Origin of the sequence: Micromonospora sp. NPDC049114 (assembly GCF_040648635.1) — a bacterium.
GTDB lineage: Bacteria > Actinomycetota > Actinomycetes > Mycobacteriales > Micromonosporaceae > Micromonospora.
Genome location: NZ_JBEZEA010000001.1, coordinates 283,284 through 512,570, shown reverse-complemented (window position 1 = coordinate 512,570; position 229,287 = coordinate 283,284). Strand labels below are relative to the sequence as shown.

Annotated in this window: 206 protein-coding genes, 1 tRNA gene and 1 other RNA gene (2 of these 208 running past the window's edge); 135 read left to right on the top strand and 73 right to left on the bottom strand. The window is 72.1% G+C overall.

The window, feature by feature from the left end; all coding sequences use genetic code 11:
- Positions 1–945, bottom strand: the 5' portion of a protein-coding gene (locus AB0B39_RS02360) for an SGNH/GDSL hydrolase family protein (RefSeq protein WP_357493687.1). Its footprint begins 108 nt before the window's first position; 945 of the gene's 1,053 nt are visible here — the first part of the coding sequence; it begins with the start codon at positions 943–945; its stop codon lies off the left edge, out of view.
- Positions 946–1,095: 150 nt separating this feature from the next.
- On the opposite strand from AB0B39_RS02360, the gene AB0B39_RS02355 reads away from it, so the two are divergent.
- Positions 1,096–1,452: a YkvA family protein gene (locus AB0B39_RS02355; RefSeq protein ID WP_234584087.1), complete on the top strand. Its 357-nt coding sequence runs from the start codon at positions 1,096–1,098 to the stop codon at positions 1,450–1,452.
- A gap of 72 nt (positions 1,453–1,524) precedes the next feature.
- Positions 1,525–2,895, top strand: coding sequence for a cystathionine beta-synthase (locus AB0B39_RS02350; RefSeq protein ID WP_357493689.1), 1,371 nt, complete (start codon positions 1,525–1,527; stop codon positions 2,893–2,895).
- 230 nt (positions 2,896–3,125) lie between these two features.
- On the opposite strand, the gene AB0B39_RS02345 is transcribed toward AB0B39_RS02350, so the two are convergent.
- The 4 genes from AB0B39_RS02345 to AB0B39_RS02330 all read right to left on the bottom strand — a co-directional run bounded on the left by AB0B39_RS02345 (position 3,126) and on the right by AB0B39_RS02330 (position 6,085).
- On the bottom strand, positions 3,126–3,635 hold the full coding sequence (locus AB0B39_RS02345) for a GNAT family N-acetyltransferase (protein WP_357493691.1): 510 nt from the start codon (positions 3,633–3,635) through the stop codon (positions 3,126–3,128).
- Complete coding sequence (locus AB0B39_RS02340; protein WP_357493693.1) at positions 3,632–4,561, bottom strand: ribonuclease Z; 930 nt, start codon at positions 4,559–4,561, stop codon at positions 3,632–3,634. Before AB0B39_RS02340 ends, AB0B39_RS02345 begins: the two co-directional genes overlap by 4 nt.
- A 363-nt stretch (positions 4,562–4,924) precedes the next feature.
- Positions 4,925–5,587, bottom strand: a complete 663-nt coding sequence (msrA, locus tag AB0B39_RS02335) for a peptide-methionine (S)-S-oxide reductase MsrA (protein WP_357573298.1) — start codon at positions 5,585–5,587, stop codon at positions 4,925–4,927.
- Positions 5,588–5,662: 75 nt separating this feature from the next.
- A complete protein-coding gene (locus AB0B39_RS02330; protein WP_357493698.1) occupies positions 5,663–6,085 on the bottom strand; it encodes an HIT family protein in 423 nt (140 codons plus the stop codon).
- Between the two features lie 108 nt (positions 6,086–6,193).
- On the opposite strand from AB0B39_RS02330, the gene AB0B39_RS02325 reads away from it, so the two are divergent.
- The 5 genes from AB0B39_RS02325 to ilvA all read left to right on the top strand — a co-directional run bounded on the left by AB0B39_RS02325 (position 6,194) and on the right by ilvA (position 12,130).
- Positions 6,194–7,243 (top strand): WD40 repeat domain-containing protein, encoded by a 1,050-nt coding sequence (locus tag AB0B39_RS02325; RefSeq protein ID WP_357573297.1) that lies wholly within the window; start codon positions 6,194–6,196, stop codon positions 7,241–7,243.
- Between the two features lie 112 nt (positions 7,244–7,355).
- Positions 7,356–8,498 (top strand): cystathionine gamma-synthase, encoded by a 1,143-nt coding sequence (locus AB0B39_RS02320; protein WP_234584077.1) that lies wholly within the window; start codon positions 7,356–7,358, stop codon positions 8,496–8,498.
- A 12-nt stretch (positions 8,499–8,510) separates the two neighbouring features.
- Positions 8,511–9,920, top strand: a complete 1,410-nt coding sequence (locus tag AB0B39_RS02315; RefSeq protein WP_234584075.1) for an amidase family protein — start codon at positions 8,511–8,513, stop codon at positions 9,918–9,920.
- Between the two features lie 46 nt (positions 9,921–9,966).
- Entirely contained in the window at positions 9,967–10,785 is an 819-nt protein-coding gene (locus AB0B39_RS02310) for a DUF4328 domain-containing protein (RefSeq protein WP_357573296.1), read from the top strand.
- Between the two features lie 124 nt (positions 10,786–10,909).
- The gene (ilvA, locus tag AB0B39_RS02305; RefSeq protein ID WP_357573295.1) at positions 10,910–12,130 is read left to right on the top strand and encodes a threonine ammonia-lyase; all 1,221 of its coding nucleotides are present in this window, start codon (positions 10,910–10,912) and stop codon (positions 12,128–12,130) included.
- Positions 12,131–12,229: 99 nt separating this feature from the next.
- On the opposite strand, the gene greA is transcribed toward ilvA, so the two are convergent.
- Together greA and AB0B39_RS02295 are read right to left on the bottom strand one after the other, a co-directional pair.
- Entirely contained in the window at positions 12,230–12,727 is a 498-nt protein-coding gene (greA, locus tag AB0B39_RS02300) for a transcription elongation factor GreA (protein ID WP_234584069.1), read from the bottom strand.
- A gap of 168 nt (positions 12,728–12,895) precedes the next feature.
- Positions 12,896–13,336, bottom strand: coding sequence for a DUF4307 domain-containing protein (locus tag AB0B39_RS02295; RefSeq protein ID WP_357493709.1), 441 nt, complete (start codon positions 13,334–13,336; stop codon positions 12,896–12,898).
- A 198-nt stretch (positions 13,337–13,534) separates the two neighbouring features.
- Here AB0B39_RS02295 and mca point away from each other — a divergent pair, with 198 nt between their 5' ends.
- The 6 genes from mca (at position 13,535) to purE (ending at position 21,361) form a co-directional block, all read left to right on the top strand.
- Positions 13,535–14,416, top strand: coding sequence for a mycothiol conjugate amidase Mca (gene mca / locus AB0B39_RS02290; RefSeq protein ID WP_357493711.1), 882 nt, complete (start codon positions 13,535–13,537; stop codon positions 14,414–14,416).
- Positions 14,417–14,464: 48 nt separating this feature from the next.
- Positions 14,465–14,758: a hypothetical protein gene (locus AB0B39_RS02285; RefSeq protein WP_234584066.1), complete on the top strand. Its 294-nt coding sequence runs from the start codon at positions 14,465–14,467 to the stop codon at positions 14,756–14,758.
- Positions 14,759–14,988: 230 nt separating this feature from the next.
- Positions 14,989–17,469: a bifunctional diguanylate cyclase/phosphodiesterase gene (locus AB0B39_RS02280; protein ID WP_357573762.1), complete on the top strand. Its 2,481-nt coding sequence runs from the start codon at positions 14,989–14,991 to the stop codon at positions 17,467–17,469.
- Between the two features lie 40 nt (positions 17,470–17,509).
- On the top strand, positions 17,510–19,546 hold the full coding sequence (locus AB0B39_RS02275; RefSeq protein WP_357573294.1) for a thioredoxin domain-containing protein: 2,037 nt from the start codon (positions 17,510–17,512) through the stop codon (positions 19,544–19,546).
- Between the two features lie 116 nt (positions 19,547–19,662).
- Positions 19,663–20,838 (top strand): 5-(carboxyamino)imidazole ribonucleotide synthase, encoded by a 1,176-nt coding sequence (locus tag AB0B39_RS02270; RefSeq protein WP_357493715.1) that lies wholly within the window; start codon positions 19,663–19,665, stop codon positions 20,836–20,838.
- A gap of 31 nt (positions 20,839–20,869) precedes the next feature.
- Positions 20,870–21,361, top strand: coding sequence for a 5-(carboxyamino)imidazole ribonucleotide mutase (gene purE, locus AB0B39_RS02265; RefSeq protein WP_357493717.1), 492 nt, complete (start codon positions 20,870–20,872; stop codon positions 21,359–21,361).
- 132 nt (positions 21,362–21,493) lie between these two features.
- Here the strand turns inward: purE and AB0B39_RS02260 are convergent, their stop codons facing one another.
- Complete coding sequence (locus AB0B39_RS02260; RefSeq protein ID WP_357573293.1) at positions 21,494–26,392, bottom strand: permease; 4,899 nt, start codon at positions 26,390–26,392, stop codon at positions 21,494–21,496.
- Positions 26,393–26,543: 151 nt separating this feature from the next.
- Positions 26,544–27,971, bottom strand: a complete 1,428-nt coding sequence (locus AB0B39_RS02255; RefSeq protein WP_234584057.1) for a UDP-glucose/GDP-mannose dehydrogenase family protein — start codon at positions 27,969–27,971, stop codon at positions 26,544–26,546.
- A gap of 249 nt (positions 27,972–28,220) precedes the next feature.
- Between AB0B39_RS02255 and AB0B39_RS02250 the strand changes: the two genes are divergently transcribed.
- The 3 genes from AB0B39_RS02250 (at position 28,221) to AB0B39_RS02240 (ending at position 32,389) form a co-directional block, all read left to right on the top strand.
- Positions 28,221–29,384 (top strand): acyl-CoA dehydrogenase family protein, encoded by a 1,164-nt coding sequence (locus tag AB0B39_RS02250; protein ID WP_357493721.1) that lies wholly within the window; start codon positions 28,221–28,223, stop codon positions 29,382–29,384.
- A 233-nt stretch (positions 29,385–29,617) separates the two neighbouring features.
- A complete protein-coding gene (locus AB0B39_RS02245; protein WP_357573292.1) occupies positions 29,618–30,823 on the top strand; it encodes a DUF418 domain-containing protein in 1,206 nt (401 codons plus the stop codon).
- Between the two features lie 285 nt (positions 30,824–31,108).
- The gene (locus tag AB0B39_RS02240) at positions 31,109–32,389 is read left to right on the top strand and encodes a multidrug effflux MFS transporter (RefSeq protein ID WP_357573291.1); all 1,281 of its coding nucleotides are present in this window, start codon (positions 31,109–31,111) and stop codon (positions 32,387–32,389) included.
- Between the two features lie 48 nt (positions 32,390–32,437).
- On the opposite strand, the gene AB0B39_RS02235 is transcribed toward AB0B39_RS02240, so the two are convergent.
- A complete protein-coding gene (locus tag AB0B39_RS02235; RefSeq protein WP_357493727.1) occupies positions 32,438–33,103 on the bottom strand; it encodes a hypothetical protein in 666 nt (221 codons plus the stop codon).
- A 23-nt stretch (positions 33,104–33,126) separates the two neighbouring features.
- Here AB0B39_RS02235 and AB0B39_RS02230 point away from each other — a divergent pair, with 23 nt between their 5' ends.
- Both AB0B39_RS02230 and AB0B39_RS02225 read left to right on the top strand, forming a co-directional pair.
- Positions 33,127–33,645: a hotdog domain-containing protein gene (locus AB0B39_RS02230; RefSeq protein WP_357493729.1), complete on the top strand. Its 519-nt coding sequence runs from the start codon at positions 33,127–33,129 to the stop codon at positions 33,643–33,645.
- Between the two features lie 142 nt (positions 33,646–33,787).
- Positions 33,788–35,758, top strand: a complete 1,971-nt coding sequence (locus AB0B39_RS02225; RefSeq protein WP_357573290.1) for an acetoacetate--CoA ligase — start codon at positions 33,788–33,790, stop codon at positions 35,756–35,758.
- Positions 35,759–36,000: 242 nt separating this feature from the next.
- On the opposite strand, the gene AB0B39_RS02220 is transcribed toward AB0B39_RS02225, so the two are convergent.
- Entirely contained in the window at positions 36,001–36,690 is a 690-nt protein-coding gene (locus AB0B39_RS02220) for a TIGR03089 family protein (RefSeq protein ID WP_357573289.1), read from the bottom strand.
- 152 nt (positions 36,691–36,842) lie between these two features.
- On the opposite strand from AB0B39_RS02220, the gene AB0B39_RS02215 reads away from it, so the two are divergent.
- Together AB0B39_RS02215 and AB0B39_RS02210 are read left to right on the top strand one after the other, a co-directional pair.
- A complete protein-coding gene (locus AB0B39_RS02215) occupies positions 36,843–37,988 on the top strand; it encodes a glycosyltransferase family 1 protein (protein ID WP_234584044.1) in 1,146 nt (381 codons plus the stop codon).
- A gap of 63 nt (positions 37,989–38,051) precedes the next feature.
- Positions 38,052–39,143 (top strand): sugar phosphate nucleotidyltransferase, encoded by a 1,092-nt coding sequence (locus tag AB0B39_RS02210; protein WP_234584042.1) that lies wholly within the window; start codon positions 38,052–38,054, stop codon positions 39,141–39,143.
- Positions 39,144–39,234: 91 nt separating this feature from the next.
- Here AB0B39_RS02210 and AB0B39_RS02205 read toward each other — a convergent pair whose 3' ends face one another.
- Positions 39,235–39,771, bottom strand: a complete 537-nt coding sequence (locus AB0B39_RS02205; RefSeq protein WP_357494276.1) for an NUDIX hydrolase — start codon at positions 39,769–39,771, stop codon at positions 39,235–39,237.
- A gap of 102 nt (positions 39,772–39,873) precedes the next feature.
- Here AB0B39_RS02205 and AB0B39_RS02200 point away from each other — a divergent pair, with 102 nt between their 5' ends.
- Complete coding sequence (locus tag AB0B39_RS02200) at positions 39,874–40,920, top strand: hypothetical protein (RefSeq protein WP_357573288.1); 1,047 nt, start codon at positions 39,874–39,876, stop codon at positions 40,918–40,920.
- Positions 40,921–41,210: 290 nt separating this feature from the next.
- Positions 41,211–42,209, top strand: a complete 999-nt coding sequence (locus tag AB0B39_RS02195) for a winged helix-turn-helix domain-containing protein (RefSeq protein WP_234584040.1) — start codon at positions 41,211–41,213, stop codon at positions 42,207–42,209.
- A gap of 19 nt (positions 42,210–42,228) precedes the next feature.
- Here AB0B39_RS02195 and AB0B39_RS02190 read toward each other — a convergent pair whose 3' ends face one another.
- Both AB0B39_RS02190 and cofD read right to left on the bottom strand, forming a co-directional pair.
- Entirely contained in the window at positions 42,229–43,317 is a 1,089-nt protein-coding gene (locus AB0B39_RS02190) for a coenzyme F420-0:L-glutamate ligase (protein WP_357573287.1), read from the bottom strand.
- Positions 43,314–44,264: a 2-phospho-L-lactate transferase gene (gene cofD / locus AB0B39_RS02185; protein ID WP_357573286.1), complete on the bottom strand. Its 951-nt coding sequence runs from the start codon at positions 44,262–44,264 to the stop codon at positions 43,314–43,316. Before cofD ends, AB0B39_RS02190 begins: the two co-directional genes overlap by 4 nt.
- 98 nt (positions 44,265–44,362) lie before the next feature.
- Between cofD and AB0B39_RS02180 the strand changes: the two genes are divergently transcribed.
- The 6 genes from AB0B39_RS02180 (at position 44,363) to AB0B39_RS02155 (ending at position 51,088) form a co-directional block, all read left to right on the top strand.
- Positions 44,363–45,364 (top strand): hypothetical protein, encoded by a 1,002-nt coding sequence (locus tag AB0B39_RS02180; protein ID WP_357493741.1) that lies wholly within the window; start codon positions 44,363–44,365, stop codon positions 45,362–45,364.
- A gap of 235 nt (positions 45,365–45,599) precedes the next feature.
- Positions 45,600–48,143, top strand: coding sequence for a bifunctional FO biosynthesis protein CofGH (locus tag AB0B39_RS02175; protein ID WP_357573285.1), 2,544 nt, complete (start codon positions 45,600–45,602; stop codon positions 48,141–48,143).
- A 163-nt stretch (positions 48,144–48,306) separates the two neighbouring features.
- Positions 48,307–48,585, top strand: a complete 279-nt coding sequence (locus AB0B39_RS02170) for a hypothetical protein (RefSeq protein ID WP_357573284.1) — start codon at positions 48,307–48,309, stop codon at positions 48,583–48,585.
- A gap of 53 nt (positions 48,586–48,638) precedes the next feature.
- The gene (locus AB0B39_RS02165; RefSeq protein ID WP_357573283.1) at positions 48,639–50,033 is read left to right on the top strand and encodes a DUF4331 domain-containing protein; all 1,395 of its coding nucleotides are present in this window, start codon (positions 48,639–48,641) and stop codon (positions 50,031–50,033) included.
- 22 nt (positions 50,034–50,055) lie between these two features.
- On the top strand, positions 50,056–50,385 hold the full coding sequence (locus AB0B39_RS02160) for a phospholipase (RefSeq protein WP_357493747.1): 330 nt from the start codon (positions 50,056–50,058) through the stop codon (positions 50,383–50,385).
- Between the two features lie 445 nt (positions 50,386–50,830).
- A complete protein-coding gene (locus AB0B39_RS02155) occupies positions 50,831–51,088 on the top strand; it encodes a WhiB family transcriptional regulator (RefSeq protein WP_007455784.1) in 258 nt (85 codons plus the stop codon).
- Positions 51,089–51,164: 76 nt separating this feature from the next.
- Here the strand turns inward: AB0B39_RS02155 and AB0B39_RS02150 are convergent, their stop codons facing one another.
- A complete protein-coding gene (locus tag AB0B39_RS02150) occupies positions 51,165–51,614 on the bottom strand; it encodes a metallopeptidase family protein (protein WP_357573282.1) in 450 nt (149 codons plus the stop codon).
- 152 nt (positions 51,615–51,766) lie between these two features.
- On the opposite strand from AB0B39_RS02150, the gene AB0B39_RS02145 reads away from it, so the two are divergent.
- Positions 51,767–52,135, top strand: coding sequence for a DUF3499 domain-containing protein (locus AB0B39_RS02145; protein ID WP_234587740.1), 369 nt, complete (start codon positions 51,767–51,769; stop codon positions 52,133–52,135).
- Positions 52,136–52,141: 6 nt separating this feature from the next.
- Here AB0B39_RS02145 and AB0B39_RS02140 read toward each other — a convergent pair whose 3' ends face one another.
- Both AB0B39_RS02140 and AB0B39_RS02135 read right to left on the bottom strand, forming a co-directional pair.
- Positions 52,142–53,518 (bottom strand): FAD-binding oxidoreductase, encoded by a 1,377-nt coding sequence (locus AB0B39_RS02140; protein ID WP_357573761.1) that lies wholly within the window; start codon positions 53,516–53,518, stop codon positions 52,142–52,144.
- A gap of 2 nt (positions 53,519–53,520) precedes the next feature.
- Complete coding sequence (locus AB0B39_RS02135; RefSeq protein WP_357573281.1) at positions 53,521–54,867, bottom strand: aspartate aminotransferase family protein; 1,347 nt, start codon at positions 54,865–54,867, stop codon at positions 53,521–53,523.
- Positions 54,868–55,541: 674 nt separating this feature from the next.
- Between AB0B39_RS02135 and AB0B39_RS02130 the strand changes: the two genes are divergently transcribed.
- Entirely contained in the window at positions 55,542–56,312 is a 771-nt protein-coding gene (locus AB0B39_RS02130) for a helix-turn-helix transcriptional regulator (protein ID WP_357573280.1), read from the top strand.
- Positions 56,303–56,506 (top strand): DUF397 domain-containing protein, encoded by a 204-nt coding sequence (locus AB0B39_RS02125; RefSeq protein ID WP_357573279.1) that lies wholly within the window; start codon positions 56,303–56,305, stop codon positions 56,504–56,506. The genes AB0B39_RS02130 and AB0B39_RS02125 overlap by 10 nt, the downstream gene beginning before the upstream one ends.
- Positions 56,507–56,626: 120 nt before the next feature.
- Here the strand turns inward: AB0B39_RS02125 and AB0B39_RS02120 are convergent, their stop codons facing one another.
- Positions 56,627–57,139, bottom strand: coding sequence for an Lrp/AsnC family transcriptional regulator (locus tag AB0B39_RS02120; RefSeq protein ID WP_139584073.1), 513 nt, complete (start codon positions 57,137–57,139; stop codon positions 56,627–56,629).
- Between the two features lie 217 nt (positions 57,140–57,356).
- Between AB0B39_RS02120 and AB0B39_RS02115 the strand changes: the two genes are divergently transcribed.
- From AB0B39_RS02115 to AB0B39_RS02075, 9 genes are all read left to right on the top strand, one after another.
- Positions 57,357–58,541, top strand: a complete 1,185-nt coding sequence (locus AB0B39_RS02115) for a spermidine/putrescine ABC transporter substrate-binding protein (RefSeq protein WP_234587738.1) — start codon at positions 57,357–57,359, stop codon at positions 58,539–58,541.
- Positions 58,542–58,546: 5 nt separating this feature from the next.
- Complete coding sequence (locus AB0B39_RS02110; protein WP_357573278.1) at positions 58,547–59,698, top strand: ABC transporter ATP-binding protein; 1,152 nt, start codon at positions 58,547–58,549, stop codon at positions 59,696–59,698.
- Positions 59,695–60,603, top strand: a complete 909-nt coding sequence (locus AB0B39_RS02105) for an ABC transporter permease (protein ID WP_357573277.1) — start codon at positions 59,695–59,697, stop codon at positions 60,601–60,603. The genes AB0B39_RS02110 and AB0B39_RS02105 overlap by 4 nt, the downstream gene beginning before the upstream one ends.
- A 58-nt stretch (positions 60,604–60,661) precedes the next feature.
- A complete protein-coding gene (locus AB0B39_RS02100; RefSeq protein ID WP_357493760.1) occupies positions 60,662–61,498 on the top strand; it encodes an ABC transporter permease in 837 nt (278 codons plus the stop codon).
- 78 nt (positions 61,499–61,576) lie between these two features.
- On the top strand, positions 61,577–62,998 hold the full coding sequence (locus tag AB0B39_RS02095; protein WP_357573276.1) for an FAD-dependent oxidoreductase: 1,422 nt from the start codon (positions 61,577–61,579) through the stop codon (positions 62,996–62,998).
- Complete coding sequence (locus AB0B39_RS02090; protein WP_357573275.1) at positions 62,998–64,200, top strand: saccharopine dehydrogenase C-terminal domain-containing protein; 1,203 nt, start codon at positions 62,998–63,000, stop codon at positions 64,198–64,200. The genes AB0B39_RS02095 and AB0B39_RS02090 overlap by 1 nt, the downstream gene beginning before the upstream one ends.
- A gap of 304 nt (positions 64,201–64,504) precedes the next feature.
- On the top strand, positions 64,505–65,260 hold the full coding sequence (locus tag AB0B39_RS02085; RefSeq protein ID WP_357573760.1) for a G5 domain-containing protein: 756 nt from the start codon (positions 64,505–64,507) through the stop codon (positions 65,258–65,260).
- A 230-nt stretch (positions 65,261–65,490) separates the two neighbouring features.
- Positions 65,491–66,354, top strand: a complete 864-nt coding sequence (locus tag AB0B39_RS02080; RefSeq protein WP_357573274.1) for a DUF559 domain-containing protein — start codon at positions 65,491–65,493, stop codon at positions 66,352–66,354.
- A gap of 183 nt (positions 66,355–66,537) precedes the next feature.
- Positions 66,538–67,203 carry a hypothetical protein gene (locus AB0B39_RS02075; RefSeq protein ID WP_357573273.1) on the top strand — a complete coding sequence of 222 codons (666 nt, stop codon included), beginning with the start codon at positions 66,538–66,540 and terminating at the stop codon, positions 67,201–67,203.
- Between the two features lie 38 nt (positions 67,204–67,241).
- Here AB0B39_RS02075 and gabT read toward each other — a convergent pair whose 3' ends face one another.
- Both gabT and AB0B39_RS02065 read right to left on the bottom strand, forming a co-directional pair.
- Complete coding sequence (gene gabT / locus AB0B39_RS02070) at positions 67,242–68,513, bottom strand: 4-aminobutyrate--2-oxoglutarate transaminase (protein WP_357573272.1); 1,272 nt, start codon at positions 68,511–68,513, stop codon at positions 67,242–67,244.
- A gap of 3 nt (positions 68,514–68,516) precedes the next feature.
- Positions 68,517–69,953, bottom strand: a complete 1,437-nt coding sequence (locus AB0B39_RS02065) for a gamma-aminobutyraldehyde dehydrogenase (protein WP_234587727.1) — start codon at positions 69,951–69,953, stop codon at positions 68,517–68,519.
- Positions 69,954–70,094: 141 nt separating this feature from the next.
- Between AB0B39_RS02065 and AB0B39_RS02060 the strand changes: the two genes are divergently transcribed.
- Positions 70,095–71,534 carry an aldehyde dehydrogenase family protein gene (locus tag AB0B39_RS02060; RefSeq protein ID WP_357493775.1) on the top strand — a complete coding sequence of 480 codons (1,440 nt, stop codon included), beginning with the start codon at positions 70,095–70,097 and terminating at the stop codon, positions 71,532–71,534.
- Between the two features lie 23 nt (positions 71,535–71,557).
- On the opposite strand, the gene AB0B39_RS02055 is transcribed toward AB0B39_RS02060, so the two are convergent.
- Positions 71,558–72,805, bottom strand: a complete 1,248-nt coding sequence (locus AB0B39_RS02055; RefSeq protein WP_357573271.1) for an SUKH-3 domain-containing protein — start codon at positions 72,803–72,805, stop codon at positions 71,558–71,560.
- Positions 72,806–72,883: 78 nt separating this feature from the next.
- On the opposite strand from AB0B39_RS02055, the gene AB0B39_RS02050 reads away from it, so the two are divergent.
- From AB0B39_RS02050 to ahcY, 14 genes are all read left to right on the top strand, one after another.
- Positions 72,884–73,306: a YbaB/EbfC family nucleoid-associated protein gene (locus tag AB0B39_RS02050; protein ID WP_357573270.1), complete on the top strand. Its 423-nt coding sequence runs from the start codon at positions 72,884–72,886 to the stop codon at positions 73,304–73,306.
- A complete protein-coding gene (locus tag AB0B39_RS02045; RefSeq protein ID WP_234587722.1) occupies positions 73,303–73,635 on the top strand; it encodes a hypothetical protein in 333 nt (110 codons plus the stop codon). Before AB0B39_RS02050 ends, AB0B39_RS02045 begins: the two co-directional genes overlap by 4 nt.
- Positions 73,636–73,651: 16 nt before the next feature.
- The gene (locus tag AB0B39_RS02040) at positions 73,652–77,740 is read left to right on the top strand and encodes a toxin glutamine deamidase domain-containing protein (protein ID WP_357573269.1); all 4,089 of its coding nucleotides are present in this window, start codon (positions 73,652–73,654) and stop codon (positions 77,738–77,740) included.
- Positions 77,712–78,002 (top strand): hypothetical protein, encoded by a 291-nt coding sequence (locus AB0B39_RS02035; protein WP_357493783.1) that lies wholly within the window; start codon positions 77,712–77,714, stop codon positions 78,000–78,002. The genes AB0B39_RS02040 and AB0B39_RS02035 overlap by 29 nt, the downstream gene beginning before the upstream one ends.
- Positions 78,003–78,143: 141 nt before the next feature.
- A complete protein-coding gene (locus AB0B39_RS02030; protein ID WP_357573268.1) occupies positions 78,144–78,737 on the top strand; it encodes a DinB family protein in 594 nt (197 codons plus the stop codon).
- Positions 78,737–79,393 carry a tetratricopeptide repeat protein gene (locus AB0B39_RS02025; protein ID WP_357573267.1) on the top strand — a complete coding sequence of 219 codons (657 nt, stop codon included), beginning with the start codon at positions 78,737–78,739 and terminating at the stop codon, positions 79,391–79,393. Before AB0B39_RS02030 ends, AB0B39_RS02025 begins: the two co-directional genes overlap by 1 nt.
- A gap of 240 nt (positions 79,394–79,633) precedes the next feature.
- Entirely contained in the window at positions 79,634–80,326 is a 693-nt protein-coding gene (nfi, locus tag AB0B39_RS02020) for a deoxyribonuclease V (protein WP_357573266.1), read from the top strand.
- Between the two features lie 104 nt (positions 80,327–80,430).
- Positions 80,431–81,489: a hypothetical protein gene (locus AB0B39_RS02015; protein WP_357573265.1), complete on the top strand. Its 1,059-nt coding sequence runs from the start codon at positions 80,431–80,433 to the stop codon at positions 81,487–81,489.
- Positions 81,490–81,558: 69 nt separating this feature from the next.
- On the top strand, positions 81,559–82,944 hold the full coding sequence (locus AB0B39_RS02010; protein ID WP_357573264.1) for a phosphomannomutase/phosphoglucomutase: 1,386 nt from the start codon (positions 81,559–81,561) through the stop codon (positions 82,942–82,944).
- 61 nt (positions 82,945–83,005) lie between these two features.
- A complete protein-coding gene (locus AB0B39_RS02005; RefSeq protein ID WP_007455824.1) occupies positions 83,006–83,191 on the top strand; it encodes a Trm112 family protein in 186 nt (61 codons plus the stop codon).
- The gene (locus AB0B39_RS02000) at positions 83,188–84,384 is read left to right on the top strand and encodes an SIS domain-containing protein (protein WP_234587712.1); all 1,197 of its coding nucleotides are present in this window, start codon (positions 83,188–83,190) and stop codon (positions 84,382–84,384) included. Before AB0B39_RS02005 ends, AB0B39_RS02000 begins: the two co-directional genes overlap by 4 nt.
- Positions 84,385–84,442: 58 nt before the next feature.
- Positions 84,443–85,450 carry a cation diffusion facilitator family transporter gene (locus AB0B39_RS01995; protein WP_234587710.1) on the top strand — a complete coding sequence of 336 codons (1,008 nt, stop codon included), beginning with the start codon at positions 84,443–84,445 and terminating at the stop codon, positions 85,448–85,450.
- Between the two features lie 4 nt (positions 85,451–85,454).
- Complete coding sequence (manA, locus tag AB0B39_RS01990) at positions 85,455–86,618, top strand: mannose-6-phosphate isomerase, class I (RefSeq protein ID WP_357493796.1); 1,164 nt, start codon at positions 85,455–85,457, stop codon at positions 86,616–86,618.
- 264 nt (positions 86,619–86,882) lie between these two features.
- Positions 86,883–88,382 carry an adenosylhomocysteinase gene (ahcY, locus tag AB0B39_RS01985; RefSeq protein WP_234587706.1) on the top strand — a complete coding sequence of 500 codons (1,500 nt, stop codon included), beginning with the start codon at positions 86,883–86,885 and terminating at the stop codon, positions 88,380–88,382.
- 302 nt (positions 88,383–88,684) lie between these two features.
- On the opposite strand, the gene AB0B39_RS01980 is transcribed toward ahcY, so the two are convergent.
- Entirely contained in the window at positions 88,685–88,831 is a 147-nt protein-coding gene (locus tag AB0B39_RS01980; protein WP_234587704.1) for a hypothetical protein, read from the bottom strand.
- A gap of 169 nt (positions 88,832–89,000) precedes the next feature.
- Between AB0B39_RS01980 and efeU the strand changes: the two genes are divergently transcribed.
- From efeU to raiA, 8 genes are all read left to right on the top strand, one after another.
- On the top strand, positions 89,001–89,996 hold the full coding sequence (efeU, locus tag AB0B39_RS01975) for an iron uptake transporter permease EfeU (protein WP_357573263.1): 996 nt from the start codon (positions 89,001–89,003) through the stop codon (positions 89,994–89,996).
- Between the two features lie 24 nt (positions 89,997–90,020).
- Positions 90,021–91,154: an iron uptake system protein EfeO gene (gene efeO / locus AB0B39_RS01970; RefSeq protein ID WP_357493801.1), complete on the top strand. Its 1,134-nt coding sequence runs from the start codon at positions 90,021–90,023 to the stop codon at positions 91,152–91,154.
- A gap of 25 nt (positions 91,155–91,179) precedes the next feature.
- Complete coding sequence (gene efeB, locus AB0B39_RS01965) at positions 91,180–92,457, top strand: iron uptake transporter deferrochelatase/peroxidase subunit (RefSeq protein WP_357493803.1); 1,278 nt, start codon at positions 91,180–91,182, stop codon at positions 92,455–92,457.
- Positions 92,458–92,699: 242 nt separating this feature from the next.
- Positions 92,700–93,389: an MtrAB system response regulator MtrA gene (gene mtrA / locus AB0B39_RS01960; protein ID WP_234587699.1), complete on the top strand. Its 690-nt coding sequence runs from the start codon at positions 92,700–92,702 to the stop codon at positions 93,387–93,389.
- Positions 93,390–93,401: 12 nt separating this feature from the next.
- Positions 93,402–95,159, top strand: a complete 1,758-nt coding sequence (gene mtrB / locus AB0B39_RS01955) for an MtrAB system histidine kinase MtrB (protein ID WP_357493806.1) — start codon at positions 93,402–93,404, stop codon at positions 95,157–95,159.
- The gene (locus AB0B39_RS01950; protein ID WP_357493808.1) at positions 95,156–96,973 is read left to right on the top strand and encodes an LpqB family beta-propeller domain-containing protein; all 1,818 of its coding nucleotides are present in this window, start codon (positions 95,156–95,158) and stop codon (positions 96,971–96,973) included. The genes mtrB and AB0B39_RS01950 overlap by 4 nt, the downstream gene beginning before the upstream one ends.
- Before the next feature lie 4 nt (positions 96,974–96,977).
- Positions 96,978–97,685 (top strand): ComF family protein, encoded by a 708-nt coding sequence (locus AB0B39_RS01945; protein ID WP_357493810.1) that lies wholly within the window; start codon positions 96,978–96,980, stop codon positions 97,683–97,685.
- A 245-nt stretch (positions 97,686–97,930) separates the two neighbouring features.
- Positions 97,931–98,563, top strand: a complete 633-nt coding sequence (raiA, locus tag AB0B39_RS01940) for a ribosome-associated translation inhibitor RaiA (RefSeq protein ID WP_234583100.1) — start codon at positions 97,931–97,933, stop codon at positions 98,561–98,563.
- Positions 98,564–98,626: 63 nt separating this feature from the next.
- Here raiA and AB0B39_RS01935 read toward each other — a convergent pair whose 3' ends face one another.
- Both AB0B39_RS01935 and AB0B39_RS01930 read right to left on the bottom strand, forming a co-directional pair.
- Positions 98,627–99,742 (bottom strand): GNAT family N-acetyltransferase, encoded by a 1,116-nt coding sequence (locus tag AB0B39_RS01935; protein WP_357493812.1) that lies wholly within the window; start codon positions 99,740–99,742, stop codon positions 98,627–98,629.
- A complete protein-coding gene (locus tag AB0B39_RS01930) occupies positions 99,739–100,890 on the bottom strand; it encodes a GNAT family N-acetyltransferase (RefSeq protein WP_357493814.1) in 1,152 nt (383 codons plus the stop codon). Before AB0B39_RS01930 ends, AB0B39_RS01935 begins: the two co-directional genes overlap by 4 nt.
- A gap of 168 nt (positions 100,891–101,058) precedes the next feature.
- Between AB0B39_RS01930 and secA the strand changes: the two genes are divergently transcribed.
- On the top strand, positions 101,059–103,986 hold the full coding sequence (gene secA / locus AB0B39_RS01925; protein ID WP_357493816.1) for a preprotein translocase subunit SecA: 2,928 nt from the start codon (positions 101,059–101,061) through the stop codon (positions 103,984–103,986).
- Between the two features lie 271 nt (positions 103,987–104,257).
- Here secA and AB0B39_RS01920 read toward each other — a convergent pair whose 3' ends face one another.
- Positions 104,258–104,839 carry an Rv3235 family protein gene (locus AB0B39_RS01920; RefSeq protein ID WP_234583096.1) on the bottom strand — a complete coding sequence of 194 codons (582 nt, stop codon included), beginning with the start codon at positions 104,837–104,839 and terminating at the stop codon, positions 104,258–104,260.
- A gap of 259 nt (positions 104,840–105,098) precedes the next feature.
- The gene (locus AB0B39_RS01915; RefSeq protein WP_234583095.1) at positions 105,099–105,326 is read right to left on the bottom strand and encodes a helix-turn-helix domain-containing protein; all 228 of its coding nucleotides are present in this window, start codon (positions 105,324–105,326) and stop codon (positions 105,099–105,101) included.
- 217 nt (positions 105,327–105,543) lie between these two features.
- Between AB0B39_RS01915 and AB0B39_RS01910 the strand changes: the two genes are divergently transcribed.
- Entirely contained in the window at positions 105,544–106,053 is a 510-nt protein-coding gene (locus AB0B39_RS01910; RefSeq protein ID WP_357493819.1) for a hypothetical protein, read from the top strand.
- A gap of 11 nt (positions 106,054–106,064) precedes the next feature.
- On the opposite strand, the gene AB0B39_RS01905 is transcribed toward AB0B39_RS01910, so the two are convergent.
- Complete coding sequence (locus AB0B39_RS01905; protein ID WP_357573262.1) at positions 106,065–107,174, bottom strand: hypothetical protein; 1,110 nt, start codon at positions 107,172–107,174, stop codon at positions 106,065–106,067.
- 443 nt (positions 107,175–107,617) lie between these two features.
- Here AB0B39_RS01905 and pruA point away from each other — a divergent pair, with 443 nt between their 5' ends.
- The 10 genes from pruA to AB0B39_RS01855 all read left to right on the top strand — a co-directional run bounded on the left by pruA (position 107,618) and on the right by AB0B39_RS01855 (position 116,496).
- A complete protein-coding gene (gene pruA / locus AB0B39_RS01900) occupies positions 107,618–109,246 on the top strand; it encodes an L-glutamate gamma-semialdehyde dehydrogenase (RefSeq protein ID WP_357493823.1) in 1,629 nt (542 codons plus the stop codon).
- Positions 109,247–109,422: 176 nt separating this feature from the next.
- Positions 109,423–109,938, top strand: a complete 516-nt coding sequence (locus tag AB0B39_RS01895; protein ID WP_007455856.1) for a PadR family transcriptional regulator — start codon at positions 109,423–109,425, stop codon at positions 109,936–109,938.
- 64 nt (positions 109,939–110,002) lie between these two features.
- Entirely contained in the window at positions 110,003–111,124 is a 1,122-nt protein-coding gene (gene prfB, locus AB0B39_RS01890; protein WP_234583091.1) for a peptide chain release factor 2, read from the top strand.
- Positions 111,125–111,242: 118 nt separating this feature from the next.
- The gene (gene ftsE / locus AB0B39_RS01885) at positions 111,243–111,923 is read left to right on the top strand and encodes a cell division ATP-binding protein FtsE (protein ID WP_161687384.1); all 681 of its coding nucleotides are present in this window, start codon (positions 111,243–111,245) and stop codon (positions 111,921–111,923) included.
- Positions 111,924–111,991: 68 nt separating this feature from the next.
- The gene (gene ftsX, locus AB0B39_RS01880; RefSeq protein WP_234583090.1) at positions 111,992–112,867 is read left to right on the top strand and encodes a permease-like cell division protein FtsX; all 876 of its coding nucleotides are present in this window, start codon (positions 111,992–111,994) and stop codon (positions 112,865–112,867) included.
- Positions 112,868–113,019: 152 nt separating this feature from the next.
- Entirely contained in the window at positions 113,020–113,499 is a 480-nt protein-coding gene (gene smpB, locus AB0B39_RS01875) for an SsrA-binding protein SmpB (protein ID WP_357493826.1), read from the top strand.
- Between the two features lie 104 nt (positions 113,500–113,603).
- Positions 113,604–113,979: a transfer-messenger RNA gene (gene ssrA / locus AB0B39_RS01870) on the top strand.
- A 228-nt stretch (positions 113,980–114,207) separates the two neighbouring features.
- Positions 114,208–114,864, top strand: a complete 657-nt coding sequence (locus tag AB0B39_RS01865; protein ID WP_357573261.1) for a hypothetical protein — start codon at positions 114,208–114,210, stop codon at positions 114,862–114,864.
- A 151-nt stretch (positions 114,865–115,015) separates the two neighbouring features.
- Positions 115,016–115,504 carry a hypothetical protein gene (locus tag AB0B39_RS01860; protein ID WP_357573260.1) on the top strand — a complete coding sequence of 163 codons (489 nt, stop codon included), beginning with the start codon at positions 115,016–115,018 and terminating at the stop codon, positions 115,502–115,504.
- Between the two features lie 44 nt (positions 115,505–115,548).
- Entirely contained in the window at positions 115,549–116,496 is a 948-nt protein-coding gene (locus AB0B39_RS01855; RefSeq protein WP_357493832.1) for a hypothetical protein, read from the top strand.
- Between the two features lie 29 nt (positions 116,497–116,525).
- Here AB0B39_RS01855 and mdlC read toward each other — a convergent pair whose 3' ends face one another.
- Together mdlC and AB0B39_RS01845 are read right to left on the bottom strand one after the other, a co-directional pair.
- Positions 116,526–118,121 carry a benzoylformate decarboxylase gene (gene mdlC / locus AB0B39_RS01850; protein WP_357493834.1) on the bottom strand — a complete coding sequence of 532 codons (1,596 nt, stop codon included), beginning with the start codon at positions 118,119–118,121 and terminating at the stop codon, positions 116,526–116,528.
- A gap of 142 nt (positions 118,122–118,263) precedes the next feature.
- Positions 118,264–119,064, bottom strand: a complete 801-nt coding sequence (locus AB0B39_RS01845) for an S-methyl-5'-thioadenosine phosphorylase (protein ID WP_357573259.1) — start codon at positions 119,062–119,064, stop codon at positions 118,264–118,266.
- 172 nt (positions 119,065–119,236) lie between these two features.
- Between AB0B39_RS01845 and AB0B39_RS01840 the strand changes: the two genes are divergently transcribed.
- Positions 119,237–119,827, top strand: a complete 591-nt coding sequence (locus AB0B39_RS01840; protein WP_234583082.1) for a YqgE/AlgH family protein — start codon at positions 119,237–119,239, stop codon at positions 119,825–119,827.
- Between the two features lie 86 nt (positions 119,828–119,913).
- Positions 119,914–119,986, top strand: a tRNA-Ala gene (locus tag AB0B39_RS01835).
- Between the two features lie 62 nt (positions 119,987–120,048).
- Here AB0B39_RS01835 and AB0B39_RS01830 read toward each other — a convergent pair.
- Positions 120,049–121,299, bottom strand: a complete 1,251-nt coding sequence (locus AB0B39_RS01830) for a hypothetical protein (RefSeq protein ID WP_357573258.1) — start codon at positions 121,297–121,299, stop codon at positions 120,049–120,051.
- Positions 121,300–121,540: 241 nt separating this feature from the next.
- On the opposite strand from AB0B39_RS01830, the gene AB0B39_RS01825 reads away from it, so the two are divergent.
- Both AB0B39_RS01825 and AB0B39_RS01820 read left to right on the top strand, forming a co-directional pair.
- Positions 121,541–122,023 carry a sigma-70 family RNA polymerase sigma factor gene (locus tag AB0B39_RS01825; protein ID WP_234583080.1) on the top strand — a complete coding sequence of 161 codons (483 nt, stop codon included), beginning with the start codon at positions 121,541–121,543 and terminating at the stop codon, positions 122,021–122,023.
- An 8-nt stretch (positions 122,024–122,031) separates the two neighbouring features.
- On the top strand, positions 122,032–122,694 hold the full coding sequence (locus AB0B39_RS01820; protein WP_357573257.1) for a hypothetical protein: 663 nt from the start codon (positions 122,032–122,034) through the stop codon (positions 122,692–122,694).
- Between the two features lie 76 nt (positions 122,695–122,770).
- Here AB0B39_RS01820 and AB0B39_RS01815 read toward each other — a convergent pair whose 3' ends face one another.
- A complete protein-coding gene (locus AB0B39_RS01815) occupies positions 122,771–122,893 on the bottom strand; it encodes a 50S ribosomal protein L36 (protein ID WP_030490864.1) in 123 nt (40 codons plus the stop codon).
- A gap of 139 nt (positions 122,894–123,032) precedes the next feature.
- Between AB0B39_RS01815 and AB0B39_RS01810 the strand changes: the two genes are divergently transcribed.
- A complete protein-coding gene (locus AB0B39_RS01810) occupies positions 123,033–123,944 on the top strand; it encodes a lytic polysaccharide monooxygenase (protein ID WP_357573256.1) in 912 nt (303 codons plus the stop codon).
- 28 nt (positions 123,945–123,972) lie between these two features.
- Here the strand turns inward: AB0B39_RS01810 and mgrA are convergent, their stop codons facing one another.
- Entirely contained in the window at positions 123,973–124,968 is a 996-nt protein-coding gene (gene mgrA / locus AB0B39_RS01805) for an L-glyceraldehyde 3-phosphate reductase (RefSeq protein WP_357573255.1), read from the bottom strand.
- A gap of 70 nt (positions 124,969–125,038) precedes the next feature.
- Between mgrA and AB0B39_RS01800 the strand changes: the two genes are divergently transcribed.
- The 8 genes from AB0B39_RS01800 (at position 125,039) to AB0B39_RS01765 (ending at position 133,673) form a co-directional block, all read left to right on the top strand.
- On the top strand, positions 125,039–126,019 hold the full coding sequence (locus AB0B39_RS01800) for an aldo/keto reductase (RefSeq protein WP_357573254.1): 981 nt from the start codon (positions 125,039–125,041) through the stop codon (positions 126,017–126,019).
- A complete protein-coding gene (locus AB0B39_RS01795) occupies positions 126,016–126,522 on the top strand; it encodes a hemerythrin domain-containing protein (protein WP_357493845.1) in 507 nt (168 codons plus the stop codon). Before AB0B39_RS01800 ends, AB0B39_RS01795 begins: the two co-directional genes overlap by 4 nt.
- A 55-nt stretch (positions 126,523–126,577) precedes the next feature.
- Positions 126,578–127,822: a histidine kinase gene (locus AB0B39_RS01790; protein WP_357573253.1), complete on the top strand. Its 1,245-nt coding sequence runs from the start codon at positions 126,578–126,580 to the stop codon at positions 127,820–127,822.
- Positions 127,819–128,469, top strand: coding sequence for a response regulator transcription factor (locus tag AB0B39_RS01785; RefSeq protein WP_234583069.1), 651 nt, complete (start codon positions 127,819–127,821; stop codon positions 128,467–128,469). The genes AB0B39_RS01790 and AB0B39_RS01785 overlap by 4 nt, the downstream gene beginning before the upstream one ends.
- Before the next feature lie 76 nt (positions 128,470–128,545).
- On the top strand, positions 128,546–129,622 hold the full coding sequence (locus tag AB0B39_RS01780; protein ID WP_357573252.1) for a hypothetical protein: 1,077 nt from the start codon (positions 128,546–128,548) through the stop codon (positions 129,620–129,622).
- Between the two features lie 66 nt (positions 129,623–129,688).
- Positions 129,689–131,140 carry a sigma 54-interacting transcriptional regulator gene (locus AB0B39_RS01775; protein WP_234583066.1) on the top strand — a complete coding sequence of 484 codons (1,452 nt, stop codon included), beginning with the start codon at positions 129,689–129,691 and terminating at the stop codon, positions 131,138–131,140.
- 2 nt (positions 131,141–131,142) lie between these two features.
- Complete coding sequence (locus AB0B39_RS01770; RefSeq protein WP_357573251.1) at positions 131,143–133,095, top strand: VWA domain-containing protein; 1,953 nt, start codon at positions 131,143–131,145, stop codon at positions 133,093–133,095.
- A gap of 113 nt (positions 133,096–133,208) precedes the next feature.
- The gene (locus AB0B39_RS01765; protein WP_357573250.1) at positions 133,209–133,673 is read left to right on the top strand and encodes a hypothetical protein; all 465 of its coding nucleotides are present in this window, start codon (positions 133,209–133,211) and stop codon (positions 133,671–133,673) included.
- 105 nt (positions 133,674–133,778) lie between these two features.
- Here the strand turns inward: AB0B39_RS01765 and AB0B39_RS01760 are convergent, their stop codons facing one another.
- The gene (locus AB0B39_RS01760; RefSeq protein ID WP_357573249.1) at positions 133,779–134,786 is read right to left on the bottom strand and encodes a DJ-1/PfpI family protein; all 1,008 of its coding nucleotides are present in this window, start codon (positions 134,784–134,786) and stop codon (positions 133,779–133,781) included.
- Between the two features lie 53 nt (positions 134,787–134,839).
- On the opposite strand from AB0B39_RS01760, the gene AB0B39_RS01755 reads away from it, so the two are divergent.
- Positions 134,840–136,144, top strand: coding sequence for an MFS transporter (locus AB0B39_RS01755; protein WP_357573248.1), 1,305 nt, complete (start codon positions 134,840–134,842; stop codon positions 136,142–136,144).
- A 1-nt stretch (position 136,145) separates the two neighbouring features.
- Here AB0B39_RS01755 and AB0B39_RS01750 read toward each other — a convergent pair whose 3' ends face one another.
- Positions 136,146–136,856 (bottom strand): RICIN domain-containing protein, encoded by a 711-nt coding sequence (locus AB0B39_RS01750; RefSeq protein ID WP_357573247.1) that lies wholly within the window; start codon positions 136,854–136,856, stop codon positions 136,146–136,148.
- Between the two features lie 75 nt (positions 136,857–136,931).
- Entirely contained in the window at positions 136,932–137,402 is a 471-nt protein-coding gene (locus AB0B39_RS01745; RefSeq protein ID WP_354860779.1) for a YbaK/EbsC family protein, read from the bottom strand.
- A gap of 93 nt (positions 137,403–137,495) precedes the next feature.
- On the opposite strand from AB0B39_RS01745, the gene AB0B39_RS01740 reads away from it, so the two are divergent.
- The 4 genes from AB0B39_RS01740 (at position 137,496) to AB0B39_RS01725 (ending at position 141,770) form a co-directional block, all read left to right on the top strand.
- The gene (locus tag AB0B39_RS01740) at positions 137,496–138,893 is read left to right on the top strand and encodes an FAD-binding oxidoreductase (RefSeq protein WP_234583054.1); all 1,398 of its coding nucleotides are present in this window, start codon (positions 137,496–137,498) and stop codon (positions 138,891–138,893) included.
- Positions 138,890–140,233, top strand: coding sequence for a class I SAM-dependent methyltransferase (locus AB0B39_RS01735; RefSeq protein WP_357573246.1), 1,344 nt, complete (start codon positions 138,890–138,892; stop codon positions 140,231–140,233). Before AB0B39_RS01740 ends, AB0B39_RS01735 begins: the two co-directional genes overlap by 4 nt.
- A gap of 117 nt (positions 140,234–140,350) precedes the next feature.
- Positions 140,351–140,908, top strand: a complete 558-nt coding sequence (locus tag AB0B39_RS01730) for a helix-turn-helix domain-containing protein (protein ID WP_234583050.1) — start codon at positions 140,351–140,353, stop codon at positions 140,906–140,908.
- The gene (locus AB0B39_RS01725; RefSeq protein WP_357493859.1) at positions 140,901–141,770 is read left to right on the top strand and encodes an SRPBCC domain-containing protein; all 870 of its coding nucleotides are present in this window, start codon (positions 140,901–140,903) and stop codon (positions 141,768–141,770) included. Before AB0B39_RS01730 ends, AB0B39_RS01725 begins: the two co-directional genes overlap by 8 nt.
- 181 nt (positions 141,771–141,951) lie before the next feature.
- Here the strand turns inward: AB0B39_RS01725 and AB0B39_RS01720 are convergent, their stop codons facing one another.
- A complete protein-coding gene (locus tag AB0B39_RS01720; RefSeq protein ID WP_234583048.1) occupies positions 141,952–142,269 on the bottom strand; it encodes a helix-turn-helix transcriptional regulator in 318 nt (105 codons plus the stop codon).
- Positions 142,270–142,369: 100 nt separating this feature from the next.
- Here AB0B39_RS01720 and AB0B39_RS01715 point away from each other — a divergent pair, with 100 nt between their 5' ends.
- On the top strand, positions 142,370–142,603 hold the full coding sequence (locus AB0B39_RS01715) for a zinc-ribbon domain-containing protein (protein ID WP_355132985.1): 234 nt from the start codon (positions 142,370–142,372) through the stop codon (positions 142,601–142,603).
- A 218-nt stretch (positions 142,604–142,821) separates the two neighbouring features.
- On the opposite strand, the gene AB0B39_RS01710 is transcribed toward AB0B39_RS01715, so the two are convergent.
- Positions 142,822–144,003, bottom strand: coding sequence for a hypothetical protein (locus AB0B39_RS01710; RefSeq protein ID WP_357573245.1), 1,182 nt, complete (start codon positions 144,001–144,003; stop codon positions 142,822–142,824).
- A 225-nt stretch (positions 144,004–144,228) separates the two neighbouring features.
- Between AB0B39_RS01710 and AB0B39_RS01705 the strand changes: the two genes are divergently transcribed.
- The 3 genes from AB0B39_RS01705 to AB0B39_RS01695 all read left to right on the top strand — a co-directional run bounded on the left by AB0B39_RS01705 (position 144,229) and on the right by AB0B39_RS01695 (position 148,235).
- Positions 144,229–146,505, top strand: a complete 2,277-nt coding sequence (locus AB0B39_RS01705; RefSeq protein WP_357573244.1) for an EAL domain-containing protein — start codon at positions 144,229–144,231, stop codon at positions 146,503–146,505.
- 50 nt (positions 146,506–146,555) lie between these two features.
- Positions 146,556–147,314 carry a MerR family transcriptional regulator gene (locus AB0B39_RS01700; RefSeq protein WP_357573243.1) on the top strand — a complete coding sequence of 253 codons (759 nt, stop codon included), beginning with the start codon at positions 146,556–146,558 and terminating at the stop codon, positions 147,312–147,314.
- A 120-nt stretch (positions 147,315–147,434) separates the two neighbouring features.
- On the top strand, positions 147,435–148,235 hold the full coding sequence (locus tag AB0B39_RS01695; RefSeq protein ID WP_357573242.1) for a hypothetical protein: 801 nt from the start codon (positions 147,435–147,437) through the stop codon (positions 148,233–148,235).
- 7 nt (positions 148,236–148,242) lie between these two features.
- Here AB0B39_RS01695 and AB0B39_RS01690 read toward each other — a convergent pair whose 3' ends face one another.
- Complete coding sequence (locus AB0B39_RS01690) at positions 148,243–149,643, bottom strand: serine hydrolase (RefSeq protein WP_357493872.1); 1,401 nt, start codon at positions 149,641–149,643, stop codon at positions 148,243–148,245.
- A 155-nt stretch (positions 149,644–149,798) separates the two neighbouring features.
- Between AB0B39_RS01690 and AB0B39_RS01685 the strand changes: the two genes are divergently transcribed.
- On the top strand, positions 149,799–150,083 hold the full coding sequence (locus AB0B39_RS01685) for an antibiotic biosynthesis monooxygenase (protein ID WP_234583040.1): 285 nt from the start codon (positions 149,799–149,801) through the stop codon (positions 150,081–150,083).
- Between the two features lie 13 nt (positions 150,084–150,096).
- Here AB0B39_RS01685 and AB0B39_RS01680 read toward each other — a convergent pair whose 3' ends face one another.
- Together AB0B39_RS01680 and AB0B39_RS01675 are read right to left on the bottom strand one after the other, a co-directional pair.
- On the bottom strand, positions 150,097–151,806 hold the full coding sequence (locus AB0B39_RS01680; protein WP_357573241.1) for an SLC13 family permease: 1,710 nt from the start codon (positions 151,804–151,806) through the stop codon (positions 150,097–150,099).
- Between the two features lie 56 nt (positions 151,807–151,862).
- Positions 151,863–153,416, bottom strand: coding sequence for a gluconokinase (locus tag AB0B39_RS01675; protein WP_357573240.1), 1,554 nt, complete (start codon positions 153,414–153,416; stop codon positions 151,863–151,865).
- Positions 153,417–153,661: 245 nt separating this feature from the next.
- Here AB0B39_RS01675 and AB0B39_RS01670 point away from each other — a divergent pair, with 245 nt between their 5' ends.
- The 4 genes from AB0B39_RS01670 (at position 153,662) to AB0B39_RS01655 (ending at position 158,086) form a co-directional block, all read left to right on the top strand.
- A complete protein-coding gene (locus tag AB0B39_RS01670) occupies positions 153,662–154,822 on the top strand; it encodes a hypothetical protein (protein ID WP_357573239.1) in 1,161 nt (386 codons plus the stop codon).
- Between the two features lie 46 nt (positions 154,823–154,868).
- Positions 154,869–155,414: a hypothetical protein gene (locus AB0B39_RS01665; RefSeq protein WP_357573238.1), complete on the top strand. Its 546-nt coding sequence runs from the start codon at positions 154,869–154,871 to the stop codon at positions 155,412–155,414.
- A 143-nt stretch (positions 155,415–155,557) separates the two neighbouring features.
- Positions 155,558–156,688 (top strand): epoxide hydrolase family protein, encoded by a 1,131-nt coding sequence (locus AB0B39_RS01660; RefSeq protein ID WP_357573237.1) that lies wholly within the window; start codon positions 155,558–155,560, stop codon positions 156,686–156,688.
- Between the two features lie 153 nt (positions 156,689–156,841).
- Positions 156,842–158,086 (top strand): hypothetical protein, encoded by a 1,245-nt coding sequence (locus AB0B39_RS01655; protein ID WP_357573236.1) that lies wholly within the window; start codon positions 156,842–156,844, stop codon positions 158,084–158,086.
- Positions 158,087–158,113: 27 nt separating this feature from the next.
- Here AB0B39_RS01655 and AB0B39_RS01650 read toward each other — a convergent pair whose 3' ends face one another.
- On the bottom strand, positions 158,114–158,551 hold the full coding sequence (locus AB0B39_RS01650; RefSeq protein WP_357573235.1) for a VOC family protein: 438 nt from the start codon (positions 158,549–158,551) through the stop codon (positions 158,114–158,116).
- Positions 158,552–158,832: 281 nt separating this feature from the next.
- Between AB0B39_RS01650 and AB0B39_RS01645 the strand changes: the two genes are divergently transcribed.
- The 3 genes from AB0B39_RS01645 (at position 158,833) to AB0B39_RS01635 (ending at position 163,627) form a co-directional block, all read left to right on the top strand.
- Positions 158,833–159,945, top strand: a complete 1,113-nt coding sequence (locus AB0B39_RS01645; protein WP_357573234.1) for a ricin-type beta-trefoil lectin domain protein — start codon at positions 158,833–158,835, stop codon at positions 159,943–159,945.
- A complete protein-coding gene (locus tag AB0B39_RS01640; protein WP_357573233.1) occupies positions 159,942–161,210 on the top strand; it encodes a cellulose binding domain-containing protein in 1,269 nt (422 codons plus the stop codon). The genes AB0B39_RS01645 and AB0B39_RS01640 overlap by 4 nt, the downstream gene beginning before the upstream one ends.
- 299 nt (positions 161,211–161,509) lie before the next feature.
- A complete protein-coding gene (locus AB0B39_RS01635; protein WP_357573232.1) occupies positions 161,510–163,627 on the top strand; it encodes an MMPL family transporter in 2,118 nt (705 codons plus the stop codon).
- Between the two features lie 75 nt (positions 163,628–163,702).
- On the opposite strand, the gene AB0B39_RS01630 is transcribed toward AB0B39_RS01635, so the two are convergent.
- The 3 genes from AB0B39_RS01630 to AB0B39_RS01620 form a co-directional block, all read right to left on the bottom strand.
- Positions 163,703–164,221, bottom strand: coding sequence for a flavoprotein (locus tag AB0B39_RS01630; protein WP_357573231.1), 519 nt, complete (start codon positions 164,219–164,221; stop codon positions 163,703–163,705).
- Between the two features lie 191 nt (positions 164,222–164,412).
- Positions 164,413–165,273: a cellulose binding domain-containing protein gene (locus tag AB0B39_RS01625; protein ID WP_357573230.1), complete on the bottom strand. Its 861-nt coding sequence runs from the start codon at positions 165,271–165,273 to the stop codon at positions 164,413–164,415.
- Positions 165,274–165,392: 119 nt separating this feature from the next.
- Positions 165,393–166,583 carry a hypothetical protein gene (locus AB0B39_RS01620; protein ID WP_357573229.1) on the bottom strand — a complete coding sequence of 397 codons (1,191 nt, stop codon included), beginning with the start codon at positions 166,581–166,583 and terminating at the stop codon, positions 165,393–165,395.
- Between the two features lie 66 nt (positions 166,584–166,649).
- On the opposite strand from AB0B39_RS01620, the gene AB0B39_RS01615 reads away from it, so the two are divergent.
- From AB0B39_RS01615 to AB0B39_RS01605, 3 genes are all read left to right on the top strand, one after another.
- Positions 166,650–167,621, top strand: coding sequence for an S-4TM family putative pore-forming effector (locus AB0B39_RS01615; RefSeq protein ID WP_357493898.1), 972 nt, complete (start codon positions 166,650–166,652; stop codon positions 167,619–167,621).
- 24 nt (positions 167,622–167,645) lie between these two features.
- Positions 167,646–167,813 carry a hypothetical protein gene (locus AB0B39_RS01610; RefSeq protein ID WP_357493900.1) on the top strand — a complete coding sequence of 56 codons (168 nt, stop codon included), beginning with the start codon at positions 167,646–167,648 and terminating at the stop codon, positions 167,811–167,813.
- Between the two features lie 393 nt (positions 167,814–168,206).
- On the top strand, positions 168,207–168,917 hold the full coding sequence (locus AB0B39_RS01605) for a hypothetical protein (protein ID WP_357573228.1): 711 nt from the start codon (positions 168,207–168,209) through the stop codon (positions 168,915–168,917).
- On the opposite strand, the gene AB0B39_RS01600 is transcribed toward AB0B39_RS01605, so the two are convergent.
- Both AB0B39_RS01600 and AB0B39_RS01595 read right to left on the bottom strand, forming a co-directional pair.
- The gene (locus AB0B39_RS01600; RefSeq protein ID WP_357573227.1) at positions 168,822–169,190 is read right to left on the bottom strand and encodes a DUF4180 domain-containing protein; all 369 of its coding nucleotides are present in this window, start codon (positions 169,188–169,190) and stop codon (positions 168,822–168,824) included. The genes AB0B39_RS01605 and AB0B39_RS01600 overlap by 96 nt on opposite strands.
- Positions 169,183–169,632 carry a helix-turn-helix domain-containing protein gene (locus AB0B39_RS01595; RefSeq protein WP_357573226.1) on the bottom strand — a complete coding sequence of 150 codons (450 nt, stop codon included), beginning with the start codon at positions 169,630–169,632 and terminating at the stop codon, positions 169,183–169,185. The genes AB0B39_RS01600 and AB0B39_RS01595 overlap by 8 nt, the downstream gene beginning before the upstream one ends.
- Before the next feature lie 114 nt (positions 169,633–169,746).
- Here AB0B39_RS01595 and AB0B39_RS01590 point away from each other — a divergent pair, with 114 nt between their 5' ends.
- The gene (locus tag AB0B39_RS01590; protein ID WP_357573225.1) at positions 169,747–173,214 is read left to right on the top strand and encodes an AAA family ATPase; all 3,468 of its coding nucleotides are present in this window, start codon (positions 169,747–169,749) and stop codon (positions 173,212–173,214) included.
- Between the two features lie 107 nt (positions 173,215–173,321).
- On the opposite strand, the gene AB0B39_RS01585 is transcribed toward AB0B39_RS01590, so the two are convergent.
- Together AB0B39_RS01585 and AB0B39_RS01580 are read right to left on the bottom strand one after the other, a co-directional pair.
- Complete coding sequence (locus AB0B39_RS01585; RefSeq protein ID WP_357493910.1) at positions 173,322–174,176, bottom strand: ABC transporter permease; 855 nt, start codon at positions 174,174–174,176, stop codon at positions 173,322–173,324.
- Positions 174,173–175,186 carry an ATP-binding cassette domain-containing protein gene (locus AB0B39_RS01580; protein ID WP_357573224.1) on the bottom strand — a complete coding sequence of 338 codons (1,014 nt, stop codon included), beginning with the start codon at positions 175,184–175,186 and terminating at the stop codon, positions 174,173–174,175. Before AB0B39_RS01580 ends, AB0B39_RS01585 begins: the two co-directional genes overlap by 4 nt.
- 175 nt (positions 175,187–175,361) lie before the next feature.
- Between AB0B39_RS01580 and AB0B39_RS01575 the strand changes: the two genes are divergently transcribed.
- Positions 175,362–175,877: a GNAT family N-acetyltransferase gene (locus AB0B39_RS01575; protein WP_357573223.1), complete on the top strand. Its 516-nt coding sequence runs from the start codon at positions 175,362–175,364 to the stop codon at positions 175,875–175,877.
- 24 nt (positions 175,878–175,901) lie between these two features.
- Here the strand turns inward: AB0B39_RS01575 and AB0B39_RS01570 are convergent, their stop codons facing one another.
- Positions 175,902–176,888 (bottom strand): aldo/keto reductase, encoded by a 987-nt coding sequence (locus tag AB0B39_RS01570; RefSeq protein WP_357573222.1) that lies wholly within the window; start codon positions 176,886–176,888, stop codon positions 175,902–175,904.
- An 84-nt stretch (positions 176,889–176,972) separates the two neighbouring features.
- Positions 176,973–177,725 carry an SDR family oxidoreductase gene (locus AB0B39_RS01565; RefSeq protein ID WP_357493918.1) on the bottom strand — a complete coding sequence of 251 codons (753 nt, stop codon included), beginning with the start codon at positions 177,723–177,725 and terminating at the stop codon, positions 176,973–176,975.
- A 102-nt stretch (positions 177,726–177,827) separates the two neighbouring features.
- On the opposite strand from AB0B39_RS01565, the gene AB0B39_RS01560 reads away from it, so the two are divergent.
- Entirely contained in the window at positions 177,828–178,670 is an 843-nt protein-coding gene (locus AB0B39_RS01560) for a helix-turn-helix transcriptional regulator (RefSeq protein WP_357573221.1), read from the top strand.
- A gap of 63 nt (positions 178,671–178,733) precedes the next feature.
- On the opposite strand, the gene AB0B39_RS01555 is transcribed toward AB0B39_RS01560, so the two are convergent.
- Positions 178,734–179,585, bottom strand: coding sequence for an aldo/keto reductase (locus AB0B39_RS01555; protein ID WP_357573220.1), 852 nt, complete (start codon positions 179,583–179,585; stop codon positions 178,734–178,736).
- Positions 179,586–179,682: 97 nt separating this feature from the next.
- On the bottom strand, positions 179,683–180,642 hold the full coding sequence (locus tag AB0B39_RS01550) for a LysR family transcriptional regulator (protein ID WP_357573219.1): 960 nt from the start codon (positions 180,640–180,642) through the stop codon (positions 179,683–179,685).
- 51 nt (positions 180,643–180,693) lie between these two features.
- Between AB0B39_RS01550 and AB0B39_RS01545 the strand changes: the two genes are divergently transcribed.
- Together AB0B39_RS01545 and AB0B39_RS01540 are read left to right on the top strand one after the other, a co-directional pair.
- Positions 180,694–181,608: a serine hydrolase gene (locus AB0B39_RS01545; protein WP_357493926.1), complete on the top strand. Its 915-nt coding sequence runs from the start codon at positions 180,694–180,696 to the stop codon at positions 181,606–181,608.
- A 153-nt stretch (positions 181,609–181,761) separates the two neighbouring features.
- Positions 181,762–182,739, top strand: coding sequence for an MBL fold metallo-hydrolase (locus AB0B39_RS01540; RefSeq protein WP_357573218.1), 978 nt, complete (start codon positions 181,762–181,764; stop codon positions 182,737–182,739).
- Between the two features lie 32 nt (positions 182,740–182,771).
- Here AB0B39_RS01540 and AB0B39_RS01535 read toward each other — a convergent pair whose 3' ends face one another.
- From AB0B39_RS01535 to AB0B39_RS01525, 3 genes are read right to left on the bottom strand one after another with little or no spacing between them, the layout of a single operon-like run.
- Positions 182,772–183,311 (bottom strand): DUF1697 domain-containing protein, encoded by a 540-nt coding sequence (locus AB0B39_RS01535; RefSeq protein ID WP_357493930.1) that lies wholly within the window; start codon positions 183,309–183,311, stop codon positions 182,772–182,774.
- Positions 183,312–183,340: 29 nt separating this feature from the next.
- Positions 183,341–184,009 (bottom strand): response regulator transcription factor, encoded by a 669-nt coding sequence (locus tag AB0B39_RS01530; RefSeq protein WP_234581547.1) that lies wholly within the window; start codon positions 184,007–184,009, stop codon positions 183,341–183,343.
- Positions 184,006–185,163 (bottom strand): sensor histidine kinase, encoded by a 1,158-nt coding sequence (locus AB0B39_RS01525; RefSeq protein WP_357493932.1) that lies wholly within the window; start codon positions 185,161–185,163, stop codon positions 184,006–184,008. The genes AB0B39_RS01530 and AB0B39_RS01525 overlap by 4 nt, the downstream gene beginning before the upstream one ends.
- A 169-nt stretch (positions 185,164–185,332) precedes the next feature.
- On the opposite strand from AB0B39_RS01525, the gene AB0B39_RS01520 reads away from it, so the two are divergent.
- From AB0B39_RS01520 to AB0B39_RS01510, 3 genes are read left to right on the top strand one after another with little or no spacing between them, the layout of a single operon-like run.
- Entirely contained in the window at positions 185,333–186,085 is a 753-nt protein-coding gene (locus AB0B39_RS01520) for an ABC transporter ATP-binding protein (RefSeq protein ID WP_357493934.1), read from the top strand.
- Positions 186,079–188,508, top strand: a complete 2,430-nt coding sequence (locus tag AB0B39_RS01515) for an ABC transporter permease (RefSeq protein ID WP_357573217.1) — start codon at positions 186,079–186,081, stop codon at positions 188,506–188,508. Before AB0B39_RS01520 ends, AB0B39_RS01515 begins: the two co-directional genes overlap by 7 nt.
- A 42-nt stretch (positions 188,509–188,550) precedes the next feature.
- Positions 188,551–189,531, top strand: coding sequence for a hypothetical protein (locus AB0B39_RS01510; protein WP_357573216.1), 981 nt, complete (start codon positions 188,551–188,553; stop codon positions 189,529–189,531).
- Here AB0B39_RS01510 and AB0B39_RS01505 read toward each other — a convergent pair whose 3' ends face one another.
- From AB0B39_RS01505 to AB0B39_RS01490, 4 genes are read right to left on the bottom strand one after another with little or no spacing between them, the layout of a single operon-like run.
- Positions 189,532–190,095 carry a heme-binding protein gene (locus AB0B39_RS01505; RefSeq protein ID WP_357493940.1) on the bottom strand — a complete coding sequence of 188 codons (564 nt, stop codon included), beginning with the start codon at positions 190,093–190,095 and terminating at the stop codon, positions 189,532–189,534.
- A gap of 31 nt (positions 190,096–190,126) precedes the next feature.
- The gene (locus AB0B39_RS01500) at positions 190,127–190,864 is read right to left on the bottom strand and encodes a hypothetical protein (protein ID WP_357493942.1); all 738 of its coding nucleotides are present in this window, start codon (positions 190,862–190,864) and stop codon (positions 190,127–190,129) included.
- 2 nt (positions 190,865–190,866) lie between these two features.
- Positions 190,867–191,664: an ABC transporter permease gene (locus tag AB0B39_RS01495; RefSeq protein ID WP_357573215.1), complete on the bottom strand. Its 798-nt coding sequence runs from the start codon at positions 191,662–191,664 to the stop codon at positions 190,867–190,869.
- Positions 191,661–192,557, bottom strand: coding sequence for an ATP-binding cassette domain-containing protein (locus AB0B39_RS01490; RefSeq protein WP_357493946.1), 897 nt, complete (start codon positions 192,555–192,557; stop codon positions 191,661–191,663). Before AB0B39_RS01490 ends, AB0B39_RS01495 begins: the two co-directional genes overlap by 4 nt.
- A gap of 132 nt (positions 192,558–192,689) precedes the next feature.
- Between AB0B39_RS01490 and AB0B39_RS01485 the strand changes: the two genes are divergently transcribed.
- The 3 genes from AB0B39_RS01485 to AB0B39_RS01475 all read left to right on the top strand — a co-directional run bounded on the left by AB0B39_RS01485 (position 192,690) and on the right by AB0B39_RS01475 (position 195,268).
- Positions 192,690–193,949, top strand: coding sequence for a histidine kinase (locus AB0B39_RS01485; RefSeq protein ID WP_357573214.1), 1,260 nt, complete (start codon positions 192,690–192,692; stop codon positions 193,947–193,949).
- A complete protein-coding gene (locus AB0B39_RS01480; RefSeq protein WP_357493950.1) occupies positions 193,937–194,650 on the top strand; it encodes a response regulator transcription factor in 714 nt (237 codons plus the stop codon). The genes AB0B39_RS01485 and AB0B39_RS01480 overlap by 13 nt, the downstream gene beginning before the upstream one ends.
- A 126-nt stretch (positions 194,651–194,776) precedes the next feature.
- The gene (locus tag AB0B39_RS01475) at positions 194,777–195,268 is read left to right on the top strand and encodes a hypothetical protein (protein WP_357573213.1); all 492 of its coding nucleotides are present in this window, start codon (positions 194,777–194,779) and stop codon (positions 195,266–195,268) included.
- A gap of 100 nt (positions 195,269–195,368) precedes the next feature.
- Here the strand turns inward: AB0B39_RS01475 and AB0B39_RS01470 are convergent, their stop codons facing one another.
- Positions 195,369–196,157, bottom strand: coding sequence for a D-Ala-D-Ala carboxypeptidase family metallohydrolase (locus AB0B39_RS01470; RefSeq protein ID WP_234581536.1), 789 nt, complete (start codon positions 196,155–196,157; stop codon positions 195,369–195,371).
- A gap of 304 nt (positions 196,158–196,461) precedes the next feature.
- Here AB0B39_RS01470 and AB0B39_RS01465 point away from each other — a divergent pair, with 304 nt between their 5' ends.
- Entirely contained in the window at positions 196,462–197,100 is a 639-nt protein-coding gene (locus tag AB0B39_RS01465; RefSeq protein ID WP_234581535.1) for a DUF6642 family protein, read from the top strand.
- 79 nt (positions 197,101–197,179) lie between these two features.
- Positions 197,180–197,644, top strand: coding sequence for a PPOX class F420-dependent oxidoreductase (locus tag AB0B39_RS01460; protein WP_357493953.1), 465 nt, complete (start codon positions 197,180–197,182; stop codon positions 197,642–197,644).
- Positions 197,645–197,860: 216 nt separating this feature from the next.
- On the opposite strand, the gene AB0B39_RS01455 is transcribed toward AB0B39_RS01460, so the two are convergent.
- Both AB0B39_RS01455 and AB0B39_RS01450 read right to left on the bottom strand, forming a co-directional pair.
- Positions 197,861–198,502 carry an NAD(P)H-binding protein gene (locus AB0B39_RS01455; RefSeq protein ID WP_234581533.1) on the bottom strand — a complete coding sequence of 214 codons (642 nt, stop codon included), beginning with the start codon at positions 198,500–198,502 and terminating at the stop codon, positions 197,861–197,863.
- A gap of 53 nt (positions 198,503–198,555) precedes the next feature.
- Entirely contained in the window at positions 198,556–199,788 is a 1,233-nt protein-coding gene (locus AB0B39_RS01450) for a serine hydrolase domain-containing protein (protein ID WP_357573212.1), read from the bottom strand.
- 94 nt (positions 199,789–199,882) lie between these two features.
- Here AB0B39_RS01450 and AB0B39_RS01445 point away from each other — a divergent pair, with 94 nt between their 5' ends.
- The 3 genes from AB0B39_RS01445 (at position 199,883) to AB0B39_RS01435 (ending at position 202,063) form a co-directional block, all read left to right on the top strand.
- Positions 199,883–200,476, top strand: a complete 594-nt coding sequence (locus AB0B39_RS01445) for a pentapeptide repeat-containing protein (RefSeq protein WP_234581531.1) — start codon at positions 199,883–199,885, stop codon at positions 200,474–200,476.
- A 189-nt stretch (positions 200,477–200,665) separates the two neighbouring features.
- Positions 200,666–201,634, top strand: coding sequence for a hypothetical protein (locus AB0B39_RS01440; protein WP_357573211.1), 969 nt, complete (start codon positions 200,666–200,668; stop codon positions 201,632–201,634).
- A gap of 99 nt (positions 201,635–201,733) precedes the next feature.
- Positions 201,734–202,063, top strand: coding sequence for a hypothetical protein (locus AB0B39_RS01435; protein ID WP_357573210.1), 330 nt, complete (start codon positions 201,734–201,736; stop codon positions 202,061–202,063).
- A 39-nt stretch (positions 202,064–202,102) separates the two neighbouring features.
- Here AB0B39_RS01435 and dacB read toward each other — a convergent pair whose 3' ends face one another.
- Both dacB and AB0B39_RS01425 read right to left on the bottom strand, forming a co-directional pair.
- Positions 202,103–203,686, bottom strand: a complete 1,584-nt coding sequence (gene dacB / locus AB0B39_RS01430; RefSeq protein WP_357573209.1) for a D-alanyl-D-alanine carboxypeptidase/D-alanyl-D-alanine-endopeptidase — start codon at positions 203,684–203,686, stop codon at positions 202,103–202,105.
- A gap of 51 nt (positions 203,687–203,737) precedes the next feature.
- Positions 203,738–204,469, bottom strand: a complete 732-nt coding sequence (locus tag AB0B39_RS01425) for an aquaporin (RefSeq protein ID WP_357493964.1) — start codon at positions 204,467–204,469, stop codon at positions 203,738–203,740.
- Positions 204,470–204,577: 108 nt separating this feature from the next.
- Here AB0B39_RS01425 and AB0B39_RS01420 point away from each other — a divergent pair, with 108 nt between their 5' ends.
- Both AB0B39_RS01420 and AB0B39_RS01415 read left to right on the top strand, forming a co-directional pair.
- On the top strand, positions 204,578–205,651 hold the full coding sequence (locus AB0B39_RS01420; protein ID WP_357573208.1) for an NAD(P)-binding domain-containing protein: 1,074 nt from the start codon (positions 204,578–204,580) through the stop codon (positions 205,649–205,651).
- A gap of 190 nt (positions 205,652–205,841) precedes the next feature.
- The gene (locus AB0B39_RS01415; RefSeq protein WP_007456076.1) at positions 205,842–206,123 is read left to right on the top strand and encodes an adhesin; all 282 of its coding nucleotides are present in this window, start codon (positions 205,842–205,844) and stop codon (positions 206,121–206,123) included.
- 40 nt (positions 206,124–206,163) lie between these two features.
- Here AB0B39_RS01415 and AB0B39_RS01410 read toward each other — a convergent pair whose 3' ends face one another.
- Positions 206,164–207,234, bottom strand: coding sequence for a hypothetical protein (locus AB0B39_RS01410; RefSeq protein WP_357573207.1), 1,071 nt, complete (start codon positions 207,232–207,234; stop codon positions 206,164–206,166).
- Between the two features lie 91 nt (positions 207,235–207,325).
- Here AB0B39_RS01410 and AB0B39_RS01405 point away from each other — a divergent pair, with 91 nt between their 5' ends.
- The 4 genes from AB0B39_RS01405 (at position 207,326) to AB0B39_RS01390 (ending at position 212,348) form a co-directional block, all read left to right on the top strand.
- Positions 207,326–208,219, top strand: coding sequence for a sulfotransferase domain-containing protein (locus tag AB0B39_RS01405; RefSeq protein WP_357573206.1), 894 nt, complete (start codon positions 207,326–207,328; stop codon positions 208,217–208,219).
- 244 nt (positions 208,220–208,463) lie between these two features.
- Positions 208,464–208,856: a cupin domain-containing protein gene (locus AB0B39_RS01400; RefSeq protein ID WP_357493972.1), complete on the top strand. Its 393-nt coding sequence runs from the start codon at positions 208,464–208,466 to the stop codon at positions 208,854–208,856.
- Positions 208,857–208,895: 39 nt separating this feature from the next.
- Positions 208,896–210,692 carry a glycoside hydrolase family 15 protein gene (locus tag AB0B39_RS01395; protein WP_234581522.1) on the top strand — a complete coding sequence of 599 codons (1,797 nt, stop codon included), beginning with the start codon at positions 208,896–208,898 and terminating at the stop codon, positions 210,690–210,692.
- Between the two features lie 279 nt (positions 210,693–210,971).
- Complete coding sequence (locus AB0B39_RS01390; RefSeq protein ID WP_357573205.1) at positions 210,972–212,348, top strand: pectate lyase; 1,377 nt, start codon at positions 210,972–210,974, stop codon at positions 212,346–212,348.
- Between the two features lie 39 nt (positions 212,349–212,387).
- Here the strand turns inward: AB0B39_RS01390 and AB0B39_RS01385 are convergent, their stop codons facing one another.
- On the bottom strand, positions 212,388–213,578 hold the full coding sequence (locus tag AB0B39_RS01385; RefSeq protein ID WP_234581520.1) for a threonine synthase: 1,191 nt from the start codon (positions 213,576–213,578) through the stop codon (positions 212,388–212,390).
- 14 nt (positions 213,579–213,592) lie between these two features.
- Entirely contained in the window at positions 213,593–214,642 is a 1,050-nt protein-coding gene (locus AB0B39_RS01380) for a DNA polymerase ligase N-terminal domain-containing protein (protein WP_357573204.1), read from the bottom strand.
- Between the two features lie 94 nt (positions 214,643–214,736).
- On the opposite strand from AB0B39_RS01380, the gene AB0B39_RS01375 reads away from it, so the two are divergent.
- From AB0B39_RS01375 to AB0B39_RS01365, 3 genes are all read left to right on the top strand, one after another.
- Entirely contained in the window at positions 214,737–215,525 is a 789-nt protein-coding gene (locus AB0B39_RS01375) for an aldo/keto reductase (protein WP_357493980.1), read from the top strand.
- 125 nt (positions 215,526–215,650) lie between these two features.
- Positions 215,651–215,806, top strand: coding sequence for a hypothetical protein (locus AB0B39_RS01370; protein ID WP_234581517.1), 156 nt, complete (start codon positions 215,651–215,653; stop codon positions 215,804–215,806).
- Positions 215,806–216,771 (top strand): N-acetylmuramoyl-L-alanine amidase, encoded by a 966-nt coding sequence (locus AB0B39_RS01365; protein WP_234581516.1) that lies wholly within the window; start codon positions 215,806–215,808, stop codon positions 216,769–216,771. The genes AB0B39_RS01370 and AB0B39_RS01365 overlap by 1 nt, the downstream gene beginning before the upstream one ends.
- A 143-nt stretch (positions 216,772–216,914) precedes the next feature.
- Here the strand turns inward: AB0B39_RS01365 and AB0B39_RS01360 are convergent, their stop codons facing one another.
- Complete coding sequence (locus AB0B39_RS01360; protein WP_357573203.1) at positions 216,915–219,803, bottom strand: M20/M25/M40 family metallo-hydrolase; 2,889 nt, start codon at positions 219,801–219,803, stop codon at positions 216,915–216,917.
- Positions 219,804–220,045: 242 nt separating this feature from the next.
- On the bottom strand, positions 220,046–221,170 hold the full coding sequence (locus AB0B39_RS01355; RefSeq protein ID WP_357493985.1) for a cellulose binding domain-containing protein: 1,125 nt from the start codon (positions 221,168–221,170) through the stop codon (positions 220,046–220,048).
- 299 nt (positions 221,171–221,469) lie between these two features.
- Here AB0B39_RS01355 and AB0B39_RS01350 point away from each other — a divergent pair, with 299 nt between their 5' ends.
- Complete coding sequence (locus tag AB0B39_RS01350; RefSeq protein WP_234581513.1) at positions 221,470–222,576, top strand: FAD-dependent monooxygenase; 1,107 nt, start codon at positions 221,470–221,472, stop codon at positions 222,574–222,576.
- Positions 222,577–222,706: 130 nt separating this feature from the next.
- Positions 222,707–224,464 carry a cytochrome c oxidase subunit I gene (gene ctaD, locus AB0B39_RS01345; protein ID WP_234581512.1) on the top strand — a complete coding sequence of 586 codons (1,758 nt, stop codon included), beginning with the start codon at positions 222,707–222,709 and terminating at the stop codon, positions 224,462–224,464.
- A 618-nt stretch (positions 224,465–225,082) separates the two neighbouring features.
- Here the strand turns inward: ctaD and AB0B39_RS01340 are convergent.
- The 4 genes in view from AB0B39_RS01340 to AB0B39_RS01325 are tightly spaced (at most 40 nt apart) and all read right to left on the bottom strand, a layout consistent with a single transcriptional unit that may run on beyond the window.
- Complete coding sequence (locus AB0B39_RS01340; protein ID WP_357573202.1) at positions 225,083–226,330, bottom strand: MFS transporter; 1,248 nt, start codon at positions 226,328–226,330, stop codon at positions 225,083–225,085.
- Between the two features lie 40 nt (positions 226,331–226,370).
- Complete coding sequence (locus tag AB0B39_RS01335) at positions 226,371–226,952, bottom strand: isochorismatase family protein (RefSeq protein ID WP_357573201.1); 582 nt, start codon at positions 226,950–226,952, stop codon at positions 226,371–226,373.
- Positions 226,953–226,983: 31 nt separating this feature from the next.
- Positions 226,984–228,270 (bottom strand): nicotinate phosphoribosyltransferase, encoded by a 1,287-nt coding sequence (locus AB0B39_RS01330; protein ID WP_234581509.1) that lies wholly within the window; start codon positions 228,268–228,270, stop codon positions 226,984–226,986.
- A 16-nt stretch (positions 228,271–228,286) separates the two neighbouring features.
- Positions 228,287–229,287, bottom strand: the 3' portion of a protein-coding gene (locus AB0B39_RS01325; protein WP_357573200.1) for a LuxR C-terminal-related transcriptional regulator. Its footprint extends 1,678 nt past the window's final position; 1,001 of the gene's 2,679 nt are visible here — the last part of the coding sequence; its start codon lies beyond the right edge, outside the window; the stop codon is at positions 228,287–228,289.

Below are 229,287 nucleotides of genomic sequence, written 5' to 3'. Positions count from 1 at the left end.
CCCTCGATCGCGGCCCCGGACCTGGGTGCCGCTGACCTCGGTGCCGGCGTGCCGGGCCGCCTCCTGCGCGGCCTTTGGCAGCGACCGTACGCCCTCGCCCCGCGCCGGTGTGGCCCGTCGCTCCGGCCCGGAGCCGAGCGCCGAGAGCATCGTCGGCAGCAGGGCGGCGGCGGCCATCGCGTACCCCTCGGCGGAGGGGTGGAACCGGTCCCAGGCGAACATCCGGTGCGGTTCGGCGGCGAACCGTGGGCCGAGCAGGTCGCCGAGGGACACCGTCGAGCCGCCCGCCTCGACCACCGCCACCGTCTGGGCGGCGGCGAGCTGGCGACTCCACCGGTGCGCCAGCCAGCGCAGCGGTGGCTGGATCGGCCGGATCGCGCCGAGGTCGGGGCAGGTGCCGACGACCACCTCGCAGCCGGCGTCGCGCAGGGCGCGGACCGCCTCGACCAGATAGCGCACCGCCAGGCCGCGCGGCGTGCGGTTGGTGATGTCGTTGCCGCCGATCAGGATCACGGCGATGTCCGGCGCGCACTCCAACGCCGCCTCCACCTGGTGCCGGAGCGCCGCGGAGATGGCGCCGACCACCGCGAAACGGCGCACCAGTACCGGCCGGTGCAGCCGTCGGGACAGCCCGGTGGCGAGCAGCGCTCCCGGTGTCTCCCGGCGGCGGTGCACTCCGTAGCCGGCCGCCGACGAGTCACCGAGCACGACCATGGTGAGCGGGGGGCCGGGGAACTTCGCGCCGTACATCCCGTCGCAGCGCGGCGGCGGGGCCTCGGCCATCGGGATGGTGCGCCGGGCCTGGCGGGCCTGGCCGAGCAGCACCCCGCCGGTGGCCATCGCGGCCGCCGCGGTGGCGCCCGTCCCGATGGCCGCCAGCCGGGCGATCCGCCAGGCCTGCCGCCAGCGCGGACCAACGGGTACGACAGAACCAGCCACCCCCATATGCCGACATTATCGCGCCGGCCCGACACGCCGCTGTCGTCGTCCCGGCTCGGGAGTGCCTGGAAACCGACGCGACGGGGTACCTGTCCGGTGGAGGCCGGCCGACTTGCGCCGACCCGCCACGCTGATCCGGCGGAGAGGAGCGCGACGATGGGGAAGACACTGAAGCGCAGCGCGGCGTTCACGGCCCTGGCGCGGGCACTGGCGGCGGGGGCGCGCGGCGGGCCCTCGTTGGGCACCCGACTGGCGGCGCTGCCCCGGATGATCCGGGCGACGACCCGGGGGCAGTACGACGGCGGCCTCCGGCTGGCCCTGATGACGGCGGCCACGGCGTACATCGTCTCGCCCATCGACCTGCTGCCGGAGATCCCACTGGCGATCTTCGGGCTGGCCGACGACGCGGTGATGATCACCTGGCTGGCCGGCAGCGTGCTCGCCGAGACCGACCGATTCCTGGAGTGGGAGGCCCGACGCAGCTCGGTCATCCCCGGGGGGCTGGTGCCCTGACGGCACGTACGCTGGTCGGCGAGGATACGTCTGCCCGGCCGCCGTCGCCGGCGCCGCAACGAAGGGCACACCGTGCAGTACTACGACAACGTCGTCGACATGATCGGCAACACCCCGCTGGTCCGCCTGCGCAACGTCACCGAGGGCATCCGGGCAACCGTGCTCGCCAAGGTGGAGTACCTGAACCCGGGTGGCTCGGTGAAGGACCGGATCGCGCTGCGCATGGTCGAGGACGCCGAGGCGGCGGGCCTGCTGCGGCCCGGTGGCACCATCGTCGAGCCGACCAGCGGCAACACCGGTGTCGGGCTCGCCCTGGTGGCCCAGCTCAAGGGCTACAAGTGCGTCTTCGTCTGCCCCGACAAGGTCAGTCAGGACAAGCAGGACGTGCTGCGGGCGTACGGCGCCGAGGTGGTGGTCTGCCCGACCGCCGTCGCCCCGGAGGACCCGCGCTCGTACTACAACGTCTCCGACCGGCTGACCCGGGAAATCCCCGGTGCGTGGAAGCCCGACCAGTACAGCAACCCGGCGAACCCGCGCTCGCACTACGAGACGACCGGCCCCGAGCTGTGGAAGCAGACCGAGGGCGGGCTCACGCATTTCGTGACGGGCGTCGGTACCGGCGGGACGATCTCCGGCATCGGTAGGTACCTCAAGGAGGCGTCCGACGGTCGGGTGAAGGTCATCGGGGCCGACCCGGAGGGCTCGGTCTACTCCGGCGGCACCGGCCGCCCGTACCTGGTCGAGGGCGTCGGCGAGGACTTCTGGCCGGAGACGTACGACAGGGGTGTGGCCGACGAGATCGTCGAGGTCTCCGACAAGGCGTCCTTCGAGATGACCCGGCGGCTGGCCCGCGAGGAGGGCCTGCTGGTCGGGGGCTCCTGCGGGATGGCGGTGGTCGCCGCGTTGGAGGTGGCCCGCAAGGCCGGCCCGGACGACGTGATCGTGGTGCTGCTGCCCGACGGCGGCCGGGGCTACCTGTCGAAGATCTTCAACGACTCGTGGATGGCCCGGTACGGCTTCCTGGACAACTCCGGCCACGAGCCGACGGTCGCCGACGCGCTGGCCAGCAAGCCGGGCGGCCTGCCCGAGCTGGTGCACGTGCACCCGACCGAGACGGTCCGCGACGCGATCGACTACATGCGCGAGTACGGCGTCTCCCAGCTGCCGGTGCTCAAGGCCGAGCCGCCCGTGGTGACCGGTGAGGTGGCCGGCTCGATCGCCGAGCGGGACCTGCTCGACGCGCTGTTCACCGGTCAGGCTCACCTGCACGACACCATCGAGCGGCACATGGGTGACCCGCTGCCGATGATCGGCGGTGGTCAGCCGGTGAGCGAGGCCGTCGGCCTGCTGGAGAAGTCCGACGCCGCGCTGGTCCTGGTCGACGGCAAGCCCAAGGGCGTCCTGACCCGCCAGGACCTCCTGGCCCACCTCGGCGCCCACTAGCTGCCCCCGAGCTGCTACCGCCCCCGCGACGTGCCCCCGCAGGCTGCCCCTGCGGGGGCACAGGACACCCCGCGCGTCCTTTGCTCTGCTTCAACCCAGGCAACAGAAATGCCCGGTCACTGTTGCCTCCGCTGAAGCAGAGCAAAGGCTCTGCGTGAGGTGGGTGGGGTGGCCGGCTGGGCCGTTGCCGGGCCGGCGTTGAGGGTGGTCGGGCTGTTGCCGGCCGGTGCTCAGAGGGGGCGGGTGTAGCGGACCTGCGGGGTGCGGGCCGCGCCGATGTGCTCCTCGCGCTCCACGCCCGTCGACGTCCAGCCGCCGCGCTCATAGAAGGAGCGGGCGTGCGCGTTCTCCCGGAGCACCCAGAGCACCGCGCGGCGCCAACCCCGGGCGCGCATGGCGTCCAACGCGTCCACCATCACCAGGCGGCCGGTGCCCCGGCCCTGCTCGGTTGGTTCCAGGTGGATCGCGTTGAGCAGCCCCGTCGCCGGGTCGTCCTCGTCGTCCGGACCCAGGTAGCTGAACCCGACGAGCGCCCCGGCCCGCTCCGCGACCGTCAGTCGGTGGGTGTCCCGCTCCCAGCGCCACCGCTCGGTCCAGTACGCGCCCATCGCCTCCGGTGTCGGGTCGGCCAGGGCTTCGACCGGCAGGAAGGCGGAGTACGCGGCGATCCGGGAGCGCTGGTGCAGGGCGCCCACCGCCATCAGGTCGCCTTCGGTCGCGGGGCGGAGCGTGACGGTCATCCGGCCGAGGCTACCCGGCGCGGCGGGACCTGCACGGTGGTCAGATCCTCGGCGATGACCAGATCCCCGTCGAAGTGCGCTCGGGCCTCGTCGTAGAACCGGCGCGGGTCGGGGTAGCGCTGCGAGAAGTGCGTGAGCACCAGGGTGCGTACCTCCGATTCGGTCGCCACCCGCGCGGCCTGCGCCGCGGTCAGGTGCCCGACCTCGGCGGCGAGCGCGGCCTCCGACTCCAGGAACGTCGACTCGATGACCAGCAGGTCGGCGTGCTCGGCCAGGGCGTACACCCCGTCGCAGAGGCCGGTGTCCATCACGAAGGCGAACCGCTGCCCCGGTCGGGGCACGCTCACCTCGTCGCGGGTGACGCGACGACCGTCGAGGTCCAGGTGCCCGACGCGGATCAGCTCGCCGACGGCCGGGCCGGCGATGCCGTACGCGGCCAGCTTCTCCGGCAGCATCCGGCAGCCGTCCGGCTCGATCAGCCGATAGCCGTACGTCTCGATGGGGTGCCGCAGCCGGCGGGCCTCCAGCGTGCCGCAGCTCAGGGCGATCCGTTGACCGTCGGTCTCGATCGGGGTGACCGCCAGCTCGGCCGTCTCGTAGAAGGAGGTGGCGTGCCGCAGTCGGGCGAAGTACTCGGCGCCGCCCGCCGGGAAGTGCACGGCGACCGGATGCGCCACCCGGTCCAGCGAGAGTCGCTGGATGGTGCCCGGCAGGCCGAGGCAGTGGTCGCCGTGGAAGTGCGTGACGCAGATCCGGGTCAGGTCGGTCGCGGTGACAGTGGTGTGCAGGAGCTGCCGCTGGCTGCCCTCACCCGGGTCGAAGAGGATCACCTCGTCGTCCCAGCGCAGCACGTACCCGTTGTGGTTGCGCTGCCGGGTGGGCGCCTGGCTGGCCGTCCCGAGAATCACCAGCTCGCGCATCGACACACTGATCTCCCGCGGATATGGAGCGACCCCCGGGGCGCTCCACGCTGTCGCGCGGGCCGGCTGGACTTGGCCGGCACCCCGGGGGTCGGGTGGCTGTCTGGAATTCGCCGCACCGCTGCCACACGGTCTCGACGGTCGTACTGGTTGCCCGCCTCGCGGCGGACGGATCACTGTCGAGGACAGCGGCTAGCTGACAGCCACCTCACGAGTCCGATTGCTATACAAGTCTGGACCACCTCCTTTCACGTGTACCTGCACGCTATCGAGTCCCCGGCGGGCTCGGCAACGGATTTCGATCACAGGGCCGAACGGGAATGCCCGGCCACCTCGTCGGCAGCCGGGCATCGCGTTCACGCAGGTGGGTCAGCCAGCGGTACGGGCAACGCCGACCGGGCAGCTCAGGCCGTTCGGGCCGTGGTTGCAGTACCCGTTCGGGTTCTTGGTCGGGGCGAGGTACTGCTGGTGGTAGTCCTCGGCGAAGTAGTAGCTGCCGAGCGGGGCGATCTCGGTGGTGATCTCGCCCTTGCCGGCCCGCGTCACGATCGGCTGGAACGCGTCCCGGGACGACTCCGCGATTGCCCGCTGCTCGTCGGTGGTCGTGTAGATCGCCGACCGGTACTGGGTGCCCACGTCATTGCCCTGGCGCATGCCCTGCGTCGGGTCGTGGTTCTCCCAGAAGACCTTCAGCAGGTCCTCATACGTGATCTTGCTGGGGTCGTACACCACCTGGATGACCTCGGCGTGCCCGGTTCGGCCGGAACACGTCTCCTCGTACGTCGGGTTCCTGGTGATGCCACCCGCGTAGCCGGCGGAGGTGGTGTAAACGCCGGGCAGCGTCCAGAACAGCCGCTCAGCGCCCCAGAAGCAGCCCATGCCGAAGACCGCTACCTGCAGCCCCTCCGGGAACGGGCCCTTCAACGGGGTGCCCAGCACCTCGTGGCGGTCGGCAACTGGCATGGCGATCTGACGGCCCGGCAGGGCCTGGTCGGGCGAAACCATCTCGGCGTTCATACGGCGCAAAAACACGTGGGGATCTCCTCTCGTACCTCTCGCAGCGTGCAACACCGGTGGGTCCACCTTCCTTACCCGCACGGGTGTGAGTCAGGCAGCGCCCGAGAGCGCGGCGGCGACCCGGTGGGCGTAGGTCTGGGCCTCGGCGTCGTCCGCGTAGCGGGTGCGCGGCCAGAAGAACCCGCGCAGCCCGTCGCCCTTGGTGCGCGGCACCACGTGAGTGTGCAGGTGCGGGACGGACTGGGACACCTTGTTGTTCATCGCCACGAACGTCCCACCGGCCCCCAGAGCGGACTCCACGGCCACCGCCAGGCGCTGGACCAGCGCGAAGTAGCCGGGCAGCAGGTCGGCCGGAAGCTCGGCCAGGGTCACCAGGTGCACGCGCGGCACCACCAGCACGTGCCCCTTGAACACCGGACGGGTGTCGAGGAACGCCACCCCGTCCGGTTCGTCCGCGACCCGGAACGCCGGCACGTCACCCGACACGATCCCGCAGAACACGCACCCGCTCATCGCCCCAGGCTATGTCGCCGGCCACGCGGGGACGCGCGCCCCCCGCGCATCCATCGGCCGTGATAGACATTTACCGGTCTGGATCAATACACGGGGGAAGGACGCACCTTGCACATCAGAAGAGGCACGACCCTGGCGCTCGCGGCACTGACCGCCGGGCTGCTCACCGCCGCGATACCGGGCGCCGCCCAGGCAGCCGTCGCGCCGACGGCCACCCCACTGTCGTTGCCGGCGGTGTCCGACGTGGTGTCCGCCGGTGACCGGGTCTTCGTCAGCGGTGGCCCCTCCTCGACCGACGTCGTGGTGGCCAGTGCGACGGGCGCGGTGGTCGGCACCCTGTCCGGCCTGCCCGGCCCCTCCGACCTGCTGCTCAGCGCCGATCGGCAGACCCTCTACGTGGCGCTGCCCACCGCCAACGCCATCGCCGCCTTCGACACCGGCTCACTTGTCGAGTCGGCCCGGTACGACACCGGCGCGGGCGCGTGCCCGTCGTCGCTCGCGCTGACCGGGCGGTACCTGTGGTTCGGGTACGGCTGTGGCGGTTGGGACGGCAACATCGGCCGGATCGACCTGGGCCGCCAGCCGGCCCGCGTCACCACTGGCCTGGACACCGGTAGCGGCTTCTACGGCGCTCCGCTGCTGACCGCCGCCAGCCAGAACCGTTCGGTGCTGCTGGCCGGGCAGCCGGGCCTCAGCCCCGCCTCGGTGTACGCGTACGCGATCGGCACCGGGGGCGTGCTGGGCCCGCCGAGCACCAACGACTTCATGGCGATCGGCAGCAACCTGCGCGACATCGCGCTCGACCCCACCGGCACCACCCTCTTCACCGCGTCCGGCGCCCCGTACGAGGTGCAGGCGTTCCCGGTCGCCGCCATCAGCACCCCCTCCGCGACCTACCCCACCGGCGCGTACCCCAATGCTGTCGAGGTGTCGCGGGACGGCACCCGGATCGCCGGCGGAGCGGACGCCTCCTACGACCCGGACGTGTTCGTCTTCCGCCCGGACGGCACCGAGCTGGCCCGCTTCGAGCTGGGCGACGAACTCAGCTCCGGCGCGCTGGCCTGGGCGCCCAACGGGGCCCGGCTCTACGCGGTCTCCTACGACTGGACCGGCGCCCACCCGGTCACCCTGCACGTCCTGCCCGTTCCGGCCGGCTGACCGGCCCGCCGGCCTCCCGGCCGGCACGCGGGGGCCGGGCCGAAAGGTCCGGCCCCCACCGGAGCACGGGTTCCGTTCCAGCCCGCCGGACGGGGGCACTAGCCTCACCAGAATGAGTCACGGCTTCGAGACGCTCGCCATTCACGCCGGTCAGGACCCTGAGGCCCGCACCGGCGCGGTGATCCCGCCGATCTACCAGACCAGCACGTACGCCCAGGACGCCGTCGGTGCGCCCCGGCTCGGCTACGAGTACAGCCGCTCGGGCAACCCGACCCGTGACGCCCTCCAGGAGTGCCTGGCCGCGCTGGAGGGCGGGCCCGTGGGCCTCGCCTTCGCCAGTGGCCTGGCTGCGGAGGACACCCTGCTGCGGGCGGTCTGCCAGCCGGGCGACCACGTGATCATCCCGGACGACGCGTACGGCGGCACCTACCGGCTCTTCGCCCGGGTCGCCCAGCGCTGGGGCCTGGAGTTCACCCCGGCCAAGGTCTCCGACGCGGCAGCGGTCCGGGCCGCCGTGCAGCCCGGCCGAACGAAGATCGTCTGGGTGGAGACGCCGACGAACCCGCTGCTCGGCATCGCCGACATCGCCGCCCTGGCCGCCGTGGCACACGACGCGGGCGCGCTGCTGGTTGTCGACAACACCTTCGCCTCGCCGTACCTGCAGCAGCCGATCGCCTTCGGCGCGGACGTGGTGGTGCACTCCACCACCAAGTACGTCGGCGGGCACTCCGACGTGGTCGGTGGCGCGCTCGTCGTCGCCGACGCCGGGCTCGGCGAGGAGCTGCGCTACCACCAGAACGCGATGGGCGCGATCAACGGCCCGTTCGACGCCTGGCTCACCCTGCGCGGCATCAAGACCCTCGGGGTACGCATGGACCGGCACTGCGACAACGCCGAGCGGCTCGCCGCGTACCTCGACGGGCACGCCAAGGTGGCCCAGGTGATCTACCCCGGGCTGCCCTCGCACCCCGGTCACGAGGTCGCCGCCAAGCAGATGCGTCGGTTCGGCGGCATGATCTCGTTCCGCGCCTCCGGCGGTGAGGACCACGCCGTCGAGATCTGCAACCGCACGAAGCTCTTCGTGCTCGCCGAGTCGCTCGGCGGCGTGGAATCCCTGATCGAACACCCGGGCCGGATGACACACGCAAGTGCTGCCGGCTCGCCGCTTGAAGTTCCCGGCGATCTCGTGCGACTGTCTGTCGGCATCGAGACGGTCGACGACCTGCTCGCCGATCTGGAGCAGGCGCTGGGCTGACCGCTGGGGAGGATGGCCGTGCAGGACATCATGGCGACCTGGGTCGGGGCGACCGCCAAGCAGATCGCCCGGGGCGTACGCCGGGGTGACGTCTCGGCCACCCAGGTCGTCGCCGACCACCTGGAGTACATCGCCTCGGCCGACCGCGAGCTGGCCGCCTTCCGCGCCGTTCGCGGCGGCGAGGCGATCACCGAGGCCGAGAAGGTCGACGAGCAGGAGGACCTGGCCAACCTCCCCCTGGCCGGGGTGCCGGTGGCGGTCAAGGAGAACACCCCGGTCGCCGGCCTGCCCACCTGGAACGGGTCGGCAGCCGTACGGACCGACGTCGCGGAGGCCGACCACGAGGTGGTGCGTCGGCTGCGCGGCGCCGGCGCGGTGATCCTCGGCGTCACCCGGATGCCGGAGCTGGGGCTGTGGGCACTGACCGATGACGACAGCGCGGTGACCCGCAACCCGTGGGACAACACGCGTACCCCCGGTGGCTCTTCGGGGGGCGCCGCCGCCGCGGTCGCCGCCGGCCTGGTGCCGATCGCGCACGGCAACGACGGGCTCGGCTCGATCCGGATCCCGGCGGCCTGCTGCGGCCTGGTAGGCCTCAAGCCCGGCCGGGGCGTGGTGCCCTGCCAGCTCGGCGCGGACGACTGGTTCGGCCTCACCGAGCACGGCATGTTGACCAGCACCGTCGCGGATGCCGCGGTCGGCTTCTCGGTGCTCGCCGGCCGGCGAGCGGAGAAGCTGGTCCCGCCGCAGCGGCTGCGGGTGGGTGTCTCACTGCGCTCCCCGGTGCGCGGCGTCTCCCCGGACGCACCCAACCGGGACGCGGTGGCCACCGCCGGCCGGCTGCTCGCCGCCGCCGGGCACGACACCGTGCCGGCCGATCCGGTCTATCCCACGGCCCTGGGCCTGCAGGGCATCGCCACCTGGTTCGCCGCGGCCGCCACCGACGTCCGGGCCGCCGGGCTGGACCGACGCGGCCTCCAGCGCCGCACCCGGCGGCACGTCGCGCTGGGCGAGTGGGCGCAGCGTCGCGGTTACGTCCGGGAGGCCGACCGGGCCGCCTGGCGGCAGCGGTCGGTCGACTTCTTCACCGACCACTCGGTCGACCTGCTGCTCACCCCCGCGCTGGCCAGCGCGCCGCCGGAGGCCGGGCGCTGGTCCGAACGGTCCTGGCGGGCGAACATGTCGGCCAACATCCGGTACGCCCCGTACGCCGCGCCGTGGAACATCGCCGGCTTGCCCGCCATCGTGGTGCCGGTGGGCCGCCGGCCGGACGGCCTGCCGGTAGCCGTCCAGATCGTCGGCCCGCCCGGCTCGGAGCTGCTACTGCTCGGCGTGGCCGGTCAGTTCGAGATGGCCGCCCCGTGGCCGCGGCACGCCCCCGGCTACCCCGTCGTCGGAACGGGGTCGCCGGCCACCGCATGATCGTCTACGGTGTCCGCGCAACGTCGCGCGGACCCGGGGGACACCAATGCGCTGCCAGACCTGCGGGGACCCCACGTCCCCCGAGCACAACGATTGCCAGCGCTGCCACACGCCGCTGGGCCAGCCCGCCGTCACGCCGGGCCTGCCGACCTACCGCGTACGCGGGATCGGCCTGGCCGCGAACATCGCCGTCGGCGCGACCGCCGTGCTCTACCTGGTGGTGGCGCTGTCCCCGCTGATCGGGATGGCGATGGCCCGGCAGGCCAGGGCCAACGACGACGCGGACCTGCTGCTCGGCCCGCTGCTCATCGGAGGGCTGCTGTCGCTGCTCATGCTGGTGGCGCACCTCACCGCCGCCGTACTGGTGATCATCTGGACGTGGCGGACGCGGAAGAACACCGACGCCTTCCCCGGTGCGCTGCCGACGCTCGGGGCCGGCTGGGCGATCGCCGGCTGGCTGGTGCCCTTCGCGAACTTCGTGGTGCCGGCCCGGGTCGTGGCCAACGTGGCGCGGGACAGCCTCTGGCGGCGGTTCACGCCGACGCTGGTGGTCGTCTGGTGGTGTGCCTGGCTGCTGTTCAGCGTCGGCGACCGGGTGAGCAGCCGCCTGGACGATCGGGCGTACGAGCAGCTGCCGGAGACCCCGTCCACCGACGCCGGCTACCAGGCGTACGTCGACTACTACGGCGACTCCCTGCTCCGCAACAGCCTGCCCGCACTGGGCTGCGCGATCGCCGCGGTGACGCTGATCGTGCTGATCCACCGGATCTCCGCCGCGCAGGAGGCCCGGATCGCCCGCGCCGCCCCGGTGTGGCCGACCGCCCCGGTCTGGCCAGCGGCCCCGGTATGGCCGGCGACGCCGTGATCCACTCGGGATCGCCGAGGTGGCGGTGTCGGGGCGCGGTTGACACCGCCACCTCGGGGACGTCGAGTGGATCAACCCGGTGTCGCCGCAGGGCATGCCGGAGCCGGGTGGCACGATCTGGGGCATGACGGAACTGGTCGGCCTCGACGACGTACGGGCTGCACGGAAACTGCTCGCCGACGTCGTCCGGACCACCCCGCTGGAGCCATCCCGGCCACTGAGCGCGGCACTGGGCGGCCCGACCTGGCTCAAGTGCGAGAACGTGCAGCGCGCCGGCTCGTACAAGGTCCGCGGCGCGTACGTGCGGATCTCGCGGCTGTCGGCGGCCGAGCGCGAACGGGGCGTGGTCGCGGCGAGCGCCGGTAACCACGCGCAGGGCGTCGCTCTCGCCGCCGGGCTGGTCGGCACGCACGCGACGGTCTTCATGCCGGTCAACGCGCCGCTGCCGAAGGTCGCCGCCACCAAGGGGTACGGCGCGCAGGTCGAACTGGCCGGCAACACGGTCGACGAGTCGCTGGTGGCGGCGCAGACGTACGCCGAGCGCACCGGCGCGATGCTCATCCACCCGTTCGACCACCGGGACGTGATCGCCGGGCAGGGCACGGTGGCGTTGGAGATCCTCGAACAGTGCCCCGAGGTGCGCACGATCATCACCGGGGTGGGCGGCGGCGGCCTGATCTCCGGCATGGCGGTGGCAGCCAAGGCACTGCGGCCGGACGTCCGCATCATCGGCGTCCAGGCGGCCGGCGCGGCGGCCTTCCCGCCCTCCCTGCTGGCCGGGGAACCGGTCCGGCTGCCCACCTTCGCCACGATCGCGGACGGCATCGCGGTCGGGCGGCCGGGGGAGATCACGTTCAACCATGTCCGCAAGCTCGTCGACGAGATCGTCACGGTCACCGAGGAGGACATCTCCCGGGCCCTGCTGATGCTGTTGGAGCGCGGCAAGCAGGTCGTCGAGCCGGCCGGGGCGGTCGGCGTGGCCGCGCTCCTGGCCGGTGTGGTGGAGGTGGAGACGCCAGTGGTCGCGGTGCTCTCCGGCGGCAACATCGACCCCCTGCTGATGATGCGGGTGATCGAGCACGGTCTGGCGGCCGCCGGCCGCTACCTGCGGGTGACGGTGCGCTGCTCCGACCGGCCGGGGCAGCTCGCCTCGCTGCTCAGCCAGATCGCCGAGCACCGGGCCAACGTGGTGGACGTGGAACACCAGCGGGCCAATCCGCACCTGGGCCTCGGCGAGGTCGAGGTGGCGCTGTCGGTGGAGACCCGTGGTGTGGAGCACTCCGACACGCTGATCAGCGCGTTGCGAGCCAGTGGCTATCAGGTGGTCTTCGCCGCCGAGGCGTGACACGGGTGGGTGTCACGCCTCGGCGGCGGCACACGTCGAACGGCGCTCAGGTGCCCGGAAAGGCGGCTCGGTGACCGCGGCACGGAGCCGGGTGAACGCTCAGCCGGAGAACGGCTCGAAGCTGACCACTGTCACCTTGATGTCGGCGCCGCTCGGGGCCGTGTAGGTGCAGGTCTGCCCGGAACGGCCACCCAGGATCGCCTTGCCGAGCGCCGACTCGGGGCTGTAGACGGTGAGGTCGGTGGTGGCGGCGATCTCCCGGGAGCCGAGCAGGAAGGTCTCGGTGTCGTCGGCGTCGTCGTCGAAGTAGATCGTCACGACCATGCCGGGCGACACCGCGTCGGCCGACGGGGCCTCGCCGACCTTTGCGGTACGCAGCAGTTCCTGCAGGTAGCGGATGCGACCCTCGGCCTTGCCCTGCTCCTCGCGGGCGGCGTGGTAGCCGCCGTTCTCGCGGAGGTCGCCCTCCTCGCGCCGAGCGTTGATCTCGGCTGCGATCGCCGGACGGTTGGCGATGTGCTCGTCGAGCTCGGCCTGGAGGCGGTCGTACGCGTCCTGGGACAGCCAGGTGGCGGGCGCCTCGTTGCCAGTGGACACAGGCGTTCTCCTCAGTTGTGCGTGGCTGGCTGACAGGTGAACTACCAAGTTACCAGTGCGGTACGACACAGCGTGTCGGCGATCACCGTCGGTGTCCGCATCCGGCACTCGCGGTCGACCCGCCGCGACGGGTTGCCCGGGGGCGTTGCGGGATGACGTTTCCGCAGCTCAGGCAGGGGCCCGACAGCGCAGCACCTCGCCGATGAACGGTCGGGCGGAGGTGCTCAGACGGTGCCGGGTGGTGACGTGCCGGTCGCCGGGTGCGGCGCTCACCGTGACCTCCTCGCGGGCCACCTCCACGCCGGCGCGGTCCCGGGCGCGCAGCACGCAGACCGCCGATCCGCCCGGCGGCACGGTCACCCGGAAGTCGACGACCACCTGGCTGTCCGTGATGTCGGTGTACGTGATCACCTGGGCGTCGTAGACCGGGTCGCCGTACTGCCGGTAGAGCCGCAGCGAGATCAGGCTCAGCACCGCCACCAGCACCAGGAGCACCAGCGCCGCCAGCAGCGTACGACGGCGGCCGTTGCCGGGCGCCCGGCGGCGTCCGTAGCGCCCGGCGGGGAAGACCGGGGTGCCCGGCGAAATTGTGGCGTGCGTCTCGGTCACCGGCGGGTATCTCCTGGCGTTGTTGTCGGCGGCATCGGCAAGAATGGCAGAAGCCCATCCTCCCAGCCCGGCCAAACGGCAGGAATGGCAGGTCGGGCCCCGCGGCGCCGACTCGCAGCGGGGCGAGGAGGGTCCCGGCAGGTCAGCCGGTCGAGCCCGGTCGGGTCCACCGGCCGGCACAGACGAGGAGCGCCGAAGTTGGCAGAGCAGCTGCGTCTCATGGCCGTCCACGCGCACCCGGACGACGAGTCGAGCAAGGGTGCGGCGACGATGGCGAAGTACGTCGCCCAGGGGGTGGACGTGCTGGTGGTGACGTGCACCGGCGGCGAGCGCGGCAGCGTGCTCAACCCCAAGCTCGACCGGCCCGACGTCTGGGCCAACATCGCGGAGATCCGGCGTGCCGAGATGGACGCCGCGCGGGCGATCCTCGGTGTCGACCAGGCCTGGCTCGGGTTCGTCGACTCCGGCCTGCCCGAGGGCGACCCGCTGCCGCCGCTGCCCGAGGGTTGCTTCGCCCTCCAGGACGTCGAGGTGGCGGCCGGCCCGCTGGTGCGCCTGATGCGTGAGTTCCGTCCGCACGTCGTGACCACGTACGACGAGGAGGGTGGCTACCCGCACCCCGATCACATCATGTGCCACAAGGTGAGCGTGGCCGCGTTCGAGGCCGCCGGCGACCCGGAGCGCTACCCGGAGCTGGGCGCCCCCTGGCAGCCATTGAAGCTCTACTACGACATCGGCTTCTCCAAGGCCAAGATCATGGCCCTGCACGAGGCCGTGCTCAGCACCGGCGCCGAGTCGCCGTACGTGGACTGGATCAAGCGCTGGGACGAGCGTCCGGACAAGGGCCCCCGTATCACCACCCGGGTGGACTGCGCCGAATACTTCCACGTCCGGGACGACGCGCTGCGCGCCCACGCCACCCAGGTCGACCCGGACGGCTTCTGGTTCCAGGTGCCCATGGAGCTGCAGCAACGTGCCTGGCCGACGGAGGATTTCGAGCTGGCGCGCACAGTGGTGGACAGCCCGCTGCCCGAGTCCGACCTCTTCGCCGGTGTGCGGGAGACGGCGCACGCGGGCTGATTCCGGCCGGGTCTACCCTGGTAGGCAATCGCACATCGGAGGAACGTCATGCTGACCGCTGCCCAGGTGCTCGCGGAGAACAACTTCGGGGACACCCGCACGGGTGGCCTGGCCGGGCCGATGGGTCTCTTCCTCATCCTGCTGCTGGCCGCCGCGACCATCCTGCTGATCCGCAACATGAACGCTCGACTGCGGCGTCTGCCCGACCGGTTTCCCCAGCAGGGGCGGTCGACCGATGCGACCAGGGCCGACGCTTCAGTCGTCGATCCGACAGACGGGACCAGCGCGCATGATTCATCCGCGCACGCTCCCAATGGGCACCAGCAGCAGCGGAACGGGTAGTCCGCGCATGATTCACGCCGAACCGGGTGGTGGACCCCTGTTGCGACCACCCGGTTTGGCTTAGCCTTCCGCCGGGGGGACCAAAAGTCCCCGAGCCGTGCGCGGGAGGGGGCGCCGATGTCCGTCACAGCACCGGCCGCCCGCCGTACCCTCGGTCGGTCGGCTGACGGGGGAGGTCGATGACCTCCGGCGCGGGCGGCGACCCGTTCGACCGGCTCGGGGTGCACGGCATGCCGGCCCGGCTGCTCGTGCTGACGACCGCGGTGACGGTGACGGCTCTGGCCGCCGCCGTGGTCGGTCTGACCCTTCCGGCCGGGCTGCCGTCCGACGATCCGCTCGGTGGACCGGCCCGCTTCGGCATCGCCGTCGCCGTCCTCGCCGTGGCCCAGCTCGCCCGGCTTCGCTTCCGCAGCTCCGCCGGCATGGTCAGCATCACCTGGGGCGAGGCCGCCCTGATCGTCTGCCTCTACCTCGCGCCGGCCGGCTGGCTGCCGTCGGCCACCCTGCTCGGCACCGGGCTGGCCTGGACGGCGCTGTCGCTGCACAGCGACCGCCGTCCGCCGCTGGAGATCGTCCGGATCGCCGCGTCGCTGACCGCCGCGTCGGCGCTGGCCGTGTCCGTGACCACCGCCCTGGGGCATCCGCTGCTCGCCGCGCCGACACCGATGCTGGCGCTGGCCGTGATCGCGGGATCGGTGACCTACCTCCTGGTGACCGCGTGGCTCGGTGGGGTGACGCTGGGCCTGCGGCACGGGCTGCCCATCGGACCGCCGCTGCTCGCCGCGCTGCGCGGCAAGCTGCTGATGTTCGTGGGCAACGTGGCGGTCGGCCTGGTCGTGATCGCGCTGCTGGAGCTGGACCCACGCTGGTTGCTGCTGCTCCCGCCGTTGCTCTGGCTGCTGCAGCAGACCTACCGCTACCGGCTGCGCGCGGACCAGGAACGCCGGACGTGGCGTGCCTTCGCCGAGGCCACCGCGGCTCTCAACCAGCTCGACGAGCGGGGCGTGGCCAGCGCGGCGGTGACCGGCGCGCTGGCGCTGTTCAACGCCGAGCTGGTCGACGTCGACGTGGCCCGGGCCGACGGCAGGTGGCGCCGCTACCGGGGAGACGCCGGCGGCCAGCTGCACGACCGTGAGGTGGGCCCTCCGGACCGGTCGGAGCCGGACGAGTACGAGTTGGTCCGTCAGCTGTCGGTGGGCGCCGCGCCGGTAGGCCAGCTCCGGGTCCGGTTCCCGCGCTCCGCTCCACCCGCGACCCGGGAACGGGACGCGGTGGCGGCCTTCGGCGACGCGCTCGCCGCAGCCCTGCACGACGCCGCGACCCATCGTGAGCTGCGGCTGGTCACCGCCCGCTCGTCGTACGAGGCGGTGCACGACCCGCTCACCGGGCTGGCGAACCGTACGGCGATGCTCGGCAAGGGCGACCAGTCGCTGCGGCAGCTCGCCCACGACCACCCGGTGGCGTTGCTGCTGCTGGACATCAACCAGTTCAAGGAAGTCAACGACACCCTCGGGCACGCGGCCGGCGACCAGTTGCTGCGGCTGACCGCCAACCGGCTCAGCGCGCTGGCCCGCCCCGGTGACCTGCTCGGCCGGCTCGGCGGCGACGAGTTCGCGCTGCTGCTCACCTCGGTTCCCGTGCTCGGTGACCGGGCCGCGCCGATGGCGCACGCCCTGCGCCAAGCTCGCGAGATCGCCGAGCGGCTGGCCGCGCCGACCGAGGTGGCCGGGGTGCGGATGTCCATCGAGGTCTCCGTCGGGGTGGTGGTCGCCGACGCCGGCACCGCCGACCTGACCGAGCTGCTGCGCCGCGCGGACATCGCGATGTACCAGGCCAAGGAGGGCGGCGGCAGCGTCGCCGCGTACGACAGCACCCGGGACGCGGCCAGCACGGACCAGTTGGCCCTGCTGGCCGAGCTGCGCGAGGCGCTGAAGGTCGACGACCAGTTGGTGCTGGCGTTGCAGCCGGCTGTCGACCTGGCCACCGGCGCTCCCACCGGGGTGGAGGCGCTGATCCGCTGGCAGCACCCCCGGCGCGGCTGGCTGAACCCGGCCGACTTCATCCGCCCGGTGGAGAACAGCGAGCAGCTCGGCACGTTCACGCGCTACGTGCTGGACAAGGCGCTCGGCGTGGCCGCGGGCTGGGCCCGCGAGGGGCTGGACGTCCCGATCTCGGTCAACCTCTCCGCGCGCAGTCTGCTGGATCCGCGCCTGCCGGCGGAGATCGCCGACGCGCTGCGCCGACATCAGGTGCCGCCGCACCGGCTGGTCCTGGAGATCACCGAGACGGTGGTGATGAGCGAGCTGGAGATCATCGACGAGGTGCTCGCCACCCTCCGGTCGATGGGTGTGCAGCTTGCGGTGGACGACTTCGGCACCGGCTTCTCCTCGTTGACCTTCCTGACCCGGATCGCCGTGGACGAGTTGAAGGTGGACCGCTCTTTCGTGATCCGGATGGCCGACTCGCCGGAGGCCGCGGCGATCGTCCGGACCACCGTCGGGCTCGCCCACGAGCTGGGGCTGCGGGTGGTCGCCGAGGGGGTGGAGACGGCCGAGCAGCGGCTGGCCCTGGCCGAGCTGGGCTGCACGTCCGCGCAGGGCTACCACTTCTTCAAGCCGATGCCGGCGGACAAGATCGGCGCGGTGCTCGGGTCGCTGCGCGACTCGGCCGAGTCGAACGTCTTCCGCCTGCGCGCCGACGGCGCCTCCTGACCGCCCGGCGCGTCCCGACCGAGGTGGTTATGGTCGTCGGGTGAACCGACTCGCGGACGCCACCAGCCCGTACCTGCTCCAGCACGCCGACAACCCGGTCGACTGGTGGCCGTGGTGCGACGAGGCGTTCGCCGAGGCGAAACGGCGTGACGTCCCGGTGCTCATCTCGGTGGGCTACGCGGCCTGCCACTGGTGCCACGTCATGGCCCACGAGTCGTTCGAGAACGAGCAGGTCGGCGCCCTGATGAACGACAACTTCGTGTCGATCAAGGTGGACCGTGAGGAGCGCCCCGACGTCGACGCCGTCTACATGACCGCCACCCAGGCGATGACCGGGCAGGGCGGCTGGCCGATGACTGTCTTCGCCACCCCGGACGGCACCCCGTTCTTCTGCGGCACCTACTTCCCACGCGCCAACTTCATCCGGCTGCTCCAGTCGGTCACCACCGCGTGGAAGGACCAGCGGGACGAGGTGCTGCGCCAGGGCGCCGCAGTGGTCGAGGCGATCGGCGGCGCACAGGCCGTGGGCGGCCCCACCGCCCCGCTGGACGCCCCGCTGCTGGATGCCGCGGCGGCCAACCTCGCCGGTGAGTACGACGACACGAACGGCGGGTTCGGGGGCGCCCCGAAGTTCCCGCCGCACATGAACCTGCTCTTCCTGCTGCGCCACCACCAGCGCACCGGAGACCCGCGCAGCCTGGAGATCGTCCGGCACACCGCCGAGGCGATGGCCCGTGGCGGCATCTACGACCAGCTCGCCGGCGGCTTCGCCCGCTACTCGGTGGACGCGCACTGGACCGTGCCGCACTTCGAGAAGATGCTCTACGACAACGCGCTGCTGCTGCGCGTCTACACGCAGCTCTGGCGGCTCACCGGCGACCCGCTGGCCCGTCGGGTCGCCCGGGACACGGCCCGGTTTCTCGCCGACGAGCTGCACCGGCCGGGGGAGGGGTTCGCGTCCGCGCTGGACGCCGACACCGAGGGCGTCGAAGGGCTCACCTACGCCTGGACGCCGGCGCAGCTTGTCGAGGCGCTCGGCGACGAGGACGGCCGGTGGGCCGCCGACCTGTTCGCCGTCACCGACGAGGGCACCTTCGAGCACGGCACGAGCGTGCTCCGGCTCGCCCGGGACGTCGACGACGCCGCGCCCGAGGTCCGTACCCGTTGGCAGCGCGTCGTCGGCCAACTGCTCGCGGCCCGCGACACCCGGCCCCAGCCGGCCCGCGACGACAAGGTGGTGGCCGCCTGGAACGGCCTGGCGATCACCGCGATCTGCGAGTTCCAGCAGGTAGCCGCGCTGTACGCGTCGCCGCAGGACGAGGACGCCAACCTGATGGAGGGCGTCACCATCGTCGCCGACGGCGCGATGCGCAACGCCGCCGAGCACCTGGCCACCGTGCACCTGGTCGACGGCCGGCTGCGCCGGGTCTCGCGCGACGGCAGGGTCGGCGAGCCGGCCGGGGTGCTGGAGGACTACGGCTGCGTGGCCGAGGCGTTCTGCGCGCTGCACCAGCTCACCGGCGAGGGTCGCTGGCTCAGCCTGGCCGGTCAACTGCTGGACACCGCGCTGGAGCACTTCGCCGCGCCCGGGGGTGCCTACTACGACACGGCCGACGACGCGGAGCAGCTGGTCGCCCGGCCCGCCGATCCGACCGACAACGCCACCCCGTCGGGCCGGTCGGCCCTGATCGCCGGCCTCGTGTCGTACGCCGCGCTGACCGGGGAGACGCGCTACTCCGAGGCGGCCGGGGCCGCGCTCGCCACCGTGGCGCCGATCGTCGGGCGGCACGCCCGGTTCGCCGGGTACGCGGCAATGGTCGGCGAGGCGCTGCTCTCCGGGCCGTACGAGATCGCTGTGGCGACCGACGACCCGGCCGGCGACCCGCTGGTGGCCGCGGCCCGGCGGCACGCCCCGCCCGGAGCGGTGGTGGTCGCCGGTCGCCCGGACCAGCCCGGGGTGCCGCTGCTCGCCGACCGGCCGCTGGTCGACGGGCGGTCCGCCGCGTACGTCTGCCGGGGTTTCGTCTGCCAGCGACCGGTCACCTCGGTCGAGGACCTGGTCGCCGAGCTGGGGTGAGCCGTAGCGCCCGGTAGTTGCCGGCGCTGGGTGCGGGGCGGCCGGTGCGGCCTTGTCGGGTGGGTCACCGGCCCTGCGCATCGGCACGTCGGCGGCCCGGATAGGCTGGCCGCGCTATGGATTCCCGTACCGGTCTGCCAGTTGTCGGCATGGTGGGTGGCGGCCAGTTGGCCCGGATGACCCACCAGGCCGCGATCGCCCTCGGCCAGTCACTGCGTGTGCTCGCGAGCGCCCCCGACGACGGCGCGGCGCTTGTCGCCGCCGACGTCCAGTACGGCGACCACACCGATCTGGCCGCCCTGCGCACCTTCGCCAAGGGCTGTGACGTGGTCACCTTCGATCACGAGCACGTGCCCAACGAGCACATCCGCACCCTGACGGCCGAAGGGGTGACCCTGTACCCACCGGCGGACGCGTTGCTGCACGCCCAGGACAAGCAGGTGATGCGGGAACGCCTCACCGAGCTGGGCGCTCCCAACCCCGCCTGGCGGCCGGTCGCTGAGCCCGCCGACCTGGTCGGCTTCGGTGAGCAGGTCGGCTGGCCGGTGGTGCTCAAGGCAGCCCGAGGCGGCTACGACGGCCGGGGTGTCTGGATGGTGGACGACGCCACCCAGGCCACCGAGCTGGCGACCACGCTGCTCGCCGGAGGCACCCGGCTGATCGTCGAGGAGCGGGTGCCGCTGCGTCGCGAGCTCGCCGTGCAGGTGGCCCGCTCGCCGTTCGGGCAGGTGGCCGCGTACCCGGTCGTCGAGACTGTCCAGCGTGACGGCATCAACGTCGAGGTACTGGCCCCGGCGCCGGGCCTGGACGAGGAGTTGGCAGTCGCCGCTCAGCAGCTAGCCATCGACCTGGCCACCGCGCTCGGCGTGGTCGGCCTGCTGGCCGTGGAGCTGTTCGAGGTGCGCGACGACGCGGGCCGGCCGGCGATAGTGGTCAACGAGCTGGCCATGCGCCCGCACAACTCGGGGCACTGGACCATCGAGGGCGCCCGGACCTCGCAGTTCGAGCAGCACTTGCGGGCGGTGCTGGACTACCCGATGGGTGACACGGCGCTGACCGCGCCGGTGGTCGTGATGGCGAACGTCCTGGGCGGCGAGCCGGGCGGGATCTCGATCGACGAGCGGCTGCACCACCTCTTCGCCGCCGAGCCGGGCGCCAAGGTGCACCTCTACGGCAAGCAGGTACGCCCCGGCCGCAAGATCGGGCACGTCACGGTGCTCGGCGACGACCTGGACGACGTACGGGCGCGGGCGGCGCGGGCCGCGCGCTGGATCCGCGAGGGGCACGAGTGACCCGGGCGGCCGCGAACCAAGGAGGACCCCGGTGACCACAGTCGGACTGATCATGGGCAGCGACTCGGACTGGCCCACGATGCGGGCCGCCGCCGAGGTGCTGGACGACTTCGAGGTGTCGTACGAGGTGCGGGTCATCTCGGCACACCGGACCCCGGTCGCGATGATCGACTATGGTCGCGACGCCGTCGACCGGGGGCTCAAGGTGATCATCGCCGGTGCCGGTGGCGCCGCAGCCCTGCCGGGCATGGTGGCCTCGGTGACGCCGCTGCCGGTGATCGGCGTGCCGGTGCCGTTGAAGCACCTCGACGGGATGGACTCGCTGCTGTCCATCGTGCAGATGCCGGCGGGGATCCCGGTGGCCACCGTGTCGATCGGCAACGCCCGCAACGCCGGCCTGCTGGCCGTCCGGATCCTCGGCGCGTCGGACGAGACCCTGCGCGCCCGGATGGCGAAATACCAGCAGGACCTGGAGCAGCTCATCAAGACCAAGGACGCAGCCCTCCAAGCCACCCTCCCGTAACCCCTCCCACGCCTCCCTCCTCCGCGATCTTGCACTTTCGGTCGCGGTAACGCGGCAATTGCCCTTCTATGCGGCGACAGAAAGTGCAAGATCGCGAGGGCAGGCGCGCGGACCCTGCCGTGACCCTCCGATTCATCTCATGCCGCGGAGCGCGGTCTGGAGGCGTTCCTGGGCGCGGCGGCGGCGTTCGTTGCTCGCCCCGAGGACGAGCAGCAGGAGCCCCACGGGGATCAGCGCCAGCCACGGGCCGAGGCTGAACAACGCGTGGATCGCGGCGATCGCGGTGACCGACGCGCCGACGATCACCGGGGCCTGCTGCCGGCTGGACGAGCCGAAGATCAGCACCGCGACCGCGCCGAGCAGCAGCAGCATCTGCCGCAACGTGCTGGAATCGGTGGCCAGCACGATCGCCAGCGTCGGCAGGAACGCGGCGACCAACGCCGGCCCGTACGCCACCCAGCTGCTCAGATCGGGGCGGTGCCGCAGTTCGAGCACACCGACCAGCAGGGCCAGCGCGGCGAACGGCAGCGTGTACGCCTCGGGCAGCGCCACGTCGGCGACGCGCATCAGGATCCACCAGGCGGTGATCTCGCAGAACACCACAGCCCAGAAGAGGATCCGGCGTTCCACCGGCCGCCGGCCGGGACGGGTCGCCGCCACGCCGAGCACCGCTCCCCAGGCGGCCAGCAAAGCGGCGATGTGCCGGGGGGAGTCGAAGGCGAGCGCCAGCGCGATCAGGGCCGCCGCGTACCCGCTCCACTGCACGGTGGCGGCCTCGCGCTGCGCCTCGGGGCGGCGCAGTCGGGGCAGGGTCGCGGCGAACACCTGCAGGACCGCTCCGACGGCGAGCACCCCGAACGCGGACCACACCGCAGCCAGCCCGACGACCAGGCCGGCGGTGAGCACGAAGAGCTGGGCCATCAGCGAGGCGAAGAGCCAGCCCAGGATGCGCGCCCGCTGGGTGGTGCCGAACAGGGCCGCCACCACGCCCACGCCTACCGCGCCACCGAGGGTGAACAGGGTCAGTTGCTCCTCTGCCAGGCTGCCGGCCAGGCCGGCGCCACCGGCGGCCAGGCCGATGGCGAAGACCAGCACCCGGGCCAGCCGCAGCGACCGGGCCGGCTCGACGAGGGGCGGTGGCGGGGTCAGGGCGAGGCCGAGCATCGAGATGGTGAAGACGGAGAGCGCCGCGAGGGTGCTCGCCGGCCACCCGCTGCCCAGCGCGATGGGCGCGATCAGCAGCGTGACGGCGGCGCCGGGCAGCACGACTGGTACGGCACGGGACCGTCGTCCGCCGCTGAACCCGGTGGCGGCCAGGGCGGCCGTCGCGGTGAGCAGCAGCGCGGTCAGCACGTGGGTCGGGTTGACCACGTCCGGCGGCGGCGTGAGCAGCTCCGGCGGCGGACCCTGCCAGATCCGGCTCAACGTGCGGTGCGGCTCGACGAGGGCGACGACCAGGGCCGGCGCGATCGACGCGAGCGCCAGGGCGGTCGGCAGCGCGGCGGCCGCGAGCGCGCCGGCGGACGGGCTGACCCGCCACCGCCGCCGGTCCGGGTCGTCCGGCAGTCGCCGCAGCGCGCCGTCGAGGAGCACCGCCCAGCGGCGGACCGGCTGGGCGGAACCGGTGGGCGGCACGGTCGCCGCGCGGATCAGCTCGGCGAGGACACCGAGCAGCGCGGCGGCGGCCGCGTAGACCCCGGCCGGGAGCCCGGTGGGGATGGCGGCGAGTGCGCTGATGCTGGCACCGCCGACCACTGCCACGCTGACCCAGGGCAGGTACTGCGGAACGTGTCGGCGTACCGCGGCGACGCCGGCCAGACCGAGGCTGGACGCGGCGAGGGCGGCGGTCAGCACGACCTGTGCCGAGTGCTGGAACTCGACGGCCAGCGCCGCCACCGCGCCGGGCAGCGCGAGCAGCGCCGCGCCGGCCGCCGCGCCACCGATCTGCGCCAGGTGCGGCGGCATGCCCTCGGTCTCCAGGTCGGTCACCTGCGGGCCGGCCAGGACGCGCGCCAGCGCGGCCACCACGACGCCGATCAGCGCGATGCTGCCCAGCGCCAGCGCGGTGGTCCACGGGCGGACCAGGCCGGCGCCGGCCCCGTGCAGCGCGACCACCCCGGCCACGGTGGCCCGGGACAGCCCGGCCCGGGCCTCCTCGCTGGCCACCGCCGCCATCCCGTAGACGGTGGCGACCATGGCCCCGACGAGCACCGGCGACCACCAGGGCAGGTCGAACGCGGCAGGTGCGCCGATCGTGGCGAGCACCACGGCCACCCCGGACGCGTCCCACCGCCAGGGCGGCGGGAGCAGGACGCCGGCGGCGACGGCCAACAGCACCAGCGCGATCGGCGCCTGCCAGGTCGCACCGCCGGTCGGCGCGGCCGGCCAGCCGCTCAGGTCGCCGTCCCAGATCGGCCCGGGGGTGGCCAGCACACCGACCCCACCGCGCAGCGCCGTCCAGCCGGCCAGCACCCCGATGAGCAGGCCGCCGACGGCGATGCCGAGGACCGGGCCGCGTCGCCACTCCTCGGGCATGGCGCGGGCGCCGACGGCCACCACCAGGACCAGGCCGGCGGCCACCGCCAGTTGCCCACCCGGCGCGAGGACCGCGGCGATCCGCACCATCGTGGCGATCAGGGCGGTGGTCACCGCCGCGGCGGCCAGGTCCGAACCGTCCAGGGTGAGATCCGAGCGGCGGCCGGCGTCGATCGACGGGGCCAAGAAGAGCAGCACCGCGGCGACCAGCAGCAGCGCCCCGACCCAGGCGTCGGCGACCGTCGCACCGGGTGCGCCGAAGGCGGCGGCGGTGACGACGAGCGCGCCCAGCCCGGTGCCGACCGACAGGGGCGCCGGGATGCGCCGCTGCGAGACCTGCACCATGGCGGCGTACCCGAGGGTCACACAGACGGCCAGGAAACTCGCCGCCAGCACCGGGACGGTCGCCTCGCGGAGGCTGGCCGGGGTGGGGGTCTCGTCGACGGGCATGGTGGCGGCCACGAACGCGGCCACCGCCCCGGGCAGCGCGAAGGCCGCCCCTCCGGAGGCCCAGTCCGTGACCGTGTCGGCGGCGGCCGACGCGATCCGGACCCGGGGTGCCAGCGCGACAAGCGCGCCGGCCGCGAAGAGGGTGAGCAGGACGGCGGCGGTGAGCGCGGGTCGGGACAGCCCGGCGCCCGCGGCGAACAGGCCCACCACGGCGGCGCCGACGGCGTGGGCCAGGGCGGCCCGGGTGGTACGCGCGGAGAGGCCGATGACCCCGATGCCGATCGCGGTGACCACCATCGGCCAGGGCGCCGAGGCCCAGCCGAGGCCGAACGACGCCGGTACGGCAAGCGCCGTCAGCGCCGCACCGGCGACCGCAAACTCGCGGCGGATCTCCGGTGGCAGGGCCACCACCGCGGCGATGGTGAGCAGGAACGCGGCGGCGGCGAGCTGCCACGTGGTCGGGCCGACGGCCGCGGCCAGTTCGGTGGCGTACCTGTCGAGGTCGGCGTCCCAGGCGGGCAGTGCCGCCCGGACGGGGGCGACCCCGGCGCGCAGTGCTCCCCCGGCGACCACAAGTCCGCTGACGGTGAGGGCGACAGCCGAGGCGATCTGCGGGCCGCGTCGGGCCGTCTCGGGGACCGCGCGGACCGCCAGCCCGGTCACCGTGATCACCGCCGCGATCAGCAGCAACGACTGACCGGGCAGGGCCACCGAGACGATCCGGCCGAACGCGCCGATCACGGCCAGAGTGACGATGCCGGCCGCCACGTCGGGCAGCGGTGGGCGGCGCAGCACCAGCGCGCCGGCCAGCCCGACGGCGGCCGCCAGCAGGAGCACCAGCCCGGCGCCGGTCGCCGTCGGCACGGCCTCCGCCCGCAGCAGGGCGGTGACCGCGTACGCCAGGGCGACCGCGACGGCCACCGCGTGCAGCGACCAGGTCAGCTCGCGCAGCCCGGGCACCGGGCGGGCGGGCCGCGCGTCGACGGTGCCCGCGCCAGCATCGATCAGTTCGCCGGCCTCCTCCGGGTCGGCCTCCGGTCGGGCCTCGGCGTCACGCTGCCGAGGTGTCGCCGATCCGCTGGCGGGGCTCGGCAGGTCCTGTCGGACGGGGCGCTCCACCACGATCGGGGAGCGGGCCAGCCAGAGGTCGAGAAGGGCCACCAGGGTCAGCACCAGCGCCCAGCCGCCCGGCCCGGTGATCCGGTCGTACGCGAGCAGCGGCAGCACCGGCTGCGCGGCGACCACTGTCGCGAAGCGGGGCGCGCGCAGCCCGGTCCAGGCGGCGTACCCGACGGACACGGCGGCGGTGGCCGCGAAGATCAGACCGGCGAAGACGGCGCCGGAGGTGGCGCCGTCGTCGATCCGGTCCACCGCCCACAGCGCGTACCCGGCCAGCGGCACGAGCAGCAGACCCACCGCGGAGATCGTCTCCGCGGTGGAGGTGAGCCCGCGCCGGGCCAGCGCCGGCGGCGCGAGCAGCATCAGCACCGTGGCGACCAGCAGGACGCCGAGGCGGGCCAGCGCGTCCATCGAACTCGTCGCCACCGCGGCGAAGACCACCGCGGCCACGGCGAGCAGCAGCGCGCCCAACCCGAGAGGGATGTTCTGCACCTCCCGCGAGGACGCCTCCGGCGGGTGCTCGGGGTCGTCGGCGTCCAGCCAGGACGCCCTTGGCGGGGGCGGCGGCGGATCTTCCGGGCTGGGCGGGGTGCCCTGGCGCGGGACCCGGGGCGGGGCGCCGGTGGTGGCCGTCGGCGGGCGGCGACCCGGTCGGCGGCGCAGCACCCGGCGGGGCCGGGTGGCCTGCTTGATCCGCTCCTCACCGGCGTGGGCGAGGATGTCCCGTTGGAAGAGCGCGGCCTGCATCTTGGCGGCGATCTGCCGCTGTTCGCGGGCGATGGCGGCGTCGCGCGCCTTCATCTCCGCGATCGAGCGCTCGATGTCCGCCAGATGCTCGACCCACTGGGGCTGGTCGGCCCCGCAGTGCGGACACTGCACGGCCGGCTTGATCTCCCGACCGCACGAGGAGCATTGAAAGGTCGCCACGACACCCCTCCACCCGCACTGTGGACTCCCACTGTCGCAGCATGCCCAAAGCTGGCGCGGATTTCGACACTTGTCGGCGGGTCCGGGGCAAACAACATCACCGGCCGGCCGCGCAGGGGTGCGTCGCGACCGGCCGGTGAGTGGCGAAACGTCAGGGGCGGCCCATGCCCCGATACTCCCAGCCGGCCTGGGTCCACAGTGCCGAGTCGAGGCAGTTGCGCCCGTCGACGACCTTGCGGCCGGCGACCAGCTCACCCAGGGCGACCGGGTCGGCGTTGCGGAAGTCCGCCCACTCGGTGAGGACGCAGACCAGGTCGGCGTCGGCGACGGCCTCGTTGATGCCGGCCTCGTAGGTCAGCTCGGGCACCGCGCGACGGGCGTTCTCGGCGCCCTGCGGGTCGTACACGTGCACGTCGGCGCCGGCCTTCTGCAACAGCGCGGCGACGGCGAGCGCCGGGGCGTCGCGGACGTCGTCGGTGTTGGGCTTGAAGGTGGCGCCCAGCACGGCGATGCGGGTGCCGGAGAAGTCCGGGCCGGCCGGCCCGGAGCGCCGGCCGAGCAGATCCGCCGCGAGCTGGAGCACGCGGGTCCGGCGGCGCAGGTTGATCAGGTCGACCTCGTGCAGGAAGCGCAGCGCCTCACCGGCGCCGAGCTCCTGCGCGCGGGCCTGGAAGGCGCGGATGTCCTTGGGCAGGCAGGCGCCACCGAAGCCGAGCCCGGCCTGGAGGAACCGGTTGCCGATCCGGGGGTCGTACCCGATCGCGCGGGCCAGCTGGGTGACGTCGCCGCCGCTGGCCTCGCAGACCTCGGCCATGGCGTTGATGAAGGAGATCTTGGTGGCCAGGAACGCGTTCGCCGCGACCTTGACCAGCTCGGCCGTCGCGAAGTCGGTGACCACCAGCGGCACCTCGCGGTCCTCGGTGGCGGCCAGGTCGAAGACGCCCTTGTGCGCGGCGTAGAGCATGCCGTTGGCCCACTCGCTCTTCACGCCGACCACGATCCGGTTGGGGCGCAGCACGTCGTCGACGGCGAAGCCCTCCTGGAGGAACTCGGGGCTCCACGCCACCTCGACCTCCAGGTCGCCGGGGGTGTGCTTGCCGACCAGCTGCTCGACCCAGTCGGCGGTGCCCACCGGCACGGTGGACTTGCCGACGATCAGCGCCTTGCGGGTCAGGTGCTGCGCGAGGCTGGTCACCGACGCCTCGACGTACGACAGGTCGGCGCCCATCCCGTCGGCCCGCTGGGGGGTGCCGACGCAGATGAAGTGCACGTCGCCGAACTCGGCGGTCTCGGCGATGTCGGTCGAGAACCGCAGCCGGCCGGCGGCCAGGTTGCGCTTGAGCAGCTCGTCCAGGCCGGGCTCGTGGATCGGCACCTCGCCGGCGTTCAGCTTCGCGATCTTGTCCGCGTCGACGTCGAACCCGAGCACCTCGTACCCGAGTTCCGCGTAGCAGATGGCGTACGTCGCACCGAGGTAGCCGGTTCCCAGAAACGTCACCCGCGGCCGAGGTGCACCTGAAGGCGGCGTCACCGCGGCGATGGCGGGGGTCGGCTGGATGGTGGGGTAGGGGATCGTCACGCCTGTCTTCTCCGCTCGCACTGGCGGCGCGTCGTCGCGTCGCATTCTGCTGCGGCGCCTGACGGGGCACCGGAGGGTGGCTCACTGTCTGTCTCTCATCATCGCCCAGCGGCGCGGGTGCTCCGTCATGCCCATACCTACGCGCCGGTAACATCACCTGAACTGCAGTCGCTATCCTTCAGTCTGCGCGGTCGGCGGTCAGGGGAGGCCACAGACTGCGCATGATAGCGGTGAAGGGGAGGGGCCGACATGGCCGCAGGGGAGTCGTTCGACGTCTACCGGTTGCCCGAGGAGCACGAGGCGATCCGGGAGGCGGTCCGTGAGGTCTGTGCCGCCAAGGTGGCTCCGCACGCCGCCGAGGCCGACGAGACCGGGGAGTTTCCGAAGGCGTCCTACGACGCGCTGCGGGCAGCCGACTTCCACGCGCCGCACATCCCCGAGGAGTACGGGGGCGCGGGCGCGGACGCGCTGGCCACCGCCATCGTGATCGAGGAGGTGGCGCGCGCCTGCGCGTCCTCCTCGCTGATCCCGGCGGTCAACAAACTCGGCACGATGCCGCTGCTGTTGTCCGGTTCCGAGGAGATCAAGCGCCGCTACCTGACCCCGGTCGCGGCGGGCGACGCCATGTTCTCGTACTGCCTCTCGGAGCCCGAGGCGGGCAGCGACGCGGCGTCGATGACGACCCGGGCGGTGCGTGACGGGGATCACTGGGTGCTCAACGGCGTGAAGCGCTGGATCACCAACGCCGGCGTCTCCGAGTTCTACACCGTCTTCGCCGTCACCGACCCCGCCGCCCGATCCCGGGGCATCTCGGCCTTCGTGGTCGAGAAGTCCGATGCCGGCGTGAGCTTCGGCGCACCGGAGAAGAAGCTGGGGATCAAGGGCTCCCCGACCCGCGAGGTCTACCTGGACAACGTGCGGATCCCCGCCGACCGGATGATCGGCGCGGAGGGCACCGGCTTCGCCACCGCCATGAAGACCCTCGACCACACCCGGGTGACCATCGCCGCGCAGGCCGTCGGGATCGCGCAGGGCGCGCTCGACTACGCCAAGGGGTACGTCGCCGAGCGCCGCCAGTTCGGCAAGGCGATCGCCGAGTTCCAGGGCATCCAGTTCATGCTCGCCGACATGGGCATGAAGCTGGAGGCTGCCCGGCAGCTCACGTACGCCGCCGCCGGCAAGTCCGAGCGGGGCGACGCCGACCTGACCTACTTCGGCGCGGCGGCGAAGTGCTTCGCCTCCGACGCCGCCATGGAGATCACCACCGACGCGGTGCAGCTGCTCGGCGGCTACGGCTACACCCGCGACTACCCGGTCGAGCGGATGATGCGCGACGCCAAGATCACCCAGATCTACGAAGGAACGAACCAGGTGCAGCGCATCGTCATGGCGCGGCAGCTGCTCAAGGGCTGATTCCGAGCTCTTCTGGCTGCTCTGCCTGGCGGGATTACCTCTGGTCCCCCAGAACGCTTCTCCTCGGCGTTCTGGGGGATTCCTGTTGTGTCGGTCGGGGTTCCGGGTGTGTCGCGGGTAGGGCCCACCCCACCAGCGTCTTCCCGCTCACCGGCTGTCATCCGGAAAGGCCGCTTCATAGGGTCACAGGACAGTCACCGAACACGATTGCTGTCCGTTCCGGAGGTTGTCACGTGAGCCACTCCATCAAGGACCCACCCGTCGGGAGCCGCGCGTCGTCCGGGACGCTCTCCCGGATCGTCGACGTCGACGCGTTGCGCGCCGTGGCGCTGCTCCTCATCCTGATCGTCAACATCGCCTTCTTCGCCTCCGGCTATCCCTTCCAGCTGGTCCCGGATCCCGCGTACGACTCGTGGGGCGACCAGGCGGTCCTGTGGCTGGTCGAGCTGCTGTTCACGATGAAGGCGTACCTGCTCTTCTCCTTCCTGTTCGGCTACAGCTTCACGCTCCAGCTCGATTCCGCCGCGCGACGGGGCGTCGACGTCGTCCCACGGTTCCGGCGACGGCTGGTCGGGCTCTTCGTGCTCGGCATCCTGCACGCGGTGCTGCTGTTCCAGGGCGACATCCTGACCGCGTACGCGTTGCTCGGTCTGGTCCTGCTCGCCATGCGGGGAGTCCGCGTCAGGACCGCGCTGCGCGTCGCCGTACTGCTGACCGGCGGGATCGGCTTCCTCCTCGCGCTCGCCGCCACGGGCGGGACCCAGCTGGTCACCGATCCGGCGACGGCGCTGGCGGCGGGGCAGCGGTCCACCGAGGCGCTACAGGGTGGGTTCGGCTCGGTGATCAGCGAGCACGTACGCCAGCTGCCGGCGATGCTCGGCACGCTCCTCGTGCAGGGGCCGCTCGCCCTCTCGGCCTTCCTCTTCGGTTACGCGGCCGGTCGGCGCCGGCTGCTCACCGACATCGCCGGGAACCGGCAGCTCCTGCGCCGGGTGCAGCAGCTGGGCTATCCGATCGGCCTGGCCGGTGCGGTGATCTTCGCGGCGGGCGGGGGCACCGCGAACCTGACCGGGCTGACGGCGGGCGTGCTCACCGCGCCGCTGCTCGCGGCCGCGTACGCCGCCACCCTGCTCCAGTTCTTCCAGACCGAGCGAGGTCGGCGGGTCGTCGCCGTACTCGCGCCGGCCGGGCGGATGTCCCTGTCGAACTACCTGGGCCAGTCGCTGCTCTGCGTGCTGGTCTTCACCGGCGTCGGGCTGGGCCTCGCCGGTGCCGTCGCGCCCCCGGTCGTCGTCCTCATCGCGGTCGCGATCTACTGCCTGCAGCTCGCCGGCAGCGCGGCGTGGATGGCCCGGTTCCGGTACGGGCCGCTGGAGTGGCTGTTGCGGGCCTGGACCGAGCAGCGGTGGCCGCGTCTGCGGGCCGCGGACCCCGCATAGGGCGGTGGGCGATCTTCCCCAGCTGTGACCGCAGCTCACAGCTGGGGCGGCCGGACGGAACCGCGTGACTCCCCACACACAGGGAACGTCGTACCCGGCCGAGGTGTTGTCGACCCGGGAGAATCATCCCCGGGTCATCGCCCACCCGGCCAACCCCGCCACGGCCTCTGAGTCGTCACGTCCACGCCGCCCACCGCCGGGCATCCTCCGCCGCGTCCACGCGGTCCCGGTGACGCCCCGCGCCGCCGCTCGTGACGACGCGCCGGCTTCCGCAGAGAGATCGAGATGATGAAGCAGCTGGTGGAGAAGACCGCCCCCGAGCAGGATGTGCTGCCCGGCGACCTGATGACCAACCGCCAGCGGGCCCGGCTCGTGCTGGTGCTCGGCGCGTTGATCGCGATCGGGCCGTTGACCATCGACATGTACCTGCCGGCGCTGCCCGCCATCACTGCCGGCCTGCAGACCACCGAGACCGCCGTGCAGTTGACGCTGACCGGCACGCTGGTCGGCCTCGCGCTGGGCCAGTTGCTGATCGGGCCGCTCTCCGACGTGGTCGGGCGGCGTCTGCCGTTGCTCGCCGGGCTCGCCGCGCACATCGTGGCCTCCGTGCTGTGCGTCTTCGCGCCCAACATCGCCGTGCTCGGCGCGCTGCGCGTCCTGCAGGGCCTCGGCGTGGCGGCCGCCACCGTGGTCGCCACGGCCGTCGTGCGCGACCTGTTCAGCGGCGCCTCGTTCGCGCGGATCTTCTCGCGCCTGATGCTGGTCATGGGGCTGGCGCCGATCCTCGCGCCGACGCTGGGCAGCGGGCTGCTGCGCTGGACCGAGTGGCGGGGCGTCTTCGCGGCGCTGGCGGTGCTGGGCGCGTTGCTGATCGTCGTCGCGGCGTTGCAGCTTCCGGAGACCCTCGCGGTGGCCCGCCGCCGACACGGCGGGGTGGCGGCGACCCTGCGCGACTACCGGGCGCTGCTCAACGACCGGGCCTTCGTCGGTCTGGTGCTGGTCGCCGGGCTGGCCATGGCGTCGCTGTTCGCGTACGTCTCGGGGTCGTCGTTCGTGCTCCAGCGGGAGTACGGGCTCGACGAGCAGCAGTTCGGCCTGGCCTTCGGGGCCGGCGCCGTCGGCCTGATCGGCGCCACCCAGTTCAACGTCCGTCTGCTGCGGCGTTACACCCCGCAGCAGATCCTCGTCAGCGCGCTGATCGCCGGAACGGCCGCCGGGCTGCTGCTGGTCGCGTTCGCGGCCACCGGCTTCGGTGGCCTCGGCACCCTGCTCGCGTCGCTGTGGCTCGTGCTGGCCGCGGCGGGCCTGGCCCTGCCGAACGCCCCGGCGCTGGCCATGAGCCGGCACAGCGAGGCCGCCGGCACGGCCGCGGCGCTGCTCGGGGCCGTGCAGTTCGGCGTCGGCGCGGTCTCGGCGCCCCTGGCCGGCCTGTTCGGCACGGGGAGCGTACCGATGGCGGTCGTCATCGCGGGCGGCATGGCCGCGGCGCTGGCGGTCATGCTCCTGGTCGTGCCCCGCGCCGCCCTCGGCGCGGTCGACCCGGACCTGGCCGTCGCCGTGCACTAGCGCAGCGGGTCAGGTCGGGCGGGCCGGGCCTCCCGGCCCGCCCGACGGTCAACGGATCTCGGTGGTGTCCTCGGGGCGGGACTGGCCGCGCGGCGGGGCGGACCACGGTGATTCGCCACCCACCCGGCGGGGCAGCGGCTCGGTCGGCGTCGGGTCGGCCGGGTAACCCAGGGTCAGCGGGGCGGTGTCGCGCTCGGCCGGCTCGGGCGACGGCCAGTCGGTGAGGGTGAAGTCGTCGCCGCGCGGGCCGTCCGCCGGCGCCGGCGTCAGGGCCGGCGCGGTCGCGGCCTGCGGCCACTGCCGCCAGCGTTGGCCGCTGAACGTCGCCATGAGCAGCAGCAGGCCGATCAGGAAGAGCGTGCCGTTCTCCACCGGCAGCCGCAGCGGCAGCGGGTCACCGAACACCTTCCACCCCTGCGGGATCGCGTCGCGCACCTCGAACGGCGCCACGAACATCCCGACGTACGGGGTGACCAGCAGCAGCCCGGCCACCACCGGGCCCGCCGGTGAGAAGCGCAGTGTGCCGAGCAGCCCGAGCAGGACACCGCCGACGCCGAGGTACACGGCCGGTTCGATCAGGTTGGCGGTGTTGAAGGTGCCGATCTCCACCCAGCGGTCGACCGTCCGGCTCGACCCGTCCTGCCCGAGTGTGACAAGCGCCCACGTGATGGGTGCCACCACCAACCCGGCGAGGAAGCTCCAGAGATGTCGCATCCGCGCACCGTACCGTTTCCGGCATGACCGAGCACCTCTCCGCCGCTCCGACCGGCAAGCCGACGTCGTACTCCCGCGTCACCCTCAGCAAGATCATGACTGCGGTGGACGTGAACCTCTACGGAACCGTCCACGGCGGGGTCCTGATGAAGTTCGTCGACGACGTGGCGGGCGCCGCCGCAGCCCGGCACAGCGGCGGGACGGCGGTCACCGCGGCGATCGACGAGATCGTCTTCTCCGAGGCAGTCCGGGTCGGTGACCTGGTGCACGCGCACGCCCAGGTGAACTGGACCGGACAGACGTCGATGGAGGTGGGCGTGCGGGTGGTCGCCGAGCGGTGGGACTCGGCCGAGGACGCGCCGGTGCGGGTGGCCACGGCGTACCTGGTCTTCGTCGGCGTGGACGTCGGCGGTGCGCCGCGCATGGTCCGTCCGGTGCTGCCGGAGACGCCGGAGGACGAGCGCCGGTTCAAGGAGGCGGAGATCCGCCGTGCGCACCGCCTGGCCCGCCGCCGGGCCATCCAGGCGCACCGGGCGGGCTGAACCACATGGGTGGGTGGGCTGGAGTGTGGGCCGGGCACGCGTCGATAGGCGTACCCGGTGCGCAGAATGGCGCTTCGAGGTAGGGCAAGATGGCGCCACGGCCCATTCACAGTGTCGTGCGGGGCCAGGGGAGGGTGGAGCAGTGGGTGACGTGCTGTGGACGCCGCCGGCGGACGTGCTGGAGCGGTCCCGGATCGGCGACTACCTGCGCTGGCTGGCCGAGCACCGCGGGTTGGAGTTCTCCGACTACGACGCGCTGTGGCGGTGGTCGGTCACCGACCTGGACGCGTTCTGGCGCTCGATCTGGGACCACTTCGAGGTGATCGCGCACACCCCGCCGACCGCAACCCTGGCCGAGCGGGGGATGCCCGGGGCGCGCTGGTTCCCGGGCGCCACCCTCAACTACGCCGAGAACGTGCTGCGGATGCCGGGCCGCGCCGACGACGACCCCGTGGTCATCGCGCACGGCCAGACCCGCGAGCCGGTCACCCTCACCGCCGGGGAGCTGCGCGAGCAGGTCCGCCGGGTGTCGGCCGGTCTGCGCCGGCTCGGCGTCACCGCCGGGGACCGGGTGGCGGCGTACGCCCCCAACATTCCCGAGACGTACGTCCTGCTGCTGGCCACCGCCAGCCTCGGGGCCATCTTCTCGTCCTGCGCGCCGGAGTTCGGCACGCGCAGCGTCACCGACCGGTGGCAGCAGATCGAGCCGACCGTGCTCGTCGCCGTGGACGGCTACCGCTACGGCGACAAGCCGGTCGACCGCCGCGCCGAGGTTGCCGCGATCCGTGCGGCCCTGCCGTCGCTGCGCCACACCGTGAGCATCGGCTACCTCGACCCGGCGGGCCCCGCCCCCGAGGGCGCGCTGGGCTGGGCCGAGCTGGCCGCGCCCACCGACGAGCCGTCGACGTTCACGCCGGTGCCCTTCGACCACCCGCTGTACGTGCTCTACTCCTCGGGCACCACCGGGTTGCCGAAGCCGATCGTGCACGGCCACGGCGGCATCCTGCTGGAACACCTGAAGATGCTCGCCCTGCACCACGACCTCGGCCCGGCCGACCGGTTCTTCTGGTTCACCACCACCGGCTGGATGATGTGGAACTTCCTGGTCTCCGGGCCTGCGGTGGGCGCGGCCATCGTGCTCTTCGACGGCAACCCGGGCCACCCTGACCTCGGCGGCCTGTGGCGGCTCGCGGCCGAGACCGGCACCACGTACTTCGGCACCTCGGCGCCGTTCCTGCTGGCCTGCCGCAAGGCCGGCCTGGTGCCCCGCGAGGTCGCCGACCTGTCCGCGCTGCGCGGCGTGGGTTCCACAGGTGCGCCGCTGCCCGCCGAGGGCTTTCACTGGGTGTACGAGACCGTCGGCGACCAGGTGCAGCTCCAGTCGCTCTCGGGCGGCACCGACGTGTGCACGGGCTTCGTCGGCGGGGCGCCGCTGCTGCCGGTGTACGCCGGCGAGATCGCCTGCCGCGCGCTGGGCGCCAAGGTGGAGGCCCGCTCGGCCGACGGCACTCCGGTGATCGGCGAGCTGGGCGAGCTGGTGATCACCGAGCCGATGCCGAGCATGCCGGTGGGCTTCTGGAACGACCCGGACGGCGTCCGTTACGCCGAGGCGTACTTCTCCGTCTACCCCGGCGTCTGGCGGCACGGTGACTGGATCACCATCAACTCCCGGGGCGGCTGCGTGATCACCGGCCGCTCCGACGCCACCCTCAACCGTGGCGGGGTCCGGCTCGGCACCGCCGAGTTCTACTCGGTGGTCGAGGGCCTCGACGAGGTCGTCGACTCGGTGGTGGTGCACCTGGAGGACGACGAGGGAGGCGCGGGTGAACTGCTGCTCTTCGTGGTGCTGGCCGACGGGCTGACTATGGACGACGCGCTGCGCAAGAAGATCTGCCGCGAACTGCGTACGGCCCTCTCACCCCGGCACGTGCCCGACGAGATCCACCAGGTACGCGCCGTGCCCCGCACCCTTTCAGCGAAGAAGCTGGAGGTGCCGGTCAAGAAGATCCTCACCGGCACCCCGGTCGACCAGGCCGCGGCCAAGGGCGCGCTGGTGAACCCAGATTCGCTTACCGCCTTCGCAACCTTCGCAAAGTCCCGCCCCCACCCCTAACCCCCACCCCCCGCCCCGCCCCCGCCCCCTGGCGTCGATCATGGAGTGGTGGTGCCCCGCAAAGGGTGCATCCCGCCGTGATCCGCCCACCACGACTCCATGATCGACCCGGGCTGGCGCTGGGCTTCCGCGATCTTGCACTTACTGTCGCGGCATACGGGGCATTCCACGCGTCTCGGCGACAGGAACTGCAAGATCGCGGGGCGCGGGCCGCGGGGCGCGGGGCCGCGGGGCGCAGGGGGTTAGGGGAGGGGGTGGGTTACTTTTTCGCTGGTTAGCCGGGTGGGTAGGCGGGCCGGGTCGGGGTTGGCGCACAGGACCACGGTTGCCGCCCGGGTCAGCGGCGCGAGGAGCCAGTCCACCGGGTCGGGGTAGCGGTCGGCGTCGATCAGGACCCGGGCTCCGGGCTCGATGCCCAGGTCGGTGGCGCGGGCCTCGGCGCGGGCCAGCAGTTGCGCGTCCGCGGGGCCGGGACCGGACCGCGGGGTGAAGTGGTCGCCGTGCCCGCGTACCTCGACCACGTAGTCGGCGAAGCCGGGCGGCACCTGCCGCAGCGGGGCGGCGAGCGGGGCGAGGCCCAGGGCGTACCGCTCGTCGGCGGGCCAGGACTGTGCTTCGTCGAGCCGGTCGGCGGCGGCGAAGAGCACGTCCACCCGGCCCGGTGTGTCGGCGACTGTCACCTTTGCCGACCAGCAGCCCAGCAGGACGGCGGCGGTCTGCCAGTGCGGGGGGAGCAGCACGCCGGCCGGTGTGCCCGGCGCGAGGCCGACCTCGTCGACGAGGAGGTTGGCGGTCTTCGACACCCAGTTCGCCAGGGTCGCGCCGGAGAGTTCGGTGCGGTCGCCGGTGGAGTCGTCGTACCAGGTCAGCAGCGGTCGGGTCGGGTCGGTCGCGATCGCGTCGGCGAACACCCGGGCAATGTTGTCGGCCATCGGCGCGAACGATACGCCTCTGCGGCCCGTACTCGATGACGATGACAAGTCGGCGTACCGTCGGGTCGCAGTCAGCGTCGGCCCCGTACTCCGGCGTAGGCTTTACCCCCGGAGTGTTGTTCCCCACAGACCCACCTTCAAGGAGTCGCCCCGTGACCGCCGGTCGCCCGCCCCGCGTGCTCATCGACGCCACGAGTGTCCCCGCCGACCGTGGTGGTGTCGGTCGATACGTCGACGGTCTGCTCGGTGCCCTCGGCAAGGTGTGCGGGTCGGGGGTGGAGTTGGCAGTGGTGAGCCTCCGCACCGACCTGGAGCGTTACACGCGGATGCTGCCTGGCGCGGAGATCATCCCCGCTCCGGCCGCCGTGGCGCACCGCCCGGCCCGGCTCGCCTGGGAGCAGACCGGCCTGCCGCTGCTCGCCCAGCAGGTCGGCGCGCACGTGCTGCACTCGCCCTTCTACACCTGCCCGCTGCGGGCCGGGTGCCCCGTCACGGTCACCGTGCACGACGCGACGTTCTTCACCGAGCCGGAGCACTACGACAAGTCCCGCCGCACGTTCTTCCGCAGCGCCATCAAGACCTCGATGCGTCGCGCCAACCGGGTGATCGTGCCCAGCAAGGCGACCCGCGACGAGCTGATCCGGCTGCTCGACGCCGACCCGACCCGCATCGACGTGGCCTACCACGGCGTCGACCACGACGCCTTCCACGCGCCCGGCGAGGAGGAGAAGGCCCGCGTGCGTGCCCGGCTGGGGCTGGGCAACAGCACGTACGTGGCTTTCCTCGGCGCCAAGGAGCCGCGCAAGAACGTGCCCAACCTGATCCGCGGCTGGGCCCGTGCGGTGGCCGACCGGGTCGACCCGCCGGCCCTGGTGATCGCCGGTGGGCAGGGGCACGACGACGACATCGACCGGGCGGTGGCCGAGGTCCCGTCCCACCTGCGGCTGCTGCGCCCCGGCTACCTGCGCTACGCCGACCTGCCCGGCTTCCTCGGTGGCGCGCTGGTGGCCGCCTACCCGTCGTACGGCGAGGGGTTCGGCCTGCCGATCCTGGAGGCTATGGCGTGCGCCGCCCCGGTGCTGACCACCCCCCGGCTGTCGCTGCCCGAGGTGGGTGGCGACGCGGTCGCGTACACCTCGGAGGACCCGGGCCAGATCGCCACCGACCTGGCCGCCCTGCTCGACGACGAGCAGCGCCGGCTGTCGCTGGCGAAGGCCGGCTTCGACCGGGCCAAGGAGTTCACCTGGGAATCCAGCGCCGAGGTGCACATCGCCGCCTGGAGTCGCGCCCGGTCGTGACCGTTCGGGCCTCTCGTGGTGACCCGTGCCACTGCGGGCGGATACGTCGGGCATGATGTGCGGATGCTTTATGCGGTCATCCCGGCAGGTGGCAGCGGCACAAGGTTGTGGCCGTTGTCCCGCGCCGGCCACCCCAAGTTCCTCCACCCGCTGACCGGTACCAGCGCCTCGCTGCTCCAGGCGACCGTGGAGCGGCTCGCGCCGCTGACCACACCGGATCGGACCCTCGTGGTCACCGGCGCCGCGCACGTCGCGGCGGTCGCCCGGCAGCTGACCGGGCTGCCGGAGGAGAACATCCTGGTCGAGCCGTCCCCCCGGGATTCCTGCGCGGCGATCGCGCTGGCCGCGGCGGTGATCGCGCAGCGTGACCCGGACGCGGTCATGGGGAGCTTCGCGGCCGACCACCTGATCCGCGACCCGGACAGCTGGGTGCGCACGGTCCAGGAGGCGGTCCGGGGGGCCGAGCAGGGCATGCTGATGACGGTCGGGATCACCCCGACCCGGCCGGAGACCGGCTACGGCTACCTGGAGACCGGCGACGAGGCCGAGGGCACGCCGTGGCGTCAGGTGGCCGAGTTCAAGGAGAAGCCGGCCGCCGAGGTCGCCGAGGCGTACGTCCGCTCGGGCCGGCACCTGTGGAACGCGAGCATGTTCGTCTGGCGGGTGGACGTGTTCCTCGCCGAGTTGGCCCGCCAGCAGCCGGCGCTGCACGCGGGGGTCACCGCGATCGCCACCGCCTGGGGCACCCCGGAGCAGGACGACGTGCTCGGGACGGTCTGGCCGACGCTGCCGAAGATCTCCGTCGACTACGCGGTGATGGAGGGCGCGGCCACCGCCGGTCGGGTCGCCACAGTGCCTGGCGATTTCGGCTGGAACGACGTCGGCGACTTCCACACGCTGGGTGAGGTGCTGCCCGCCGACGACGCGGGCAACGTGGTGCTCGGCACCGACGCCAAGCCGGGCGTACTCCTGCGGGACACCGCCAACCTGGTGGTGGTGCCGCAGTCGGGCCGGTTGGTGGCGGTGCTCGGCGTGCGCGACCTGATCGTGGTGGACACCCCGGACGCGGTGCTGGTCTGCCCGCGTGACCGGGCCCAGGACGTCAAGCTCCTCGTCGACGAGCTGAAGGAGCGGGGCGAAGAGGGCTACGTCTGACCCTCGACCCCGGCGGGTGACCTCGTAGCGCCGGCGATGGCGGTGCAAGCCGCTGTCGCCGGCGTACTCGTGCGCGGGCCACGACGAGGTGTCACCACCTGCCCAGCGCCGCGAGGGCCGGCTCGATGAGTTGCGCCGTCCCGCCGGCCAGCGGCTCGGGCAGCCGATCGGGCGGGAACCACCCCAGCTCCTCGGCCTCGTCGCTGACCTGCTCGACGGCGCCGGGCGGGGCGACCACCGCGAACCGGACGTCGTAGTGGCGCGACCCACCCTGGCAGAGCACCTCGTGCACGTCGATGTCGATCGGCACCGGATCGATGCGCAGGCCGTCGATGCCGGACTCCTCGATGGCCTCGCGCAGCGCGGCCCCGACAAGCGTCCGGTCCACCGGCTCGCAGTGCCCGCCGAGCTGCACCCAGCGGCCGAACTTGGCGTGCAGGCAGAGCAGCACCCGTGCGCCGGTCGGGTCGAGCACCAGCGCGCTCGCTGTGACGTGGCCGGGGCGGTGCTGCCGGCTCATCGCCACCGGCCCGGCGGCGAGCAGCGCGAGGGTCCGGTCCCGCGCGTCGGCCGCCGCCGGGCTGGTCGGCTGCCAGCCCTCCAGCAGGGCGACGGCGTCGGCGTGCAGCGTCGCGTACGACGCGGGATCGGTGGGGTCGACGGCGGGTCCGGTGAGCGCGGTGTCAGGCACCCCGTCACTGTACGAGCGCGCTCTCCGTACGCTGGCGCGGTGACCCTGCGACTCGTCGAATTCGTGGTGGCCGGCAACGAGGCCAGCGATCTGCTGCCGGTGCGCTCGTCCGCGCTGCTGCGGTCGTACGGTGCTCGGCGCGGTTTCTGGACGGTGCTGGACGAGGGCCCGGTGGAGCGCTGCCTGGCCCTGTTGCTGGAGTTGGACGACGGCGAGTGGACGGCCCGGCACGTCACGGCGGACGCTGGGGTCGAGAACGGCCGGACCGAGGACGGTGAGGCGCTCGCCCACCACGACGGCTGGGTGTACGTCTTCGGCTCCCACTTCGGCTCGAAGGCGGGCCCGCTGCGCCCCCGTCGGGCGTTCGTGGCCCGGTTCCGCGAGGACGACGTGGCGGCCGGCACGCTGCCGGTGCACGTGGTGCGCAACCGGTTCCGGCTGCACCGCGCGGTGAACGACGCCCTCGCCGCGTCGCCGCTGACCCTGCTGCCGCCGGGCAAGCGGGTACGCGACCGGTTCATCGTGGAGACCCTGGCGCGGGGAACCAGTCGGGCGAAGAGTTGGGTGACGCACCTGACCCCGGACGACCTCCCGTTGAACGTGGAGGCCGCGGCCTTCACGCCGGACGGCACGGTGCTGCTCGGGATGCGGTTTCCGGTCACCGGGGCCGGCGAGCCGGTCCTGGTGGAGGTGTCCGGCGTGCCGGGCATGTTCGCCGCGGACCCGGTGTGGCCCCGGGCGCTGAAGGCGTACGCGGTGACCGGGGTGACCCCGCCGGGCGAGCTGACCGGCTTCCGGGCGATCGCGCCGACGCCGGACGGCGGGTACGCGGCCGTGATCGGCTCGATCGACGCGCTGGGCAAGGGGTCGGTGCTGCTCGACGACCATCCGGGCGGGGGCGCGGTCACGTCCCGGCACGTGCGGTTCCGGTTCCCGGCGGGGCGGACGGGCGACGCGTGCCGGCTCGTCGGCGAAGAGGTGGCCGACCTGGCGCCGTTTCATCACGTCGAGGGCCTGGCCGAGCTGGACGGGCGGCCGTTCTACGTCACGGACGAGGACCATCGGGTCGCGCTCTGGGTCGGCTGAGCGGGGCCGACGCACCGCGTCGACGGGATGACCGGACGGCACCTCTGCGGAGCAAGAGCCGCAGACCCTCGTGGTGCCGCCCGATCACCGGTCCCTCCCCGGTTCCCGGTGCCCCGGCGCCGGTCACGTCCGTGACGTGTCGGTGCCGTGCTCGGGCACTGGAAGCATGCCTAACTGGCCGGGGAGGCGTCGAGGTTTTTCAGTTCAGGCTTAAAGATGGAGATAACTGCCGGCCGGGTAGAGTCGAACGGTCGCTCGGCATCCCTCTGCCGGCGACACGGGAGCGCTCCATGCTGAAGATCCACTTTTCCGGCGAGGACATTCTCCGGACCCGGGTGGCGCCGGCGGCCGACCCGGTCTGGGAGCTGGTCCTCAGCCTGCACGTGTTGCAGGGCCGCAACCGCGATCCGTTGACGTCGACCTGGCGGCGCACCGTGACCCGCGGGCTGCGCCAGGACGTCGCCTCCGATCAGCTCCGACTGCTCTTCGCCCTGAACCCGCCGCGCGGCTACTTCCCCGACTTCCTGACCCCGTACGCCAGCGTGGAGGGTTTCGCGGCGGGGCTGGAAGCGGTGCGCAGCACGCCGACCCCGCTGCTCCAGCGGGATGTGACCCTGCTGGCCGCCGAGAACCAGCTGCCGTCCTCGGCCGCCGCGCTGGCCCGCGGCGACGTGGCGACGCTGCGCCACCTCGCGGATTCCATGGAGCAGTACCGGTCGCTGGCGATCGACCCGTACTGGAGTCGGATCCAGTCGGCGGTGGCGGCGGACCGCACCCGCCGCGCACGGGCCCTGCTCGACGGCGGCGTCGAAGGGCTGTTGGCCAGCCTCCGCCCGCGCATGCGCTGGGACAGCGGGGTGCTCGAGGTGCGCGACTACCCGCACAGCCGGGAGCTGCACCTGGACGGTCGAGGGCTGCTGTTGGTGCCGTCGTTCTTCTGCGCGGGCACCCCGGTCGCCCTGCTCGACCCGGCGCTGCCGCCGGTGCTGGTCTATCCGGTGGACCGGCTGGGCGGGCTCGCCGCGACCGACGGGGACGCGTTGGCCACGTCGAGCGCCGGCCGCGACTCGCTGGCCGCACTGCTCGGCCGGACCAGGGCGGCGGTGCTGGAGGCCAGCCACGACGGCTGCACCACGGGCGAGGTGGCCCGCCGGCTCAACATCTCACCGGCGGCGGCCAGCCAGCACGCCACAGTGCTGCGCAACGCCGGCCTGCTCGTCAGTCACCGCGACCGCAACACCGTGCTGCACACGCTGACCCCGCTGGGCCGGGCCGTCCTGGACGCGTGAGTCCGGCCCGGCCGCGCGGTCACAGGGCGAGCGCGGCGCTGGCCGGGCTGCCGGCCGGCGGAGGCAGCAGCGTCGACCGGACACCCTCGGCGGCCAGTGCGACGCGCAGCCGGTGCAGGTCGGCGCCGAAGCGGACCAGGTCCATCGGGTCGACGGGCGCCGGCGCGGTGCCGAGCACCAGCGCGCTGGCGTCGGCCGGCCAGCCCGGCACCTCGGCGACCAGGCCGGCGCGTACCTCCGCCTCGTCGACGAGGGTGAAGACCGTGCCGGGCGTCACCACCTCGGCGACCGCGTCGAGCGCCCGTCGCACCGCGGCCGGGTCGACCGGCTCGGGGTCGATCGCCTCGGCGAGGGTCGCGGCCTCGGCCAGCCCGGCCGCCCGCGCCTCGGCGGTGCCCAGCGAGAACAGGTCCTGCGCGGCATCACGGATGAGCGTCCGCGCGCCGTCGGAGTCGTCCGCGCGGGTCGCCGCGAGGTAGCCGCGCACCACGGCCACGGGGACCTGGTCACACTTGCCCTTGATCAACTCGCCGGCGCCCGCCAGCTCGTCCACCACCGCCATCTGGGTCAGCTGCAGCTCGTTGCCGTACGGGTCCACCTCGCCCCGATGGTCGCGGATCGCCGGCATCCCGGCCACCCCGAGCGCCACGTCGGTAAGCCCGTTGCGCCAGGGCCGGCCCATCGTGTCGCTGATGATCACGGCAACGTCCAGGTCGTACCGCTCCCGCAGCGCGGCGCGCAGCTCCCGCGCCGACGCGTCCGGATCCACCGGCAACAGCACCAGCCGGGTCTTGTCGACGTTCGACGCGTCGATCCCGGCAGAGGCCATCACGAAGCCGTGGTGGGTCTGCACGATCCGGGTCGCCCCGCGGCTGGCCACCACCCGGGCGGTCTCACCGGCCAGCACCTCCTCGCGCGCGGCGAGCCGCTCCGGCCCGTCCGCCGGGACGTCCACCAGCCGTCCCTCCGCCTTGGAGACGATCTTGCTGGTCACCACCAGCACGTCGCCGTCGCGCAGCCACGGCGCAGCGGTGGCGATCACCGCCGCCAGGTCGTCACCCTCGGTCACGTGGCCGATGCCCAGCACCGGCAGAATCTCCAGCCTCACGTCAACTCCACCGCGGCGCGGACCATCGCCGCCGTCGCCGCCTCGTCGGTCATCCGCAGCGGCATCGCGCGGACCGTCACCTCCGGTACCACCGCGTCGGCGTCCTCCTCGGCCACCAGCCAGCCGTCCAGCAGCCCACCCGCAGCCCGAGGGCCGTAGAGCCGGCCCACACCGGCCGCGCTGCACTCGACCCCGAGCACGGCGAGACAGCGGTCAGCCATTCCCCGGACCGGAGCGCCGCCGATGATCGGCGAGACACCCACCACCGGCGCCGGGCCGTCGGTCACCGCCTCGCGCATCCCCGGTACGGCAAGCACCGGCGCGATACTCACCACCGGGTTGCTCGGCGCGATCAACACCAGGTCGGCCGCACCGATCGCCTCCCGCACCCCCGGCGCCGGCTGCGCCGTCTCCGCGCCGACGAAGACGAAACGGTGGGTGGGGATGTCGGCCCGGTACCGCACCCACCACTCCTGGAAGTGGATCGCCCGCTGACTCTCGTCACCGTCGCCGACGACCGCGTGGGTCTCCAGCCGGTCGTCGGTCGCCGGCAGCAGGCGTACGCCGGGCTGCCACCGCGTCGACAGCGCCTCGGTGACCGCGCTCAGCGGGTAGCCGCCGTTGAGCATGGTGCTGCGCACCAGGTGGGTGGCGATGTCCTTGTCGCCGAGGCCGAACCAGGTCGGCTCCGCCCCGTACGCGGCCAACTCCTCCTTGACCGTCCAGCTCTCGCCGACCCGGCCCCAGCCCCGTTCGGGGTCGGCGCCGCCGCCGAGCGTGTACATGACGCTGTCCAGGTCGGGACAGATCTTCAACCCGTGCAGCCACAGGTCGTCGCCGACGTTGACCACGGCGGTCACCTCGGCGCCGACCTCGCGGGCGTACGCCCGGACGCCGAGCAGGAACCGGGCGCCGCCAATGCCGCCGGCCAGAACCACGATGCGCATGTCGACCATCCTCGCGTACGAGACGCCTCCGGTCCGCCGGTGGCGTGGGAGACTAGGCTCACGTGCGCCCTGTCCGTTATTGCCCCGAGGGGGAGCTCGTGACCAGCCCCGCCGAGCCCGCGTCCGCCGACGCGACGCAGGCCCGCCAGCTGACCAAGCCACTGCGCGAACTGGGTGCGCTCGCCCTGCTCGGCGCCAACGCCGTGTTCCTCTTCGTGGGGCTGCTCCGGCTGCTCACCCCGAACGACTACCGCGACTTCACCGACCGGGCGGGCGACCAGTTCTCCGCGTTCATCGGGGTGGAGGCGGTGGTGCTGCCGCTGCTGGCCGTCCTGCTGGCCACCCACGTCGCGCCGGTCCTGCCGAAGGCGAAGCTGATCACGCAGGTGGCGCTTGGTGAGTACGCGGTCAGCGCGCTGCTCGGCACGCTCACCATGCTGATCTGGACGGTGGGCCGCCTCGCCGAGACCGAGATCCTCGACGCGTTGCTCGGCCTTCTCGCCCGGTTCGCCTGGCTGGTGATCTTCGCGGTGGCCGCCTGGGTGGTGTTCACCATCTGGCGGGCGTTCTACTACGTCCCCAAGCCGAAGCCGCAGCCGGGCGTCTACGGCCAGCCGCAGCCGGGTTGGCCGCAGCCGCAGCAGGGCGGTTGGCCGGCTCCCGGTCAGCCCGGCGGTCAGCCGCAGGGCGGATGGCCCGCTCCCGGCCAGCCGGGCGGTTACCCGCAGGCCGGTCAGCCGGGCGGTTATCCGCCGGCGCAGTTCCCCGGCCAGTACGGCCAGCCGTCGCCGCCGTTCCAGGCCCCGCAGTCCGCGCCGCCGCACCCGCAGTCGGCCCCGCAGTCCGCGCCGCCGTTCCAGGCCGCTCCGCAGTCGGCGCCGCCGTTCCCGCAGTCCGCGCCGCCGGCCAACCCCGCCCCGCAGTCGGCGCCGCCCGCGCCGCCGTTCGGGCAGCCGCCGTCGGCGGACCCGACGCAGACGATCCCGCGCCAGTCCGCCGAGCCGGCCTCCGCCGACCCCACCCAGGCCATCGGACGCCCGGCCGACCCCGACCGCACCCAACACATCAACCCCGCCACGCACCCCGACCAGCCCCGCTGAGCCGCCAGCACCTCCGGACTGGTGATGGTCGGGTCCTCCTTTGCTCTGCTTCAACCGAGGCAACAGCCGGCGTCCGGATATCGGACGCGCGGTGTTGCGTAGGTTGAAGCAGAGCAAAGGAGCCGCAGGCGGTGCCCGCCCCTCCACCGACGCATCAAGTGATCATGGGGTGCGGTTTCCCACGGTGCGGGCTGGGTCTGGTGGGTCGGGCTCGCGCTGCGCATAGGCTGAGTGGATGGTTGATCGCACCCACTCCGGTCCGAGCGAGGCGAGCGTGCGGCGGGCCCTGGGCCGGGCCGCGACCGGGCGCGCGCTGGACGTCGACGAGGCGACCGCGCTTCTCGCCGCCCGTGGCGACGCGCTCGACGAGCTGCTCCGGACCGCCGGGGGGATCCGCGACGCCGGGCTGCGTGACGCCGGGCGGCCGGGCGTGGTCACGTACTCGAAGAAGGTCTTCATTCCGCTGACCCGGCTCTGCCGGGACCGCTGCCACTACTGCACGTTCGCGACCGTGCCGCACCGGCTGCCGGCGCCGTTCCTGGACCGCGACGAGGTTCTGGCGATCGCGCGGGCAGGCGCGGCGCAGGGTTGCAAGGAGGCCCTGTTCACCCTCGGTGACCGGCCGGAGGAGCGCTGGCCGGCGGCCCGGAGCTGGCTCGACGAGCGCGGCTACGACTCCACTCTGGACTATCTGCGTGCCTGCGCGGTGGCCGTGCTGGAGGAGACGGGCCTGCTGCCGCACCTCAACCCTGGGGTGCTGTCCTGGTCGGAGCTGCAACGGCTCAAGCCGGTCGCGCCGAGCATGGGCATGATGCTGGAGACCACGGCCACCCGGCTGTGGTCCGAGCCGGGCGGCCCGCACTACGGCTCGCCGGACAAGGAGCCGGCGGTCCGGCTGCGGGTGCTCGACGACGCGGGGCGGGTCGGGGTGCCGTTCACCACCGGCATCCTCATCGGCATCGGCGAGACGCCGGCCGAGCGGGTGGACGCGCTGTTCGCGATCCGCCGCGCGCACCGGGAGTACGGCCACCTCCAGGAGGTGATCGTGCAGAACTTCCGCGCCAAGCCGGACACGGCGATGCGGGGCATGCCTGACGCGGAACTGCACGACCTGGCCGCCACGGTGGCGGTGGCCCGACTGCTGCTCGGCCCGAAGGCCCGCATCCAGGCTCCGCCGAACCTCATCGCCGGCGAGTACGACCTGTTGCTGCGCGCCGGCATCGACGACTGGGGTGGCGTCTCCCCGCTCACCCCCGACCACGTCAACCCGGAGCGCCCGTGGCCGCAGATCGAGGAGTTGGCCCGGCACACCGAGCTGGCCGGGTTCACGCTGCGGGAGCGGCTGACCATCTACCCGGAGTACGTGCGCGCCGGTGACCCGTGGCTCGACCCGCGGCTGCTGCCGCACGTGAGCGCCCTCGCCGACCCGGCGACCGGCATGGCTGTCGAGTCGGCCCTCCCGCAGGGGCGTCCCTGGCAGGAGCCGGAGGAGACGTTCGGCGGGCGCACCGACTTGCACGCCACCATCGACACCACCGGCCGCACCGACGACCGGCGCGGCGACTTCGACAGCGTCTACGGCGACTGGTCCGAGGTCGCCGGCAAGGTCACTCCCGAGGCGGCGGCGCGACGTGCGGGCGTACCGCCGGAATCGACCGGCAGTGGCGCGGACCGTGACGTGGCGGCCGGGCTGCGGCTGGCGGTCGACGACCCGGCGGCGCTGCTCGATCCCCGGCACACCGACGCGGCGCTGGCGCTGTTCGGCGCGGACGGGCCGGCGCTGGACGAGCTGTGCCGGCTCGCCGACGACGTACGCCGCGACGCGGTCGGCGACGACGTCACCTACGTGGTCAACCGCAACATCAACTTCAGCAACGTCTGCTACGTGGGCTGCCGGTTCTGCGCGTTCGCCCAGCGTGAGCGGGACGCGGACGCGTACCGGCTCTCCGTCGACCAGGTCGCCGACCGGGCCGAGCAGGCGTGGGCGGCCGGCGCCAGCGAGGTGTGCCTCCAGGGCGGCATCGACCCGAAGATGCCGGTCACCGGGTACGCGGACATCGTGCGCGCGATCAAGGCCCGCGTGCCGGAGATGCACGTGCACGCGTTCTCCCCGATGGAGATCGTCACCGCCGCCGCGAAGGCGGGCGTGCCGGTGCGCGAGTGGCTGACCCGGCTGCGCGAGGCGGGGCTGGACACCATCCCGGGCACCGCCGCCGAGATCCTCGACGACGACGTGCGCTGGGTGCTCACCAAGGGCAAACTGCCGGCCGCCGCCTGGGTCGACGTCGTCAGCACGGCCCACGAGCTGGGCATCCGGTCCAGCTCCACGATGATGTACGGCCACGTCGACCACCCGGGGCAGTGGCTGGCGCACTTTAGGGTGCTGGCCGGCGTGCAGGACCGCACCGGCGGGTTCACCGAGTTCGTGGCCCTGCCGTTCGTGCACACCAACGCGCCGATCTACCTGGCCGGCATCGCCCGCCCGGGGCCGACCTGGCGGGAGAACCGGGTCGTGCACGCCATGTCGCGGCTACTGCTGCACGGCCGGATCGACAACATCCAGTGCTCCTGGGTGAAGCTCGGCGACGAGGGCACCGTGGCGATGCTCCAGGGCGGCTGCAACGACCTGGGCGGCACCCTGATGGAGGAGACCATCTCCCGGATGGCCGGCTCCGACAACGGGTCGGCGCGTACCGAGGAGCAGTTGCGGGCGATCGCGAAGGCTGCCGGTCGTCCGGCGCGCAAGCGGTCGACTGCGTACGGTCACGCTCCGCGCTGAGGTCGAACCTTTTCCCGCCGCCGGCCGTACCACGCGGTGCCGGCGGCGGTCGCGGCGAGGACCGCCGCCGGTGTCCCCTCAGGGGCCCGGCGGCGTCACCGCGACGGCACCGGACCCGTCCGTCACCGCGGGCGCGTACGCGCCGCCGCCGGAAAGGTTGCCCATGACCAGTGATCAGCGGAAGCGGCAGTGGCCGCGACTGACCCGCCGGCAGACGTTGACCGCCGCGGCCAGCGCCACCCTCGGCGCCGCCGCGCTCACCGTGCCGGGCCTGTCGGCCGCGCAGAACGCGCCGGGCGCGGCGGGTCGGGCCGATGAGCCGATCGTCGTGCACCTGCGCGACGCCGCGTCCGGAACGATGGACGTCTTCGTCGGCGAGTCCCGGGTCGAGGTACGCGACCGTGGCCTGGCGGACCGACTGCGGCGCGCAGCCCGGCGCTGACCCCGCACCGTCCCGCCCCGCCATCAGTCCCCGCCCAGTGAGGTTGGTCCGCCATGTCTTCCCACCGCGAGGCCCCGGAGATAGCCAAGGATCCGGTCGCCGACAGCTCCGACCTTTACGCGTTCGTCAGCCCCGACAAGCCCGACACGGTCACGTTGATCGCCAACTACGTGCCCTTGCAGCTCCCGTCCGGCGGGCCGAACTTCTTCGAGTTCGGCGACGACGTGCGCTACGAGATCCACATCGACAACGACGGTGACGGTCAGCCCGACGTCACCTACCGGTTCGAGTTCACCACCGAGATCACCAACCCGAACAGCTTCCTCTACAACACCGGGCCGATCGAGTCGCTTGACAGCAGGAACTGGAACCGCCGGCAGTTCTACAGCCTGACCCGGGTGACCGACGGCCGGGAGCACCGCCTCGCGCACAAGCTGCCCTGCCCGCCGTGCAACGTCGGCCCGCTGTCCACCCCGAAGTACGCCGACCTCGTCCGGCAGGCCACCTACACCCTGTCGACGGGGGAGCGGGTCTTCGCCGGCCAGCGTGCGGACGGCTTCTTCGTCGACCTGGGGGCGATCTTCGACCTCGGCACGTTGCGGCCGTTCCAGCAGCTGCACGTCGCCGGTAAGAAGATCTTCAAGTCCGAGGGGGAGCCGGTCAACGCCACCGACCGGATGAACGTGCACAGCCTCGCCGTGCAGGTGCCGCTGAAGCAGGTGCGTCGCCGTGCCAGCCGGTACGGCGCGGCCGACCCGGCGTCGGTGCTCGGCGTGTGGACGTCGGCGTCGCGCCGGCAGGTCCGGGTGCTCGGTGACCGGGTCGCGCAGGACACCTCCACCGGCCCGTTCACGCAGGTCTCCCGGCTGGGCAATCCGCTGTTCAACGAGGTCATCGTGCCGATGTCCAAGAAGGACCTGTGGAACTCGCTGCCACCGTCGGAGGACAAGCGGTTCGCCCAGTTCGTCGAGCGGCCCGAGTTGGCCGCGCTGCTGCCGGCCCTGTACCCGGACGTCTTTCCCAACCTGGACAAGCTCAACAAGTCGAAGAAGGCCCGTGCCGACCTGGTGGCGATCCTGCTCACCGGCGTGCCGGCCGGGCTGATCGACGGCTTCACCAACGCCACCGGCGACCTGCAGGCCGACATGCTGCGGCTGAACACGGCGATCCCGCCGAACCGCAAGCCGGACCGGTTCGGGGTGCTCGGCGGCGACCTGGCCGGCTTCCCCAACGGGCGGCGGGTCGGCGACGACGTGGTGAGCATCGCGCTGCGGGCGATCGCCGGGTTGACCGTCCCGCTTGTCGACAAGACGTTCCGCCCGGACGCGGCGGCCGCCGCGGTCACCCCGGGGTTGAGCGCCGCCGACGTGACCGCCCCGTTTCTCGCGAGCTTCCCCTACCTCGGTACGCCGTACGACGGGTTCAACAACCCGCCGGCGTCGTCCTGATCGTCGGCGGGGGGAGCGGCGGATGCACGAGCACACGTACGGGCCGTCGGAGACGGGGAGTGTCGTCCTCGAACTGGGTGGCGACACCGGCGCCCTGATCGTCTACACCGGTCGGGATCTGCACGGCCGGGAGATCGAGATCAGCCGCGGCGATGATCGACGCGTCCACTCGGCGGTACGGGAGCGCCGGGTGCGGGACGGGTCGTTCCACAGTGCGGTCTATCCCGATCTTCCCGCCGGGATGTATACCGTCTGGTGGGACGAGGACACGTCCGCCGGCGTCGTTTCTGTCCATGGTGGAGGGATCGCCGAGTTCGTGTGGCCCAGCAGCGGTTTTGGGGCCACCGGCTGACCCCGGAGCGCCATTTTGCACTCGCACCCCGTCCACATCGTGGGCGGGGTGCGAATGCTGTCCACGGCTCGACGGGCGGTCTGCGCCGCGCCGCGTTAACCTGTCCCCCACCAAGATCAGCTTTGCGAGAGGGGGCTGGCGGTCTCCCGTCGGGGGGAGCGCCACGGCAGAAAAGTCGGGCAACTCGCCGGAGAGGGCGTTACTCGGCCGGGGTCTGAATCGATAGGGCAGGTTGCGAGGCTGGGACGGTCCTGGTGGCCGACCAGGGGTGTCGGGAGGGCGACTCCATTATCAAGTTTGGCTTGACGGCGCACGCATTACACGCGTGTAATTTGAATGGGGTTGTTCGCACGGAACGCAACAAAAGGGACCGGACGGACAAGCACGCCTTTCGCGTGGGGGGTTGCAGCGGCGATGACGCCGGTGCGCGACAAGGAGGCATTTGATGGACGGCCAGCTTGAGGTGGCCGACCTGCTCGGAAACGCGCCGGAGTGGCAGGAGCGGGCCTTGTGCTCGCAGACCGACCCCGAGGCGTTCTTTCCCGAGAAGGGCGGCTCGACCCGCGAGGCGAAGCGAATCTGCTCGCGCTGCGAGGTCAAGACCGAATGCCTCGAATACGCTCTCGGCCACGACGAGCGGTTCGGCATCTGGGGTGGGCTCTCCGAGCGGGAGCGACGCAAGTTGAAGCGGCGGGCCGCCTGAGCGGTGCAGGGTCGGGGCGGTGGGGGCCGCCCGGCTCAGCCGTCGTACGGGCGCGCGGTTCGCTGGCGCGTACGGCTCAGGCCAGCTCGTCGGGATCGACCCCGAGCAGGTTCGCCACCTGTTGGATGATCACGTCGTGGACGAGGTCGGCCAGATCCTCGCGGTCCATGGCACGGAACTCCAACGGTCGCCGGTACAACACGATGCGCGGCGGCACCTCCTGGCGGCCGGGGCGGCCGGGCAGCAGCCGGGCCAGCGGCACCTCGCCGTCCTCCAGCACGTCGGAGTCGTAGACGTTCAGGTCCGGTGGGACGTCCTCGACGGCGAACTCGACACCGGCCAGCTCCTTGGCGAACCGCCGTTCCAACGTCTCGACGGTGTCCAGCACCAGGTCGTCGAAGACCTCGGCCTTGGTCCGCGCCAACGGCACGGTCGCCGGCACCAGACGCCCGCGCAGGCCACGCCCGTGCCGGTCGCGGTGCGCACGCCGGCCGGAGCCGGGGCGGCGGTGTTCCGGGCTCGTCATGAGGCAAAGGGTAGTCCCCGTGCCGGGCAGGCCAGCGGCAGCGGCACTCCTCTGGCGCGGCGCGACCCGAACCGGGAATTGTGATCACCACGACGGGCGTGTCGCAACGCGAAGCGATGCGCCGGACCCGGTAATGGAGATACCCTGCCGCCGTGAGGTCACCACGGCGCTGCTCCCGTAACGGCTGCCCCCGGCAAGCGGTCGCCACATTGACCTATGTCTACAACGAGTCGACAGCAGTGGTGGGCCCGTTGGCGGCGTTCGCCGAGCCGCACACGTACGACCTGTGTGAGCAGCACGCCCGCAGCCTCACCGCTCCGCGCGGCTGGGACGTGGTGCGGCACGAGGGCGAGTTCGAGCCGCCCCCGCCCACCACCGACGACCTGGTGGCGCTCGCCGAGGCGGTTCGCGAGGCCGCCCGCCCGGCGCCCCGCCCTCCGGAGCCCGACCAGGCCCACCCGGAAGGCCCCCACCAGACGGGCCGCCGGGGCCACCTCCGGGTGATCCCCCCGAACCACTGAACCCGGTCACTGCCCCAGGAGGCGGGAGAGTGTCCTGGCGCGGCGGGAAGGTCGCTCGGTCCGGTTCTCCTTGGCGTCGGCGCTGGTCATGACGCGCAGGGCCGCGTTCATCGCCAGCCAGCGCAGGGGTTCCGGCTCCCACCCGGGGGAGCGGTGGTTGACCCAGGGCAGGCCCGTCAGCTCGCTGCGCTGGCCGCGGATCAGGTCGGCCAGGGTGCGGCCGGCGAGGTTGCTGGCGCCCACCCCGTCCCCGACGTAGCCGCCCGCCCAGGCCAGCCCGCTGGCCCGGTCGAAGCCGACCGAGGCGGCCCAGTCCCGGGCCACCCCGAGCGGACCGCCCCAGGCGTGGGTCACCGGGACGTCCGGCCCGAGCACCGGAAACAACTCGCCCAGGGTCCGTCGCAGCGCCGCGAAGACCCGTGGCTCCCGGTCCTGGCCGGGAGAGACCCGGGACCCGAAATGGTACGGAGCGCCGCGCCCGCCGAAGGCCAGCCGACCGTCCGCCGTCCGCTGGCCGTAGATGATCACGTGCCGGTGGTCGGAGAACGTCTCCCGATCCGCCAGGCCGATCCGCTCCCAGGTCTGTGCCGGCAGCGGCTCGGTGGCCACCATCAGCGAGTACACCGGCGCCACCGTGCGCCGCAGGCCGGGCAGCATGGGCGTGTACCCCTCGGTGGCCCGCACCACCACCGACGCCCGGACCGTCCCCGACGGGGTGCGAGCCGCGCCGGCCCGGATCGCGGTCACCGTGGTCTGCTCGTGGATCCGCACCCCGAGGCGTTCCACCGCCCGCGCCAGAGCACGCACCAGCTTCGCCGGGTGCACTGTCGCGCAGTGCGGGGTGTACGTCCCACCGCGTACCCCCTCGGCGCCGCACCGGGCCGCGGCCTCGTCGGCGTCGAGGAGCGCCAGGTGTTCGGCGCCGAAGCCGAACGCGCGGGCCTCATCCACGGCGGCCCGGGCCCGGGCGAGCTGCGGGCCGGTGCGGGCGAGCGTGACGGTGCCGCCGTCGGCCCAGTCGCAGTCGATGCCCTCCGCCGCGACCACCCGGCCCACGGCACGGACGGTGTCGTGCAGCGCCCGTTGCATGGCGACAGCCGCGTCGCGGCCGTGCCGGCGGGCCAGCCCGGTCAGTGACGTGGGAAAGAGCGCCGAGCACCAGCCGCCGTTGCGCCCCGACGCCCCGTACCCCGCGATCTCCCGCTCCAGGACGACGACCCGCAGCGTCGGATCGGCCCGGGCCAGGTGGTACGCCGTCCACAGCCCGGTGTAGCCGGCGCCCACGATCACCACGTCGGCGTCCGTGTCGCCGGGCAGCGCGGGTCGAGGGGTCAGCGGCTCGTCCAGGGTGGACAGCCAGTACGACAGGTCCTCGTAGCGCATGGTCAGAGCCGCGACCACGCCTCGGTCAGCACCGTGCGCAGGATCTGCTCGATCTCGTCGAAGTGCTGCTGCTCGGCGATCAGCGGCGGGGCGAGCTGGATGACGGGGTCGCCCCGGTCGTCGGCCCGGCAGTAGAGGCCGGCCTGGAACAGCGCGGTCGACAGGAAACCACGCAGCAGCCGCTCCGACTCGGCCTCGTCGAACGTCTCCCGGGTCGTCTTGTCCTTGACCAGCTCGATGCCGTAGAAGTAGCCGTCGCCCCGCACGTCGCCGACGATCGGCAGGTCGTACAGCTTCTCCAGGGTGGCCCGGAACGCGGCCTCGTTGGCGCGTACGTGCCCGACGAGGTCCTCACGGGCGAAGACCTCCAGGTTGGCCAGGGCCACCGCGCAGGAGACGGGGTGGCCGCCGAACGTCACCCCGTGGGCGAACATGCCCGTCTCGGTGAGGAACGGCTCCATCAGCCGGTCGCTGGCGATCATCGCGCCGAGCGGGGCGTACCCCGAGGTGATGCCCTTGGCGGTGGTGATGATGTCCGGCTGGTAGCCGTAGCGGACGGCGCCGAAGTACTCGCCGAGCCGACCCCACGAACAGATCACCTCGTCGGAGACGAGCAGCACGTCGTACGCGTCGCAGATCTCCCGGACCCGCTCGAAGTAGCCGGGCGGGGGTGGGAAGCAGCCGCCGGAGTTCTGCACGGGCTCCAGGAAGACCGCGGCGACCGTGTCCGGCCCCTCCCGCTCGATGGCCCGGCCGATCTCGTCGGCGGCCCAGCGGCCGAACGCCTCCGCGTCGTCGCCGTGCTCGGGTGCCCGGTAGAAGTTGGTGTTCGGCACCTTGATCGCGCCGGGCACCAGCGGCTCGAAGTCGCTCTTGATGCCGGGCAGACCGGTGATCGACAGCGCGCCCATCGAGGTGCCGTGGTAGGCGATGTACCGGCTGATCACCTTGTACTTGTTGGGCTGACCGGTGCGCTTGAAGTAGGCCCGGGCCAGCTTCCACGCCGCCTCGACGGCCTCGGAGCCGCCGGTGGTGAAGAAGACCCGGTTCAGGTCGCCGGGGGTGAGCGAGGCGATCTTCTCGGCCAGCTCGACGGCCTTCGGGTGCGCGTACGACCAGAGCGGGAAGTACGCCAACTCGCCGGCCTGCTTGGCGGCGGCCTCGGCCAGCTCGGTGCGACCGTGACCGGCGTTGACGACGAACAGCCCGGCGAGCCCGTCGAGGTAGCGGCGGCCCTGCGCGTCCCACACGTACGCGCCCTCGCCGCGCACGATTGTCGGCACCTCGCTGGCGGAGTAGCTCGCCATCCGGGTGAAGTGCATCCAGAGGTGGTCGGTGGCGTTGGCCATGTCAGCCCCATCGGTCGTCGGGCCGGTCAAAGGGTGAAGCCGGCCGCTCTGCCAACGGTTATCGCACAGTCTTGGGCTCATAGGCAAGTGGTATCAGTGGCGTGATGGGCCAGGCACGACGGAATCAGCGAGCGGTTGCAGTCTCGGCAACGGATTTCGCATCGCTGCGTGACCTGCCGGTATGGGGTTCCAGTCCTGTCGAGCTGCCCCAGATGTGGGGCACGCGCCTGACCTGCGCCGCCGTTCGCCCCGCGCGCCACCGTTCGCCCCGCGCCGCACGGTTGATCCACTCCAGTTCGCCGATGTTGTGCCATCGGGGCGTGGTTGATACCGCGATTTCGGCGACGTCGAGTGGATCATCGGCAGGGGCGGTGCGAGGTGAGCGTCGGGACGCTGGTGGGACACCTCGGGGGCGCTCGGTGGGCGTCCTGGATGCACGCCAACACGTCCCACCGCAACACGCCGGTAGGCCGGAGACATCGACACTCAGCGTGGCTATCGTGCGCCGCAGCGTGTGCCGAGCGGGGCGGCACAGCTTGCTCCACGCGGGGCGGCTCAGCACCCGAGCGGGGCGCTGCTCTCTACCGAGCGGGGCGGCGCAGCGGGCATGACGTGGCTGGGCGCTCCGTACCGAGCGGAGTTGTGGTGTGTGTCCGGCGGGCGGGAGGATCCGAATGGCGAACGAGGCGTTGCGGGTGGCGATGGCCGAGGCGGGGGAGACGGTCGAGTCGCTGGCCGAGAAGGTCGGCGTCGACCCCAAGACGGCGGCGCGGTGGCTCGCCGCGGGGCGCATTCCGCACCCGCGTACCCGCATCGCGGTGGCGGAGGTCCTACGCCGCGACGCCGCCGACCTCTGGCCGGAGCCGTTCCGCCGCCGGGACCTGCCGTGGTTCCGGCCGTGGGCTGAGCTGGAACAGGACGCGACCTCGATCCGCTCCTATCAACCGCTGCTCGTGCCGGGCCTGCTTCAGACCGAGGGGTACGCCCGGGCGGTCCTGAACACGGGCGGGCTGGTCCCAGTCTCCGAAGTGGACCAGATCGTGGCGAGCCGGATCGACCGGCAGGCGGTCCTCTGCCGCGATGCCCCACCCCAGCTCGTAGCGGTGATCGACGAGGTGGTGCTGCGCCGGCCGGTCGGCGACGGGTCGGTGATGGCCGGGCAGCTCCGGCACCTCGCCTCGGCTGCCGAGTGGGAGCACGGGCAGGTCCGGGTCATCCCCGCCGAGAGCCCGTGGCACACCGGCCTCGCCGGGCCGTTCGTGCTGGGCCGCCTGCCCGACGGGACGGAATTGGCGTATCTCGACAACCAGCTCCGCGGTCAGATCGTGACCGATCCTCTCGACGTCGCTAGCCTGGGACGCAGGTGGGAGAGCGTCGCCGGTGAGGCGCTGCCCCAACGCCGGTCGATCGAGCTGATCAGGGAAGTGGCCACGACATGGACATGACCGACGCCCGTTGGCGCACCTCGACCCGCAGCAGCAACAACGGCGGTGACTGCGTCGAGGTGGCCGACAACCTGCCCGGCCGGGTGCTGGTGCGGGACAGCAAGGACCGCGACGGTGGCACCCTGATCTTCGCCCCGACCGCCTGGGCGTCGTTCGTCGGCGCGGCAGGCACGGTGGGCGCAGCAGGCCGCTGATCCACTCGGGTTCACGGAAACCGGGGCATCAGGGCCACCCGGACACCCCGACTTCCTGAAAGCCGAGTCGATCAAGCGCCGAGTCGATCAAGCGCCGACGAGCGCCGGCAGGGCGGTGCGTCAGGCCGTACCCCAGGTGTAGGTCTGCTTGCGCAGCTTGAGGTACACGAACGCCTCGGTGGCGAGCACGCCGGGCACCGCGCGCAGCCGTTGCAGGATCTCCAGCAGGTGGTCGTCGTTGCGGCAGACCACCTCGGTGAGCAGGTCGAACGATCCGGCCGTGATGACCACGTAGTCGACCTCGTCCAGCTCGGCCAGCCGGTCGGCCACCGCCTCCAGGTCGCCGTCGGTGCGCAGCCCGATCATCGCCTGGCGGGGGAAGCCGAGCTGGAGCGGATCGGTCACCGCGACGATCTGCATGACGCCCGAGTCGAGGAGCCGCTGGACCCGCTGGCGGACCGCCGCCTCGGACAGGCCGACGGCCTTGCCGATCGTCGCGTACGGCCGCCGGCCGTCCTCCTGGAGCTGTTCGATGATCTGCTTGGCCACGTCGTCCAGCAGAGCGTGATTGGCGCCTTCACGTACGGCGACGCGTCGACCGCCGTTGCCGCTCTCGTGCTGCCGGTTCGTCATCGTGCGCTCCCCATGTCCCGAATCGTGATGTCGTGCGTGTGTCCCCGCGCAGTCTGGCGTATTTCGTCGTGCATCGCTAACCCCGCAACGGAATCCCTTGTGAGAGAGGGTGTCTCATGTCAGGATCAGTCGTCCCTGGTACTTGACCCTCCCGACATTCCCGCCGGCGCGCGCCTCCCCCGTCCCGCCCGCCGACGATGACCCCCTAGGAGTCGTCATGCGTACTCCCCTCCGGCCCCTTTCCCGGCGTGGACTGCTCACCGGCACTCTCGGATCGGCCGCCCTGCTCGCTGCGGGCGGCAGTCTCGCCGGCTGCGGCACCAAGGGCGCCCAGCAGACCGAGGCCGGCTGCGTCAGCGAGGACCTGTCCGGCACCGAGAAGAAGCTGGCCTTCTCCAACTGGCCGCAGTACATGGACGTCGACGAGAAGGACGAGTCGAAGCGGCCGAGCCTGGACGAGTTCATCACGAAGACCGGCATCCAGGTCACCTACACCGAGGACATCAACGACAACAACGAGTTCTTCGGCAAGGTGCAGAACCAGCTGGCCGCCTGCCAGAGCACCGACCGGGACATCATCGTGCTGACCGACTGGATGGCCGCGCGGATGATCCGGCTCGGCTGGATCCAGAAGCTCGACGCGGCAAAGATCCCGAACGTCCAGGCGAACCTGCTGCCGTCGCTGCTCAACCGCTCGTTCGACACCGAGAACCGGATCTCGATCCCGTGGCAGTCCGGCCTGGCCGGGTTGGCGTTCAACGGCAGCGTCACCAAGGAGCTGCGCACGGTCGACGAGCTGCTGACCCGCCCCGACCTCAAGGGCAAGGTGACGGCGCTCAGCGAGATGCGCGACACGATGGGTCTGCTGCTCGGCTCGAACGGGCACGACCCGTCGAACTTCACCGCCGCCCAGTTCGACGACGCGCTCAACAAGCTCAAGAAGGCAGTCGACTCCGGGCAGATCCGCAAGTTCACCGGCAACGACTACGCACCCGACCTGGCCAAGGGCGACATCGCCGCGTGCATCGGCTGGTCCGGGGATGTCATCCAGCTCTCCAGTGAGAACGAAAAGGTGCAGTTCGTCGCGCCGGACTCCGGCGCGATGCTCTACAGCGACAACATGATGGTCCCGAACAAGGCCACCCACAAGGGCAACGCCGAAGCGCTGATCAACTACTACTACGAGCCGGCGGTCGCGGCGAAGCTCGCCGCGTACGTCAACTACATCTGCCCGGTCAAGGGCGCCCAGGCCGAGATGGAGAAGATCGACCCGGACCTGGCCGCCAACCCGCTGATCTTCCCCGACGACGCGCTGCTGGCGAAGTCCAAGGTGTTCATGGCCCTGGACGAAAAGCAGGAGAAGGAGTACGAGGGTAAGTTCCAGCAGGTCATCGGGGCGTGACTCCGATGGCGCGCGAGACACCCGCAGGCGACCTGCGCCTGGCCGACCTCACCAAGCGGTTCGGCATCTTCACCGCCGTCGACGACCTCAGCCTGACGATCGGCCAGGGCTCGTTCTTCGCGCTGCTCGGCGCGTCCGGCTGCGGCAAGACCACCACGCTGCGCATGATCGCCGGGCTGGAGGAGCCGACCAGCGGCCAGGTGCTGCTCGGCGACACCGACATCGCCCGGCTGCGGCCGTACAAGCGGCCGGTCAACACGGTCTTCCAGAGCTACGCGCTCTTTCCGCACCTCACCATCTTCGAGAACGTGGCCTTCGGGCTGCGGCGGCGCGGCATCCGCTCGGTCGACGACCAGGTCCGGCGGATGCTGTCGCTGGTGCAGCTCGACGGCTTCGGCCCCCGCCGCCCGGCCCAGCTCTCCGGTGGCCAGCAGCAGCGGGTCGCGCTGGCCCGCGCTCTGATCAACCAGCCGCAGGTGCTGCTGCTCGACGAGCCGTTGGGCGCGCTCGACCTCAAGCTGCGCCGGCAGATGCAGATCGAGCTGAAGCGCATCCAGACCGAGGTTGGCATCACGTTCGTGCACGTCACCCACGACCAGGAGGAGGCCATGACCATGGCCGACACCGTCGCGGTGATGAACGCCGGCCGGATCGAACAGCAGGGCGCCCCGGCCGACCTCTACGAGTTCCCGGCCACCGCGTTCGTGGCGAACTTCCTCGGCCAGTCCAACCTGCTCGCCGGCGAGGCCGCCGGCACGAGCGGCGGCGAGGTCGCGGTGACGGCGCACGGCGCGCGCTTCTCGGTGCCCGCCGGCCGGTCGCGCGCCGACCGGGGTCCGGTCCACCTGGGGGTACGCCCGGAGAAGCTGCATCTGGTCGGCTCCGCCGACCAGGTCCCCCGAGGACACCAGCACCTCACCGGTGTGGTCACCGACGCCTCCTACGTGGGGGTCAGCACGCAGTACCTGCTGCGCACCGGTTGGGGCACCGAGCTGTCGGTGTTCGCGGCGAACGACGGCGCCCAGGTGCCGGTGCCGGTGGGCAGCGAGGCCGTGGCGTACTGGGATCCACGCCACGCGTTCCTGCTGGCGCGCGACGCCGCCGACACCGACCGGACCACGCCGGTGCTCGACGAGCCGGTGGGCGCGTCGTCATGACCCTCCTGGCCCCCACCAGACCGGGGCAGCCGGCGCCTCCACCACCGGCCGGCCGATCCGGGCGGCACCGGCTCCTGCCGTACCTGTTGCTGCTGCCCGGCGCGGTCTGGCTGCTGGTGTTCTTCGGCGTGCCGCTGCTGCAGCTCGCCGCGGCGAGCCTCTACGACCCCAGCGGCTCGCTCTCCACCGGGTACGCGATGACGTGGGCGTTCGGCAACTATCCGGACGTCGTGCAGGCGTACTGGCCGCAGCTGCTGCGCTCGTTCGGCTACGCCGGACTGGCCCTGGTGCTGGCGCTGCTGCTCGGCTACCCACTGGCGTACGCCATCGCGCAGAAGGCGGGCCGGTGGAAGAACCTGCTGCTGGTGTGCGTGGTCGCGCCGATGTTCACCAGCTTCCTGGTCCGCACGCTGGCCTGGAAGACGATCCTGTCGGACAACGGCGCGCTCGTCGGCCTGCTGCGGGACGTGCACCTGCTCGCGCCGGACGGGCGGCTGCTGGCCACGCCGTTCGCGGTGGTGCTCGGCCTGACGTACAACTTCCTGCCGTTTCTGGTGCTGCCCCTGTACGCGAGCCTGGAGCGGCTGGACCCCCGGCTGTTGGAGGCGGCGAGCGACCTGTACGCGAGCGGCGTCCAGGCGTTCCGCCGGGTGACCCTGCCGTTGTCCATGCCCGGTCTGGTCGCCGGCACGCTGCTGTTCTTCATCCCGGCCAGCGGCGACTACATCAACGCCGAACTGCTCGGCACCCCGAACGAATACATGATCGGCAACGTCATCGACTCGGCGTTCCTGGTCCGGCTGGACTACCCGCAGGGCGCCGCGCTGTCGTTCCTGCTGATGGCGGCGATCCTCGCGGTGGTCTTCGGCTACCTGCGCAGGGCCGGCACGGAGGAGGTTCTCTGATGAGCGCGAGGAGTGCAGCGCAGCGGAGCCCCGCAGTCGCGAATGAAGGCAGGCTCTGATGCGAGTGTCGCGCTGGTTGGCGGATCGCTGGGTGATGATCGTGGCGCTGCTGGTGCTCGGCTACCTGGCGCTGCCGATCCTGGTGGTGGCCGGGCTGTCGTTCAACCGCCCGTCGAGCCGCCTGTCGTACGACTTCAACGAGTTCACACTGGACAACTGGCGGCAGCCCTGCGCCACCTCCGACATGTGCGACGCGGTCGTGCGCAGCGTGCAGATCGGGTTCATCGCCACGGTGGTCGCCACCGTGCTCGGCACCCTGATGGCGTTCGCGCTGGTCCGGCACCGCTTCCGCGGCCGGGCCGGCGTCAACGTGCTGATCTTCCTGCCGATGGCCACCCCGGAGCTGGTGATGGGCACGTCGCTGCTGGCCCTGTTCGTCTCGGCCGGGGTGCCGCAGGGCTTCTGGACCATCGTCATCGCGCACGTGATGTTCTGCGTGTCGTTCGTGGTGGTCACGGTCAAGGCGCGGCTCGCCGGAATGGACCGGCGGCTGGAGGAGGCCGCCATGGACCTCTACGCCAACGAGTGGCAGACCTTCCGGCGGATCACGCTGCCACTGGTGCTGCCGGGCATCGTGGCCGCCGCGCTGCTGGCGTTCTCGTTGAGCTTCGACGACTTCATCATCACGAACTTCAACGCCGGCACGACAGTCACCTTCCCCATGTACGTCTGGGGCGCCGCCCAGCGGGGCATCCCGCCGCAGGTGAACGTCATCGGCACCGCGATGTTCGCGATCGCGCTGCTGCTGGTCGGGCTCAGCTCGCTGCGCGGGAGGCGGGCCCGTCGCGCCGCGCTGCTGGCCGGCCCGGTGCCGCAACCGCGTCGCTCGTCATGACCGCCCTTGATGCGGGCCGTCCGACCGGGCGACAGTCATGACCCTCCCGCATGCCTGCCGTTTGACCGGGTCGCAGTCATGACCGTCCCGCATACCGGTCGGGCGCTGGCCGACGCGGCGCCCGTGCCGTACTGGCTGGACCGCCCGGAGCGCCCCGACCCGGTGGCGCCGCTCACCGGCGCGCAGACCGCCGACCTGCTGGTGATCGGCGGCGGGTACGGCGGGCTCTGGGCCGCCTTGGAGGCCAAGCGGGCCGAGCCGGACCGGGACGTGCTGCTCGTCGACGCCGGGACCTGCGGGTGGGCCGCCTCCGGGCGCAACGGCGGGTTCTGTGCCGCCTCGCTCACCCACGGCCTGGCCAACGGCGTCGACAGGTTCCCCGGCGAGATCGGCGAGCTGGAACGCCTCGGCCGCGCCAACCTGGACGCGATCGCCGCCACCGTCGCGGAGTTCGACATCGACTGCGACTTCGAGCGCACCGGCGAACTGGCCGTCGCCGTCGAGCCGTACCAGCTCGACGGGTTGGTCGCCGACGCCGAGCTGGCCCGCCGGTACGGCCACCGGGTGCGGCTGCTCGACACCGACGAGGTACGCGCCGAGGTGAACTCGCCGACGTACCTGGGCGGCATGCTCGACGCCGACCGGGTCGCCATGGTGGACCCGGCGAAGCTGGCGTGGGGGCTGCGCCGGGCCTGCCTCGACCTGGGCGTACGCGTGCACGAGCACACCCGGGTCACCGGGCTGCGCGCCGACGGCCCGGCCCTGCGCGCGTCGACGGTCGGCGGGCCCGGCAACGCGCCCGGCTCGGTACGCGCCCGCCGGGTCGTGCTGACCACCAACGCGTTTCCGCCGCTGCTGCGCCGATTGCGCGCGTACGTGGTGCCCGTCTACGACCACGTGCTGATGACCGAGCCGCTCAGCCTGGCGCAGCGCGACGCGATCGGCTGGCGCAACCGGCAGGGGCTGGCCGACACCGGCAACCAGTTCCACTACTACCGGATCACCCGCGACGGGCGGATCCTCTTCGGCGGCTACGACGCCGTCTACCACTACGGCAACCGGGTCGCCCCCAAGCTGGAGCAGAACCCAGCCACCTTCACCACCCTCGCCCAGCACTTCTTCACCACGTTCCCGCAGCTCGCCGACGTGCGCTTCAGCCACCGCTGGGGCGGCGTCATCGACACCTGCACCCGGTTCTGCCCGTTCTACGGCACCGCGTTCGGCGGTCGACTCGCCTACGCGGCCGGCTACACCGGCCTCGGCGTCGGGGCCACCCGCTTCTCCGCCCGGGTGCTGCTCGACCTGCTGGCCGGCGGGGACACCCCGCTGACCCGGCTCGACCTGGTCCGCCGCAAGCCCCTGCCGTTCCCGCCGGAACCCGTCCGCGCGGTCGGCATCAATCTCACCCGCCGGTCGATGGCCCGCGCCGATGCGCATGAGGGCAGACGCGACCTGTGGCTCCGTACTCTCGATCGTCTTGGTTTGGGGTTTGATTCCTGATGCGTGTCCTGCTCGTCGGCGCCGGTGGCGTCGGCTCCGCCGCCGTAGCCATCGCCGCCCGACGCTCCTTCTTCGAGACGATCGTGGTCGCCGACCATGACCCGGACCGCGCCGCCCGCGCGGTGGCCGGGCACGGCGACCGTTTCGTCGCCGCCCAGGTGGACGCCTCCTCGGCCGACGCGGTCACCGCGCTGTGCCGCGAGCACCGGATCACCCACGTGCTCAACGCCGTCGACCCGCGCTTCGTCATGCCCATCTTCGACGGCGCGTTCGCGGCCGGCGCGGACTACCTCGACATGGCGATGTCGCTGTCCCGCCCGCACCCGTCGCAGCCGCACGCGCGGACCGGGGTGAAGCTGGGCGACGAACAGTTCGCCGCCGCCCCCGCCTGGGAGGAGGCCGGCCGGCTCGCGCTCGGCGGCATCGGCATCGAGCCCGGCCTGTCCGACATCTTCGCCCGGTACGCCGCCGACGAGCTGTTCAGCGAGATCGACGAGATCGGCGTCCGGGACGGGGCGAACCTGACCGTCGACGGCTACGACTTCGCGCCCTCGTTCTCCATCTGGACCACCATCGAGGAGTGCCTCAACCCGCCGGTGGTCTGGGAGGCCGACCGGGGGTGGTACACGACCGAGCCGTTCAGTGAGCCCGAGGTCTTCGACTTCCCGGAGGGGATCGGGCCGGTCGAGTGCGTCAACGTGGAGCACGAGGAAGTGCTGCTCATCCCGCGCTGGGTCAAGGCCCGCCGGGTCACCTTCAAGTACGGCCTCGGCGACGAATTCATCGACGTGCTCAGGACGCTGCACAAGCTCGGCCTGGACGGCGTCTCCCCGGTCCGGGTGCGCGGCGCCGACGTGTCCCCGCGCGACGTGGTCGCCGCCTGCCTGCCCGACCCGGCCACCCTCGGCGAGCGGATGCGCGGCAAGACCTGCGCCGGCACCTGGGTGCGTGGCCTGGGCCCGGACGGGAAGCCCCGGGAGGTGTACCTCTACCACGTGGTCGACAACGAATGGTCGATGCGCGAGTACGGCCACCAGGCGGTCGTCTGGCAGACCGCGGTCAACCCGGTGGTGGCGCTGGAACTGCTCGCCACCGGAGCGTGGACCGGTGTGGGGGTGCTCGGGCCGGAGGCGCTGCCCCCGGTCCCCTTCCTCGACCTGCTCACCGCCTACGGCTCACCGTGGGGGATGCGGGAGAGCTGATCCGCGCCTGCTGACGGCATCCCGACACGTCGGCGTGGAATGCCGGGCATCGCCGTGCACCTTGCCCCGCCCCCGCCGGATATTCGGTGTGATGCGCCGTCTTGTCCCGATAGGAGGCTGCACGATCGGCCCCGACCAGCCGGCCCGAGAGGTCAACCGATCTGCCGGCTCGTCGCGCCGCACGCCCGGTCGACGGTGCCCACCGCGTCCCCTCGATCATCCCTACCGGAGCGAACGGCGCAGGTGACGGGCGCGACGGTGGATATTTCCGGTAGTACTTGCGACGACACTCATCGTCGTGACGATGCAACCACCGACCGGGCCTGCGTACCCACCGCCGTACGGCCCCGGACCTCAGCCGCCCGCCGCCCCGAACTGGTTCCGCCGCGCCAGCCCAGGCCGCCGCGTCGCCGTGATCCTCGGCTCGGTGGCGCTCTCCGTCCTGCTGCTCTGCTGCGCCGGCACCGCCATCGTCAGCGCGCTGGGCGGCGAGCCGGAACCCAAGCGCACCGGCACGGCGGCCGAAGAGGCGCAGCGACCCATCGTGGCCGCCCCCGCCGAGGCCACGCAGGAGGCTCCCGCGCAGTCGCAGTCACCGGAGGCCGCGCCCTCCGCCACGCCGGCGCCCACCCCCTCCAGTGCCGCACCCTCGCCCGTGGTGCGGGTGACGACCGTGACGGAGCGGGCCGCGATCCGGCACGGCGAGCGCACCGTCAAGGACGCGTCCCTGGCCGAAGGCAAGCGGGTCGTCCGCACCAAGGGCGTCGACGGCGTCCGCACGCTGACCTACCAGGTGACCACCACCGACGGCGTGCAGACCGGTAAGAAGCTGGTCAAGTCCACCGTGACGAAGCAACCGGTGACCGAGGTGGTAGCCGTCGGCACCAAGAAGAAGTCGAACTGCGACCCGAACTACAGCCCCTGCGTCCCGATCGCCAGCGACGTGGACTGCCTTCCTGGCTCCGGAAACGGACCCGCCTACGTCCGCGGGACCGTCAAAGTCATCGGCACCGACATCTACGACCTGGACCGCGACAACGACGGCTACGGCTGCGACTAGCCCTCCGCCCACAGCCCTCCGCCCTCCGCCCTCCCGCCCTCCGCCCTCCCGCGCCGATCTTGCACTTTCTGTCCCCGCATTACGCTCCAATCGGGCATATCTGCGACAGAAAGTGCAAGATCGGCGGAGGGAGGGGTGGGGGTAGCACTGGGAGGGGTGGTTTGGGGGTTTTCCACAGGGCGGATTGTTTTCCACAGGCGGGACGCCGGGGGTCTCGTTGAGGGTCCGGGGTGGCCAGCCTGCTCGGTATGGCTATTCAGTTGTGGCGGACGGACGCGTTGGTGCGGGACCTCACCATCAGACGAATCCGTACCCGGCTCGGTCGTGAGGAACTGCTTCGAGTCCGAAGGGGCGTCTATGTCGACCAGCCCTGCGACGAGGATGACGAACTGCGTGCGCTGATGCTGCGCCTCCCCGACGAGGCCATGCTGGCGAGGCAGAGTGCTGCCCGCAGACACGGCTTCGGCGTTCTGCGGGAGGACCTGGTACATGTCCAGCTGCCTGCCTCGGTGCCGAAGCCGCGCCTTCCCGGCGTCGTCGTGCACCGGACGGTGCTACCCGTTCGACCGGTCCTGGTCAGGGGCCTGCCCTGTGTCCCCGCGGCCCGCTGCGCCGTCGACCTGGCGCGTGCCGCTCGGCGGCTCGACGCCCTGCCGGTGCTCGACGCGGCGCTCCGGTCGGGCGTGGTGAGCCAGGATGATTTGCTGGCGGAGGTTTCGGCCCACGCTGCCCTGCGGGGCGTCCGGCAAGCCCGGAGTCTCATCGCGTTGGCGGACGGTCGGGCCGAGTGTCGGCAGGAAAGCCAACTGCGACTGATCCTGATCGACGGCGGGCTTCCACCGCCCGAGCCGCAACTGTGGGTCACCGACCGGTTCGGGATCCGCCTCTACCGGCTCGACCTGGGATACCGGGAGAGGCGAGTTGGCGTTGAGTACGACGGACTGTCGCACCTGGACCGCGATCGTCTCCGCCATGACCGCGAGCGGGTCAACTGGTTGGATGCGGCCGGCTGGCGTATGCGCTACTTCACCGACCGCGACCTCTACCGCCGCCCCCACCACGTAATAGCCACCGTCCGAACAGCCCTGTCCTAACCCCCAGCGCGCCGATCTTGCACTTTCTGTCCCGACCAATGACCACAACAGCGACATTTGAGCGACACAAAGTGCAAGATCGGCGGGGGTTGGGGGCGGCGGGAGGGCGGGGCTGGTGAACGGTTTTGGGGTGGTTTCCGTATCAGGCGGTGAAGGACACCACCGAGGACGGGAGTGACGGCGATGAGGGTGCAGCGCAGGCATGTGCTGGCGGCGACCGTGGCGGTGCTCGCCGCGGCGGGCGTGGCGGTGGGGACCGGGTTCGGGTTCGCCGATACCGCTCCGGCACGGTCGTCCGTCTGCTCCGGATCGGTCACGTTCTCGGCGGAGGCCGGGGCGCCGGCGGCTACCAGCGACCGGTTCCCGGTGGGCACGCGGTTGCGGGTGACGAACCTGGACAACAACCGTACGGCCACGGTGACGGTGACCGGCCCGTCGGGCAGTTGTGTGCTGCTCAACTCCGCCGCCATGGAGCTGGTCCGCGAGCCGGGCAAGAACGTGATCCGCCGCAACGTGGTGGAAAAGCTGGAGGGCGCGGTGGCCCAGCCTGCCCCCGGTTCGGTCCGTCCGGGTGCCGCCTCGCCCGGCGTGCCGGGCCCGCCGCCCCGTTCGGTCTGCTCCGGCGCGATCACCTTCTTCGCCGAGAACGCCGCGCCGGCGGCGACCAGCGGGCAGTTCCCGGTCGGTACGCGGCTGCGGGTGACCAACCTGGACAACAACCGGGCCACCACCGTGACGGTGACCGGCCCGTCGGGCAGTTGCGTGCTGCTCAACACCGCCGCCATGGACCAGATCCGCGAGCCGGGGAAGAACCTGGTCCGCAACAACACCGTCGAGGTTCTGCGCTGACGTGAGTGGAGGGGCCCGACGTGGGCCCCTCCACACGGTCAGCCGAACGCCGCGTCGAGGATGTCGGCGCCGCGGGCGAGGTGCTCGTCGGAGATCACCAACGGCGGCAGGAAGCGCAGCACGTTGCCGTACGTGCCGCAGGTCAGGGTGAGCAGGCCGGCGGCGTGGCACGCGGCCGAGATGGCCGCCGTGGCGGTCGGGTCGGGGACGAGGGAGCCGGGCTGGACCAGTTCCACCGCGAGCATCGCGCCGCGCCCGCGTACCTCGGCGATGCGCGGGTCCCGCTCGGCGATGGCGCGGAGCCGGGGCGCCAGCACGGACTCGATCCGGCGGGCCGCGCCAGCCAGGTCCAGCTCGTGCATGGTCTCGATGGTGGCCAGCGCGGCGGCGCAGGCGATCGGGTTGCCGCCGTACGTGCCGCCGAGCCCGCCGACGTGCACCGTGTCCATCAGCTCGGCCCGACCGGTCACCGCCGCGAGGGGCAGGCCGCCGGCGATGCCCTTGGCCAGCGTGACCAGGTCCGGTTCGATGCCCTCGTGCTGGCAGGCGAACCAGTCGCCGGTACGGCAGAAGCCGGTCTGGATTTCGTCGGCGACGAAGACCACCCCGGCCGCCGTCGCCCAGTCGCGCAGCGCCGGCAGGAAACCCGGCGCTGGTACGACGAAACCGCCCTCGCCCTGGATCGGTTCGATGAGCAGCGCGGCGACGTTCTCCGCGCCAACCTGCTTCTCGACCATCTCGATCGCCCGTGCGGCCGCCTCGGCGCCGGAGAGCCCGCCGTCGCGCAGCGGGTACGACATCGGCACCCGGTAGATCTCCCCGGCGAACGGTCCGAACCGGTGCTTGTACGGCATGTTCTTAGCGGTCAACGCCATGGTCAGGTTGGTCCGGCCGTGGTACGCGTGGTCGAACACCACCACCGCCGGTCGCCCGGTGGCGTGCCGCGCGATCTTGACGGCGTTCTCCACCGCCTCGGCCCCGGAGTTGAACAACGCCGAGCGCTTCTCGAACCCGCCCGGCGTCAGCGCGTTGAGCTGCTCGCACACCGCCACGTACGACTCGTACGGCGCGACCATGAAGCAGGTGTGGGTGAACCGTTCCACCTGCGCGCGGACCGCCTCGACCACCCTCGGCGCGGAGTTGCCGACGCTGGTGACGGCGATGCCGGCGGCGAAGTCGATCCACTCCCGGCCGTCGACGTCGGTGAGCGTGCCCCCGGATGCGGAGTCCACGTACGAGCCGATGACGCTGCCGACGCCCCGGGCGACGGCACCACTGCGACGCTTGTGCAGATCTTCCGAGGACGGCATGGCTCAGCCCTCGATGTTGTGCATGACGTGCTTGATCCGGGTGTAGTCCTCCAGGCTGTAGACCGAGAGGTCCTTGCCGTGCCCGGAGTGCTTGAAACCGCCGTGCGGCATCTCCGAGACGAACGGGATGTGCGTGTTCACCCAGACGCAGCCGAAGTCGAGCCGTCGCGTCATCCGCATCGCCCGCCCGTGGTCGCGCGTCCAGACCGACGCCGACAGGCCGTAGTCGACGCCGTTGGCCCAGCGCACCGCCTCGTCCTCGTCGGAGAAGCGCTGCACGGTGATGACCGGCCCGAACACCTCGTCCTGGATGATCTCGTCGGCCTGGCGCAGGCCGGAGACCACCGTCGGCGCGTAGAAGTAGCCGCGCTCACCCTGCCGGGATCCCCCGGTCTGGATCGCCGCGTGGTCGGGCAGCCGGTCCACGAAGCCACTGACCCGGGCGAGCTGGTTGGCGTTGTTCAGCGGGCCGTAGAGCACGTCCGAGTCGTCAGGTGCGCCGGTCTTCGTGTTGCGGGCCTGTTCGGCGAGCGCTGCCACGAAGTCGTCGTGGATGCCCGGCCCGGCCAGCACCCGGGTCGCCGCCGTGCAGTCCTGACCGGCGTTGAAGTAGCCGCCCAGCGCGATGGCCTCGGCCGCCGCCGCCACGTCCGCGTCGTCGAAGATCACCACCGGGGCCTTGCCGCCCAGCTCCAGGTGGGTGCGCTTCAGGTCGGTGGCCGCCGCGGCGGCCACCTCCATGCCCGCGCGGGTCGAGCCGGTGATCGACACGAGCTGTGGGGTCGGGTGCGACACGAGGGTACGACCGGTGTCCCGGTCACCGCAGACCACGTTGAACACACCCGGCGGGAAGAACTCGGCGGCGATCTCGGCGAGCAGCAGCGTCGACACCGGCGTGGTGTCCGACGGCTTGAGCACCACGGTGTTGCCGGCCGCGAGTGCCGGGGCGATCTTCCACACCGCCATCATCAGCGGGTAGTTCCACGGGGTCACCTGGGCGCAGACCCCGATCGGCTCGCGCCGCACGTACGAGGTGTGCCCGGCCAGGTACTCGCCGGCGGAGCGCCCCTCCAGCAGGCGGGCGGCCCCGGCGAAGAACCGGAACTGGTCCACCGCCGGCGGCAGCTCCTCCTCGGCGGTGAGCTGGCGCGGCTTGCCGGTGTTGCGGACCTCGGCGTCCACCAGGTCGGCCGCGCGGGCCTCCACGGCGTCGGCGAGCCTGAGCATCGCCTTCTGCCGCTCGGCCGGGGTGACCTCCCGCCAGCTCTCGAACGCGGTGGCGGCGGCGGTCATCGCCGCGTCGACGTCGGCAGCCCCGGAGACCGGCGCCTGGGCGAACACCTCGCCGGTGCAGGGGTCGACCAGATCGGCGTACCCGCCGTCGGCCGGTTCGACGTAGGAGCCGTTGACGAAGTTGCGCAGCTGCTGCTGGTCACTCATGACGGGATCACTCCGAGGGGCCGGGGATGCGGTGTGCGGCGGTTATCGCAATCTTCCTGCCATCTTCGCTACTGAATTCGCGGCAGACAAGGGATACGGCGACTGTTTCCGTCGGCCGTTGTCTCGTCTACGCTGCACGGCGTGGAGCCCGCTGACTTCTTCGTCGCCTCCCGTCCCGCCTCCGGCGAGGGCGAGCTGACCGTCCACCATCCGTACGACGGCCGGGCGGTGGGGCGTACCACATTTGCCACCCCTGACCAGGTCGACGCCGCCGTCGCGGCCGCGGCCGGTGTGGCCGCGCAGGCCGCGGCCCTGCCCGCGCACGCCCGCGCGGCGGCCCTGGACCACGTGTCGCGGCGGCTCGCCGAGCGTGCCGACGAGATCGCGGCGCTGATCACCGCCGAGAACGGCAAGCCGGTGAAGTGGGCGCGCGCCGAGGTTGGGCGGGCGGTGTCCACCTTCCGGTGGGCCGCCGAGGAGGCCCGGCGCTTCTCCGGGGAGCTGCAACGCCTCGACACCGACCCGGCGGCCTCCGGGCGGATCGCCCTGGTCCGGCGGGTGCCGAGGGGGCCGGTGCTCGGCATCGCACCGTTCAACTTCCCGCTCAACCTGGTCGCCCACAAGGTCGCGCCCGCCATCGCGGTCGGTGCGCCGATCATCGTCAAGCCGGCCCCGGCCACGCCGCTGTCCGCGCTGCTGCTCGGCGAACTGCTGGCCGAGACCGACCTCCCCGCCGGCATGTTCTCCGTGCTGCCGCTGCCCAACGACCGCGCCGCCGAACTGGTCGCCGACCCCCGGCTGCCGGTCGTGTCGTTCACCGGGTCGGGGCCGGTCGGCGCGGCCATCCGCCGCCAGGTGCCGGACAAGCACGTGACGTTGGAGCTGGGTGGCAACGCGGCGGCGGTGCTCTGCGCGGATTGGACCGCCGACGAGGACCTGGACTTCGCCGCGCAGCGCATCGCCACGTTCGCCAACTACCAGGCCGGCCAGTCGTGCATCGCCGTGCAACGCGTGTACGTGCACCACGCGCTGCACGCCGACTTCCTGCCCCGGCTGGTCGCGGCGGTACGCGCCCTGCGCACCGGAGATCCCGCCTCGGAGTTGACCGACGTCGGGCCGATGGTGTCGAAGGAGGCGGCCCGCCGGGTCGAGACGTGGGTGGCGGAGGCGGTCGCGGCCGGCGCCACAGTCGAGGTGGGCGGCGTGCGCGACGGCGCCACGTACCCCCCGACCGTCCTCAGTGGCGTGCCGGCCGACGCCAAGGTCGTCGCCGAGGAGGTGTTCGGGCCGGTGCTCGTGGTCACCCCGGTCGCCGACGACCAGGCCGCGTTCGCCGCGGTCAACGACTCGGCGTACGGGTTGCAGGCCGGCGTGTTCACCCGGCGCCTGGACGTGGCCTTCGCCGCCGCGCGGACGCTGGAGGTGGGCGGCGTGATCGTCGGCGACGTGCCGTCGTACCGGGCCGACCAGATGCCGTACGGCGGGGTGAAGGGCAGCGGCGTCGGCCGGGAGGGGCTGCGCAGCGCGATGGACGACTACACCGAGGCGCGGGTCATGGTGCTGACCGGGCTGGCGCTCTAGGGCCAGTTCTTACGAAACAGGCCCTAGCTCGGGTCGGCCGGCCAGGTGCCGTCGTCGCCGACCCGGGCGGGCGCGCGGCCGAGCAGCAACGTGGTGAGCGCGGCGTCGATGGTGTCGCCGAGGAACCACTCGCCGGCCTGGTCGAGGGCGAAGACCCGGCCGCGCTCGTCGACGGCGAGGATGCTGTCCTGCTGCTCGGTGCCGATCGGAAAGAGTCGTACGCCGAGCACCGCGCCGAAGTCCGCGAGGGTGTCGGCGGTGTGCGCGATGGCGTGCGGGCGGATGTCGAAGCGCGAGATCCACACCTGCGCGCCCGGGCCCCGCCGCGCGCCGACCAGGCTGGGGAACGCGGTCAGCGCCTCCACTGCGGCGGGAAAGCCCTCGTGCCGGTGGACGGCCCCCGGCACGGCGGTGACATCCCGCACGCCGGCGGCGGCCATGATCTGGTCACCGATGTGCGGTCGCCAGCCCGCCGCCACCAGCGCGTTGGCCACCTCGGGTGGAAAGCGGCCCGGGTCCGGGTCCGGCTCCGCCGGTGCGAGCCACGTCTCGGTGTAGGCCCGCGCCGACTCCGGCAGCATGTTGGCGCTGACCAGAAACGAGACGCACGAGTCGCAGGGTCGCTCGGCGGCGCCACCGGCCGGGTCACCCGGCTCGCGGATCCGGAAGATCTCGAAGCGCGCCGCCCCCAGCAGGGCACCCGCCTCGGCCCGCCCCATCGGCGCGATGCCGTCGGCGGCCCGACGGTGGTCGTACTCGTGCAGCACGTCGGAGACCACGATCAACTCGGCGTGACACTCGACGCCGCGGACCAGCTCGCCCGGGGGTTGCTCGTCCAGGTAGCCACGGACGAGCGGGTGGTGGTTCAGCGCGACCGCGCCCTTCGTCCCCTGGGCCGTCCAGATGCGACCGTCGAGGGTCAGGTGCGCCACCGTGTTCGGCGTCGGGGCTCGACGGATTTCCCGGATCAGCAGGCTCGAAGCGTCGACGGTGCGGGGGGCGGTCGGCCCGCTGGGCTGACTGCGCCGGTACAGATCCGCCACGACCTCGCTGGGCACACGCGGCCAGGTGGTGACCTTCCCGGTCCGCCTGTCGATGACTGTCGTCGGCAGATCGCCGGGGATCGCCCGCACCCCGTTCGACACGATCGAGGTGACGACGAAACCGAGGTCGAACTCGTCGACCACCGGGGTGCACTCGTGGCCGAGGCGCTGCGAATCCCGCCTCGCCCACGCGGAAGCGAACTGCTCGGCCTGCTGACGGTCGATCACACATCGAAACTACCGGACTACACGAATCGATGGCGGCCGGTATGGTCTCGGATACCGACGGTGACGGGAGGAGCGGCGGTGAGCGAACGCGTGGACCGGGACGCCAATCGCGAGCTACGAGCCCGATTCGACGACGTGTACGGCCAGTATCAGCAGCTCAGGTCCGGTCTGGACACTCTGCAGGCGCGACTCGCGCAACTGCGGGTGACCCGCCGCTCGCCGGACGGCCACGTCACGGCGACCGTCGGCGCGCAGGGCCAGTTGGTCGAGGTCGTCCTGGCTCCGGCGATCTACCGGGACCGCGACGCGGAGGCGCTGAGCCGGAAAGTTACCGAAACGGTCCACAGTGCCGTGGCCGCCGCCACGCAGGCCACCCAGGACCTGGTCGCCGACACCATGCCGGCCGGCGCCGGCTCGGCGGACTTCCTGCGTACCGGCGATTTCGGCGCGTTGCTCGGCCGCGCCGACGCCGTGCTCCGCCGCGGCGAGGGGCCGGCATGACCGACGGTCAGCTCTGGCTCGACGCGTCCCGGGCCCGGCGCGGTGGTGCCGACCTGGCCCTGTCCGGCGAGGCGGTGACGGCCAGCCGGGCAGCCGAGGGCGGTGAGATCGAGGCCGCCAGCGGCGCCCGCCCGTGGGGGCGCGACGACATCGGCGCCGCGTTCGAGCGGAACTACCGGGGCATCGAGCAGACCGTGCTGCGCGCCTGGGCGGGTGTCGGGCAGCGGCTCACCGAGTTGGGCGCCGACGTGGTCAGCGCCGTCGACGCGAGCGTGCAGACCGACCAGAGCAGCGCCGCCCGGCTCGACCGGGCCGCCGACCAGCGCTGACGGCGGGTCGATCCGGATGAGCGTGCTGCCCAGCCCGATCCCGCACCCGCTGGACTACGCACCCTGGGACGTCCCCGGCTGGATCTACGAGGCCCTCGACTGGGCGGTAGGCGTGCAGTGGCCCGAAGGGAACGAACGGGCCGTCTGGGACGTCGCCGACCGGTGGTACGCGGTAGCCGGCGTCCTCGCCGGTCCGCACGCCGACGCCGCCGCGGCCGCCACCGAGGTACGCAGCGGATACGGCGGTGTCGGAGCCGTCGACGCCGCGTTCGAGGCGGCCTGGCGTGGGATCGCCGAGGGCGATGACGCGCCCCTGCCGGTGCTCCTCGCGGTCACCACCGACCTCGGCCGACTGGTCGAGGAGTGCGGCTGCGACATCGAGGGCGCCAAGCTCGAAGTCTGGATCGAGCTGGGCATCCTCGTCATCGAGCTGCTCTCGGTGGCGGTGGCGGCGCTGCTCACCGCGGGTGCCGCATCCCCGGCCGCCGGTGCGGCCATCACCGCCACCCGGCTGCTGATCCAGCAGATCTTCAAGCGTCTCATGGGCCAGCTGGCGAGCAAGGCGCTGCGGCGCGGGCTCAAGGAGGCCGGCGAGCGTGCCGCCAAGGAGATCGCCAAGGGTGGCGCGCGCGGCCTCGCCAAGCGAGCCACCCGGGAAGGTCTGGAGGAAGCGGCCGAGGAGTCCGGGATCAGCCTGGCCACCCAGGCGTACCAGAACTCCACGGGCCGGGCGCACGGCGTGGACCTGACCGACCTGGGCGTGTCGGCGGTCGGCGGGCTCGCCGGGGGAGCGGTCGCGCCGCTGGCCGGCCTGGGCCGCCACGCGACCGGCCGCGCCGCGCGCATCGGCGAGCACCTGGGTCGGGAGATGACCGGCGAGATGTTCGCCGAGAGCGCCGCCAGCGTCGCCACCGGGCAGGGCCTGACCTCGATGGAGGACGCGGTACGCGCCGCCGCGTCCGGGGCCACCGGATCGGCGACCGGGCAGACCGACCACGCCCTGCAGGCCCGGCTGCACGCGCAGGCCAACGCCCTCGCCGGAGCGGCCTTCACCGGACAGTCCCTTCCGATCCCCGCCGCGCCTTCGATGGATGCCCCGCCCCCGGAACTCACGGCGTCCTCGCCGGTGCCTCCGGCGTCGCCGGCCGCGTCCGCCCCGGGGCCTGGGGCGGCGGATGGCGTCCACCACGCCGGGGTGGACGTTGTCGGGTCGCCGGTGCCGGCAGCACCCGACGCGACGTCGTCAGGCGTCGGGCACGGCACGAATCCGGCGCTCTCCGCTGTCGCGGCGGACCCCACGCTCTCCGCTGTCGCGGCCGATCCCATGCTCTCGGCAGTCGCGGCCGATCCCGTGCTGTCGGCGGTCACCGCGCCCGTGGCCGGTGCCGTTGACCCGACCGGCGGGCCGGTGACGGGTGCCGGGCCGACGGAGGGTGGCGGGCCGGCGCTCGGCGCGTCGCAGGGGATCGCCTCGGGTGCGGTCACCCCGGGCACCAACGGGACGGTTGCCGTGTCTCCGTCGACCGGCCCGTCGTCGGCGTCCGTCCCTCTGACGACCGGCCCGTCGTCGGCGTCCGTGCCTCTGACGACCGGCCCGTCCTCGGCTTTCGGACCTCTGTCGACCGGCCCGTCGGCGGGGGGCGTTTCCTCGTCGGCGGCCGCGAGCACGGTGGGGCTGGCGCCGCCTGTCGCGTCCGCTGGTTCCGCCTCGACAGTCGCCCCCGGTACGGCTTTTCCACCCACCTCCACCGGTACGACGCCCGATGCCGGCGGCCGGCCCGGTGGGGTCGTGACCGGGACGGGCGGTGGCACGGTCCCCGGTGCCGCGGTGGGCCGGCACGCCGCGCCCATGCGATTGCCGACGCGGGAAGCGCCCGCGCCGGCCCGCGTACCCCGTCAACGGGCCCGCGGCCGGGCCTCAGTTCCCGTCGACGTGCTGGCGTTCGGCGATCCGTCGGTGTCCGTGGCCGAGAACGACGGGTACGCCGCCCGGTGGGTGGCCGAGGCGGAGGCTGCCGAGCGGCGGCGCTACCAGGGCCACTACGAGTCGCAGCGCACCGGCTTCGAGAACAATCGCCGGCAGGCCGAGGCCGCCCGTATGCGGACCCGCGCGGCGGAGCACGACCGCAGGGCTGTCGAGTACGCGAGCTACGCCCGACAGTTGCACCAGGCGGGGCACCGGCAGTGGGCCGACGGCTGGCAGCGGGCCGCGAACGCCGAGACACGCGCGTACGCCCAATGGCGTGACCTGGCCGACGACGTGCTGGCGGGCATCAGAGCACCGGCCGTCGTGGACATCGCCGACGGCGCATTCGCGTACGCCAACAACGATGTGGGCGCGCTCGCGCTGGGTGCGGTGGAGACCGCCGGCCCGTCCCGGCTCACCGGCGACGACGTACCCCCGCCGATCGACGACTCCCGGCCGTACGGGCAGCCGGGCGGGCTCCGGCCTCCGCTCGCCCTGCACCAGGTCGACGTCGAACGGCAGATGCCCCGCGACCTCGACGGCGCTGTCAGGCGTACCGCAGACCCCCGCCGGGGCGGCTGGTTCCGCCTCCTGAACGACGGCGGCCCCCAGGCGGACGCCACCCGGGGCATCAACTGCCTCGACTGCACCCTGTCGCTCTTCGAAACCTGGGTGCACGGGCGGCCGCGGGTGTCCGCGCCGCGCACCTTCGACGGCTACCTGAACGGCGACACCCGACGTCCGATCCGCGGTGAGGCGGGTGGTCCGGGTCGGGTGGAGGACGTGACCGGCGGCCGTTTCCAGCGCGTCCTCGCCCCGCCGTCGGGCCAACGGGCACACCCGGCGCAGGCGCGGCAGGCCGCCGACCGGGGGTACGCCAACCTGCACGACCAACTGCTGCTGGGCGGCCACGGCAGCTATGCGTTCCTGATCACCGAGTGGGCGGGCGGCGGCTCGCACGCCTGGGTTGCGCTCAACCAGAACGGCACGGTGCTCTACGTCGACCCGCAGACCGGCCTCGTCCGGGACCGGCCGCTCTACCCGGACGTGGTCGGCATCGACGCACTCGTGCTGGGCGGAGACGGCCGGCCGATGCCGCTCGGCGGGCTGCCCCGAGGCCGGTTCAGTGAACGTCCCGACCTGCCGACCCACCCACCGGCGTACGACGACGGCGGCCACGGCGATCCGTACATCAACCGCATGCACCTGCTGCTGGACGGGCCGGGCTCGGGGCCCGATGCCCCGAGTGGGCCGCCCGGTCCGGCTCCGGACATGGGGGACCCACGTCGGCCGACGTCCGATCTCGCGCAGCTCACGCCCGGCGAGTTGGCCTCGCTGACGGGGCTGCGCGACCGAGCTCTGGCTGCCGCCGACAGTGTCGAGGATGCGTTGGCTCAGGTCGGACGGAGCGTGACCGGCGCGCTCGACCTCACTGATCCGATCCGGCTCCGGGACCGGAAGTTTCGGGTCAAGGGGCTGGAATCCCTGGCACGGAAGTACCTCGAAGAGGGGCGCGTAGCCCCGACCGATGTCACTGACTTCGTGCAGAGCGTCAATGACGCACTAAGATTCTGCCTCGAGATGCCGTCGGGCGAGCACTACAGCAAGGCCGTTGACTTGGTCCTCGCCGGCCTGGTCGACGCAGGCTTCTCGGTTCCGACTTCAGACTGCAAGAACTTCTGGCGGCGGGGCAATCGATTTTACGGATTGAATTGCACCCTTCGTGCTCCGGACGGGATGCTGATCGAGTTGCAGATGCACACGCCCGTCTCGCGGGAAGCCTGGCTGGCGACCCATGAGGAGTATGAAGTTCTGCGGCGTTCGTCGAATGGTCCGGAACACCGAGTTGGCGCGCTTCTGCGGATGCTCGCCGCGAATCGAGCGCGCAGTCTGCCGGATTCCCTCCCCGACGGGCTCGATTTGCGTTTCCCCGCCAAGGACGCCAGCTTCGCAAAGTGGATCAGTAAAAACGTTGACGTCTGGCACGAGTACCAGGCCTGGCTGGTTCGGCAGGAGACGAGTTTTGCGCAGGTTGTGCAAGAGCTGAGACTAGGACCTGGCGACTTTCCCGTAGCCCCCCGAGTGGCCGAAGAGTTGGAGCATGAGGTTGTTGAGCTACTACGTGATCTACCGGATTGATGGGCAGGGGCCGCCGGCAGGTCTCTTCGTCATGGATGCGGGTCTCGGCCAAGCTGTTCTCTGGGACCATCGCGCTCGGACGTGGGCCTACGATCCCGGACTCGTAGTGCGTTTCCTTGATGACTATCGCAACGTGGACCGCTACAAGAACGTGAGCCGGGCTGTCGCTGAGGAAGTGGCGGCGACAGTCACCGACGGCGAGAGCTTGCCGGACGAAGATTCAATCCGCGCCATGTTCGGGGACGGCGGCGGTGAGCGCTGAGGCCGACACATTTTCCAGGCCCCAAAGGCCCCTACGTCCGTCCGGCCACCGGCGCTGCTGATCAGGGCAGGCTGCTGGCCAGGACAGGCTGGTGGGCGCGGACGGTTGCCGAGGTGGACGGGTATCGACAAGAGTCGCCGTATGGCTGACGCACGCGCCGAAGCGGCGACCTCCGACGGCGAACCCACGCGGACCTTCGGTTGGTCGTACCTGTTCGTTCATCCGGACGATGACCCGCGCTCGGATGGCAACTTCGCCGACGAGCGGACGGTGCTCGTCGAGTATCTGCGCGACCAGCGCCTGACGTTCGAGCTCAAGTGTGACGGCCTGGACGCCGAGCAGTTGGCCCGGCGGGCGGTGCCGCCGTCGACGATGTCACTGCTCGGTCTGATCCGGCATCTGGCCGAAGTGGAGCGTGGCTGGTTCCGCAGGACGATGGCCGGGCAGGTCGCGCCCAAGTTGTACTGCTCGGACGACGATCCCGACGGCGACTTCGACGGCGCGGTGGCCGACCCGGTCGTGGTGGACGAGGCGTACCGGGCGTGGCGTACGGAGGTCGAGTTCTCCGAGCGGTTCGTCGCCGAGGCGGCGGATCTGGACGTGCAGGGGCGGCAGCGGGAGGGCAACGTCATCGTGCTCCGCAGGCTGCTGGTGCACATGATCGAGGAGTATGCGCGGCACAATGGCCACGCCGATCTCCTGCGCGAGCGTATCGATGGAAGGGTGGGTCAGTGATGGCCGAAGGGTTCGACATCCGATTGACGCGGGCGCAGGAGCGCTACGAGCAGGCGGTCTTCGGCGGCGACGCGAAGTCGTTGGACGAGGCGGAGCGTGATCTGGTGGCGTTGGAGGCGGACACGGCGCTGGCCCGGGGTCGGCTCCTGCACGCCCGCTTCCTGGAGACCGGTGCGGAGGACGCCGCCGAGCTGTCGCTCTTCGAGCGGGCGGCGCAGCTCTACCGCGAGCTGGGTGACCCCCGCGGCGAGGGGGAGTCGCTGTTCTGGGTGGGCACGGTCCACCAGGTGATCCGCGGGGACCAGGCGGCGGCCGACCCGGCCTTCGCACGGGCGCGTGAGCTGGCGACCGAGGCGGGCGACGAGCTGACCCTGTCGTACGTGCTGCGGCACCTCTGCTTCGGTGAGCAGGCAGCCGGTCGGGTCGACGCGGCGCGGGGGTTGCTGGAGGAGTCGACGCGGTTGCGCCGGAAGCTGTCGTTCACCCCGGGAGTTGCGGCGAATCTGATCGGGCTGGCGGACCTGGCGGCGACCGACGGTGACCGGGACGCCGCCCGTGGCCTGCTCGACGAGGCTGCCTCAATGGCAACCGGCAGCGGCGCGCACGGTGTGGCCCGGTGGGTCGAGGAGGCCCGCGACGAGCTGAAACTCGCCTGACAGCGGTCGGGCGGGCGCGTTCCGGGGTCTGGACGGTCGGTCCGGGCCGGAGATCCGGCGCCGGCGCGGCGAACCGTGCGACGGCGGTCCACGTGGTCGGTGGTGCGGATTGGCATCGCGACACACTCGCCGACGGGGCTTCGCCGAGGATGATCGACTCGACATCGCCGATAGTGGGGTGTCCGAGGCCGTGGGATGCCCCGATATCGCCGAAACCGAGTGGATCAAGGGTGAGTGCTCATGACGCCGGGTCTGGGGCTCGCGCCGCGCACGGTGGCGGAGGCGGTGGCCGTACAGGAGGAGTTGCGGCCGCTCGTCGACCTGGTCGGGCCGGGTCCGGCCGCGCCCGCGACGGTGGCCGGCCTGGACGTCGCGTACGACGAGAGCGGTGACCTCCTCGCGGCGGCCGTGACCGTGCTGGACACCCGGACGCTGGCCGTGGTGGATTCCGCGGTCAGCGTGGGCCGGCCGTCGTTCGGTTACGTGCCGGGGCTGTTCGCCTTCCGCGAGCTGCCGGCTCTGCTCGCCGCCCTGGACACGTTGACGACCATCCCGGACCTGCTCGTCTGCGACGGGCACGGTGTGGCTCATCCGCGCCGGTTCGGGCTCGCCTGTCACCTCGGGGTGGTCACCGGCCTGCCGGCGATCGGCGTGGGCAAGACGCCGCTGGTCGGCGAGTGGGATCCACCGGCCGCCGAGCGGGGTGCCTGGTCGGCGCTGCGCGACGGGGGTGAGGTCGTGGGTCGGGTGCTGCGGACCCGGGACGGCGTGAAGCCGGTCTTCGTGAGCGTCGGGCATCGGATGAGCCTGGGCAACGCGACAGCGCAGGTGCTCGCGTTGGCGCCGCGCTACCGCCTGCCCGAGACGACCCGTACCGCCGACCGGCTCTGCCGTGCCGCCCTCGCCGGGAGCACACGTCCGGGTCGGTCGTAAACCGTAACGCCGCACACATGCGGGCCGCTCTATGACAGGTGGCGGGGGTGGCCCGGTAGTAGCCTGGCCGCGAACCCCACCCGGGGAGGAACGGTGAGGTGATCATGACGGTGCGTCGACGCGCGGCACGGCTCGCGACGGTCTGCGGTCTGCTGGTCGGCCTGGTGATGCTCGGTGCGTCACCCGCGCTGGCCGACGACGACTCGGTCCGTGTGGGGTCGGCCAGCAGCTTCGCCGCCGGGGGCTCGGCCCAAGGGGTGAACGTCGCGGTGCGCAAGCGCTCCGGCGGCTGCGTCCTGCTGCGTACCGCCCTGGGTCTGAGCCTTGAGGGTCTCCAGCCGAACCAGGTGGCGGTCCAGGTGAACGTGGGCGGGCGTTGGGTCCCGGTGGCTGTCGGTGGCGGTGGCGGCAACGTCGAGACCGGGCAGACCGCACCGGCGAAGCCGATCCTGTGCAAGGGCAAGGGCATCACCATGCGGTATCGGGTGGCGTTCGGCGCCGACGCGCCGGGCGGTCAGCTCCGCGTGACAGGTGTGGGTCTCACCGCCGCCGGCCAGCAGTTGGGGCACGGCATCGACGCGGCGAAGGTCACCGGGCGGCTCTCCGCGCCGCCCACGCCGACGCCGTCGAAGAAGCCGACCCCGACCCCCAGCCCCACCGAGGTCGCGGCGGCCAGCGAGGTGGTGAACCCGGCCGCGCAGGGCCCGACGTCCGCCGCTCCCAGCGTGACCGCGGTGGCCGCCGAGTCCGGCGGAGGGTCACTGATCATGTTCTTCGGCATCGCGATGGTGGCGGTCGGCCTGCTGCTCATCGTGCTGCTGGTGCGCCGGTCCCGGCAGGACCGCACGTCGTCCGACGATCCCGGCCCGCTGCCGGGCAACCCCGGTGGCACCACCTACCGCTCCGGCGGTGGGTCACCGGCCGTGCCCGTGCAACCCGGCTCGGTGTACGGCCAGCAGCCGCCGGCCGCCGGCCAGGTGCCCCCGCCGCGTCCCGCCGGCGGAGGGGTCTACGGGGCGCGACCCGTGACGCCGACCCCGGACGCCACGCAACCGATGCCGGGTGCCCCGGCTGCTCCGGGTGCCCGATCGCTGCCCGGTGACCCGCCCGAGCCGCCCGACGGGGGCGATCACACCGTGTTCATGCCCCGGCTCCCCGGCTGAGCGGGGCCGGGCCGGGCCGCTCCGATACGCTCAGGTTCGTTGGGAACCTGCGGCCAAGGAGCGGAACTAGTGTCTGATCTGTCCCAGATCGTGAAGGCGTACGACGTCCGAGGGACGGTGCCGGACCAGTGGGACGAACGGGTCGCCGAGGCGCTCGGGGCCGCATTCACCCAGCTGCTCAACGCCACTGACGAGCCCGGCGACGCGGTCGTCGTCGGGTACGACATGCGGGCCACCTCGCCCGGCCTGGCCGCCGCCTTCGCCGCGGGCGTACGCGCAGAGGGGCGCTCGGTGATCGAGATCGGCCTCGCCTCCACCGACCTGCTCTACTTCGCCTCCGGTTCGCTCGACCTGCCCGGCGCGATGTTCACTGCCAGTCACAACCCGGCGCAGTACAACGGCATCAAGATGTGCCGCTCCGGGGCCCGGCCGATCGGCCAGGACAGCGGGCTGGCGGAGATCCGGGAACGGGCGCAGGCCCTGCTGGACTCGGGGGCGTCGCGCCCGGCGGGCGAGCCGACCCGGCCGGCCGAGCGTCGTGACCTGCTTCCCGACTACGCCGCGTACCTGCGCAAGCTGGTCGACCTCTCCGGCATCCGGCCGCTGAAGGTGGTTGTCGACGCCGGCAACGGGATGGGTGGCTTCACCGTCCCCACCGTGCTCGGCGACGCCGCCCTGTCGGCCCTGCCGTTGGAGATCGTGCCGCTCTACTTCGAGCTGGACGGCACCTTCCCCAACCACGAGGCGAACCCGCTGGACCCGGCGAACCTGGTCGACCTCCAGCGCGCGGTGGTCGAGCACGGGGCCGACATCGGCCTGGCCTTCGACGGGGACGCCGATCGGTGTTTCGTGGTGGACGAGCGCGGCGAGCCGGTCTCGCCGTCGGCGATCACCGCGCTGGTCGCGGCACGCGAGCTGGCCAAGCACCCGGGCTCCACGGTGATCCACGGCCTGATCACCTCCAGCGCCGTCGCGGAGATCATCCGTGAGCACGGCGGGGAGCCGGTGGTCGCCCGGGTGGGGCACTCCTTCATCAAGGCGGAGATGGCCCGCACCAACGCCGTCTTCGGCGGCGAGCACTCCGCGCACTACTACTTCCGGGACTTCTGGTTCGCCGACACCGGAATGCTCGCCGCGATGCACACCCTGGCCGCCCTGGGCGAGCAGTCGCTGCCGCTGTCCGTGCTGGCTGGCGAGTACGAGCGCTACGTCGCCTCCGGCGAGATCAACTCGACGGTCTCCGACCAGGGCGCGGCGGTGGCCGAGGTGCGTGCCGCGTACCCGGACGCGGCGGCCGACGAGATGGACGGGCTGACGCTGCGTTTTCCCGACGGCGCCTGGTTCAATCTGCGTGCCTCCAACACCGAGCCGCTGCTGCGGCTCAACGTCGAGGCGCCCACCCGCGAGCGGATGGTCTCGCTGCGGGACGAGGTGCTCGACCGCGTTCGCCGATAAGATCGCCTGCGCCGGTCGGCACCGCCGCCGGTGACCCCGCACTCGTGGAAGGAGCCGCGCCATGGCCCTGGATCCGCAGTTGCTCGAGATCCTCGCCTGCCCGGACACGCACCACGCCCCGCTGACCTACGACGCGGAGGCGCAGACGTTGACCTGCACGGAGTGCGGCCGGATCTTCGAGGTCCGCGACGACGTGCCGGTGCTGCTGCTCGACGAGGCGCGCGGCGGCCCCGGACAGCAGTCATGATCGACGGTACGGCTGGGGTCAGTGGGCGTCGCGACGCCGACGAGGCCCTGCTCGACAACCCGGACGCGCTGGCCGAGCACGACCCGGGCGGCATGCTGCGGCACACCGCGTCGGCCGGCGCCCAGGTGCGGGAGAGCGCGGCGTTGGCCGCCGAGGCGAACCTCGCGGTGCTCGCCGACGACGGGCGTCCCCGGGCTGTGGTGATCGCCGGCATCGGCACCGCCGGGCGTACCGGTGACGTGCTGGCCACTGTCGCCGGGCCGCGCTGCCCGGTGCCGATCATCGGGCACCGCAGCGCGGGCGTACCCGGTTGGGTGGGCGCTGCCGACGTGGTGATCGCGGTGAGCGCGTCCGGTCGGAGCCCGGAGGCGTTGGGCGCCGCCGAGGCCGCGCACCGTCGCGGCGCCCGGCTGGTCGCCGTGGGCGCACCGGACTCGCAGCTGCAGTCGGTGGCCGAGCGGGCCCGCGCGCCGTTCATCCCGGTGCCGCGACGCGCGCCGGCCCGGGCCAGTCTCTGGGCGCTCACCGTGCCGGTCCTGCTCGCCGCGCGTTCGCTCGGGTTGGTGAAGGTCAACGAGGCGGACCTGGCGGAGACGGCGGCCCGGCTCGACGCGGACGCCGACCGCTGCCGCTCCGCCGCCGAGTCGTTCGTCAACCCCGCCAAGTCGCTGGCGCTGGGCCTGGCCGGCTCGATCCCGATCGTGTGGGGCTCGTCCCCGCTGGCCACCGTGGCGGCCCGCCGCTTCGGCGACACCCTGTCCGCCAACGCCCGCTACCCGGTGGTCACCGGGGCGCTCGGCGAGGCCGGGCGGGGCCGGGTCGGGCTGCTGGACGGCGTCTTCGGCGGCCTGGCCGAGGGGGAGCGGGACATCTTCGCCGACCCGGCGGAGGACGACGGCGAAGGCACCCGGCTGCGGCTGGTCCTGCTGCGCGACGGCGGCCTCAACGCCGAGGACGACACGGATGAGCCGCTCGCCGTCGAGGAGCGCCGCGCGGACGCGGTGCAGACCCTCGCGGAGCGCCGTGGTGTGCGCTGCGACGTGGTGACCGCCGAGGGTGGTTCGGCTCTGGAGCGGCTGGCCTCGCTGATCGCCGTCCCGGATTTCGCCTCGATCTATCTTGCACTGGCACACGGATTGGACCCGATGGCCGTCCCGGCCATCACCGAGATGAAGGAGCTGTCGAACCAGTGAACGAACGTAGGCGGCGGCGCGTCACGTACGTCACCACGACGCGAAGCGGAGTGGCGGCGTGAGCGCGAACGGCGGGACGAAAGCGATCGTCGCCGCCCTGCTGGCCAACATCGGCATCGCCGTCACCAAGTTCATCGCGTTCCTGCTCTCCGGGTCCTCGTCGATGCTGGCCGAGGCGGTCCACTCGGTCGCCGACTCCGGCAACCAGGGTCTGCTGCTGCTCGGCGGGAAGCGGGCGAAGCGCGCGGCCACCCCGGAACACCCGTTCGGGTACGGCCGGGAGCGCTACATCTACGCGTTCATCGTGTCGATCGTGCTGTTCAGCATCGGCGGCCTGTTCGCCCTCTACGAGGCGTACCACAAGTGGTCGCACGCGGAGGGCATCACCGAGTGGCAGTGGCTCCCGGTGGTGGTGCTGCTGGCGGCGATCGCCATGGAGTCGGTCTCCTTCCGGACGGCAATCAAGGAGTCGAACCAGATCCGGGGCAACCAGTCCTGGGTGCGTTTCATCCGACGGGCAAAGGCGCCGGAACTGCCGGTGGTGCTCCTGGAGGACTTCGGCGCGCTTATCGGTCTGGTCTTCGCGCTCTTCGGCGTCGGCATGACGCTGATCACCGGCAACGGCAGGTGGGACGCCGCCGGCACCGCGATGATCGGCATCCTGCTGGTGCTCATCGCCATCGTGCTGGCCATCGAGACCAAAAGCCTGCTGCTCGGTGAGGGTGCAGAGCAGCAGGACCTGACCGCCATCGAACGGGCCATCACCGAAGGCCCCGAGGTGGAGCGGATCATCCACATGAAGACGCTCTACCTGGGCCCGGAAGAGCTGATGGTGGCCGCGAAGATCGGCGTGCCGGCCTACGAGAGCGCCCAGGAGCTGGCCCGGGGCATCAACGCCGTGGAGGCGCGGATCCGTACGGCCGTGCCGATCGCCCGGGTGATCTACCTGGAGCCGGACATCTACAGCGCCGCCGCCGCGGCAGCCGGCACGGGCGCCGCCGCCGACACCGCCGTACCGCAGCCCGAGGACGTGTCGGGCGAGGCGGTCGGGCGGTCCGGGGGCTGAGACGGTGGAACCGCTGTACGGACCGATCCGGGACTACGCCTGGGGGTCCCGCTCAGCCATCGCCATGCTGCAGGGTCGGCCGGTGCCCAGCGCCGGCCCGGAGGCGGAGCTGTGGCTGGGCGCCCACCCGGGCGCCCCGGCCAGCGTGGAGCGTGCCGGCCTGCGGGTGAGCCTCTGTGACCTGGTGCGCGACGAGCCGGGGCAGTGGCTGGGCCCGCGGGTGGCCGACCGGTTCGGCACCCGGTTGCCCTTCCTGCTCAAGGTGCTCGCCGCCGACGCGCCGCTGAGCCTGCAGGCCCACCCGGACGCCGAGCAGGCCCGGGCGGGTTTCGCGGCGGAGGCGGGCCGCCCCGCGGCCGAGCGCAACTACTCCGACCCGCACCACAAGCCGGAGTTGCTGGTCGCGCTCACGCCGTTCGAGGCGCTGTGCGGTTTCCGGGATCCGGCGGAGTCGGCCGAGGCGCTCGCCGCGTTCGGCGTACCGGCGTTGGGGCCGGTTGTCGACGCGCTGCGGGCCGGTCCGGCGGGGCTGCGCACGGCGGTGCGGACACTGCTCGGCTGGCCGGTCGCCGAGCGCGACGGGCTGCTGCGGGCCGCAGTGGCGTCGTCGGCCGACGGGCCCGACGCGGACCTGGCCCGCCGGCTGGCGGTCGCCTATCCGGCCGACCCGGGCGTGCTGGTGGCGCTGCTGCTGCACCACCTGTGGCTGGAGCCGGGGGAGGCGATCTGGATGCCCGCGGGCAACCTGCACGCGTACCTGAGCGGCTGCGGCGTGGAGATCATGGCGGCCAGCGACAACGTGCTGCGCGGCGGCTTCACCCCGAAGCGGGTGGACGTCGACGAGCTGCTGCGGGTGCTGCGTTTCGAGGTGCTCGACGATCCGGTACGCGCCGCGCAGTCGGTCGCCCCGGGCGTGGACTGCTGGCCGGTGCCTGTGGACGACTTCGCGCTGCACCGGGTGCGGGTCGGCGCGGCCGTGCCGGAGGTCATCCTGGCGTTGCCCGGCCCCCGGGTGGTGCTCTGCGGTGCGGGCTCGGTCACTGTCGACGACGGTGCGGGCGCGCTGACGCTGGCCTCCGGCCAGGCGGCGATCGGCACCGCGGCCGGCGGGCCGCTGCGGATCAGCGGTGACGGTGAGGCGTACGTGGCGACGTCGGGGCTGCGCTGAGCCCGACACAAGTCCGACTTTCCCGGAATAGCTTGACTCGCCCCTGGCTGAGTGTGACTCTATGAGTACGCAGCGTTATCGCGACGACGGTCCGGCAACGTGCGGGGAACCAAACCGGGGGGATGCACGGGGCGGGCGGAAGTGGGCAGCAGGTCTGTCCACCACCGACCGCCCCGTGCGCTGTCCGCAGCCCGTCCCCCGTCACCCGTCGCCGGCGCGCGTAAGGTGGAGGATCGGCGCAGACATCGTTCGACAGGAGCTTTCATGACCAGCACCCTCCCGGCGGCCGCCAGCGGTACGCCGTCCGAGGCCCGGCCGAGCACGCTCGCCGAGGGCGACTTCAAGGTGGCGGATCTGTCGCTCGCCGAGTTCGGGCGCAAGGAGATCCAGCTCGCCGAACACGAGATGCCCGGCCTGATGGCGATCCGGCGGGAGTTCGCCGAAGCGCAGCCGCTCGCCGGCGCGCGGATCACCGGGTCGCTGCACATGACCATCCAGACCGCCGTCCTGATCGAGACGCTGGTCGCCCTCGGCGCGCAGGTCCGCTGGGCGTCCTGCAACATCTTCTCCACCCAGGACCACGCCGCCGCCGCGATCGTCGTCGGCCCGAACGGCACCCCCGACGCTCCCGCCGGCGTCCCGGTGTACGCCTGGAAGGGCGAGACCCTTCCGGAGTACTGGTGGTGCACCGAGCAGGTGCTCGCCTGGCCGGACGGGCAGGGCCCGAACATGATCCTCGACGACGGCGGCGACGCCACCCTGCTGGTCCACAAGGGCGCCGAGTTCGAGAAGGCCGGCGTCGTGCCGCCGGTCGAGTCCGCCGACTCCGAGGAGTACGCGGTCATCCTCGAACTGCTGCACCGCTCGCTCGCCGAGGACGGCCAGCGCTGGACCCGGATCTCCGCCGGCATCAAGGGCGTCACCGAGGAGACCACCACCGGCGTGCACCGCCTCTACGAGATGCACCGCGCCGGCACGCTGCTCTTCCCGGCCATCAACGTCAACGACTCGGTGACCAAGAGCAAGTTCGACAACAAGTACGGCTGCCGCCACTCCCTGATCGACGGCATCAACCGGGCCACCGACGTGCTGATCGGCGGCAAGATGGCAGTCGTGATGGGCTACGGCGACGTGGGCAAGGGCTGCGCCGAGTCGCTGCGCGGCCAGGGCGCCCGGGTCGTGGTGACCGAGGTCGACCCGATCTGCGCGTTGCAGGCCGCGATGGACGGTTACCAGGTCGCCACCCTGGACGACGTGGTCGAGCAGGCCGACATCTTCATCACCGCCACGGGCTGCTTCGACGTCATCACCAACGAGCACATGGCCCGGATGAAGCACCAGGCCATCGTCGGCAACATCGGTCACTTCGACAACGAGATCGACATGGCCGGCCTGGCCAAGCGCTCCGACGTCGAGCGGATCAACATCAAGCCGCAGGTCGACCTGTGGCGCTTCGCCGACGGGCACGCCATCATCGTGCTGTCCGAGGGGCGTCTGCTGAACCTGGGCAACGCGACCGGGCACCCGAGCTTCGTCATGTCGAACTCGTTCGCCAACCAGACGATCGCCCAGATCGAGCTGTTCACCAAGACCGAGGAGTACCCGGTCGGCGTCTACGTGCTGCCCAAGCACCTGGACGAGAAGGTGGCCCGCCTGCACCTGGGCGCGCTCGGCGCCAAGCTGAGCACGCTCACCAAGGAGCAGGCCGCCTACCTGGGCGTCTCGCAGGAGGGTCCGTTCAAGCCGGACCACTACCGCTACTGATCGACATCTCTCCGAACCGGGTCGGCTGCTCGAAGCCGACCCGGTTCGTCGTTCCCGCCCCGCCCCACCCCGCCCCCGCCCTGTCCCGTCGCGTCCCGCCCCGCCCCGCGATCTTGCAGTTTCGGTCGGGGATTTGCGGCTCTCGCCCCGCTATGTCGCGACAGAAAGTGCAAGATCGCGGGGGACTGTGGGCGGGGAGACAGCAACTTCGGGGATGTTGCTGTCTCCCGCGCGTCTGACGCAGCGACATCCCTGAAACTGTGACGATCTTGGGCGCGGGGCGCGGGGCGCGGGGCGCGGGGTCAGCCGCGGCGGGTGGGGCGGAACCACGTCCAGGCGCACCAGGCCAGCCAGCCCAGGGACACGACGGTGGCCAGTGCCCGCAGGCGCAGTGCGCTGAGCAGCAGCACCACGGCGAGCACCGCCAACCACGGCAGGAAAGCCTTCACGGCAGGGATCCTCCCACGCTCGGACGGTTTCCGGTTCGTGGTGGGCCGTCGGAGACCAGGTCACAGCGAGAGTGAGCTTGTCATGAACGACTTGACGAGGTCCCGGAACTGGAGGAAGGTATGGCTGCCCTAAGTTAGCTGAGGCGTGCCTAACGAACACGGAGCCAGGATGTTCGCCACCTACCTGATCGGCCTGCGGGAGGGCCTGGAAGCGACCCTGGTGGTCAGCATCCTGGTCGCCTTCCTGGTGAAGTCGCAGCGCCGGGACCGGTTGCCGCAGGTGTGGGCGGGCGTTGGCCTCGCCGTGGCGCTGTCCGTGCTCTTCGGCTGGCTCATCGAGTACACCTCGACCTCGCTGCTGTCCCGCTCCGAGGACCGCGAGCTGTTCGAGGCGATCACCTCCGTCGCGGCCGTGGTGTTCGTCACCTGGATGATTTTCTGGATGCGCAAGGCGGCCCGCACCATCGCGGGCGAGCTGCGCGGCAGGCTCACCGAGGCGCTGGCCGTCGGGTCGCTCGCCGTCGCCGGCATGGCCTTCCTCGCGGTGATCCGCGAGGGCCTCGAAACCGCCCTGATCTTCTACTCCGCCGCCCAGGGCGCGGCCGGCGACAGTGGGCCGCTGCTCGCGCTGATCGGCGGCATCGTCACCGCCGTGGTGCTCGGCGTGCTGCTGTACGCCAGCGCCCTGCGGATCAACCTCAGCAAGTTCTTCACCTGGACCGGCGCCCTGTTGATCCTGGTCGCCGCCGGCATCCTCAAGTACGGCGTGCACGACTTCCAGGAGGCCGGTGTCCTGCCCGGCCTCAACGACCTGGCCTTCGACATCACCGGCGCGCTCGACCCGAGCACCTGGTACGCGGCGCTGCTGGCCGGGATGTTCAACGTGACCCCGGCGCCCACCGTGCTCGAGACGATCGCCTGGATCGGGTACGCCGTGCCCGTCCTGGTGCTCTTCCTGCGCCCGGCCCGGCGTACGCCAGCACCGGCCGCGGCCACCGCGGCGTCGGCTGCGCCCGCGGCGTCGGCACCCGCCGCGGCTTCGGCGCCCGCCGTCGCCACGTCGACGTCTCCGGACGAAACGACCACCACCACCGTCACCGAGCGCGGGGCCGACACCGGCGCCGAGGCCGAGGCCGATGCGGCATCCGCGCCGCAGCGCGCCTGACCCCCACGAGGAGAGACAGCTCAGATGCGTACCACCCGATTCTTCGCGCTGGCCGCTGCCGGCGTGCTGGCGACGGCCGGCGTCGCCGCGTGCTCCGATTCCAAGAAGGATGACGCGGGCGCGGCAGGTGGCGCGATCGTGGTCAAGGCCACCGACACCGCCTGCGAGGTCGGCACTACCGACCTCGGCGCCGGGACCGCCACCTTCAAGATCACCAACTCGGGCGCGAAGGTCACCGAGTTCTACGTGTACGCCTCCGGCGACCGGGTGATGGGCGAGGTGGAGAACATCGCCCCGGGCCTGAGCCGCGAGCTGCACGTCGAGTTGCCGGCGGGCACGTACGAGACGGCCTGCAAGCCGGGGATGAGCGGCAAGGGCATCCGGGGCGCGCTCAAGGTCAGCGGGTCGGCGCAGCCGCTGACCGCCGACGCCGCCCTGGCCGGGGCCACCGACAACTACCAGCGCTACGTCAAGAGCCAGACCGCCGCGCTGCTGGAGAAGACCGAGGAGTTCGTCGCCGCTGTGAAGGCCGGCGACGTGGCGAAGGCCAAGTCGCTCTACCCGGTCGCGCGCACCTACTGGGAGCGGATCGAGCCGGTGGCCGAGATCTTCGGCGACCTCGACCCCAAGATCGACGGCCGCGAGGAGGTCATCGAGGAGGGCATGGAGTTCACCGGCTTCCACCGGATCGAGAAGGACCTCTGGCAGTCCGGCGACATCAGCAAGGACGGCCCGATCGCGGACCGGCTGCTGGTCGACGTCAAGGAGATCGTGGCCAAGGCCAACGCCGAGAAGCTCTCCCCGCTCCAGCTCGCGAACGGCGCGAAGGAGCTGCTCGACGAGGTCGCCAGCGGCAAGATCACCGGCGAGGAGGACCGCTACTCGCACACCGACCTGTGGGACTTTGCCGCCAACCTCGAAGGTTCCAAGGCGGCGCTGTCCGCCCTCCGGCCCGCGCTGGAGCAGCGCTCGCCGGAGCTGGTCAAGCAGCTCGACACCGAGTTCGCGAACGTCGAGGCGCAGCTCGGCAAGCACCGCGACGGCGACGGGTGGAAGCTGCACACCGCGTTGAGCAAGGCTGAGCTCAAGGAGCTCTCCGACGGCATCAACGCGCTCGCCGAGCCGATCAGCAAGGTTGCCGCAGTCGTCGCCAAGTGACCGGACAGCAGGGGGAGTCGAGTCGATGAGCGTACGCAGGTTGACCCGCCGGCGGGCTATCACGCTCGCCGGCGCCGGGGTGGCCGGAGTCGCCGGGGTGGCCGCCGGTGCGGGCGCGCTCGTCGGTGACTCCCGCGGCCCGGCCTCGGCCAGCGACCACCCGGCGGGTGCGGTGCCGTTCTTCGGCGAGCACCAGGCGGGCATCGTCACTCCGGCCCAGGACCGGCTGCACTTCGTCGCCTTCGACGTCATCACCAAGGACCGGGCCCGCCTGGTCTCGATGCTCGAGGAGTGGTCGGCCGCCGCCGCGAGGATGACGGCCGGCCGTGACGCCGGTGTGCTCGGCGCGGTCGGTGGCATGCCGGAGGCCCCGCCGGACGACACCGGCGAGGCGCTCGGCCTCCCGCCGTCGCAGCTCACCCTGACCATCGGCTTCGGCCCGACGCTGTTCCGCGACGCCGACGGACGGGACCGGTTCGGCATCGCCGACCGCCGTCCCGCCGCCCTGGCCGAGCTGCCCAAGTTCCCCGGCGACGCGTTGCAGGCCCCGATCTCCGGCGGTGACCTGTGCGTGCAGGCGTGCGCCAACGACCCCCAGGTGGCGGTGCACGCGATCCGCAACCTGGCGCGGATCGGCATGGGGGTGGTCAGCGTCCGCTGGTCGCAGCTCGGCTTCGGCCGTACGTCGTCGACGTCCCGCGACCAGGCGACCGCCCGCAACCTGTTCGGTTTCAAGGACGGCACGGCCAACCTCAAGGCCGAGGAGACCGACAGGCTCCGCGACCAGCTGTGGGTGCAGCCGGGGGACGGGCCGGACTGGATGACCGGCGGGTCGTACCTGGTGACCCGCAAGATCCGGATGCTCGTGGAGACCTGGGACCGGACTTCCCTGGCCGAGCAGGAGGAGATCGTCGGTCGCACCAAGGGCAGCGGCGCCCCGCTCGGGCGCAGCAAGGAGTTCGACGAGCCGGACTTCGCGGCACGCGGTGACGACGGCAAGCCGCTGATCCCCGAGCACGCCCACGTCGCCCTGGCCCACCCGAGCAGGAACAACGGCGCGCACCTGCTGCGGCGGGGCTACAACTTCGTCGACGGCTCGGACGGTCTCGGCCGGCTCGACGCCGGCCTCTTCTTCATCGCCTACCAGCGGGATCCACGCCGGCAGTTCGTGCCGATCCAGACCCAGTTGGCCCGCCACGACGTGATGAACGAATATCTGCGGCACGTCTCCAGCGGCCTGTTCGCCTGCCCGCCCGGAGTACGCGACGGTGGGGACCACTGGGGCCGCGCGCTCTTCGGCTGAGCGCCGGACGGCGACCCGTCGTCTCCGATCGTGACAGCGCGGCCGGCCGGGGCTACGGTGGCGCCGGACGGCGCCGAGGGGGGATCATGGTGGCAGCCGGCCCCGGGTCCGATCCCTGTGCTGGCCCCCGCACCACGTGGCGCCGCCGCCGCGGGTCGCGGGCGACTGGTTCTGCCGGCGGCACCATCCGTACCGGGTGACGCCGGTCCCACCGAACTGAACGGGGATGCAATATTAATCCCATGAGAGCCCGGGTACTGGTGGTCGACGACGACCCCGCACTCGCCGAGATGCTCGGCATCGTGCTGCGCAATGAGGGTTTCCTGCCCTCGTTCGTGGCCGATGGCGAGCGGGCGTTGGCAGCGTTCCGTGACAGTCGACCGGACATCGTCCTGCTCGACCTCATGTTGCCCGGTATGAGTGGTATCGACGTGGCACGGTCGATCCGTGCCGAGTCCGGCGTGCCGATCGTCATGCTGACCGCCAAGAGCGACACCGTGGACGTCGTCCTGGGCCTGGAGTCCGGCGCCGACGACTACGTGGTCAAGCCGTTCAAGCCCAAGGAGCTGGTGGCCCGGATGCGGGCCCGGTTGCGCCGTGGCGAGGACGTGGCCCCGGAGATGCTGACGATCGGGCCGCCCGGCAACCAGATCACCATCGACGTGCCGGCACACACCGTGAGCCGTAACGACGAGGAGGTGAAGCTGACGCCGTTGGAGTTCGACCTGCTGGTCGCGCTCGCCCGCAAGCCGCGTCAGGTCTTCACCCGTGAGGTGCTGCTGGAGCAGGTCTGGGGCTATCGGCACGCGGCCGACACCCGACTGGTCAACGTGCACGTGCAGCGGCTGCGCGCCAAGATCGAACCAGATCCGGAGCGGCCGGAAATCATCCTCACCGTGCGGGGCGTGGGCTACAAGGCGGGCACCGGATAGCCTGGTCACACTGTGTCAACCTCGCCGCCCCCGCACCCTCAGAGCACGCCTGCCCGCCGGCTCGACGCCGGCCGGGACCTGTGGCGTGCCCTCAGTGGCCGGGTCGCACGGCTGGTGGCCCGGGCGCACCAGACCTGGCGTCGCTCGCTCCAGGTCCGGGTGGTGACCATCACGCTGGTCGCCTCAAGCCTGCTGGTGGGCGGTTTCGCGTACCTGATCGCTGACAAGATCACGACGATCCTGCTCGACAACGCCCGCAGCGACGTCCAGTTGCGGGTCAAGGGCGGCGCGGGCTACGCGGCCAAGCAGGTCTCCCTCTACGGTCAGCCGCAGGAGGCGCAGCTTCAGGAGACCATCGAGGGCACGGTCAACTACCTGGCCGGCGGCGACCCGCAGCAGACCAGTGGTGTGGTGGTGGCGATCACCGCCGCCGACTACCCGACCATGATCCAGACCCGCACCGCGCCGGCGGCCAACGTCCAGCCCCTGATCAGCAAGGAGCTGCGGGCCGCGGTCGCCAGCGGCAAGGTGGCCAGCCAGATCCAGACCGGTCGACTCACCGGCGAAACGACGAAGTACCTGGTCTACGGCTCGCCGGTGCCGACCCGCTTCGGGCAGATCGAGCTCTACTACCTGGTGCCGCTGACCCGGCAGGACGCCACCGCGGCGGACGCCCGAGCCACGGTCGTCGCCACCGGGATCGCCCTGGTGGTCCTGCTGGGTCTGCTCGCCGCCCTGGTCACCCGCCTGGTGGTCAACCCGGTCCGCGTCGCCGCGCGTACCGCCCAGCGGCTCTCCGCCGGCCTGCTCGACCAGCGGATGGTGGTCAACGGCGAGGACGATCTCGCACTTTTGGCCGCCTCGTTCAACCAGATGGCGACCAACCTGCAACGGCAGATCCTGCGTCTGGAGGAGATGTCCCGGTTGCAGCGCCGGTTCACCTCCGACGTGTCGCACGAGCTGCGGACCCCGCTGACCACGGTCCGGATGGCCGCCGACCTGATCTTCGCCGAGCGCGACGAGTTTGACCCGGCGGTGGCTCGCAGCGCCGAACTGCTCCAGGCCGAGCTGGACCGTTTCGAGGAGCTGCTCACCGACCTGTTGGAGATCAGCCGGTTCGACGCGGGCTTCGCCATGCTGGACGCCGAGCCGACCGACCTGGTGCCGGTGGTGCACCGGGTCGTCGACCGGTTGGCCGGCCTGGCCGAGCGGGTGGGCGTGGAGATCGAGCTGGACCTGCCGACCACGCCGGTGATCGCCGAGGTCGACCCCCGCCGGGTCGAGCGGGTGCTGCGCAACCTGGTCGGCAACGCCGTCGAGCACGGCGAGGCCCGCCCGGTGCTGATCACCCTCGGCATCGACGACACCGCCGTGGCGATCACGGTTCGCGACCACGGCGTGGGGCTGAAGGTGGGTGAGGAGAAGCTGGTGTTCAACCGGTTCTGGCGGGCGGATCCGTCCCGGGCCCGGCAGACCGGCGGCACCGGGCTGGGTCTGTCGATCAGCCTTGAGGACGCCCGCCTGCACGGTGGTTGGCTGGAAGCCTGGGGAGCGCCCGGGCAGGGCGCCCAGTTCCGGCTCACCCTGCCGGCCCGCGCCGGTGACCGGCTCACCACGTCGCCGCTGCGGCTGGTGCCCGCCGACGCGGCGCTGCCGTTCGGCGGCCCCCGCGACGGCGGCCCGCTGGCCATCGGGCCGGGCGCCGGTGGAGCGCTGGCGATCGGCCCCGCGTCGACGGGGGACGGCCAGCGGGCGGAGGTGCGCTCGTGAGGGCTCGACCACTTTTGGGCGCCTTCGGCGCGGCGCTGCTGCTCAGCGCGGGCTGCGGCATCCCGGCGTCGTCCGACGTGCGGGTGGACGGCAAGGCCGGCACGGCGACCGAGGCCGGGTCGAGCAACGGCCGGAGCAGCGAACCACCATCGCGTACGGCCAGCGGCAGCGACAACGAGGCGTTCGTGCGTAACTTCCTGTCCGCCGCCGCCGGCGAACCGGACCGGGCGTACGAGCGGGTGAAGGCGTTCATCGCTCCGGAGCACAAGCCCCGCCTGCAGGACAAGAAGGGCAGCGAGGTCGCGCTGACCGTGGTGCGGCTGGGCGAGACCGTCTTCACCTTCAACAGCGACTCCACCACCACGGTCAAGATCACGGTGCAGCAGATCGGCGTGCTGCGGACCAACGGCACCCTGGCACCGCCGGTGGCGACCGAGACCGAGTACGAGTTCCGGCTGCGCAGCGCCTCCCTCGGCGGGGCCGACAACGACGAGCGCGCCGGTCAGTACGTCCTCGACCCGCCGAACGTGCTGCTGCTCAGTGACGTCGCCCTTCAGCAGTACTACCAGGACGAGTCGATCTACTTCTGGAGCTCCGACCGCACGCGGCTGGTGCCCGACCAGCGTTACCTGCCGTTCGCGGTGCCGGACGAGCGCCGGGTCAACGAGGTGGTGCGTTGGCTGGTCGGCGGCCCGTCCGACTGGCTGCGGCCGGGCGTCGTCGGCCTGCCCGACGGCACCGAGCTGATCAACAACGCCACCGGCGCGAACAACCGCTGGGAGGTCAACCTGGACATGTCCGGCGACGACCAGAGCCGGGTCGACCAGGTGATCACGCAGCTCGCCTGGTCACTGGGGGACCTGCCGGGCGAGTTGGAGCTGAAGATCCGCAACAACTCGCAGCCGGTCCAGGATCTCAACGAGCGCCGGCTGGCCCAGCCGCTCTACCCGGTTCGGGAGGGCCCGCAGCGGTTCGGGGTCTACGAGGGCGCGATCCGCCCGCTGGACTTCGTCAGTGAGCCCAGCGGCGTGGTGCCCCTGGCGGCCGAGGTCAACCGCAACATCGTGTCCGCCGGCCTCGCGCGGGGCACCAGCCGGATCCTCGCCGCGATGGTGGTGACCAGCGGCAAGGACCGGCAGCGACTCGCGGTGGGCGTCGGCGCGGACGCGGTGACCGCGCTCAACCGCAGCGGCACGGAGTACGCCTCGATCAGCCGCCCGGTGTGGCTGCGTACCGTCGACTCCCGGCCGGCGCAGGGGCTGGTGGTGGCAGATGGCCGCCTGTACCGCTTCGACGAGGCCGCCCGCATGTCGGAGGTGCCGCTGAACCTGCCTTCGCCGCAGGTCACCGCGGTCGCCGCCGCGCTGGACGGTCAGCGGGTCGCGTTGATCGCCGGCGGGCGGCTCTACGTCGCGGCGATCACCCTCGACGGCGCCGGGAGCGGGATGTCGGTCGGCCCGCCCCGGGCCCTGGTCACCTCGTTGACCGGCCTGACCGCGGTGGACTGGATCGGCGAGGATCGGCTGGTGGTGGCCGGGTCGGCCGGCCAGCCGGCGATCTACGAGATCAGCGTGGACGGCGCTCTGGAGACCCCGCTGCGCACCGACGTGGGCGCGAAGGTCAACCACCTGACGGCGTACCCCACCAACCGCAGCGTGCGCGTTCCCACCGGGTCGTACATGTACGAGGCGAACAAGGTGGCGTACCGCAGCAGCCCGTTCGAACGGATCGAGCCGGGAAGTGTGCGCGACGTCCCCGCGCCGCCGGCCGGGGTCCGGCCGAGCAACCCGTCCGCCCCGTTCTTCCTCTACTGACGCCGTGCGCGGCCTCTGGGCGGACCTCGCCGACCTGGTCCTGCCCGCGGACTGCGCCGGCTGCCGGGAGCGTCACGCCGTCCTGCGGCAGGGCTTCTGCCCCGCCTGCGTGACGGCGCTGGGCGTGCTGCGTCCCCGGACGGTCCGCCCCACGCCCGCCCCACCGGGGCTGCCGCCCTGCGTCGCCCTCGGCCCGTACGCCGGCCCGCTGCGGGAGGCCCTGCTGGCGTACAAGGAGCACGGCCGGCACGGTCTGGCCCGCCCGTTGGGCGCGCTGCTGGCCGAGGTGGTCGTCGCGGCGGTCGGCGGAGTCCGCCCGGTGGAGTTGGTGCCCGTGCCGGACACCGCCGCGGCGGCCCGGGCCCGCTACGGTGACCACCTGGACCGGTTGGCCCGGCACTGCGCGAGCCGGCTGCGCCGGGGCGGCTGGCCGGCGCGGGTGAGCCGTCCGCTGCGCGCGCTGCCCCGCCCGGACTCGGTGACGCTGGACAGCGCGGGCCGCGCCGCGGCGGCCGAGGCGGCGTTCCGACCCCGGTCCGGCGCCTCGGACGGGCCTCGCCGGGCGGTCGGCGCCCCGGTCGTCGTGCTGCTCGACGACATCGTCACCACGGGCGTGACCCTGGCCGCGGCGACCCGGGTGCTGACCGCGAGCGGACGGCCACCCGGTGTCGCCGCGGTGCTCGCCGCGACCGAGAAAAGACACCAGTTGTAACCGACAGTGTTTCCGTTTCACCCGTTGGTGTATGAGGTGCGAAAAATCCTGGGCGGTCTTGGCAACATGGGGTGACTGCCGAGCGAACAGGAGTTAGCGTTTCGCTGTCAGGGGTAGGAGGTCGTTCCATCCCGCCCCCGGCGGTGAGAGGAGGCGTAGCCGTACTGACCGGTCGACGCCAGCGGGTCTCCCCACGGCGCGCGACCGGGAAACCGGATCGAAGACGTCCGAACAAGGGAGGTCACGTGGACATCGTGGTCAAGGGCCGCAACGTCGAAGTGCCGGACCATTACCGGGTACACGTAGCCGAGAAACTCGCAAAGGTCGAACGCTACGACCACAAGATTATCCGTATCGATGTCGAGCTGTTTCACGAGCGCAATCCGCGCCAGGCCGACCACTGCCAGCGGGTGGAGATCACCTGCGTTTCCCGGGGCCCCGTGATTCGGGCCGAGGCCTGCACGAACGATTTCTACAGCGCGCTCGACGCCGCCATCGCGAAGCTCGACACCCGGCTACGTCGTGCGGCGGACCGCCGCCGCGTACACCGTGGTCGGCACGCGCCGATCTCCGTCGCCGCCGCCACCGCCGACCTGCCGGTCACGGATCTGGTGGCCGCCCCGCTGTCCGCGCCGGGCGCTGGCGCACGCGCCGGCACCGCCGTCGCCGAGCGGGTCGAGGAGGACCACGACCAGCCGTGGCACATCGCCCGGGAGAAGGTGCACCCGGCGGAGCCGATGACGATCGACGACGCCCTGTTCCAGATGGAGCTGGTCGGCCACGACTTCTACCTGTTCCAGGACAAGGAGACGGGCCGCCCCAGCGTCGTCTACCGACGCCACGCCTACGACTACGGCATCATCTCGCTCGACACCTGAGCCGGGCCTGACCCGCGTCGAGCACGGGGTTGTGGCGGGCGACCGCCGCAACCCCGTGTCTCGTCAGCGCCTGTCAGCCGGCAGCAGGGCGAACGTCAGGTCGTCGAGGCGGGCACCCGCCAGGCCGGGCAGGCGACCGCGTTGCAGGGCCTCGCGCTGGAAGCCGACCCGCTCCAGCACGCGATGCGAGGCGGTGTTCTCCGGCACGGTGCCGGCGGTCAGGCGGGCGATACCCGCCGGGCCGAACGCCCACTGCGCGAGCAGCCGTACCGCCCGGGTGGCGTAGCCGTGCCCCCGCCAGCGTGGGAGCAGCGCGTAGCCGATCGACGCCTCACCACTTGTCACTTCGGTGTACGACAGGCCGCAACTGCCCGCCGGCTCGCCGGTGGCCACGTCGACGATCAGCAGTCGGGCGATGTCGCCGGTCAGCCATGCGCTCTCCGCCAGCCGGCAGCGCCGCTCGATCGACTCGGGCGTCGGTGGCACCGGCGGGGCCTGGTTGGCGACGACCTCGGGCCGGCTGTGCAACCCGTACATCATCTCCGCGTCGTCCGGCGCGAGGCGGCGCAGCGCCACCACCTGATCGGTGAGCATCCCGTCGGGCAGGTCGGGCAGCAGCCGGGGGGTCGGGCCGGGCGGATCGTCGGCGAGGCGTACCCAGGTCAGCAGATCGTGCCGGCCGCCGTCCCGGCGCTGCCCGGCCGACCGACGCAGGCCCTCGTACCGGAAGCCGGCGGCCAGCGCGACCCGCTGGCTGGCCGCGTTCTCCAACTCGGTGAGCAGCTCCAGCCGGAGCGTCCCGGTGCCGAAGGCGTGTTCGCTCAACGCGCGGGTCGCGGCCGTGGCCACCCCGCGCCCCCGCGCCGCCGGCCGCAGCCAGTAGCCGATCTCCGCCTGACTCCGGCCCGGTACCGGGTTGCTCAGTCCGGCCCCGCCGAGCAGCCGGTCGGTGGCCGGGTCCGCGATGGCGTACGCGGCGCCGCCGCCGGCCCAGACCGCCGGTGCGCCGGCCTCGACCCACCAGTGGGCGTCGATTTCGGTGTACGGAGACGGCATGCTGGACACGAACCGTTGGCTGAGCGGGTCGGCGCACCCCTCGACCAGGTCCGCGATGTCGCCGGCCCGAAACGGCCGGAGCCGCACCCCGTGCGCCTCGACGACCGGCACCGCCCCGGTCATGCCAGATCTCCGGCGAGCAGCGCGGCCACCCAGGCGTCGACCCGCTCACCCCGGTGCTGGACGCCGCCCCGGGCGGTCCCCTCGAACGTGAACCCCGCCTTCTCGGCGGCCCGCCGGGAGGACGTGTTGCCCACGTTCGCCTTCCATTCGATCCGGGCCAGTCCCAGCGTGGTGAAACCCCAGGCGCTCAGCGCGATCAGGGCGGCCGGCAGGTGACCCCGCCCGCGGGCCGCCGGGGCGGTCATGAAGCCCACGTCCGCGAGCAGCGGGTCGGCGGGGGAGAGCCGCAGGTCCAGAGTGCCGACGTACCTGTCGTCCGGGTCGGCGACCACGAAGCAGGCGGAGTTCCCCCGGGCCCAGGCGTCCTGGGCGTAGCCCCGGTACCCCTGGGCGTCGGAGCGGTCGTACGGGTCCGGAACCGTTGTCCACCGGATCGTCTCCGGGTCGCGGCAGGTCTGCACGATGGCGTCCAGATCGCGCTCCTCCATCGGTCGCAGCCGCAGCTCACCGGTCGCCGAGGTGGCGAACAGGGTCGGCTGTGGGCGGCCGAAGACGGCGGCCCGGCGAGCGACCAGGGTGCCGGGGCCGGCCGGCCCGGTCGATCCGGGTTCGGGCACCTCGCCGGGCAGCAGCGAGCCGATCCAGGTGTCCGCGCCGTTGTGCGGTTCCGTCTCGGCCGACCGGACCCGGCCGTCGATGCGGAACCCGGCCCGCAGGGCGACCAGCCGCGAGGCGTGGTTGCCCACCTCGGCCTGCCAGAGCAGCCGGCGCAGCCCCAGCTTCTCGAAGGACCAGCGGGCGACCGCCCGGGCGGCCCGGACGGTCACGCCCCGACCGCGCGCCCACGGTGCCGTCCAGTAGCCGATCTCACCGGTGCCGGCACGGTCGACGGAGATCAGCCCGCACGAGCCGAGCAGCTCGCCGGTGGCCGCGTCGCAGACCGCGAACGGCGCCCCGGTGCCGTCCGCCCAGGCCCGACCGCTCAGCTCCGTGACGAAACTGTGGGCATGTTCGCGAAGGTATGGGCGCGGTACGGTGGTCCAACGCTGAATGTCCCGATCCTGGCAGGCGCGGTGTACGCCGTCGGCGTCCGCCTCCCGCCAGGGTCGCAGCAGCACGCCGTCCTCGACGATCTCCACAGGCTCCACCCGTGCATCGTGCCGGAACGTTCGCCGAAGGCGTAACCGGATAACGTCCCGGGCGCATCCCGTGCGCGAATTATGTCGGGTTCGGCGAGGTGGACCGCCGCCACCAGTGACCATCGCGCCGATGGAGCGCCTACGATGGTTCGAGACTGTCTAGGGGAGCGTTGATCCGTGTCGATTCTGGAAAAGGTCCTTAATGCGGGCGAGGGCCGCATGGTGCGCCGGCTCAAGGCCATCGCCGCCGCCGTCAGCTCGATCGAGGACGACTACGTCAACCTCACCGACGAGGAACTGCGCGGCATGACCGAGCAGTTCCGGGAGCGGCTCGCCGACGGTGAGACCCTCGACGACCTGCTGCCGGAGGCGTTCGCGGTGGCCCGCGAGGCGGCCGCCCGGGTGCTCGGCCAGCGGCCGTACGACGTCCAGGTGATGGGTGGCGCCGCGCTGCACTTCGGCAACATCGCCGAGATGAAGACCGGTGAGGGCAAGACGCTGACCTCGGTCATGGCCGTCTACCTCAACGCGCTCTCCGGCGACGGCGTGCACGTGGTCACCGTCAACGACTACCTCGCCCAGCGTGACGCGGCCTGGATGGGTCGCGTGCACGAGTTCCTCGGGTTGACCGTCGGCGTGGTGCTGCCCAACCGGCCGGCCAGTGAGCACAAGGCCGCCTACGAGTGCGACATCACGTACGGCACCAACAACGAGTTCGGCTTCGACTACCTGCGCGACAACATGGCCTGGTCCAAGGACGAGCTGGTGCAGCGCGGGCACAACTTCGCGGTGGTCGACGAGGTCGACTCCATCCTGATCGACGAGGCGCGCACCCCGCTGATCATCTCCGGCCCGGCCGAGCACTCCGCCCGCTGGTACGGCGAGTTCGCCGGCGTCGTGGCCCGGCTCCAGCCCGGCACGGACGGCGAGGGCGACTACGAGGTCGACCACTCCAAGCGCACCATCGCGGTCACCGAGCGCGGCGTCGCCAAGGTCGAGGACCGGCTCGGCATCGACAACCTGTACGAGTCGGTGAACACCCCGCTGGTCGGCTACCTCAACAACGCCATCAAGGCCAAGGAGCTCTACAAGCGCGACAAGGACTACATCGTCAGCGACGGTGAGGTCCTGATCGTCGACGAGTTCACCGGTCGCATCCTGCACGGCCGTCGCTACAACGAGGGCATGCACCAGGCGATCGAGGCCAAGGAGGGGGTGGAGATCAAGCAGGAGAACCAGACCCTGGCCACCATCACCCTCCAGAACTACTTCCGCCTCTACAACAAGCTGTCCGGGATGACCGGTACGGCGCAGACCGAGGCGAGCGAGTTCAACAAGGTCTACAAGGTCGGCGTCGTGAGCATTCCGACGCACCGCCCGATGGTCCGCGAGGACCGGCCGGACGTCATCTACAAGACCGAGAAGGCCAAGTTCAACGCCGTCATCGAGGACATCGCCGAGCGGCACCAGATGGGCCAGCCGGTGCTGGTCGGCACCGTCTCGGTGGAAAACTCGGAGATCCTCTCCCAGCTGCTGCGCCGCCGGGGCATCCCGCACAACGTGCTGAACGCCAAGTTCCACGCCCGGGAGGCCGAGATCGTCGCCCAGGCCGGGCGTAAGGGCGCGGTCACCGTGGCCACCAACATGGCCGGCCGCGGCACCGACATCCTGCTCGGCGGCAACCCCGAGTTCCTCGCGGCCAACGAGCTGCGCCAGCGCGGTCTCGACCCGCTGGAGAACGAGGAGGACTACGCCAAGGCGATGGAGGAGGTCCTGCCCACCTGGAAGCAGGCCTGCGACGCCGAGGCGGACGAGGTCGCCGCCGCCGGTGGCCTGTACGTGCTGGGCACCGAGCGGCACGAGTCCCGGCGGATCGACAACCAGCTGCGCGGTCGCGCCGGCCGGCAGGGCGACCCGGGCGAGTCCCGCTTCTACCTGTCGCTGCAGGACGAGCTGATGCGACGCTTCCGGGCCGGCGCGGTCGAGGCGGTGATGGAGCGCTTCAACATCCCGGAGGACGTGCCCATCGAGTCGAAGATGGTCACCCGCCAGATCAAGAGCGCCCAGGCCCAGATCGAGGGTCAGAACGCCGAGATCCGCAAGAACGTTCTGAAGTACGACGAGGTGCTCAACAAGCAGCGCCAGGTCGTCTACGCCGAGCGGCTGCGGGTGCTCAACGGCGAGGACCTCTCCGACCAGGTCCGCAACATGATCGACGACACCGTCGAGGCGTACGTGCGGGGTGCCACCTCCGAGGGTTACGGCGAGGACTGGGATCTTGAGCAGCTCTGGTCCAGCCTCAAGCAGCTCTACCCGGTCGGCGTGACGATCGAGGAGCTGGAGGAGGAGGCCGGTGGTTCCCGGGCCGGCATGGACGCCGACTTCCTGGTCGCCCGCCTCAAGGAGGACGCGAACGCCGCGTACGACCGCCGCGAGGAGCAGCTCGGCACCGAGGGGGTGCGCCAGCTCGAGCGGATGGTGCTGCTCCAGGTGATCGACCGCAAGTGGCGCGAGCACCTCTACGAGATGGACTACCTCCAGGAGGGCATCAACCTCCGGGCGTACGCCCAGCGCGACCCGGTGGTGGAGTACCAGCGCGAGGGCTTCGACATGTTCGCCACCATGATGGAGGGCATCAAGGAGGAGACCGTCGGCTTCCTCTACAACGTGGACGTCCAGGTCACCGAGCCCGAGCCGGCAGCCGACTCGGAAGAGGTCACGCTGCTCGACAAGCCGGTGGAGATCCGGGCCAAGGGCCTCAACCGCTCGCCGCAGCGGCAGGGCCTGCAGTATTCGGCTCCGACCATCGACGGTGAAGCCAGCCCCGGCGCCGTCAGCGTCGAGCAGGAGCAGCAGCAGGCGCCGGCGCTCGGTGTGGGCCGGCCGGCCCAGGGCATGCCCGCAGCCCCCGGGCAGAGCGCACCGTCCGCCCCGCAGCGGCCGGCCTCCGGGCTGCGTGGCCCGACGCTGCCGTCCGCCGGCTCCCGACGTCCGGTCCCCAACCAGGCCGATGCCGGCAACGGCCCGTCCCGCAACGCGCCGTGCCCGTGTGGCTCGGGCCGCAAGTACAAGCGCTGCCACGGCGCCCCCAACGGCGGCAACTGACCCACAGCGCGTCCCGATGGGCCCTGGCCGACGAGGCCGGGGCCCATCGGCGTCTCCACCCGGCGCATCCCCGGGCCACGTCCCCTCCGACGCCCACGGCCGGGTGACGGCCGATCATCTCGGGTTCCTGGAAGTCGGGGCGTCGGCGCCAGGTTGATACGGCGCTTTCCTGGAAGTCGAGTCGATCAACGCAGAGCCTGGGCCTGCGGCACGCCGCGTGGCCCCCCCCGGGGGGCGGCGGTGGCGGCGTGGGCGGGCCCCTGGCGGGTTGTCAGAGGACGTGCAGGGCCGTGCACAACCAGCGGCCTCGGCGGTGTTCCAGGCGTACCGCCATGGCCCAGCTCCGGCCACCGGCACCGCTCACCACGGCAGCCGCTTCCACAGCGGCTTCCCGGGGCTCACACACCCGCAGTCGGAGCAGCCGCAGGGCCGGCCGCGTTGCGCGACGGCGAACCGGCCCGGCCCGGCCGGTCGCGCGGGCGAGTTCGGTGAGCAGTTCGACGGCCCGGCCCGGGTCGAGCAGGGGGCGCACCTGGGCCGGCGAGCGGTAGCCGTTGACCACCTCCAGGCACGTGCCGACGAAGCGGTGTGCGGCGCGGGTCGCCTCGGGGGCGCTCGCCGGTGGGAGCGGCGCACCCGGGTGGCTGGCCGGCCGGGACGGCGTCCGGCGTGGGGCCGCGCGGCGCTCCGCCGGCCGGACCGGATCCGGTCGTGTCGAGGCGAACAGGTCGAGGGCGAGTTGGCCGTGGGTCGGCCCCGGCCAGTACGTCTCGTCGGGGTACGGCGGATCGATGGGCGGGACGGGGCGCAGGCGCACAGGTGGCCGGGAGGGACCGGGTCGCCGCTCACTCATCGCTGCTCCCTTTGATCTTGCGTTTGCCTTCGTTTGCCTCCGACTGACTCGATTGTGCGCGACACAACGGCCTCGGTCAATGCCCGCGACGGTGGGCGTGCCGGCCCCTGGGAATGATCGACCCGGTGTCGCCGACGTCGCGGTGTCCCGGCAGGCCGGACAGCCCCATCCCGGGGATACGGAGTCGATCACGCGGGCCGTGAGCAGGGCGGGAGCGGGCCGGGAGCGGGGGCGGAACGTGGCGCGCGGCCACCCGGGCCTACTCCGGGTCGCGGTCGATCAGGGGGTTACCGCGTACCCAGTCGGCGGTTTCGGCGTACTTCTGCGCGATGTACTCCTCCAGCCGGGCGCGCTCGACCCGCCACTGACCGCGTCCGCCGATCTTGATCGCCGGCAGCTCCCCGCTGCGGACCATGTGGTAGACCTGCGAGTCCGACACGTTCAGCTCGGTGGCCACGTCGGAGAGCAGCAGGAACCTCGGCTCCACGGAAACTCCCGGGGTTGACGTCGTTTGCCTCAGTTTGCCATCGGCAGGGCTCACCGCCCAGCATCCACCCGGCCCGGCGGCGGACCAACCAGAGCCCGGACACACCGGCGGGAAACTTCCACCGGCCGGAGGCGGGGTGTATGACGGTCACGGCGTGCGGCATGATCTGCGCCCGTGCCGGCTGCCGCCGGCACAGGACCGAGCGGGGAGACGACCGGTGACCGACGAGCTTGTCCGGGTGTACGTGCCGGCGACCGTACCCATGCTGGCCCGCCTGCGCGAGCAGGGGCTGACCGCCGACCGGGCGCACGCGGTGACACCCGCGCTGCGCGAGTGGTACGCCGAGGGCGACGAGGAGGAGTTGGAGTACGTCGCGTTCACCCGGGCTGCCCAGGACGCGCTGCACCTGCTCAGGGCCGATCCCGCAGCGCCCCGCCGCCGCGTTGTCGTCTCGGTCGACGTGCCGCCCGCCGCGCTCGGCCGTGGCGATGGTGAGCTGGGGTCCAGCATGGTGACGTTGGCCGACACCGTGCCGGTGGGAGCCGTCGCGGCGATCCACGTGGACGGCGCGGACGCCGTCGAGGAGGTCGCCGCCGCGGCCGACGTGGTGGCCGAGGCCGCTGCCGGCGACCCCGACGCCCAGTTCACCGTCGACGGGGCCGAAGATCACGAGCTGGAGTGGTACGACGTGACTGAGCTGGACCTGCTGCTGCGCGCCACCGACTGAGCCGGCAGCGGTCAGCGGGCCGGGTCGGCCCTGGCCGGGTCGACGTCGTCGTGAGCGGTCGTGTCCGCCTCGTCGTCGGCGTCGGCGTCGGCGTTGGTCTCGTTCGCGACTGCCGGCTGCGTGGCACCGGGACCGTCGGCCACCACGGGGTCGTCGTCGGTGTGCGAAGGGCCGAGCGTGCGGCCGAACGCGATGAGCGCGGTCAGCGCCCCCACGAAGACCATCCAGATGCCGTTGTCCACCCGCGAGGTGCCCAGCGAGGTCTGGGCCACCGCGTCCGCCTCGCTGAGCGCGCTGGCGAGGTCCAGCAGTGACCGGCCGCCGATCCGGATGATCACCTCGGCGAGCAGCAGGAGCAGGCCCGGCCCGGCGCCGGCGAGCAGGTAGGCCGGCCAGCGCAGCGCGGGCGTCAGCGGATCGCGCCGCAGGGCTCGCCGCCGTGCCCAGGTGAGGTAGCCGAAGGCGAGCAGCCCGGCCAGGAGGCCGGCGATGAGCGACTCGGTGCGCGACACCCACTTGGCGGCGTCGACAAGCGACTGCTGGGTGTCGCCCGCGCCGAACAGGTCGAACAGCGGGTCCCGGGCACGACTGAACGCCACCACGAAGACCAGCGCGCCCAGCGCGGCGGTCACCACCGCACCGACCGCCGGGGCGGTTCGCGCGCCGGCGATCGCCCCGCCGATGATCGCGGCGGCCGCCGTCGTCCCGGCGATCACGTTGGTGGTCGAGGTGTCGAAGTAGGTCAGGTTGATCGCCAGCGCGGCGGCCAGCCCGACGAGCATCCCCGCGCCGATCGCACCGACGAAACGCAGGGTCGCTCCGTCGCCGTACCGGCGCGACAGCAGGTTGCCGAAGGCCAGCGCGGTCGCCGCGCCGGCCACCAGCGCCGCCGAGATCACACCGGGCAGAGCGAACGCGGAGAGGCTGATCGCGGTGATGCCCGCCGCCGCCGAGGTGATGGCCTCCCGGGTCGACCAGAGCATGGCGGCCAGCCAGCCGAGCGCCAGCAGCGCGAGCACTGCCGCGCCGGGCGCGGACACCGGTCGGCCGCCGGGGGTGGCCGCGTCGACCGCCGGCTGGTCCGACTCCGCGGCTGGGACGCGGCCGGGCTGCTTGGTCATCGTCTCCCCTTCGAGGCGCCAGGTCACCGACCATTCAGGGTACGCGGGCCGCCGCGACCCCCTCTGAACGAGCCACACCTCATGGGTACGCGCCAGCGACGTACCCCCGAAGGAACCGCAACGGGCCCACGGTCCGCGACCAACGTCGGGGCTGGGGCGAGCGTCCCCGGCGCAGGGATCAAGCCTGACCGCCCGGAGCCGGGGACGCTCGCCCCAGCCCCACCACGACGCCCGATATGGCACGACGCCCAGTAAGGAGAGAAAGGGCAGCCGGTCCTGAGCAACCGGGAGGTGGTGGAGGCGAGTCGAGCACCCCCGCATGAAACAATCGTGGGAGGTCCCGCCGCTGCTCGGCCCTCCCGCGCGGCGTCCGGTGTCCGGCCGTCCGGTCGGTGCCCGCGGGTCCGGTTTCGCCACCGCTGTCGAGATCGCCAGGAGCCTTGATGGATGCCGTGTTCTCCGTTCCCGAGCCGCGCAACGAGCCGGTTCGCAACTACGAGCCGGGCAGCGGAGACCGGGACCGGCTCCAGCGGCGGCTGACCGAGCTGGCCGCCGAGCGCATCGACCTGCCGATGACCATCGGCGGGGAGCAGCGGATGGCGGCCGGCGACCCGATCAACGTGGTGCAGCCGCACAAGCACGCCCACGTGCTCGGCGTGACCGCGCACGCCACCCACGACGACGCCCGCGCCGCGATCAAGGCGGCCAAGGACGCCGCGCCGATGTGGCGGGCGCTGCCGTTCGAGGAGCGCGCCGCGATCTTCCTGCGCGCCGCCGAGCTGCTCGCCGGCCCGTGGCGCGACACTCTCAACGCCGCGACCATGCTCGGCCAGTCGAAGACCGCGATCCAGGCGGAGATCGACGCGGCGTGCGAGTTCATCGACTTCCTGCGGTTCAACGTGCACTTCGCCCGCCGCCTGCTCGAGGAGCAGCCGGCGTCCTCGCCGGGCGTCTGGAACCGCTTCGACCACCGCCCGCTGGAGGGCTTCGTCTACGCGGTCACCCCGTTCAACTTCACTGCCATCGCCGGCAACCTGCCGTCCGCGCCGGCGCTGCTGGGCAACACGGTGATCTGGAAGCCGGGCCCCACGCAGCAGTTCGCGGCGCACTTCACCATGCGGCTGTTCGAGGCCGCCGGCCTGCCGCCCGGCGTGATCAACATGGTCACCGGCCGGGGCGAGGAGGTCTCCGACGTCGTGCTCGCCGACCCGGATCTGGCGGGTATCCACTTCACCGGTTCGACAAAGGTCTTCCAGCAGTTGTGGCGGACCGTCGGCGACAACATCTCCCGCTACCGGGGCTACCCGCGGCTGGTCGGCGAGACCGGTGGCAAGGACTTCGTGGTCGCGCACACCAGCGCCGACGTGGACGCGCTGCACACCGCGCTGATCCGTGGCGCGTACGAGTACCAGGGCCAGAAGTGCTCGGCGGCCTCCCGGGCGTACGTGCCGCGCTCGCTCTGGGAGGGGGGCCTGCGGGACCGCCTGGCCGCCACCGCCGACTCGTTGACCTACGGCGACGTGGCCGACTTCGGCAACTTCGGTGGCGCGGTGATCGACGACAAGGCGTTCGCCCGGCACACCGCGGCGCTGGAGCTGATCGGCGGTGACGACAGCTGCCGGGTGCTCGCCGGCGGCACGGCCGACGACTCGGTCGGATACTTCGTCCGGCCGACGCTCTTCGAGTGCTCCGACGCCGCGCACGAGACGTTCACCACCGAGTACTTCGGGCCGATCCTGGGCGTGCACGTGTTCGACGACGCGCGCTTCGACGAGGTGGTCACGCAGGCCGAGTCGATCGCCCCGTACGCGCTGACGGGGTCGGTGTTCGCCACCGACCGCCGGGTGATCGACGCGGTCGGCGAGCGCATGCGGTACGCGGCCGGCAACTTCTACATCAACGACAAGCCGACCGGCGCGGTGGTCGGGCAGCAGCCGTTCGGCGGCGCCCGGGCCAGCGGCACCAACGACAAGGCGGGCTCCTGGCTCAACCTGGTTCGCTGGGTGTCGCCGCGGACGATCAAGGAGACCTTCGTGCCGCCGACCGACCACACGTACCCCCACATGGGCTGACCTGCGGCGACCCGCCGGCGGCGTGCGCAGCGCCGCCGGCGGTCGGCCGAGGGGCCGCAACCCATCGATAGTCCTCAACGGACAGTCTGCCGCCGACAGTGCACTTAGGAAGTCCTGTTGGGTGGCAAACTGCCAAATCCTGGACGCCGGCAGCGCAAAGTGGCAGCGTAACGGGCATGGCGGAATCCGGAGTCAACCCCACGGCGGCGGCCCTGCTCGGGCTGCTCCACGAGGGTCCCATGACAGGCGGCCAGTTGATGGCCGCCGCAGAGCGCCGGCTGGCGCCGTACTGGTCGATGACCCGCAGTCAGGTCTACCGCGAGTTGCCGGTGCTGGCCGAGCGGGGTTACGTGCGGCTCGGCAAGCCGGGCCCACGAATGAGTCAGCCGTACGCGCTCACCGCCAGCGGGAAACGGACGTTTTCCCGCTGGCTGGCGGAGAACCCGGGGCGGGACACCATCCGCAACCCGATCGCGCTCCGGATGGCCTTCGGCAACCTGCACTCGTCCAGCCAGCTCAAGAGCCTGTACGCCTCGGCCAACGAATACCACACCGAGGCCCTCGCCCAGGTACGCGAACAGGTCAAGAACGCCAAACGGGACGGCGAGACGTACGACGCCAGCGCGCTGGAGTTCGCCGTCGCCTACCACCGGGCGGCCCTGTCGTGGCTGAAGTCCGCCCCCGTCGGGTGATCTCCTGCGGCTTCGCCCACCGGGAACGAGCTGAGCGGCCAGCGGCACAGTACGCTTGCTTGTCGTGACCGCTGCCGATTACGCCGAACAGCTCAAGGAACTCGACGCGACCCTGCGCAACATCGAGGCCGTCCTCAATCTGGACCGGCTGCACGAGGACAAGGCCCGCCTGGAGCAGGAGGCGTCCGCCCCCGACCTGTGGGACGACCAGGCCAAGGCGCAGCAGGTGACCTCTCAGCTGTCGTACGTCAACGGCGAGATCAGCAAGCTGGGCAGTCTGCGCTCCCAGCTCGACGACGCCCGGGTGCTGCTGGAGTTGGCCGAGGCCGAGTCCGACCCCGGCGTGCTGACCGAGGTCGAGGCGGAGATCACCGGCCTGACCAAATCCATCCAGGAGATGGAGGTCCGCACCCTGCTCTCCGGCGAGTACGACTCCCGGGAGGCGCTGGTCGCCATCCGGGCCGGCGCCGGTGGCGTGGACGCGGCGGACTTCGCCGAGATGCTGCTGCGGATGTACCTGCGCTGGGCCGAGCGGCACGGCTACCCGACCGAGGTCTACGAGACCTCGTACGCCGAGGAGGCGGGCCTGAAGTCGGCCACCTTCGCGGTCAAGGTGCCCTACGCGTACGGCACCCTCAGTGTCGAGTCGGGCACCCACCGGCTGGTCCGGATCAGTCCGTTCGACAACCAGGGCCGCCGGCAGACCAGCTTCGCGGGCGTGGAGGTGCTGCCGGTGACCGAGCAGACCGACCACATCGACATCCCGGAGAACGAGGTACGCGTCGACGTCTACCGTTCCTCCGGCCCCGGTGGGCAGAGCGTCAACACCACCGACTCGGCGGTCCGGCTCACCCACATCCCGACCGGCATCGTGGTGACCTGCCAGAACGAGAAGTCCCAGCTGCAGAACAAGGCCTCCGCGCTGCGGGTGCTCCAGGCCCGGCTGCTGGAGCGCAAGCGCCAGGAGGAGCAGGCCAAGCTGGAGGGCCTGAAGGAGAACGCGGCCGGGTCGTGGGGCGACCAGATGCGCTCCTACGTCCTGCACCCGTATCAGATGGTGAAGGATCTCCGAACCGAGCAGGAGACCGGCAATCCGAGCGCTGTCTTCGACGGCGAGTTGGACGGTTTCATCGAAGCTGGTATCCGTTGGCGTAAGCAGCGGCAGCTCGCCGGCGACGGTGCGTGACGGCTCGCGGGCGGAGCGCTTCGTCGATCTCCAGGTGAAGGCCTGATTCGACGACGCGCGCCGCTTCTGTGGGGCGTGGGGCTTGGCTCAGTTGTTACACCGCGTAGACTCACCACCCGTGATTCAGCTTGAGCAAGTGACGAAGACGTACCCGAAGGCGTCCCGGCCTTCGCTCGACAACGTGTCCGTCTCGATCGAGAAGGGCGAGTTCGTCTTCTTCATCGGTCCATCCGGCTCCGGCAAGTCCACAATCATCAAGATGCTGCTGCACGAGGTCACCCCCAACAAGGGGCGGGTCGTCGTCAACAGCAAGGACGTCACGTCGATGCGCTCCTGGAAGCGACCCCACTTCCGGCGTTCGATCGGCTGCGTCTTCCAGGACTTCCGGCTGCTGCCGAACCGCACCGCGTACGAGAACGTGGCGTTCGCCCTTGAGGTGATCGGCAAGACCAAGGCGGTTGCCCGCCGGGTCGTGCCGGAGGTGCTGGAGCTGGTCGGGCTCGGTGGCAAGGAGCATCGCTACCCGCACGAGCTCTCCGGTGGTGAGCAGCAGCGGGTCGCCGTCGCCCGGGCGTTCGTGAACCGTCCGCTGATCCTGCTGGCGGACGAGCCCACCGGAAACCTGGACCCGGACACCTCGATCGAGATCATGCGCCTCCTGGACCGGATCAACCGCACCGGCACGACCGTCGTGATGGTCACCCACGACTCCAACATCGTGAACCAGATGCGTCGCCGCGTCATCGAGATCGAGAGCGGTCGCATCGTGCGTGACCAGGCCCGCGGCGTCTACGGGTGAGCCGGCGCTCCACCCCTCTCGCAGCCTGACGACGAACACCTCATGCCGGAGACCCGGAGGAAATCCCGATGCGCGTGAAATACGTCCTGTCCGAGGTACTGGTCGGACTGTGGCGCAACGTGACCATGACCATCGCGATGATCATCACGATGGCGGTCTCGCTGACCATGCTTGGCGCCAGCGGTCTCATGTACCGCCAGGTTGACGACATGAAGGACCTCTACTACAAGAACATCGAGGTCTCGATCTTCCTGAGTCAGGAGGTGAGCGAGCAACAGCGCACCGACCTGGACGGCAAGCTGAAGAACGACCCCCTGGTCAAGGAGGTCATCTACGTCAACAAGGACGAGGCGTACAAGAAGTTCCAGGAGATGTACCAGGACGCGCCGGACCTGGTCAACGCGGTCAAGCCGGACCAGCTGCCGGAGTCGTTCCGGCTCAAGCTGAAGAACCCGGAGCAGTACAAGAACATCTACGACCAGTACAAGGACACCGAGGGTGTCGACGAGATCGTCGACCAGAGTCGACTGCTGGACAAGATCTTCGACGTCCTCACCGCGATCCAGAACATCGCCCTGGCCGCCGCGATCGTGATGGCCATCGCCGCACTGCTCCTGGTGGCCAACACCATCCAGGTCGCCGCGTACAGCAAGCGGCGTGAGGTGGCGGTCATGAAGCTGGTCGGCGCGTCCAACTGGTTCATCCAGGCGCCGTTCGTGCTGGAGGCCGTGGTGGCCGGCCTGATCGGCTCACTGCTCGGCCTGGTGGCCCTCGTCGCGGCGAAGTATCTGCTCTTCGACGGGTCACTCAAGGCGTTGCAGGGCCTGCTGTCGCCGATCAGCTGGGGCGACATCCTGTTCATCTTCCCGCTGATGGCCGGCGTCGGTGGCCTCGTCAGCGCCGCCACCGCCTGGATCACCCTGCGCTTCTACCTGCGGGTCTAGGCAGCGTACGGGTCGTCCCGTCGTCACTCGGGGACCCTCCCGCAGCCGGAAATAAACGGCGCGGGAGGGTCCTTGTCATTCGGGTAGCATGATCGGTTGTCCGGCCGGGGGGAGCTCGGTGACGGACGTTTCCGGGAGAGGGGGTGGCGCCGATGCCACGGGAAAAGGGGCGCAAGGTGGTCGCCTCCAACAAGAAGGCACGCCACGACTACTCGATCCTCGACACGTACGAGGCGGGCATGGCGCTGACCGGCACCGAGGTCAAGTCGCTGCGGGCCGGGCGGGCGTCGCTCGTCGACGCGTTCGCGCAGGAACGTGACGGCGAGTTGTATCTGCACTCGATGCACATTCCGGAGTACACCCAGGGCACGTGGACCAATCACGAGCCCCGGCGTACGCGCAAGCTGCTGCTCAACCGGGGCGAGATCGACAAGCTGCTCGGCAAGACCCGCGAGGGCGGTTACACGATCGTCCCGTTGCAGGTCTACTTCTCGGACGGCTGGGCCAAGGTCGAGATCGCCCTGGCCAAGGGCAAGAAGTCGTACGACAAGCGTCAGGACCTCGCCAAGCGCGACGCGGACCGGGAGATCGCCCGGGTGTCCGGTCGACGTGGCAAGGGGATGGACGACTGATTCATCCTGTTTGTCCGGGTCGGTGGGTCGGCCCGGGGCTCGGGATGAAAGCTGTTGCGCCAGGCGTTAGTCTTGTCAGTGCCGCCACATCGGCGGCCTGTCGAGGGGGTGACTGGTTTCGACTTCGTACGCAGCGACAGGGGAAGCGAGCCGAGGAAGCCGACGTCGTCTCGAGAATCGGTCGTCGGAACTTTATAAGCGCCAATAACAATCGCGCTGACTTCGCTCTCGCCGCCTGAGGCGAGTAGCTAAGTCTGTCGGTCTGGGAACGCCTTCGTCCCAGTAGCCGGCATCAGCTAGGAGGCTGGCCAATCGGACCCGGTCGCGGGGTCCGTGCGGCGAGATCAATCAGCGACTGGGCCCGTCACACCAACTTGCTCGCGTGAGCGGTGGGGCCGAGTAGAGGCACAGCGAGCTGCGCTCGGAGAAGCCCTGACAAACCGGCGAAGGACCCGGGTTCGATTCCCGGCACCTCCACCACCTCGAAGCGATGCGCCCCGGCCCACCGGCCGGGGCGCATCGTCGTATCCGCCGACGCCACCGAGCGAGGCAGGGCGAGTGATCCACTCCACCTCGCCGATGTGGCGGTATCCGACGGTCCTGACACGCCCACATCCGCGACCTGGAGTGGATCACCGGGGGCGGCGGACCGCACCGACACCGACGCCCGGGCACCGCGGGCGGGGCGCCGCCGCCTACGCTGCCGCTGTGACGAACCAGCAGCTGCGCCTGTCGGTCGGCGCGTCGGCCGGCCAGCGCACCGTCGCGGTGGTGACCGGGGTCCTCGTCGCGGCGATCGGCGCGGCGTTCGTGCTGGTGCCCCTGCTCGCCGGCGGGCTGCTGCGCCGCCTCACCGGCCCGGGAGACGGGTTCGCTTCCTACGAGGAGGCCCGCGACCTGCCGCCCGGGATGCTGCCGCCCGCGCTGCGGGAGTCCACGAGCGGCTCGGGAGGGGCCGGACCGTTCCTCGGGCTGTGCGGGCTGCCGTTCGTCCTGCTCGGCGTCTACCTGGTGCTGCGGGTGCTGCGTACGGCCGCGTGGCTGGACGGCAGCCGGGTGCGGGTGCGGGGCGCCATCCGCAGTCGTACCGTCGATCTCGCCATCGCCCACGTCGACTCCCGTCCCGCCGGGCAGTTGGGGGCCGACCCGTCGGCTCGTGCGGGTCGATCGCCGGGGATCGTCGTCACCGATCGGGCCAGTGGGCATCGCGTCACCATCCCGCTGCAGGGGATGGGCCTGCCCGTCCTGCCGCCGTCCGAGCTGCGCGCGCTCGCCGACGCGTTCGCGGCGAGCCGACCCGGCGCGGAGCCCAGCGACGAGGCCCGCGCCGTCGCCGCCGACCTGCGTCGTCTGGCGAGCGCCTGAGCGGCCCGCTGACGGCGGTGCCCGGCGTGCGGGTGAGGCGCAGGCCAACAGCTGTTACCAGTGGGACGGATGAGCAGCAGACGCCTCTGGACAGGGCGAACGGGCGGGTTCACCATCACGGTATGGGATAGCAGCCCGCGCGGGAGGTGCCATGGTCACCGGTGGAATCCAGCAGCCGTCAGTCACCGCGCGGCCGTCCGCCGCCCGCACGTATCCGGCCGGGCTCCCCGGTGAGCCGGGGCCCGCCGGGCTCGCCGGCGACCTGCACGCCCTGGCCCGTGCCGTGGCGGTCGCCACGACCGAGCCGAGCTGGCGCGAGACCGTGCTGCTTCGCCTGCGCCCGGTCGGGCAGGGCTTCGCCGAGCACGTCCGGGTCACCGAAGGGCCGGCCGGGCTCTATCGGGAGCTGCTCACCCACTCGCCCCGCCTCGACCACGGCATCCGGCTGCTGACCCGGGAGCACGGCGCGATAGTCGCCGCGATCCTGGCCGTGCAGCGGGTCGCCGAGCGGTCCGAGGCCGGCCCGGACGAACTGCGCCGCCGGACGGGGCACCTGCTGCGGACCCTCGCGCGGCACCGGCGCCGAGGTGCCAATCTGCTCTGGCAGGCGTACCAGACGGATCTGGGCGGCGAGACCTGAGCCGAGGCGGGAACCCACCTGGCGGCGGTCCCGTCGAACCTGGCATGCGTCGACCGGTTCTGCTGCTCGTACTTCCGCTGCTGTCCATGGTGGGCTGCGCCGCGACCGGCGCGACGCCCGCCGCCGGGCCCACCACGACGGCGCACAGCGCCTTCGACCAGCGGGCCAGCGCGGTCGCCGCGGCGTGGCGGCCCGGCCCCGGCTGGCGTGACGGCTACGTCCCCCTGCAGGGGCCGACGGTGCTCACCGGCGACCCGCGCTTCACGCCCGACACCGAGACGGCCTTCCGGGCCGGCTGGTACCGCGCCCAGGTCGCCATCCCACCCACCCGCGTCGGTGCCGAGATCCGGTTCCCGGACGGGCGGTTGACCCTGCCGCTGGTCAGCGCGGCCGAGGCGTACCGGCAGCTCGACCGGGGCGACCCGCTGCCCTGCCCCGGACGGCCGAAGCGGCCCGGCCTGCCGACTCCCGGCGGTCCCACAGTCGAACCCGGACCGGACGGCTGGGCGACCAGCACGACGGAGACGGCCTGCCTTCCGCTGACCGTCACCGGGGTGACCCTCGGTGCCGTCCCGGTCCGCACGAGTCGCGGGGAGGCGCAGGTGCCGGCCTGGCTGTTCACGGTGGAGGAGCTGGCCACCCCGGTCGCCCAGCTCGCCGTCGCGCCGACGGCCGTCACGCCCGTCCCCTCGGCGCCCACGCCGACCCAGCCCCTGCCGGAGGGTCTGGTGGCCGCCCAGGACATGGTGGCGGTGGACGGCGCTCGGTTGACCGTCCGGCTCGGCGTCGGCGCCTGCGACACCGACATCACCCCGGTGGTGTCGGAACGGCCGGACGTGGTCGTGGTCGGCGGCGCCGTCACCCGGGCCACCGGCGTGTGCACCGACGTGCTCAAGCTGGAGCCGGTCACCGTCACCCTGACCGCCCCGCTGGGGGCGCGGCCGGTGCTGGACGTCTTCACCGGCGCCCCGCTGACGATCGCCGCCCGGTGACGGGCCGCTGACCGCCCGCGCGGGCTCGGTCAGAGGATCGTGGGCACGTCGGTGCTGATCGGCACCGGCAGCACCGTGGGTCCGTCGGCGCGCAGGCCGGCGGCGAGGGCGGCGCCGAGCTGGTCGGGGGTCCGCACCACCTCGGTGGCGCAGCCGTAGCCGGCCGAGATGGCGGTGACGTCCAGCCCCGGCAGGTCCAGGCCGGGCACCCCGGGAGTGTTCTTCAGCTCGGCGAACGCCTTGAGGATCGCGTACTGCTGATTGACCGGGACGACTACCACCACGGGCAGTGCCAGGCGCGCGGCGGTCCACAGCGCCTGCACCGAGTAGTGGAACGAGCCGTCGCCGATCACCGCCACCACCGGCCGGCGACGCCCGGTGTCCCGCTCGGCCAGCGCCACCCCGATCGCGGCCGGCAGGCCGTAGCCGAGTCCGCCGCTGGCCATCGTGAAGTACGACGCCGGCCGGGTGATGCGCAGGTGGCGGCGCAGTGCGGACAGGTTGGACGGTGACTCCTGGACCAGTACGCCGTCGGCCGGCCAGTGCGCGGCCAGCGCGGCGAACATCGCGTCGGCGCTCAGCGGCACGGTGACCTCCGGGGGCTGCGGAGCGGCGCGCGGCGTCGGCGGCTGCCGGTCGGCGGCCGGAAGCCTGTCGAGCAGCGCGGCGAGAGTCAGCCCGGGGTCGCCGAGCAGGCTGTCCCCGACCGGGGCGCGGGCGGCCTCGTCCGGGTCGTCCGTGACGTGCAGCAGGCGGGCGCCCTCGGGCAGGTGGTCGCCCGGGACGTGCGGGTAGTAGCGGAACACCGGGGCGCCGACGACCAGGACGGTGTCGTGCCCCTGCAACGCTTCGGCCAGCGGCCTGATGGCGAACGGCAGGACCCCGCGGAACTGCGGGTGATCCTCCGGGAACACGGCCCGTTCCGGTGCGGGGGCCGACCAGACCGGTGCGGCCAGCCGCTCGGCCAGGGCGACGGCCGCCGGCCAGCTGCCGGAGCGGTCCACGCCGGGCCCGAACACCAGCACCGGGTTGCGGCTCTCGGCCAGCACCCGCGCGAACATGTCCAAGCGCTGCGGATCCGGCCCGAAGCGGGTAGCCACCGAGCGCGACGCGGGAGGCGCCTCGGCGGGCTGCGCCCAGTCGTCCATCGGCAGGGAGAGGAAGACCGGCCCGGCGGGCGGCTGCACGGCTGTCGCGTACGCCCGCAGCAGCGCCGCCGGGATGTCCTGCGCGCGGACCGGCTCGTAGCTCCACTTGACGTACGGTTCGGGCAGCTCTACCGCCCGTCGGTTGGTCAGCCGGGGCTCCAGCAGCAGCATCTCCCGGGTCTGCTGGCCGGCGGTGACGATCAGTGGCGTCTTGTTGTGCCAGGCGGTGACCAGGTTGCCCATACCGTTGCCCATTCCCGGGGCGGTGTGCAGGTTGACGTGCGCGGGCCTGCCCGCCGCCTGGGCGTACCCGTCGGCCATCGCCACCGCCGTGGCCTCCTGCAACGCGTGCACGTAGTGGAAGTCGGCCGGGAAGTCCTGCAGGAACGGTTCCTCGGTGGAGCCGGGGTTGCCGAAGACGGTGGTCATGCCGAGGGTGCGGAGCACGTCGTACGTCGCGTCCCGGACCGTTGCCATCGTCACCTGCCTCCGTGTCGCGCGCAGGGGCGACCGTGGCCGCCCTCCCGATCAGCCGAATCTATCGGGATGTGACGGACCTTTCGGGCGTTTCCCGGCCGTCAGCGGTCCGGCTCACCCACCGGGCCTCGTGCGGCGCAGGTCAGGGCAGCGCGAAGGGCAGTGTGATTCCGTCCAGCGCCCGGCCGCACGCGCAGTCCTGCTCGGCGGGCAGCGCCGCCACCGCGTCCAGCAGCACGTCCCGCAGGCGCTCGGTGTTGGCCGCGAAGACCCGGAACACCTCGTCCTGGGTCACCGACTCGCCCGCCTGCACCCCGGCGTCCAGGTCGGTGATCAACGCGATGGACGAGTAGCAGAGCGCCATCTCCCGGGCGAGCACCGCCTCCGGGTGACCAGTCATGTTCACGACAGTGCCGCCGATCGAAGCGAACCAGCGGGACTCGGCACGGGTGGAGAACCGTGGACCCTCGACCACCACCACCGTCCCGCCGTCCACCGCCGTGACGTCCCGGGACGCCGCCGCGGCGAGCAGCGCGTGCCGGCCCCGCGGGCAGTACGGGTCGGCGAACGGCACGTGCACCGCGCCCTCGTCGTAGTAGGTCTGCACGCGCCCGCTGGTGCGGTCGATGAGCTGGTCCGGCACCACGAACGTGCCCGGCCCCAGCTCCGGACGCAGCCCACCGACAGCGCACGGCGCCAACACCTGGCGTACGCCGAGGGACCGCAGTGCCCACATGTTGGCCCGGTACGGGATCCGGTGCGGCGGGTACCGGTGGTCGGAACCGTGCCGGGGCAGGAACGCGACCCGCCGCCCGGCCACCTCCGCAATGGTCACCGCGTCCGAGGGCGAACCGTAAGGGGTGCCCAGCTCATGCGGGGTGCCGTCGAGGAGGGCGTACAGGCCGGAGCCGCCGATCACCGCGAGGTCCGCCGTCGGTGCCATGGAACCTCCGTCGCAACTGTCCGATCACCCGCCGGTCAGACCTTAGCCAGCACCGGGGACGCAGGCTATGGTGCCAGGCATGGCGTTGACAGCGCGGCTGATCCCGATGCACCGTGCGGGTCCGGCGAATGACGGGTCCCCGGCGCGGGCTCACGGCTGACGGGTAGGTGAGATGCAGGGAGAGGGCCAGGCGATCGGCGGACGAGCGATGGAGTCGATGACCGGGCGGCTGCTGGTCGCGACTCCGGCGCTCAAAGACCCGAACTTCGACCGTACGGTGGTGCTGCTGGTCGCCCACGAGCCGGGTGGCGCGCTCGGCGTGGTCCTGAACCGGGCGACCGAGGTGCCGGTCGCCGAGGTGCTGGGTGACTGGAGTGACCTGGCCCGCCACCCCGCGGTGCTCTTCGAGGGCGGCCCGGTGCAGCCCGACTCGGCGATCTGCCTGGCCCGGATGCGGCAACCGCTGCGCCGACTCAAGGGCTTTCACCAGGTCTCCGGCGCGGTCGGCACGATCGACCTCTCGGTCGACCCGGAGAAGCTGCGCGAGAGCATCGGCGGCATCCGGGTCTTCGCCGGCTACTCCGGCTGGGGCAGCGGGCAGTTGGAGCAGGAGATCGCCGACGGGTCCTGGTTCCTGCTGGACGCTCTGCCCGGCGACGCCTTCGTCGACCGCCCCGACGACCTGTGGCCGATGGTGCTGCGCCGGCAGGGCGGCATGATGGCCGCCGTCGCCCACTTCCCGCCGGACGTGGCCCTCAACTGACCCGGCCGGGCGGGACCCCGCGAGATGACCATGCCGGCCGGTCTGTGTATAGTTTCCCAGTGCCCGGGCGACCGGGACGACAGCAAGGGGCCGTGGCGCAGCTGGTAGCGCACCACACTGGCAGTGTGGGGGTCAGGGGTTCGAGTCCCCTCGGCTCCACCCTTGCAAAACGCCCTGGCGGGGATCATTCCCTGCCAGGGCGTTCTGCTGTGCCGACTCGTCTACTGGCTGAAGCGCATCCGGATGTCGTACTCGTAGGTGCTCTTCTGCCAGATCACCGAGAAGCGGCCCGTCGGGCTGGACGCGGGCTGCGCGAAGCGCCCGTCCGGGGAGAGGATCTCGGCCGCGCCGAACGCGCCGTCCGGCCCGATCGTCCTGGCCTGCACCCGTGTGGTCGAGAAGTCCGGGCTGGGCGAGTTCCACGTGACCAGGCCGTCACCGTCGTCGTCCAGGGCGACCTTCGGCCAGTCGCCGACACCGAGCCTGGTCACCGCGCCGAGGGCGCCGGTGCTGGAGATCGTGCGACCGAACACCTGGGTGCCCTCCGGGGTCCAGCGGCCCCAGGTCAGCACCGCGTCGCCGTCCAGGTCGGCGGCCAGTTCGTCGTGCAGGGTCAGCTCGTGGGTGGCCGGCGACACGCTGATGACGCTGCCCAGCGTGTCGGTGTGGCTGTAGTGGCGCACCCGCAGGCGAGGAGGCGCACCCGCCTTCGACCACCGGTAACTGATCACCGCGTCCCCGTCGCGGTCCAGGGCGACCGAGACGCTGCCGTACCGGATGTCGGTGGCCGCCCCGGCGATCGCGCGCGGGGCGGACACACCCTCCGGGCGGACCCGCCGCGCGACCACCCGCTCGTAGTTCTCGGTCCAGGCGACCAGGGCCGTTCCGGTGCGGTCCATGGCCACGACGGGCTGGTCGGCGCCCACGCCGAGGGTCAGCTCCGGCCCGAGGGAGCTGTCCGCGGCGAAGTAGCGAGCCTTCGTGATGAACCCGCCGTCGCGGATCTCCGTCCAGGTGACCAGCGCCTGACCCGTGGGGTCCACCGCGACAGCCGGACTGCTCGCGCTCCAGGTCGCGATCGTCTGCAGCGGACCCGGTTCGCCCGTCGCGGACACCCGGCGGCCCACCACGAGGCTGTCCTGCGTCCACACCACTGCGGAGTCGCCGTCGTCGTCGGAGGCGATCTTGGGCCAGGACGCCACGGCGCCGCGCGGCGAGAGGGTCTGGATCGGGCCCCACACGCCGTCGGCGGAGACGGTCTGCGTCTTGACCTGGTCGTAGCAGCCGCTCGCGCTGCTGTCGCACCCCGCCCAGGCGAGCAGCGAGTCACCGTCGCGGTCGACCGCCACGAAGGGCTGGTCCTGCCCGCTCCAGCCGGCCTCGGACACCACCCGGACCGGGGTCCAACTGGCGGCCTGCGCGGGTGCCGGAACGGTGGCCAGCACCGCCAACGCGCCCGCCGCGCCGGCCACGAACCTGCGCGTACGCCGTCGGGTCGCTGACCTGTCTTCTCCGTGCACCGTCGCCCCCTGCAATCGATGAACATGCTCAGTCCAGGGCATGATCGCATCGACCGGGCCATACCGCTCGCCGGTCGGGCCGCGGTGTGCGGGGCCTGCGGCCATCGCGACCACCGGGGCCCGTCGAGGGGTGCCGTGCAAATCTTTTTCCGGCTGCGGTAAATGAATCACCGTGCTCATGCGTGTGCCAGGTGTGGAGCAAGAACGGAAGGACTTCGCGGACTTCTACCAGCGCTGCCGGGACAACTGCCTGCGTGCCGTACTGGCCAGTACGGGTGATCGTGCGTTGGCGGAGGACCTGGTCGCCGAGGCGTTCGCGCGGGCCTGGGCCTCCTGGCGGAAGGTGAGTCGGCATCCGGCACCAACGGCGTGGGTGGTGCGCACCGCCCTCAACGTCCGGGTGTCCTGGTGGCGGCGTCGTCGGCGCGAGGTCGCCTTCGACGGCCACGACCTGCCCCGGCCGGATGACGACGTTCACGACGTCGACCAGGCGATGCTGAGCGCCATTCGCCAGCTACCGAAGCGGCAACGCGAGGTGATCGTTTTGCGGGTCTGGCTTGACCTGGACACCAACACCGTGGCCCACGAACTGGGCATCTCACCGCGGACCGTAGCGGTCCACCTGTCTCGCGCCACAGCGGCCCTGCGGGCGCAATTCGTGCCCGTGACCAGTTAGGACTCGAAATGAACGAGGATGAGGTGCTCAACGCGATGAGGAAAACTCTCTCCGGCGTGCGGATGGACCGTCCGGTCGAGGCGATCGAGGCGCGGGGCCACGCACGCCGGCGTAACCGTGGCGTGCTCGGTGTGGCCGCCGGCGGCGGGCTCGCCGCCCTGGCCGCCATCGCGCTGGCTGTGCCGCTGGGCTTCGGCAGTTCCGGCTCGTCGACGGCCGGCAGCACCGCTGCCGGCGGCACCACGGCCTCGGCCGGTGACGCCGTCACGGCACCGGCCATGGAACCGGCGGCGTTCTCGGTGGTCAAGAAGGCGGACGGCTCGGTGCAGCTGCGCCTGCGGTCCAAGCAGGTGATCAATCCCGATGCGCTGGAGAAGGCGCTGGCCGACGCGGGCGTTCCGTCCGTCGTCAAGGCGGATCTCCTGTGCACGCCCAAGGGTGCGGAACTGCCCCAGATCAAGGAGGTCCTGACGTTCGACCGGATCCCCGGGGCCAACGAGGACGGCGTGTTCGGTGACTCGGAGTGGGTGATCGCGCCGTCGAAGATGCCGAAGGGCAGCATCCTGCACTTCAGCGTCTTCCCGATTCACAAGGGCGCGGGCTACGAGAAGGTGGCCTGGGCTCTGGTGCCGAAGGACGCCCCGATGAACTGCCGCTCCCTCGTGGACTGAGTCCCGAACAGCGCCGGGGCGGATGCGGCATCGTGCCGCATCCGCCCCGGCGGAGGTATATCCGATAAGTGTGTTATCAGCCCTGACGGCTCTTCCACTGCGGGTTCGCGCGGTTTACCACGACCACCCGGCCGCGACGACGCACCACCACCGAACCCGGCTTCTGCTTCAGCGCACGCAACGAGCTACGTACCTTCATGTCTGCCTCCTCGGCCTGGGGGTCTGGCCTGAATCCGTACCGCCTATCGAAACGCCGAGGCCCGCCGGGCGATTCCCGGGCCCCGAGCGGTCGAACCTTTGGCGTCCCGCGTCCGTACCACTGCGCGGGAGGTCAATCCATGAGCGTGCGTCGAGTGCTCGCAGCCGTGCTGGTCGCCGTGGCGGCCGCACCGCTGGGCGCGGCGCCCGCCTGGGCGCACGGCGCCCCCACCGACCCGATCAGCCGCGCGGCGGCCTGCGGGCCGGAGGGCCGGCACGCCGCCAGTGCGGCCTGCCGGGCGGCGGTGGCGGCGGGCGCGGCCGTACGGGAATGGGACAACGTACGCGTCGCGGCCGTCAACGGTCGGGACCGGGAACGGATCCCGGACGGTGAGCTGTGCAGCGGTGGGCTGTCCGCGTACCGGGGACTGGACCTGCCCCGCACCGACTGGCCGAGCACCGAGGTGACCACGGGCGCGGCGTTCACCTTCCGCTACCGGACGACCATCGAGCACCGGGGCACCTTCCGGCTCTACGTCACCAAGTCCGACTACGACCCCCGCAAGCGACTGACCTGGTCGGATCTGGAGTCCCGGCCATTTCTGACCCGGACCGACCCGCCGGTGCGGGGTGGGGCGTACCAGTTGGCGGGCCGGCTGCCGGCGGACCGCAGCGGCCGACACCTGATCTACACGATCTGGCAGAACTCGAACACCCCGGACACCTACTACTCCTGCTCGGACGTCGTGTTCCGCACGGCGCGAAGCGGCGCGACGAAGAGCGCGACGAAGGCGGCCCCGGCTGCTGCGCGTACCGAAGCGAGTCAGCCGGCCGCCACCGACGCGGCGACGGTGGCGGCGGCGGCCGACCCGGGCGTGCCGGTGGCGTCGGTGACCGACCTGGGCGCGCGGTGGCCGGTGCTGGCCGGCGCCGCAGTCGTGCTGGTCCTGGTGCTGGTCGGTGTGGGCCGGCGGCGACGCGGCGCGGCCGCGCCGGTGGGACGGCAGTGCGAGGTCCGCAACCACCGGGCCGGGCGGCGCCGGATCTGGTGACCCGGCCCGCCGCTCGACCCGGCGGCGCTCAGCCCAGCAGCCGGTCGATCTCGGCCAGCTCCTCGGCGGTGAAGTCGAGGTTGTCCACGGCGGCGATGTTGGTCTCCAACTGCTCGACGCTGCTCGCACCGATGATGAGGCTGGTCATCCGCGGGTCGCGCAGCGCCCAGGCCAGCGCGAGCTGCGCGAGAGACTGGCCGCGCCGCTCGGCGACCGTGCCGAGCCCCCGGATGGTGGCCATCTTCTCGTCGCTGAGGTCGCTCTCGTTGAGAAAGACGCTGGTGCGCACCCGCGAGTCGGCCGGGATGCCACCCAGGTACCGGTCGGTCAGCAGACCCTGAGCCAGCGGGCTGTACGCGATGCAGCCGGCCCCGACCTGCTCCAACGTGTCGAGCAGGCCGTCGGACTCGGTCCAACGGTTGAGCATCGAGTACGACGGCTGGTTGATCAGCAGCGGCGTGCCCAGCTCGCGCAGGATCGCGGCGGCCCGCGTGGTCTGCTCCGAGTTGTAGTTCGAGATGCCCACGTACAGCGCCTTGCCGGAGCGGACGATGGCGTCCAACGCGCCCATCGTCTCCTCGAGCGGGGTGTCCGGGTCGAAGCGGTGCGAGTAGAAGATGTCGACGTAGTCCAGGCCCATCCGGCCCAGCGACTGGTCCAGCGACGAGATCAGGTTCTTGCGCGAGCCCCACTCGCCGTACGGGCCGGGCCACATGAGGTAGCCGGCCTTGCTGGAGATGACCAGCTCGTCCCGGTACGGCTTGAGGTCGGTGGCGAGCATCCGACCGAAGTTCTCCTCCGCCGAACCGGGCGGCGGACCGTAGTTGTTGGCCAGGTCGAAGTGGGTGACGCCCAGGTCGAAGGCACGGCGGACGATGTCGCGCTGCCTGTCGAACGGACGGTCCGGGCCGAAGTTGTGCCAGAGCCCGAGGGAGACGACGGGCAGCCGCAGGCCACTGCGTCCGCTGCGCCGGTAGGTCATGGTGTCGTAGCGGTCATCCGGGGCGAGGTAAGTCACGATCATGAGCCTAGCCGCGGGCCGTGGTGCACGGGATCGGGCGTGGAAACCGGGACAACGGGGTAGTTTCGAGGCCATGCGGTTCATCGCCCTCGACACCCCCAAACCGCTCTCCAAGATCGGCCTCGGCACCTGGCAGTTCGGCTCCCGCGAGTGGGGCTACGGCCCCGACTTCGAGCAGCGGGCCGCGCAGATCGTCCGGCGGGCCGTCGAGCTGGGCGTGACAGTCTTCGACACCGCGGAGATCTACGGCTTCGGGCGCAGCGAGCGGATCCTCGGCGCGGCGCTCGGCGACGACCGGCCCAAGGTCGTGGTCGCCAGCAAGATCTTCCCCGTGCTGCCGGTGGCCGCGGTGGTGCAGCAGCGGGCGGTCGCCTCGGCGGCCCGCCTCGGCGTCACCAGCATCGACCTCTACCAGGTGCACCAGCCCCACCCGCTGGTCGCCGACCACACCACGATGCGCGGCATGCGGGCCCTGCAGGACGTCGGGCTGGTCGGTGAGGTGGGGGTCAGCAACTACGGGCTGCGCCGCTGGCAGGTCGCCGAGGCCGCACTCGGCCGGCGGGTGCTCAGCAACCAGGTCCGCTACAGCATGCTGGACCGCGCACCCGAACAGGACCTGCTGCCGTACGCGCGCCAGACCGGCCGGGTCGTCATCGCGTACAGCCCGCTGGCGCAGGGCTTCCTGTCCGGCCGGTACGACGCGAAGAACCCGCCGACCGGCGCGGTCCGCCGCGCCAACCCGTACTTCCTGCCGGAGAACCTGGAGCGGGGCGCCGTCCTGATCGACACGCTGCGCCAGGTCGCCGAGGCACACGACGCCACAGCCAGCCAGATCGCGCTGGCGTACCTGCTGCGCCACCCCAACGTGCTGGCCATTCCCGGCGCGTCAAGCGTGGAGCAGATGGAACGCAACGCCGCGGCGGCCGACCTCGACCTCGCCGACGACGAGTACGCGGCGCTGGCCGAGGCCGCCAAACGGTTCCGCCCGGTCACCGGGCTCGCCGCGCTGCCCCGGATGCTGCGTAACCGGATCGCCGGCCCGACGGAGAAATGAGCACAGTGGACGACATCACCGCACTGATCCTGGACGACCACGCCACCTTCCGGCGCGGCTTCGCCCGCCTGGACGATGCCCGCGACGAGCAGGAGCTGCTGGCCATCTGGGAGGCGCTCGCCCTGCACCTGGACATCCACGCCGAGGCGGAGGAGGCGATCCTCTACCCGCACCTGGTCAAGCACGGTGACGACGGCGAGGACGAGACCGCCGACGCGATCGGCGACCACAACAAGATCCGGGACGCCATCGCCGAGTCCAAGCTGCACCCGGTCGGCTCGAAAAAGTGGTGGGAGGCCGTCGGCACGGCCCGCCGGGAGAACAGCGAGCACCTCGCCGAGGAGGAGGACGAGGCGCTGCCCGACTTCCGCCGGCACGCCAGCTTCGAACTGCGCGCCGAGCTGGGCCAGCGCTGGCTGACCTTCTACGGCGAGCACAAGAACGGCCGCGACCTGCCGTTCCGCGACAAGGACCCGCAGGGGTACGTCGCCGACCACCGCTGAGATCTCCCCGGTGCGGGGGAGTCGCACCCCGGGGTGACGGCAGCAGAATGACCGCATGACCTTCCGCGCGGCACTGGCCCCGCTGGTGGCCGGCAGCACCTGGCGACGCGGCGTGTTCCTGCTGCTCGGTGGTGTGCTGGCGCTGCCGTACGGGGTCCTCGCGGTGACGTTCGCGCAACTGCTCACCGACTCGACGATCCCCCGCCCACTGGTGTACGCCCTCCTGCTGATCGCGGCGTTGATCGCCGTGGTGCCGCTGCTGCTGGACGGCAGCCGGGCGCTGGAGATCGCCGCCGTGCGGGCGTTGCTCGGCGTCGACCTGCCCGACCCCGCGCCGGGGCACCGCGGCGACCGGGAGAGCCGCCTGCGCAGCGCGCTCTGGATCGCCACGCACCTCATCATCGGCGCGCTGGTGATGATCGCCCTGTTCAGCGCCCTGCCGATGGCGCTGGCGTTCATCGCCCAGCAGTTCGGTGTGGGCGCCGAACTGACCAGCCAGGAGCGGTTCGGGCCGCTGGACGGACGGGACGGCGGCTGGCTGACGCTGACCGGGGTGGCCCTGCTGGTCGGCCTCGGCTACGCCGTCGCCGGACTCGGCGCGCTCGCCGTCTCGATGGCGCCGGTGCTGCTCGGCCCCGCGCAAGCCGAGCGGATCGCCGCGCTCGAGGCGCGGGCCACCCGACTGGCCGAGCGCAACCGGCTGGCCCGGGAACTGCACGACTCGGTAGGTCACGCGCTGACCGTGGCCACCCTCCAGGCCGGCGCGGCCCGCGAGGTGCTCGACAGCGATCCGGAGTTCGTCAGGCGGGCGCTCACCGCCATCGAGGAGGCCGGGCGGACCGCGATGGACGAGCTGGACCACGTGCTCGGGCTGCTCCGCGAGAACGGCGGCGACCGGCCCTCGGTGGCACCGCAACGTACCCTCGCCGACCTGGACCGGCTGGTCGCCGACACCCGCGCGGCCGGGCTGACCGTGCACGCGCAGCGCGTCGGCGACCCGGCGCGACTGCCCGCGATCGTCTCCCGGGAGGGCTACCGGATCGTCCAGGAGGGACTGACCAACGCCGTCCGCTACGGCCACGGGCCGGTGACACTGCGCCTGGACCTGCGGCCGGACGCGCTGGAGCTGGAACTGGTCAACACGATGAGCAGCCCCGACCGGGCCGACACGGGGCGGTCCGGTCGGGGCCTGGACGGCATGCGGGAACGGGTGCTGCTGCTCGGCGGTCGACTCACCGTGGGGCCGGACGGCGACCGCTGGCTGATCCGGGCCCGCCTGCCCTATGAGGACGTGCGATGACCACGGGTGTGCTGATCGTCGACGACGACGAGTTGATCCGGGTCGGGCTGCGGGCCATCATCGACGCTCAACCCGATCTGCGGGTGCTCGCCGAGGCCGCCGACGGCGCCGAGGTGCCGCCCCTGGTCGCCCGGCACCGCCCGGACGTGGTGCTGATGGACGTGCGGATGCCCGGCATCGACGGCATCCAGGCCACCCGGCACCTGCTGGCCACCTCCGCCGACCCGCCCCGGGTGCTGGTCGTCACCACGTTCGCCAACGACGAGTACGTCTACGAGGCGCTGCGCGCCGGCGCCTCCGGCTTCCTGCTCAAACGGGCCCGGCCGGCGGAGGTCATCGAGGCGGTCCGGGTCGTCGCGGCGGGCGAGTCGCTGCTCTTCCCGGCCGCGATCCGCCAGCTCGTCGGGGCGTACGGGCCGGCGGGTGGCGACCGGCTGCGGGCTGCCCGGCTCACCGAGCGGGAGGCCGAGGTGCTGCGGCTGATGACCACCGGCCGGTCCAACCCGGAGATCGCCGCGCACCTGGTGGTCGGGGTGGAGACGGTCAAGACGCACGTCGGCAACGTGCTGGCCAAGCTGGGCGTCCGGGACCGTACGCAGGCAGTGATCGCCGCCTACGAGTCCGGCTTCGTCACCCCGTCCGGCTGATCGGTCCCCCACCCGGGGGAGCGGGTTCACCGCCGGCCGGGAGGGTTTCGACCGGCTGCCGGCCGAGGCTGAGAGCATGACGACGATCACCGCATCCCGACCCCGTTCCGATTCCCGCTGGCCGGACCGGTTCGCCCCACTGGCCGCCGGTTGGCTCGGCCTGTGGGGCGTACTCGCCCTGGTCAGCATGCTCAACGGCGCCGGCTATCCGTTCGGCGCGAACGACAGGCACGGCGGCGACGTGAACCTGCTGCGCCTGGTGCCCGTGGACGTGGCCACCCCACTCTTCGCCGGCGTCCTGCTCACCGCCGCGGTGGCCGCCCTCGCCATGAGCCGCCCCGCGGTCCGCCCGCCCGGCCCGCTGCGGGTGTTGCTCGCCGGCTACGGCTGGGCGGTGGCGTTCGGACTCGCCGTGGTCGTCCCGGACGCCCGCGTGCTGATCGTCCTCGGCTACCTGCCGATCCTGATCGTGGGAGCGCCGTTCGGCTGGCCGCCCGTCGACTACTCCGACATCTTCAACTGGGCGCTGTTCGGCCGGTTCGCCGCGCTCGCCGGCGGGCTGCTGCTGGCCGGGGCGGTCCTCACCTGGCAGCGCCGTACCGCCGGGGCCTGCGTCGGCTGCGGACGCGGCGACACCGACCGGGGTTGGACCACCCCGGCCGCCGCCGCGCGCTGGGGTCGGTGGGCCGCCGGCATCGCGGCGGCGATTCCGCTGACGTACGCGTCGACCCGGTTCGCCTGGGCCGCCGGCATCCCGCTCGGCATCTCCCGCGAGTTCCTGACCGAGATGCAGGACACCGGGCTGGTCTGGGCCGGGTTCGGGCTGGGCGCGTTCGCCACCGTCGGCGCGATCCTCACCCTCGGGCTGGTCCAGCCTTGGGGCGAGCGGTTCCCGCGCTGGATGGTCGGGCTCGCCGGTCGCCGGGTGCCGGTGCTGCTGGCCGTGGTGCCGGCCACCCTGGTCGCCATCGCGGTGACCGCCGCCAGCCTGGGACTACTCAGCAACCCCAGGTTCTGGGAGCTCACCGGCGGGGTCAGCCTGACCGGGGCGCCCATGCTGCTCTGGCCGCTGTGGGGCGTGGCGCTCGGCGCGGCGACGTACGCGTACCACAGGCGCCGCCGGGGGACCTGCGGACGCTGCGGCCGGGGCTGAGGGTGGGCGGTGGGGGTGCTCCCGATGCCCGGGGCGCCCCCGCGAATGTGAGCTAGCGTTACTCGGGTGACTGCGCCTACCCCGGTAATCCCGGTTCCACCGGCCGACCTGCCCGGCACGCTCGGCGCGCTGCGCGCGGCCGGTCACCAGTACCGCACCGTCAAGCAGGAACTCCGCGACAACCTCCTCGCCCGGATGCGTTCCGGCGAGACCCGTTTCCCGGGCATCGTCGGCTACGACGACAGCGTCCTTCCCGAGGTCGAGCGGGCTCTGCTCGCCGGGCACGACATGGTGCTGCTCGGCGAGCGCGGCCAGGGCAAGACCCGACTGATCCGCGCGCTGGGCGGGCTGCTCGACGAGTGGACCCCCGTCATTGCAGGTTCGGTCCTCAACGAGCACCCGATGCACCCGCTCACCCCCGCGTCGGTCGCCCAGGTCGCCGAGGCCGGCGACGAGCTGCCGATCGGCTGGCTGCACCGCTCGATGCGCTACGGCGAGAAGCTCGCCACCCCGGACACCAGCGTCGGCGACCTGATCGGTGACGTCGACCCGATCCGGATCGCCCAGGGACGCACCCTCGGTGACCCGGAGACCATCCACTTCGGGTTGGTGCCGCGCACCAACCGGGGCATCTTCGCCGTCAACGAACTGCCCGACCTGGCCGAGCGCATCCAGGTGGCGCTGCTCAACGTGCTGGAGGAGCGGGACATCCAGGTCCGCGGCTACCAGCTGCGCCTCCCGCTGGACCTGCTCCTGGTGGCCAGCGCCAACCCGGAGGACTACACCAACCGCGGCCGGATCATCACGCCGCTCAAGGACCGGTTCGGCGCCGAGATCCGCACCCACTACCCGGTCGACCTGGAGTTGGAGCTGGCGCTGATCCGCCAGGAGGCCGACCTGGTCGCCGAGGTGCCGGAGCACGTGCTGGAGGTGCTGGCCCGGTTCGCCCGCGCCGTGCGGGAGTCCCCGTCGGTGGACCCGCGCTCCGGTGTCTCCGCCCGGTTCGCGATCGCCGCCGCCGAGACGGTCGCCGGTGCCGCGTTGCGCCGTGCCGGCCTGCTCGCCGCCTCCGCCAACCCGGACGGTCGGTCCGAGGCCGCGGTGGCGCGGGTCGGCGACGCGGTGTCGGTGACCAGCACGCTGCGCGGCAAGGTGGAGTTCGAGAGCGGCGAGGAGGGGCGGGAGATCGAGGTCCTCGCCCACCTGCTGCGGACCGCCACCGCCGAGACGTTCCGCGCCCACCTCGCCGGGCTGGACCTGTCCGGGTTCACCGCCCTGGTCGAGGACGGGACGGCGATCGAGACCGGCGAGCTGGTCGGTTCGACCGAGCTGCTGCGCCAGGTGGGCACCGTTCCCGGCCTGGCCAAGGTGCTGGACCGGCTCGGCCTCGGCGACGCGCCCACCCCGGAGGAGGCCGCTGCCGCGGTCGAGTTCGTGCTGGAGGGGCTGCACCTGACCCGCCGGCTCGGCAAGGACGTGACCGACTCGGGGCGCACCGTCTACGGCGGCCGGGGCTGACCATGGCCGGCAACCGGTTCCGGTACGGGCAGTGGAACGGCGGGCCCGACCCGCTCGCACCCCCGTACGACGTGCGTGAGGCGGTGGACGCGGTCGGCGCCGAGGTGCTGGCCGGCGGCAGCCTGCGGGAGGCGCTGCGCGACCTGCTTCGCCGGGGCCCGCTGGGGCGTGGCGGGCTCGACGACCTGGCCGCCCGGGCGCGACGGCTGCGCCGCGAGGCGCTGCGCCGTGGCGATCTCGACGGTGCGGTGACCCGCGCGCAGGCGCTGCTCGACCAGGCCCTCGCCGCCGAGCGCGACGAGCTGCGGGGCCGCGACGACGACGACGCGCGGTTCGCCGAGGCGGTGCTGGACAACCTGCCCCGCTCCACCGCGCGGGCGGTCGAGGAGCTGTCCGGCTACCAGTGGGCCAGCGAGGACGCCCGCCGCTCGTACCAGCAGATCCTCGACCAGCTCCGCGACGACGTCCTCGGTCAGCGGTTCGCCGGGCTGCGCGACGCGGTGCGCGCGTCGGCCGATCCGGCGGCGCAGCAGCGGCTCGCCGAGATGATGCGGGACCTGAACGACCTGCTGGCCCGGCACGGCCGCGCGGAGGACACCACCGACGCGTTCGCCGAGTTCATGCGCCGGCACGGTGACTTCTTCCCGGAGCAGCCGGAGACTGTCGACGAGCTGATCGACGTGCTGGCCCGCCGCTCGGCGGCCGGTGAGCGGCTGATGAACTCGCTCTCCGAGCGGCAGCGCGCCGAGCTGGCCGGCCTGATGCGGCAGTCACTCGGCGACCGTCTCGCCGGGGAGCTGTCCGCGCTCGACGCGAACCTGCGGGCGCTGCGACCGGATCTGCGGTGGGGGCGTGGCGAGCGGGTCCGGGGTGAGCAGCCGCTGGACTACGCCGACGCCGCCGGGGCGCTGGGTGAGATCGGCGAGCTGGACGACCTGCTGGACCAGCTCGACCAGGAACACCCCGGGGCCACGCTGGACGACGTGGACGTCGACGCGGTGGCCCGGACGCTGGGCCGGGACGCCGCCGACGACGTACGCCGACTGCGTGATCTGGAGCGGGAGCTGCGCCGGCAGGGTTGGGTGAGTCGGGACGCGGACGGGCTCACGCTGAGCCCGAAGGCGTTGCGCCGACTCGGTGGCACCGCGCTGCGGCGGGTCTTCGCCGAACTGACCGCCGGGCCGCGGGGCCAGCACGACCTGCGCTCGGCGGGCGCCGCGGGCGAGGTCAGCGGCGCGTCCCGCCCCTGGGAGTACGGCGACGAGCAGCCGTTGGACGTGGTCCGCACGCTGACCCGGGCGGTCCGCCGGGCCGGCCCGACAGTTCCGCTTCAGCTCGCGCCTGACGACTTCGAGGTGGTGGAGACCGAGAAGCGGGCCTCCGCGGCGGTGGTGCTCTGCGTCGACCTGTCGTATTCGATGATCTCGCAGGGTCGTTGGGGGCCGATGAAGCAGACGGCGCTGGCGTTGGCGCACCTGATGGAGACCCGTTTCCCGCAGGACGCGTTGCAGATCGTGGGCTTCGGTCGGGAGGCGATGACCCTCACCCAGCAGGAGCTGGCGGCGGTGGATCCCGACATGGAGCAGGGCACGAACCTTCAGCACGCGTTGCGGCTGGCCGCTCGGCACCTGCGCCGCCATCCGGACGCCGAGCCGGTGGTGCTGGTGGTCACCGACGGGGAGCCGACCGCCCACCTGGACCCGGACGACGGCGAGGCGCTGTTCCACTGGCCGCCGCTGCCGGAGACGATCGAGGCGACCGTCCGTGAGGTGGACAAGCTCAGCCGCTACGGCGCCACTCTCAACCTGTTCATGCTCGGCGACGACCCGGGTCTGCGCCGCTTCGTCGACGCGGTGGCCCGGCGCAGCCGGGGTCGCATGTTCACCCCCGACACCGACGACCTGGGCGAGTACGTGGTGTCCGACTACCTCCGCTCCCGCCAGTCCCGCCGCTGAACCGACCCGCGTCGATCATGGAGTTGTCATGGGTGGCAAATGCCGCTCATCCGGGTGAACCGGGCACCACAACGCCATGATCGACACGGTGGGGCGGGTGTGGTGGGGGTGTGGTGGAGACTGGTGGCTTGCGGCGCGCTTATGACGGGGTGTTCGCTGAGATCGACGGGGCGACGTTTGGTCCGGCTCCGGAGGGGCAGCTCAGCGCGGAGCAGATCGTCGCGCATCTGGTCGCCAACGACGAGCTGATGATCCAGGCCACCGAGGCGCTGCTGGCCGGGTCGCCGTTCGCCTACTACGAGCTGGAAGAGGACATCCACCGTCCGCAGCTCGACGCGCTCGCCGCCGAGCACGGTGGTCTGCGTGGCCTGACCGCGCTGCTGCACGACACCAGCGACCGGCTGTGCGGGCTGGTCGATCAGCTCGGCCTGGCCGCCGACACCCCGGTCGAAACGCACCTGCGCGAGGGCTTCGACCTCATCGTGGACGAGCCGCTGCCCTGGTCCCGCACCATCGACCTGCACACCCGCGTGCACCTGCCCAAACACCAGTCCCAGCTGCACCTGCTCCGTACCTGAGCCGCAGCCCGGGGGACCTCGCCGATCTTGCATATTCTGTCTCGACAAAGGTGTGCACAAAGGGCATCTCGGCGACCGAAAGCGCAAGATCGCGGTGGTGGGGGGTCAGGGGTTGATCAGCTCGGGGCGGGGGTGGAAGGTGCGGCGGTAGGTGGACGGGGCCACGCCGACGCGTTGGTGGAGCTGCTGGCGTAGGGCCGCCGTCGTGCCGAAACCGCAGCGGCTGGCGATCTGGTCGACGGTGAGGTCGGTCGTCTCCAACAGCAGTCGCGCGTGGTCGGTGCGCTGCTGCAGCAGCCACTGGGCCGGGCTCAGGCCGGTCTCCGAGCGGAAGCGGCGGGTGAAGGTCCGCACGCTCATCCGCGACTGCTCGGCCAGGTCGCGCAGCGCGATCGGCTCGTGCAGCCGCTGCCGTGCCCACTCCCGGGCGCCCGCCGTGCTGGTGTCGGTCGCCTTCGGCACCGGCTGCTCGATGTACTGCGCCTGCCCACCGTCGCGCCACGGCGGCATCACGCAGCGGCGGGCCGCCCGGTTGGCGACCTCGCTGCCGTGGTCGAGGCGGATGACGTGCAGGCAGAGGTCGATGCCGGCGGCCACTCCGGCCGAGGTGAACACCCGGTCGTCGACGATGAAGAGCACGTCCGGGTCGAGGGCCACCCGGTCGTACAGGCGGCGGAACCGCTCGGCGTACGCCCAGTGGGTGGTGGCCCGGCGTCCGTCGAGCAGACCGGCCGCGGCCAGCACGAACGCCCCCGTGCAGATCGACATGATCCGGGCGCCCCGCTCGTACGCCGACCGCAGCGCCGCGGCCACCTCCGGCTCGATGCCGCCCGAGGTCAGTGCGGCGCCGTCGTGGATGCCCGGGACGATCACCGTGTCGGCGGTGTCGAGCAGCTCCAGCCCGTGGTCGGCGAGCACCTGGAAGCCTGCGGTGCTGCGGACCGGCCGCCCACCCGGGGTGCACACCCGCACGTCGTAGCGGGGCCTGTCGTCCGCGCCCCGGGCGGTGCTGAAGACCTGGGACGGGGTGCCCAGATCGAGGCCGACGACCTGGTCGAGGGCGAGGACGGCGATCCGGTGCGGGCCACTGCTCATGGCCCGATTATTGCGCATGATGGCTTTCCGGCCACTCGTCGCCACCGAGAGCGCGACTCAGACTGATCAGCGTGACCAAGAACCGTCGCCTGCACCCCGCCTGGCTCGTCGCCGCCGTGGCCTTCGTGGCGCTGGTCGGCGCGGCCGGCTTCCGCGCCACCCCGTCGGTGCTGCTGCACCCGTTGCACGAGGAGTTCGGCTGGCCGCTCGCCACCATCTCCGCGGCCGTCTCGGTCAACCTGCTCCTGTACGGGCTGACCGCGCCTTTCGCCGCCGCGCTGATGGACCGGTTCGGGATCCGCCGGGTGGTCTCGGTGGCGCTGCTGCTGGTCGCCGCCGGCAGCGGCCTGACGGTCTTCATGACCGCGAGCTGGCAGTTGCTGCTGTGCTGGGGCGTCCTCGTCGGCCTGGGCACCGGCTCGATGGCGCTGGCGTTCGTGGCGACGGTCACCGGGCGCTGGTTCGTCCGTCGACGGGGACTCGTCACCGGCGTGCTGACCGCGGGCGGTGCGGCCGGCCAACTGATCTTCCTGCCGCTGATCGCCGTGCTGGTGCGCGACCACGGATGGCGCACGGCGGCGCTCGTCGTGGCCGGAGCCGCCCTGGCGGTCGTACCCCTGGTGGTGTGGTTGCTGCGCGAACACCCGGCGGATCTCGACCTGCCCGCCTACGGCGCGACCGAGGTTGTCGCGGCGCCGCCGCCGACCGGCGGCGCGGCGACCCGGGCGCTGGGCGCGCTGGCCGCCGCGGCCCGGACCCGGCCGTTCTGGCTGCTGGCCGGCGGGTTCGCGATCTGCGGCGCCACCACCAACGGCCTCGTCGGTACGCACTTCGTGCCGGCCGCGCACGACCACGGCATGGCCGAGACCACGGCGGCCGGGCTGCTCGCGCTGGTGGGGCTCTTCGACATCGTCGGCACCATCGCCTCCGGCTGGCTCACCGACCGGGTGGACAGTCGGTTGCTGCTCGGCGCGTACTACGCCCTGCGCGGGTTGTCGCTGCTGGTGCTGCCGAGCCTGTTCAGTGGCGCCGCCCGCCCGAGCATGCTGGTGTTCATCGTCTTCTACGGCCTGGACTGGGTGGCCACCGTGCCGCCGACTGTCGCGCTGTGCCGGGAGTACTTCGGCGGCGCCGGCGCCGTCGTGTTCGGCTGGGTGTTCGCCGCCCACCAGTTCGGGGCGGCGCTCGCGGCGACGGGCGCGGGGCTGGTCCGCGACCGGCTCGGCGACTACGCGCTGGCCTGGTACGTGGCGGGTGCCCTGTCGATCGGCGCCGCCGGGCTGTCGTTGCTGCTGCGTCGACGGCCGGGCCGACCGGTGCCGGAGGCCGTCCTGCTCGCCGCGACCGCACCCCGGGCGTGGAGCTTCCGGGGCTGAGTCAGCTCAACGTCCACTGCTGGGCGGGCCGGCCGTCGCAGGGCCGCTGCCGGATCTCGTCCCCGGCCTCGGCGCCGTCGTCGTCGGCCTGCGCGCACTTGCCGCTGTGCACGGCGACGACCAGCACCGGACCGGTGCCGGTCGGGCTCAGCCGCCACTGCTGGTTGGCCTTACCGTGGCAGGGGAACTGCTGCAACTTCGCGCCGTCGTCACCGCTGCCGCCCTCGACGTCGAGGCACTGCCCGTGGGCGGCGTTGGTCAGCGTCACCGCATCCGTTCCGATCGGGCTGACGACCCACTGCTGCTCCGGGCCGCCGGTGCAGGCGGCCAACTCGGCCTGCGCCTTCTCGCCGTCGCCGTCGAGCCCGAGGCAGAGCCCGGAGGGCGAGCGCAGCACGCGGGGCCCGGTGGTCGGGACGGCCGGGGTGGCCGACGGGGTCGGCGACGGCTCGACCGAGGGGGTCGGGCTGGGCTCGGCCGCCGCGGTGGTCGGCTCGGCCGCGCCGGACTGCGCGGCGACGGTGGCGGGCACCACCGGTTTGTCGTCGCCGTCGAGGAGGCCGGTGGCGAAGACCACCCCGAGGAGTACGCCCACCAGCCCGACCGCCAACGCCACCCGCAGCAGCGGGTCGGCGAGCGGCCCGGAACGCGCTCGCCGCCGACCGCCGTAGACGGTGCCGGCGGGATCGGGGCGCTCCTCGGGCGGGGACATACTGGCCATCCTCGCCCACCGCGGCGGGTCGGGGCCAGCCGAGCCACGCCGGGCGGGGCAGCCGGCCCGGCGGGATCAGCGGGTCGGCTGCGGGTCGGTGACGTCGGCAACAGTCGCGCCGAGGGCGGTGATCGCCGCGTCGGCGTCGACCGCGACGGCGAGACCGCGCTCGCCCGCGCCGAGGGTGATCTCCCGGCCGCGCAGTCGCTCGTCGGCGATCACCGGCCACGCGGTGCTCGCGCCGAACGGGGTGATCGTGCCGCGCTCGTACCCGGTGGCGGCCAGGGCGCCCGCCGCGTCCGGCATGGAGATGCGCTGCACACCGAGCAGGGCGCGCAGCTTGGGCCAGGAGACGACCCGGTCGCCGGGGGTCAGCACGAACAGGTGATCGTCGGCACCCCGGCGGACGACAATGGTCTTGACCACATCCGGGACCGCCACGCCACGGGCTGCGGCGGCCTCCGCGAGGCTGCCTACCGCACCGTGGCTGACCAGGCGATACGGCAGTCCGGCGGAGTCCAGGGCGGCGATCGCGGGCGACGGCATGCCCGCCACGGTAACCGTCGAACCTGGCGTCGGACGGGAAACAGCGGGCGTCGACATCCCACCGTTTCCGGGGGCCGGGCGTAAGGTGATCACATGCGCGCTGAGCGTGTGGATCACCCCATTGACCATGATGAAGCGGTGGACACGCTGCGGCGGTCGTACGCCGCGGTGCCCACGGGCGAGCCTGTCCGGCTGGCCAAACGCACCTCCAACCTGTTCCGCCCCCGGTCCGCACCCCGGACCCCGGGCCTCGACGTGAGCGGCCTCAACCGGGTGCTCACGGTGGACGCGACCGCCCGGACCGCCGACGTGCAGGGCATGTGCACGTACGAGGACCTGGTCGACGCGACGCTGCCGCACGGGCTGATGCCCCTGGTGGTGCCGCAACTGCGCACCATCACCCTGGGCGGGGCGGTGACCGGCCTCGGGATCGAGTCGACCTCGTTCCGCAACGGCCTGCCCCACGAATCGGTACGCGAGATGGACATCCTCACCGGCTCCGGCGAGATCGTCACCGCCCGGCCGGACGGGGAGCACGCCGACCTGTTCACCGCGTTCCCCAACTCGCTGGGCAGCCTGGGGTACGCCACCCGGCTGCGCATCGAGCTGCAACCGATCGGCCGGTACGTGGCGTTGCGCAACATCCGGTTCACCCAACTGGAGGCGCTCACCGACGCGATCGCCGAGGTGACCGCCACCCGGTCGTGGGCCGGCGAACCGGTCGACGTGATGGACGGCGTGATGTTCAGCCCCGGTGAGGCGTACCTGATCCTGGGCACGTTCACCGACGCCGCCGACCCGCCCAGCGACTACACCGGCCAGTCGATCTACTACCGGTCGCTGCGTCGGCGCACGCGGGACGTGCTGACCGCGTACGACTATCTGTGGCGCTGGGACACCGACTGGTTCTGGTGTTCGGCGGCGTTCGGCGCGCAGCACCCGGTCGTGCGCAGGCTCTGGCCGGCGCGATACCGGCGCAGCGACGTCTACCACCGACTGGTCCGCCTCGAGCACCGGCACCAGGTGGCGGCCCGGATCGACCGGCTGCGCGGCCAGCCGGCCCGCGAGCGGGTCGTGCAGGACGTGGAGATCCCGCTGGACCGCACTGCCGACTTCCTGCGCTGGTTCGCGGGCAGCGTGGGGATGACCCCGGTGTGGCTCTGCCCGTTGCGGTTGCGCGAGCCGGAGGGTCCCGGTTCCGCGCGGTCGTGGCCGCTGTATCCACTCCACGCGGGGCAGGACTACGTCAACATTGGTTTCTGGGGGAGCGTTCCGATCGCGCCCGGCGCCGCCGACGGCGACGTCAACCGCACGATCGAACGCAGGGTGTCGGAGTCGGGCGGGCACAAGTCGCTCTACTCGGACGCGTACTACGACCGGGACGCCTTCGATCGCCTCTACGGCGGCGAGACCTGGCGCGCGGTGAAGGACCGCTACGACCCGGACCACCGGCTGACGGGACTGTACGAGAAGGCGGTAGCACGAGCATGAGCCTGACCGATCGAGACCAGGGGGCGGCGAGCGTCCCCGCCACCCCGCCGGCGGGGGGCCGGCGCACCGGTCCGACTGTGGCGGACGTCGTCCGTGCGGTCACCGGGGGGCCGTTGCCGGTGCGGATCACCGGGTACGACGGCAGCGCCGTCGGCCCGGCCGACGCGGGCATCACCCTGTCGATCCGTTCCGAGCGGGGTCTGTCGTACCTGCTCACCGCACCCGGTGACCTGGGTATGGCCCGGGCGTACGTCAGCGGTGACCTGGCGTTGCAGGGGGTGCACCCGGGTGACCCGTACGAAGCGCTGCGGGTGCTCAAGGACGAGTTGCGGCTGCGCCCGCCGTCGGTGGCCGACGGGGTGGCGCTGGTGCGCGGGCTGGGCTGGGAGCGGCTGCTGCCGCCACCGGCTCCGCCGCAGGAGGCGCTTCCGCGCTGGAAGCGGGTGATGAACGGGCTGCGGCACTCGCGGGTGCGTGACAGCACGGCGATCTCGCACCACTACGACGTCTCGAACGCCTTCTACGAGAAGGTGCTCGGCCCGTCGATGACGTACACCTGCGCGGTCTACCGGTCCCCGGACGACACGCTGGAGCAGGCCCAGGCGGCGAAGTACGACCTGGTCGCCGGCAAGCTGGCGCTGAAGAAGGGCATGCGGCTGCTGGACGTGGGCTGCGGCTGGGGCGGGATGGTCCGCCACGCCGCCCGGGAGTACGGCGTGAAGGCGCTCGGGGTGACCCTGTCGAAGGCGCAGGCGCAGTGGGCGCAGGCGGCGATCGAGCGGGAGGGGTTGAGCGAGCTGGCCGAGGTGCGGCACCTGGACTACCGGGACGCGCCGGCGGAGCAGTTCGACGCCATCTCCTCGATCGGTCTGACCGAGCACATCGGTGTGCGCAACTACCCGTCCTACTTCGGCGCGCTGCGGTCGCGGCTGCGTACGGGTGGACGGCTGCTGAACCACACGATCACGCGGGCCGACAACCGGGCGCCCCACCGCTCGGGCGCGTTCATCGACAGGTACGTCTTCCCGGACGGCGAGTTGGCCGGCCCGGGTCGGTTGATCAGCGAGGTGCACGACGCCGGGCTGGAGGTGCACCACGAGGAGAACCTGCGCCAGCACTACGCGCTGACGCTTGCCGCGTGGTGTCGCAACCTGGTGGAGCACTGGGACTTCTGCGTCTCGGAGGTGGGCGCGGGGACCGCCCGGGTGTGGGGCCTCTACATGGCCGGCTCGCGGATGGCCTTCGAGCGCAACGGCATCCAGCTGCACCAGGTGCTGGCCACCCACAACGGCCCGGACGGTGTGAACGGCTACCCGCTGCGACCCGACTGGTTGCCCTGATCATCTACTGAACGTCGCCTGAAGCTGAGCATCGCCTGGAGCCGCGTCGAGAAAGTCGGCGCGGCTTCTCGCGAAGCGATTGACAAACAAATTTTGTACGTACAAACTGATTTTGCCATGAGAGACGTCCTGTACCTGGAGCAGATCGAGCAGGCCGAAGTCCTGCTCAAGCCGCAGCGCGTCGAGGTGCTGCGGCAACTCGCCGAACCGCGCACCTGCACGGAGGTCGCGGCCCGACTCGACCAGACGCCGCAGCGCGTCTACTACCACGTCAAGCAGCTCGTCTCGGCCGGCCTGGTCGAGCTCGTCAACGAGCGCAAGGTTCGCGGCATCACCGAAGGCATCTACCAGGCCGCCGCCCGGTCCTACTGGCTCTCCCCGCGGCTGGTCGGCCGGATCGGGCTGCGCCGGGCCCGCGACGAGCTGAGCCTGGGCTACCTGCTCGACCTGATGGAGGAGGTCCAGGCCGACATCGCCGACCTGGACCGCTCGGCGCCCGAACTGCCCTCGATCGGGGTCTCCGGCGAGATCCGGGTGCCCGCCGAGCAGCGCCAGCAGTTCCTGCACGACCTGCAAACCGCACTTCAGGACCTGTTCAGTCGCTACGGCGGGAGCGAAGGCGATGCCTTCAAGCTCGCCGTCGCCTGCTATCCGAAAGGGAATGACAATGAGTGAACAGCTGAAGGTCCAGGCCCGCCTCTCCGCGTCTGTCGGGCGCGTCCGTGAGGCCCTGACCGACCCGGCCGAGCTGCGACTCTGGCTGGCCGAGCACGCCGAGGTCGAGCTGCCCCAGCGGTACGAGTTCTGGGGTCGCTACACGCCCGAGGGTGACGCCCCGCACCAGCGTCTGCTGCACGCCGACGACGACACGCTGCGCTTCGGCTGGGTGCTCGACGGGGTGGAGACCACCACCGAGTTCCAGTTGACAGCCGAGGGCACGGACAGCACGGTGTTGACGCTGACCCAGAGCCACTTCGACTTCGCCGAGGCGATGAGCGGTTCCAGCATCCGGGGCGTGCTCCAGACGTTCTGGGCGCTGTCCATCGCCAACCTGGCCGCCCACCTGGAGGGTCGGCCGCTGCTGCCGCGTACCGACTTCACCTCCGCCGACCTGCGCGGCGAGCTGGTCATCGCCGCCCCGATGGACAAGGTGTGGGAGTCGCTCACCGACTCCGAGCAGGCCAGCGCCTGGTTCGGCTACCCGATCGGGATCGAGCCGTGGGTCGGCGGCCGATACGCGATGGGCGGCTTCGAGACCGGGTACGCGGCCAAGATCGTCGACCTGGAGCCGGGCCGGAAGATGTCCGTGGACTGGGGACCGACCGGCGTCACGAACTGGGAGCTGGCCGAGTCCAACGGCCGGACCACGCTGACCTTCGTGCAGAGCGGCTTCGACGAGGGCAATCCTCCGTACGCTGCCTGGAGCGGGTCGGTGGCCGGCCTGGCCGAGCTGCGCCGCTTCCACGAGGTGCCGGACTGGCAGCCGATCTGGCTCGCGACCGAGGTGCCCGGCCTGGAGCCCGAGCCCGCGAGCTGACCGTCGCGCCGGGAAGCCCGCCCGGGTGGTCACGCCCATCCGCTCAGCGAGCTGGGTTCAACATCCGAGCAACATCAGGGAAACTGCTGCCTCAAGCGGTGCGGAGGCAGCAGTTTCCCGGCACTTGTGCGGATCTTGTGTTGGTCGGGGCGGCTCCGGTCGGGCACGCCACCCGAGCGTCTCAGGCGATGGCGGCGATGTCTCCGTCATCGAAGTAGATCGCCTGGTGCAGCCGGCCGCCGAGTGCCGCGGCGTACCGGGCCACCACATCCTGGCCGGAGATCCGGCCCTGCTCGATCTGGGACACGCGGCCCTTGGTCACGCCCATCCGCTCAGCGATCTGTTGCTGAGTGAAACCGCGAGCACGTCGGACCTCTGCGAGACGGTGCCCGACGACCTGCGCGAGCAGCTCCTCCTTGCCCGCCTCGACGGCCGCCTCGCCGCCAGCGCGCTGCACGTACTCCGCCCGAACGTCCGACCACCGCACATGACCGCTCACCGCCATCCCCCTTCCTGCTGTGTGCGTTCCTTCAAGTAGATCTCATACCGTTGTTCGGCGAGCGGGTGACTTTTCGGGGCCGAGTGGGTAATGGCGGGCGATGTTCTTCATCTTCGGTCTGCGTACGAAGGTCGACAGGTCCGGCGTCGTGCAGCAGGTCTGCCGCCACTGCGGCAATCACGCCGCGCAGGTCATCACCCGCCGGTCGACCAGGTTCACCCTCTTCTTCATTCCGCTCATCCCGATCCGCACCCGCTACGCGCAGCAGTGCACGTTCTGCGGCGCGCAGTACGAGATCGCCAAGTCCGACGCCCAGCGCCTCCCGGTCGGTTGAGCCGCAGATGGCCCGCTTCCTGTGCTGGCTGATCGGCAGGCAACCCCGGACCGCCGGCCCGCTGGTGCACACGGTTCGCCGCCCGCCCTGCACCCCGGGCCGGCGCAAGCGCCGGCGCGCGCGTCGACCGCTTGCCGGCACCACGCTGCCGCGCTCGCCGTGGAACCGCTCCGCCGGCCGCTGACGTACGCCCGTACCGGTGGTTGGCGGCACACCGGTCAGGTGTCAGCCATCGGTGCCGGGGCGAACAGCGGGGGCATCGGATCCGCCGCCCGGATCGTGGCGACGAGCTGGGCCAGTTGCGGGTAGCCGCCGCCGGCCGCCCTGATGTGGGCGTCCGCGTCGGCGCGGTTGCCGAGGTGGCACTCCGCGATGGCCCGCAGGAGAGACGCGACGGCGCACAGGTCCGGCGGGTCCACCCCGGGCCGGACGTCGAGAAGTAGCGACCGCGCCTGCTCGGGCCGCTGGTTGAGCAGGTACGCCAGGCTCATCGCGACACGGGCGGCCAAGCTCTGTGGCCGCACCCGGGAGCCGAGCTCCGCCAGTTCCCAGATCTCCACCACCTCCCGGTGCGCGACAGGCGATCGGGCCACCACCGCGGCGTGCAGGTACCACAACCCGAACTGGACGCTGAGGACCTGCCCGATGGCGGCGGCCGTCGGGGGATCGGTGCTGTCGGCGCGAGCCGTCGCCGCGAGTCGCTCGGCGTCGGCCACGAAGTCCGTCGGGGAGCGCCCGTGGCCGGTGCTCCAGCGCCGTTGGAAGGCGGCGAGCGCGAGCCGCGGCTCGTCACCGAGGCGATCCGGATCCGCGCGGTGACCGTCGGCCGCCTCCACGGGGCTGATCGTCCGCAGCGTCCGGGCTATCTCCTCCTCGTAGTAGGCAGCCCACAGCGCCGCGCCGGTGGCGGTCGGCGCCCGGAGCCAGTGGAGCAGGTTGCGGCCGTCGCTGTGGGGCGAGGGGACGAGGCTGACCAGTCCGCGAAGCGCCGCCAGAAGCGCCGTGCCGAACAGCGCGAGACGGGTCACCGCTGTGGTCGCCGACGCCGTCGCCGCACCGAGCGCCGCAGCGGTGCACAGGTTGACCACCGGGCCGGCGAGGTAGAACAGCACCAGGCGCAGCGGCAACGCGGTCGTCGACGGCGCCGGCCGGATCGCCACGTTGTTGCGCCACCCGGTGAGCGGTGCGACACGGACCGCGACGACCTCCAGGCGCAGCAGCTTCGCCGCGACGAGGTGCCCGCACTCGTGCAGGACTGTGTGCACCCACAGCGACAGGCAGGTGATGCCGACGACGACGATGGCACCCACCAGGGACTCGGTGACGACGAGCGCGAACAGCAGCGCTTCGATCACCAGGAGGATGGACGCGGCCACCAGCCGTCGGCGGGGAGAGGTCACCGCGGAGATGGTACGGCGCACCGGGTGGCGGCGGGGGTACGTCCGCGCGTCGCGACGCCACCCGGAGGCGGACCGTTCCGGAAGGACCGTCCTACGTGGCCGGACCGGCTCGATGCGCGCGGCCGTCCGGACCTTGGCGGGCACCCGGGGCGCTGGCTAGGCTTTCGGGGTTTGCCGTGGACAGGTCCGCCGAGGGTGCACGTACGACGAAGAGCCGGAGCGACCGTGTCGCGACAGGACGTGAAGCAGGCCGCGCGGACCAGTGGCGTCGCGCCGGCCCGGCTCAGCCGCGTCGGGCTGGTCGGCGCGGGCTCGGTGGTCCTCCTGGAGGCGTTCTGGCTGGTCGCGGCGCTGCCCGGGGCCGCGCTGGTCAGCGACGTGGGCGCGCTGGTGGTGGCCGGCTGGGCGACCGTCGCCTGCGCCGGCGTGGCCCGTCGGCACCCGGCCCCGCTGCGCAGGTTCTGGAGGCTGCTCGCCGGCACCATGGCGCTCGCGGCGCTGGGCCGGGCGATCTGGACGGCGCAGCGGCTCGTCGGCGGCGACCTGCCGCACACTCCGCTGGTCGGGGTGGTCTTCACCGCCGGCATTCTCACCGGCACGGCCGCGCTGCTCAGCTCCCCGTCCGGGCCCCGGACGGGGGTGGGCCGGGCCCGGACGCTGCTGGACGGCGTGATCGTCGCGCTGGCCCTGGTGCCGATCGGCTGGGTGCTGGTGTTCCGCGGGGTCGCCGCCGCCGAGCTGGCCGACCCGGCGCGCACGCTGGGGCTGCTCTACCCGATGTTCGACCTGATGCAGCTCACCATCCTGGTGGCGGTGGCCGGGCCGGCGCGACCGCTGTGGCGGCCGATGAGCGTGCTCGCGGTGAGCCTCACCATCCGGGTGGTAGCCGACGTCGTCTACGTCTCGCTTGTCGCCCGCGCTGACTACGCCGCCGGTCACCCCATCGACCTGTGCTGGCCGCTGAGCTACCTGCTGATCGGCCTGGCCACGGGGAACCCGCCGCCGCCGGACTGCGACGGCACCGACGAGACCGCCGAGTCGCCGCTGCCGCCGTGGTGGCGGGTGGCGCTGCCGTACCTGCCGGTCGGTGGGGCGATCATCGCGGTGCTGCTGGCCCGCGGGCCCACCGGCCAGACCCCGCCGCTGGTCTTCGTGACCATGATGACGTTGCTCGCCGCTCTCGCCGTGCGCCAGGGGCTGGCCGCCAACGAGAACCTGCGCCTGGTGGCGCGACTGCGCCGGCTCGCGTACGGCGATCAGCTCACCGGCCTACCGAATCGGCTGTTGTTCAACAGGCTGCTGCGCCTGGCTCTGCGCGACGGCCGGCCGGTGGCCGTCCTGCTGCTCGACCTCGACGGGTTCAAGCAGGTCAACGACCGGTTCGGGCACGCCACCGGCGACACCCTGCTGACCGGCCTGGCGGCTCGGATGCGGACGGCGGTGGCCGGCGACGGCACCATCGCGCGGCTCGGCGGGGACGAGTTCGCGGTGCTTGTCGAGCGGGAGGGGCCGGTGTCGCCGGAGCGGCTGGCCGAGCGTCTGCTGGACGCGCTGCGGCCGTCCGAGGGTGAGGAGGACGTGGGCGTGCACCCGTCGGCGAGCATCGGCATCGCCGAGTACGGGCCGCAGCACGCCTCGCACACCGACCTCCTGCGCGACGCCGACATCGCCATGTACGCGGCGAAGGCGGCCGGCAAGTCCGCGTACCGGACGTGCACGCCGGGCCTGCGCGAGTCGGCCGTGTCCCGGGCGGAGTTGATCGCCGACCTGCGCCGGGCCGTCGACGAGGAGCAGCTGCACCTGGAGTTCCAGCCCATCGTCGACCTGTCCAGCGGTGCGGTCCGCAGCGCCGAGGCGTTGGTGCGCTGGCGGCATCCCCGGCTCGGGATGCTGCCGCCGGCGAAGTTCCTGCCGCTGGCCGAGGAGACCGGGCTGATCCTCCCGATCGACCGCTGGGTGATCCACGAGGCGTGTCGGGCGGCGGCGACCTGGCGGGCCCGCGCGCCGGAGGCGACGGTCGCGGTGAACATCGCCGCGGCACACCTGCGCCGGCCCGACCTGATCGCCACGGTCACGGCGGCCACCGCCAGCGCCGGGTTGGCGCCGCGCGCGTTGACGCTGGAGCTGACCGAGTCGGCGTTGATCGAGGGGACCGACGCGGTGCTGGAACGGCTGCACCAGCTGCGGGAGCTGGGCATCCAGATCGCCATCGACGACTTCGGCACGGGCTACTCGTCGTTGAGCTACCTGCACCGCATCCCGGCCACCGAGCTGAAGATCGACAGGTCGTTCGTGGCGCGGCTGGGCACCGACGACCGGGCGTACGCCACGGTGGAGATGGTCACCCGGCTGGCCGGCGCGTTCGACCTGGCGGTGATCGCCGAGGGCGTGGAGACCGAACGCCAGCACGACGCGGTGGCCGCGATCGGCTGCCCACGGGGCCAGGGCTATCTGTACGGGCGTCCGGACAGCCCCGCCACGGTGGGTCAGAATCGAGCTTGACCCTGACGTAACGGCAGGCGGGAGCCTGGTTCCCGGAAGGGAGGGGAACCATGGCGTACACGGTGGGTCAGGTGGCGAGGATCGCCGGCGTGACGGTACGGACGCTGCACCACTACGACGAGATCGGTCTGCTCTCGCCGAGCGGCCGGACGCCGACCGGCTACCGCCGCTACGACGACGCGGACCTGCAACGGCTGCAACTCGTCCTGTACTACCGCGAGCTGGGTTTCCCACTTGAGGAGATCACCGCGATCATCGACGACCCGGCGGCCGATCCGGCCGCGCATCTGCGCCGACAGCATGAGCTGCTGACGGTACGGATCAAGCGGTTGCAGGAGATGGTCACGGCTGTCGAGTTCGCGATGGAGGCGAGCAAGTTGAACATCCAACTCACGCCGGAGGAACGGTTCGAGGTCTTCGGCGACTTCAGGCCGGAGGAGCACGCGGCCGAGGCGGAGCAGCGCTGGGGCGACACCGACGCGTACCGGGAGTCGAACCGGCGGGTCGCCGGCTACCGCAAGGACGACTGGCTGCGTAACAAGGCCGAGAACGAGGACTGGGGCCGGCGGATCGTCGCGCTGCTGGCCGCGGGCGCACCGGCGGACGGCCCGGAGGCGATGGACCTGGCCGAGGAGCACCGGCAGCTCATCAGCCGCTGGTTCTACGAGTGCTCGTACGAGATGCACACCGGGTTGGCCGACATGTACCTGGCCGACGAGCGGTTCACCGCGTACTACGAGAACATCGCCCCCGGCCTGGCGGCGTACCTGCACGAGGCGATCCACGCCAACGCGATCAGCCGCGCCTGATCGACGGCGTGGCCGGCCGGGAACGGCTGTCGGTGCGGTCCGGCTACTCTGGCCGGACCGCACCGCGGTACGCGTCGATCGGCGACCGGCCGGCGGGCGCCCCGCCCAGGGGAGATGACAGTGAAGAAGCCCAAGCTGGTCGCCGTCGGCGCTGTCCTCGTCGTGGCCGTCGCGGTCGGCGTGTGGGCAGTGGTCGCAGCCGGTGACGAGCCGGAGGCGGGCCGCCCGTCAGCCGGTGCGTCGACCTCCCCGACCGGCGCGGCTCCGGCCCCGACCGACCCGGCCGGTGTGCTGGTGGCCGCCGCCGCGAAGGTCGACGAGCAGCCGTACCGTCTGACGGTGGGCAGCGGCGCGACGGCCGAGGGGGACACCACGGTCCTGACGTGGGACCCGAAGGCGCGGCGCGGCACGGAGACCACCTCGCTCAAGGTGCGCAACGGCGAGGTGCGGATCGAGCGGCTGACCACCGGTGCGGACGTCTACGTGCGGGTCAGCGCCCCGGACCGCCGGGTGCCGGTCTGGGACGGCAGGACCTGGTGGCACGTCGGCAGGCCGGGCCGACCGGTCACCAACAAGGGCCTGGACAACACGCGGCTGGCCAGCACGCTGACCGCGCCGTCCGTCGTCCGCCAGACCGGCGCCCGGGAGTACGCGGGCACGCTGGATCTGCGCGACAGCGCCGCCGTGCTGGGCGGCGGGATCGGCGGGGTGCTCGGTGACCGGGCCGCGAAGGTGCCCTTCACCGCCAGCGTCGACGAGCAGGGCCGGTTGGTCCGTTACCGGATCGAGTTGGCCACCGAGCAGGAGAAGACGGCTCAACTCGACCTGACGTACTCGGATTTCGGGCTGCCGGTGGCCGCGGACCCGCCGGCGGCCGACCTGGTCGGGGAGGACCCGCCGGCGAACATCCCTGGCGCCTGACGCCGGTTCACTCCTCGACCGCTCCGTCGCTCGGGGTGACCAGGAAGTCGTAGACGGTCCGGGCCATCCGGCGGACCGTCTCGTCGCCGGTCGCCATCGGGCCGGCGGTGAGGAAGGCGACGGCGGTCTCGGTGCCGGGGATCAGGTAGTAGCCGACGTCGTGGGAGGCGTCCGGCAGGTCGCCGGTCTTGTGGGCCACCGGAACTCCGGGCGGCAGCGCCGCCGGGATCTTGGTGTTCAGGGTCTGTTCCCGCATGAAGCCGATCATCAGGTCGCGGGAGGCCGGGGTGAGGATCTCGCCGTCCCAGACCGCGCCGAGCAGCGACACCACGTCGTCCGGGCTGGTGTAGTTCTCCTCGCCGCGCTGGGCCGCCGCGCTGTCGAGCATCCGGCGGGCCAGGATGGTGGACCGCTGGTTCATCGAGTCGATCAGCGCGTTGACCGGGGCGAACCCGCCCAGGTAGGTGATCAGCACGTTGGCCGCGACGTTGTCGCTGTACTTGATCAGGTATCGGGCGAGCCGGTACAACGTGACCACCTGCGGAAACGTCTCGAACTGGAGCTGACCGGTGCCGCCGACCACGTCGGCAGGTGTCACCAGCACGCCGTCGTCCAGCGACACCTGTCCACAGTCGACCCGGCGGAGCAGCTCCACCAGGATCCACAGCTTGATGACGCTGGCGGCCTTGGGGCGCAGCGCGCCGTTGACCGAGATCTGCTGGTCCCCGTACCGGCCGGACAGGTCGCGGACTGTCGCTCCGGACGGGTTGAGGCTCGCGTCGGCGACCACCCGGGCGAGCTGCCCGCTGAGCGGGAACAGCCGGGCGCCCTCGACCGGATCGGTGGGCGGCTGCGGGCTGGTGACCACCACGCCGGGCAGCTCCACCGGCTGAGCCTGCGGCCCGGACACCACGAGCGTGCCCGCGCTGCGCCCGATCAGCGGCACCCGGTAGCGAAAGCTCCTGCCCTCGACGGTGACCTCGCCACTGGCCACCCCGGCGGCGACCCGCATGTCCGGATCGGCGACCCGGCCGGTGTCGCCGTCGCAGGCCCGGTATCGCACGGTGTGCCCGAGCGAGTCCACAGCGAACGCCCCGCCGGGGAACGACAGCCAGGACACCTCACTTGTCGGCGCTCGCTCCGGCGCGGGCTCCACGCCCGGCTCGTCGCTGCGCCCGTCCTCGTCGACCGGCCCGTCGTTTCCCGTCGGTCCGTCGTGGGCCGGCTCGGTCCCGTACCCCGGCGTGGTCCGGTGGTCCGGGCCGGTTGCCGGGTCGAGGCCGTCGGCGGTGGCCGGCCCGGTCGTCGCGACGACGACCAGCGCGACTGTCGTCGCCAGCCACCGCAGGGGTACGCGGGGGTACGGCACGAAGAGGGAAGATGAGCGCTTCTTGTCGCTTTTTCTCACGTTTGCACGATAAGAAGCGGGGGAGGCGGATGGGGCTGCCGGGACCGCCATCACCCGTCCGGGAGCCGATGTGCCCGGGAGCGACATACCTCAGAGGTATAAATATGACTCTGCGGTATCAAGGGCATCAGCGACACCGGCCCGGGGAGGCACCCATGTTGATCATTGCCGGGAGTCTGCGCGTCGAGCCGGACGCCCGCGACGACTACCTCTCCGGTTGCCGCCAGGTCATCGAACAGGCCCGCGCGGCGGCCGGCTGCCTCGACTTCCTGCTCGCGGCGGATCCGCTCGACCCGGGCCGGATCCACGTCTTCGAGCGCTGGGAGTCCCCGGAGCAGTTGGCGGCGTTCCGCGGCGCCGGGCCGAGCGACGCCCAGACGGTGGCCATCCTCGACGCCGACGTGCACCGTTATCTGATCTCCGGCGTCGAGGCGGCCTGACCCCCTCCGCGCGCTACACCAGCAGATCGAGCAGGAGTACGCCGGCGAAGCCGATCACCGAGATGAGCGTCTCCATCACCGACCAGCTCTTGATGGTCTGGCCGACGGTCAGGCCGAAGTACTCCTTGACCAGCCAGAACCCGGCATCGTTGACGTGCGAGAAGAACAGCGACCCACAGCCGATGGCCAGCGCCAGCAGGGCCACCCCCGGCCGGTCCAGGGTCGCGGCGAGCGGTGCCACGATGCCCGCCGCCGTGATGGTGGCTACCGTCGCCGAGCCGGTGGCGACCCGGATGCCGACCGCGACCAGCCAACCCAGCAGCAGCGGGGAGAGGTTCGCGTCCTTGGCGGCGTCGGCGACCAGGTTGCCGACCCCGGCGTCCACCAGCACCTGCTTGAACCCGCCGCCGGCCGCCACGATCAGCAGGATGCCGGCGATCGGGGGCAGCGAACCGCCGAGCACCGACGAGACCTGGGACCGGCTGAACCCGGCCTGGTAGCCGAGGGTGAACATCGCCAGGATCACCCCGGCGAGCAGCGCCACGATCGGCGTGCCGACGATGTCGAGCGTCTTGCGGCCCGCCGTGCCCTCGTCCAGCGCCAGCTCGCCGATCGCGCGCAGCAGCATCAGCACCACCGGCAGCAGCACGGTGATCACCGCGGGCCAGAACGCCGGGGTACGCCGGGCGGTCTCCGTGCCGCTGTCGTCCACCGGCTCGCCCGGTCGACCGCCGCCCGGGTTGGCGAGGTCGTCGTCGGTGAGCAGATCGCCGTCCACATCGCGCCGAGCCGGCGTCCCGGCGGTGCCGGTCGGTCCGGCTGGACCCGTCGTGCCGGTGATGCCAGTCGTTCCGGCTGGGCCCGTCGTTCCGGCTGCGCCGGCCGTTCCGACCGTGTCCGTCGTTCCGCTGGTGCCCGGCGTTTCGGTGGCACCCGCGGGGGTGGCGGGCCGGCGGCGGGTTGGCAGCAGCGCGGCGGGTGCGGTCGCCGGCACGTACCGGGCGATGAGGTTGCCGAAGACCGGCCCCGAGATGATCACCGTGGGGATCGCCACCAGCAGGCCCAGCCCGAGCGTCAGGCCCAAATCGGCGTTGAGCGACGAGATCGCCACCAGCGGCCCCGGGTGCGGTGGCACCAGGCCGTGCAGCACCGACAGGCCGGCCAGCGCCGGGATGCCGAGTTTCATCAGCGGCACGTCGGTCCGCATCGAGACGAGCAGCACGATCGGCACCAGCAGCACCACGCCGACCTCGAAGAAGAGCGGCAACCCGATGAGCGCCGCCACCCCGGCCATCGCCCAGGGCAGCGCGCGACCGGACACCCGACCGACGACCCGGGTGACGATGCCGTCCGCGCCACCGGACTCGGCGAGCAGACCGCCGATCATGGCCCCCAGCGCGATCAGCAGCCCGACGCCGCCGACAGTGGTGCCGACGCCACCGGTGAACGAGGTGATCATCTTGTCGGGCGCGACGCTCGCCACCACGCCGAGCACCGCCGCGCCGAGGATCAGCGACAGGAACGGGTGGACCTTGGCCCAGGCGATCAGCAGCACCACGGCGACGATGCCGAGCACCGCGGCGGCGATGAGCTGGCCGTCGCCGGCGGTGGTGACCGGCTCGGCCGGCGCCGCGAGCGAGGCCGGCGCGGTGGACCAGGGCGGCGCGGTGAGCCAGGCCGGCGGGGCGAGGGAGGTCAGCGGTTCGGTGAGGGGTGGGAGCACGGCGATCACGACCTTCGGGACGGGGGGTCGACCCTGGGTGGGGCCGGCCGAAGGGCCTACATCGGTGGTCCTGCGGGGTTGGCCGGCTCGGCGGGCAGGCCGGGTTCCAGCCGGCGCATCGACGTGAAGGTGGGCACCAGCGCGTCGTACAGCTCGGCGAAGAGCGGCAGCAGCGCCGCGTACGTGGCGGCGGCGGCCGGGTCGGGGCGGATGACCTCCTCGATGCGGACCAGGTCGGCCGCCACGTCGATGCTGGGGATCAGGCCCAGCGCCTGCATGCCGAGCAGGGCCGCGCCGAAGCTCGACCCCTCACGGCCGGCCGGGAAGCTCACCGGCATGCCGAGCACGTCGGCGAGCATCTGCCGCCACAGGCCACTGCGGGCGAAGCCGCCACCGGCCCGGATCTCGCGAACCTCGTTGCCGGCGGCACGTACGGAGGTGAGCACCAGCGCGAGCTGTTGGCAGACCCCCTCCATCGCGGCCCGGACGAGGTGTTCGCGGCGGTGCCCGTGGGTCAACCCGACGTACGCGCCGCGGGGCAGCGCGCTCCAGTGTGGAGCGCGTTCGCTGTGCAGGTACGGCAGCATGATGAGCCCGCCCGAGCCGACCGGGGCACGGGCCGCGAGGGCCACCAGGTCCTCCTCGGGGTGCTCGCCCAAGTCCGGCGCGAGCGCCTCGCCCGCCCACTTGAGGACGATGCCGCCGTTGTTGATCGCGCCGCCGACCGCCCAGCGATCCTCGGTCAGCGCGTAGCAGAACACCCCGCCCAGCGGGTCCACGCCGGGGCGTTCGACCATGACCCGCATGGCGCCGCTGGTGCCGATCGAGCAGGCCACCATGCCGGGGTGCACCGCGCCCAGGCCCAGATTGGCCAGCGGTCCGTCACCGGCGCCGACCACCACCGGGGTGCGTGGCGGCAGGCCGAGGGCGCTGGCCGCCTGCGGGGTGAGGCCGGGCAGGACGGCGGTGGTGGCGACCAGTTGCGGCAACTGCTCCTCGGTGATGCCCGCGATCGTCAGCGCCTCGGTGTCCCATTCGAGGGTGTGGATGTTCATCAGGCCGGTGGCCGAGGCGATCGAGTGGTCGGTGACCAGCGCCTCGCAGAGTCGCAGCAGCACCCAGTCCTTGATGCCGACCCAGTGCGCGACGCGCTCGAAGAGCCTGGGCTCCTGCTCGGCGAACCAGAGCAGCTTGGGCAGGGGTGACATCGGGTGCATGGGCGTACCGGTACGCCGGTGCAGGGCCAGCCCGGACGGCACCGCCCGCAGCCGCTCGGCCTGGCGGGTGGCCCGGGAGTCGGCCCAGGTCACCGACGGCGTGAGCGGCTTGCCGGCCGCGTCGAGCCCGATGAGGCTGTGCATGGCGGAGCAGAAGGCCAGGCCGGAGACCGGAACGGTCAGCTCGCCCACCACGGTCCGGATCGACTCGACGACGGCGGCGAGGATCACCTCCGGGTCCTGCTCGGCGTACCCGGGGTGCGGATCGTCGAGGGGATAGGCGGCGGAGTGGCTGGCCAGCAACCGGCCGTCGGTGTCGTACGCCATGGTCTTGGTGCTCGTGGTGCCGATGTCGACCCCGATCACCACACCGGGCAGGGTGTCTGGCGGCATGACCCTCACCCCCTTTCGTGCAGGCGGTGCGGCGGCGTCGCCACCCGGCTGCGGCTGACGTTACCGAGACCGCGACCGCCCCGCACGACACGACGGAAGGTGAATCGACGCAGCAGTATCGCCCTATCGTCCGGGTTGCTCCGCCGTTCGGATAGTTCGTCCGTCGTGGCGTGTCCCGGTCGACCGTCAACGCTGTTAATTCGAGTGCACCCCGGATTGGTGGCCTGCGCGGCGAAGGAGTCGGCGTGGCAAAGACTGAATCGACGGGTTCCACGTGGCGGTACCGCTGGGCGCAGCGGCAGAACGTGCGGCGGGTCAGCACGTACCGCGGCGCCGAGAAGGCTTGGCGGCGACGCGACGACGAGTTACGGCGGCTGCGCGCCCTGGCCGCCGACTTCCAGGGCTCGGCGGCGGCCGGCGCGGGCCTCCCACTCGAGCTGGCCAACGACGAGGTGGTGCTGTGGGCACTGCCCGCCGCGCAACTGGTCGAGGTACGACACACGACAGTGCTGCCCGCACCGGACCTGACGGTCGCCGCGCCGGCAGCGCCGCTGCGCCCACGCCGGCCCGACGGCGTACGCGTCACCGACGCCGGCATGGCCGTCATCACCAGCCGTCGGCTGGTCCTGCTCGGCGGGCGCGGCCGGCGTGACTGGGCGTACGGCCGGATGACCGGCCTGGCGCACGACCCGGCGGCGCCGGTGACCCTGATCCAGGTGCTGGACCGGCGGCGTACCTCCGGACTGCTGCTGCCCACCGACGCGGCGGCGGACTTCCGGTTCAAGCTGACGTTGGCCTTCGCCGACGCGATCGAGCAGCGCGCCGCGGTGCTCGCCCAGCTCGACGAGCTGATCGCGGAGCACGGCCAGCTCAAGCCGTTCCGGCCGGCGGTGACCACACCGGCGCAGGCCCGGCTCTCCGCACTCGTTCCCGGCGGTCGTCGGACCATCGCGGTGGCCGCGGGGATCGCGTTGCTGGTGCCGGCGGCGCTCTTCGACTCGAACCCGTCGGACCCGACCGGAGGCGCGGAGGTCGCGGTGGCGGCCACGCCGGCGCCGACCCCCAGCGCGCTTCCCGCGCTGCTGCGCCCGGCCTCCCCGCCGCCGGCGCACACCACCGCGCCGAAGCGGTCGTCGCCGCGCCCGCTGTCGCCGCGCCCGTCGTCCACCCCGACCGCCGGGCCGCGCTGCGGGGCGCCGGAGAATCCCCTCGGGTACGACTTCTGTGCCGGAACCCGGATCCGCCGGCCGGCCGCCGAGGTCTGCGACTGGTTCGACTGCGTGCCGCAGTTCTGGGCGGGCCGGGGCTATCTGGTCCAGTGCCGGGACGGCTCGGTCAGCCTGACCGGTGGCCGGGCGGGCGCGTGCGCGGACCATCGGGGCGTCCGGCGGACCATCTCTCAGTAACCTGATTTGGGGGTTGTTGTCCGCTTCGGTCGGCGAGAATGATCGGGTGGAGATCCGGTCCGATGATGGTGCCCGGGTGCGGATCCGCCCGGTCGGCTACCAGCCCGGCATCGACCCGCCCGACGATCCCGAGCGGGCCGCGCCGGGCTGGCAGGACTGGCTGCTCATCGAGGTGGACGCCCGCACCGCCGACGGCCAGACCTGGTCGCACCACTACCCGAGCCTCATGGTCGAGGAGGCCCGCGCGCTGGGCAGTTGGCTGCACGGGCAGGCGACGGCGGCCGGCGGGCCGACCCCGCCACCGGCGCTGGTCCGCTTCACCGAGCCCAACCTGGCCCTGCGCACCCGGGCGATCCGCCGCCGCCGGCTGGAGTTGACTGTCGAGTTCTCCGCCGAGTCGCTGCCCCCGTGGATGCGCCGGCCGGCCACCGCCGTCTATCCGCTGGTCCTCACCGTCTCCGCGGACGCCCTCGCCGTCGCCGCCGACCAGTGGGCCGGGCACTGCGAGGCGTACCCGCCGCGTACCCGGTCGCGGTTTCCGGCCGGCGGTCCACTGCTCGGCCCCCTGCCCCGTCGGCGGCGCGCGGGTTGAGCGGGGTACGGTGATCCACGTCAGCGACGAGAAGGAGGTGAGCCCCGTGAACACCAGTTGTCACGTCTGGGCGCCCTTCTCGTCCGTCCCCCTCAGCTGACGTCTTCGCGTCGGGGAGTGCGCCCTCCTTCATCGGAGGACCAATGTCTGTTTCCCCGTTCCGCATCGACGTGTCCGATGCGGTCCTCGACGACCTGCGGGCCCGACTGGCCCGCACCCGCTTCACCGACCGCAGCGGCCGCCGACAGTGGCAGGGCGGCACCGATCCCGACTACCTGCGGGACCTGGTGTCCTACTGGCACGACGGGTTCGACTGGCGTGCCCGGGAGGCCGCGCTCAACGCGTACCCCCAGTACCTGGCACTCGTCGGCGGTCGGAAGCTGCACTTCGTGCATGTCCGCGCGGACCGCCCGGCCGGTACGCCCGCGCCACCGCCGTTGCTCCTGAGCCACGGCTGGCCCAGCAGCTTCGTCGAGATGCTGCCCCTGGTCGACCGGCTGACCAGCCCGCTCGGGGGCGCGTTCGACGTGGTGGTGCCCTCACTGCCCGGCTTCGGCTACTCGGAGCTGCCCGACGTGCCGCTGACCCGGGCGGTCCTCGCCCGGACGCTGCACGAGTTGATGACCGACGTGCTCGGCTACGAGCGGTACGGTGCCTTCGGCGGCGACGTCGGCGGGGTCGTCGCCGGTTGGCTCGGTGCCCTCTACCCGGAGCAGGTGGCGGGCATCCACATGATCCATCCACCGTTCCCGGCCAGCTTCGACGGCCAACCGCTGTCGGCGGCCGAGCAGGCGTTTCTGGACGCCGAGGCCGCGTACGACGAGACCGACGGCGGCTACAGCGCCATCATGGGCACCCGGCCGGACACCCTCGCGGCGGCGCTCGCCGACTCCCCGGCCGGGCTGGCCGCCTGGCTCGTCGACAAGTACCGGGACTGGAGCGACAACCGCGGCGACCTGTCGAACAGCTTCGACACCGACACGCTGCTCACGATCATCACGCTCTACTGGGTGACCGGCACGATCGGCTCGTCGTTCCGGCAGTACGTCGACTTCGATCACAACACCCCACGACCCGCCATCACCGTGCCCGCCGCGTTCACGGTGAGCACCGAACCCTCGCAGGCCAACTTCCCGCGCGAGATCGCCGAGCGGGCCTGCACCGACATCCGGCACTGGAGCGAACCCGGCCGAGGTGGGCACTTCATGCCGCTGGAGGAACCGGACCTGCTCGCCGGTGAGCTGAGGGACTTCTTCATCGCGCTGCGCTCGTAGGGCTGCCGCTGCCGTCCTGACTGGCGGCTGCTCCGGTTCTTTGCCGGAGCAGCCGTCGGCGTCCGTCAATTCTCTCCTTTCGGGCGCAACGGGAGACATCGATTCGACGAGCGTTGCCTGTCACGTACGTGAGCGGTTGTACCGCGTGTGACCGTGACCGCACTGCTGGCACCTCCCTCCTGGCGGCTCGCCTGGGCCGAGCGCGAGAACGAGCGCCGCCGGCGCGCGTACCGCGACGCCACCGCCGCCTGGCGCCGGCGCGGGGACCACCTGGTCCGGCTACGGATCGAAGCCGCCGGGTTCCTCGGGTGTACGCGGCCACGAACCGGCCTCCCCGTCGACCTCGACGTCGACGAACTCGTCTTCCGGGTCGTACCCGTCGCAGAGCTCGTCGAGGCGGAGGCCCGGCACGTCGCCGGCCTGCCCGCGCCCGGCGGCTGCGCCTTCACCGAGACCACCGACGCGGCAGTGCCTCCGGGCCTGCGGAGCGTCGACAGTGGCCTGGCCGTCGTGACCAGCCATCGCGTGGCCTTCGCCGGCCGCGAGCACCGGCGCGAGTGGCGGTACGCGGACCTGCTCGGCGCCGCCCACCACCCCGACGTGCCCGTCACCCTGCTGCACGACCACGGCCGACTCTCCGGGCTGCTGGTCCCGGCCGGCACCGCCGTGAACTTCCGCTTCTATCTCACCCTCGCGGCCGCCTCGGCCGCCGGGGATCGTGCCGCCGTCACCGCGCAGCTCGACGCCCTGCTGGCCGCGCACCAGGCATCCCCGCCCGTGCCGCCGCCGACGGTCGGGCCGGCCGACGCGCCGCTGACCGCGGTACGCCCCGACCGCCGGGTGCTCGCCGTCGCCGCCGTCGCGACCGTGGTGTTCGCGGCACTGGGCCCCGGTGCCGTGGGACCACAGCAGGCCGGGCCGATGCGGCGGGCGGAAGCGGCGACAGTCGAACCGGCCGCGCGGAACACCGGTGTGCTCGCCCCGCTGCGGGTGCCCGCCGTCCTGGTGGCACCGCCGGCCCTGGTTCCGCCCGCCCGTCCGGCCGAGCCGGCACGGCCTCCGGCGGCCGAACCGCTGCGGCCCGCCGCGCCGGTCCCGTCCGCCGTCGCGGCTGCTGCGCCGGTGCCGGCGACCGCTCCGCAGTCGTCCACCGCTCCGCGGCCGTCCACCGAGCCGTCGCCGTCCATCGAACCGCCGCCATCCAGCGTGCCGACGCCCTCCAGCGCTCCCGAACCGTCGGCCAGCGCGATGACGCCTACCGACCCGCCCACGGCGGCCCGGCCCGGCGCACCGTCGCCCTCGCCAACCACGACACCCGATCCCGCCCTGTTGACGGTGTGCCTGGACACCCTGCTGCCGCTTGTGGACCGGCTGCTCTGCCCGCCGACCGGGCCGTGATCCGCCGCCGCTGCCGCTGGGGGCGGGTCAGGCCGTGGTGCCGAAGTCGGGGAGGGTGAGCGAGCCGTCCGGGCCGAGCGTGAAGCCGGGGTTCCAGGCGATCTCCCAGACGTGACCGTCCGGGTCGGCGAAGTAGCCGGCGTAGCCGCCGTAGAACGTCTCGCGCGCCGGCTGGGTCACCTCGGCGCCGGCCTCGCCGGCGGTGGCCATCACCTCGTCCACCTCGGCCCGCGAGCGGACGTTCTGGGCCAGGGTCATTCCGCCGAAGCCACCGGTGTCCGGGTTGGGGACGTCCGCGTCGGCGGCCAGCTTGTCGCGACTCCACAGGACGAGGGCCAGGCCGCCGGCCTGGAAGAAGACAGTCCCCTCGACCTCCTGGCCGCGCCAGCCGAGGTGCTCGTAGAAGGTCTTGGCGCGTGGCAGGTCCGAGACGCCGAGGGTGATCAGGCTGATCCGCTGCTCCATCTTCGTAACCTAACGCGCGATCCCTCGGCAGCCGACGTTGCCGGTAGACCAGAGCAATCCAATGTATCTACAATCGTCGCTGTTAACGCTCACACTCGTCCCAGTGCTGAGGCAGTGACGCCGTGCCGACGTGACGATCGGCGCGCGCCGGGTGAACGCCCGGCAGCCGGCGGCTGCTCGGTCCGGTCGGCCCCGATCCCAGACGGTTGCCGGCCGCCCGTGGCGGCCCTACCGGTCGGCCCATGCCCTCGGCCAGCTCGACCAATCCAGGGGAGAAAGCTATGCGAACGAGGGCACGATGGCTCGCGACGCTCGCCGCGCTCGGTGTCGTGGTTGCTTCGGTGGTGACACCCACCGGACCGGCCAACGCGGAATCCAACGGTGGAGTGCGGGTGATGCCGCTCGGCGACTCCATCACCGAGGGAACCCAGGTGCCCGGCGGGTACCGCATCGGGCTCTGGCAGCGTCTCGCCGCGGGGCGGTACACGGTGGACTTCGTCGGATCGCAGTTCAACGGGCCGGCCAGCCTGGGCGACCACGACCACCAGGGGCACCCCGGCTGGCGCATCGACCAGATCGACGCCAACATCGTCGGCTGGCTGAACACCCAGCGACCGCAGACCGTCCTGCTGCACATCGGCACCAACGACATCCTGCAGAACTACAACGTGAGCACCGCGCCGAACCGGCTCTCCACCCTGATCGACAAGATCACCAGCACCGTGCCCACCACCGAGGTGTTCGTGGCGCAGATCATCCCGATCTCGAACAGCGGCCAGAACGCGGCCGCCCGTACCTTCAACGCGGCGATCCCCGGCATCGTCCAGAGCAAGGTCAGCGCCGGCAAGCGGGTGCACCTGGTCGACATGTACAGCGCGCTCAGCACCTCTGACCTGATCGACGGCGTCCACCCCACCGCCAGCGGCTACGACAAGATGGCCGCCCGCTGGTACAGCGCGTTGCAGTCGGTGCCCGGCAGCATCGGCAACCCGAGCAGCGGCGGCGGACAGACCACCACGATCGTCGGCACCCGGTCGGGCCGGTGCGTCGACGTCCCCGGCGCCTCCACCACCAACAGCACCCAGCTGCAGTTGTGGGACTGCCACGGCGGCACCAACCAGCAGTGGACCTACACGTCCACCAAGGCGCTGACCGTCTACGGCAACAAGTGCCTCGACGCCGCCGGCAACGGCACCTCCCCGGGCACCCAGGTCACCATCTACGACTGCCACGGCGGGACGAACCAGCAGTGGAACGTCAACACGAACGGCACCATCACCGGCGTGCAGTCCGGCCTCTGCCTCGACCCGTACAACCAGGGCACCGCCAACGGCACGAAGCTCGTCCTCTGGACCTGCACCGGCCAGGCCAACCAGCAGTGGAGCCGTCGATGAAGCAGCCAACACGATGGCTGACGGCCACGCTCGCGCTGGTCCTCGGCCTGGCGATGGCGACAGCGACACGGGACGCGGCCGCCGCGGACAGCCCGTACCAGCGGGGGCCGGATCCGACCCTGGCCAGCGTCGCCGCCACCCGGGGCCCGTTCGCCACGACCCAGGCGACGGTGCCCGCCGGCAACGGCTTCAACGGTGGGTACGTCTACTACCCGACCGACACCAGCCAGGGCACCTGGGGTGCGGTAGCGATAGTCCCCGGCTATTCCGCCCTGTTCGCCAACGAGGAAGCCTGGATGGGCCCCTGGCTGGCGTCCTTCGGCTTCGTGGTGATCGGCATCGAAACCAACAGCCGCACCGACGGCGCCGACGCCCGTGCCACCCAGCTGCTCGCGGCGCTGGACTACCTCACCCGCACCAGCCCGATCCGCAACCGGGTCGACCCCAACCGGCTGAGCGTCATGGGCCACTCGGCGGGCGGAGCGGGAACCCTCCTCGCCGCCCTCCGGCGGCCGACCCTGAAGGCGGCGGTCGGCCTCGCACCCGGTACGCCCGGCAACAACCTGAACATGTCCACCACCCAGGTCCCCACCATGCTCCTGTCGGGACAGAACGACGGCACGGTCACGCCCTCCTACGTGCAGGGCATCTACAACACCCTGCCCGCCGGCGTGGAACATGCCTGGGCGGAGCTGGCCGGCAACGACCACCTCTCGTTCACCAGGTCGAATCCCACCGAGATGCGACTCCTGATCCCCTGGCTCAAGACGTTCCTGGACAACGACACCCGCTACACGCAGTTCCTCTGCCCACTGGCCGACAGCACCGGCGTCTCGCGGTACAACGCCACCTGCCCGCTGCTGCCGCCGGACGGGCCGACGTCACCACCCACGACCACCCCGCCCACGACGACCCCGCCCACGTCCACGCCACCCACTACCAGTGCGCCGACCACGCCGCCGCCCTCCGGCGCTGCCTGCACCGCGACGTACCGCACGGTCAACTCGTGGTCCGGCGGCTTCCAGGGTGAGGTGACCGTGACGGCGGGCACCGCCGCCGTCAACGGCTGGACCGTCACGTGGAACCTCGGCAACGGCCAGAGCATCAGTCAGGTCTGGAGCGGCACGTTGAGCACCAGCGGTTCGACCGCGACCGTCCGCAACGTCTCCTACAACGGGTCGCTCGCCCCCGGCGGCACGACGACCTTCGGCTTCCTCGGTTCCGGTACGCCAGCAAACGCGTCACCGACCTGCGCCAGCCCGTGAGCAGTCGTAGGACATAACCGCGGGTCGTACGGCTCCGATCGGAGCCGCCTGTGGATCGCCGCGCCCTCGGCGGCAAGCGTCGAGGTGCGCGGCGAGGCTCGCCGACCTAGCTGAAACTCCCGCGGTCCTTGAAGGCCATGCATCCGAAAAGGAGTGGCGGGCGACGGTAATCTGCACAGCGGGTAGTGAAGACCACCCACAAGAGTGATGGGGTGTCCGCCCTGGGCGCTCCAGGCCCAGACGACGGTGGTGTCGAACGTACGGGGGAAACCATGTTCGAGCGGCTGGGCAGATTCGTTGTGGGCAGAGCGTGGTGGGTGATCGCCGGGTGGGTGTTGGCGGCGGCCGCCATCATCGCCACCACGCCATCGCTGAGCGACATCACCTCAGCGGATCAGGAGAGCTTCCTGCCCCGCTCGTACGAGTCCGTACAGGCCACCGAGCTCGGGCAGAAGGCGTTTCCGCAGCAGGCAACCGCGACCGCCGTCATCGTGGTCAAGCGCGCCGACGGTCAGAAACTCACGCCGGCGGATGAGGCGAAGGTGGGCCAGCTCGCCCAGGCGCTCAAGGCCAGGAACATCCCGCACACGTCCGGCTACCTGACCGGTCCGCCAGCTGTGGCGCCGGACAAGTCGGTGCAGATCATCAACGTCGGGCTGGACGCCCCCACCCCTGACGATCCGACGCTGCTCGACGCCGTCCGCGATCTGCGGGCGGACATCGGCCCGGAGCTGGCGAACAGTGGACTGTCCGCGGGCGTGGCCGGCGACGTGGCGAGCTTCGTCGACAACGAGGACACCTTCAACAACGCCTTCGCCGTGGTCGGCATCGCGACGATCATCCTGATCATCGGACTGATCCTGATCATCTTCCGGAGTCCCATCGCCGCACTGCTGCCCGTGGTGGTCGTCGGCGTCGTCCTGAGCATCACGACCGGTCTCGTCGCCGCCGCCGGCAAGGCATTCGATCTCAGTGTCAGCCAGGACCTGCAGACGATCCTGCTGATCGTGCTGTTCGGCATCGGTACCGATTACATCCTGTTTCTGCTCTTCCGCTACCGGGAGCGACTGCGCGCCGGCGACGACAAGCGCACCGCGATGATCGTCACCGTCCAGCGGGTCGGCGAGGTCATCACCTCGGCCGCCGGAGCGGTAATCGTCGCGTTCCTCGTGCTGCTCCTCGCCTCCCTGGGCTTCTTCGGCTCGCTCGGCCCGGCGCTCGCCATCGCGGTCGGCGTCATGCTTGTCACCTCGCTCACCCTCGTCCCCGCAGTCGTCTCCCTGCTCGGCCGGTACGTCTTCTGGCCGTCGAAGGCGTGGCAGCGTACGCCCAAGGCCACCCTGTCCCACCGGCTCGGCACCACAGTCGGGCGCCGGCCGGCACTCGTCGCGGCGATCTCCGGCGTCATCCTGGTCGCGCTCGCCGCAGGCGTACTGAGCTACAAGGCCGACTACGACTTCAGCGCCGGCTTCCCACAGGACACCGAGTCGGCGAAGGCCGCCCAGGACCTCCAGCGCGGGTTCGCCGCCGGTGCGCTCGCCCCGACCGAGGTCTACCTGACCACCACCAACCGGTCGCCGCTGACCGAGCAACAGGTCAACGACTTTGCTGCAGCCGTAGCGAAAGCCCCGGGTGTGGGTCAGGCGCAGCCTCCGGAGCGCAGCACCGACCCGAGTGTGGCCCGGGTCAACCTGCTGCTCAACGAGAACCCGGTCTCCAACGAGGCGATCACCCTCGTCCGCGAGGACCTGCGCGGCGCCGTGCACGCGTCGGCGCCGCCTGGCACCCGGGCGCTGGTCGGCGGGACCACCGCGATCTTCGCGGACATCAACTCGGCGAACAACCGCGACCTGTCGGTGATCCTGCCGGTAGCGGCCGGCCTGATCGCGCTGATCCTCGCGCTGCTGCTGCGCAGCCTGGTCGCGCCGATCTACCTCGTGATTGCGGTGCTGCTCAACTTCGCCGCCACGCTGGGCGCCACCGTCTACCTCTTCCAAGGGCTGCAAGGCGAGCCAGGTGTCACCTTCCAGTTGCCGATCATCCTCTACCTCTTCGTCGTGGCCATCGGGACCGACTACAACATCCTGATGATCGCCCGACTACGCGAGGAAGCGCGGGAAGGCAGCGAGCCGCATGAGGCAGCCGCCATCGGCGTGCAGCACGCCGGTCCGACGGTCGCGGCAGCAGGACTGATCCTGGCCGGGACGTTCGCGGTGCTGCTGCTCGCGCCGATCTCGTTCCTGCAGCAGATGGGCTTCGCGGTGGCGATCGGCATCGTGCTGTCGGCGTTCGTCATGTCGATGTTCTTCGTTCCCGCGCTGACCGCGCTGATCGGGCACAAGGCGTGGTGGCCGGGGCACGGCGACGAGCGGCCGACCAGCGGGCGACACGCCCGTGCCGTCGACCAGCCGGGCTAGTGGCACTGCGACGGCAGGATTCGAGTCGAATTCGACACGACTATCCCCGACCCACCGCCTGGCGCCGGACAGGGTTCAAGAAGGGCGAATCGAGCGTATTGCCTCGACGACTGCGCTCCACGGAGTCGATCCCTGCCTCGGGCTGAGCACTCTACCGTCGGCGATGACAACACCCGCTGCGCGCAGCACCCGCACATGGCCCGCATGCGCCGGGTGACGGGCCAGCTCCGCCTTGACGTGTGGAAAGGCGACGATCGGTAGGCCCGCGCCCAGCGATTCGTTGAGCACGCCGAGCGCCAGCGTGTCATTGATGCCCAGCGCCCACTTCGTCACCGTGTTGAACGTGACCGGCGCGGCCACCACCACGTCGGCCGGCGGGTGCGGCTCCGGGTCGCCGGGCATGCGCCACTCGACGCGTACGAGATAGCCGGTCTTTTCTTGCAACGCCGCCCGATCGAGCCACGGCGCGGCGGTGGGACTGACGATCATGCACACCTGCCACCCGTCGGCGATCAGCAGGTCGACCAGCTCGTCGATGTGCTCAGCGGGACCGGCGGCGCACACCACCAGATACAGCACCGGGCGTTCCGTCATGACCGCAGTCTGCCCGAGCCGGACGACGTTCGATCGGCGGGAGACGACCCGGGTCCTCGCGGCACGCGTCCGTCAACGTGTGCGGTCCGCCCGCGATGCTGGCCGGTGTCCGGTCGCGTCTGCGGTCCCTCGGCTTTCCCGCCGCCCACGTCCACACGCCGGTCACCTTCACCCGCTGACTCGCGATCGCGTCAGAACGTGTCGCCGAATTCGCGGACCCCGTCGACGTCCAGCGTGATCCGGTCGTTCTCGGTCCACTGGCCTGCGGGAGCGAGCCAGCTCGGGTCGTCGCGCTCGTCGATGTCGCTCCAACTGTGCCGGTGGTGGCGGAGCTGGATCGGCCCGGTCGACGCGCCCGGGGCGAGCGTCCCGCCGGTGAAGGTCAGCTCGACCCAGCCGGGGATCGTGGTGCCCGGGACCGGATAGCCGGGCGGCGTCCCCGGCGGGACGAAGAACAGCACTGTCTGCCGGACCTTGTCGCAGCCCAGCGCGGCCCAGTCGCAGTTGGTCACCAGCGAGGTGTTGCCGCCCTCGAAGCGCAGATGGTAGCGCACCCGGACGGTACTCAGGTCGAGCGGCCCGCCGCCGGTGTTGGTGACCTGGAGGACGTACTGGATCTGGTTGTTCGTCGGTGACCAGTCCAGGTTGCGGTAGCTGACCGTGGCCCGGCCGGCGGCGGTGCGGACGGTCGTCGTGGGGGAGCTGTCGGAGTAGCCGCCGGGCGCGCGGGCGGCGACCGCGATCCGGTACGTCGTGCCGGGCGCCAGGTCGGTGAGCATGAGGGTGGTGGCGGTGGTGGTGCCGAGGAGGCGGTACGTGTAGGGGCCCAGCGGCGCCTGCACCTCGTAGCTGATCGGACCGTCGCCGGTCGGCTCACCCGCCCAGGCGGCCGGCGCCCAGGTCAGGGTGAGCTGGTGTGGCTCGTTGGCCAGCACCGTCGGGCTGCCGGGGGTGGTCAGCGCCGGGGTGTCGTCGGCGCGGGCGGAGGCGACGGTGAGCAGGCTCGCCAGCACGGCGAGGGCGACGACGGCGGTGACGCGGCGGGCACGCATGGCCGAATCGTAACTGTGATTAACGAAGGTCTATCAGATTTTCCCACCTGGCGGCGTCAGCGCCCGGCGAGCTGACTGCCTCGGGTCTTTCGCACTTGGCGCTGGTTCAGGACTTGTGTCTATTTAGAATACGGCTGAGCCTCGGTGTAGGCATCTGCGGCTCTGGCGCCTAAGTTCAGATACCAATGATGGCCTGACCGGCCAACGTTGCTGTACGAAGTGTAAAGCAGTGACTGGGATAGCAGCGAGAGCAGGTATTGCTTATGAAAAATCTGACGATGGAATGGGTCTAAGCAGCCAACAGCTGCGGCGCGTATCGCTTGAACCGTAAGAGTGGAGGTCGACTCATCTGCTGCTGAAGTCACCGTCGGGCTTTCTTTCAGCAGTGCATGGGTGAGGGCTTTGCTTTGCGAATCGGGCATTCCATCTCGAACCGCCGACAGGACGGAAGAGAGGAGGAGGGCGGCCAGATCTCGTGACAGGGGGGCAGACGGATTGTATCCGGAGAGATCGATAAGGCGGATATCGTGAGCCGTGACCTTCGGATCCATTGTCGGAGGTACAAGAATGTTGTCTAGGTGCAGGTCTCCGTGGCTGTGCCCTGATATGTACTCGACTGACTTGGCGCGGAGGTGGGATCTGCCGGCCAGACGCTGAAGCAGCCCCGATGGCAGCATGCCTACTTGAATCACCGGGTCGGCCGCGTCGCTTTGGGTGTACGAGGGGCCGGTTTGACCGATCCGCGTCCCGGCGGCATCATCTTCTTGCGGTGTGCAGCCCAATTCGAGGCGGATGAAGCTCCTGGCGGAGGTGGTTATCCGTCTGAGACTCCCAGGATTGTTCCATTCTCGGAAAACTAGTCGGATGGTTGCCGTGGCCGCTTCCCGCTGGAGAGTAGTCGGCAATTCTCCCAATGTCCTGGCGTCCAGAAAAGCCTTGGGCGATTCCAGGAACATGATGGTGCGTCCGTCCTTCATGGCAACCGGAGGAAAGAGTTGCATGAAGAGATGCTGACCTGCGAACGCTGGTGCGTTTAGCCAGGCTCGTTCATGATTCTCTGGCTCGTTCGCTGGGCTTCCCTGGGCGCAGACCTTCATCAACGTGTCAGTCGGCTTGGCGGCCCTCCGGCTGGAGGTGATCTGGAGCCGCACCAGCAGTGCTCCACTGCCGCCACGTCGGCGCCAAGGCACTCCGGGAACGTCTACGGCAAGCGATTGATCTTGTGCCCACGCTTCGAGAGCCCGCAGCACCTCTGAGTCGCCAACATATCGGTCCAGGTCAGCGGCGTATTGACCGAGTTTCTGGTTCATCGGCACCGATGTTACTCAGGTCTTCGGGCAATCCTCAATCCTGCAGTCGCTCGGTATAGTGCCCGCATGCCTCCGCCTGAGCCCCTGTTCGTCAAAGCTCAGATCACGCCTTCGGCGCTGACGACGCTGAAGGCCATGTCGGTTTCACACGCGCGAGTTCGCGTTCTAGCGAGTGTTCGGCTCGCGTTGTCGGCGGTTATTGCCGTAGCTGGTGCGGTGGTCACCGTGACAGCACTTCCCGCAGCATGGATAACCGTGCTCGGTGCTGTGTGGGCGGGTGTGTATTCGATTGGTCTCGCATCATGGGTCGAGATGGAGTTAAATCGCGCTGCCAAGCTCCAGGAGATGTTCGAAGCGGAGCTGTTCGGGTTGGGTTGGAACACGGTCCTTGCGGGCCCCGTGGTTCGCTCGGAAGATGTCAGTCGGCTGAGCGGCAAGTTTGCGAGACGGAAAATCTCCGATGACTGGGATCACGTGCCGAACCTTCCGCGTCCCTTCAACGTCCTCGCTCGTCAGATCCAGAATCTCGGATGGGGTTCGAGGATTCGACGGCGGTACGCGAACGTGATTCAGGGAGTCTTGTTGGTGTGGACCCTCGCTGGCGCGGTAGTGGGATTTATCGGCGATTTTACTGTAGGTGAAATCGTGCTGCGATGGTACATTCCATCGCTGGGTGGGCTATTGCTGGGGATAGATGTTGTTCGTCAGCAACGAGCGATCGCGAAAGATCGCGAACGTGCGTGTGTATTTGCGGAGGAGGAGGTCCTGAAGGCTGCGACGAAGGCCGCTGGAGCGCTGCCGGACGCCGACTTGATATTGCTGTCGCGGCAGGTGCAAGATGTGCTCTTCAGGACACGTTGCCAGGCCCCGCGAGCGCCCAGTGGAATCTTCTACCGTGCCTTCTATGGCAATGACGAGATCGACTTCCGGGCTCCGGTTCAGCGGCTGGCGATGGCGCTCGCCCCTCCGGGCGGCACTGATGGCGTAACAGGTGATCCTGGCCTGATGTCCCCGCTCCCTGAGAGACGGAATCCATAACTCAGGTGAAGTCGAGTCCGAGTCGTGTACGCGTTTGAGCACCGCTTCTTTCACACTCGGCAAAGGCAGGCCCGCGTACCCGGCTGGTTCTTCCGACGGTTCCATGCCGCCGACCGGGTCGGCTTCCAGGCCGCGATGGTGAGCCTCGCCGAGTTGCTGGGCGCTCGCCCGCCGGCGGCTCGCACCGGCTGACGTCGCCTTCCGGGAGGCTATGGGACTCGGCTCACGAACCGCCTTGGCGCTGGATCCGTCCGTCGCCGGAGACCTTGGCCCGGCCCTGGTCGCGTTCGGTGCCGGCGGGGCCGGTCGCTGTACGGCGGTGCCGTTGGTCTGGCGAATGCTCAACTGTCGAACCCTGGCGGCCCGGAGCGCCGCTGCCCGGATGGCGCCGACCTCGCGCCGACTCGCCACCACTGTCGTGTTTGTTCTGCTTGTGGCTACCCATGCGGCACGCGTACCCGGTCGCCGGGCGGCTAGTCGTGAGCCCGCTCCCGGTTGATACCGCGATATGGCGTCAGCGGTCCGCAGGTGGGCGTCCCCGTCCGTAGCGTCCGACGGCAGGCGCAGGATCGAAAGGGGGCGGCCATGCAGGTGACCGGAGATGTGATGGTGTCGGATGAGGTCCCGGTGGCGGTTCGCGTCGACCGCTGGCGGGGTGGGCTGCCGCCGGATGCCTGGCCCGACAGCCTCCCGTCGACCGGCGTGATCTGGCGGCGGGACGCGTTTGCGGTCGCCGAGGCGTACCGGGCCGGGTCGGCGAGCGCGCGGCAACTGCTGGCCGCCGTGCTGGCCTGGGCCTACGGGCCGATCGGCTACGGGCCGTGGCGTGCCGCCAGGTCGCTCGCCGCTGACCCGCAGGGCACGCGCCTGGCGTACGCGCTCGAGGGCGTGTCGGGGCCGACGCCCGACGACGTTGCGCTGGGTAGGGCGTACCGGCGCTTGCGTGACCCCGACCAGGCTCGGCTGCCGTGGTTGGGGCCGGGCCTGGTCACCAAGGTTCTCTACTTCGTCGGCTACCGGCGTGGCGTCGGCGGGGTGCAGCCGTTGGTTCTCGACCGCGTCGTGGCCAGCCGTCTTCCCGCGGAAGCCGGTGTCCACCGGCCAAACGGCTGGTCGGCCGAGGAGTGGCTGGCCTATCTGCGCTGGGCGGCCGAGCAGGCCAACAGCCACGGTGTGGAAGCGGACGCGGTGGAGATGGCACTACGCCGTGGCGCGGAGGCGCTCGTCGAGGGCGTCGAGGTCGGGGACGAACCAGATGTGCCCGGCCTGGTTCGATTCGTGCACCAGAGCCCGTAGTGCCGAGCTGTCGTCCAGGTGTGCCGAGATGTCACCGACGATGGCCAGGCGCAGCCGGTAGTTGACGAACTTCTGCATCACGTCGCCGGCGAAGCGGGTGCCCAGCGAGAAGAAGCGTTCGTCGAGTCGGTTGGCGGGCACGGCCACCACCTGCGCGCCGGCGAAGGCCGCGCCGATCAGGTCCAGCGCGTCCTGTTCGGTGGCGACGATCGGGCCGGCCGGGTCGCAGACCAGCACCGGCACCCCGGCGCGTTCCTGGATCTCGTCAGGCATCGTGGACCTCCCGGTCGATCAGGCCGTTGTCGGCGTTGAGGACGGCGTCGAGCAGGTGCAGCACCTCTGCGGTGCCGGCGGGGTCGCCGAGGATGATGATCTTCAGGCGGCGGCGGTCATCGTCGTGCACGGTCTGCACCCGCAGCGGCCGGGCCGGGTCGTGTCCGGTGTTGACGCTGGCCAGCACGAGCGTGCCGAGCCGGTCGGCGGCGGCCCGGTCGACACCGTCGATCTGCACGATGCTCGACACCTCCGCCTGGCCGGCCACGTTGGGGGCGGGCGGCCGTCCGGTGAACGCGTCGAGATCGCTGGCGGCGATCCGGTACTGCTTGCCGATCCGCACGGCGCGCAGCCGGCCGGAGCGGATGTAGCCGCGCACCGTCCGCACGTGCAGGCCGAGCCGGTCAGCAACCTGTTCCACCGAGTACATTTCTTCCGTCATCGTTCCCTATCCTAACCCCATGGGGAAGGATAGGGATTCATGGGATAGCCGTTGCTTGTTGGCAGTCACAGCGAGACGCTCAGCGTCGGTGGGGTCCAGTACCGTCTGGGAACCATGGACGCGCGGGTCGGCGACGCCATCATCGGGCGGGATCACCCCGCGGGTCTGCTGCGCGCCGAGTTGGATCGGGCCGCCACGAGCCACGGCGGTTTCGTCCTGGTCACCGGCGAGCCGGGCATCGGCAAGACCACCCTCGTCACGTCGGTGGCGCGGGAGGCCCGCCAGCGTGGCGCGCTCGTGCTCGGTGCGGCCTGCTGGGATTCCGACAGCGCCCCCGGCTACTGGCCCTGGGTGCAGGTCCTGCGTGCCCTGCGCCGCTCCGCCGACGACTGGGCGCTCGCCCGACCGGACGCCGAGCCGGCCCTCGCCGCCCTGCTCGGCGAGACCGGCGGTGACGTGCCCGGCCTCGCCGCCACCTGGACCGCTCCGCCCGGCGGCAGCCACGTCGCCGAGCAGGAGGCGTTCGCCCTGTACGACGCGGTGACCGCCGCGCTGGTCGCGGTCTCGGCACACCGGCCGGTGGTGGTCGTCCTCGACGACCTGCACTGGGCCGACCCGGCCTCGCTGCGGCTGCTGGCGTTCGCCGCGCAGCACACCTGGTTCGAGCGGCTGTTGCTGATCGGCACGTACCGCGACGCGGAGGTCGAGGCGGGCGAGCACCCGCTGCGTCCGCTGCTGATGCCGCTGGTCGCCAAGGCCACCACGATCACCCTCACCGGCCTCGCCCGCGACGAGGTGGCCGCGTTGATGGCGCGTACCGCCGGACGGGAGCCCGACGCCGACCTGGTCGACGAGGTGCACCGGCGTACCGGCGGCAACCCGTTCTTCGTCGAACAGACCGCCCGGTTGTGGCATGCCGACGGCACGACCGGCACCATCGCGCCCGGCGTACGGGAGGCGGTGCGCCAGCGGCTCGACCAGTTGCCCGCGACGGTGGTCGAGGCGCTGACCGTTGCCGCCGTGCTCGGCCGTGAGTTCCACCGGGAGGTCCTGGCGGCCAGCGCGGCGGCTCCGGCGGCCCAGGTCGACCGGCTGCTCGACCAGGCGGTGACCGCCCGGCTGGTGGTGGCTCGCAGCAGTGGCCGGTTCGCCTTCGCCCACGACCTGGTCCGGGAGACCCTCTACGACGGGCTCACCGCCGACGACCGGCAGGCCCGCCATGCCGCGGTGGTCCGTGCGGTGGACCCGCCGACGGCCCTGACCGACCGGCTGATCCCGGCCGACCTGGCCCGACACGCCTACCTGGCCGGCCCGTCGCTCGACCGGGCCCGGGTCGTCGAGCTGCTGGTCGCCGCCGGGCGGGACGCGTTCGCCCGGCTCGCGGCCGACGAGGCCGGGGTGCACTTCCGCCGGGCGTTGGAGATCGTCGAGGACCCGGCGCAGCGGGTCCGGCTGCTCGTCGACTTCGGTGAGGTGCAATATCACCACGCCGGTCGGGACGAGGCCGTACGCCTGCTCGCCGAGGCCGCGACGCTGGCCCGCACCCTCGACGACCCGCTGCTGCTGGCCCGCGTCGCGCTCACCGTGCACCGGTCGCGCCAGGTCGACACCATCCGTTCGGTCGACACCGCGAACCTGGTGCGCGAGGCGTACCAGCGGTTGATCGGCGAGCCGTCGGCCACCGCGTCGGTGGCCACGCTGGTGGCCGATCTGATCACCGCTACGGAGACCATCGCGCGTTCCGGCCGTGACGACGAGGCGCTCACCTTCAGCCTGTGGGCGCGTCACGACACCACCTGGGGTCTGGGCACCGCGGCGGCGCGAGCCGCGCTCACCGCCGAGATCAGGGAGGTGGCCCGTCGCTCGGGCGACCGGGAGACCGAGTTGTGGGCCACCTCGCTGCGCTGGGTGGCGTTGCTGGAGCTGGGCGACCCCGGGTTCGTCGAGGAGTTCACCGCCTTCGTCACCGTGGGTCAGCAGGGCGACCTGGCCCGTCCCCGCATGGCGGCTGCGGTCGACGGCGGGATCATCGCGGCGTTCCGGGGCGACTTCGCCGAGGCCGACGAGCGGTTCACCGTCATCACCGACCTGTCCGACCCAGGGCACGCCGAGTTCGCCTTCATGGGTCATCACCTGCGCTGGGCCCGGCTGCTGTTGCAGGGGCGGTTCGACGAGATCGACGCGCTGCTGCACGAATGGGCGCCGACCGACTACCCCTACCGGGAGCTGCTGTCGGCGATCACGGCGGCCGAGCGCGGCGACGACGAGACGGCGGTGCGGCTGACCGCCGTCATCGAGGCCGCCGACATCCACTACCCGCGCCCGGTGTCACCGCTGTGGCTGCGCCTGCGGGCGCAGGCCGCCGCCGCGTCCCGCGATCCGCAACGCTGCCGCGACGCGCGTGCCGCGCTGGCCCCGCACCGAGGGCAGTGGGCGGTCGGGCTCTTCGGCTGCGACATCAGTGGGCCCGTCGACCACTGGCTCGCCGTGGTCGACGCCGCCGAGGAACGCTGGGACGACGCCATCGCCGGATTCACCGCGGCCCGCGAGGCCGCCGACCGGATGGGCTTCCGCCCCTGGTCGCTCATCGCTCGCGCCGGGCTGGTGAACGCCCTGGCCGGCCGCGACCACCCGGGCGACGCCGCGACGCGTGCCGAGCTGCGCGCCACCACCGCACGGGAGGCCACCGCCCTCGGCATGCGACAGGTGCTCCTGCGGCTCGCCGTCCCGGGAACGGCCGACGCCGAGCCGGACCAGGTCGCCGACCGGGGCGACGACGCCGGGCCAAACCACGTCGGCCGTCCGGGCCGCAGCACCGAGCCGGGTCGCACCGCCGAGCCGGGTCGCACCGCCGAGCCGGGCCGGACCACCGAGCCGGGCCGGACCACCGGGCCGGGTCGCACCGCCGGGCCGGACCGCGTCGCCGGCCGGGGCGACGACGCGGGGCCGGACCGGGTCGGCCTTCCGGGCCGCACCTTCGAGGTGGGCCAGGTCGTCGGGCGGCGTGAGGTGACGCTGCCCGACTCGACGACCGAGGGGTACGCCTTTCGACGCGACGGTCCGGTCTGGCGGCTCGCGTACGCCGGAGTCGTGGCGCATCTGCCCGACGCCAAGGGCCTGCACGACCTGCAGCTGCTGCTGAGTCGGCCCGGCAGCGACGTGCCGGCGGTGGAGCTGCTCGATCCGGCCGCCGGGCCGGTGTTGGCGGCCGCCCGCCGGATGGGCGGCGATCCGGTCCTCGACGACGAGGCGAAGGCCCGCTACCGGCGGCACCTGACCCGCCTCGACGACGAGATCGACCGCGCCGCCGCACGCGGCGACGAGGCGAAGGTGGTCGCGCTGGACGCCGAGCGCGGCGCGCTGCTCGACGAGCTGCGCGCCGCGGCGGGGCTGGCCGGCCGCAGCCGACGCCTGGGCGACGAGGCCGAACGCGCCCGCAAGACGGTCACCGCGCGGATCCGCGACACGTTACGCAAGCTCGACGACCGTCATCCCGCGCTCGCCAACCACCTGCGCGATTCGGTCACCACCGGCGCCACCTGCCGCTACCTCCCGCAGACCCGCCCACCCTGGCGCCTCTAACCCACCCCACCGCCGCGATCTTGCACTTTCGGTCCCCGAAATAGGGGGTTTCGCCACTCTTGTCGGGGCAGCAAGTGCAAGATCGCGGCGGTAGGGGACGGGAGGGGTCAGCGGCGGTTGTACTTGTACATGGTCAGCGTGCCGAAGACGAGCACGAAGCCGACGCTCCACACCAGCAGCCACATCGTGGCGGACGGGTCCGACTCGCCGGCCATCACCGCGCGCACCGAGGCCACCAGCTGCGTCACCGGGTTGACCTTCACGAACGCCTGGAGCCAGCCGGGCATGGTGCTCGGCTCGACGAAGACGTTGCTGAGGAACGTCAGCGGGAACAGCACCATCATGCTGACCCCCATCACCGACTTCTCGCTGCGCAGGATCAGCCCGAAGAACGTCCACACCCACGAGAACGCGAACGAGAAGATCACCAGCAGCCCGATGCCGCTGGCCACCCCGACGACGCCGCCGGCGGGTCGGAAGCCGAGCGCCAACCCGACGCCGAGGATGACCAGGGCGGCGAGGACGTAGCGCAGCACGTCGCCAAAGATCATGCCGACCAGGGCGGCCGGCCGCCAGACGGGCAGCGTCCGGAAGCGGTCGAAGATGCCCTTCTCGATGTCGGTGTTCAGGCCGACGCCGGTGTACATGGTGATCATCACGACGCTTGTCACCATGATGCCGGGCAGGAAGAACTGCAGGTAGTCACGCGGGCTGTCGGCGAGGGCGCCGCCGAACAGGTACGTGAACATCAGCACCATGATGATCGGGAACGCGGTGACGTCGAAGAGCTGCTCCGGCACGTGCTTGATCTTCAGCAGGGCCCGCCAGCCGAAGGTGAGCGACGCTCCCAGTGCGCTGGGTCGGGCCGGCCGCGCGCCCGGCGCGAGGACTGTCGCCAGCGCCTCGGCGGACGGTACGTAGACCGACGGCGCCCGTTCGGTAGTGGTGGTGGTGTCGCTCATCGGGCTGCCTCCAGCTCGTCGTCGCGCTCGTCGGCCGACACGGCCGGATGATCGGTCAGGGCCAGGAAGACCTCGTCCAGGCTCGGCTGACCGAGGGAGAAGTTGTCGACGACGATGCCGGCGCGGGCCAGGTCACCGAGCGCGCGGGCGGCCTGCGCGCTGGCGTCGAGGTCGCTGCCCGCCTCGCCGACCCGGGCGGTCAACGCGACCGGATCCGCGGCGAGCTGCACGGGCACGTTGAGGGCCTCGCGGAGCACCTTTTCGGCCTGCGGCCGCTGACCGGGGTCGCGCAGTCGCAGGTGGACGGTGCCGGAGCCGACCGACGACTTCAGCTCGCCCGGGGTGCCCTCCGCGATCACCCGGCCGTGGTCGACGACGGCGATTCGCCCGGCGAGCTGGTCTGCCTCGTCGAGGTACTGCGTGGTCAGCAGCACGGTCGTGCCGTGCGACACCACGGCCCGGACGATCTCCCACACCTGGTTGCGGCTGCGCGGGTCGAGACCCGTCGTCGGCTCGTCGAGGAAGAGCAGGTCAGGCGTGTTGAGGATGCTCGCGGCGATGTCGATGCGCCGCCGCATCCCACCGGAGTACTTCTTCACCTGCCGGTCGCTCGCCTCGGTCAGCCCGAACGCGGCGAGCAGCGCCGCCGCGCGCTCGCGGGCGGCCGGCTTGCGCAGGCCGAGCAGGCGGGCCAGGAGCACCAGGTTCTCCGTGCCGGTCAGGTCCTCGTCGACGGAGGCGTACTGGCCGGTGAGGCTGACCCGGCTGCGGACCTTGTCCGCCTCGGTGACCACGTCGTGCCCGAAAACCCGGGCGGTGCCGCCGTCGGGGCGCAGCAGCGTCGCCAACACCCGGACCGCTGTGGTCTTGCCCGCCCCGTTCGGGCCGAGCAGGCCGTAGACGGTGCCGGCGGGCACCCGCAGGTCCATGCCGGCCAGCGCCCGGGTCTCCCCAAACGAGCGGGTGAGCCCCTCTGCCTCGATGGCCAGGCCGGTGGAGCGTCTGTTCATCATCCCTACCTCTCGTTCGATGGCCGGCGACGTCGTGGTCGGTGAGGTCAACGACGCCGCCCACCACAGGGCGCGAGGTGACGACCGCCCGCCCGCTAGATCGGAACTAGCGGGCGCTGTTCCGGGCCGGAATGTCGGTGGGATCGGCTTGACTGGGGTCGACGAGGGGGGCGGAATGACGCAGGTACGCATCGAACCGTGGCACGAGGATGATCTCGACCTGCTGCGGCAGCTCAACTCACCTGACACGCGCCGGCACACCGGCGGCCCGGAGACCGACGAGCAGGTGCTCGCCCGCCACGACCGGTACGTGCACTTCGCCGAGGGCGGGCAGGGGTGCATGTTCACAGTGGTGCTGCCGGACGGCGTGCGGGCGGGCAGCGTCGGCTACTGGGCGCGCGAGTGGCGCGACCGACAGGTGTACGAGCTGGGCTGGGCGGTGCTGCCCGCGTACCGGGGAATGGGGCTGGCCACCGTCGCGGTGCGCGCGGCTCTCGACGTGGTTCGCGCCCGACGGGACCGGCGCTACGCGCACGCGTACCCGTCCGTCGACAACCCCGCCTCGAACGCGGTCTGCCGCAAGGCGGGCTTCACTCTGCTCGGAGAGACGAATTTCGAGTACCCACCCGGGCACCTGATGCGTGCCAACGACTGGCAGCTCGACCTGACCGCCCCGCCGACCGACGACTGAGGTCAGCGGGGCGGTCGCCGCGGGTCACCAGGTGGTGTCGAGGCGGTGCCGCTGATCGGCGGTCAACTCCAGCTCCACAGCGGCCAGGCTCTCCTCGAGCTGGGCCACCGAGGAGGCCCCCACCAGCGGAATCGTCGGCAGGTCACCGCCCAGCAACCAGGCGAGCACCACCTGGTTCACCGTCGCGCCGGTCTGCCCGGCCACCTCCCGCAGGGCGGCCAGCCGCCGGGGCGCGCTCGGCAGGTCGTACTCCGCGCCCAGCGGCCTGTCCGCCCGCGTGAACGCCCCCTTGAGCAGCGGCGAGTACGCCACCAGGGCCAGCTCGGGCTCGGCGCGCAGGTAGCTGAGCAGGTCACCGCCGGCGGCGCCCGGGTCGCCGTCCGGGTCCAGTTCGCTGGCCAGGTCGGTGCGCCGGGGCAGGTAGCTGTGGTGGTACTGGAGCACCTCGTACCCCGGGAGGCCGGCGGCTGCGGCGAGCGCGCGGGCCCGCTCCACTCGCCAGGCCCGGTGGTTGCTCGCCCCGAGCAGGCCGACAGTGCCCTCGGCGACCAGCTCGGCGAAGCCCTCCACGGTCTCCGCGAGCGGCACCGTGCGGTCCTCGATGTGTGCGTAGAGCAGGTCCAGCCGTTCCACGCCGAGCCGGTCGCGGCTGCGCTCCGCCGACTCGCGGATCACCTTCGCCGACAGGCCCTCGGCGTTGTCCAGGTAGCTGGTGCCGGGTGCCAACGGACGGGCACCCAGCTTGGTGGCGATGACGATCTCGGCGCCGATGCCCCGGCTGCGCCGCCACCGCCCGAGCAGCTCCTCACTCTGGCCGCCCTGCGAGCCGTCGACCCAGAACGCGTAGTTGTCCGAGGTGTCGATGAAGGTGCCGCCCGCCTCGACGTACCGGTCGAGGATCGCGTACGAGGTGGCCTCGTCGGTGGCGCTGCCGAACAGCATGGCCCCGAGACTGAGCACGCTTACCTCGCGCCGGGTCGCCGGGTCGGTGCCGATCGTGCGGTACCGCATGGGGATCTCCTTTCGTGCGCCCTGCCGGTGGGCGCCCGAGGACCACCCTGGCGGCTGGAGTGCGCTCCAGGTCAAGCCGTCGTCTCACCAGGGGAGTACGCCGTACCCGCCGCCGGCGTCCATCTGGAAGCCCCACAGCAGCCCGCTCGGGCCGTCGGCCGGCAGCGTCGCCAGGTGCACGCTCACCTCGGCGCCCTGCTCGGGCGTGCGGAAGCCGTTGTTGCCGTTCAGGTCGGTGGCGCAGTAGCCGGGGTTCGCCGCGTTCACCTTGATCGGGGTGTCGCGCAGCTCCTTGGCGTACATGGCGGTGAGCATGTTCAGCGCCGCCTTCGACGACGGGTACGGCACGGAGGTCAACTCGAACAGCGCGCCGTCCGGGTCGGTCATCACCGCGATCGAGCCGACCTCACTGGAGACGTTGACGATCCGCGCCGCCGGCGACCGGCGCAGCAGCGGCAGCAGCGCGTTGGTCACCGTCACCACCCCGAAGACGTTCGTCTCGTACAGCTGACGCAGTGTCGCCACTGTCGTCTCGCTGGGCAGCCCCCGCGCACCGTCGGCGCGCACGATGCCGGCGTTGTTGACCAGCACGTCCAGCCGGCCGTACTCCGCCTCCACCCGCTTCGCGGCGGCCGTCACCGACTCCGCGTCGGTGACGTCCAGTGGCACGTACACCGCGTCCGCGCCGCCGTCGCGCAGCTTCCGCTCGGCGGCCCGACCCCGCTCGGCGTCGCGCGCGCCCACCAGGACTGTCATCCCGAGGCCGCCGAGCTGTCGTGCGGTGGCGAAGCCGATTCCCTTGTTGGCCCCGGTGATCAGGGCGATCGTGTTCGTCATGCCGTCGAGCCTCACCCCGGCGACGGCCTGGGGACAGGGACGGGCCGAGCCTGGGACCGGCGGTACCACCCTGGCCGACTCCGTCCGGGGCATGCTGGGGGGATGACGAGCAGCGGCCTGCGACGTGACGAACTGGCGGCGTTCCTGCGCACCCGCCGCGCCCGCCTGAGCCCCGCCGAGGTCGGCCTTCCCGACGGGACACGTCGGCGCACCCCCGGGCTGCGTCGACAGGAGGTCGCCCAACTCGCCGGGATGTCGATCGACTACTACATCCGCCTGGAGCAGGGCCGTGGGCCGCACCCGTCCCGGCAGGTGCTCGCCGCGATGGCCCGGGCGCTGCTGCTGAGCCGCGACGAGCGCGAGTATCTGTTCCGGATCGCCGGTGAGCATCCGCCCGCGACAGTGGGCCCGAGCCGGGAGGTGAGCCCCGGGCTGCGGCACCTGCTCGACGCGATGACCGAAGCCCCCGCGTACCTCGTCGACGCCGCCTACCACGTGCTGGCCTGGAACCGTCTGGCCACGCACTTCGTGGGCGATCTCGCGACCGTGCCCGACGCCCGGCGCAACATGATCCGCTGGACGTTCCAGCAGCCGATGACCGACGCCCACTGGGCCGATGCCGACGTACGCCGGTTCGTGCACAGCACGGTGGCGGATCTGCGGGCCGCCTACGGCCGCTATCCGGCGGACCCGGCGATCCGGGAGCTGGTCACCGAACTGCTCGGCACCTCGCCGCACTTCGCTCGCCTGTGGGCCGAGCACGACGTCGAGGAACGTCGTCCCATCGTGAAGCGGGTGGCGCACCCCGAGCTGGGGCCGCTGGAGTTCGAGTGCCGGGTGCTGCTGGTGCCGGAGACCGAGCAGCGGTTGATCGTCTACGTTCCCGAGCCCGGCTCGCCGACCCAGGCGGTGTTCCGCCGGCTCGCCGAGCGCGTCGGCTCGTGAACGTGCGAGAACGAGCGCTGCCGCCCGGTCAGATGACCGAGCGGCAGCGCCGTCATTCGAGCGTCAGCGGGGTACGTAGGCGAAGGTGTCCGGGTTCGGGCCCTGCCGCCCGGCCTCACCCTTGTCCAGTGCCGTGATCCGCTCCATCGCCGTGTCGTCCAGCTCGAAGTCGAAGATGCGGGTGTTCTCCTCGATCCGCTTCGGCGTGGTCGACTTCGGGAAGATGATGTCGCCGCGCTGCACGTGCCACCGCAGCACCACCTGCGCCGGGGTGCGGCCGAGCTGCTCGGCGATGTCGACGACAGTCGGGTCGTCGAGCACCTTGCCCTGCGCGATCGGCGACCACGCCTCGGTGAGGATGTTGTGCTCGCGGCCGTAGGCGCGCACCTCGTCGTTGCCGAAGTAGGGGTGCGCCTCGATCTGGTTGACCGCCGGCACCACGCTTGCCTCGTCGGCCAGTCGGCGCAGGTGCGCCACCTGGAAGTTCGACACGCCGATCGAGCGGGCCCGGCCGTCGCGCTGGAACTCCTCCAGCACCTTCCAGGTCGAGACGTAGTCGCCGTCGTACAGCGTCGGCAGCGGCCAGTGGATCAGGAACAGGTCGATGTAGTCCATCTTCAACGCGGCAAGCGTCGAGTCGAACGCCTTGCGGGCGTCGTCCGGCCGGTGGAAGCCGTTGTTCAGCTTGCTGGTCACGTAGACGTCGCCCCGGTCGAGGCCGGACACGCGGATCGCCTCGCCGACCTCGGCCTCGTTGCCGTACATCTCGGCGGTGTCGATGTGCCGGTAGCCCGTCTCCAGGGCCGTGGTCACCGCCGCAACGGTGTCCTTCGGCTCGATCTGGAACACCCCGAAGCCGAGCTGCGGGATGGTGGTGCCGTCGTTCAGGCTGATGTCAGGAATCGTGAGTGCCACTGCGGCTCCTTCGCGTCTTCGTTATCCGTCATCCATACCCGGGCGGGTGGACGATCCACCGTCCAACGCGAGGTGACGAGCGCAACGTCGGGCCGGTTCACCCGGTCGTGTCGAACAACACCGGCCAGGGTCGCGCCGCCGGCACCGAGGGCGGCGTGGGCGGCGCCGGCTCGGCGACGGCCAGCACCTCGGCGGCGATCTGCCCGACCATCGGGGCCGCCGGATGCGCCGACCGTTGCGGCCAGACCGCCGAGGTGCGTTTCGTCAGCGAGGCGTCGGCGATCGGCCGCCACGCGATCCGGGGTTCCCGGCGTGCCAGCGCCGCCGGCTCCACGGCCACCCCACCGCCGGCCAGCACCAGCCCGAACAGGAACTCCGGATTGCGCGCCGGCCGCACCCGCGCCGGCCGCCACCCGTGCCGCCGGCACACCGCGAGCAGGTGGTCGTGCCAGCCCGGCGCGGTGGCCCGGGGCGCGGCCACCAGGTCGAGGCCGGCGAGCGCCGCGAGCGGCACCTCCCGGCCGCGGGCCAGCGGCGACGTCCGCGGCAGCAGTACCCCCAGTGGTACGTCCACCGGGGCCCCGAAGCGCAGCCCGTCCGCCTCGACCGGATGGTGCACGAGCCCCACGTCCAACCGCCGCTCGGTGAGCATCCGCACCTGCTCGGCGGTGGTCAGCTCGTGCAGCTCCACGTCCAGGCCGGGCGCTCGGCCGGTGAGCTGGTCGAGCAGCGCGCGCAGCGTCACCGCGGGGGTCTCCGGCGGCACTCCGGCCCGCAGGATGCCCAGCTCGCCCGCGCGGACCTGCCCCATGAGGTTGCGCAGCCGGCCCTCGCCGGCGAGGAGTTCCTCCGCCTCGGCGAGCAGCAGACCGCCGGCGGTGGTGAGCCGCACCTGGCGGCGGGAGCGGTCGAACAGCTCGACCTCCAGCTCCCGTTCGAGGCGCTGGATCGACTGGCTCAACGGCGGCTGGGCCATTCCGAGCAGTTCGGCCGCCCGCCCGAAGTGCAGCTCGTGGGCGACCACCACGAAGTGCCGCAGGTGCCGGAGCAGGTCCACGGCCGGACCCTACGCCAGCGGCGGACCACCGCCACTGGATACCGTGCCCGGGTGGATGTGGGGGAGCGGATCGAGGCCATCTTCGCGGGCGTCGGGGTGACGGCCAGCCTGCACGCCGTCGACTTGGACGCGGTGGACGTCGACGCCGTCGACCCGGCCGGAATGGACCGGCAGGTCGGGGTGCGTGCCGACGAGCAGGTGGTGATCGCGTCGATCTTCAAGATCCTGCTGGTGCTGGAGTTCGCCCGGCAGGTCGACGCCGGCCAGCTCGACCCCACCGAACGGGTCCTGGTCACCGCCGCCGACCGGCTCGGCGGGTGGGGGCTGGCCGGCTGCGTCGACGACGCCGAGGTGTCGCTGCGCGACCTCGCGTACTTCGCCATGTCGGTGAGCGACAACACGGCCGCCGACCTGCTGCTGCGCCGGGTCGGCCCGGACCTGCTGCCGATGCTCGCCGCCGAGCTGGGCCTCACCCGCACCCGCGTTCTCGGCGGTCCTCGGGAACTGGTCGAGATGATGCTCGCCGACGTGGGGGCGCGGACCGAGGCGGAGTTCGCGCGGATCTTCCCGACCCTGCCGGCGGAGCGGGTCCAGGCCATGCGGGTCTTCGACCCCGCGCACACCACCAGCAGCACCGCCCGGGAGATCACCCGGCTGCTCACCCTGATCTGGCGCGACCAGGCCGGCCCGGCGGCGGCCTGCGCGATGGTCCGCACCTGGATGGCCCGGCAGCTCTTCTGGACCCGGCTGGCCGCCGGCTTCCCGCCCGGCGTCCGGGTCGCCGGCAAGACCGGCACCCTGCCCGGCCTGCACCTGGAGGCCGGTGTCGCCGAATACCCCGACGGCGGCCGGTACGCCATCGCCGTCTTCGCCCGCGCCGACGAGCTGACCCCGCGCCGGATCGACGTGGACCTGGCGATGGGAACTGCCGCCCGGACGGCAGTCGAGGCGCTGCGCGGCGAGTGAGTTTCCGGGCGTCCGAGCGCCGAAGGGGGACCGCTGAGCAGGCACGATATGCGGTGACGTATCGGAGCTGAAGGCGTTCGATCTTGGACCGGGGCGCGGTGGCGCTGGTTGGCTCGTGCTGACCGATCACCCGAGCACGGGGAGTAGATCCGCATGTCCAACCTCGACCGTCGACGCTTCCTGCGCGACGCCGCCGCCACCACCGCCCTGGTCTCGGCCGGCGGTCTCGCCGCCACCTCGGCCACCCCGGCCCAGGCCGCGCCGCCGGCCGTCGCGCCGACGCCCGCCAGAGGCCGCACCGGCGCGGTCAGCTTCCGCTGGTGGGGTACGGCCGGCTGGCGCATCGACATCGCCGACCGGATCGTCCTGGTCGACCCGTTCCTCAGCCGGATCGACACCGGGCTGTTCAACCCCCCGTTCCGGACCGACGCCCCGTTGACCGTGCGCACCGACGTGATCGATCCGCGCGTCGACCGGGCCACGACCATCCTGGTCACGCACACCCACTGGGACCACTTCATGGACGTCCCGTACATCGCCGGGCGTACCGGCGCGCGGGTGTTCGGCACGCTCACCGCGTACCACCTGGGGTTGGCCTACGGGGTGCCGTCGACGAAGCTCAGCGCCGTCAAGGGCGGGGAGGTGCTCGACTTCGGCGACCACAGCATCGAGGTGGTCGGCTCGCTGCACAGCCGCAACGCGTCGTACTCCGTGGCCTTCCCCGGGGTGCGGGTGAGCCAGCCGGCGCAGCCGGCGACCATCGCCGACCTCCCGGAGGGCGACACGCTGGGCTACCTGCTGCGGGTCGAACGCGGCCCGTCGGTCTACTTCACCGGAGCCAGCGACGTCGCCGAGCGCAACCTCACCGGCCTGGCGCCGGACGTGGCGATGGTGGCCATGCAGAGCGCCACCACCACCGGCGACTACCTGCCCCGGCTGCTGGCCGGTCTGGACTACCCGAAGGTCGTCGTGCCGGTGCACTGGGACAACTTCGAGACGCCGTTGCAGAATCCGCCGGTCGTCGCGCCGGCCGACCGGGACCGACTCAACGACATGATCGCGGCGGTGCGTCGGATCTCGCCGCGCAGCCGGGTGCTGGTGCCCGAGTACGAGACCGCGTACCACTTCTGACCGGTTCCGGGCGGGCGTCCGCGCCCGCCCGGTCAGCCGGCGGCCATCTCCGCCAGGGCGCGCACCGACTTCCAGTTACGGGTGGTCGCCACCACGCCGAGCTTCTTCTCCAGGTAGGCGTTGGTGAACTTCGTCCGGCCGTAACCACCGTCGGGGAAGTGCAGGTAGACCTCCCGGCCGGTCACCGTGAACGACACGTTCTCACCGCCGGGCACGGCGAGCGCGTCCACCACTGCCTTCGCCGGAGGGGTCGCCAGGAACGCCACCAGCAGGAGCTTCGGATCGTCCTCGACCTCGGCGTACGGGTTGCCACCCGCCACCGCCGCCAACTCCCGGCCGCTGCGGACCAGCACCGGCACGGTCAGCCCCAGTTCGTCGGCGAGCGCCCGCTCGATGCCGGCGGCCAACTTCTCCGCGTCGCGCACGGTGCTGCCGAAGGCCACGTTGCCGCTCTGGAGGTACGTCTCGACCGCCTCGTGCCCGAGGTCGGTGACGATCCGGCGCAGGTCGGCCATCGCCAGGCGGGTGGTGCCGACGTTGACTCCGCGCAGCAGCGCGACGTACCGGGTCATGTCTCCTCCTGGGTGCACGGCCGACCGGCTCAGCGTAGGCCGCCCGGCCCCACCAGGCCCGTCTCGTACGCGACGATGACCAGTTGCGCCCGGTCACGGACCGCCAGCTTGGTCAGCAGCCGCCCGACGTGTGTCTTGACGGTGGCCTGGCTGAGGTTGAGGTGCGCGGCCAACTCCGCGTTGGACAGGCCCCGGGCGATCAGCGCCAGCACCTCCCGTTCCCGGTCGGTCACCCCGTCGAGCTGTCGGGGCAGCGGCCGGGTCGGCTCCGGCTGGCGGGCGAACTCGTCGATCAGTCGGCGGGTCACCGTCGGCGCGAGCAGCCCCTCCCCGGCGGCGACCACCCGGATCCCGGTCAGCAGGTCCGCCGGTGGGGTGTCCTTGAGCAGGAACCCGCTGGCTCCGGCGCGCAGCGCGCCGTAGACGTACTCGTCGAGGTCGAACGTGGTCAGGATGATGACCCGGGTGCCGGCCGTCGCCGGGTCGGCGCAGATCCGCCGGGTCGCCTCGATGCCGTCCATCTCCGGCATCCGGACGTCCATCAGCACCACGTCCGGCAGGTGCTGCCCGGTCAACGCGACGGCCTGCACGCCGGTGCCCGCCTCGCCGACAGTGGTGCAGTCCGGGCTGAGGTCGACAAGCAGCCGGAAACTGCCGCGCAGCAGCGCCTGGTCGTCGGCGATCAGGACGCGGATCACGCGGCCACCCGGTAGGGCAGGCTGGCCGTCACCGCGAAGCCACCGTCGGAGCGTGGGCCGGCACGGAACTCCCCGCCGTGCAACGCCACCCGTTCCCGCATCCCGATCAACCCGTGCCCCTCCCCGCCGAGCAGGACCGGACGCTGGCCGTCGTCGGTCACCTCCACCCGCACCTCGTCGGGCAGAACGGTAACCGTGGCCCGGCACGCCGCCGGCGCCGCGTGCTTCACCACGTTCGTGACCGCCTCCTGCACGATCCGGTACACCGCGAGGCCCACCGACTCCGGCACCGCGCCGACCGGCTCCTCCCGCCGCACGTCGAGCCGCACGTCGACGCCGCCGATCGCCGCCTGCCGGGCGAGGACCGGCAACTCGTCCAGCCCGGGCGTCGGCGCGTACGGGCTGTCCGCGCGCAGGACGCCGAGCACGCGACGCACATCGGTCAGCGCGGTGCGGCCGGTCTCCTCGATGACCCGGAGCGCGGCGCCCGCCTCGCGGGGGTCGGCCTCGGCGACGTGGTTGGCGACGGCAGCCTTTACCACGATGAGGCTCAGCGTGTGCGCGACCACGTCGTGCAGCTCGCGCGCCACCCGCAACCGCTCCTCGGTGGCGGCCTGACGGACCAGCTGGTCGCTCTGCCGGGTGGCGAGGGCGCGTCGCTCCCGGATCAGCCAACCGATCACCCAGGCCGGCGCGACCATGACCGTGGCGTAGACGACCGCCCCGGTCCGCGACCAGAGGTCACCCGCGGTCAGCACCAGGGCGACGCTCACCAGAGCGAGACAACCGGCGGCGCAGAGCAGCGACCGGCGCGTGGTGGTCGACACGGCCACCGTGTAGAAGGACAGGCTGATGGCCACTGCCGGCGCGGCCGCGGCGAAGTTGGGGATCACGCCAGTGATCAGGGCGACGGTGGTGACCGCGCTGATCGCCACGGCGACGGGGATCGGCCACCGTCGCCGGGCGGCCAGCGGCAGCCCGATGGCCATCCCGACGAGCACCGACACCCAGAGCGGTTCGTCCACGCCCCCGTGCAGCGGCGACTCCAGCGCCGCGTACGGGCAGAGCAGCCCACCGACCGCCACGGCGAGCACGGCGTCCACGATGTACAGGTCCACCGGCCGCAGCCGCCGGGTCAGCAGGAGAGCTGTCACCTGTCAGACCGTATCGGCGGGGCGGCCCGGCCGCGTCCACCCGTGGGTGGTCATCCCCGAGGACGACCCGGTGGGGTTCGCGCGCCGTCGACTCCGCCCAGGGGAGGGCCGGAAAGTGCCCGCCCCGGCACGACGCGCCGCACCCCCCGTGTTCGGCACCGTGACGGTCATGACCACAGACACGGTGACCCTGACGGGGCTGCGGACGGTGTACGGCACCGGAGACCGGCGGGTGACAGCGCTCGACGGCGTGACCACCAGCTTCGCGGGCGGCACGTTCACTGCGGTGATGGGCCCCTCGGGCTCGGGAAAGTCCACCCTGCTGCACTGCGCGGCGGGGCTGGACCGCCCGACCGAGGGGGTCGTCACGATCGACGGCGTCCGCCTCGACGACCTCGGCGAGGACGAGCTGACCCGGCTGCGGCGCGACCGGATCGGTTTCGTGTTCCAGGCGTTCAACCTGGTGTCCACGTTGACCGCCGCGCAGAACGTCGAGCTGCCGTCGCGCCTGGCCCGCCGCCGCCCGCCGGCCGCGGACGTCGCCGCCGCCCTCGACGCGGTCGGACTCGCCGACCGGGCCGGGCACCGGCCGAGTGAGCTGTCCGGCGGGGAGCAGCAGCGTGTCGCAGTGGCCCGCGCGTTGATCACCCGTCCGGCCGTGGTGTTCGCCGACGAGCCGACCGGGGCGCTGGACAGCTCGGCGTCCCGGCAGGTGCTCCGGCTGCTGCGGGCGCTCGTCGACGACCACGGGCAGACAGTGGTGATGGTGACCCACGATCCCGCCGCCGCCGCGTACGCCGATCGGGTCCTCCTGCTCGCCGACGGTCGCGTCGTCGACGAGCTGACCGGCCCGATCACCGCCGCTGCCGTCGCCGCCCGGATCGCCGAGCGGGAAACCGTTCCGGCGGAGTCGTCGTGCTGAGCGTCCGGCGGTCGGCCAGCGCGTTCGTGGCCGTCGCCATCGGGGTCGCGCTCGTCGCGGCGGCCACCCTCCTCCTCGCCTCCGGGCGTCCGCAGGTGCCGGACCGGTTGGCGCGGGCGGCGGTCGTGGTGCAGAGCCCCGAGGCGGGCGCGTCGGCCGACGCCTTCGTGCCGACCCGGCCCTGGTCCGCCACGGCGACCGCGGGACTCGTCGGCCGGCTGGCAGCGCTGCCCGGTGTCGCCACCGTGGTGCCGGACCGGACCTTCTACGCCCAGCCCCTCGTCGACGGTCGGCCCGTGGCCGCCGACACCCGACGGGAGGACGCCCACCAGGGGCACGGCTGGTCCAGCGCCCAGCTCGGTGGGCTGCGCCGCACGGCCGGCGAGCCGCCCCGCAGACCCGGCGAGGTCGTCGTCGACCGCGCGCTCGGGCTGCGGACCGGCGCACCGGTCACCCTGCTGACCGCCGCCGGTCCGGAGGCGTACACCGTCACCGGTCTGGTCGACGGGCCCGGCGTCCTTGTCGCGGACGAGGTCGCCGCCGCGCTCGCGCCCGGTGTCCGGGCCATCGGGCTGATGCTCGCGCCGGGAGCCGACCCCGAGCGGGTCGCCACGGCGGCGCGCGGAGTCGTCGGCGGCGACGGACAGGTGCTCACCGGTGCCGCCCGTGGTGCGCTGGAACCGCGCGGCGACGCCCGTACCCGGTGGATCGGCATGCAGGTGCTCACCGCCACGGCGGCCCTCGCCGGCTTCGTCACGGTGTTCGTGGTCGCCTCCACCTTCGCGTTCACCATCGCGCAGCGCCGCCGCGAGCTGGGCCTGCTGCGCGCCGTCGGCGCGACCGGACGTCAGGTCCGCCGCATGGTGTACGCGGAGGCGCTCGCCGTCGGCGCCGCAGCCGGGCTCGTCGGCCTGCTGGTCGGCGCGGCGCTCGCCCCGCTGCTGGGTCGGCTGCTCGTCGACGTCGGCTACGAACCGTCGACCTTCCGGGTCCGCTATGAACTCTGGCCGGTCGCGGTCTCGTTCGCCGCCGGGCCGGTGATCGCGCTGCTGGCCGTCTGGTCGGCGTCCCGCCGAGCGGCGCGGGTCCGCCCGCTGGAGGCGTTGCGCGAGGCCGCTGTGGAACAGCGCCCGATCGGGCGGGTTCGCGTCGCCGTCGGGGCGCTCCTCGTCGCGGCGGGGCTCGCCCTCAGTGTCGCAACGGCGACCGCCGACGAGGCCCGGATCGCCGCGCAGTACGCCCTGTACGCGGTGATGGCGCTGGTGGCCGGTGCCACAGTGCTCGCCCCGGCGGTGGTCGGGCCGGTCGTACGGCTGCTGCGGTCGCCGCTGCGTGGGCCCGGAGGCGCGATCGGAATGCTGGTCCGGGGCGGGGCGTTGACCGCGACCCGGCGGACCGCCGCCATCGCCGCGCCGGTGCTGCTCACCGTCGCGTTCGCGGTGCTGGTGTCCGGGATGGTGCGCACCACCACCGCCGCCTACGCGGCTGGTCGGGCCGACAACGTCAACGCCGGCTGGATCCTGGTGCCCGACCGGGCACCGGGCCTGTCGGACCGGGCCGTCGCCGCGACAGGTGGCACCGCCCTCCTGCCGACCACCGTCTACCGCACCGATCCCGGAGAATTGCCTGCGGACCGGCCGCTGACCGCGCTCGGCGTGGAGCCGGCCGGCTTCGCCGCCGCGAACCGGGCGCTGACCGTCGTCGCCGGCTCGCTCGACGACCTGCGCGGTGACGACACGGTGGTGGTCACCGAAGCGGCGAACCTGCGGCCGTCCGAGGCGTACGCGGTGGTCTTCGCGGACGGGACGTCGGTGTCGCTGCGCGTCGTCGCCGTGGTCAGCGACACCTCGATCCCCGGCGACCTGCTGGTGCCCCGGGCCGTGGTGCGTACGCACGACCCGTCGGCGCTCACGTCCACTGTGTATGTCCCGGACCGGATCGACCCTCCGGCCGGCGCGCGGGTCGTCGACGTCGCCACCTGGGCGGCCGAGGCGGACGCCGCCGAGGACCGTCTCGTCTGGCTCTTCACGTTGCTGCTCATCGGGGTGTCCGCCGGTTACGGCGCCATCGCGGTGGCCAACACGCTGCTGTTGGCCGCTGCCGGCCGCGCCGCCGACCTGCGGCTGATCCGGTTGGCCGGGGCGACCCGACGGCAGGTCCTCTGGCTGGTCACGGCCGAGTCGGCAGTGGTGGTCCTGATCGGCGCGCTGCTGGGTGGGGCTGTCGCGTTCGTCGGTCTGCTGAGCATCCGCGCCGGTCTCGCCGACCAGGTGGGTGCCCCCGTCGACCTGGTGGTGCCGTGGTCGGTGGTCGCCGGTGTGGTGGGGCTGTGCCTGCTGCTCGCGGCGCTGGCGAGCGCGTTGCCGACGTGGCGGATGATGCGGCACCGTCCCGCGCGGTCGCCGGTCGGCCTCGTCGGATGACCGCGGCCCCCGTGACGGCGATCGGGCGGCTACCGTCGACGGATGCGATTCGCGCGCCCGGTCGGGCTGCTCCTGGCTGCCGCAGCCGTGCTGATCTGGGCGGTCGGCATGGCGGTGTGGCAGCCGTTGACCGAGCCGATCGGCCCGTGGTCGGAGCGGCTGCCGGGCAACAACGCCTACTGGGCACGGGATCTGCGGTTCGTGGCGATCGTCGCGATCGTGCTCGGGTTGCTGCTGGCGGGCCGGGGGCAGCTCCGGTGGGGCGCTCCGGCGGTCGTGCTCGGTGGGCTCTGGATCGCGGCCGACGTGGCGATCGACCGGGCGGACCCGGCCGGCACGGGGTCGACGGTCCTGCTCGCCGTCTACGGTGCGGCGGCGCTCGGCGTGCTGGCGGCCGTCCTGGTGTGGCGGGATCGGGGCCGGCCCCCCACCACCGACCGGCGGGTGTTGACCGGCGCGGCCTGCGTGGCCGGGGTGCTGGCGGTGGTGGCGGCCGGCATCGAGTCACCTACCGACCGGGAGCCGGAGCTGACGCCGGCGGCCTTCGCCACCGGCGTGCTCCTGGTCGCCCTGACCGTCGTCGTCGCCCTGGCGGCGGCACCGGCCCGCACCCGGGGCCGCCGCCTGCTGGCCGTCGGGCTCGGCGCGGTCGCCATCGGCGGTGTCGCGCTGGTCCGGGCGGTCCCGCCCGGCCCGCGCATCCTGCCGATGATCGCGCTCGGCGCGGTGCTGCTCACCGGCGTCACCCTGCTGGCGTGGGACTGGCCGGGCGGTCGACCGGCCTGGCGGCAGCACGCGCTCGCCGGTCTCGCCGCGCTGGTGGGCCCGGTGCCGATGCTGCTGGCCGCGGCCGTCGCCATGATGGTGCTGCTCCCGGTCGGCGCGACGTTCACCGCGCTGGCCGGCAACAGCCCGATCAACTCCGCCGACTCCGACCTGCTGCTCTCGCTGGCCGGGCTGCTCGCCGGGCTGGGAATGGGGCTGCTGCTGGCCTGGCCGGTGGTCGACAACCGTCGCCGCTAGCTACTCCACGACGGGCAGCACGACCTCGTTGCGGCGCAGGAACCACGGCTTCCACGGCGGGTCGAAGCGCGCGTACCGGATCGCGCCGGTCGGTTGCAGCCCGGCCGCGGTCACCGACCGTCCGAGCATGGTGGCCCGCTGACTGAACGCCTGCTCGGTCCACCGCCCGGAGAACCGCATGGCCGCCGCCAGGCGTGCCGGGACCTCGTGGACGCGCACCCGGGTGTCCACCGGCTCGGGCAGGGTGGCGGTGGTGAAGGTGGCCGGCATGACGAACTGGATCAGGTAAGCCCCCGGCCGCTCGCCCTCGATCTGGACCACCGGCACGGTCATGGCGATCTTCTCCGAGTCGCCGGCCGCCGACATCGGCGGCCCGGCCGAGCCGATCGGGTGTCGGGCCCGGTTGGCGCCGCCGAGGTAGGCGGCCAGCGGCCGGAACGCCTCGATCGGGGCCCGGGTGAACGACGCCTGGATCTGCATCTCGGCCACCAGGTGAGCCGGGTAGCGGCGCAGCTCGAAGCCGGGGTGTCGGGACACCACCCGGTACGGCTGCTGCTCGGTCATCGCGCGCTCCCAGGATCTCCTGGGACAGACGCTACCGTCCCTTCGGCTCCTGCTCGGCCGAAGTCGGTTGTCCCGCACCGGGGACGGCGGTCCGCCAGTACTGGCGTTTGCCCTCGTCGCGCAGCACCACCCCGAGTCGTCCCAGCTCCCGTCGCAGCTCCCGGGCGTCGTCGCGGCGGTCCCGCTCGATCGCGCGCTCCCTCGCGCGCAGCAGCGCGTCCGCGCCGGCGGGCAGACCGGGCAGGTCGGGCACCCACAGCCGGTACGCCGACCGGTGGGGATCGTCGTCCGCCCAGGCCCAGCCGTGCGCCCGGAACGCGGCGGCGAGCCGGGCGGCGGGCAGGTCCGTCGACTCCCGCACCAGTTCCGCCCCGTCGGCGTCGAGCAGCACCAGGTGCTTGTCGGCGAGGAAGACGACCCGGGTGTCGGCCCGTGCGACGGTCCGGTTCTCATCGGCGCGGCGCAGCCGGACCTGCGCCGCGTCGACGCTGACGATCAGTCGTTCGGCGGTGCCGATCCCGGCGAGGACCAGGCCGGCGAGGGTGCCCACGGCGATTGTGCCGGCGGTGGCCTGCGGCTGGGGCAGCCGGTCCAGCCACTCGACGAGGTCGCTGAACGGCACCCAGGGCAGCCGGGCGAGCCAGCCTGTCGTCGCCGCGAGGAGCCATCCGGCGCCCGCGCCGAGCAGCGGGAAACCACCCCAGAGGACCGCCAGTTCCAGCGGGCCGCCGCTGACGGTGGTGCGCGGACGGTGACCGGCCAGGTCCATGGTCAGGACACCTCGCGGCGCAGCGTCCGGACCAGGCCGACGGCCAGGGGCAGGACCATCCAGACGAGCAGGGACACCGCCAGACGGCCCCACTGCCCACCGGTGAGCGCGTCGCCGCTGAACAGCGGTTCCATGGTCCGGTTGGTGTCCAGCCAGCCGGATGGGCCGCGCAGGGGTCGGACCATCTCGCCGAGCACCGCCCACAGGGTGGGCAGCAGCAGATAACCGACGATCGCCAACGGCGGATTGAGCAGCAACAGACCGAAGGCCGCACCCATCAGCACGCTGGCGGCCTGGAGGATCGCCGCGTTCAGCAGCAGCGACCAGTCGAACTGCCAGGTGCCCGCGCCGCCGGTGGCGGACGCCACGAGCGTGCCGACGGCGGCGACGGCCAGGCTGGCCAGCACCGAGGCGAACGCGGTGAGCACGACGGCGTTCAGCTTCGCGCTGATCACCCGCTCGCGGCGGGGCACCAGGGCGTACGTGGTGAGGGCGGTGCGTTGCGACCACTCGCTGGTGATCGACAGGATGCCCAGCACCGGCAGCAGCACCGACACCGGCAGCAGCGAGGGGCCGAAGAAGTCGAGGAAGGTCTGGTCGGCGTCCTTCGCGTAGATCAGCTGGAGGGTGACGATCGCGGCGGTGACCAGGCCGATGGTGATCAGCAGCCAACGGCCGGCCCGGGTGTCGACGAGCTTGCGCAGTTCCACGGCGGTGAGCCGGAGCAGCGACGGACGGCGTACCGCCGTGTGCTGCCGGGGCGCGACGGGCCCGGCGGCGGGCGCGGTGGTGGTGGTCATCGGACGGCCTCCTTGGTGGACTCGCCGGCGGTGAGGGTGAGGAAGAGTTGTTCGAGGCCACCGCTGCCGGCCGGGCGCAGCTCGGCCAGCGCGACGCCCGCGTCCGCGGCGGCCTGGCCGACCGTCTCGGCGTCGGCCTGCACGAGCAGACCGTCGGTGCCGTCGGTGGCGCTGAGGCCCGCCGTGTCCAGTGCCCGGCGCAACGCCGCGCCGTCGCGGGCCCGCACGAGCGAGCCGCCCCCGGCGAGCAGGTCGTTCTTGTCGCCCTGGGCCACGATCCGGCCGCCCCCGATCACCACCAGCCGGTCCGCGACCGCCTCCACCTCGCGCAGCAGGTGGGAGGAGAGCAGCACGGTGCCGCCCCGGTCGGCGAAGTCGCGCAGCAGGCCGCGCATCCAGAAGATCCCCTCCGGGTCCAGGCCGTTGGCCGGCTCGTCGAGGATCAACACCCGGGGGTCACCGAGCAGCGCCTGCGCCAGGCCGAGCCGCTGGCGCATCCCCAGCGAGTACGCCCGGACCCGACGCTTCGCGGCCACCGCGTTCAACCCGACCAGGTCGAGCTTCGCGGCGACCTCGCGCTTGTCCAGACCCATGGTGTACGCGGACAGCGTCAACGCCTCGCGGCCGGTGCGCCCGGCGTGCTGGGCGGAGGCGTCCAGCAGCACCCCGACCTCCCGCCCCGGGTTGGGCAGGTCCCGGTAGGGGCGCCCGGAGACGGTGGCCCGGCCGGCCGTCGGCGCGGTGAGGCCGCAGATCATCCGCATGGTGGTCGACTTGCCGGCGCCGTTGGGGCCGAGGAAGCCGGTGACCGTGCCCGGTTCGCACTGGAACGACACGTCGTCCACCGCCGGGTGTGGCCCGTATCGCTTGGTGAGGTTCTCCACGGTGATCATGCCGACGAGCGTGCCCGCGCCCCCCGGCCATCCGCTGCGGCCGCGGGTCGGTGTCGCACCGACCTTGGTCGACGCTCCGGTCGATACTTTGGTAGCTGGTTGCCGGTGCCCGTTGCTGCCTAGCATGGGCGCGTGACCAGCCTCGCCGTCCCGGAACACCCCTGGCTGCTGCCAGGGGAGCTGGTCGTGCCGGGCGAACGCGAACGTGACCGGGCACATCCGCGCCGCACCACCCGTGACTGGATCGTGGACAGCCTCGCGTTCCTGGCCGGGCTGCTCTGGGTGTTGTTCGCCACCGTGGACGCCCTGTCGCCCTCCCCGGAGACGGCGATTCCGCTGCCGCACGACTGGATGGTCGGTGTGGACGCGCTGCTCGGGCTGGCCTCCTGCGGGCTGCTGTGGGTGCGGCGGCGGTGGCCGCTCGGGTTGGCGGTGGCCACCCTGCCGTTGAGCGCGTTCTCGTTGGCCGCGGCCGTCCCGCTGCTGATTCTGTACTTCACCGTCGTGGTGCACCGCCGCACCGCCGTCGCGATCGCGTTCACCGGTGCCGGTCTCGTCACCAACCTGATCTTCAGTTGGGCGCGTCCGGACCCGAACTGGCCGTACTGGGCCACCGTGTCGTGGGGCGTGGTGATCACGATCGCCGTGCTGGCCTGGGGGATGTTCGTCCGGGCCCGGCGACAGTTGATCGTGTCGCTGCGGGAGCGGGCCGAGCGGGCCGAGGCCGAGCAGCAGTTGCGGGTCGCCCAGGCCCGACACCTCGAACGCACCCGCATCGCCCGGGAGATGCACGACGTGCTGGCCCACCGGATCTCGCTGCTGAGCCTGCACGCGGGCGCGTTGGAGTTCCGCCCCGACGCGCCGGCCGACGAGGTCGCCCGGGCCGCCGGGGTGATCCGGGGCAGCGCACACGCCGCCCTGCAGGACCTGCGGGAGGTCATCGGTGTGCTCCGCGCCGACGGCGACAACACCGGCGACGCCCCCGAGCCGCCGCAGCCCACCCTCGCCGACCTGCCCGCCCTGATCGAGGAGTCGCGCGCGGCCGGGGTGCGGGTGAACCTCACCGACAGCGTCGTCGCGCCCGGGGCCGTGCCGGCGGCGCTGGGGCGGGCGGCGTACCGGATCGTGCAGGAGGGCCTGACCAACGCCCGCAAGCACGCGGCCGGTGCGGCCGTCACCGTGGACGTGGCCGGTGGCCCGGGCACCGGGCTGACCGTGGCGATCTCCAACCGGTGGCCGCTGGGCACGCCGGCCGGGGGCGAACTGCCGGGCGCCGGCACCGGGCTGGTCGGCATCACCGAGCGGGTCACCCTGGCCGGAGGCCGGTTGGCGCACGGGCGGGACGAGGCCGGCGACTTCCGGCTGGCCGCCTGGCTGCCGTGGCCGGCGTGACCGGGCCGTCCGGCGGGGCCGGGGAGGCCACCGCTCCGGTGCGGGTGCTGATCGTGGACGACGACGCGCTGGTCCGGGCGGGCCTCTCGATGATCCTCGGCGGCCTGGCGGACCTGCGGGTGGTGGGTGAGGCTGCCGACGGCGGCGAGGTTCCGGCGGCGGTCGCCGCGTACGCCCCGGACGTGGTCCTGATGGACATCCGGATGCCCCGGGTGGACGGGCTCACCGCCACCGAGGCGCTGCGCGCGCGACCGAACCCGCCGGAGGTGCTGGTGCTGACCACCTTCGACGCCGACGAGCAGGTGCTGCGGGCGCTGCGCGCCGGCGCGGCCGGTTTCCTGCTCAAGGACACCCCTCCGGCGGACATCGTGCACGCGGTACGCCGGGTGGCCGCGGGGGAGGCGACGCTCTCCCCGACGGTGACCCGCACGCTGATCGACCACGTGACCGCCGCCGTCCCGGGTCTGGCCGGCCCGGATCCGCGTCGCGAGCGGGCGCTGCGGCTGCTCGACGGGCTCAGCGAGCGGGAGCGTCAGGTGGCGGTGGCGCTGGGGCGGGGCCGCACCAACGCGGAGATCGCGGGGGAGTTGTTCATGAGCGTGGCGACGGTGAAGGCGTACGTCTCCCGGCTGCTCACCCGGCTCGATCTCAACAACCGGGTCCAGGTGGCCCTGCTGGTGCACGACGCGGACCTCGTCTGAGCGCGCATTAGGGGGACGGTTAGGGGGCGGGGGATTGAACTTTCGTCAGATGCCGGCCGTACCACTGCCCGAGGATGTCGGTGCGGTGGGTCCGCCGTACCGCTGCCGAACTGCGGGAGGCCTGCCGTGCGTGTTGGTGAGCAGTCGACGGATCCCATCGACCAGGTGCTGGGTGAGGTGCCGCTGCCGGCACAACTGACACCCGAGGATGTCCGGCTCGCGGTCCGGGCGGTGGTCGTGCACACCGCCGAGGAGTGGCCGACCGGGCCGTTGTGTCGCAACGACGGCGCCTCCTACCCGTGCCGACTGCACCGGTGGGGGCGTCGGGTTCTTGAGACACACGGGCTCAACGAGCGCCAGATCGAGGCGTTGATCCAGCACGGCAACCCCTTCGTGCACGTGCCCTTCCCGTTCACCGCGACCGGGCCGTCGTCCGCGCGTCCCACCGGCGCCCGGCCGGCGGCGACCGCCGGCTATCCGGCGCCGGCTCCCGGCCGCGCCGGGCTCCCGGCGCGACACCAGGCCGCGCGCGTCACCCCTGCGGGGGTACGACAGGCCTCTGCCGGCCGGCCGGTGACTCCCGGTGTCACCGCGCCGCGCTGGCCCCGGGCCAGCTGAGCGGCGCCACCCCCGCCCGCCCTGTCCGGGGCGACACGACGTCGGCCCGACGCGGAGATTCCCCACCCGCGCCGGGCCGACGTCACACCGGCCGGTTCGTTCAGTCGTTACCGGCGCCGACGCCGCAGTCCGGCGCGGACCAGCTCGTCGTGTTCGAGCTGTGGTCGCTGTTGTTCTCGCGCCGCGAGTCGACGTGCACGTGGTCGTCGTGGTCGGGGTAGCCCGGCCCGTAGATCCCGCTGAAGCCGTTGTCACGGGCGTCCTTGGCCACCCGGCACAGCGAGGACGTCCGCGAGGTGACGTCGGCGGCGTTGCCGTACAGGTGCTGGCTGTCCGAGGCGCCACCGACCTGGTTGTTGCAGGCGCGACTGCGGAAGCCACTCGACACGTTCAGCGGCTTGTCGCCGAGGCTCTTGCGCAGCGCCTCCAATTTCCACATGGTGCGCAGCGCGTTCTGCTTCGTCTGGTTCGCCGACAGGGGGCCGCCGCTCCAGCCGCTGCCGCCGCAGCCGTTGTCCAACTCGCTGTAGGTGAAGTGCGCGGGCGTGCAGTCGTTGTCCTGGAGCTGGTACAGCTTGGCGTAGGTCTGCGGTCCCGCGACGCCGTCGGCGCGCAGTCCGTACGCCTGCTGGAACCGCTTGACCGCGGCGGCGGTCTTCGGTCCGTAGCGACCGTCGTTCTCGACGATGTCCCGGTAGCCGGCCCAGCCGGCGACCCGGATCTGCAGCTGACGGACGTCGTCGCCGGAGCGCCCCTGGTAGAGGTTGCGGTTCCAGGTGTAGCAGCCGTCCGCGTACGCTGCCGGCGCGGCGACCACCGACGCGATCGCTGCCCCGGGCAGTGCCAGGGCGAAAGCGACAGCAACTCGCTTCAAGGTGTTTACGCGCACAGAAGTCCTCCCGATAGGAGAGCGAATGGGGTTGCTTCGGGACATCGACCGGGACGTCCCGTGATTTCCACCCTCGCACTGATCGGTGCGCTAGGCGGCAATTAACGAGAATTGTCCTCACGATTCGTTGTTCCTGGGCATCGGCTGTGAATTCGACTGATTTGCGAAACAGCCATTTCCCCCCGATCGGCCCGGTGGCGCAAGAACTGCACCGAACGTCGCATTCGGCCACACCCAGGGTGATGTTCCTCGCCCGGCGGGGCCGGTAACGTCAGCCCCGGGCGGCGGACTGGCGGAGGTGCACGTGGCACGCGGTGGCGTCTTCTGTGTCGAGGGTCAGTGGCACCGCGACCTCAACGAACGCGGTTCCGTGCTGCCCACCCTCGAACTGCTGGAGCGGCTGGGCAAGATCCGCTTCATCCACAAGGACGCGGCCACCCGCGACGAGCTGTTCTACTTCCTGGACCGCTGGCTGCTCAAGCAGTACGCCGACCACCGTGTCGGCTTCTTCGCCATGCACGGCGAGCCCAGCCGGCTCTGCCTCACCGACTGGCAGTCGGTGGAGCTGAACGAGGTGGCCGAGCTGATGGCCGGCCGCTGCGAGGGGCGCCGGCTCTATTTCGGCAGCTGTTCGGTCCTGCGCGCGTCGGACGCGGTGCTGCGCGAGTTCCTGGAGGTCACCGGGGCCGCCCTGATCTGCGGTTTCACCCGGGACGTCGACTGGGTCGAATCGGCGGCCTTCGAAACCGTCCTGCTCGACGTGCTGGCCAACGGGCAGCGGCACAACGCCGCCGAACTGCGGATGGGCTCCGCGCACTGGGCACCGCTGGCCTCGTACCTCGGCTTTCGGGTGATCTATGCCAACGGCCGGGCCTGGCGCCCGGCCGGCCGGCCCCGCGTGCCCACCCAGGCCGTGCCCCGCGCCGCCACCGGCCCCCGCTGACCCGCCGACCCGCCGACCCGCCCTGCTGACCCGCCGCCCTGCCGCCGCTGGTTCGTGGCCGCCCTGGTAGGACTGAGTGATGGCGCCCAGCATCGCGAAGAACACCCGGGTCGACCGGGACGCCCTGCTCGACTTCCTCCGGCCTCGGCACCGTGTCGTGCTGATGACCACCCGGGCCGACGGCCGCCCGCAGTCCTCCCCGGTCTCCGCCGGCATCGACGGCCAGGGTCGGCTCGTCGTGTCCACCTACCCCGAGCGGGCGAAGGTCACCAACATCCGCCGTGACCCCCGGGTCTCGGCCTGCGTGCTGTCCGACGACTGGAACGGCCCCTGGGTGCAGCTCGACGGCACCGCCGAGGTGCTGGACCTGCCCGAGGCGCTGGAGCCGCTGGTCGAGTACTTCCGCAGCATCTCCGGCGAGCACCCGGACTGGGACGACTACCGGGCGGCCATGGTGCGCCAGGGCAAGTCGCTGATCCGGGTCACCATCGACGCCTGGGGCCCGATCGCCACCGGCGGCTTCCCGGCCCGCCTCGCCGACTGACCGCGCCTTCCCGGTAGGCGGCGGCGACCGCTACCCCAGGTCCGGCGGCGTCCGAACCTCCGAGCGCGCCCGCACCCCCCGGGTGGGTTGGCGTCCTGTCGAGCTGCCCCAGATATGGGGCGGGCTGCGCGCTGTCCTCTGCGGTTGGTTGCCCCACAGCTGGGGCAGCTCGACAGGGCGCGAAGGGGAGGTAGGTTCCTCGGCCTCGACCGGCGGTCAGTACGCCGCGGTGAAGCGCGTGTTGACGTACCGGGGCTGCTCGATCTCGTCGACGATCGCGACCGCCAAGTCCTCGTAGGTGAGCACCGACCGGCCCTGGTCGTCGGTGACCGGTTCGTCGGTGCCGGTGCGGTAGTGCCCGGTGCGGTCGCCGGGGTGGAACTCCAACGGCGGCGGGGAGACGTAGGTCCAGCTCACCCCGTCGGCGGCGGTGCGGTAGTAGTCCAGGGCGTCGGCCTGGCCCAGCGCCGCGTCCCGATACTGCTCCGGGAAGTCCGGCTCGTCGAGGATGCGGGTGCCACGCGGCGTGAGCAGCGTCGACCCGCCGCCCAGGTGGATGATCCGGGGTGCGGCCGGCATCGACCGCAGCGTGGTCACCAGGTTCTCCGCGGCGCTGCGCCACAGCCCGCGCTCGCCGCCGCCGATCGCCACCACCAGCGCGTCCGCCTCCGGCGCCAGCTCCCGGACACTGCGCTCGCTGGTGGCGTCGCCGGTGACCGTCCGTACCCCGGCCGGCAGGTACGAGGTGGCCTCCGGGCGGCGGACGGCGGCGATCACCCGGTGCCCACGGTCGGCCGCCTCGGCGGTGACCCGCGACCCGGCGGTGCCGCCCGCGCCAAACACGACGATGGTGCTCACCAGCCCAGGCTAGGGACCGGGCCGCCCGCCCGTCGGCGGAACGCCGATCCCGGTCAGTCGACGAGAGCGGCGTAGACGAGCTGGCGCAGCTGGGAGCGCAGCGGGTACGTGCTCGACGGCATGAGCTGGGTGAACAGCAGCGCGGTGATCTCCTCGGCCGGGTCGACCCAGAACGCCGTGCTGGCGACCCCACCCCAGTAGTACTCGCCGACGCTGCTCGGCACCCGACTCGGGACCGGGTCCTCGACCACCGCGAAGCCGAGGCCGAAGCCGATCCCGTCGAGGGTGGTCTCGGCGAAGCCGCCGGTGGACAGGGTGCCCAGATCCTGCCCGCCGGGCAGGTGGTTACGGGTCATGAAACGCACCGTGCGCGGCCCGAGCAGGCGTACGCCGTCCAGCTCCCCGCCGCGCAGCAGCATCTGCGTGAACCGGTGGTAGTCGGCGGCGCTGGAGATCAGGCCACCGCCGCCGGAGAGCAGGCCGGGCTTGTGGTGCGCGAGCGTGCCGAGCCGGTCGTAGCGGACCGCCCGCCCGCTCCGCGGATCCGGTGCGTAGAGCGCGGCCAGCCGCTCGGCCTCGTCGCCCTCGACCCACCAGCGGGTGTCGGTCATCCCCAGCGGGCCGAAGATCCGGTCGGCGAAGAAGGCGTCCAGGCTCTGCCCCGAGACGACCTCGACCAGCCGACCGAGCACGTCCGTGGCGACCGAGTAGCCCCAGGCCGTGCCGGGCTCAAAGAGCAGGGGCAGCTCGCCGAAGGCCGCGCAGGCGCCTGCCAGGTCGACGTCCGCCGGCGGGTACAGGTCGTAGCCGGCCGCCCGGTAGATCCCGTCGACCACCGAGGTCTGCATGAAGCCGTACGTCAGGCCGGCGGTGTGGGTGAGCAGGTGCCAGACCCGGATCGGCTCGGTCGCCGGCACGGTGTACGGCTTGAGGGCCGAGCCCTTCGAGTAGACCCGCACGTCGGCGAACTCGGGCAGCCAGCGGCTGATCTCGTCGGTCAGCTCGAAGCGGCCCTCCTCCCACAGCATCATGGCCGCGACCGAGGTGACGGGCTTGGTCATCGAATAGATCCGCCAGAGCGTGTCCGCTTCGACCGGGGCGCCCGACTCCCGATCCCGCAGGCCGTACGTCGAGGAGTGCGCCACCTCGCCGCGCCGGGTGACCACCACCTGCCAGCCCGCCAACCGGCCGTCGTCGACGTACCCGCCGAAGTGCTCGTCGATCCGCGACAGCCGCGCCGGGTCGAAGCCGATCTGATCGGGGTCCTTGCTCCGCGCCACACTCACGTCGCCGAACCTACTCGCCGGTACTCCGCCACCGGAAGGGGCTGCCCCCACCGGGCCGTTCCGGGGCGTCGGTGGGCGGCACTAGCCTGGCCGGATGCCGGAGTTGACCGAGGACAAGACCTTCCGCCACGAGGACTGGTACGCCGAGGAGCTGACCGACCGCCAGTTCGTGGCGTGCGAGTTCTTCGACGTGGACCTGACCGAGGCGGTCACCCGGGGGGCGGTCTTCACCGGCTGCACGTTCGGCAACGTGCAGTTCAACGCTTCCCGACATCTCGACTCGGCGTTCACCCGCTGCGTCTTTCGGCGCTGCAACTTCTTCGAGGCCGAGTTCACCGGCTGCAAGCTGGTCGGGAGCAGCTTCGTCCAGTGCGAGCTTCGTCCGTTGCGGGTCGACGGCGGCGACTGGTCGTTCGTCGCGCTGCCCGGGGCGGACCTGCGCGCCGCCTGGCTGAGCGGCGTACGGATGCGCGAGGCCGACCTCACCGGGGCCAACCTGACCGGTGCCACGGTGACCGGGGTCGACCTCTCCGGGGCGCAGCTGCACAACTGCCGTCTCGGCGGCGCCGACCTGCGGCGCAGCGACCTCACGGCGCTGGATCCGACGTCCGTCGAACGGGCCGGTGCCATCGTGGACGCCGAGCAGGCCCTCGTCATCGCGCAGGCGCTCGGCTTCCGGATCGGCTGACCCGGGGTAGCTCCCGGTCGATCGACCGCGGGATCGCCGGCTGTCCCATACCGTCCCGATCCGGACTGGACACGCCAGCCTGTCCCGATTTAGCGTGTCGTCCACGCCTGTGCAAACGTGAAGCGACCCACAGTGGACGGTCGATCCCGTCGCGTGCGGTGGTGGCCGGGCGGCGGACTGGAGGGGTCGGTGGCGGACGAGGACCGTACGCGGGCGGATTCGCGGGCCGGGGACGAGTCGACCGGCCGACCGCCGTCGCACCGGCCGCGGAGCATCGCCCTCGGGCTGAGCCACCGGACGCTGCGCCGGCTCGCCCGTGCCCGACAGCGACGGCGCTGGGCGCTGGAAGGGCTTGGCGCGGTCGTCTGCCTCGCGATGCTCGTCGCGTACCTCGGCACCCGGTCCGGCCCGGAATCGGGCGATGGTCCGGTCGGCGGCTCGGGGGGCGTGCCCGCCGGAGCCACCCGACCGACAGCCCTTCCGGCCGCCGACGGGCACGCCACCGACCCCGGGCCGGCGCTGCCCGGGCTGCGCCCCCGGGAGCGTCCGCCCTCGCCCGACCCGCCGCCGCCGTCGACGAGCGCGCCCGCTCCGCCGCCGAAGAAGCCGGAGGAGTCGCTGCTGTCGGTGAGCCGCGCCGAGGTCCCCGCCGAGGTCGACCTCACCGCTGTGGGCACCCGCGACTGGATGCACTGGGGGCTGCGCGGCGGCAAGTCGACAGTGCGCAAGCGCTCCGGCTCCGGGGAGATCGTCGACGGTGGTGGGAAGGGCGCCCGGGTCGGCTGGGACGGCAACCAGGAGGTCGTCCGCTGGTCCGACGGCGCACCCGAGCGGTGGGACCGTGGCAGTTCCGACGGCGTCTACACCTGTGGCGTGGGTAACGGGTTCACCCTGACGGTCGCCGGCAGCGGGGCGCCGCGCACCGTGCAGCTCTACGCCGGGATCTGGATGGCACGGGGTCGTTTGGACGCCCGCCTGTCCACCGGTGGGCCGGTCCGCACCGTACGCCTGGAGGATCCGTACACCAGCCAGAGCGCCCAGTTCACCATCCGGTTCGAGCTGCCGAAGAACGCCCGGTTGGTGCTGACCTGGACCGTCGAGAAGGTCTTCACCGAGCACTGCGGCAACGTCGGCCTCCAGGCCGTCGCGCTGCGCTGAGCCGTCGAGGTGGCGGGACAGTTTGTCCGTCGCGCTCGGTCGACGGCGACGTAACTTTCTGCTGTCCCCGTCTCACCTTCCACTGTGGAGTAAGCGCAGATGAGCAGCAGTACCGCCCACCGCGTCCGTCCCGCCGTTTCCTCCGGCGCCGATGAGCTGCCCGGCGAGGTGCTCCGCGACATTCCCCTGCCGCCGTACGTGACGGTCGAGGACGCCCAGTTCGCGGTGCGCGCGGTGGTGGTGCACGCGCCCCGGCGCTGGTCCGGCGGGGTCGTCTGTCGCAACGACGCCAGCCCACACCCGTGCCGGCTGCACCGTTGGGGCACCCGGGTGCTGGCGCTGCGTGGCCTGCGGGCCGCCGAGATCGCCGCGCTCATCGAGCGCGGCGACCCCGCGGCGGTGCCCCCCACACCGAACCGTCCGGCCTGACCCCACCGCCGGGGCTGCGCCGGTTTCCGGCCCCCCGGGTCAGCAGGTGATCGGCTTGACCCAGGAGCACTCCACGCCCTCGGGCGTACGCGGCGTCTCCGGCACCGCGGGCGGCGCGACCCGTGCCGCGCTCACGCCGTCATTCCGATGGCTGGCCAGCGCCACGGCGATCTGGTCCTCCAGTGGCTTGACCGACGCCGTCAGGTAGTTGTTCAGCAGGATGGAGAACGCCAGCAGGTGGCCGTCCGCGCTGGTGACGTAGCCGGACAGCCCGGAGACGCCGGTGAGGCTGCCGGTCTTGGCGTGTACGTTGCCCGCCGCCGGAGTGCCGGCCATGCGGCTGCGCAGCGTGCCGCCGACGAACCGTTCCGGCTGTCCGGCGATGGGCAGCGCCGCGTACCAGGTGGGGAACCAGGGCTCCGCCCGGACGGCGGCCAGCAGGTCGACGAACTCCGTGGCCGGCACCAGGTTGCGCCGGGACAGGCCGGAGCCGTCGCGCTGGCGCAGCGTTCCGGTGTCCATCCCGGTGTCGGCGACGTACTCGCTGATCGCGGTGAGGCCGGCGGACCAGGTGCCGGCGCCGGAGAGCACCCGGCCGATCTCCTTGGTCAGGACCTCGGCGTGCCCGTTGTTGGAGAGCTTGAGGAACGGCGTCATCAGCTCACCGAGGCTCATCGAGTCGTGTCGGGCCACCGGGTGGGCCGTCTCCGGGGTGGCCTGGCCGAGCACCGTCCGGCCGAGCACCCGTACGCCGTGCCGGTGCAGCGCCGCCCGGAAGACGTCCGCCGCGTAGCCGGTGGGCTCCCAGACGGTCACCCAGTCGCTGGCGGGCTCGTCGCCGACGGCGATCTGACCGGTCACCACTATCGTGTTGCCGCCGTGTTCGCGTTCGATGGAGATCGAGGTCTCGCCCTCGCTGACCGTCTCGGCGCGGTTGTCGATGTGGACGTAGCCGGTGGGCGGCGTGGTGGTGACCACCGGCCGGGCGCCGGCCCGGTCGGCGGGCGCGGCGTGCACGATCACGGTGCCCGCGTCGTAGTCGGTGTCCGGCGCGACGGTCAGCGCGGAGACCTGCGCGGCGTAGTAGTAGGGCTCGTCGTCCCAGGTCCAGTCGGGGCCCAGCCGGGTGCGGTCGTAGCGGGTGTCGTCGGCGATCAGGTTGCCGGTCACGACCCGGACGCCGTCGGCGGCGACCTGCGCGGCCAGGGCGTCGTAGTCGGCCGCGAGCATTGTCGGATCACCGCCGCCCCGCAGGTACAGATTGCCGGAGAGCAGCCCGGCGCGGCGCTTGCCGGTGGTGTGGACGTCGGTGCTGAAGTGGTGCCCGGGGCCGAGCAGTTGCAGGGCGGCGGTCGAGGTCAGCAACTTGGTGTTGGAGGCCGGGACCAGTCGCCGGTCGCCGTTGCGGTCGTAGAGCGTCTGCCCGGTGCTCGTGTCGACGACGACCACCGACGTCTGTGCGCCGGCCAGCCGGCTGTCGGCGAGGATCGTGTCGATGGTGGCGCGCAGTCGGGTCGTCGCGGGAGTGGGCGACTCGGCGGTGGCGCCGGACGCGCCGACGGTGGCCGTGGTGACGGCCAGCGCGAGCAGCGCGACAGCGCGCGGAAAGAGACGACGATGCATGCGCCGATGCTGCCACGAAGGTAATCGCCAGGAAAGGGCCTGGGTCGAAGGTTATTGCCGTTCGGGTTCCGGCGGTCCCCCCACGGACTTCGTGTGACCGCCCCAGTAGTGTCGCTGCGCGCCCATGGCCAGCGGTGCCACCAGCGCGGCGAGCGCCCCGCCGAGCAGCGGGAAGACGATGAAAACCCAGAGCTGGCGCAGCGCGGTGCCGCCCTCGAAGACGGCCGGACCGAAGGCGCGGGCCGGGTTGACCGCGGCCCCGGTCAGCGTCACGCCGACCAGTTGCGTCGCCGCCAGGGCCAGCCCGATCGCCACTCCGGCGGTGCCCGGATTCTCGCTACGACTGGTCACGACCAGGACCACCAGCACGAAGAGGAAGGTCAGCACGATCTCCAGCACGGCCGCGCCGCCCCGGTTGATGTGCGCGCCGTACCCGTTCGAGCCGAGCGCTCCGGTCTGGTCCGCCACGTCACCCCAACGGGTCAGCGCCCAGAGCAGGAAGCCGGCCACTGTCGCGCCGGCGAACTGGGCGATCCAGTAGGCCACCGCGCCGATCGCCGAGATCTTGCCGGACAGCAGCACGCCGAGGGTCACCGCCGGGTTGACGTGACTGCCGGAGAGCGGACCGATCGTGTAGACGAGGGCCAGCATGACGAACCCGAAGGCCAGCGCGACGACCACCACGCCACCCTGCACCCGGGCGGCGACGGCCGCACCCACGCCGAAGAACACCAGCAGCAGGGTGCCGAGGAACTCGGCAGCGGCGCGACGGGCGTCATCCATTCACCCAGCGTAAGGACAATTCGGGCGAACCGGTGGGGAATCGGCGCTGTGAGCAGGGCGACGACCCGCGACGGGCACAGCGCAGCCGGACATCGCGTTGCACAACGCGTGAACACCCACTCCGTCGACGTCGTGGTGATCGGTGCCGGCCAGGCGGGCCTGAGCGCCGCGTACCACCTGCGCCGCACCGGGTTCGCTCCCGGCGACGGCTTCGTCGTCCTCGACGGTGACGACGGCCCGGGTGGGGCCTGGCGGCACCGCTGGCCCACCCTGCGCCTGGAGCGTGTGCACGGCTTCCACGACCTGCCCGGGATGCCCTTCCCGCCCGCCGACCCGCAGCGTCCGGCCGCCGAAGCGGTAAGCGCCTACTTCGCCGCGTACGAGCGCACCTTCGACCTGCCGGTCCGCCGGCCGGTGCGGGTCCGTGCCGTACGCCCGCGCCCGGACGGCCGCCTCGACGTCGACGCCGACCACGGCAGGTGGACCGCGCGGGCCCTGATCAACGCGACCGGCACGTGGACCAGGCCCTTCTGGCCGTACTACCCGGGTCGTTCGTCGTTCCAGGGGCGACAGCTGCACACCGCCGACTACCAGGGGCCGGCCGAGTTCGCCGGCCGTCGGGTGGTGGTGGTCGGAGGCGGCACCTCCGCCGTGCAACTCCTCGCGGAGGTCTCGACCGTCGCGGCCAGCACCACCTGGGTGACCCGCCGGCCACCGGAGTTCAGCGACGGCGAGTTCGGCCCGGAGCTGGGCCGGGCCGCCGTGGCCCGGGTGGACGCGGCGGTACGGGCCGGACGTCCGCCGGGCAGCGTCGTGGGTGTGACCGGACTGCCTGTCACACCCGAGATCCGTCGGCTGCGCGAGCGTGGCGTGCTCGATCGGCTACCCGTCTTCGACCGCATCACACCTAACGGGGTGGCCTGGACCGACGGGCGGTTCGTCCCCGCCGACATCATCCTGTGGTGCACCGGTTTCCGCGCCGCGCTCGACCACCTGGCGCCTCTCGGTCTGCGCGCGGCGGGCGGTGGAATCGTCATGGACGGCACCCGCGTGGTCGCCGACGAACGGGTCCACCTGATCGGTTACGGCCCCTCGGCGAGCACCATCGGCGCCAACCGGGCGGGCCGCGCGGCGGTCACCGAGATTCGCTCGTTGCTCGCCCCCACCCCCGTGCTCGACTGATCCGGCTCTATTTGACGGATCGGTCGGCAGCGGGCACCGTGGGCAGGGAAGGGGCCCTCAGCTGCCCCGATTCGACGCGACGGCGATGACCGTCCCTCCCGTCGCCTCCCACGCGTGCTCGTACGCGGGCCACCTGTCCGGTCTGCGCGACAACCGACCGCGAGCCGAGAATCCACGAGGAGTTCCGCAAATGCTCACCATGACCGACAATGCCGTGCTCGTCATCCGTGACCTCGCCAACCAGCAGGACGTGGCCGAGGACGGCGGTGTGCGGATCGCCGCCGACGCCGACGCCGGATCGCTCACCGTGGAGCTGGTGCCCGAGCCGGAGCAGGGCGACCACGTCGTCGACAACCAGGGTGCCCGGATCTTCCTCGACCCGGACGCCGCCGAGCTGCTCGGCGACGCCTCGGTGGACGCCACTGTCGACGACGAGGGCATCATCCAGTTCGGTTTCACCGAGCAGCAGTAGCACCCGGACCAGGCAGCCCACGCACGTTCCCGGCGGTACCTCACCGCAGCGGTCGCCCGCGCTGCGGCGGGCCCGGCCGGGGGTTCCACCCGGGATCGGTGCTGTCGTCCGGTCGCGCCAACGTGGCGAGCACGTGCGCCAGGTGGTGCGACGTGCTCCACGCCGTCCAGTTGGCGACCGACCCGGCGCCGGCGCCCCGACGGGCACGGCGCAGCAACTCGTGGTCGCCCCAGGAGAACGCCGCTCCGGCGCTCGACCAGTGCGGTGCCGCCACCAGCGTGCGGCACAGGTCGGCGAAGCGGTCGTCCCCCCGGCCGCCGCGGCGCGACCAGCGGTAGACCCACCAGGCGTCGTCGGCGGTGTACCGCACGGTGGGCGTCCGGTCGCCCGGATCGCCGGAGTCGGACAGCGCCGGACCGACGCCGTAGTCGCCGTAGTCCACCCCGACGTCGGCCAGCCGCTGCCAGAGCTGCCAGTCCCACCGCTCCAGCCGGACCGGCTCGTCGGTGGGCAGCCGGGACAGTGTCGGCGGCATACCGCCGGCCGCCACCGTCGCCGAACGCCAGGCGTGCCGCCGGGCCCAGTCCAGCAGCCGGCGTACCCGCGGCTCGGCCACCCGCACGTCCGCCGGGCAGCAGACGTCGCCCGCGTCCACCAGCAGGTCGCACTCCTCCGGAGCGAGGCCGGTGAGCCGCCAGATCCGCTCGACGGCGGTCGTGTCCGCGTCCGGGCCCGCCCGGTCGTGCGCGGCGCGCAGCCGGACCAGCGCCCGCCGCGCGTACGCCCGGGCCGCCGTGCCGTGCGCGACCAGCCGGCGGTCACTCTCCGCGAGCCCGATGACCGGCATCAGCGGTACGCCCCACCGGGCCAGCTCCGTGTCGGCCGAGTCGGGCAGGGCGGCGACGTCGACGGCCGGCAGCAGGCCGGCCGGCAGGCGGCGCAGGGCGTCCCTGGTGGCGCGGTCGACGGTGCTGACCTCAAGGATCGGGGCGAGCAGCGGGGCGAGCGCGGGGTCGAGGTGGTTCAACGCTTCCAGCTCGCCGCGTCGGCGGCTGGCGAGGATGGGGCGGTAGACCGGTTCCGCCGCCCGGCCCCGCTCGGCGGGCACCATACTTCAATCTAGTCAGGCATTCACATGCCTCCACAGCTTCCGGGCCGAAAATTCGCTGCCTGGCTGTCGTGTCGGCGACTACGCTCGCCCGATGTCCGCGTCACCCCACCGTTACCGCTCCGTGGACGAGGACAGCGCCCGCTGGGTCGGGTTCCCGTTCCGCGACGGCGACATCGTGATCAGCACCCGGTCCAAGAGCGGCACCACCTGGATGCAGATGATCTGCGCGCTGCTGGTGCTGGGCACCGCCGAGCTGCCGGCGCCGCTGCCCGAGCTGTCGCCCTGGCTGGACTGGCTGGGCGAGCCGCGCGACGTGGTGTACCAGCGGCTGGCCGCCCAACCGCATCGCCGGTTCATCAAGACGCACACCCCGCTGGACGGGGTGCCGCTCGACCCTCGGGTGCACTACGTGGTGGTGGCGCGGCATCCGCTGGACATGGCGGTGTCCCTCTATCACCAGTCCGGCAACCTGAACCGGGTCCGGATGGCCGAGCTGACCGGCCAACCAGTGCCGGCGGGACCGCCGCGGGCCCGTCCGTCGGTGCGACAGTGGTTGTCGAGCTGGGTCGACCACGAGGTGGACCCGCGCGTGGAGCTGGACTCGCTGCCCGGGGTTCTCTGGCACCTGAGCGACGCCTGGGCCCGCCGACACGAGCCGAACGTTGAGCTGGTGCACTACGACGACCTCCAGGCGGACCTGGGCGGCCAGATGCGCCGCCTGGCCGACCGGTGGGATGTCCCGGTGTCCGTCGAGCGCTGGCCGGCGCTAATCGAGGCGGCGACGTTCGGCCGGATGCGGGAACGTGCCGACCAGCTCGCCCCGGACATGCTGGGCGTGTTGCGGGACCGCCGGGCGTTCTTCCGCCGGGGTGGCTCGGGGCAGGGGCGCGGCATGTTGGACGCGGCCGGTCTGGCCCGCTACGAGCAACGGGTGCGTTCCCTGGCCCCGCCCGACCTGGTCGCCTGGCTGCACCGCGACGCCTGAAGGGGTGCGCAGACGAGCGCGCGGCGCCGTTTCGACAGTTGTCGGAACGTCGCCGCGCTCTGGCCGTCTCCCACCACCGCAGCCGTTCGGCAGTACGCCAGCGGGGACCTGGCTCGACCGGCCGTTCGCGCCGGTCAGCGTTGTCGATCCCCGGTCCGGGCGGATCCAAACCTGCCGACCGTGGGGAATTCCACCATCTGCCAGTCCCGGCGTGACGCGCGGCCGAACGGGGTATGAGCGGGCCATGGAGCATTTCACGATCGCGACCGTCGCCGAGAAGAGCCCGGACTTCCGGCGGGTGCTGTGGACCGGCGAGCACACCCAGCTGGTGATCATGACCATTCCGCCCGGCGGGGAGATCGGCGAGGAGGTGCACGACGGGATCGACCAGATCCTGACCTTCGTCAGCGGCACCGGCGAGGCCCGGGTCGCCGGTGCGAAGCGGGAGGTCGTCGCGGGCGACCTGGTCGTCGTGCCGTCCGGGACGAAGCACAACTTCGTCAACACCGGCCCCAACCCGCTGGTGCTCTACACCGTCTACGGCCCTCCGGAGCACGCCGACCAGGCCGTGCACCACACCAAGGAGGAGGCCGACAAGGCCGAGGAGGCCGGCGAGGACGAGCCGCCCACGTCGTGACGGCTGCCTGAACCAGGCCGATCCGGGTACGCCCGGCGGGTGACGCAGCCGGCGATCTCCGACTACGGGTTCCTCTCGGATGCCCGTTCCGGCGCGCTGGTCGGGAAGGACGGCTCGATCGACTGGTGGTGCCCCCACCGGTTCGACGGCGCCTCGGTCTTCGGGCGGCTGCTCGACCCGAGCGGGGGGTACTTCCGGTTGGCGCCGGTCGGCGTGGGTGGCCCCGGTTACCGGGTCGAACGCGCGTACCGGCCGGACACGCTGGTGCTGCGGACGGTGCACCACACGCCGCACGGCAGCGTGGCGGTGACGGACGCGCTCGCCGCCGAGATCGGCGCCCGCGCGCACGACCTGGGCAAGAACTCACCCGCTGTGCTCATCCGGGTGGTCGAGGGCCTGTCCGGGCGGGTGCGGATGGCGTTGGACTTCGCTCCCCGCCCGGAGTACGGGCTGCTCACGCCTTATCTGCACGAGCAGCCCGGGGGTGGGGTGCTGGCCGGGGCCGGCCCGGTGGTGCTGGTGCTGCGCGCCGACGACCTGCCGCTGCGGGCCGGCGGGGACCGGGTGACCCACGAGTTCGAGGTCTCCACCGGCCAGGTCGTCGCGATGGACGTGGCGTTCGGTCAGACGTACGGGACGCCGCCCGCCCGGCTGGACCCGCTGGCCGCCCTCGCCGAGACGACGCGGGCGTGGGAGGCGTTCCGGCAGACGCACGGGTACTCCGGCCGGTACGCCAAGCTGGTCCGGCACAGCGCGACAGTGCTGGGTGGTCTCACGTACGCCCGCAGTGGCGCGGTGGCCGCGGCGCTGACCAGCTCGTTGCCGGAGCAGATCGGCGGCGACCGCAACTACGACTACCGCTACTCCTGGCTGCGGGACTTCTCACTGACCATGCGCGCGCTCTGGGTGGCGGCCTGCCCGGACGAGGCGTCAAGGTTGTTCGCCTGGGCGACCCGGTCGATCGGCCGGTTCGGCGACGAGCCGGTGCCGGTGCTCTTCGGGTTGGAGGGCGAACGCGACATCTCCGAGCACCACTGCAATCACCTGCGCGGATACCGCGACAGCCGCCCGGTGCGGGTTGGCAACGACGCCTGGAAGCAGCGGCAGCTCGACGTGCCGGGTGAGGTGATCTCGGCGGTGTGGCGGCTGCGCGACTACCTCGGCACACCGTTCGAGGGGGAGTTGCGGGAGATGGTGCTCGGGCTGACCGAGCAGGTGGCGGGGACCTGGCACCTGCCGGACCGGGGCATCTGGGAGACCCGGGACGAAGAGCGGCACTACGTCTCCTCGAAGGTGTCCTGCTGGCTGGCCATGGATCGGGCGGTGGGGCTCGCCGACCGGCTCGGTGAACGGGCCGACCCGCGGAGGTGGGCAGGCGTACGCGACGAGATCCGCGCGGCGGTGCTGCGCGACGGGTGGAACGACCGGATCGGGGCGTTCACCGGCTCGTTCGGTTCGGCGGAGCTGGACGCCTCGGTGCTCGCACTGCCGGTGGCGCACTTCCTGCCGGCGACCGATCCCCGCATGCGGTCGACCATCGCGATGGTGGAGCGGGAGTTGGGCACCGACGACGGGCTGGTCCGGCGGTGGACGACCGACCCGGCCGGGTTCCTGATGTGCTCGTTCTGGCTGGTGGAGTGCCTGGTGATGGCGGGTGAGCCGCGCCGGGCCGAGGAGCTGTTCGAACGCGTGGTGGGTCACGCCAACGACGTGGGCCTGTTCAGCGAGCAGATCGACCTGACCACCGGTGCGCAGCTGGGCAACACGCCGCAGGCGTTGTCCCACATCGGGCTGATCAACGCGGCCTGGCGGCTGACCGAGCCGGACAGCTTCTGACCCGGGCCGCCTCTGACCCGGACAGCTTCCGACCCGGGCCGCCGAAATCCTGCAACAGACCTGCAAGCGTCAGGCATTGACGCTGATGCGTGCGCAGTCCTAGCCTCGAAGAGACGGGAAAGCCCTTTCCCACGGCTTTCATCCCGCTTCACCCCACTGTCGGAGCCGGGCATCCGACGGGGCACACCGATCCCCGCTCTCACGGCAGCGCGCCGTGCCGGCACGTCCCCGCGCGGCCAGACCCAGGGATCGCCACCACACGCGTCAAGGAGGACAACCGTGCACAAGAGACGACACCCCGGCCGACGACCACTGGTGCTGGCGGTGGGCGCCGGCGTGACGGCGGCGGCGCTCACCGTCGGCATGACCTCGGCCTTCGCGGCCACCATCTTCACCGACACCTTCAACGACGGTGACACCTCCGGCTGGTCCAAGTCCGGCGGCACCTGGGCTGTCGACGGCTCGGGCGTACTCAACCAGTCGAACGCCGGCAGCGAGCTGGCCCGGCAGTTCGCCGGTCAGACCAGCTGGACGAACTACTCCGTACAGGCCCGTGTCCGGCCGGCGAGCTTCGGCTCGTCAAGCGCCCTGGTCGGCCTGGCCGCCCGGTCCACCAGCAGCACGAAGATGTACCGGCTGGCCCTGCTCGGCTCCGGCCGGGCCGAGTTGCAGGCCGTCAACGGCAGCAGCATCACCGCGATCGGTTCCGCATCGCTCGGCGTCGCCACCGGCACCTGGTACACCCTGCGCATCGAGGCGAGCGGCAGCACCATCCGCGGCTTCGTCAACGGCACCCAGATCGCCTCGGGCAGCAACAGCCTGGCCAGCGCGGGCCGGATCGGCCTGGTCACCGCGTACGCCAGCGGCGGGTTCGACGACGTGGTGGTCGACTCGTCCGCCGGCGGCACCCCGACCACGCCACCGGCGACCACCGCGGCGCCGACCACCCCGCCGCCCACCACGTCGGGCCCGACCACCCCACCGCCGTCGGGTTGGCCGACGCCCACCGGCAGCCAGAAGGTGGACGCCACCATCGGAGTGTCCGGCACCTTCGACGGCGGGCTCAAGCGCTACTACGGCATCGGCGACGGTGGGCAGAGCGAGAGCCAGGACCCGATGTTCGAGCTGGCCGCCGGCGCCACCCTGCGTAACGTGATCATCGGTGCGCCGGCCGGCGACGGCGTGCACTGCAACGGCAACTGCACCCTGATCAACGTCTGGTGGGAGGACGTCGGCGAGGACGCCGCCACCTTCCTCGGCGGCACCACGTACACCGTCGACGGTGGCGGTGCCCGATCCGCCAGCGACAAGGTCTTCCAGCACAACGGCCCGGGCACCGTCTACATCAGGAACTTCCGGGTGGAGAACGCCGGGAAGCTCTACCGGGCCTGCGGCAACTGCTCCTCGTCGTACCAGCGGCACGTGGTGATCGACAACGTGGTCGTCCGGGACACCGACGCGGTGGCCGGCATCAACACCAACTGGGGCGACACCGCCCGGTTCAGCCGGATCACCATCGTCGGCGACCCGGACCGGGAGACCTCGATCTGTGTCAAGTACAAGGGCGTGCCCAAGGGCAGCGAGCCGACCAAGATCGGCGAGGGCGCCGACGGCGTCAACTGCTTCTACACGCCGTCCGACATCACCTACCAGTAGGCCCGGCCGCCGGCACCCCACCGTCGGTGGGGTGCCGGCTCAGGCCATGACGGGTACGCCGGAGACGTCCACGGTCTCCGGATACTTCAGCCCCGCGCCGGTGTTGAGCACCACCACCCGTTCCCCGGCACGGATCCAGCCACCGGCGCGCAGCTGCCGCGCCGCCGTCAGGCAGGCCGCGCCCTCCGGGCAGAGCAGCAACCCCTCGCGGGCGGCGAAGTCCCGCAGGTCGGTCAGGATCTCGGCGTCGTCGACGGCGACAGCGGTGCCGGCCGACGCCCGCAGCGCGGCCAGGATCAGCTCGTCACCCAGTGGGGACGGCACGGTGATGCCGAACGCCACAGTGTGCGCGTCCTCCCACGGCTGCGCCCGGTCCTCGCCGGCGGCGAAGGCCCGCACGATCGGCGCGCAGCCGGTCGACTGCACCGCCACCAGCCGGGGCAGCTTGTCGCCGACCCAGCCCAGCTCGCGCATCTCGTGCAGCGCCTTGTGGATGCCGATCAGGCCGACCCCGCCACCGGTCGGGTAAATGATCACGTCGGGCACCTGCCAGCCGAGCTGCTCGACGATCTCGTACCCCATCGTCTTCTTGCCCTCCAGGCGGTAGGGCTCGCGCAGCGTGCCGGCGTCGAAGATCGTCCCGTCCGACTCCGCGATCAGCTCGGCCACCTTGCGGCCCGCGTCGCTGATCAGCCCGTCCACCAGACGCAGATCGGCTCCCGCTGCCACACACTCGCGCCGGCAGATGGTCGGCGCCGCCAGCGGCATGACGATCGTGGCGCCCATCCCGGCGCGCGCCGCGTACGTCGCCCACGCCGAACCGGCGTTGCCGTTGGTGGGCATCGCGATCCGCTCGACACCCAACTCGCGAGCCCGACTCACGCCCACCGCGGCGCCGCGTGCCTTGAACGAACCGGTCGGGATCAACCCCTCGTCCTTGACCATCAGGTCCGCGATGCCGATCTCGGCACCGTACGACGGGGCGCGCAGCAGCGGCGTCCAGCCCTCACCGAGCGTGGTGACGTGCCGGGGATCGGCGACGGGCAGCAGCTCCCGGTACCGCCACAGGTCGGCCGGGCGCAGCGGAAAGCGCTCCGGGGTGACCGCCTTCGCCACCGCCGGCAGGTCGTAGCGGGCCAGCAGCGGCGAGCCGCACTCGCAGAGGTTCTGCGGCTTGTCGGCGGCGTACTCCAGGCCGCAGCGTGGGCAGTCCAGATGGGTCAGGTACACGTCGCTCCTCGCCGTCAGGCCGCGTCGATGCGTCGCCACCGTCGGCTGCGCCGGCCCGGCTCGTACACCGAGTCCAGCCGCTTGGCGACCACACCCGGCAGCCCCTGCTCCCGCCCGGTGCGCAGAGCCTCGTCGCCGGCACCGGGAAACCACGGCGGAGTCTGCCAGTGCGTACCGGCCAACGCCAGCCCATCGAGCAGTTCCCGGCGTTGCGCGTACGGGACGTCGACGCTGCTCACGCCCTCCAACCACAGCAGGTCGACGAGCAGGAACTGGGCGCCGGCCGGAACCCGGCCACCGCTGGCGGGACGGGCGGGACGCACCCGGCCCGCGCCGTCGATGCGGACGAGCACACCGTCGAGCACCGCCTCGGTGGGCGCCAGCGCCTCGGCCATGGAGCGCAGCCACGGGTAGCCGCCGGTGATCTCCTCGTCGGTCTCGGCGAGCAGCCGCAGCCGGCCGCCGGAGACGTACGCCATGGCGCGGACCCCGTCCCAGCGCAGCTCGTATCCCCAGTCGGCGCGGTCGCGGGGCAGCCCGGCGGCGGGCGTGGCGTGCATCGGGCGGACCAGCTCCGGCATGCTCGTCCAACCCGGCGGCGCGGGGTCGGTGCGCCGGATCATCCAATCCTTGCCGCCGGTGGCGAACAGCGCGTAGCGCCCGGCGGTGCGGTCACCGGAGAGGGTCACGATGACCTCGTCGTCGCGCCACTTCTCGCAGCGGTACGTGCCCCGGTCGTGGATGACCATCCGGCCGCCCCCGTACTCGCCGGCGGGGATCTCGCCGGAGAAGTCGAGGTACTCCATCGGGTGATCCTCGGTGTGCACGGCGAGGTGGTTGCGGCCCGGGTCGCGGGGCAGGCCGCGCGGCACCGCCCAGGACGCGAGCACGCCCTCGTGTTCCAGTCGCAGGTCCCAGTGCAGGCTGCGGGCGTGGTGCTGCTGGATGACGAAGCGATCCGCGCCCTCGTCGGGTCTGGTCGGCGTGGGGGCGCCTTCTGGCACCGGCTCGGGCGTACGGGCCGCGTCGCGGCGGCGTCGGTACTCCTGCAGCCGGTCCGTCACACCCGCATTCTCCGGCAAACCGGGCCATTGCGCTGGACGCCGGAGTGTCCGGTTCGCTCGGCGTCCGGGGGCGCGGCGGGGTAGAACGGACCTCATGGACCTCAGCGACCAGCCCACCGCCCTGCTCCCGGGTGACGTGCGGATGCCCCTGCTCGGCTTCGGCACCTGGCAGGCCACCGGCCGGGCGGGCTACGACGCCGTGCTGGCCGCGCTCGACACCGGCTACCGGCACCTCGACACCGCCACCATGTATGGCAACGAGCGGGAGGTCGGCCGGGCGGTGCGGGAGAGCGGGCTGCGTCGCGAGGACATCTTCATCACCACGAAGCTCCCGCCGGACCGGGTTGGCCGGGAGCGCGAGACGTTGGAGGCCAGTCTGGAGGCGCTCGGCGTCGACCAGCTGGACCTCTGGTTGATCCACTGGCCGCCGTCGTCCCCGGCGGACAGCATCCCGATGTGGCGGGAGTTGCTGGCCGCCCGGGACGAGAACCTGACCCGTGCCGTCGGGGTCAGCAACTACAGCACCGGCGAGATCGACGAGTTGATCCAGTCGACGGAGGAGAACCCGGCGGTCAACCAGATCCGGTGGAGCCCCACGCTGTACGACCGGCAGCGGCACGCCGAGCACCGGGACCGGGGCGTGGTGCTGGAGGGGTACAGCCCCTTCAAGACCAGTGACCTCAGCGATCCGGTGCTGACCAGGATCGCCGCGGCGCACGGCGTCTCCCCGGCGCAGGTGGTGCTGCGCTGGCACATCGACCACGAGATCGTGGTGATCCCGAAGTCGGTGACCCCGGAGCGGATCACCGCCAACTTCGACGTCTTCCACTTCTCGTTGACGGCGGAGGAGATGCGCGACATCGACGCGCTCGGTGACGCCTGAGTCGGCGGATTCCTTCAAGATGCGGCCCGGCCGTGAAGGGTATCGACATCGACGCTCATGACGGTATAGCGTGCCGTCATCACGCTCGTCGATGCGTGTGAATCCGTCGCCGCTGGAGGACCGCCATGGCCCGATCCCCGTCCGTCCGTCTGCGCCGTCGTGGGGTGCTCGGCATCCCCGCCCTGGTGGCCGCCGCGCTGACCACCCTCGCCGTCCGACCCGCACCGGCGAGCGCCGCGCCGAAGGCCGAGTGCCTTGCCGACCTGCTCAAGGACTCCTGATGGCGACGATTCCGTGGCTCGTCGACGTGCTGCGCGGCGCCGGGGTCCAGGTCGTCGTCGAGGGTGACTGGCTCAACCGGATGCGGCCCGGCTCCTTCGACCCGATCGGGGTGCTCTGGCACCACACCGCCTCGACCTCCAGTGCCAGCAACCCGCACCCCGCGCTCGGCATCTGCATCAACGGCCGCTCCGACCTGGCCGGCCCGCTCTGTCAGGCGCTCGTCGACTACAACGGCGTCTTCCACGTCATCTCCGCCGGCCGCTGCAACCACGCCGGCGTCAGCGGGGGCAGCGGGCCCATCCCCGCCGGGGACGGCAACACGCTGATGATCGGGTGGGAGATCGACTACAACGGCGTCGACCAGGAGATGACCGCCGCGCAGTACAGCGCGTCGATCGCCGCGACCGCCGCCGTGCTCACCCGCCTCGGCCGGGACAGCAGCTATGCCCGCGGCCACCGGGAGACCAGCACCACCGGCAAGATCGACCCGTCCTTCATCGATCTGAACGTGATGCGCGCCGACGTCGCCGCGAAGATGGCCGGCGGCGGAACCGCGTGGTCGTCCACTGTGGACAACACGACCTCCGGCCGGTTCACCGCCAGCGCCAACTGGGGTGTGTCGACGTTCTCCAGCCAGCGGTACGGCGCCGACTACCGCTACGCCGACCCGGTCGCGGCCAGCGATCCGGCCTGGTACAGGTTCAACGTGCCGGCGACCGGCTCCTACCGGGTCGAGGCGTGGTGGCCGACCAACAGCGGCTACAACAGCGCCACCCCGTACATCGTCGCCACCACCACCGGCAACCGGACGGTGTACGTGGACCAGCGCGCGACCGGCGGGCAGTGGCGGGTCCTCGGCACGTTCACCCTGCCGGCGGGCGACGCCAACCGGGTGGCGGTGAGCCGTTGGAGCAGCGCGGCGGGCCTGGTCATCGCCGACGCCGTACGCCTCACCCGGGTCTGATCTGTCCCGCCGCCCGGGACAGTCCGGCGGCGATAGCGTGATCCACTCGGATTCCGCGAAGTCGGGGTGTCCCAGCAGCAAGGACGCCCCGACTCCACGGATCCGAGTGGATCACGAGGGTGGCTTCGACCGCGGCAGCTACCTCACACGATGGAGATCGACCGCACCTGGGTGTTGCCCTTGGTGTCGACGTACACCTGGTAATCGCCGACGGTGTAAGTGCCGGCGGCGTTGTTGTTGATGGTGAACGTGCCCGTCACGGCCGACTCGCTGCCGTCGATACGGGTCTGCTTCACCGTGATGGTCAACTCGTTCGTGTTGCCCTTCAGCTTCTTCACCACCGCCGACGGCTTCGCATCGGTGACCGCATTGGCCACAGTCACGTAGACCGCGTCGGGTGAGGAGAACTCCGCGTTCTTCTGCCCGTCACCGAACTGGAAGAAGCCCCGCTGTTCGGTGGCCCCGCGCCCCGGGAACGGATCCGGGTTCGAGGCCAGGTACGTCGGGTTGACCTTGTACAGGTCCGTCTTGGAGTCCGCGAGCTTGGCCTGCACCCCGGTGTACGGAGCGTCGGTGATCGCGAGGTTGACCGACAGGTAGATCGCGTTGGGGTTGTTGGCCGAGATGCGCGAGGAGAAGTACTTGTCCGCGCTCTGCCCCGCAGGCACGGCCAGCGGCACAACCTTGTCGCCGACGAGAATGTTGAACCGGAAGTCCCCGTAACCGCCGGCGACGAACTTCGCCCACGCCGCGTCCGACATGTGGCCGGGGCGCTCCACCTTGAACTCCAGACGCATCGGCGCCACGTACGTGCTGCTCTGGAACTCGGGGTCGGTCAGGGGCAGGTAGACCCCTCCCGGTTCGTGGCCCAGCGCGAAGGCCGCCGCCGTCGGGGCCGAGTTGCCGCGTCCGTTCCACATCGGGATGGTGAACGAGGTGGCGCCGAGCAGGGCCTGGTTGCCCAACTGGTTCGCGCCGACAGCGCCCGACGCGTCCTGGTAGGTGCCGATCGTGACGTCGAGCAGGTCCAGGTCCGCCCGGTCGGCGTTCAGCCCCGGCATGTCCGCCCACATGAACTTGGCGCCAGCGGGCCCGGAGTACCGGGCCATCTCCAGCATGCCGTCGGCCATCATCTTGGTCATCTGCACCGCCGAGTCGACCTTCATCCGCTCGTTGGCCGTGTGCCACCAGCGCTCGTTGCCCGGGATGACGGCGCCGAAGGCGGTCATCTTGTTGCGGAAGCTGCTGGCCAGAGTGCCGCCGGTCGTGCCCTGCGGATACACCACGTCCCGGAGGGCATAGGGGTCCGGGAAGTCCCGCGGGCTGTTGTTGATCGTGGCCTGGTAGCTCTTGAACTGCAGGGCCGTCAGCGGGTTGTCGTGGGTGACGTACAACCCGGCGCCGGTGGGCGACCCGAGGGTGCCGATGGTGAACCCCTTGCCCTCGAAGGCGGCAGTGACCGCCGCCGTCGCCTGGCCGGAGTCAGCCGCGGTGACGTGCATGCTGCGCACGTACATCGGCATGCTGAGGTTGCCGGTGGCCTCCGTGTAGAAGCTCGTCGGGGTCTCCGAGTTGATGTTCCCCATGAGGGCGAAGGTCAGGTTCGGCGTGCCGTTGCTCGGGTTGCGCAACAGGTTCGCCGGGATGCCCATGTACCTGCCGATATAGGCCTCGCCTTCGACCCCGTCGCGGAAGAACAGGTCGGCGATGCCGTCGGCTGCCTTCTTCACCTGCAGGTCGGCGGTCGTGCCTCCCAAGGCGCCAAGTCCCTGGGAGAGGAGGAACATGCCCCACACGACGGCGTTCTTGCCGTACTGCGGGGTCGGCATCTCCATCGCCACATCAGTGTTGATCTCCAGCGTGAGCGAGTCGCCGGTGATCGTGGTCTGCACCTTGGGCGTGGTCCGGGGAGCAGCCGGGAGCCAGCCCTTCGTGGTCGCGGCAGCGGTGATCGCCGCCACGAACCTGTCGCGCTCGGCGGAGCCCGCCTCCGCCACATCGAGGGTGAAAGTGGCCCGCGAGGCGATCTGGGTGGTGCTGCCGTAGGCGATGTCCTTGAGCGTCGGGTCGCCTTCGCGCCGGGTGACGCCTGCCGTCGCATCCGTCAGCCGGAAGGCCTTGGTGCTGTCTGCGGACAAGCTCATCGACACCGACGGGGTCACCGACCCGGAGTTGCCGACGATCACCGGGAACCGCGAGTCGGAGGTGTAGCCGGCGACCGGCGTCTCCTCCCGGTTGAGGTTCTTGTAGGCCCAGTTGTCGTAGAAGCTCGGGTTCGAGTTGTACGGGATGGACTGGAAGGTCGCGGTGTTCGCTGCCGTGGGCGTGCCGGGACCGCCGTCCTCGTAGATCCCCATGACGATGCGGATGCGCCGGTCCAGGGGCAGCCCCGCCTCGAGCAGCGCCTTGGCCGCGAGCAGCGTCGCCAGGGTCGGGCCGCTGTCGTCCTGGATGCCGGCCCCGTAGACCCAGCCGTCCTTGATGTAGGGCGAGTGGTAGGCACCAGGAGTGCCGAGGTTGCCGTCGGCGTCGCGCCAGCGCGCCAGCTGGGCGGGCGAAACGGAAGACGTCGGCGAGTCGAGGTGACTCAACGCCATGACCATCTCGGGGGCGTCCGGGTCACCGATCTCCGCGTAGACGTACTTGTCGGGCTGGCGCTGCACGACCACCGGGAAACCCAGGTCGGTGGCCAGCTTGACCACCCAGGCGAGCTTGGCGACCTTGCGGTCGTACTCGTTCTGGTTGGCTTCGGTGTTGCTGACCGGGAAGGGGTACGCCGTGGCGGCAGTGCCGCCTCGGGAGATGGAGTCGTAGCTCGACCCGTCCAGCATCGCCCCGACGAGAGTGAGCGGGTTGTAGGTGCCGTCTCCCGCTCGCGCGCTGCTGACGCGTCCCGCCAACGCCTCGACTTCGGCGTGGATCGCGTCGCGTTCGGCGTCGGTTACCGACAGGTCGTAGGTGACACCCGGCTGGAAGCGCTCAGCGCCGGAGCTGGTCGGGGACGCGTGGGCCGGGGGGGCGACGCTCGCCACGAGTGCCGTGGCGAGCAGGGCGGATAAGACAGGCGTTCGTCTATCTATCATGAGGGCGGCTCCAGGACAAGGGGGATGATCAGTAGCGACAGCACACACCGGCCGCGCCGCCAGCGGCCGTGGAGGTGCCATTTCTTGAGGATCATCTGAGAATCGGCCGGAGCCGTCAGCTCCGCCGCAGCGGGCTGAACGCGAGGGGCGTGACCAGATGGTCACGCCCCTCCCGTCGGTGGTGATACCGCTCAGGCGCGGGAGCAGTTGGCGCCGTTGAGCGAGAAGCTGGTCGGGGACGAGTACGACCCGCTCAGCGTGCCCTGGTAGCCGAAGCTGGCCGTGCCGCCGGGTGCGATCGACCCGTTGTGGCTGACGTTGCGGGCGGTGACAGTGGACCCGCTCTGGCTCACGGTGGCGTTCCAGGCGTTGGTGACCTGCTGCCCGCCGGGCAGGCTGTAGGTGAGCGTCCAGCCGTTCAGCGCACTGGACCCGGTGTTGGTGATCTGCACGTCGGCGGTGAAGCCGTTGTTCCACGAGTTGGCCGTGTACTTCACCGCGCAGCTCGCGCCACCGCTCGGCGGCGGCGTGGTGGGCGGCGGGTTGGTGGGGTTGCCGCCACCGTTGACGTTTGCCGAGAACGAGGTCACCGCGAGACCGACGCCGCCCTGCCACGGCTCGAAGCCGGCCTGGATGCTGGTCAGGTACCAGGAGTTGGTGATCGCGCCCCGGTTGCGGGTGTCGTTGATGAAGTCCAGCACGCTGAAGTTCAGGCTGGAGATCGGCGACGGCGCGACATAGGAGATGACGTTGTTGGAGCCGTTGCTGCCGCGCCACACCTCCCAGGTCCGGCCGGCCAGGTTTGTCGTGCCGACCACCGAGCCGATGGGTTGGATCGGGCCCTGCCGGTTGAGCCAGATCATGATCTCCATCTGGTTCACCCCGTCCCGCTTGGGCGACGGGTCCAGCCAGATGTCGTACGCCGCGTCGTAGGTGGCACCGCTGACGTACCGGTAGGAGATGCTGCTGGTGGCGCTGCTGATCTGGCTCACCTGGATCGGCAGGTTCGTGCCGGGGGAGCAGTTGGTGTAGTGACAACCGAGGAAGATCGACGGGTACGCCGTGGGTGCCCCGTTGGTGGGGCTGCTGCCGTTCTGCGTGGTGATCTCGAAGCCGTTGCTGGTGACGTTGAGGCACTGCTGGGCGGAGGTGCCCCAACGGTTGTTCTGCACGACGTAGCGACCCTGGATCACTGTCGAGCCGTACTGCTCGCAGATCTGGGTGTCGGCGGAGGCGCTGCCGCTGACGGCGACGGCGACGAGTGAACTGGCGACCAGCAGCCCGGCGGCGGCCAGGGCTCGAAGTTGACGTTTCATGACGCTCCTTGACTCGGCGCGTGCCGGGCGCCGGATGTGGTGGGGTGGTGCGGGAGCGCTCCCACGCTCAACGACACATTTACATGCCTGAAACTGAGGCGCAACCGCCCGCGTCAAACTGGTGAATTGTGAGGATTGCCATCGTGGCGCCGAACGGGGTCGACAGGCGGCCAGCTAAGCGGCGCGGACCGCCGACGAGCGGATCCGGCGGGCCGATCGGGCTCTGGTGTGCGCCGATCGCTCCGAGTAGCGTGTTGCCTCCGACGCGTGCCGCTCCCCCTCCGGAGGCGTACACCACCATGGGTGGCTCCCCCCTGCGCATTCTCATCGTTGGCGCGGGCATCGCCGGCCTGGCCGTGGCCCGGGCCCTGCGTCTGGCGGGCTTCCGGCCGGACGTCACCGACAAGCTGCCCCCGGGGGAGTCCACCGAGACCGGCCTGTACCTGCCCGGCAACGCCGCCCGCGCGCTGCGCCGGCTGGACCTGCACGATCCGGTCCGACCGCTCGGGCAGGTGATCCACCGGCAGCGCTTCTTCGACGCCGCCGGGCTGCCCCTCTGCGAGGTGGACCTCGACGCCCTCTGGGCCGACGTCGGCGAGTGCCGTGCGCTGCCCCGGGCGGACCTGCACCGGGTGCTGCTCAGTGGCGCCGGCGGCGCCGTCCGACACGGCGCCGAGGTCCGCACCCTCGATCTGCTCCCGCGCGCGGTAGGGGTCACCTTCACCGACGGCACCAGCACCGAGTACGACCTGGTCATCGGCGCCGACGGGCCGCGTTCCTCGGTTCGGGCACTGGCCGCGCTCGGCGGGCCGCCCCGCCCGGCCGGGCACGTCGTCTACCGGGCCGTCCTGCGTGACGGCCCGCCCGTCACCGACTGGACCGCCCTGCTCGGGCAGCGCTCCGGTCTGCTGCTGGTGCCGATCGGGGAGGGGCGGCTGCACTGCTACGCCGACGAGGCGGGCACCGAGCCGCCCGCCGACCCGTTGGCCCGGCTGCGCGAACTCTTCGCCGACTACCGGGGCCCCGTGCCCGAGGTGCTGGAGATGCTCGACCGGGTGCACGCCGGGATCACCGACGAGGTCGAGCTGGGCCGCTGGTACCGGGGGCGGGTCCTGCTGGTCGGTGACGCCGCGCACGCCACCGCGCCGACCCTGTCCCAGGGTGCCGCGATGGCCCTGGAGGACGCCGTGGTGCTGGCCGAGTCGCTGCGCGCCGCCGGCAGCGTCGAGGCGGCGCTGATGGCGTACGAGAGTCGTCGTCGCCCGCGTACGCGCTGGGTGGCTGACCGGACCCGCGACCGCAACCGGACCAGGGACGTGCCGCCGGCGCTGCGCGACCCGCTGCTGCGCGGACGTGGCGGACGGATCTTCGGGGAGCACTACCGGTTGCTCGTCGGCCCGCTGTAGGCCCGTAGTAGATCGTGTCACGCCACCCCACGCGGCGCTGCGACCTGCCGAGGACTATCCTCCCTACGGATGACGGCCCGCAGATAATCAGCGTGTGCCGAGCGGGACAACCGAGAACCGGAGGCCACTCGTGACCACCGTCGCACCCAAGCCGGTCGTGACCCGGCCCTGGCCGGTCCGGGAGCCGGTCAAGGGGTCGGCCATCGCGCGGCTGCTGCGTACCACGGACGCGAAGCAGATCGGGATCATGTACATGGTCACCGCGTTCGTGTTCTTCATGGTTGGCGGCCTGATGGCCCTGATCATGCGGGCTGAGCTGGCTCGCCCCGGGCTGCAGTTCCTGTCGCCGGAGCAGTACAACCAGCTCTTCACGATGCACGGCACGATCATGCTGCTGTTCTTCGCGACGCCTATCGTGTTCGCCTTCGCGAACTACATCGTGCCGATCCAGATCGGCGCACCTGACGTTTCCTTCCCCCGCCTGAACAGCTTCGCCTACTGGCTGTACCTGTTCGGCGGCACGATGGCGACGGCCGGCTTCCTCACCCCGGGCGGCGCCGCCGACTTCGGCTGGTTCGCGTACGCGCCGCTGAGCAGTGTCGAGCACTCGCCCGGCGTCGGCGCCAACATGTGGATCATGGGTCTGGCCATCTCCGGCCTGGGCACCATCCTCGGCGCAGTGAACATGATCACCACGGTGCTCACCCTGCGTGCGCCCGGCATGACGATGTTCCGGATGCCGATCTTCACGTGGAACATCCTGGTCACCAGCCTCCTGGTGATCCTGGTCTTCCCGCTGCTGGCCGCCGCGCTGTTCGCGCTCGCCGCGGACCGCATCCTCGGCGCCCATGTGTACGACCCGGCGACCGGTGGGCCAATGCTCTGGCAGCACCTGTTCTGGTTCTTCGGGCATCCCGAGGTCTACATCGTGGCGTTGCCGTTCTTCGGCATCATCAGCGAGATCATCCCGGTCTTCTCCCGCAAGCCGATCTTCGGCTACAAGGGTCTGGTCGCCGCGACGGTCGCGATCGCCGCGCTCTCGATGAGCGTCTGGGCGCACCACATGTTCGCCACCGGCCAGGTGCTGCTGCCGTTCTTCAGCTTCCTGAGCTACCTGATCGCGGTGCCGACCGGCATGAAGTTCTTCAACTGGATCGGCACCATGTGGCGGGGCCAGATCAGCTTCGAGACGCCCATGTTGTGGGCGGTCGGCTTCCTGGTCACCTTCCTCTTCGGTGGTCTCACCGGTGTGCTGCTGGCCAGCCCGCCGCTCGACTTCCACGTGTCGGACTCGTACTTCGTGGTGGCGCACTTCCACTACGTGCTCTTCGGCACCATCGTGTTCGCCGTCTTCGCCGGCATCTACTTCTGGTTCCCGAAGATGTTCGGCCGGATGCTCGACGAGCGCCTGGGCAAGGTGCACTTCTGGCTCACCATGATCGGTTTCCACACCACCTTCCTGGTGCAGCACTGGCTCGGCGCCGAGGGCATGCCCCGCCGGTACGCCGACTACCTGCCCGGTGACGGTTTCACCACGCTGAACACGATCTCCACGGTCGGCGCGTTCATCACCGGTATCTCCACGCTGCCGTTCATCTACAACTGCTGGAAGTCGTACAAGACCGGTCCGGTGGTCGAGGTGAACGACCCCTGGGGCCACGGCAACTCGCTGGAGTGGGCGACCAGCAGCCCGCCGCCGCTGCGCAACTTCGACCGGATGCCCCGCATCCGCTCCGAGCGGCCGGCCTTCGACGCGAAGTTCCCGGAGCTGGCCGCCGGCCAGAGCCTGGCCGGCCCGCCGGAGGGTGGCTCCAAGCCGCTCACCAGCGAGTCGGACGGCGGCGCTCGCTACAGCGAGGACACCGCCAGCAACATCGACAGGAACTGACGCTCCACCAGTTCGGCTGTACGACGGGCGCCGCCCCCCGGGACCACCGGGAGCGGCGCCCGTCGCTGTGCCCGCCCACTGCATGTCGGCGCACTGCATGTCGGCGCACTGCATGTCGCGCGTGGCCCGACCGCTCGCCGCCTTGACCGCGAGGCGTCGATGGCGGAGCAACGTCCCCGGCCGGCGACTCAGAGCGCGCGGCGACCTGCGGGATCGGCGGTGCCCCCGCACATGCTTGCGACGGTGATGCCTGTGAGTCATTTTGATGATTCACAGGCATCATGCTCATCGGGGAACCTGGGCCGGGCAGGCGCGGGACCCGGCATGCGCGGGACCCGGCATGCGCGGGACCCGGCATGCGCGGGACCCGGCATGCGCGGGACCCGGCATGCGCGGGACCGGGCAGGCGCGGGGTCGGGCGGGCGCCGGACCGGGCAGGCGCGGGGTCGGGCAGGCACCGGGCCGGGCAGGCACGAGGTCGGGCAGGCACGAGGCCGGGCAGGCACGGGGTCGGGCGGAAACAGCGGGTCGGGCGGAAACAGCGGGTCGGGCCGGCGCCAGGCCAGGCGCGCGGGACGCCGGCGGACACACGGGCCGGGCAGGTGCCCGGCCAGGTTGTCAGCGGGTGGCGGAGGCGAGGTCCGCTTCGACGGGAAGCGCGGCGAGCGCGTCGTCGTTGCGGCGGCGGCGCAGCTCGATCGGCAGCACCACGAGGGTGATCAGTGCGCCGAGCGCCCCGGTCACCACGAAGCCCCAGAGCGGCGCGCTGCTGTCGATCACCGCGCCGGCGAGCGGTGCGCCGACCGCGATGCCGACGGTGACCGCCGAACCGTGCAGGCCCATCGCCTCGCCGCGTACCTCGGCCGGTGCGAGGCGGCTGACGGCGTCGGAGGAGGCCGCGATGGTGGGCGCGCACAGCGCGCCGGCCGGGATCAGCGCCAGGCAGAGCAGCCACCAGTGCGCGCCGCCCAACCCGACCGGGATGGTGCAGAGCGCGAGCGCTGCGGTGAGGGCCAGCGGAGAGAGCGAGCGGTGCACCGCCCCGTAGGCGAAGCCGCCGGCCAGGGAGGCGATCGCCCAGCCGGCCAGCACGACGCCGGTCCAGCCGACGTCGCCGCTCTCCCGCAGGACGGCTACCACCGCGACGTCGGTGCCGCCGAGCACCAGGGTCGCGGCGGTGCTGAGCGCCAGGACGGCGAGCAGGCGGGGCGTCAGCCACTCCCGGCGAGGCACGTGGCGTCGTGGGCCGGTGGGTTCGGCGGCACCGCGGATCGGCGGGTTCACCAGCCACAGGGCGATCCCGGCGGCGACGATGCCGCCACCGACGAGGTACATGGTGGTCTGCGCCGAGATGGCGGTGACCAGCGCCACCGCCAGCGCCGGGCCGATCATGAAGGACAGCTCGACGGACATGGAGTCCAGGGCGTACGCCGGCCGCCGTTGATCTTCCGGAACCAGCGCGGCGATCGACTGGCGGACCACCGAGAAGATCGGCAGGGCCAGCGAACCCGCCACGAAGGCGGTCGGCAGCAGCAGCGGGTACGGCAACGACGGCGCGGTGGTCCAGAACACCGCCTCGGCGATGCCGGTGAGCACCAACACCGGACGCAGACCACGCCGGTCGACCAGACGGCCGAGCAGCGGCCCACCGATCGCCGCGCCCACGGTGATGGCGGCGCCCACCAGGCCGGCTGCGCCGTAGCCCCGGTCGAGGTCGAGCACGACGTGGAAGGTCAGCGTGACCCCGGTCGCCGTGAGCGGGATGCGGGCGAGGACGGCGATCAGCAGCAGCGACCGCAGGCCGGGCAGAGCGAGGGCTGTGCGGTAAGGCTTCATGTTCACGTTGGTCCGTACCTCCGGCGACATCCTCGACGGATGGTGGACCATTGGCCAACCAATTAGCGCCTCATGCGGCCCTGATCACAGGCTCACCGTCCAGGATCACGCCGGCGCCGTCCATCGCCCGCAGCGCCACGTCGGTGGTCTCCGGAGCGACAGCGGCGGTCAGCTCCAGCAGGACGGTGGTGGCGAAGCCCTCCCGGGCGGCGTCGAGCGCGGTGGCGCGGACGCAGTGGTCGGTGGCGATGCCGACCACGTCGACCCGGTCCACGTCGTGCCGACGCAGCCAGTCGGCCAGGCACTCGCCGTCGTCGGCGTGCCCCTCGAACCCGGAGTACGCCGCCGCGTGCTCGCCCTTGTGGAAGATCGCCTCGACCCGACCGGTCTCCAGGTCCGGGTGGAACTCCGAGCCGCTGGTGCCGACCACGCAGTGCCGGGGCCACGACTCGACGAAGTCCGGCGGATCGCCGAAGTGCGCGCCCGGGTCGATGTGATAGTCCTTCGTGGCGACCACGTGCGCCCACCGGTCCGGCTCGGCGGCGAGCAGCCGGGAGATCCCGGCGGCCACTCCGGCGCCGCCCGCGACGGCCAGCGAGCCGCCCTCACAGAAGTCGTTCTGCACGTCGACGATGATCAGCGCGTTGGCCATCGGGGGTCCCTTCGAGAACGGATCAGCGGGCTCAGCCGGCGGGTACGACAGTGACCGGCACCGCGGGGTCGCCGGCCGAGAGCTTCAGCCCCTCCCACGGGATGGAGATGAGGCACTCGCGCAGGTGCTCCCGGGACTCGTCGAGGGTGGGCAGACCCACGGGCTCGCCGTCGATCACGTACGAGCGCTGGAGCATCCGGTCGTTGGCCTGCCGGTCGGGCACACCCTGCGGGACGATGATCTCCTCCGTGGCGGTGCCGGTCGGCTTGTGCCGGCGGACCGCGACCTTGCGCCCACCGATGGTCGCCTTGTGCTCGGAGCGCTTCACCACCGGGCGGCCCTCGACCTCGACGAGCTTGTAGACCAGCCCCGCCGTGGGCGCCCCGGAACCGGTGACCACTGCCGTCCCCGCGCCGTACATGTCGACCGGCTCGGCGGCCAGCGCCGCGATCGAGTACTCGTCCAGGTCACCCGAGACGATGATCTTCGTCTCGGTGGCGCCCAGCGAGTCCAGCAGTTCCCGGGACTGCTGCGCGATCACCGCGAGGTCACCCGAGTCGATCCGGATCGCCCGCAGCTCCGGCCCGGCCACCGCGATCGCGTTGCGGATGCCCTGGCTGATGTCGTACGTGTCGACCAGCAGCGTGGTGTCCCTGCCCAGCGTGGCCACCTGCGAGGCGAACGCGGCCCGCTCGTCGTCGTGCAGCAGGGTGAACGCGTGTGCCGCGGTGCCCGCCGTCGGGATGCCGTAGCGCTCGCCGGCGGCGAGGTTGGACGTGAACCGGAAACCGGCCAGGTACGCGGCCCGCGCCGCCGCCACCGCGGCCTCCTCGTGTGCCCGGCGCGATCCCATCTCGATCAGCGCCCGGCCCCGAGCAGCGGTGACCATCCGCGCCGCGGCGGCCGCCACCGCGCAGTCGTGGTTGAGCACGGAGAGCGCCACCGTCTCCAGCACCACGCACTCGGCGAAGCCGCCGGAGACGGTCAGGATGGGCGAGCCGGGGAAGAACAGCTCACCCTCGGCGTACCCGTCGATGTCGCCGGTGAAGCGGTAGTCGGTGAGCCAGGCCGCCGCCGCCTCGTCGACCACTCCGGTGCGGCGCAGGAAATCGACCTCCGCCGGGTCGAACCGGAAGTCGCGGATCAGCTCGATCAGGCGCGCGGTGCCGGCGACGACGCCGTAACGCCGGCCGCTGGGCAGCCGACGGCTGAACACCTCGAAGACACAGCGGCGGTCGGCGGTGCCGTCCTTGAGTGCGGCGCTGACCATGGTCAGCTCGTAGTGGTCGGTCAGCAGCGCGGGGCCCAGGGTGCTCACCGCCCCAGCCTAAGGTTCAGCCCGCGCCGCCGCCTTCGTGGCCCGGGATCGACCGCAGCGCAGCCCACAGCTCGGACCGGCCGGTCACGCCGAGCTTGGTGTAGATCCGCTGCAGGTGGTTCTCCACGGTGCGGGCGGAGAGATAGAGCCGCTCGGCGATGGCCTTGCTGGTCGCACCGTGCGCGGCGAGGCGGGCCACCTGCCACTCGCGTTCGGTGAGCACCGGCGCCCCGGCCCGCAGCGCCGGCGTGCGGATCAGGTCGCACCGGCCGAGCAGCCCGGCCAGACGCTCGCGCGCCTCGCCGGCCGCCACCGACTGTTGCTGGCGTAGCCGCTGCAGCGCCTGGGCGGTGGCCTCGGCGGCGTACACCGTCAGCTCCAGCGCGGCGTAGTCGTCGGCGACCGCGAGCAGATCCGCGGCGGAATCGGTCACCGCGGCCCGGGCGTGCCGGGCCAGTAGCGGCGGGAGCACCCCGTCCACCTGCTCGGACAGCTCGGCGAGGCGCTGCGCCACCGTGCGCCGCCCGCCGTCGGAACAGGTGGGGCCGACCGCCGCGCCGGCCTGGTCCAACCGGACCAGGTCGTGCAGAACGTGCACCTCGTGCCCGACGAAACCGTCCGCCCGCAGCCGGTCGGCCAGGTCGTTGAGCTGCTTCACCGCGCCCGGCAGGTCACCCGACGCGGCGAGCACCGCGCCCCGGGCCTGCTCCAGCCATGGGTAGAGCACCGCCATGCCCGGCGCGTGGGTGCGGTCGGCCTCGGCCATCGCCTCGGCCGCCTGCGCCGCGTCGCCACGCAGCGCCGCCGCCTGGGCCCGCTCGGCCTGGGCCAGACCGGCGTAGACCCGGCTGGTCGCCAGCACCGCGCAGGCGCCCAACGACGTCCGCATCGCCGAGTCGCTCTGCCCGCGCAGCCGCGCGGCGTACGCCTGGAGGATGGCCAGGTATCCGGTGCCGAGTCGGAAGTCACCGGCACCGGCCAGGTCGGCGAACTCGTCGGCCACGATCGCGTCCATCC

Excerpts from the sequence above, each read along its gene's own strand:
- AB0B39_RS01745 (WP_354860779.1), bottom strand. The coding sequence starts at position 137,402 with ATGCCGTCGCCCGCGATCGCCGCCCTGGACTCCGCCGGACTGCCGTAT.
- AB0B39_RS02345 (WP_357493691.1), bottom strand. The coding sequence starts at position 3,635 with ATGACCGTCACGCTCCGCCCCGCGACCGAAGGCGACCTGATGGCGGTG.
- AB0B39_RS02135 (WP_357573281.1), bottom strand. The coding sequence starts at position 54,867 with ATGGCCAACGCCACCGACCACCTCTGGATGCACTTCACCCGGATGGCG.
- AB0B39_RS01585 (WP_357493910.1), bottom strand. The coding sequence starts at position 174,176 with ATGAGCGACACCACCACCACTACCGAACGGGCGCCGTCGGTCTACGTA.
- AB0B39_RS01790 (WP_357573253.1), top strand. The coding sequence starts at position 126,578 with ATGACCTTCCGCGCGGCACTGGCCCCGCTGGTGGCCGGCAGCACCTGG.
- ahcY (WP_234587706.1), top strand. The coding sequence starts at position 86,883 with ATGACCAGCACCCTCCCGGCGGCCGCCAGCGGTACGCCGTCCGAGGCC.
- AB0B39_RS01675 (WP_357573240.1), bottom strand. The coding sequence starts at position 153,416 with ATGCCGCCAGACACCCTGCCCGGTGTGGTGATCGGGGTCGACATCGGC.
- AB0B39_RS01425 (WP_357493964.1), bottom strand. The coding sequence starts at position 204,469 with ATGGATGACGCCCGTCGCGCCGCTGCCGAGTTCCTCGGCACCCTGCTG.
- AB0B39_RS01355 (WP_357493985.1), bottom strand. The coding sequence starts at position 221,170 with ATGAAACGTCAACTTCGAGCCCTGGCCGCCGCCGGGCTGCTGGTCGCC.
- AB0B39_RS01645 (WP_357573234.1), top strand. The coding sequence starts at position 158,833 with ATGCGAACGAGGGCACGATGGCTCGCGACGCTCGCCGCGCTCGGTGTC.
- mtrA (WP_234587699.1), top strand. The coding sequence starts at position 92,700 with ATGAGAGCCCGGGTACTGGTGGTCGACGACGACCCCGCACTCGCCGAG.
- AB0B39_RS01640 (WP_357573233.1), top strand. The coding sequence starts at position 159,942 with ATGAAGCAGCCAACACGATGGCTGACGGCCACGCTCGCGCTGGTCCTC.
- AB0B39_RS01760 (WP_357573249.1), bottom strand. The coding sequence starts at position 134,786 with ATGCGCAATAATCGGGCCATGAGCAGTGGCCCGCACCGGATCGCCGTC.
- AB0B39_RS02000 (WP_234587712.1), top strand. The coding sequence starts at position 83,188 with ATGATCGACGGTACGGCTGGGGTCAGTGGGCGTCGCGACGCCGACGAG.
- AB0B39_RS01590 (WP_357573225.1), top strand. The coding sequence starts at position 169,747 with ATGGACGCGCGGGTCGGCGACGCCATCATCGGGCGGGATCACCCCGCG.
- AB0B39_RS01780 (WP_357573252.1), top strand. The coding sequence starts at position 128,546 with ATGACGACGATCACCGCATCCCGACCCCGTTCCGATTCCCGCTGGCCG.
- AB0B39_RS01795 (WP_357493845.1), top strand. The coding sequence starts at position 126,016 with ATGAGCACAGTGGACGACATCACCGCACTGATCCTGGACGACCACGCC.
- AB0B39_RS02315 (WP_234584075.1), top strand. The coding sequence starts at position 8,511 with ATGGCCGTGCAGGACATCATGGCGACCTGGGTCGGGGCGACCGCCAAG.
- AB0B39_RS02030 (WP_357573268.1), top strand. The coding sequence starts at position 78,144 with ATGGCTGACGCACGCGCCGAAGCGGCGACCTCCGACGGCGAACCCACG.
- AB0B39_RS01620 (WP_357573229.1), bottom strand. The coding sequence starts at position 166,583 with ATGAACCAGAAACTCGGTCAATACGCCGCTGACCTGGACCGATATGTT.
- AB0B39_RS01405 (WP_357573206.1), top strand. The coding sequence starts at position 207,326 with ATGTCCGCGTCACCCCACCGTTACCGCTCCGTGGACGAGGACAGCGCC.
- efeB (WP_357493803.1), top strand. The coding sequence starts at position 91,180 with ATGAGCGTACGCAGGTTGACCCGCCGGCGGGCTATCACGCTCGCCGGC.
- AB0B39_RS01860 (WP_357573260.1), top strand. The coding sequence starts at position 115,016 with ATGGTCACCGGTGGAATCCAGCAGCCGTCAGTCACCGCGCGGCCGTCC.
- AB0B39_RS02130 (WP_357573280.1), top strand. The coding sequence starts at position 55,542 with ATGGCGAACGAGGCGTTGCGGGTGGCGATGGCCGAGGCGGGGGAGACG.
- AB0B39_RS01700 (WP_357573243.1), top strand. The coding sequence starts at position 146,556 with ATGGCGTACACGGTGGGTCAGGTGGCGAGGATCGCCGGCGTGACGGTA.
- AB0B39_RS02025 (WP_357573267.1), top strand. The coding sequence starts at position 78,737 with ATGGCCGAAGGGTTCGACATCCGATTGACGCGGGCGCAGGAGCGCTAC.
- AB0B39_RS01845 (WP_357573259.1), bottom strand. The coding sequence starts at position 119,064 with ATGGCACCGACGGCGGACCTCGCGGTGATCGGCGGCTCCGGCCTGTAC.
- nfi (WP_357573266.1), top strand. The coding sequence starts at position 79,634 with ATGACGCCGGGTCTGGGGCTCGCGCCGCGCACGGTGGCGGAGGCGGTG.
- AB0B39_RS01685 (WP_234583040.1), top strand. The coding sequence starts at position 149,799 with ATGTTGATCATTGCCGGGAGTCTGCGCGTCGAGCCGGACGCCCGCGAC.
- AB0B39_RS01500 (WP_357493942.1), bottom strand. The coding sequence starts at position 190,864 with ATGGACCTGGCCGGTCACCGTCCGCGCACCACCGTCAGCGGCGGCCCG.
- AB0B39_RS01505 (WP_357493940.1), bottom strand. The coding sequence starts at position 190,095 with ATGACCGAGCAGCAGCCGTACCGGGTGGTGTCCCGACACCCCGGCTTC.
- AB0B39_RS02155 (WP_007455784.1), top strand. The coding sequence starts at position 50,831 with ATGGACGGCCAGCTTGAGGTGGCCGACCTGCTCGGAAACGCGCCGGAG.
- AB0B39_RS01905 (WP_357573262.1), bottom strand. The coding sequence starts at position 107,174 with ATGACCAAGCAGCCCGGCCGCGTCCCAGCCGCGGAGTCGGACCAGCCG.
- AB0B39_RS02100 (WP_357493760.1), top strand. The coding sequence starts at position 60,662 with ATGCGAGTGTCGCGCTGGTTGGCGGATCGCTGGGTGATGATCGTGGCG.
- AB0B39_RS02065 (WP_234587727.1), bottom strand. The coding sequence starts at position 69,953 with ATGAGTGACCAGCAGCAGCTGCGCAACTTCGTCAACGGCTCCTACGTC.
- AB0B39_RS01750 (WP_357573247.1), bottom strand. The coding sequence starts at position 136,856 with ATGTCCCCGCCCGAGGAGCGCCCCGATCCCGCCGGCACCGTCTACGGC.
- AB0B39_RS02310 (WP_357573296.1), top strand. The coding sequence starts at position 9,967 with ATGCGCTGCCAGACCTGCGGGGACCCCACGTCCCCCGAGCACAACGAT.
- AB0B39_RS02280 (WP_357573762.1), top strand. The coding sequence starts at position 14,989 with ATGCCGGCCCGGCTGCTCGTGCTGACGACCGCGGTGACGGTGACGGCT.
- mgrA (WP_357573255.1), bottom strand. The coding sequence starts at position 124,968 with ATGATCGTGACTTACCTCGCCCCGGATGACCGCTACGACACCATGACC.
- AB0B39_RS01730 (WP_234583050.1), top strand. The coding sequence starts at position 140,351 with ATGAGAGACGTCCTGTACCTGGAGCAGATCGAGCAGGCCGAAGTCCTG.
- efeO (WP_357493801.1), top strand. The coding sequence starts at position 90,021 with ATGCGTACCACCCGATTCTTCGCGCTGGCCGCTGCCGGCGTGCTGGCG.
- AB0B39_RS01520 (WP_357493934.1), top strand. The coding sequence starts at position 185,333 with ATGACCACAGACACGGTGACCCTGACGGGGCTGCGGACGGTGTACGGC.
- AB0B39_RS02235 (WP_357493727.1), bottom strand. The coding sequence starts at position 33,103 with ATGCGACATCTCTGGAGCTTCCTCGCCGGGTTGGTGGTGGCACCCATC.
- cofD (WP_357573286.1), bottom strand. The coding sequence starts at position 44,264 with ATGCGCATCGTGGTTCTGGCCGGCGGCATTGGCGGCGCCCGGTTCCTG.
- AB0B39_RS02320 (WP_234584077.1), top strand. The coding sequence starts at position 7,356 with ATGAGTCACGGCTTCGAGACGCTCGCCATTCACGCCGGTCAGGACCCT.
- AB0B39_RS02085 (WP_357573760.1), top strand. The coding sequence starts at position 64,505 with ATGCAACCACCGACCGGGCCTGCGTACCCACCGCCGTACGGCCCCGGA.
- AB0B39_RS01725 (WP_357493859.1), top strand. The coding sequence starts at position 140,901 with ATGAGTGAACAGCTGAAGGTCCAGGCCCGCCTCTCCGCGTCTGTCGGG.
- AB0B39_RS01815 (WP_030490864.1), bottom strand. The coding sequence starts at position 122,893 with ATGAAGGTACGTAGCTCGTTGCGTGCGCTGAAGCAGAAGCCGGGTTCG.
- AB0B39_RS01615 (WP_357493898.1), top strand. The coding sequence starts at position 166,650 with ATGCCTCCGCCTGAGCCCCTGTTCGTCAAAGCTCAGATCACGCCTTCG.
- AB0B39_RS01600 (WP_357573227.1), bottom strand. The coding sequence starts at position 169,190 with ATGCCTGACGAGATCCAGGAACGCGCCGGGGTGCCGGTGCTGGTCTGC.
- dacB (WP_357573209.1), bottom strand. The coding sequence starts at position 203,686 with ATGCATCGTCGTCTCTTTCCGCGCGCTGTCGCGCTGCTCGCGCTGGCC.
- AB0B39_RS01920 (WP_234583096.1), bottom strand. The coding sequence starts at position 104,839 with ATGAGTGAGCGGCGACCCGGTCCCTCCCGGCCACCTGTGCGCCTGCGC.
- AB0B39_RS01735 (WP_357573246.1), top strand. The coding sequence starts at position 138,890 with ATGAGCCTGACCGATCGAGACCAGGGGGCGGCGAGCGTCCCCGCCACC.
- AB0B39_RS01650 (WP_357573235.1), bottom strand. The coding sequence starts at position 158,551 with ATGGAGCAGCGGATCAGCCTGATCACCCTCGGCGTCTCGGACCTGCCA.
- AB0B39_RS02195 (WP_234584040.1), top strand. The coding sequence starts at position 41,211 with ATGCTGAAGATCCACTTTTCCGGCGAGGACATTCTCCGGACCCGGGTG.
- AB0B39_RS02105 (WP_357573277.1), top strand. The coding sequence starts at position 59,695 with ATGACCCTCCTGGCCCCCACCAGACCGGGGCAGCCGGCGCCTCCACCA.
- AB0B39_RS02165 (WP_357573283.1), top strand. The coding sequence starts at position 48,639 with ATGTCTTCCCACCGCGAGGCCCCGGAGATAGCCAAGGATCCGGTCGCC.
- AB0B39_RS01560 (WP_357573221.1), top strand. The coding sequence starts at position 177,828 with ATGACGAGCAGCGGCCTGCGACGTGACGAACTGGCGGCGTTCCTGCGC.
- AB0B39_RS01715 (WP_355132985.1), top strand. The coding sequence starts at position 142,370 with ATGTTCTTCATCTTCGGTCTGCGTACGAAGGTCGACAGGTCCGGCGTC.
- AB0B39_RS02005 (WP_007455824.1), top strand. The coding sequence starts at position 83,006 with ATGGCCCTGGATCCGCAGTTGCTCGAGATCCTCGCCTGCCCGGACACG.
- AB0B39_RS02140 (WP_357573761.1), bottom strand. The coding sequence starts at position 53,518 with ATGCGCTACGAGGACCTGTCGTACTGGCTGTCCACCCTGGACGAGCCG.
- AB0B39_RS01335 (WP_357573201.1), bottom strand. The coding sequence starts at position 226,952 with ATGGCCAACGCGCTGATCATCGTCGACGTGCAGAACGACTTCTGTGAG.
- AB0B39_RS02210 (WP_234584042.1), top strand. The coding sequence starts at position 38,052 with ATGCTTTATGCGGTCATCCCGGCAGGTGGCAGCGGCACAAGGTTGTGG.
- AB0B39_RS02220 (WP_357573289.1), bottom strand. The coding sequence starts at position 36,690 with ATGGCCGACAACATTGCCCGGGTGTTCGCCGACGCGATCGCGACCGAC.
- efeU (WP_357573263.1), top strand. The coding sequence starts at position 89,001 with ATGTTCGCCACCTACCTGATCGGCCTGCGGGAGGGCCTGGAAGCGACC.
- AB0B39_RS01370 (WP_234581517.1), top strand. The coding sequence starts at position 215,651 with ATGGCCCGATCCCCGTCCGTCCGTCTGCGCCGTCGTGGGGTGCTCGGC.
- AB0B39_RS01490 (WP_357493946.1), bottom strand. The coding sequence starts at position 192,557 with ATGATCACCGTGGAGAACCTCACCAAGCGATACGGGCCACACCCGGCG.
- AB0B39_RS01340 (WP_357573202.1), bottom strand. The coding sequence starts at position 226,330 with ATGTCGCCGGAGGTACGGACCAACGTGAACATGAAGCCTTACCGCACA.
- AB0B39_RS02090 (WP_357573275.1), top strand. The coding sequence starts at position 62,998 with ATGCGTGTCCTGCTCGTCGGCGCCGGTGGCGTCGGCTCCGCCGCCGTA.
- AB0B39_RS01840 (WP_234583082.1), top strand. The coding sequence starts at position 119,237 with ATGCAGGGAGAGGGCCAGGCGATCGGCGGACGAGCGATGGAGTCGATG.
- AB0B39_RS02095 (WP_357573276.1), top strand. The coding sequence starts at position 61,577 with ATGACCGTCCCGCATACCGGTCGGGCGCTGGCCGACGCGGCGCCCGTG.
- AB0B39_RS01535 (WP_357493930.1), bottom strand. The coding sequence starts at position 183,311 with ATGACCCGGTACGTCGCGCTGCTGCGCGGAGTCAACGTCGGCACCACC.
- AB0B39_RS02125 (WP_357573279.1), top strand. The coding sequence starts at position 56,303 with ATGGACATGACCGACGCCCGTTGGCGCACCTCGACCCGCAGCAGCAAC.
- AB0B39_RS01575 (WP_357573223.1), top strand. The coding sequence starts at position 175,362 with ATGACGCAGGTACGCATCGAACCGTGGCACGAGGATGATCTCGACCTG.
- AB0B39_RS01365 (WP_234581516.1), top strand. The coding sequence starts at position 215,806 with ATGGCGACGATTCCGTGGCTCGTCGACGTGCTGCGCGGCGCCGGGGTC.
- AB0B39_RS01540 (WP_357573218.1), top strand. The coding sequence starts at position 181,762 with ATGTCCAACCTCGACCGTCGACGCTTCCTGCGCGACGCCGCCGCCACC.
- AB0B39_RS02285 (WP_234584066.1), top strand. The coding sequence starts at position 14,465 with ATGCTGACCGCTGCCCAGGTGCTCGCGGAGAACAACTTCGGGGACACC.
- AB0B39_RS01820 (WP_357573257.1), top strand. The coding sequence starts at position 122,032 with ATGAACGAGGATGAGGTGCTCAACGCGATGAGGAAAACTCTCTCCGGC.
- mdlC (WP_357493834.1), bottom strand. The coding sequence starts at position 118,121 with ATGGCAACGGTCCGGGACGCGACGTACGACGTGCTCCGCACCCTCGGC.
- AB0B39_RS01855 (WP_357493832.1), top strand. The coding sequence starts at position 115,549 with ATGCGTCGACCGGTTCTGCTGCTCGTACTTCCGCTGCTGTCCATGGTG.
- AB0B39_RS01595 (WP_357573226.1), bottom strand. The coding sequence starts at position 169,632 with ATGACGGAAGAAATGTACTCGGTGGAACAGGTTGCTGACCGGCTCGGC.
- AB0B39_RS01935 (WP_357493812.1), bottom strand. The coding sequence starts at position 99,742 with ATGACCGGGGCGGTGCCGGTCGTCGAGGCGCACGGGGTGCGGCTCCGG.
- AB0B39_RS01580 (WP_357573224.1), bottom strand. The coding sequence starts at position 175,186 with ATGAACAGACGCTCCACCGGCCTGGCCATCGAGGCAGAGGGGCTCACC.
- gabT (WP_357573272.1), bottom strand. The coding sequence starts at position 68,513 with ATGCCGTCCTCGGAAGATCTGCACAAGCGTCGCAGTGGTGCCGTCGCC.
- AB0B39_RS02040 (WP_357573269.1), top strand. The coding sequence starts at position 73,652 with ATGAGCGTGCTGCCCAGCCCGATCCCGCACCCGCTGGACTACGCACCC.
- AB0B39_RS01895 (WP_007455856.1), top strand. The coding sequence starts at position 109,423 with ATGGCGGAATCCGGAGTCAACCCCACGGCGGCGGCCCTGCTCGGGCTG.
- ilvA (WP_357573295.1), top strand. The coding sequence starts at position 10,910 with ATGACGGAACTGGTCGGCCTCGACGACGTACGGGCTGCACGGAAACTG.
- AB0B39_RS02240 (WP_357573291.1), top strand. The coding sequence starts at position 31,109 with ATGATGAAGCAGCTGGTGGAGAAGACCGCCCCCGAGCAGGATGTGCTG.
- AB0B39_RS01510 (WP_357573216.1), top strand. The coding sequence starts at position 188,551 with ATGCGATTCGCGCGCCCGGTCGGGCTGCTCCTGGCTGCCGCAGCCGTG.
- AB0B39_RS01410 (WP_357573207.1), bottom strand. The coding sequence starts at position 207,234 with ATGGTGCCCGCCGAGCGGGGCCGGGCGGCGGAACCGGTCTACCGCCCC.
- AB0B39_RS01495 (WP_357573215.1), bottom strand. The coding sequence starts at position 191,664 with ATGACCACCACCACCGCGCCCGCCGCCGGGCCCGTCGCGCCCCGGCAG.
- AB0B39_RS01350 (WP_234581513.1), top strand. The coding sequence starts at position 221,470 with ATGGGTGGCTCCCCCCTGCGCATTCTCATCGTTGGCGCGGGCATCGCC.
- AB0B39_RS01375 (WP_357493980.1), top strand. The coding sequence starts at position 214,737 with ATGGACCTCAGCGACCAGCCCACCGCCCTGCTCCCGGGTGACGTGCGG.
- AB0B39_RS02045 (WP_234587722.1), top strand. The coding sequence starts at position 73,303 with ATGACCGACGGTCAGCTCTGGCTCGACGCGTCCCGGGCCCGGCGCGGT.
- AB0B39_RS02015 (WP_357573265.1), top strand. The coding sequence starts at position 80,431 with ATGACGGTGCGTCGACGCGCGGCACGGCTCGCGACGGTCTGCGGTCTG.
- AB0B39_RS02230 (WP_357493729.1), top strand. The coding sequence starts at position 33,127 with ATGACCGAGCACCTCTCCGCCGCTCCGACCGGCAAGCCGACGTCGTAC.
- AB0B39_RS01570 (WP_357573222.1), bottom strand. The coding sequence starts at position 176,888 with ATGCGGTACCGCACGATCGGCACCGACCCGGCGACCCGGCGCGAGGTA.
- pruA (WP_357493823.1), top strand. The coding sequence starts at position 107,618 with ATGGATGCCGTGTTCTCCGTTCCCGAGCCGCGCAACGAGCCGGTTCGC.
- AB0B39_RS01770 (WP_357573251.1), top strand. The coding sequence starts at position 131,143 with ATGGCCGGCAACCGGTTCCGGTACGGGCAGTGGAACGGCGGGCCCGAC.
- AB0B39_RS01740 (WP_234583054.1), top strand. The coding sequence starts at position 137,496 with ATGCGCGCTGAGCGTGTGGATCACCCCATTGACCATGATGAAGCGGTG.
- AB0B39_RS01605 (WP_357573228.1), top strand. The coding sequence starts at position 168,207 with ATGCAGGTGACCGGAGATGTGATGGTGTCGGATGAGGTCCCGGTGGCG.
- AB0B39_RS02270 (WP_357493715.1), top strand. The coding sequence starts at position 19,663 with ATGGATTCCCGTACCGGTCTGCCAGTTGTCGGCATGGTGGGTGGCGGC.
- AB0B39_RS02150 (WP_357573282.1), bottom strand. The coding sequence starts at position 51,614 with ATGACGAGCCCGGAACACCGCCGCCCCGGCTCCGGCCGGCGTGCGCAC.
- AB0B39_RS02175 (WP_357573285.1), top strand. The coding sequence starts at position 45,600 with ATGGTTGATCGCACCCACTCCGGTCCGAGCGAGGCGAGCGTGCGGCGG.
- AB0B39_RS02075 (WP_357573273.1), top strand. The coding sequence starts at position 66,538 with ATGAGGGTGCAGCGCAGGCATGTGCTGGCGGCGACCGTGGCGGTGCTC.
- AB0B39_RS02120 (WP_139584073.1), bottom strand. The coding sequence starts at position 57,139 with ATGACGAACCGGCAGCACGAGAGCGGCAACGGCGGTCGACGCGTCGCC.
- AB0B39_RS02115 (WP_234587738.1), top strand. The coding sequence starts at position 57,357 with ATGCGTACTCCCCTCCGGCCCCTTTCCCGGCGTGGACTGCTCACCGGC.
- AB0B39_RS01785 (WP_234583069.1), top strand. The coding sequence starts at position 127,819 with ATGACCACGGGTGTGCTGATCGTCGACGACGACGAGTTGATCCGGGTC.
- AB0B39_RS01660 (WP_357573237.1), top strand. The coding sequence starts at position 155,558 with ATGTCTGTTTCCCCGTTCCGCATCGACGTGTCCGATGCGGTCCTCGAC.
- smpB (WP_357493826.1), top strand. The coding sequence starts at position 113,020 with ATGCCACGGGAAAAGGGGCGCAAGGTGGTCGCCTCCAACAAGAAGGCA.
- AB0B39_RS01625 (WP_357573230.1), bottom strand. The coding sequence starts at position 165,273 with ATGCGTGCCCGCCGCGTCACCGCCGTCGTCGCCCTCGCCGTGCTGGCG.
- AB0B39_RS01460 (WP_357493953.1), top strand. The coding sequence starts at position 197,180 with ATGGCGCCCAGCATCGCGAAGAACACCCGGGTCGACCGGGACGCCCTG.
- AB0B39_RS01400 (WP_357493972.1), top strand. The coding sequence starts at position 208,464 with ATGGAGCATTTCACGATCGCGACCGTCGCCGAGAAGAGCCCGGACTTC.
- AB0B39_RS01800 (WP_357573254.1), top strand. The coding sequence starts at position 125,039 with ATGCGGTTCATCGCCCTCGACACCCCCAAACCGCTCTCCAAGATCGGC.
- AB0B39_RS01810 (WP_357573256.1), top strand. The coding sequence starts at position 123,033 with ATGAGCGTGCGTCGAGTGCTCGCAGCCGTGCTGGTCGCCGTGGCGGCC.
- ftsX (WP_234583090.1), top strand. The coding sequence starts at position 111,992 with ATGCGCGTGAAATACGTCCTGTCCGAGGTACTGGTCGGACTGTGGCGC.
- AB0B39_RS01565 (WP_357493918.1), bottom strand. The coding sequence starts at position 177,725 with ATGACGAACACGATCGCCCTGATCACCGGGGCCAACAAGGGAATCGGC.
- AB0B39_RS01435 (WP_357573210.1), top strand. The coding sequence starts at position 201,734 with ATGAGCAGCAGTACCGCCCACCGCGTCCGTCCCGCCGTTTCCTCCGGC.
- AB0B39_RS02160 (WP_357493747.1), top strand. The coding sequence starts at position 50,056 with ATGCACGAGCACACGTACGGGCCGTCGGAGACGGGGAGTGTCGTCCTC.
- AB0B39_RS02330 (WP_357493698.1), bottom strand. The coding sequence starts at position 6,085 with ATGAGCGGGTGCGTGTTCTGCGGGATCGTGTCGGGTGACGTGCCGGCG.
- AB0B39_RS01445 (WP_234581531.1), top strand. The coding sequence starts at position 199,883 with ATGCCGGAGTTGACCGAGGACAAGACCTTCCGCCACGAGGACTGGTAC.
- AB0B39_RS01630 (WP_357573231.1), bottom strand. The coding sequence starts at position 164,221 with ATGACGGAACGCCCGGTGCTGTATCTGGTGGTGTGCGCCGCCGGTCCC.
- AB0B39_RS02355 (WP_234584087.1), top strand. The coding sequence starts at position 1,096 with ATGGGGAAGACACTGAAGCGCAGCGCGGCGTTCACGGCCCTGGCGCGG.
- AB0B39_RS02110 (WP_357573278.1), top strand. The coding sequence starts at position 58,547 with ATGGCGCGCGAGACACCCGCAGGCGACCTGCGCCTGGCCGACCTCACC.
- AB0B39_RS02170 (WP_357573284.1), top strand. The coding sequence starts at position 48,307 with ATGACCAGTGATCAGCGGAAGCGGCAGTGGCCGCGACTGACCCGCCGG.
- AB0B39_RS01415 (WP_007456076.1), top strand. The coding sequence starts at position 205,842 with ATGCTCACCATGACCGACAATGCCGTGCTCGTCATCCGTGACCTCGCC.
- AB0B39_RS02250 (WP_357493721.1), top strand. The coding sequence starts at position 28,221 with ATGGCCGCAGGGGAGTCGTTCGACGTCTACCGGTTGCCCGAGGAGCAC.